The sequence below is a fragment of the Clavibacter sp. VKM Ac-2872 genome (assembly GCF_015351105.1).
Lineage (GTDB): Bacteria > Actinomycetota > Actinomycetes > Actinomycetales > Microbacteriaceae > Clavibacter.
Genome location: NZ_JADKRR010000002.1, coordinates 221098 through 439726 on the forward strand (window position 1 = coordinate 221098; position 218629 = coordinate 439726).

A 218629-nucleotide genomic window follows, 5' to 3' on the forward strand; every position below is an offset into this window, starting at 1 on the left:
ACATGTTCGTGCCGTTCCAGCGCCTCGGCGACACCGACAACGCGTCCGGCCTCGGCCTCGGCCTCGCGCTCTCGAAGGGCTTCACCGAGGGGATGGGCGGCACGCTCACCGCCGAGGACACCCCCGGCGGCGGCCTCACGATGGTGGTCGCGCTGCCGGCGAGCCGGGCGGACGTGGAGCCGGTCGCGGATCCGCCCGCTCCCGTGGGCCCGCCCGCCACCGCCTCCACCACCTCGGAGGTGTCCGCGTGAAGATCCTCATCGCCGACGACGACCAGCAGATCCTGCGGGCGCTGCGCATCACCCTCACGAGCCTCGGCTACGACATCGTCACCGCGGACGACGGCGCCGCCGCCGTCCGCGCAGCCGTCGCCGAGAAGCCCGACCTCTACATGATCGACCTCGGCATGCCGCGGCTCGACGGCGTCGAGGTGATCCAGGCGCTCCGGCTCTGGTCGACCGCGCCGATCCTCGTGGTCTCCGGCCGCTCGGGCGCCGCCGACAAGGTCGAGGCGCTCGACGCGGGCGCCGACGACTACGTGACCAAGCCGTTCTCCATCGACGAGCTGCTCGCCCGGATCCGCGCCCTCGGCCGCCGCGCCGCCGCCGACGAGGACCGCTCCGCGACCGTCTCCTTCGCCGACGTGACGGTCGACCTCGCCGCCCGCGTCGTCACCCGCGCCGACCAGCGCGTGCGCCTCACCCCCACCGAGTGGCAGGTGCTCGAGCTGCTCGTCCGGAACCCCGACCGGCTCGTCTCCCGCCAGACGCTCCTCACCGAGATCTGGGGCCCGACCCACGTGAACGACAGCGGCTACCTCCGCCTCTACGTGGCGCAGCTGCGCAAGAAGCTCGAGCCGGACCCCGCCCACCCGCGGCACCTGCTGACGGATCCCGGCATGGGGTACCGCTTCGTGCCGGCGGGGGCGGGGCGGGCGCCGGAGTGACGCGGGCGGCCAGCGCATCACGGGCGGTCTCCGCAGCGGCGGTGGAGGCGGGTCGCGACCGGGCGCGATGTGTGATCATGTCGGCGTGCTGGTCCCCGCGATGATCTCGTCCCTCCCCGCTGCCGTCATGCATGCATCCGCGAGCTACATCGAGACGACGGGCATCCATGTGGACGGGCTCCTGTGGTACTTCGGCGTCCTCCTGATCATCATGGGCATCTCCGCGCTCGCTTACACCGGTCTGTGGAGGTGGTGGTCGAAGATCCCGTTCATGGTCCCCCTGGGCGTCGGGTGGCTCGCGGCGGGACAGATCATCTCGAACATCGGACTGTTCTTCGGCCCCCCGCTCGGTTATGCCTTTCTCATCCCGGGGGCCATCGTTAGCCTCTTCGGCATCTACGGGATGGGGTTCATGCCCCGCCCGTTCCTCCCCCGCTGGTACCGGCTCGACTGGGGAATCGATCCCTCGCGTGTCGTCCCCTCCTCCGGTCGCCGGCTCATGCTCATCCCCCGGGAATCGCGCAAGGTCGATCTCGCCGAGCGCGGCCGATCGATCGCGTCACCCGCCGCCGCGGAAGCGGGCTCCCCACGAGGCGGCGCGCCTACAGAGACCTGTGACGCGCCCGGCGGCGGGACCTTCCTCGGCGCCTTCATCGGCGGGGCCGTCACGGCTGGGGAGGCGGCGTCGCAGGGATCGGCGACGCGGGCGGAAGCCACAGCTGCGCGCATTCGAGCATTCGCAACCTGAGACCACGAGCTCGCAGGCCCTCGCCGGACAAGCCCCCCCCCCGAGCATCGCCACTACGCAGCGGGGCTGCACGACAGCACCTCCCAGCCGTGGGGCCGCGTCCCCCAAAAGATCGCCGGAGCCGAGCCACGGTACCTGTAACGTGCCCTCGTCATAGGTCCGGCTAGTGGATGGGAAGCACCGTGGCAGACACGTCCGGTTGGCGTATCGAGCCAGCCGCGGTGCAGGCCGTGCTCACGAACACGAAGCGCGGGCTCTCGGAACTGGAGAGCGCCGAGAAGACAGCCCAGTCAGCTGTGGAGGCCGCTTCCGCGGCCACCGGACCTCAGACGGCCGCAGCCCTGGCGGCGCTGCTCCGCAACCCCCTCCTCACGCAGATCGACATCGTGAAGACCAAGGTCGAGACGGTCGTCGACCAGACGAACACAGCCCTCTCGGCCTACGTCGACGGTGATGAGGAGATGGCCAGGGCGTACCAGGCCGGGACAGAGCGATGACCACGGACGCCACTCTCCCCGAACTGGCCAGCGTGCCGGACGCCCGCTCGGTCGAGGAGACAGCGCGAGCGTTCGACAACATCGGGCCGGCTGTCGACGACGCCATGCACACCGTCACGTCCTCCTGGGCGGGTCTGTCCTCCCCGGGGGTCTTCGAGACGCCCGACTCCGGACGATTCGCCGATTCTCTAGCAGGGGCGTTGGTGGTGGCTCGGACGGTCGGAGAGGACTCATCCGCCGCGAAGGCCGCGCTGATGGCATACGCGCGAGAACTGCAGGATCTCACGAGCCGCCATGACGTCATCTCCTCGGACGTAGCCGCGCAGGTCCTCACGGTCAGCGATCCTGTGCAACTCGACAGGCCGCTTCCTGACAGTTCCGACACGGACCCGCAGAGGCAGCTGGAAAGCCTCATCACCCAGTTCAACGCAGATCTCCGAGCCGCGGATGCGAGATGCGCCGATGCCCTGCAGCGCCTTCTCCGGTACCCGGGAGATCAAGCTGTCCGCGCGACAGAGGCGGTCAACGACATCATCTCCCTGCCGGCGGTCGGCTTGGTCCTCGCTACGGGCAAGCAGGCGCTCGAGAACTCGGCCGGCCCGCGGGACTACTTCCTCGGCATCACCGATGCGCTGGGCATGACGGGGCCCGGCGGGCGGCACGCAGCGGGCGCAGCGCCCATCAAGGAGCGATCCATCGGGCTCGCGCTCAAAGCCGCCATCAACCCCAACGGGGTGTTCGACAAGCCTCTGGACGGAGCAAGCGCCGCCGAACACCTCGCGGAAGGTTCCCGGGCGTTAAAAATAGGGTCGAAGCTCGGCGGCCCCATCCTGGGAGTGGTCTCGGCGGTGACCGCCGGAGCGGCATCTGCATCTGCAACGTACAACAAAGATCAGGCCGAACATCCGGAATGGGACGACTTCCACAGAGGCATGCACGCCGTGCAGAGCGGAGCGGTCCATGGCGGCTTCGATTTCACCGCTGGAGCGGCTGAAGCAGGCATAGGAGCGGGCATCGGCACGCTCATCTGCCCGGGTATCGGAACGTTCGTCGGCGGAGTCATCGGGGGCGTGGCCGGGGGATGGATGCTCTCCGACACGGTGGACGGCCTTGCCGACAAGGCGAATGACTCCATCGACTCCGCGGTCGGCCAATGAGCGGCGAGCGACACGACCCACGCATCACGAGAGGAAACGATGACTGAAGGCTGGCGCACCGTGGAGCACCCACGGCTGGAGTTCGAGATGCCGACGACCTGGGAGCTCCTGCCCTCCGATCGCGACGAGGTGGTGGCCATCGCGCAGCCCCTCTTCAAGGACACGGTGTTCCGCGCCAATGTCGTGATCCTCCTGCTGGAGTCCTCGGAGACCATCGAGCAGCTGGGAGCACGGAGCATCTCCGAGGCGCTCGCCTATCCCGGTTGGTCGCACGTGTGCTCCGACGTCCAGTGGTATCGGCCGGACACGACCGGGCGCGTCGTCCACTTCCTCTACGAGGCGTCCGACATGTGCGTGGCCGTCACCCGTTCCGGGATCGTCACGGGCACGCATGTGGTGGAGATCACGGCGAGCTGCGACGTCGTCGACGTCCTGCGGCTCGAGGACCTCTTCTCGGTGATCGCGGGCAGCACCCGGGTGAAGGAGATGGCATGAGCGACATCGCGCTGGACGTCGAGGCGAGCGCCCAAGACAAGGACGGCACTCCGCTCGAGCTCCTCTCCCGCATCCCCGCCCTGCAACCGTTCCCGACCAGTGACATCCTCCTCACCCCGGAGGCCTGGGAGCTGCTCTGGACGAGGCGCCGCCGCGGAGCGTTCGCCGGGCGTGGCGGGAATCCCGCCACAGCGAAGGAGCTGCGGGAACTGGGCCTGCTCACCCTCGCGGGAGGCGCATCACCCGCCGGGATCGCCCTGACCCGGGCGCGGACCAGCTCGCGACTCTCCTTCGGGGCGCTCACGACCTCGGCAGGTCGGCGCATGACCTTCAGCAGCTGGTACTCCGGCGCGAACGCGCTCGTCGCGGCCGAGGTCCTGAACGACGACGGCACCACCTCCATGTCCGTCCACGACACGTCGCGTTCGGCCGGCCTCGGTCTCCTGCTCTCCTGGTTGCGGATCTCACCCGCCTGGACCTACGGGCATGACGTCGGTGAGGGCGTGCACGACGCGGAGCTCATCGAGGCGCGCATCGCCGCCGCCCCGGGAAGCGAGCCGCCCGTGCCGGAGGACGCCAGCTGGGTGACCCGCCGCGCGTGGGCATCGGGAGAGTGGGCGCGCTGCGAGATCATCTCCCCGTCCGCCAAGCTCGTGACGCCGAGGATCCGGACGGGAGATGTCGGGTGGTTCGATTTCGAGGAGCTCCCGGGCGGGCGCATGCGCCTGATGCCGAGAGTGAGCCTCGACGTGATGCGCGACGTCATCGGCACCTTCCACGACTCCCAAGCCGGACCGCGCCACTCGACCACCCGGTGAAGAGTCAGCCTCGGGCGCTTGGGCCGCAACTCGACGACCAGCGGAACACGATCGGCTCGTCCCCCGGCGGCGGGGCGGGCACCGGAACGAGCCAGGCGGCGAGCGCGCCCCCGCGGAACGCACGGCGATGACACGAGCGGGGCGAGGCTTCCTGCGATGTGTGATGCTCTCGGCGTGCCGGTCCCCGCGATGATCTCGTCCCTCCCCGCTGCCGTCGTGCATGCATCCGCGAGCTACTTGGAGAAGGAGGGCATCCGCCTGTCCGGTGTCCTGTGGTACTACGGCGTCTGCCTGATCATCGTGGGCATCTCCGCCCTCGCCTACACCGGGCTGTGGCGATGGTGGTCGAAGATCCCGTTCATGGTCCCCCTCGGCGTCGGGTGGCTCGCGGCCGGACAGATCATCGCGAACACCGCCCTCCTCGTCGACGGCCCCCTCGGCTACGCCTTCCTCATCGGGGGGACCGTCGTGAGCTTCTTCGGCATCTACGGGATGGGGTTCATGCCCCGCCCGTTCCTCCCCCGCTGGTACCGGCTCGACTGGGGGATCGACCCGTCGCGTGTCGTCCCCTCCGCCGGTCGTCGGCTCAAGCTCATCCCCCGGGAATCGCGCAAGGTCGATCTCGCCGAGCGCGGCCGATCGATCGCGTCACCCGCCGCCGCGGAAGCGGGCTCCCCACGAGGCGGAGCACCCATCGAGACCTGCGAGGTGCCGGGCGGCGGGACCTTCCTCGGCGCCTTCATCGGCGGGGCCGTCACGGGCGACCGGGCGCTGGCGCTCGGGCGGGCCGTGGCACGGGACTCCCCAGCCGCGCACGTCGAGGCCTTCGCCCCCTGACGGTCCTGGAGGATCCGGACGAGCCGCTCGCCCTGGTTCACCCTGAGGAGTCGCCGCGGCCAGATGCGCCTGACGCTGGCGGCCCTCCGGGACATGCGGGCGGCGGACATCGGCTGAGTGCCGGACATCCGCGGCCATGCCCACCGGGTGTCCACTGTGCTCCGCTCCTGCAGTCCCCCGCAGCGCACGACCAGCCGGCACCCGGATCCACGCGCGTATGCTCCCGTGGTGCCCACGAGAACCACCCGCCCCGCCGCCCTCATCGCCTCCGTCACCGCCGCGCTCGGCGGCCTCGCCGCCGCGGCCCTCGTCGTGCCGCGCCGGTTCGAGGCCGGTCGCCGTGAGCGGGCCGTGGTCCTCAACGAGACGCTCCCCGTGAACTCCGCCTGGTGGCGCGAGCACGCGAAGATCGAGGGCGACCTCCTCTACGTGGCGCTCGGCGACTCCACCGCGCAGGGCATCGGCGCGAGCCGCCCCGGCAACGGCTACGTCGGGATCCTCGCCGACCGGATCCGCGCTCTCAGCGGCCGCTCCGTCCGCACCGTCAACCTCAGCGTCTCGGGCGCCCGGGCCTCCGACCTCGTCGAGCACCAGCTCCCCCGCCTCGCGAAGATGCAGCCCGACGTGGTGACCCTCGCCATCGGCGCGAACGACATCCTGGCGTTCGAGCCGGTCGCGTTCGAGCACGACCTCGGCCGGATCCTCGACGCCGTCCCCCCGACCACCGTCGTCGCCGACCTGCCGTGCTTCCACTTCCCGACGAGCGAGCGCAAGGTGCGGGTCGCGAACGAGATCGTCCGCCGCCTCGCCACCGCACGCGGCCTCCGCCTCGCGCCGCTGCACCGCATCACCCGCCGGCAGACCGCGGTGCTCGCGATCACCCAGGCCGCGGGCGACCTCTTCCACCCCAACGACCGCGGCTACCGTGTGTGGGCGAGCGCGTTCCTCCCCTTCCTCCCGGCGACTGTTCGCGCGCTGGAGGTGGCGGGGCGCTGACGCGTGACTATTTGATAGATCGCGCGACTACGTCTTCTAGTGAGTAGAGAACTCCACCGACGTACTGAACCCAGGATCGCAGCCGGCTCTTCTCGAATTCTATCTGGTACGGCTTATGTTTAATGAATCTGACTTCCGGTGCCACTACGAGGTCATCGTCCAGTCGGGCTACACCCGTATAGTCTTCTACATCTGATCCATCGACGAGTGCAACATGCATCTTCATGAACCATGTTGCTCGATCGTCATGCACATGATGTTCACGGTTTGTCACGTAGCGAAAACGGCGCATGACTTGCTTGTCGCTCTCCCATCGCATACCGATGTCATAGTTCTTGACCGCGACACCTCGGGCCAAAATCTGTCGATGCTTATCTGCAGCGTCAACTTCCGCAATCAATGCAAGGTAATGGGCCTGGGGTCCGAACCGACCATGCCCGAATATGGGTTGCTTAGTTTTGATGAATTTGATCGCAGCTGCCGAAGCCCCTTTTAGCTGACCTTCGCCCTGCGACCTCCACGCCTGCTCAGTCATGGCGATGGGAAAGGCTACTCGCGCTCCTGGACTATGCCCATTAGCCGTAACCGCGGCGCCAGCGCCTATGTCGAGAGAGGCTCGTAGGTGATGCGCTATCTCTCCCGCGCGAATGGCCAACTCGGCAGGCGGTGGCTTGACTGGCAACGTACTCCAGACATGCCAGCCACCGTCACGGGAGTAAAGTAGAGATATTTGTGTTTCACGCTCCCAGGCCGCACATGCCTCTTCGAACTCATCGACGAGTTGGAGTGCACGCTTCATGCGGAGATTCACGTCGTCATACAGCGCGTGATGCATAGGTAAATTCCTGACACAGGGGGGGAGAGAGGTGCTGATATTCGATAATACTCACATCAAGTCGATCCACGCTATAGCCCGGCCATTCCTCCCGGAAACGGCATGCGAGTAGGACACGACGACGCGCATGCGAGAAATGCAACACATTTGGCGCGTTCCTGCCGTTCCTGCCGTTCCTCCCGGCGACGGTGCGGGCGCTGGAGGTGTCGGGGCGCTGACGCGCTCGCGACGGGGCAGGCGTCCCGGGCGGGCGCGGCGGGGTCGATAGGGTCGCGACTATGAACCGCCACCCCGGCGACCGCGTCCTCGCCGTCCTGATCGACTGGCTCTTCATGTGCGTGTGGTTCGCGCTGATCGCGGCCGTCGCGCTGCCCCTGTTCGTCGTCGGTGCCAGCGCATCGCTCCCGCCCGTCGCGCAGAACGCGCTGGCCGCGCTGGTGACGGTGGTGCCGATCACGATCGCGCTGGCAGTGCTGGAGTCCGGGCCCCGGCAGGCGACCCCCGGCAAGCGCGCGCGGCGGCTGGTCGTGCAGGACGCGCGCACCGGCGACGCGCTCCCCTTCCGCCGCGCGCTCCTGCGCAACGCCGTGAAGATCACGGCGCCTTGGATCGTCGGGCACGCGGCCGTGTACGCGATCGTCGGCGCGAGCGGCGCAGCCAGCGGCACGCGCGCCTCCGTCCCGCCCGGCGTGGAAGCCCTCACGGCTGTCGCCTACGTGCTCCCGGCCGTGTGGCTCGTGACGCTCCTCCTCGGCTCGGGCCGCACACCGTACGACAGGATCGCGGGGGCGGTCGTCGCCCGGTCGGCCCCTCGCGCCTGACCCGACCCCGTCCGTAGGCTGGATCCATGGCCGACGACACCGCAGACGCCCGCCCCACCGGCACGCTCTGGCTCGTGATCGGGCTCGTCTCGGGCGCGCTGCTCGTCACCGGCGCAGGAGTGTCGCCCTGGTTCTCCGCTGCCGTCTTCACGCTGTCCGTCTTCATGCACGTGCGCGGCCGCCGCCGCGACTGGGCCCTCACGCCTCCGCCGACCGACACGCTCTGGTTCGTGGTCTCGCTGATCCTCGGCGCACTCCTCGTGACGGGCAGCTTCCAGCCTCCGTGGGTCGGCGCCGCGGCACTCGCGGCCGCCGTGCTCCTCTACATCCGCGCGATGATCCGCCTCACGGCCCGCCGCGCCTCGGAGTCCACTCCCCCTGACTGACCAGCCATGCCTCCTAGCTCGTGTGGCACGAGCTCGCGCAGTACGCGCACCCGTTCACGTTGCTGTAGAAACCACGGGCCGTACGAACGGCTCCACTGCACGAGGGGTGGGTCCCGAGATCGATCCGGTTGGACGGGTCGGGGAGGCGGTAGCACGTGGCGAGGTCGTGGACCTCGTGGTCGCCGTTCGACTGGGCGTTCCTGTTCACGATGTAGTGGGGCATACGAGACTCCTTCGTCTCCTCGAACGCGATAGACGTCACAGCTGGTGGATCCGTAACGGATCCGGGTGGGCCCTCAAAGTACGCGGGACAGGACCGAGCCCTCCAGCCCCGCATTGGGGTGACACGACCCCGCCCGCCCATGTCGGTACCCCCCGGTAGAGTCCCCCGCATGGCCCGCATCCACTCCACGTACCGCTGCTCGGAGTGCGGGTGGACGACCCCGAAGTGGGTCGGCCGGTGCGCGGAGTGCCAGAGCTGGAACACCGTCACGGAGGTGTCGCAGACGCCCGCGGCGGCCGGCCGGGTCACCACGCTCACGCCCGCCGGATCCAGCCAGGCGCGGTCGATCATGCACGTCGGCACCGCGTCCGCCAGCCACATGCCGAGCGGCGTCGGCGAGCTGGACCGCGTGCTCGGCGGCGGCATCGTGCCGGGCGCCGCCATCCTCATGAGCGGCGAGCCCGGCGTCGGCAAGTCCACGCTGCTGCTCGAGGTCGCCGCGCGCGCCGCCGCGAAGGGCGCGAAGGTCCTCTACGTCACGGCCGAGGAGTCGGTCGCGCAGGTGCGGATGCGCGCCGAGCGCACGGGCGGGCTGCAGGAGTCGCTCATGATCGCGGCCGAGACCGACCTCGGCACGATCCTCGGCCACATCGAGCAGGTCGCGCCCGACCTCCTCATCGTCGACTCCGTGCAGACCGTCTCCAGCAGCACGTCCGACGGCCTGCCCGGCCACCCCGGCCAGGTGCGCGAGGTCGCGGTCACGCTCATCCGCGTCTGCAAGGAGCGCGACCTGCCGCTCCTCCTCGTCGGCCACGTCACGAAGGACGGGTCCATCGCGGGCCCGCGGCTCCTCGAACACCTGGTCGACGTGGTGTGCCAGTTCGAGGGCGACCGGCAGACCTCGCTCCGTTTCATCCGCGCGCTGAAGAACCGGTTCGGCCCCACCGACGAGGTCGGCTGCTTCGAGATGGCGGGCGACGGCATCGTCGAGGTGCCGGATCCGAGCGGCATGTTCCTCTCGCGCGGCGTCCACTCGGTCTCGGGCACATGCGTCACCGTCGCGATGGAGGGCCGCCGCGCCCTGCCCGTGGAGGTGCAGGCGCTCGTGGTCGACACGAAGGCGCCGCAGCCGCGCCGCGTCGTCAACGGGGTGGATGCGTCGCGCGTCGCCATGCTCCTCGCGGTGCTCGAGAAGCGCGCCAACGTGCGGCTCTCGGATCGCGACGTCTACGTGTCCACGGTCGGCGGCGTACGCCTCACCGAACCGGCGGCGGATCTCGCCATCGCCGTCGCACTCGTCTCCGCCGTCAACGGCAAGGCCATGCCGCACGACCTCGCGGCGTTCGGCGAGATCAGCCTCGCGGGCGAGATCCGCGGCGTCACCTCGGCGCCGCAGCGCGCGGCGGAGGCCCGACGGCTCGGCTTCACGCAGATCGTCGACGCCGAGTGGGGGCCGCTGTTCTCCGCGCTCGGCCGCGCGTTCTCCCTCGCGAAGAGCGAGCGGGAGAAGGAGCTCGACGAGGCCTTCTGATCCGCGGGCCGCAGCCGGGCGACGGCGGCTCGGGTCAGCCGGCGCTGACCGACCCGTCCACGTGCTCCCGCACGTGCGCCACGGCGTCCGCCACCACGTGGGTCACGTGCGTGTCCGCCACCTCGTACCGGGCGATGCGCCCGTCGCGCTCCACGGTCACGAGCCCCGCCGACCGCAGCACGCGCAGGTGCTGCGACACGAGCGGCTGCGAGAGGCCCGACTCGGCGACCAGCTCCGTCACGCTCATCTGCCGCGAGGCCAGCAGCCCGATGAGCCCGAGGCGCGACGACGAGGACAGCGCCTTGAAGAGCTCGGCGGCCTGCTCGAAGCCAGCGGGTGGGTAGGTCACCTGGACGATCCTAGGGCGAGGCGGACACGCGGCCGGTCGCGGAGACGACGACGGGGACCGGGCCGAAGGCCGGGTCCCCGTGTCGATCCTCGCGCAGCGTCGCGCGGTGGGATCAGTGCTCGTCGTAGTGGTCGCCGTGCTCGGCGTGCTTGTGGCCGTCGTGGACGTAGTCGACGTGGTCCTCGTGGGTGACGGTCTCGTGGCCGCAGTCGGTGCCGTGCTGGTGCTCGGCGACGGTGTGCTCGGCGTGGGTCTCGGTGGTGTCGGTCATGATGCGTCCTTCGGTCGGTGGAGCACCAGGATGACAAACGCATGCATGGATTGCAATGGATGCATCCAATCAGGAACCATGATCAAGTGCGCACGCGGACCGCGCGTCAGTAGAGCAGGAACGACTTCGGCTCAGCGCTCTTCACGCCGGCGACCTCGACCGACAGCGTGTAGGTCGCGCCGCCCGCGGGCACGGCCGGACGCTGCTTCTCCTGGCACGTGGTGGTGGACGACCGCTGGCGCGACCACTCGAACGGCGACGACGTCTGCGGCGTGCGGGCGGCGAGCTCGACCTCGGCGTCCGCCGCGCCCGTCTGGCAGTCGGTGGACTTCCAGTACACGTCGGATCCGCTCGAGATCGTGAAGACCTGCGTGGTCGTCCCGAGGTTCGCAGTGCAGGGCTCCATGCCCGTGTTCGTCACGGTGAAGGAGAGCTTGGGCAGCACGCCCGCCTTGTAGGAGGCGGCGTCGGTGACGGGGGTGACGGTCAGCTGGCCCGCGGCGCAGGATCCGTCGGCGTTCGTCTCCGTGCCGGCGCTCGCGCTCGGGCTGGGGTCGGGGGCCGGTGCGGTCTCGGCGGCGGCGTCGCCCGAGTCGCCGTCCGGGGCGGCGTCCGCGCTGGGCGTCGCGCCGGGTGCCGCGGTGTCGGCCGAGCCGCGCCCGAGGTTGGAGACGAGGATCACGACGACCGCGATCACGGCCACCACGACGAGCAGCGCCATCAGGCGGCGACGACGGTACACGGCCGCGGACGGGCGGCCTTCGGGCGAGGTCGAGGACATGAGCACAGGCTATTCGCGGCCCCGGCCGCGGCCCGGTCGGCGCGCCCGGGGAGCCCGGCGCCGGATCCCGCGCATCCCGCTGGCCCGTCCGCCGCCGCGGACGCGACGGCCTCGGCTCAGAGCGCCTTCAGCATGCGCGTGTTGCCGAGCGTGTTCGGCTTGACGCGGGAGAGGTCGAGGAACTCGGCGATGCCCTCGTCGTGCGAGCGGAGCATCTCGTAGTAGATCTCCTGCGCGATGATCGACTCCGCCACCTCGTGGTAGCCGTGCCGCGAGAAGAAGCCGACCTCGAAGGTCAGGCAGAACAGGCGGCTGAGGCCGAGCTCGCGGGCGTCGTCCTCGAGGCGCTCGAGCAGCGCGTGGCCGACACCGGTGCCGCGGGTGTGCGGGGCGGCTGCGAGGGTGCGGATCTCGCCGAGGTCCTCCCACATCACGTGCAGCGCGCCGCAGCCGACGACCTCGCCGGACGCGTCGACCGCGACCCGGAACTCCTGCACGTTCTCGTAGAGCACCACGAGGTCCTTGCCGAGGAGGATCCCCTCCATCACGAGCGGCTCGACGAGCTGCTGGATCCGCGGCACGTCGCCGGTGCGCGCGCGTCGCACGCGGATGCCGCCTGCGGGCTCCGCGGACTCGACGACGACTGGCTCTGCGCTCACGATGACGACCCTCTCGATCCGCGGCTCGGGCGCCCGGATCAGGGGTCCAGCCTAGCGACGGGCGGATCCCGCGTCCGGGGCCGGCGGCTCGGCGCCGGTGTCGCTGCCGCCGCCGAGCCGCGCGATCATCCGCGGCGCGATCCACACGATCGCCACCACGCCGACCACCGCGCGCAGCCCCGCGAAGACGAGCACCCACCAGCCGACCCCGTCGCCGCCCACGAGCAGCGCGACCCCGATGACGACGAGCGCCGCGTCCGCGACGAACGGCACGCGCAGCCAGAACATGAGGCGGCGGACGGGATCCATGGCTCAACCGGCCGCGCGCGGGCTCGGCCGGTCGGCCACGGGATCCCCCGACGGCGGCGCCCAGCGGTCGGACGCGGCGGGAGCCTCGGGACGCGCATCCCCCGCCCGCCGCTCCAGCGGCAGCCGCACGCCGAACACCGTGCGGCCCGGCTCCGACTCCACCCACACCGCGCCGTGGTGCGCGGACACGATCGCCTGCGCGATCGCGAGGCCGAGGCCCGTGCCGCCGGTGGAGCGGGCGCGGGATCCGTCGCCGCGCACGAAGCGCTCGAACAGCGAGGCCTGCAGCTCCGGCGGGATGCCGGGGCCGTCGTCGGTGACGCGGATGACCGCGTGCCCGTCGGATCCGGTGCCCTCCACCGCCAGCGACGCGACGACGCGCGTCCCGGCCGGCGTGTGCGTGCGGGCGTTCGCGAGCAGGTTGACGACCACCTGGCGGAGCCGGGCGTCGTCGCCGGGGACGGTCACGGAGTCGTCGGGGAGGTCGAGGTCCCAGTCGTGATCCGGGCCCGCCGCGCTGGCGTCGCCGACCGTGTCGAGGAGGATGCGCGTGAGGTCGACCGGATCCGTCTCCAGCTCGCGTCCCTCGTCGAGGCGCGCCAGGAGCAGCAGGTCCTCGACGATCGTGGTCATGCGCACCGACTCCGACTCGATGCGCGACAGCGAGTGCGTCACGTCCTCGGGCAGCCGGTGCGGGCCGCGCCGGGTGAGCTCGGCGTAGCCGCGGATGGAGGCGAGCGGCGTGCGCAGCTCGTGGCTCGCGTCCGACACGAACCGCCGCACCTTCGCCTCGCTCGCCTGCCGCGACGACAGCGCGGCGGAGACGTGCCCGAGCAGGCCGTTGAGCGCGGCGCCCACGCGGCCCACCTCGGTGCGCTCGTCGGTGTCGGATGCGGGCACGCGCGCCTCGAGCGCGACGTCGCCGCGGTCGAGCTCGAGCGCGGCCACGTGGGTCGCCGTGTCGACGACCCGGTCGAGCGGACGCAGCGCGCGGCGCACGATGACGGCACCGAGCACCGCGGCGAGCGCCAGCGTGAGGGCGGCGACCACGGAGATCACGACGATGAGCTGCTCCACCACGTCGTCGGCGGGCTTCATCGGCAGGCCGGTGACGAGGGTCGCGCCCGTGGCGGCGGTGTCGCCGACCAGACGGTAGCGGCCGAGCGCGCCGCCGAGGTCGACCGTGCGGGGGATCCCGTCGGTGGGCACGCTCTGCAGCTGCTGGCTCTGCACCTGCGTCAGCTCCACCGCGCCCGCGCCGCCCGGCTCGCCCTCGGCCGCGTCGCGGTCGGCGATGTACCCGCCCGAGACCACGCCGTCGACGATGGTCGCGCTGATCGTGCCGACCTGCTGCCCGAAGGCACCGAGCCCGCCGGGAGGGGCGCCGGGGAAGCTCCCGTACTGGTCCGCGTCCCGGTCGATGAGGTTCGAGGAGCGCGCCGCGGTCGCCTGCAGCTGCTGGTCGACCTGCTGCACGAGCGACGCCCGCAGCGCGAGGATGCTGACCGTGCCGATGAGGATGCTCGCGAGCGCCAGCAGCCCCACCACGCTGAGCACGAGGCGGCGCCGCAGCGTCATGCCGCGCGCGGCGGCGGTGAGCCGGGCCCGCAGCGGCGGGGTGCCCGACGGCTTCGTCACTCCGCGGCCTTGAGCATGTAGCCGCTGCCGCGCACCGTGTGGATCATGGGGTTCCGGCCGGCGTCGATCTTGCGGCGCAGGTAGGAGATGTAGATCTCGACCACGCTCGACTTGCCCCCGAAGTCGTAGCTCCACACCCGGTCGAGGATCTGCAGCTTGCTCAGCACGCGGCGCGGGTTGCGCATCAGGTAGCGCAGCAGCTCGAACTCGGTGGCGGTGAGCTCGATGGGGTCGCCGGCGCGCGCGACCTCGTGGCTGTCCTCGTCGAGGGTGAGGTCGCCGACGCGGATCACCGGGTCGACGCTGTCGCTCACCACGAGCGTCGAGCGGCGGATGAGGCCGCGCAGCCGGGCCACGACCTCCTCCAGGCTGAACGGCTTGGTGACGTAGTCGTCGCCGCCCGCGGTCAGCCCGGCGAGCCGGTCGTCGAGCGAGTCCTTCGCCGTGAGGAAGAGCACGGGGATGTCCTCGGCGTCCGCTCGCAGCCGCGACAGGACCTGGAGGCCGTCGAGGTCCGGCAGCATGATGTCGAGCACCACGGCGTCGGGCTTGAACTCGCGCGCGGCGGCGAGCGCCTGGTGCCCGTTCTCGGCCGTGCGGATCTGCCAGCCCTCGTAGCGCAGCGCCATCTGGAGCAGGTCGGTGAGGGACGCCTCGTCGTCGACGACGAGCACCCGGATGGGCGACCCGTCGGCGCGCGTGAGGCGGGGCTGCGGGGCGGCGGCGGGCTGGAAGCCGGAGGGCGGGGTGGTGGTCACGGGATCCATCATGCGGATGTTCCTATGAAGCGCCCATGAGCCGGCCATGCGCGGGCTTCAGCGGACAGTGCGAGGGCGGGCCTCAGAACGGGAGGGGATCGCCGACCCGGAGGCCCATGCTGACGAGCGCGGCGACCACGAGGCCGAGCAGGATCGCGCCGCTGATCCACGGGAGCACGTCGACGTCGATGGGGTCGCTGTCCGGTTCCCGCTGGCGCCGACGCCGCTCATCCACGCGCATCACGTAGGCGTGCGCGACGCAGGCGGCGGCCATCGTCCCGAGCGTGGCGGTGCCCGTCCAGCGGGCGAGCGCCGTGACCGGCTGACCGCACAGCGCAGCCACCCACACGACCACGGCGCCCAGGGCGAAGACGATCCCGATGAGCCACCATGCGAAGCCTGCCGCGACCTCCACGACCTCGTAGGCGAAGGAGGACGGGGTGCTCGCGTAGCGCGCCGCCTTCCGCTCGCGCTTCGTCATGCGCGCCGGGTCGGCGAAGTCGGCGCGATGGAGATCGATCGCGGGCGTCAGCGCGCGCACCTCCGCGGGCAGATCGGCGTCGGGCGGCAGCCCCAGGAAAGCAGGGATCTCGTGGTCCGCGATCCCGGAGTGCGCGATCATGCGCGCCAGGCGGTCGCGCTCCACCTCCGTGGTCCAGCCGGGGGACGCGATGCCCCATCGGCCGGCCTGGTCGGGCGCGATGAGCTCGCGGTACAGCCCGGCGAGGGCGAGCCGGGCGCCGGTGTCGAGGGGCTCATCCCGGAGGTGCTCCTTGAGGAGGGCGAGGGCCTCGGCCCGGTCGCCCTCGTCCCACAGGAGGCCGGCTCGGGTCGGGGCGTCGGGGGCGTCGGGGGCGTCGGGCACCGGCCGATGCTGCCAGGTCGGCGGGCGCGGCGAGCGGGCAGCGCACGGTCGGCCGGCCGGTGTCCGCCCGCGGACGACGACGGACCCGGCGCGTGATGCGCCGGGCCCGTCGTCATGCGGATCGCGCGGAGGCTAGTGCTTCTCCTCCGTCGCGCGCGTGACGGTCTCGCCGTCGACGCTCGCGCGGTCCTCCTTCTGCTTGTCGCCGCGGGTCTTCGCGAGGCTCGCGACCGTGGCGACCGTGATGGTCGCGCCGATGAAGAGGAGCGAGAACCAGATGGGGATCTCGGGAGCCCACAGCATCGGCTGGCCGCCGTTGATGAAGGGCAGCTCGTTGACGTGCATCGCGTGCAGCACGAGCTTCAGGCCGATGAACGCGAGGATGACCGCGAGGCCCTGCGACAGGTAGACGAGGCGCTCGAGCAGCCCGCCGATGAGGAAGTACAGCTGGCGGAGGCCCATCAGCGCGAAGGCGTTCGCGGTGAACACGATGTACGCCTCGTTCGTCAGGCCGTAGATGGCCGGGATCGAGTCGAGCGCGAACACCAGGTCGACGAAGCCGATCGCGATGACGCAGAGCAGCAGCGGGGTGACGAAGCGCTTGCCGTCGATCTTCGTGGTGAAGCGGTCGCCGACGAAGTCGTCGTGGACGGGCAGGATCCGGCGGGCGATGCGCACGAACAGGTTGTCCGCCGCGTTGCCGCCGTGGTCGCCCTTCAGCTGCTGGTACGCGAGCACGAACAGCAGCGCGCCGAAGATGTAGAAGACCCAGGAGAAGTTCTCGATGAGCGCGGCGCCGAGGGCGATGAAGCCGGCGCGCATGATGAGTGCGATGACGATGCCGATCATCAGCACCTTCTGCTGGTACTTCCGCGGCACGGCGAACCCGGTCATGATCAGCAGGAACACGAACAGGTTGTCGATCGACAGCGCCTTCTCGGTGAGGTAGCCGGCGAAGTACTCGCCACCGTAGCCCCAGCCGCTGGTGAAGCCGATGCCGACGCCGAAGATCAGTGCGAGGCCGATGTAGAAGGCCGACCAGCGGGCGGACTCGCCGATGGTGGGCTCGTGGGGCTTCCGCACGTGGGTGAAGAACTCGTAGACGAAGAACGCGATGGTGACCGCGATCGTGATGAGCCAGGTGGTCGTGGTGATGTTCACGGGGGTCTCCGGGAATGAGGCCGACGGGATATCGGGACGGCGGGTGGCGCGGATCCCCATGATCCCATGCGGCATCTCCCCATACCGGGGAAATGCCTGCGCCTACGCTCCGTGGATCGTGCGGCTCCGGCCGGCTCAGGTCAGGCTCGGCGCCTCGAACGGATAGGCGACGTACGCGAACCGGCGGGAGTCGGGCGCCCAGCTGGTGACGTTGATGGTGCCCTGGCCGCCGGGGAAGGTGGCGAGGTCGCGGGTGCGATGGCTCTGCCGGTCGATGACGCGGAGGATCACGTCGTGGTCGGCGGGGTGGCCGAGCGTGCCGGGCGGGAACGAGAGGTAGACGATGTGCTCGCCGTCGGGAGACGGGTGCGGGAACCAGTTGACGCGCTCGTCGGAGGTGAACTGGTGCGTGTCGGTGCCGTCGACGCGCATCGTGAACAGTTGCGCGTGGCCCGGCAGATCGGATCCGCGCTCCGAGTTGAAGTAGAGCCAGCCGCCGTCGGGCGAGAACTCGGCGCCGTCGTCGGGGAAGCCGTCGTCGGTGAGCTGCGTGGTGGGGCCGCCGTCGACGGGCACGAGGTGGATGTTCGTGGTCCACTCGCCGCGCGCGTCGACCTGCCCGCCGATGACGCTGAGCGTCGAGCCGTCGGGCGAGACGCCGTGCAGGTAGTTCTTGAAGCGGAGCGCCGGATCCCGGTCCGCCGTGATCCGACGCCCCTGCCCACCCGCGCCGTCGTTCCAGAGCACGTCGTACAGGTGACCGTCGCGGCCGGAGACGTACACGTGCGCGCCGTCGGGCGAGAAGACGTGGTCGTTGTTGATGGGCGGGACGCCGCCGAGATCCACCGCCTGGAAGTCGACCGCGGGCTCGGGCAGGTCCGGATCCGGCTCCTCGGCCTCGGGCGCGCGCAGCCGCCAGAGCCCGCCCTCCGCGTTCACGACGAGCCAGCGTCCGTCGGGCGTCCAGTTCGGCGCCTCGATGTGCAGCACGGCCGACTCGGCGACCATGCGCTCGGCGCCCGTCTCCACGTCGACGACGAGGAGGCGGGCCAGCTGGCCGTCGCGCAGCGTCACGCGGTGGATCCGGCGGTGCCGTCGGCGGGCGTCGCGGCGGGCGCGTCGTCCCGGTTGTTCGCGAACGCCGAGTCGAACAGGCTGTCGGGCGTCGGCCAGAGGAGGGAGCGCACCTGCGCGAGGGCGTCGGGGGCTCCGTGCAGGCGATCCATCCCCGCATCCTCCCACTCGACGGACACGGGTCCGTCGTAGCCGATGCTGCGGAGCGCCCGGAAGGCGCGCTCGAACGGGACGTCGCCGTGGCCGACCGAGACGAAGTCCCAGCCGCGGCGCGGGTGGCCCCACGGGAGGTGGGATCCGAGCCGGCCGCCGCGGCCGTCCGAGGTGACCCGTGTGTCCTTGGCGTGCACGTGGTAGATCCGGTCGGCGAAGTCGAGGAGGAAGCCGACGGGGTCGATGCCCTGCCACATCATGTGGCTCGGGTCCCAGTTCAGGCCGAAGCCGGGCCGGTGGCCGATCGCCTCGAGCGTGCGGCGGGTGGTCCAGTGGTCGTAGGCGATCTCGCTCGGGTGCACCTCGAGCGCGTACCGCACGCCCTCGTCGTCGAACACGTCGATGATCGGGTTCCACCGGTCGGCGAAGTCCTGGTAGCCGGCGTCGATGACCGATTCGGGCACGGGCGGGAACATGGCGACGTAGGGCCAGATGCGGGATCCGGTGAAGCCCGTCACGCGCGTCACCCCGAGCCCGGCGGCCGCCTTCGCGGTCAGCTTCAGCTCCTCGGCCGCGCGCTGACGGACGCCCTCCGCCTGGCCGTCGCCCCACACCTTGGAGCGGAGGATCGCCTGGTGCCGGAAGTCGATGGGGTCGTCGCACACGGCCTGGCCGGTGAGGTGCTGCGAGAGCGCGTGCACCCGGAGGCCGTGGCGCTCGAGGATCTCCAGGCGGCCGCGGAGGTACGCCGGATCCTCCGCCGCGCGCCACACGTCGAGGTGCTCCGCGGAGCACGCGATCTCGAGGGCGTCGAAGCCCCAGCCGCTCGCGAGCCGGGCGACCTCCTCCAGCGGCAGGTCGGCCCACTGGCCGGTGAAGAGCGCTACGGGCGTGGTGATCTGGGGCATGGTTCCCTCTCGTCGACGGTGACGGTGCGGTGCGTGCGGTGGCGCGGCCCGGTGACGGCGCGCGGGATCCACGCTACACACCGGGCCGCGCCCGCTCGCGGGGCTCCGTCAGCGAAAGTTCGCCGACTGCGTGCGCTGGTACCCGGCGAGCGTGATGCCGCCGAGGAGCACCGCCCAGGCCGCGAGGAGGATCAGCGGGATGCCCATCGTCGCGGTGTCGTGCCGGGCGGCGGCGCTCGTCAGCGTGCTCCACGCGCCGGTGGGGAGCAGGACCGTGAGCGACTCCCAGGGCGTGCCGCTCGTGTCCCCGCCCGTGAACAGCCCGCCCGCGAACGACAGCGGCAGGTACACGAGGTTCGCGAGGCCGAGCGCGCCCCGGGCGGGGAACCAGTAGCCCATCGCCAGTCCGAGCAGCGCCATCGGGACGGCGCCGGCCAGCACGGCGAGCGCGACGGCTGCGAGGGTCGCCGCGTCGACCCGCACCCCGCCGACCGTGAACCCGACGAGGGCGACGGGGATCACGAACAGCACCCCGAAGACGCACGCGACCGTGAGCTTGGCGGCGAGCCGGATCCACGCGGGCACCGGCGCCGTGAACAGCCACCGCTCCCACGGCGACTCCCGGGCCGACGCGACGCCGACGCCGAACTGGAAGGTGACGGTGCCGAGCACCGAGAACAGCACGTAGCCGAGGAGCACGCTGAGCCGCGCGCTCGGCGGGCCGCCCTGCGGCAGGCCGACGACGACGTAGATGAGCACGGGGTAGGCGAGGAGCGGCAGCACGAACGCCGGCATGCGCGCGTTCTGCGCGAGCTCGCTCACGACGTGGGCGCGGTAGATCGCCAGCCGGCGCGCGGCGGTGGGACGGGCGGGCATCAGCATGGCGCTCATCGGGCGCATCCCGCCGCATCCGCGGTGCGTGACGGATCGGGCGGGACGGCCTCCGCGCCACCCGCCAGCACGCGCTCCACGATCTCGCCGAGCCCCGGCTCGACGACCGTGAGGCGGGGCTGCGGGACGGCGGCGAGCACCAGCCCGGCGACGACGTCGGAGCGGTCCGTGTCGATGACCCACCGGATCCGTTCGAGGCCGCGCGGCTCCTCCCCCGCCTCGGGCACCGCGCCGGACGACCGGAGGCGCCGCGCCTCGGCGGCGGTCGCGTCGAAGCCGACCCGCCGCACGCCGGCCAGTCCGCGGAAGTCGGCGGCGGTCCAGTGGCCGACGACCCGGCCGTGGTCGAGGCAGACGACCGTGTCGGCGAGCGCCGCGACCTCCTCCATGTCGTGCGACGCGAGGAGCACCGTGCGCCCGGAGTCGCGGACCGCGGCGATGGCGTCGCGCACCGCGGCCCGGCCGGGGATGTCGAGCGCCGCCGACGGCTCGTCGAGCACGACGACGGGCGTCCCCGCACCGACCACGCACGCGAGCGCGACCCGCCGTCGCTCGCCGCCGCTGAGCCCGCCGGTCTGGCGCGACGCGAGGCGGTCGAGGTCGAACCGGTCGATGGCGGCGGCCGGAGTGAGCGCGGCGGCATGCGGCACGAGCGCGAGCGCGAGCACCTCGCGCACCGTGAGGTACTCGGGGAACGCGAGCGCCTGCGGCATCACCGCGACGAGCGAGGCCGTCGGGCCGCCGCGACGCACGTCGTGGCCGAGCACGCGCGCGCGGCCCGCATCCGGCCGCCGGGTCGCCGTGAGGACGTCGATGGCCGTGGTCTTGCCGGATCCGTTCGGCCCGAGCAGCGCGTGCACGAGCCCCGGCGCGAGGGAGAACGTCGCGGCGTCGAGGGCGCGCGTGCGGCCGAAGGTGCGGGTGATCCCGTCGAGCTCGATCGCGTCAGTCATGGGATGCCTCCTCCGCGGCGAAGTGCCGCGCGCCGGCGGCCGCCGCGTGCGGGTGGTCGGGATGCGCCGCGGCGGGAGCGAGCCCGCCCGGGGGCGCGGTGCCACCGGGATCCGGACGCCCACCCAGCGAGACCGCGTAGAGCGACGACTGCGTCACCCCGTCGAGCCCGAGCACGGCGTCGAGCTCGTGGTCGACGAAGCCGACCCAGCCGATCGACGGCAGCCCGAGCGCCGTCGCGACGAGCAGCGCGTTCTGCGCGACGTGCCCCGCCTCGAGCAGCGTGAGCCGGTAGCCGCGCAGCCCGTACTTGGTGCGGGAGCGCTCGAAGCTGCCGGTGATCACGATCGTCACGGCCGCCTGCTCCGCGAGGGGCGCCATGGCCCTCGGCGCGGCACGCCGGAAGCGCGCGAGCCGACCGGCCCGGTCGAGGCCGGACACGTCGACGAGCGCCTCCTCGAGCGGGTCGAGCTGGTGGATCCCCGCCGCGACGCCCTCCGCCGCCCGCACCACGACGTGCAGGTCGAGCGGGTAGAGCCCGCCGGCCGAGGGCACGAAGCGGCCGGTGCCGCCGCCGCGCTGACCGTAGGCGAACCGCAGCACGGTCGCGAGCTCCGCGAGCGCGAGCGGCGCGGCGAGCTCGTCCGGATCCGCGGACCGCCGGGCCGCCATCGTCGCCCCGAGCCCGTGCGGCAGCGGCAGCGCCGGAGGCAGGGCGAGCGCCGGGAGCAGGCGCGGCGCGCTCGTGGCGCCGCCCGGTCCCGCGTCCGCGACGCCCTGCGCCTCCTGCGCCAGCTGCTGCGCGTACCGCACGTCGGTCCAGCCGGGGTGGGTGATGCGCGTGATCTTGGACGCCTCGTGGAAGTCCTCGGCGAGGTCGCCCGCCGCCCGCTCGACCGCGCCGCCGACGCTGAAGATCGGGCCGACGCTGCCGGCGGACGCCGGTGCCGGTGCCGGACCGGGCTCCGCACCCGTCCCGGCGGGGCCGTCCTCCGCCGTGCGCGTGGGCGCCGTGCGCGTGGGTGCGGTGCCGATGTCGGTGATGCTCATGGGGTCCTCCTGGTGGTGCGGGCGCGACGGGTCGCGATGACGTGGACGCGGGGCGGCGGGGCGGCGGTGCGTCCTCACGGGAACGGGTGCGGGACGCCGACGAGGTCGGCCGGGCTCTGGATCGCGGGCCCGTCCCGCCACCTCCGGTACAGGCGCGGATGACCGAGGAACCGGGCGTCGTGCCGCACGTCGAGGGCGACCAGGTCGGGGCTCAGCGCGCGGACGACGTGGAAGCCCGCGGCGCGCACCTCCGGCGCGGTGATCTCGGACAGCAGAACATCGATCCCCTCCCGATGCAGCCCCTCCACGACCTCTCCCCAGCTCGACGGCCCACCCACGGACGCCACGGACTCGACCGACGCGTCGAGGGCGGCGGACAGCGGGCGGGCGGACGGCGCGCAGTGCAGCCGCACGTGGTCCTCGAACTCGACGACCGCGGACGGCTCGACGGGCGGCTGGGGCAGCAGGCGCAGGCACCAGTTGTGGGTGTGCACCGCCTCGCGCACGGCGTTGAGCACGGCGCGGTCGAGCCGGAAGTCGGCCGCGCAGCCCACCGCGACGCCGATGCGCTCGCTCCGCATCACCGCGAGGAGCACGGGCACGTCGGCCGCGGCGTCGAGCACGCGCAGCGAGAATGCGGCGCCGAACCGCCCGCAGAGCTCCTCGAGCCGCGCGAGCTCGCGCCGGGTCGCCTCGGTGAGGCGGGGGCTGGCGCGCCAGTCGAAGGCGGGCGGCGTGGACGCGCGCAGCCACGCCCGCTGGAACGCGTCGCGCTCGATGAGCTCGAGGATCGCCCGACCCGCCGCGAAGCCGAACGTGGGCCCGGCGGCGACGCCGGACGAGGTGGCCGGTTCGAGGTGCCGCTCGCGGTGGCCGTCGGACGCGTGCGGGTCGTCGAAGACCACCATCTGCGCGGGGACGTGCAGCTGCCTCCCGCCGTGCAGCGACCGCGCGGGGAGCCAGGTGAGCAGGTCGCCCCGCTCGGCGCGCTCGAACGGGAACGCCGGATCCTCGCGCTGCGCCGGGTGGAAGCGCCGGAACGCGTCCGGCTCGACCTGGCGGGCGTCGGAGCCCAGCGGCGCGCGGAACGCTCCCCGGCCGCCGGCCAGGGAGAGGCGCTCCACCGCCTCGCCCACGCACGACCTCCGGGCGTCCGCTGCGCTGCCGCCCGGCCCCATGCTGAACCCCTCGGTGGCGATTCCCGCGAGGAAGCCCGTGTCGGCCGTGCGTGCGGAGTGCAGCGCGTCGGGGATGGCGTCCGGCGTGAACGCCATGGGGTGCGAGTACGCGACGAGCCCGGTGAACGGGCTCACCACGTCGGCCCCCGCCGTCCTCAGGCGCGCCACGGCGACACCACCCCCGCGTACGGCCGCGGCCCGCAGGTGCCGCAGCGGGCGACGCGGAAGACCGGATGCGCCTCGGCCGACAGCACCTTCGGCTCGACCACGAGCACGGTGCTCGCCACCAGCCAGTCGCGCGCGAAGACCCAGCGGGCGGCGTACCGCGCGGCGAAGCCGGCCACGATGGCGTCGAGCGCGGGGTCGCGGGGGACGGGCGCGACGGCATCGGCGACCGCCGCGTGATCCGCGGCGAAGGGCGTGGTCGAGGCCCAGCGCAGGGTGACGCACTCGAGGCACGGCCCCTCATCCGGCACGACGACCGGGCCGACGAGCTGGAAGCGGCCGTCGAACGGGTGGATGGGGAGCCAGTCGCGACCGGCCGCGTGCATTCGCGCGCCCACCTCCCGGAGGACGCGTCGGCTGCCCGCCGCGATGACCAGGTCGGCGTCGGTCTCGTCCGTGAGCTCCGCCGAGGGCAGCGCCTCGGCCAGGGAGGTGAGCAGGGTCGGGATGGCATCGCCGACCAGGGCGACCCGCGCGGGGGTGCGGGGATCCCGAGGGCGGCCGATGCCCGTGCGGTCGCCGCCGTTGCGCCGCGCCTCGTCGAGCACGTGCGCGAGCTCGGCCTGGTCGGGGTCGTCGAGGCGGCCCACGGGATCGGGCGCGGCGTCGGCGGCGGGCCGCGTGGGCGCGCCCACGACGACGTCGCGCACCACCAGCTCGTCGACGAGGTCGGCCACGACCGACGCGTGCACGCCGAACGCGCCGTCGACGTCGGCGCGCGTGAAGGGACGGGAGAGGAGCCGCGACACCGCGGAGACGGCGTCGCCGGAGGGCAGCTGTAGGGAGACCAGCTCGCGACCGCCGAGGAGGTGGAGGGTGTCCTCCACCTCCCCGACGGCGTAGCGGGGACTCACCGAGTAGGTCGTCGACGGGTCCATGACGGATGCGTCAGCGAGGCTGCTGCTTGCTGCTGCACGAGCAGCACGTGCTGCAGCAGAGGGTGACGTCGGCCATCACGACCTCCGCCTCCCGCCCGCGGTGCGTGATGGTGAAGCCGAACGCCTCGGCGAGCAGCGCGTCGGCGCGCGCGGCGTCGACCTCCTCGACGCGCGTGGGCGCCTCCGCGAGCGCCGATGCTCCCGTGCTGGCCGGTCCTTCCATGAGCAGGGTCATGCCGTTTCCTCTCTCCGTGCTGGTGATGGGTGGGTGGGACGACGCCTTTCTAGCACGATCTTCCGTGCCCTGGGCAGATGCGCATTACCTGTTGACAACGACGTCCTGAGCCCGGAGCATTCGCCCGCGTCGAGGCGGCCCGGGTCGGATCCGACGCGTACCCTGGAGCCCGTGACGGACGAGATGCTGGCCTTCCCCTGGGAGGACGACCTCGCCCCCGCCGCACCCGCGCCGCCCCCTCCCCCGCCGCACCTGACGCGCATCGTCGCCCACTCCTCGGATCGCGTCGCCTGGCTCCGCGCCCGCAGCTTCGGCATCACCGCGACCGACGTGGCGCGCCTCGCGACCGACGCCTCGCTGCAGGCCGTCGCGCTCGAGAAGCTCTACGGATCCGGCTTCGGCGGCAATCGCTACACCGACCACGGCCGCGAGCGCGAGCCCGAGATCGCCCGCTGGGTCGAGTCCGAGCACGGCATCGTGCCGAGCGCGCACCTGTTCCACGCCGAGGGCCAGCGCCGGCACCTCGCGACCCCCGACGGCGTGGGCCTGCGCGCCGACGGCCGCCTCGAGCTCGCGGAGATCAAGACCACCGCGAAGCCGTGGCGCAGCATCCCGCGCAACTACCTGCGGCAGATCTGGTGGCAGCAGTACGTGCTCGGCGCCGAGCGCTCGCTCATCGTCTGGGAGCAGCACGTCGACTTCGTGCCCGTGCACGACATCCCGAAGTGGAAGTGGATCGACCGGGACGAGGCCGAGATCGCCGCGCTCGTGGCGCGCGCGAACGACCTCATCGCGCTCATCGTGCGCATGGCGAACGCGCCGGCGGGAGCCCGCGGCCTGGCCTGATCCGCCGGCAGGCGCGGCACGGCCCGGCGACGGCGCCGGTCCCGCGCATTCTTCTCACCCGGGGAACACCGCGGAAACACGCCCGACTCACGCGCCGACTTCACTGGTGGTGCGGGGGCGCGGTGGGATCCGCCGCACCGTCACGTCGGAGGAGGGGTCGCACGATGAGCCAGGTCGTCCAGTCGAGAGCCGGCGTCGCCGCCCAGGCCCAGCGGGATCGCGCGGCCGCGTCCCTCGCGCTCGCGCCGCACGGCACCACCATGCGCGCCGCCGTCGTGACGGAGACGGGCGGGCCGGACGTGCTGCGGATGGCCGACATCCCCGTGCCGCGTCGCCTCGACTCCGAGGTGCTCGTGAAGGTCGTGGCCGCGGGAGTGAACCCGGTCGACCTCCGGCTCCGCGCCGGCGAGCCCGGCGGCCCGACGCTCGGCCCGCTGCCGGCGGTGCTCGGGCGCGACTTCAGCGGCGTCGTCGTCGAGTCGCCCTACGAGGACCACGCGCTGCATCCGGGCGACGAGGTGTTCGGCCTCGCGATGGCGCCGCGGATGCCCGGCAGCTACGCCCCCTACCTCGCCGTCCCCAGCGTCAGCCTCGCCCGCAAGCCCGCGCGCCTGTCGCACGTGGAGGCCGCGGCGACGCCCCTCAGCGCGCTGACCGCGTGGGGCATGGTCGTCGACATCGGACGGGCGCACGAGGGCCAGGTCGTGCTGGTGCACGCGGGGGCCGGCGGCGTGGGCCACTTCGCGGTGCAGTTCGCGCGGCACTTCGGCGCGCACGTGATCGCCACCGGCTCGCCGCGGAACGTCGAGTGGCTGGCGGAGCTCGGGGCGGACGAGGTCATCGACCGCACGCAGGCGCGCTTCGAGGACGTGCTCGCGGACGTCGACGTGGTGATCGACCTGGTCGGCAACTGCACGGACGACACCGGCACGCGCTCGCTCGCGGTGCTCCGCCGCGGGGGGCTGATCATCAGCGCTCCCGTGCGCGGCTGGCCGACGCTCGTGCAGGACGCCGCCGCCGCGGGCGTGCGCGCCACCCACTACGAGGTCGCGCCCGACGGGCAGAAGCTGGCGGTCATCGCGCGGCTGCTCGAGTCGGGCGACATCAAGGTCTACGTCGACGAGGTCTTCGACCTGCAGGACGCCGCGGAGGCGCACCGCCACGTGGAGGGCGGGCACGCGCGCGGCAAGGTCGTGCTCAACGTGGCGCGCGGCTGATCCGCGGGGCCGGTACGCGCCGCCCGTCAGCGGCCCGGGGCGCCGGCGACGACGAGCCGCCCCCGGGCGTCCCACGCGAGCGGGAGCGGATCCGGGATCCGACCGCCGAAGCGCCCGTCGCCGTCCTGGTCCTCGAAGCCCATCAGGACGGCATCGCCCGCCGGCGTCGTCGCGATCCGCCCCGCGTACAGCCCGGCGCCGTGCACGAGGTGCGCCCGCGCGATGTCGAGGGGCGCGGATCCGAACGGCTCCTCGTCGGCGAGCGGCAGCGCGAAGATCCCGCCCTCCTCGCCGGCCCGGGCACCGGCGAGGTCCGACGCGGCGCACGAGAAGAGGAGGACGCGACGCCCGTCGACCGTCGCGACCTGCAGCACCTCGAGCTGCGCGAACCCGGCGCCGGGCGCGCTGAGCGGCGCGGCGGCCGTCCACGTCACGAGGTCGGGCGAGACCGCCTGCCCCACGACGCCGCGGTCGAGCGGATCGGCTCCGGCGCCGGGCGCGCCCATGCGGGACCTCGCGGTGACGAGCATGCGCCAGCCGCCGCCCGCGGGATCCGGCTCGACCCAGGGATCCCGCCACGCCTCCTCGCGCCAGGTGCCGTCGGCGAGCGTCTCGTACCAGCGTGGGTCGGCCGACAACGCGGATCCTGTCGCCTTCACCCACCGGTGCAGGTCGGTCGAGGTCGCCTGCAGCACGGTCTCCACGTTCACGCCCGCGTCGTCCCGCGGGAACACCGAGCCCGTGTACGACATCCGCCAGAGGCCCGACGGGTCGCGCGTCACGCTGCCCGTCCACGTGGCCGACGCGTCCGGCGCGCCGGCCGGGCCGTGCTCGAGCACGACGCCGTGGTCGGTCCACGTGACGAGGTCGGTCGAGGTCGCGTGGCCCACGGCGGCGTTGCGGTGCCGGAGGTCCGGATCCCCGAGCGAGGTCGGCGCGTGCAGGTAGAAGAGATGCGTGGTGCCGCCGTCGACGGCCGTCCACGAGTCCCAGACCCAGTGCCCCGGCAGCGCGAACGCCATCAGCCCTTGACCGCACCCTGGAGGAGCGCGGCGATGAACTGCCGCTGGAAGATCACGTACACGATCACCGTGGGCAGCATCACGATCAGCGACGCCGCGAACAGCAGCGGCAGCGCGTCGATGTACTGGCCCTGGAACGCGCCGAGCGCCCCGGCCATGGTGCGCTCGCTCGGGTCGTCGATCATGACCAGCGGCAGGAGGAACTGGTTCCAGGTCCAGAGGAACAGGAGGATCCCGAGCGCCGAGAGGGCCGGCCGGGCGAGCGGGAGCTGGATGCTCCGGAACTCCTGCCAGATGCTCGCCCCGTCCACGCGCGCGGCCTCCGACAGCTCGCGCGGCACGCCCACGAAGTGCGCGCGCATCCAGAACACGCTGAACGGCATGTACAGGCCGATGAGCGGGAGGATGACCGCCCACCTGGTGTTGATCAGCCCGAAGCCGGTCATCTGGTAGTAGAGCGGGATGATGATCGCCTCGAACGGGATGGTCAGCCCGATGATCATGGCGACGAGGACGTACTTCCCGCCGGGCACCCGCAGGTTCCCGAGCGAGTAGCCCGCGAGCGTGGCGCAGACGAGGCTGACGGGTACGACCATCACCACGATGAACAGGCTCGAGAGCATCAGCGTGCCGATGTTCCCGACCGTGAACGCCGTCACGAAGTTCTCCCAGTAGGCGGGCGTCGGCCAGGAGAAGCCGTTGGGCAGCGAGTCGGGCGACTGCAGCGCGGCGGTGAGCATGCTGGCGAAAGGCAGCAGGGTGAGCACGAGGACCGCGATCAGGAGGATGCGGCCCACGACGAGCTCGGTGCGGTTGACGATCATCAGTCGCGCTCCCTCGAGAGTCGTTGGACGGGGAGCACGAGCAGCAGCACGAACACGAGCAGCACCACGCCGAACGCGGACGCGAGGCCCACCTGGCTCTGCACGAAGGCGAGCCGGAAGATCTCGATGCCGGGCACGAGCGTCGTGGTGCCCGGCCCGCCCTTGGTGGTCGTGTAGATGATGTCGAACGTGCTCAGGGCGGCGATGACCGTGATGGTCACGAGCACCGCGATCTCCTGCCGGAGGCCCGGCAGGGTGATGGTGACGAACTCGCGGAAGAAGCCTGCGCCGTCGAGCCGCACGGCCTCGTAGAGCGAGCCGTCGATCTTGCCCATGCCCGTGAGCAGCAGCACGGTGCACAGGCCCGTGAGCACCCAGGATCCGATGAGCCCGACCGCGGGGAGCGCCGTGCCGAAGTCGGCGAGCCAGGAACGGGACAGGAAGCCCAGCCCCACCGCATCGAGGATGGAGTTGATGGTGCCGGACTGCGCGTACATCCACGACCACGCGATGCCCGCCGCGACGAGCGGCACGATCTGCGGCAGGAACAGGATGGTGCGCGAGATCGAGGCGAAGGGGCCCGGCTTCATGCCGCGCAGCAGGGTCGCGAGCGCGAGCCCGGCCGTGATGGGGATCACCATGAAGAACACCACGAGGATCAGCGCGTTGAGGATGGGCGTGAGCAGCCGCGTGTCCGTGAAGATCTGCACGTAGTTGTCGAGCCCGATGAAGGTGGACGCGCCGATCCCGTTCCACTTGTAGAACGAGTACTGCACCGCCGTGATGAGCGGCCAGACGACGAACGTGCCGTAGGCGGCGACAGCGGGCAGCAGCATGATCCAGCCGACCGTGGCCGTGCGACGGGCCTCGGGACCGAGACGGCGACGCGTCCCGGAGGCGCGGGCCGCCCCCGTGCGCCGCGGGGCGGGCCCCGCGAGGGCGGCGGCCGGTGCCGTCGCCCTCGCGGGGATCGTGCGATCCGTGGTGCTCACTGTGCGGCGAGGTCCTGCTCGTAGAAGTCCTGCGTGGCCTTCAGGAAGTCCGCGGGCGCCATCTTGTCGGTGAGCAGCAGCTGCTCGTTGGGCTGGAGCGAGCCCTGGTAGATGCCGGCCGTGCTGTTGGCCATGAAGTCGACGAACCCGTCGTCGCCCCCGACCACCGCGGACAGCTCGAGGGCCTTGGCGATGAGGCTGCCCTCCTTCGCGGTCGGCAGCGCCTGCGCGGGATCGCCGCCGGGCGAAGCGCCCGTCACGTCGACCACGATCTGACGCGCCTTCTCATCGGTCACGATCCAGTTCAGGAACGCGGCGACCACGTCGGCGTTCTTCGACTTGGCCGGGATGGCGAAGGTGTTGCCCGTGCCCATCGCGACGTGCTTCGCGCCCGCCTCGAGCGGCGGCACGAGGGCGAACTGCGCGCCGCCCGTGCCGAGGGCCTTCTCCACGTTCGCGGCGTCCCAGTTGCCGTCCCACATGAACAGCCCCTGGCCGGCCGAGAAGTTCGACACCATGGTCGTGTAGTTGATCGCGTTGACGTCCGGCGGCAGGTACCCGGCCTTCGCCCAGTCCTGGAACTGCGTGGCACCCGCCAGCGCCGCGTCGGTCTGGATCGTCGCGCCGGGCTTGTTGTACATCCAGTCGACGAGGCCCTGCTTGTCGCCCTGCTGGTTGATGAGCGACTGGAGGATGAAGGTCCCCACGCCGTCCTGCATGCCGGTCTGGATGGGGAGCACGCCCGCGTCCTTCGCCTTCGCGAGGTCCGCCTCGAGCTCGTCCATGGTGGACGGCATCTCGGTGATGCCCACCTGGTCGGCCAGCTTCTGGTTCATGTAGATGCCCGTGACGCTGTACCCGATGCCGAACTGCCACAGCGAGCCCTCGCCGCGCACGCCCTGGTCGTCCATCCGGGCCCCCGCGAGCTGGCCCGCCGGGAAGCGGTCCCAGCCGTAGGCGTCGAAGTACGGGTCGAGGTTCGTGAGGAGCCCGTCCTTGACCGTCGTGCCGAGCGTCGAGAGGCGGATGAGGTCCGGGGCGTCGTCGCTCGCGAGGAGACGCGGGGTGTTCGCGAGGAGGTTCTGGAAGCTGTCGCGCGTGATGTCGAACTTCACGTTCGGGTGCTGCTTCGTGAACTCGGCAGTGAGCTCGTCCGTGACCGGGAACCCGGTCTCGTCCTGGATCCGGATGGTGACGTCGTCCGTGGGGATCGCGGTGCTCACGGCGCCCGAGGGGGCGGAGGCGACGGGTGCGCTGCCGGGTGCGCAGCTCGCGAGGGCGAGCGCCGAGATGGCGGCGGCGGCGGTGAGCGCTGCCGCCCGTCCCGCCCTTCTCATGGTGGACATGCGGTGTGACTCCTTCGTCAGGTGGGACGGGCGGGCGGTACGGTGCGGTTCGTGTCGTGCGGTTGACGCGAGCAGCGATGCCCGCGGATCCAGAGGGTACTGGTAAATCCATTTATCGGGTGCAGAAGATTACGCGTGCCGCGCTGGAGCGCGTCAACCCGCGGTCACGGCGACCGCCTCATCACCGGATACGCTCACGAGGAGGAGGACGTCACATGCGCCAGAAGCGACCGACCCTGGCGGACGTGGCCCGTCTGGCCGGCCTCTCCCCGACCGCGGCGTCGCAGATCCTCAACGGCACGCCCGCGACGCGCTTCTCCGAGGACGCCCACCGTCGCGTCCTCGCCGCGTCGGCCGAGCTCGGCTACCGCCCCAACATGGGTGCGCGGGCGCTCCGCACCGACCGGTCGCTCACCATCGGCTTCATCTCGGACGTCGTCGCCACGACGCGCTTCGCCAGCGGCCTCATCCGCGGCGCCCTCGTCGAGGCGGAGCGCGCGGGTCATGTGGTGCTCGTCCTCGAGACCGGCGACGAGGAGGCGCGCGCGGCCGAGGCGGTGTCCGCGGTGCTCGACCGGCAGGTCGACGGCATCGTCTTCGCCACCATGCGCGCACGCGAGCTGGTCGTCCCCGACGTCCCGGCCTCCACGCCCGTCGTGATGCTCAACGCCACCAGCCCGCACCACGCCCGCTCGGTCCTGCCGGACGAGGAGGAGGGCGGCCGCCGCGCGGTCGACCTCCTCGCCGCCGCCGGCCACGTGGACGGCATCGCGCTGCTCGGCAGCGACCCGGAGACCGAGCGCCGCCTCTTCCGGTCGGAGACCGTGGCCCGCCGCCTGCACGGGATCCGCGGCGAGATGGCCGAGCTGGGCCTCGGCTTCACGGCCGAGCGCGCGTGCGCCGACTGGGAGCCCGAGACCGGCTACGAGGCCGCGGGCGCGATGCTGGACGCGGCGCCCGGGATCCGCGCGATGATCTGCCTGAACGACCGGCTGGCGTTCGGCGCCTACCAGGCGTGCCAGGAGCGCGGGGTCCGCGTCGGCGCCGAGATGTCGCTCGTCGGCTTCGACAACGACGAGCTGGCGTCCTACCTGCGGCCCGGCCTCACGACCATCGCCCTCCCGCACGAGGAGATGGGATGCGAGGCGGTCCGGCTCGTCCTCCGGGACGCGGAACCGGGCGAGCGCCTCGTGGGGATGCCGGTGGTCGAGCGCGGCTCGATCGCGACGGCGTCCCCGGCCGACGGCGGCCCGGCCGTCGTCGCGCGGGAGCGCCTCGCGACCCCGGCCGAGACGGCCTGAGGCGGGGCCGGGCGGCGTCGTCCTACCCCGCCGCGGCGGCGGCCAGCGGACGCTCCATCACGTGGTCGGTCTCCACGGCGTCCGGGAGCCGGAACGAGCGGGTCCCGACGATGCGGAACCCGCTGCGCTCGTAGAAGCGGATGGCCCGCGCGTTGTGCTCGTTGACGCCGAGCCAGATCCCGGCGTCGGCGTCCCGGCCCCGCTCCCCGGCCAGCTCGCGCGCGACCCGCAGCGTCTCCGTCATGAGCGGGCGGGCGACGCCGGCGCCGTGCGAGCCCTGCTCGACGTACACCTTGCTCACCTCGACCTCCGGGCGCAGCCGGAGCGCGCCCGTCACGTCGGCGTCCGTCGGCGGCGCCGCGACGACCATCGTGTAGCCGACCGGCCGGCCGTCGACCTCCGCGAGCACGACCCGGCACGCGGGATCCGCGAGGTGCGCCCGGAAGCGCGCGGACGAGAGGACCGTGCGGATGTGCTCCGCGATCGCCCGGGCCGTCGTGGTCGGCGGGCAGGCCAGCGCGAAGGTGCGGGCGGCCAGGGCGGCCACCCCGTCGGCGTCGGCAGCCGTCGCGACGCGGAAGACGGGGACGGCGGGGGTGACGGCGGGATCCGGGATGCTCACCCCACGAGCCTAGGCAGGCCCGCGCCCCGGGATGACGCCAGGACCCGCCCGACCTCGCCGGTGCCCCCGCCGGGAACGACGGAAGGGCCCGCCGAGGCGGGCCCTTCCTGTGCTGCATGTCGTGCGTGCGCTTCCGCGCGGCGGTGCTAGATGGAGTTGACGTCCACCGGGATGCCGGGGCCGAAGGTCGTGGAGACCGTGGCCTTCTGCACGTAGCGGCCCTTCGAGGAGGACGGCTTGAGGCGGACGATCTCCTCGAGCGCGGCCCCGACGTTCTCGGAGAGCTGCTCGGGCGAGAAGCTCGCCTTGCCGACCACGAAGTGGACGTTCGCGTGCTTGTCGACGCGGAACTCGATCTTGCCGCCCTTGATGTCGGACACCGCGCGCGCGACGTCCGGGGTGACCGTTCCGGTCTTGGGGTTGGGCATGAGGCCACGCGGTCCGAGGACCTTGCCGAGACGACCGACCTTGCCCATGAGCTCGGGCGTCGAGACGGCGGAGTCGAACGACGTGTAGCCGCCCGCCACCTTCTCGATGAGCTCGTCGCCGCCGACCTCGTCGGCGCCGGCGGCGAGGGCCGCCTCGGCCGCAGGGCCCGTCGCGAAGACGATGACGCGGGCGGTCTTGCCGGTACCGTGAGGAAGGATGACGGTGCCGCGGACCATCTGGTCTGCCTTGCGGGGGTCGACGCCGAGCTTGAGCGCGACCTCGACGGTGCTGTCGAACTTGCTGGATCCGGTCTCGCGCGCGAGCTCGACGGCCTCCGAGGCGGAGTACGCCTTCGTCGGGTCGATCTTCTCGGCTGCGGCCCGGTAGGCCTTTGACTTCGCCATTCGTGTCTCCTGTTTCGAGAGTGCGGTTGATGTGAGCCTGGCCGGCTCTCCCGCGTGATGCTGGAGCGGATCCCGGTCGGGACCCGCGGGTGGTGGAGGCTAGGCCTCGACCGTGATGCCCATGGAGCGGGCGGTGCCGGCGATGATCTTCGCCGCGGCGTCGATGTCGTTGGCGTTGAGGTCGGCCTGCTTCTGCTCGGCGATCTCGCGGACCTGGTCCATCGTGAGCTTCGCGACCTTGACCGTGTGCGGCGTGCCCGAGCCCTTGGCGACTCCGGCGGCCTTCTTGATGAGCTCGGCGGCCGGGGGCGTCTTGAGGATGAACGTGAACGTCCGGTCCTCGTAGACGGTGATCTCGACGGGGATGACGTTCCCGCGCTGAGCCTCGGTCTGGGCGTTGTACGCCTTGCAGAACTCCATGATGTTGACGCCGTGCTGTCCCAGCGCCGGCCCGATGGGCGGTGCGGGGTTGGCGGCGCCGGCCTTGATCTGCAGCTTGATCAGACCCGTGACCTTCTTCTTCGGTGCCATTTCTCTTCCTTCTTCTTGATTGCTAGATCGAGCGGGCCGCGCGGCCCGACCGCCTAGAGCTTGGTGACCTGGTCGAAGCTGAGCTCGACCGGGGTCTCGCGCTCGAACAGGGAGACGAGCACCGTGAGCTTGCCGCTCTCGGGCTTGATCTCGCTGATGGAGCCGGGGAGGCCCGCGAACGAGCCCTCCTTGATCGTGATGGTCTCGCCGATCTCGAAGTCGACCTCGGCGGCGACGACGCGCTGCGCCTGGCCGCCCTTGGTGGGCTGGCCCTTGACCTGCGCCACCTCCTTGATCTCGACGAGGCTCTTCAGCATGGAGAAGGCCTCCTCGAAGCGGAGGGGCGTGGGGTTGTGGGCGTTGCCCACGAAGCCCGTGACGCCGGGGGTGTGGCGGACGACCGACCAGCTGTCCTCGTTGAGGGCCATGCGCACCAGCACGTAGCCGGGGATGCGCACGCGGTTGACCATCTTGCGCTGGCCGTTCTTGATCTCGACGACGTCCTCCATCGGGACCTCGATCTGGTAGATGTCGTCCTCCATGTTGAGCGACACCATGCGGTTCTCGATGTTGCTCTTCACGCGGCGCTCGAAGCCCGCGTAGGAGTGGATGACGTACCACTTGCCCGGCTTGGAGCGGAGCTCCTTGCGGAAGTCCTCGTAGGGGTCGACCTCGGCGTCGTCCTCGGACGCGGCCTCGTCGGGGACGAGGTCGGCCTCGGCCGAGGCGACGTCGTCCGCCGTGGCGGGTGCGACGTCGGCGGGCTCGAGGGCCTCCTCGGCCGCCTCCTCCTCCGCCTCGTCGTCGGTCGCCTCGACGGCGGCCTCGGCCTCGTCGGGCGAGTCGATGTCGAGCGCGTCCTCGACGATGGCGTCGGCCTCGGGGTCCTCGACGGACTCCATCGCGTCGAGCGCCGCCGTCAGGTCGGTCTCGACCGAGTCGCCCTCGACGTGCAGGGCGGTGTGCTCCGCCGCGTCCGAGCTCTCCTCGGAGGACTCGATGGCGTGGCCCTCCTGGACCTCGTCCACCTCGGAGGACTGCTCCGCCGCGGGGGCGAGGTCGACGTCGTCGCGCTTGCTCTCAGCCAATGGATCTACTTCCCTCGTTCTTCGTCGTGCGTTGCCGTTCGTCGTGCATTGCCGTGCTGCTCCGGGGCGCCGGACCGCGCTCGCGCGGATCCGTGGGGATCCGCCGCGCTCCGGCCGCTCGCGCTCCGCTGCGCCCCGGACCCGTTGGTCCCGTGCGCAGCCCGCCGTCCGGCCCGTGCCGCCTCCGCGTGGAGGCCCTGGTGCTAGGCGCCGTTGCCGAACACCACGATGGCGAGGTACCCGAACAGCTGGTCGAGGAGGGAGACGATCACCATCATGACGATGACGAAGGCCAGCACCACTCCCGTGAACGTCAGCAGCTCCTTGCGGGTGGGGGTGACCACCTTCTTGAGCTCCTGCACGACCTGCTTGATGAAGAGCACCAGCCGGGCGAAGGGGTTGCGTCGCGCGTCCCGCTGCTCGCGAGCCTGCGCGACGATCTCCTCGCTCGGCTCGTCGACGATCTTCCGCGCCACGCGTGGGTCCCTTCCTGCATTGCTCGGCTTTCGCCCGGAGTTCGGGCGAGCCGCGATGTCACGCGCCCGGGGACCCGTTCCATCTAGCAGGGCGGACAGGACTCGAACCTGCAACCTGCGGTTTTGGAGACCGCTGCTCTACCAATTGAGCCACCACCCTCTGCGTCGACACCCGCCTGCCCTCGTGCGCCACGACCGTGCGGACACGGACGGAAGAAGGCGCGGAAGAGCATGGCGGAGATACCGACCCGGACGAGTGTACCAGCATCCGCGCCCGCCCGGTCGGGACGGCCGTCCGGGCACCGCGGCACCCGCGTGGCGCCCCGGCCGGATCCCTATGCTCATGGCATGGCCGAACCGCAGAGCACCGTCCCCCTCCGCCGCGTCTCCACCCGCATCGGATCCATCGCCGAGTCCGCGACCCTCAAGGTCGACGGCAAGGCCAAGGCCCTGCAGGCCGCCGGACGCCCCGTCATCAGCTTCGCGGCGGGCGAGCCCGACTTCCCGACGCCCGACTACGTGGTCGAGGCCGCGGTCGAGGCGGCGCGCGATCCCCGCAACCACCGCTACACCGCGGCCGCCGGCCTCCCCGACCTCCGCGAGGCGATCGCCGAGAAGACGCGCACCTCCTCGGGCCTCGACGTGGGGATCGACCGGATCATCGTCACCAACGGCGGCAAGCAGGCGGTCTACCAGGCGTTCCAGACGCTGCTCGACCAGGGCGACGAGGTCCTCGTGCCCACCCCCTACTGGACCACCTACCCCGAGGCCATCCGCCTCGCGGGCGGCGTGCCGGTCGATGTCTTCGCGGGCGCCGACCAGGGCTACCTCGTGACCGTCGAGCAGCTCGAGGCCGCGTGGACCCCGCGCACCAAGGTGCTGCTGTTCGTCTCGCCCTCGAACCCCACGGGCGCCGTCTACTCGCGGGAGCAGACCCGCGAGATCGGCGAGTGGGCGGAGTCGAAGGGCCTCTGGGTCATCAGCGACGAGATCTACCAGGACCTCGTCTACGACGGTACCGAGGCCGCGAGCATCGTCGACGTGGTGCCGGCGCTGGCCGACCGCACGATCCTCGTCAACGGCGTCGCCAAGACGTACGCCATGACCGGGTGGCGCGTCGGGTGGATGGTCGGCCCGGCCGACGCCATCAAGGCCGCGGGCAACCTGCAGTCGCACCTCTCCTCCAACGTGTCGAACGTGTCGCAGCGCGCGGCGATCGCGGCGCTGCGCGGCCCGCGCGACACCGTCGACCGGATGCGCGAGGCCTTCGACCGCCGCCGCCGCACGATCGTCGCCGAGCTCGACGCCATCCCCGGCTTCGTCACGCCCACGCCGCAGGGCGCGTTCTACGTGTACCCCGACGTGACGGGCCTCTTCGGCCGCGACATCGACGGCGTCACGCCCACCACCTCGCTCGAGGTCGCCGACGTGCTGCTCGAGAAGGCCGAGGTGGCCGCGGTCCCCGGCGAGGCGTTCGGCCCGAGCGGCTTCCTGCGCTTCAGCTACGCGCTCGGCGACGACGCGCTCCTCGAGGGCGTGCGCCGGATCCGCGACCTGCTGGCCTGATCCGCCGCCCGCCGGCACCTGTGCGGCGTCCCGCCCCGGCGTCCACGGCTCGCGCTACCGTCGCGCCACGAGCAGCGCAGGACGGGGCACGGTCATGGATCCACGACGGAGCCGTCTGGAGCGCATCCCGGCCGTCGCGATCCTCCTGTCGATCCCCGGGCTCGTCCTGAGCCAGACGGAGCCGTTCCGGGCATCGGCGGCGCTCCTCTGGGGCATCTCGGGTGCGCTGATCGCGGCGTCGCTGGTCACCGCCGTGATCCTCTCCCGCCGCGGCCCGGGTGGATCCTCCTAGAGGGCGAGGCCGACCAGCACGGGCTCGGGCTGCAGGATCACGCCGTGCTCGCTCATCACGCGGCCCTGCACGTAGCGCGCGAGGGCGGCGACGTCCTCGGCGGTCGCGGTGCCGCGGTTGGTGAGCGCGAGCGTGTGCTTCGAGGAGACGGCCGCGCCCGATCCCGGCAGCCGGAACCCGCGGCTGACGCCCGAGTGCTCGATGAGCCACGCGGCGCTGAGCTTCACGCCCGCGGGCTCGCGGCGGCGGCGCGCGGCGGCCTCGCGCTCGATCGCGTCGGCGACCTCCCACGCGTCGCCGAGCGGCACGACGAGATCCTGCGGCGGATCCTCCTGCGGCCAGCGCGGGGCGTCGGCCGGCAGTGTGCGCGCGAACGCGGCGCTGACGATGGGGTTGGTGAAGAAGGATCCGGCGCTCCACGTGTCGTGGTCCGCGTCGTCGAGCACCATGCCCTTGGATGCACGGAGGGCGAGCACGGTCTCGCGCACGCGGGCCACCGGCACGCGGTCGCCGAGCTCCACGCCGAGCGCGCCGGCGAGCTGGGGGTAGGCGATCGGCAGGCCGAGCGCCTCGGGGCCCTCGCCGCGGGTGAGCGCGAAGTCGACCGAGAGCACGACGCCCACGCGGCCGCGCTTGAGGGCGGAGGTGCGGTAGCCGAGGCCGAGGTCGGCGGCATCCAGCCGCTCGACCTCGCCCGTCTCGTAGTCGAGGAAGTCGACACCCTCGAGGACGTCGGCCACCTCCTGGCCGTACGCGCCGATGTTCTGCACGGGCGACGCGCCGGTGGACCCGGGGATCCCCGAGAGCGCCTCGAGCCCGGTGAGGCCCTCGGCCACGGTGCGCGCGACGAGCGCGTCCCACGGCTCGCCGGCCTGCACGCGCACGAGGGCGGTGCCATCCGGGCGCTCCTCGCCGACGTCGACGCCACGGGTCGCGATGCGGATGACGGTGCCCTCGACGCCCTCGTCCGAGATGAGGGAGTTGGATCCGCCGCCGAGGACCATCCAGTCCTCGCCCACGGCCCACAGCCCGAGGAGGGTGTCGACGAGCTCGTCGCGCTCGCTCACGGTCACGAGCTCCTCGGCCGGTCCGCCCACGCGCAGCGTGGTGAGCTCGGCGAGCGGGGCGTCGCGGTGGGTCTCGATCGTCACGGTGGCCCTACGCCAGCCGGACCTGCGCCTGGGCGCGGCCGAGGACGGTCTTCCCGTCGACCGAGACCGCGATGTCGATGCGCACGGTGCCCGCCTCGGCGTCGATCGCGCCGACCTTGGCGGAGATCGCGAGGTGCTGGCCATCGGCCGGATCCACGACCACGGGACGCGTGAACCGCACGCCGTAGGACACGATGCGCGAGGGATCGCCCGCCCAGTCGGCCACGGGCTGCACGGCCTGGCCCATCGTGAGCATGCCGTGGGCGAGGACGCCCGGCAGCCCGACCGATGCGGCCACGTCGTCGCGGTAGTGGATGGGGTTGAAGTCGCCCGACGCGCCCGCGTAGCGGACGAGCGAGTCGCGCGTGAGGTGCACGGAGCGCTCCGCCACGACGTCGCCCACGGCGAGGTCGGCGAGCACGGGCACGGGTGCGGCGCTCACGCGTCGTCCCCGCGGACCACGAGGGTGGAGACGGCCGTGACGACGTGCGCTCCCGTGGCGTCCGTCATCGCGGTCTCGGCGGTCACCATCGCGTTGCCGCCGAGGGTCGCCACCTTCGTGACGGTGAGCGTCGCGGTGAGCTCGTCGCCGGCGACCACCGGGCGCGAGTGCGCGAACGCCTGCTCGCCGTGGACGACGCGACTGAAGTCGATGCCCGCGTCGGGCTCGTCGAGCAGCTGCGCGAGCGCCGCCTCCTGCACGACGACGGGGAACGTGCTCGGCGCGACCACGTCGGCGTGGCCGGCGGCGCGCGCCGCCTCGGGGTCGAGGTGGACGGGGTGGGTGGCGCCGACGGCGCGGGCGAACTCGCGCACCTTCTCGCGTCCCACCAGGTACGGGGCGGCGGCGGGGAGCACGCGACCCTGGAGGTCTGGATTCACTGGCACCGGACGATCCTACGCGGCGGCCGTCCGCGCGCCCCGGGCGGGCCGCCCCTCCCCGGGTACGCGAGAGCCCCGGCCCCCACTTCTCGTGGGGACCGGGGCCCGGGTCGCGATGCCGCTCGTGCGGCGTCAGCTGCCTACTGGCAGGAGTCGCACTGCAGGAGCTCCATGGGGTCGACGGGGATCGCGTAGCCGCCGACGGTGTCGTTGTTGTCGTAGTCCATGGGTGCCTCCCGTTGTGTCTGGTCGGGAGCCGCCGGTGCGGCTCCTCAGGTCTCGTGGCTCTCGCCCCGATGGCCTCCGGTTCCGCGTCTTCGCGAGGATCCGGGTTGCTCGGCCACCCGGTGGGGCGGTGAGGTTCTCCACTATATAACCCGAACTACAGACCTGTCATTCCACTACATCTAGTGTTTCGGCGTGTCGCGGCGCCTTCCGCGTCGTCATGCGGATCCGGGCACGCGGCGTGGATCCGGCGCTCGTGCGGACCCGGCGTGTCGGCCCGCGGACGGACGGCGACGACCGGTCGCGGAACGCGCGAGGGCCGCCGCGAACGCGTCGCGGCGGCCCTCGTGCGCTCGGGGAGCGGGGTGCGGATCAGGCGCCGCCCTCGCGTGCCTCCTTCTCCTCCTCGGACTCGCTCGCGGTGTAGTCGCCGCCAGCCGGCGCCTCGCGGCGCTCCTCGTCGTGCGCGTCGGGGACGGGGTTGCCCTGGGTCTTGTAGAGCACGTCGTCGTGCTCGGCGCCCGTGGCGTGGTCGTGGTCGGTGGGATCCGTGGAGTCGTGGTGGGTCATGCCCGGAGGCTACGCCGCGGAGGCGGGTGCCGGAAGGGCGACGGTCCCGGCTGGACACGCAGGCCCGGCCGCGGCGGGCGGGCCTCACCAGCCGACGAGGCGGGCACCGCGCGCGGGAACGGGAAAGGCCCCGGAACCTGGCGAGAGGTGTCCGGGGCCTATCGAGGAGGACGGACCCCGAGGGATCCGCGCTTCCGTAGCGGGAGCGGGACTTGAACCCGCGACACCACGATTATGAGCCGTGTGCTCTAACCACCTGAGCTACCCCGCCACGATCCCCGTGGCCGTCCGCGTGGGAGGCCGGGGATCGAGCCCCCAGTGAGGATTGAACTCACTACCTCTTCCTTACCAAGGAAGTGCTCTACCAATGAGCTATGGGGGCGTGCCCGGGCGCGTCGGAGACGCGCTGGAACCATACGACGATAGCAGGTCCGGGACCGCCCCCGAGACGCGGGACGGCCCCGGACCGGGGCACGGCGGGCGAGGGCGGGATCAGACCGCGGAGAGCTCGCGGACCTCGTCGGTCGTCAGCTCGAGGTCCATGGACGCGAGCAGGTCGGGCAGCTGCGTCAGGTCCCGCGCGCTGGCGATGGGCGCGGTGACCGAGGGCTGGGCCCGGAGCCAGGCGAGCGAGACCGTGGTGACGGAGACGCCGTGCGCCTCGGCGACGCGGTCGAGGACCTCGAGGAGGGCGCGGCCGTGGTCGTCGTAGTACTTCGATGCGCCGCCGGCGCGGGGGCTGTCGACCTCGCCGCCGCGGTACTTGCCGGTCAGGAAGCCGCTCGCGAGGGCCGAGTAGGGCGCGGACGCGATGCCCTCGCGGATCAGCAGGTCGGCGAGCCCTCCCTCGTAGGCACCGCGCTCGACGAGGTTGTACCGGTTCTGCAGCACCTCGAAGCGGGCGACGCCCTCGCGGGCGGAGACGTCGAGCGCGGCCTGCAGGCGCTCGGCCGTGAAGTTGGACGCGCCGATCGCGCGCACCTTGCCCTCGGCGACGAGCTCGGCGAGCGCCGTGACGGTCTCCTCGATCGGGGTGTCCTGGTCGTCGATGTGCGCGTAGTAGAGGTCGATCGCGTCGACGCCCAGACGGCGGAGGCTGGCCTCCACGCCGCGGCGCACGCTGTCGCGCGACGTCCCCTTGGCGGACTCCAGCGAGCCGACCTTGGTGGCGATCACGAGGTCGTCCGGACGTCCGCGGGCGGCGAGCCAGCGTCCGATGATCTCCTCGGACTCGCCGCCGGAGTTGCCGGGCTTCCAGGCGGAGTAGACGTCGGCGGTGTCGACGAAGTTGCCGCCGGCCTCGACGTACGCGTCGAGCAGCTGGAAGGAGGTCGCCTCGTCGGCGGTCCAGCCGAAGACGTTGCCGCCGAAGGACAGGGGGCTCACCTCCATGCCGCTGGATCCGAGGGGCACGCGTGCGGGGTTCGTCATGGCTGATCTCCTTCGTCCGGTGATGACGGCGGGCGGCCGCCTCCAGGGTCAAGGCGCCACGGGCGGCCGGCTATTCCGCGGCTCCCCAGGCCACCGGCGTCGGCGAGGGCGGCCGGGGGCGGTCGCCTAGGCTCGATGCATGACTTCGCCTGCCCCCACAGCCCTGTCCACGGCTGCCCGGGACGACATCTCGACCCACCCCGACAGCACCCCGCAGCACGGCACCGGATCCGAGTGGTGGCGCACCGCCGTCATCTACCAGATCTACCCGCGCTCGTTCGCCGACTCCGACGGCGACGGCATCGGCGACCTCCCCGGGATCACCGAGCGCCTCCCCGCGCTCCGCGAGCTCGGGGTCGACGCCGTCTGGCTCTCCCCCTTCTTCCTGTCGCCGCAGAACGACGCGGGCTACGACGTCGCCGACTACTGCGCGGTGGATCCGCTGTTCGGCACCCTCGACGACTTCGACCGGATGCAGCGCCGCGCGCACGAGCTCGGCCTCCGCGTGATCGTCGACATCGTCCCGAACCACACCTCCTCCGCGCACCGCTGGTTCCAGGAGGCGCTCGCGGCCCCCGCCGGCAGCGAGGAGCGCGCCCGCTACATGTTCCGCGACGGGAAGGGCGCCGACGGCGAGCTGCCGCCGAACAACTGGGAGTCGATCTTCGGGGGTCCCGCGTGGACGCGGCTCACCGAGGCCGACGGCACGCCCGGACAGTGGTACCTGCACCTGTTCGACTCGTCGCAGCCCGACCTCGACTGGACGAACCCGTGGGTGCGCGAGCGCTTCCGCGAGATCCTGCGCTTCTGGCTCGACCGCGGCGTCGACGGGTTCCGCGTGGACGTCGCGCACGGCATGGTCAAGGCGCCCGGCCTCCCCGACTACACGCCGCCCGAGGGCCAGGGCAGCATGGGCGGCGCCGGCGGCGTCGACGACCAGCCCGCTCCCCCGCCGCCGTACTTCGCGCAGGAGGGCGTGCACGAGATCTACCGCGAGTGGCGCGAGATCTTCGACTCCTACGAGGGCGACCGCGCGATGGTCGCCGAGGCGTGGGTCGAGCCGCTCGCGAAGCTCGCCGACTGGGTGCGCCCCGACGAGATGCACCAGGCCTTCAACTTCAGCTACCTCGAGACGCCGTGGGACGCCGCAGCGCTCCGCCGCACGATCGACGCGTCGCTCGCGACCTTCTCCTCCGTGGGCGCGCCGAGCACGTGGGTGCTCTCGAACCACGACGTGGTGCGGCACGCCAGCCGCCTCGCGCTCTCGGGCGAGAACCCGCAGGGCGTGGGCATCGGGCCGGAGTCGACCGTGACGGTGGACGAGGAGCTCGGCCTCCGTCGCGCGCGTGCCGCCAGCGCGCTCATGCTGGCGCTCCCCGGGAGCGCGTACATCTACCAGGGCGAGGAGCTGGGGCTGCCCGAGGACATCCGGCTGCCGGATGCGGCGCGCCAGGATCCGACCTTCCACCGCACCGCGGGCGAGCGCTACGGCCGCGACGGCTGCCGCGTGCCGATCCCGTGGGAGGCCGGGAAGCTGTCGTACGGCTTCAGCGACGGCGACGCCAGCTGGCTGCCGCAGCCCGAGGACTGGGACCGGTTCGCGCGCGACGCCGAGCAGGCGGATCCCGCGTCCACCCTCTCCCTCTACACGGAGGCGCTGCTGCTGCGCCGCGAGCACGGGCTCGCGCTGGGCTCGCTGGCGTGGATCGACGCGGAGGGCGACGACGTCGTGGCGTTCGCGAGCGCGGGCGTCACGGTCATCGCGAACCTCGGCGACGCGTCCGTCCCGCTGCCCGAGGGCCGCGTGCTGCTCGCGAGCCGGCCGCTCGACGGCGACGCCGTGCCGTCCGACACGACCGTGTGGCTGATCCGGGAGTAGTCCCGTACCGGACGCGACGACGCCCCCTCGCCTTCGGGCGAGGGGGCGTCGTCGTGCGCGCGCTGCGCGGGCTAGTTCGCGTGCTCCTTCAGCCAGGCGAAGGGATCCACCGGGGTGCCGTCCGCGACGTGGATCTCGAGGTGGAGGTGCGGGCCGGTGGAGGCGCCCGTGTTGCCGACCTGGCCGATCTGCGTGCCCACCTTGACGGCGTCGCCGACTTGGACCCGGAGGGACCCCGGCAGCATGTGGCCGTAGACGCTCGTGACGAGCTGCCCGTCGATCACGTGGTCGATCACGAGGTGGACGCCGAGACCGGTGTCGCTGTTGACGGCCTCGCGGACGACGCCGTCGGCGATCGCCTGGATGGGGGCGCCGAGGCCCGGCGCGAAGTCGACGCCCTTGTGATCGCTCGAGCAGCCGTTGGAGCAGGGCGCGATGCGGTGGCCGAAGACGCCGCTGATGGGCACGCCCGAGGCGAAGGGCCATTGGATCGTGCCGTTGATGTCGTTCGTGAAGGCGCCGGCGCCCTTCGACGTCTGGGCGAGCATGATCTGCTGCGGCGTCGTCGCCGTGAACGCGTCGTCGGTGCCGCCGACGACCGTCGCCGCGGGGGCCGCGGAGAGCGCGACGCTCTGGCTGGGGACGGACGTGGCCGGCGCGTCCGTGACGACGTTCGCCTGCGCCATGTCCTGGCCGGTGAGGAACGCGGAGGACGGCAGGGAGGTCGCGATGGTGACCGTCGCGACGAACGCCATGGTGAGGAGCGTGAGGCCGCGCGACGCGTTCGAGCGGCGGCGGCCCGCGGCGGACTCGGGCGCCGGAGCGGCGAGGGCGGGGCGCGTGGAGGCCGGGATGCGGCGTCCGCGGACGCGGGCGTGCGGCGCGGCGGCCGGCACGCTCGCGCGCTTCGCCGGCACGTAGGAGGAGCGGCGCGACTCGGGCGCGGCGGAGGATGCGGCGCGGAGGCGACGGGCGCGGGTCGCGAACGGGACGGTCTCCGCGGCGGTCGCGGCGGCGGGCTCGGCCTGCGCGGGGAGGTGCGTGCTGGGGGCGGCGGGGGCCTCCACCGGGATGTGGATGGTGCGGGGCGCGGGGGCGATCGGCGCATCGGGGGCGACCTCCGCGTCAGCGGCGGCCGTCGTCCCGGGGGCGACCTGCTCCGGCTGCGCGTCCTCGAGGGGAGCGGATCCGCCCGCTGTCGCCTCGACGGCCTCGGCCGCCCGACGCTCCGCCTCGCGGCGCTCGCGTCGCGTCGGGTACACGGTCCCTGCGGTCTCGTCGGGGGTCAGCACGAGGGCCGCCGGTCGGAGGTCTGGGGGGCACGCGAGGCGTGGAGGACGGACAGGATCGTGGGACTCCTAGTGCGAGGGACAGGTGCTGCGCCGTGCGGGCCGAGCGGTGTCGGGGCGTGCGCGAGCGACCGGTTCCAGCCCGGTCGCGATGTAACGGATCGGTAAAGGCTAACCGCCGGAAGGGATTCGCGCCACCCGGGGGATGCGCGCGAGGGCGCCGAGGGGCTAGGCGCGCGGGCGCTCCAGCCGCTCCTCGAGGGCGCGCGCGAGCTCCGGATCCGCCGCGATCAGGAGCTCGTCCGACGCGGGTCCGCCGCCGATCCCGGTCACGCGCGCACCCGCTTCCGCCGCGATGAGGGCGCCGGCCGCGTGGTCCCACGGCTTGAGCCCGCGCTCGAAGTAGGCGTCGGTGCGGCCCGCCGCGACGTTGCAGAGGTCCAGCGACGCGGCGCCGATGCGGCGGATGTCGCGCACCTCGCCGAGCAGATCCGTGATCACGCGGCCCTGCCGCATGCGCGTCTCCGCGCCGTAGGAGAAGCCCGTGCCGACGAGGGCGAGGGCGAGCGGCACGTCGGCGTTGACGGCGAGCGGCCGGCCGTCGAGCGCGGATCCGCCGCCCGCCGTCGCCGTGTAGACCTCGCCGAGGGTGGGGTTCACGACGCAGCCGGCGCGGGCGGTCCAGGTGAGCGGATCCGCCTCGCCCTCGACCACCGCGATGCTCACGGCCCACGCGGGGATCCCGTAGAGGAAGTTGACGGTCCCGTCGATGGGGTCGACCACCCAGGTGAGGCCGGACGTGCCCGCCGTGCCCTCGGACTCCTCGCCGAGGAAGCCGTCGTCGGGGCGGACGTCCTGCAGCGCCCGCCGGATGAGGTCCTCGGTCTCGCGGTCCGTGTGCGTGACGATGTCCTCGGGGCTCGACTTCGACGCGGCGACCTCGACGCCCTCCCGGCGGCGGCGGAGCGCGAGCTCCCCGGCGCGGACGGCGATGTCGCGGGCGATGGACAGGAGCGCGGTGTCACCGGGGGTCGTCATGCGACCAGCCTGGCAGAGCCGTCGGGGACCCCGCGGCGGGACGACTCAGGCGGGCGGGACGGCTCAGGCGGGCGGGACGGCTCAGGCGGGCGCGACGCCCGTGCGCTCGTCCACCACCGGGGTGTGCGACGCGGCCTCGCGGAGGTGCCCCCGCTCGATCCGGCGCGCGTTCCACAGCAGGGTCACGCCCAGCACCATCAGCCCGCCCGCGGCCAGCAGCGCCCATGCGCCGCCGACGTGCGTCGTGATGAGCGCGGCGACGAGCGCGCCGAGCCCCATGCAGACGATCGCGCCGATGCGACGGGCCCACGCGGCGCCCGTGCCGCCCGCGACGCGGCTGTCGGAGGAGAGGTTCACCATCGTCATCGTCACGACGACGGTGGAGAGGTCGCGCAGGCCGATGCTCTTGACCGCGGCCGCCTGCGCGCCGAGCAGCAGCGCGAGGACGCCCGTGATGGCGATCATCACCCCGGTGTCGAGCGTGCCGACCGCGAGCCAGACCACCGCGAGCGCGAGGGTCGTGAGCGTGCCCGTGGCGAGGATCCAGACGGACGAGCGCGGCAGGTGCACGTCGGTGGGCGCGCGCCGGGCGATGCGCGACGCGATCACCGCGCCGAGCATGAAGGCCACGAGCGCCACGAGGTTGTTGAGCACGGGGATGCCGGCGACGCCCACCAGGCCGAAGCCGATGAAGAGCACGTTGCCGGTCATGTTGCCGGTGAAGACGCGGTCGAGCGCGAGGTAGCTGACGCCGTCGATGGCGCCGGTCGCGGTGGTCATCACGAGCAGGGCGGCGATGTAGGAGCCCTCGGGCCAGGGACGGGACACGGGCGCTCCTCGACGGTCGGGCGACGGACCCTCTCACCCTAGGGCGGGTCGGCCGCCGCCGAGGTCAGGCGGGGAGCCCGTCGGGATCGCTCGCCGCCGGGTCGGCGGCGCCCTCCCGGATGCGCGTCCGCTCGATGCGGCGCGCGTTCGCCAGCAGCCCGACCCCGACCGTCATCAGCGCCCCCGCGACGAGCAGCGCCCACGGGGCGCCGATGCGCGTCGTGATGAGCGCCGAGACCAGCGCGCCGCTCGCCATCGCCGCGATGGCACCGAGGCGGCGGCGCCACGCGGCACCCGTGCCGCCGGCGACGCGGCTGTCCGAGGAGAGGTTCACCGCTGTCATCGTCACGACCACGGTGGAGAGGTCGGAGAGGCCGATGCTCCGCACGGCGGCCGCCTGCGCGCCGAGCAGGAGGGAGAAGAGCCCGGTGATCGCGATCATCACGCCCTCCTCGAGAGCGCCGACCGCGAACCAGACCCCCGCGAGCGCGAAGGTGAGCAGGGTGTTCACGACGAGGATCCCCACGGCCGGCCGCGGCAGGCGCAGGTCGGTGGGCGCGCGGCAGGTGATGCGCGACGCGATGACCGCGCCGGCCATGAACGCGACGAGCGCCACGGCGTTGTTGAGCACGGGGACGCCGGCGACGCCCACCAGGCCGAAGCCGATGAAGATGACGTTGCCGGTCATGTTGCCGGTGAAGACGCGGTCGAGGGCGAGGTAGCTGACGCCGTCGATCGCGCCGGTGGCGGTCGTCAGGACGAGCAGGGCGGCGACGTACGCGCCTTCGGGCCAGTGTCGGGGCATGGGGAGGCTCCTCGATGTCGGGACGAATGGCGCCCCAAATTAGGGGGCGCCCCTCCGTGCCCCCTGGGATCAGGCGCTCTCGTCCCGCGTCGCCCGCGCGGCCGCGGATGCCAGACGGGACACCTCGTCGTCGTCGAGCACGAGCTGCGCGGCGGGCATCAGCTGCCGGATCTGCCGGGCCGTGCGTGCGCCGACGAGCGCGCTCGCGATACCGGGCCGACCGAGCACCCACGCGATGGCGACCTCGGCGACGGTGACGCCGCGCATCCGCGCGATCTCCTCGGCGGCGCGCACCGTCGCGTGCCCGCCCGCCGTCATGTACTGCTCGGCGTCGAGGGCGCGGGCCGACGGCACGGCGGGCGCGCCCGGCAGGTACTTGCCGGTGAGGAACCCCTTCGCCAGCACGCTGTGCGCGACGAGGCCGAGACCCTCCTGTCGGACGAGCGCCTGCAGCCGACCCTCCGCGTGATCCCGGGCCAGCAGGCTGTACTCCTCCTGCACCACACCCACGGGGACCGCGCCGGATCCGTGCGCGAGCGCGAGCGCCTCCTCGATCCGCTCGGGGCGGAAGCCGGAGACGCCCACGAGCCGCGCCTTGCCCTCCTTCACCAGGTCGGACAGCGCGGCGACGGTCTCCTCGAGCGGCGTGCGGGTGTCGTCGAGGTGCGCGTGCACGACGTCGACGTGCCCGGTGCCGAGGCGGCGGAGCGAGGCGTCCACGCCGCGGCGGATGGACGCGGCCGACGTGCCCGGGGCGTCGCGGCTCTTGCCGACCTTCGTGCCGACGACCACCTCGTCGCGGCAGCCGCGCGCGGCGAGCCATCCGCCGATGATCGCCTCGGACTCGCCGCCCGCGTGGCCGGGCACCCACTGCGAGTACGAGGACGCGGTGTCGACGAAGGTGCCGCCCTCCTCCCGGTAGGCGTCGAGGATCGCGAACGCCTCCTCGCGGTCGGTGGTCCAGCCGAAGCCGCTCGTGCCGAGGCCGAGCGTGGAGACGACGACGCCGGACGTGCCGAGGGCGCGCGTGCGGGGGCCGGGTGCGGCGGGGAACATCGGTGGTGGATCCAGGTCGTCGGGCGCGCGGGCGACTCTGCCTGCGCGGGCGGGCCCCGACGGATGCGTCGAGGCAGACGAACGGCCCCGCGCGAGCGGGGCCGTCCGGTGCGGTGGCGAGTGAGGGATTCGAACCCCCGAAGGCTGAGCCGTCTGATTTACAGTCAGATCCCTTTGGCCGCTAGGGTAACTCGCCATGCGCACCCGACCTGTGTGATCACGGACCGGAGACGCTCGTCGATGATAGCGGGCGCCGGCCCGCGAACCGAAATCGTCGGATCCCCTCGCCGCGGGCCGCAGCCGCCCGTCCCTTAACATGGTCGGCATGGCAGATTCCTCGTTCGACGTCGTCAGCAAGGTCGACCGCATGGAGGCGGACAACGCCGTCCACCAGACCCAGAAGGAGGTGGAGCAGCGCTACGACTTCAAGAACGTGGGCGCCTCCATCGAGTGGAGCGGCGACACCATCCTCATGAAGGCCTCGAGCGAGGAGCGCGTGAAGGCGATCCTCGACGTGCTGCAGACGAAGATGATCAAGCGCGGCATCGGCCTCAAGAGCCTCGAGGAGGGCGAGCCCTTCGCGTCCGGCAAGGAGTACCGCATCGAGGTCACGCTCAAGCAGGGCATCGACCAGGCCAACGCGAAGAAGATCGGCAAGATCATCCGCGACGAGGGCCCGAAGAGCATCAAGAGCCGCGTCGAGGGCGACGAGCTCCGCGTCTCGAGCAAGAGCCGCGACGACCTGCAGCAGACCATCGCGCTGCTCAAGGGCGCGGACGTCGACCTCGACCTGCAGTTCGTCAACTTCCGCTGATCCGCCGGCGTCCGGTGCCCCGGACGGCCGTGTCCGCGGGGCGCGCGGCCCGTCGGCGGAGGGGTCCCGGCGGATAGACTCCGCCTGATGGACCCCTCGATGACCACCCTCGTCCTCGCGGGGCTCGCGGTCGTCGTCGACTTCATCGTGCGCGTGGTGGCCCTGCTGGTCATCCCCCGGAACCGCCGGCCGTCCACGGCCATGGCGTGGCTGATGGCGATCTTCTTCCTGCCGTACATCGGCATCTTCCTCTTCCTCCTCATCGGCTCCACCCGGCTGCCGAAGCGGCGCCGGGAGAAGCAGCAGGAGATCAACCGGTTCATCATCGAGTCGACCGAGGGCATCGAGCGCGTCACGCGCGAGCACTCCTGGCCGTCGTGGCTCGACTCGGTCGTGGAGCTCAACCGCACGCTCGGCTCCATGCCGCTCGTGGGCGGCAACCGGGCGAAGCTCTACAGCCACTACGACGAGTCCATCGCCGCCATGACCGCGGAGGTCGAGAAGGCGACGCGGTACGTGCACGTCGAGTTCTACATCCTCGCGTGGGACGTCACGAGCGCGCCCTTCTTCGACGCCATGGAGCGCGCCGTGCAGCGCGGGGTGACGGTGCGCGTGCTGCTCGACCACATCGCGTCGCTGCGCGCGCCCGGCTACCGGCGGACGACGCGCAAGCTCACGGCCATCGGCGCGGACTGGCACCTCATGCTCCCCGTGCAGCCGCTGCGCGGTCGCTACCAGCGGCCGGATCTACGCAACCACCGCAAGGTGCTCGTGATCGACGGCCGCGTGGGCTTCATGGGATCCCAGAACATGGTCCACCGCAGCTACAACAAGGTCGTCAACCGCAAGCGCGGCCTGAAGTGGCAGGACCTCATGACGCGCCTCGAGGGCCCCATCGTCAGCGGCCTCAACGCGATCTTCATCACCGACTGGTACGCCGAGACCGACCAGCTGCTCGTGCGCGAGACCGAGCCCATCGAGATCGCGGCCTCGGACGACGACGAGGAGCTCGACTGCCAGGTCGTGCCGTCCGGCCCCGGGTTCCCCGGCGAGAACAACCTCCGGCTGTTCAACGCGCTCCTCTACTACGCGCAGGAGCGGATCGTCATCACGTCGCCGTACTTCGTGCCCGACGACTCCATGCGGTACGCGATCACCACGGCCGTGCAGCGCGGGCTCTCCGTGGAGCTGTTCGTGAGCGAGATCGGCGACCAGCCCGTGGTGTACCACGCGCAGCGCTCCTACTACGAGGAGCTCCTGAACGCGGGCGTGCGGATCTGGATGTACCGCGCCCCGTACATCCTGCACAGCAAGCACTTCACGATCGACGACGACGTGGCCGTCATCGGATCCAGCAACATGGACATGCGGTCGTTCAGCCTCAACATGGAGGTGTCGCTGATGGTGCGCGGCCCGGGCTTCGTGCGCGAGATGCGGCGGGTCGAGGACGGCTACCGGGAACGCAGCCGCGAGCTCACCCTCGACGAGTGGAGCCGGCGCACGCGCTTCAGCACGGTGCTCGACAACCTCGCGCGCCTGACCTCGGGCGTGCAGTAGACGCGACGGACCCGCGCCGGACGCGGATCAGTCGCGGTCGACGGCCGACGCCCCCGGGAGGCCGTGGTCCTGGCCGTGCTCCTGGGCGGTGGCGCGATCGAGGACGTCCTGCAGCAGGTCGCGCAGCGGCGAGTCGCCCGCGCCCTGGCCGGCGATGTCGCGGCGGACCTGGTCGCCGACGCGCCAGATGACGGGGAGCATCTCGCGCCCGGCGTCCGTGAGGCCGACCGAGAGGCGGCGCTCATCCGTGGTGTCGCGGAAGCGCGTGACGTAGCCGAACACCTCCAGGCGCTTGAGCAGCGGGGAGAGCGTGCCCGGGGTGAGGTGCAGCTTCTCGGCGAGGTCGACGACCGCCTGCGGCTCCTCCTCGTCGAGGGCCAGCAGCACCAGGTACTGCGGGTGCGTCAGGTTGAGCGGCTGCAGCAGCGGCCGGTAGAGCGAGACCACCGCGCGCGAGGCCGCGGCCAGGAGCACGCCGGTCTCGTCCTGCAGCAGTGTGAGCGATCTCTGTGCCATTTCTTTTCCTCTGGCTCGTCCGTACGTCGATGCCGGGGTCTTGGACACTTCCTCCACCGTACGCCTGTCGGAGCGCGGGGACGCTGCGCGCACAGGCAACCATCGGCCGGGGTCGTCCGCGCGCTCACGCGAGCGTACTGGGAGCGGCCGCCACCAGGAGCGCGCCCAGGAGCAGCCACGGGCCGAAGGGCACGGCGGTCGACGCCCGCGCACGGCCGCCGACCAGCAGGGCGGTGGCCGCGACGCCGCCGAGGAGCGTGCCCGCGGCGAGGCCCAGCGCGACCTGCGCCGGCCCGAGCTGCCCGAGCGCCAGGCCGATGACGCCGGCGAGCTTCACGTCGCCCGTGCCGAGGCCGCCGCCGGTCGCGGCCTGGAGGAGCGCGAGCACGGCGACGGCTGCCGCTCCGCACGCCGCCGCCGCGAGCAGCAGGCCGGATCCGCCGGCGACCAGCGCGAGGGCCGCCGCCGCGACGGCCGCGGGAGCGGTGGCGCGGTCGGGCAGGCGGTGCGCCGCGAGGTCGGCGAGGACGAGCACCGGGCCGACGGCCACGAGGAGGAGCGCCACGGGGATCCGCGCGGGCGGCGTCTCGGTGAGGACGAGGGCGGCGAGGATCCCCGCGACCAGGGCGGCGACGACCGCGGCGGCGGCGCCGAGGCCGGGGAGCGGATCCGACGGCCGGGCGTCGAGGCCACCTGGGCGGCGGCCTCCGTCGAGGGCGACGCGGGCGAGCGCCGGGGATGCGGCGCCGAGGGCGGCGCCGGCGAGCCCGACCGCGGCGACGAGGGCGGTCGGGGTGGCGGGGATCACGCGGCGACCCTAGGGGCTGCGGGGCGCGCGCCGGGCGGTGGGGCGACCGGCTGGGGACGGACGGCGGACGGGCGCCCGCGGGAGGAGCGCGGGCGCCCGTCAGCGTCGATCAGGTGGAGCGGATCAGACGGACTGCCGCCGACGCGACGCCTCGAGCATCTCCTCGCGCTCGACCACCTTGATGCGGGCGCGCCCGTGCGGCTGGCCCAGGGCGATCTCGTGCTCGTCCAGCGCGTGCCAGCCGGCGAGGTCGGTGTACTCGATGCCGCGCTCGGCGAGGAGGTCGACGATCGCCTGCTCCTCGGGCGCCTCGGGGGTCCACCAGTCGCCCTGGTCGTTGAGCACGTGCGAGACGGTCTCCATGGCGTCGGACTTGGTGTGCCCGATCAGGCCGATGGGCCCGCGCTTGATCCAGCCCGTGGCGTAGACGCCGGGGATGCGGGTGTTGTCCTCGTCGAGGACCTGGCCCTCGTGGTTCGGGATGACGCCGCGGACCTCGTCGAACGGGATCCCGTCGACGGGCGAGCCGAAGTAGCCGACCGCGCGGTAGACCGCCTGGACGGGCACGTCGCGGTACTCGCCCGTGCCCTCCACGCCGCCGAGGCCGTCCGGCCGGGTGCGCTCGATGCGCAGGCCCGCGACCCGCGGCTCGGCGTCGTCGGACGCGAGCACCTCCGCGGGGCGCGAGTAGAAGTGCAGGTGCAGGCGGCGGGACGCGGATCCGGTCTCCCGCGTGCGCCACTTCTCCAGCACGCGGCTGATGACCATGACCTGCTTGTTGGTCTTCGCGGCCTCCTCGGCGGCGGGATCCACGCCGAAGTCCTCGTCGTGGACGATGACGTCGACGTCGGGCACCTCGCCCAGCTCGCGCAGCTCGAGCGGCGTGAACTTCACCTGCGCGGGGCCGCGGCGGCCGAAGACGTGCACGTCGGTGACGGGCGAGTGCTTGAGCCCCGTGTAGACGTTGTCCGGGATCTCGGTGGGCAGCAGGTCGTCCGCGTGCTTGGCGAGCATGCGCGCGACGTCGAGCGCCACGTTGCCGTTGCCGATGACGGCCACCTCGCGGGCGTCGAGCGGCCAGTCGCGCGGGAAGTCCGGGTGGCCGTCGAACCAGTTGACGAAGTCGGCCGCGCCGTAGGAGCCCGGCAGGTCGATGCCGGGGATGTCGAGCGCGGCGTCGCGGATCGCGCCCGTGGAGAAGATGACCGCGTTGTAGTGCCTCTGCAGGTCCTCCAGCGTGATGTCGCGGCCGTAGTCGACGTTGCCGAAGATGCGGATGTCACCGCGGTCGAGCACGTCGCGCAGCGCGCCGATGATGCCCTTGATGCGCGGGTGGTCGGGCGCGACGCCGTAGCGGACGAGGCCGTACGGCGCGGGGAGGCGCTCGAACAGGTCGATGGAGACGTCGAACTGCTTCTCGGCCTTCAGGATGATGTCGGCCGCGTAGATGCCCGCGGGCCCTGCGCCCACGATGGCCAGCCTGAGCTTGGTCACTGGTGTCTCCGGTTCGTCGTCGTCCCCGTGCCGGCCGTGCGGGGGCGTGGTGGTGCGGATCCCCGCGAGAGCCGGCGGGGACGAGCGGCAGCTAGCGCGTGCGCTCGACGATGGTGTCGGCGAAGCGCGTGAGCGCCTTCTTCACCGGGCCCTCGGGGAGGGGCGCGAGCGCGTCGACCGCGTCGGCGGCCCAGCGGTGGGCCTCCGCGATGGTGCGGGCGGTGACCTCGTGGTCGCGGAGCTCGGCGATGGCCGCGGTGAGGTCGGCCTCGGACTCGGGCGTCTCCTCGTGCTCGACGTCGCGCTGGATCCGCGCGAGCAGCGACGCCGCGGCGGCGTCCGTCTCCGCGAGCCGACGCAGGTAGAGGAGGGGGAGGGTGGCGACGCCCGCGCGCAGGTCGGTGCCGGCGAGCTTGCCGGTCTCCTCGGGCTGGTCGGCGAGGTCGAGCACGTCGTCGACGAGCTGGAAGGCCACGCCCGTGCGCTCGCCGAAGGCCAGCACGGCCGACTCGAGCTCGGGATCCGCGCCGGAGTAGATGACGCCCATCTGCGCGGCGCACGCGATGAGGGAGCCGGTCTTGTCGGCGAGGACGTCGAGGTAGTGCTCGATCGGATCTTGGCTCTCACGCGGGCCGATGGTCTCGTGCAGCTGGCCGAGCACGAGGCGCTCGAAGGTCGCGGCCTGCAGGCGGATGGCGCGCGGGCCGAGGTCGGCCACGATCTTGCTGGCGCGGGCGAAGAGGAGGTCGCCCGCGAGGATGGCCACGGAGTTGCCCCACACGGCCTGCGCGCTCGGGACGCCGCGGCGCATGTCCGCCTCGTCCATGACGTCGTCGTGGTACAGCGACGCGAGGTGCGTGATCTCGATGGCGACGGCCGCGTCCACCACCTGCTGCGTGTTGCCCTCGCCGAGCTGGGCGATGAGGAGGGCGAGCATGGGGCGCACGCGCTTGCCGCCGGCGTCGAGGAGGTAGCGCGTGGTGACGTCGGCCACGTCGTCGGCGAACCGGACCTCGCGGAGCAGCTGCTCCTCGACGAGCGCGAGCCCGTCGTCGATGCTGCGCGCCATCCGCCGGTCGTCCGAGGACGCGAAGAGGCGCTCGGTGAGGCTGGCGTGGGCGGCGACGGAGCTGCCGCGCCGGGCGAGCGGGATGCTCGGACTCATGTTCGGCGTCCTTGTCTGTGGGGTTCGCGCGCGGTCAGGACGCGGCGGGACGGGGAGCGGCGTGACGGCCGGCGGGCTTGACGCCGCGGTGCAGCGCCACGATCCCCGCGGTGAGGTTGCGGTGCTCGACCGACGCGAACCCCGCCTCGCGGAGCCACGAGGCCAGCGTCTCCTGGTCGGGCCAGGCCTGGATCGACTCGTTGAGGTACTCGTACGCGCCGGCGTTGGAGCTCACGAGCTTCACGAGCGACGGCGCGACGGCCTTCATGTAGAGGTCGTAGCCGCGGCGCACGAGCGGCACGGGCGGGGTGCTGAACTCGCAGATGACGATGCGGCCGCCGGGCTTGAGCACGCGGAGCAGCTCGTCGAGGCCCTTGCGCGGCTCGACCACGTTGCGGAGGCCGAAGGAGATGGTGACGGCGTCGAAGGAGTCGTCGTCGAAGGGGAGGTCGGTGGCGTCCGCGTGCACGAACTCGACCCGGTCGTTGCCGGCGAGGCGGCGGCGGCCCACCTCGAGCATGCCCTCGGAGAAGTCGGCGGCGACCACGTGCGCGCCGGACGCGGCGAGCGCGGCGCTCGAGGTGCCCGTGCCCGCGGCGAGGTCGAGGATCCGCTCCCCGGCGACGGGCGCGACGGCCCGCGTGGTGGCGACGCGCCACAGCTGGTCGTTCCCTACCGACAGCAGGGTGTTCGTGCGGTCGTAGGCGCTCGAGACCTCGTCGAACATGGCCGACACCTGGCCGGGCTTCTTGCTGAGGTCTGCTCGCATCACGCCGTCAGTCTATTCGGGCGCGCTGGGCACGCGGTGGGCGGCGGCCGGATGCCCAGGGGCCCATCAGAGGACGGGGGCGACGGGCGCGGACGGGGTCGGGATCCGGGGTCGGCCGACGCCCGGAGAGGCCCGGATCCCCGGCGGTAGGGTGGCACCCGTGACCGCATCCCGCGTCCGAGCGCTCCTCGTCGACACCACCCCCGTCGACTCCATCGCCCGGCTCGTCCCCCTCCTCGACGCCCGGCACCCGCTCCTGTGGCTGCGGCACGGATCCGGGATGGGCGGCATCGGCGAGGCGCTCCGGCTCGAGTTCCGCGGGCCCGACCGCGTGCGGGAGGCCGCCGCCGCGTGGCGCGAGGTGGCCGCCGCGGCGACCGTCACGGATCCGCTCGGGATCCCCGGCACCGGCCTCATCGCGTTCGGCGCGTTCGCCTTCGCCGACGACTCGGCCGCCGCGAGCGTGCTCGTCGTGCCGCGCGTCGTGGTCGGCCGACGGGACGGGGTGTCGTGGGTCACGCGGATCCGGCTGGCCGACCAGGAGGACGGCGACATCGCCTCCCCGCTCGACGCCCTGGCCGCGGGCGCCATCCCCGTGCCGGAGCGCTCCGGCGCCGAGTACCGGCTGCACCTGCGCCCCGGGTCCATGGGACCCGACGACTACGAGGCCGCCGTCGCGAGCGCCGTCGCGACCATCGGCACGGGCCGCATGCAGAAGGTCGTGCTCGCGCGCGACCTCGTCGGCCGCCTCCCCCTCGGCGGCGACCTCCGCCTCGCCCTCAGCCGCTTCGCGCTCGGCTACCCGGACTGCTGGACCTACGCGGTCGACGGCCTCATCGGCGCCAGCCCCGAGACGCTCGTGCGCGTCGGCGGCGGCACGGTCGGCGCGCGCGTCCTCGCCGGCACCGTCTCGCGCGGCGCGGACGCGCGGGCCGACGCCGCCGCGGCAGCCGGCCTCGCCGCGAGCCCCAAGGACAACGAGGAGCACGCGTTCGCGCGCGACAGCGTGCTCGACGCCCTGCGCCCGCACAGCCGCGACCTCGCCACGACCGACGCGCCCTTCACGCTCAAGCTGCCGAACCTGTGGCACCTGGCGAGCGACGTCACGGGCACGCTGGGCGACGGATCCTCCTCGCTCGACCTCGTGGGCGCGCTGCACCCGACGGCCGCGGTCGCCGGGCACCCGACGGCCGCCGCCCTGGAGCTCATCGCCGAGCTGGAGCCCGCCGACCGCGGACGCTACGCCGGACCGGTCGGCTGGGTCGCGGCCGACGGCGACGGCGAGTGGGCCATCGCGCTGCGGGGCGCCCAGGTGGATCCGTCGGGCGCCATCGTCGCGCACGCGGGCGCCGGCATCGTCGCGGGATCCGACCCCGAGCGCGAGCGCGCCGAGACGGCGATGAAGTTCCGGCCCGTCGTGGAGGCGCTGGGCTAGAGGCCGGCGCCGTCCGCCGCGATCTCCTCAGCCCGATCCGGCAGGGCGCGTCGGCGCAGGAGCGCGGGCGCCGCGATCCCCGCGACCACCAGCGCCGCGACCGCGCCGGCCGTGATGCCGGCCACCGGTCCCGCCGCGTCCACCACCGAGCCGACCGCGGCCGCCGCGAGCGCGACCCCCGTGTTGACGGCCGTGTTCACCCACGCGGACGCCTCGGTGCGCACCGACGGCGCGGTCTGCGCGTCGGCGAGGAGGTACCCCGTGACCATCGCGGGCGCGAGGAACAGGCCGACGGGGACGAGGCCGACGGCGAGCAGGAGGAGGCCGATGACGTCCGGCGCGTCGGCGACGCGGGCCGCGACCACGGCGAGGAGGGCCGTCGCGGCGAGCATCGCGGCGACGAGGACGACCAGGCGGATCCGCGCCGGCGCCCGCCACGCGCGCGACCCGTACGCGAGGCCCCCGACCGCGCTGCCCGCGGCGAACGCGGCGAGCAGCGGGCCCGCGAGCGCCGTGCTGCCGGCGCGCTCGGCCAGCGCGGCGACGGCGACCTCGACGGATCCGAGCACCGCGCCCACGCCGAGCAGCGTCACGAGCAGGGGGATCAGGAGCGGCTGGCGGAGCGGATCCGTCGTGCGACGACGCGCGCGCCCGCCATCCGCCCGCGCCTCCGGGAGCGGCGCGACGCGTGCGCCCTGCGCCCGGGACAGCCGCGACGACGTCATGCCGAGCGTGCCCAGCACGCTCGCGGCGGCCGATGCGAGCACGGCGACCTCGGGATCCGCGACCGCGACGAGCGCCGCCACGAGGAGCGGGCCGACCGTGAACACGACCTCCTCCCCCACGGCGTCGAGGCTGTAGGCGCGCGTCCGCATCCGCGCGTCGGGCACGAGCGCCGCCCACACGACGCGCATGGCGGCGCCGAGCGGCGGCATCGGGAGGCCGGCGAGCGCGGCCGCCGCGACGACGACTCCCACGGGCGCGCCGATCCGCACGGCGGCGAGAACGCCGACGAGCCCGAGCGCGTGGGCGACCGCGAGCGCCACGAGCACGGGACGCTGGCCGCGGGCGTCCACGAGCCGGGCCCGGGCCGGCGAGGCGAGCACGTTGGCGAGGCCGAACGCGCCCGTCGCGAGGCCGGCGGCGGCGAAGGACCCCGTACGCGCCTGGACGAGGAGCAGCAGCGCGAGCGCGACCATCGCGAACGAGAGGCGGCCGAGCATCGCCGGGAGGAACACGCGGAGCGCACCCGGCAGCGCCAGGACGGCGAGGTAGCCGGCGGGGACGGGCGGCGGCGTGCCGGCCGCGGTCACGCGGTCGCCGGATCCGCGGGCGCACCCGGCGCCGGCGGCGCGGCGGCGCCCTCCGCCATCGCGAACAGCGCCAGGGTCGCGCTGACCCGCACGTCGTCGTCGCCCGGCCGGCGGGCGGAGTCGTCGTGGAGCACGGTGCCGAGCTCGCGGGCCAGCTCCTGCACGCGGATCCACGTGCCGGTGGAGACCGTGAGCTCGGCGTCCGTGATCATCGGCCGCGTGCCGTCCGCATGCCCTGCCGCGCGGCGGGTGAGCTCCGCCGTGAGCGCGGCGGCCAGCGTCGGCATGCTGCCCCCGGTCAGCGCGTCGAGCCGCTCGCCGCTCGCGGGCACGTGCCGGTAGCGCCGGGCCGCTCCCCCGCGGATCCGCTCGACGCCCGCGTCCTCGAGCAGCCCGGCCTCGCGGAGGCGGCGCAGGTGGTAGCTGACGTTGGCCTGCGTCTCGCCGAGCTCCCGCGCGGCCTCGGAGGCGCTCACGGGTGACCGCGTGCAGAGCGACAGGAGGCGCAGGCGCAGCGGGTGGGCGATGACGCGGAGGTCGCGGAGGTCGGTCTCGTCGGCGGGCACGCGGCCATCCGACCACGTCGGGGGCATCACTGTCAAACATCCGTTTGGGGGTCGGGAGGATGACGCGCATCCGGCCGCGGTCGTGGTCGACTCGGGCGATGACCGCATCCGACCGCACCCTCCCGATCGACGGCCTCGTCAACGCCCGCGACCTCGGCGGCATCCGCCTCCGTGGCGGCGGCACGACCCCGACCGGCGCCCTCGCCCGCTGCGAGGACGCGGACCTCATCACCGACACCGGCTGGGAGCGCCTGCGCGAGCTCGGCTACCGCACGGTGCTGGACCTCCGGCAGCCGGCCGAGCGGGCCCGGGACACGCACCCGCGGCCCGAGTGGATCCACGTCGCGCACGTCGACCTCGACGGCCTCGACGACCACCCGGACTTCTGGGTCCCGTACTGGGACACGGGCCTCGTCGGCACGCCCCTCTACTACCTGCCGCACCTCGCCGAGCTGCCGGAACGGGCGGGCGCCGCCCTGCGGACGATCGCCGATGCCCCCGCGGGTGGCGTGCTCTTCCACTGCGGCGCCGGCCGCGACCGCACGGGCCTGGTCGCGCTGCTGCTGCTCCTCGCGGTGGGCGCCGAGCCGGACGAGATCGTCGACGACTACCTGGAGAGCATCCGCCTCGGGCCGGAGCGGTCGGCGAACCAGGGCCAGCCCGACCTGGAGCCCGCGATCGCGGACCTCCTCGCGGAGCGCGGCACCACGAGCGAGGCGGCGTTCCGGGACGCGATGGCGGGGATCGACCTCGACCGGTTCCTCGACGCGGTCGGCTTCACGGACGACGAGCGCCGGGCGCTGCGCACGTGGCGCGGCGCGATCCCGGCCTGAGCCCGGCCCCCGGACCCGACCCATCCGCTACCGGACGAGCGGCACCTCGATGAGGAGCGGCGCCTCGGACGCCGTCGTGAGCGCCGCCTCCAGCTCACCGTGCGTCGCGGCGCGGAGGTGCGCCCAGCCGTAGGCCCGCGCGAGGCTCGCGAGGTCCACCCGCTGGGGCGTGAACATGACGCGGTCGATGGCGGCGGGCGCCGCGGTGCGCGACACCTCGAGGCCGTCGAAGATCGTGCCGCCGCCGTCGTTGCCGACGATGACCTGGATCCGCGGCACGCGCTCGCCCGTGCCGAGCAGCAGCGATCCGACGTCGTGCAGGAGCGTCAGGTCGCCGACGAGCACGCGCGTGATCCCCGCGGCCGCGCTGCCGGATCCGGCCTGCGACGCCAGCGCGATGCCGAGGCCGGTGGAGATGGTGCCGTCGATGCCGGCGAGGCCGCGGTTGGCATGCACGCGCACGCGCTTGCCGGGGAGCGCGCGGTCGGCCTCGCGGATGAGGCGCGACGCCCCGAGCACGAGCCGGTCGTGCGGCCAGGTGGCCTGCCAGAGCGCGCGCACGAGGTGGCGGCGGGTGACGTCGGCGCGCACGGCGGCGAGCTCGGCCTTCGCGAACTCGCGGCGCTCGGCGGGCGTGGTGCCGGAGGGGAGGAGCGGCGCGGACTCCGCGGCGGTCGCCTCGTCGAGGATCGCACGGCTCGCCTGCACCCACGTGCCGAGCCAGCGCCGGGCGTCAGCGGGATCCGCGGGCTCGCCCACCACGCGCACGGCGGCCGGGTGGGCGGTGACGCGGTGGCGCGGGTCGTAGTCCTCGCCGCCGGTGGATCCGACGACGATCGCCTCCACGTCCTCCCGCCCCACGAGCAGCGGGACCTCGCGCGTGAGCGTGGGGTGGCCGAACACGATCACGCGCTCGACGCGGTCGCCGAAGCCGGGGCGGGCGAGCAGCTCGCGGAAGGAGACGACGAGGTTCGGGCCGAAGTGGGATCCGCTGGAGATCTCGGCCGCGAGCGGCCAGCCGCCGGCGCGCGCGAGCTCCTCGGCGGCCTCGCCCGCGGCGTGGCCGGCGACGACGAGGGTGCGCGGGCCGTGCGGGAGGTCGAGGACGTCGGCGGGCACGGCGGCGGAGGGCTCAGGCGCGGCGGCGGCGTCGTCGTCGGCGGCGGCGCGCGCCTCGGCGACGGCGTCCGCGAGGTCCGGCACCGCGACGGACAGCGGATCCCGGAACGCCACGTTCACGTGCACCGGCGTGCGCTCGTCGCGGGCCCGCCGGTACGCGTCGCGCGCGATCACCGCATCGCGCGCCAGGTCGTCGTCGGTCTCCTCGGGCGCCGGCACGTCGACGACGACGACCCGGTCGCCGAACATGCCGGGCTGGCGGGTGGTCTGGTTGCTGGCGATCCCGCGGAGCTCCGCCGGGCGGTCGCCCGTGAGGAGCAGCATCGGGACGCCCGAGTGCCAGCCCTCGAGCACCGCGGGGTGGAGGTTGGCGACGGCCGTGCCGGACGTGGTGATGACGGGCGCCGGACGGCCGGACTCGACGCCGAGCCCGAGCGCCAGGAACGCGGCGGCGCGCTCGTCGACGCGCACGTGCAGTCGCACGCCGTCGACGCGCTCCAGCTCCGCCGCGACGAGCGCGAGGGCCTGGGACCGGGATCCGGGGCACAGCACGACGTCGGTGACGCCCTCGGCGACGAGCGCCAGCATCATCGCGACCGCGCGATCCGTGGAGGGGTTGCCCGTGCGGGGCGAGGTGGAGGACGGGTGGGGGGGACGGGAGTCGGTCGCGGTCACCGGAGGTCAGGCGTCCCGGCGACCCGGCGCGCGGTCGTCGTCGTCGCGGTTCGGGCGGGTGGGACCGCCTGCGGCGCCCGGTCCCTTCGGGGCGTCCGGGCCCGTGCCGTCGCTGTCGAGGTCGGCGAGCTCCTGCTCGAGGCGGCGGATCCGCTCCTCCTCGGAGCGGGTGCGGCCGAGGCCGGAGAGGAAGTCGGGGTCGTCGTCCGGGCCGAGGCGGCGGCCGGATGCGCGGGCCAGGTCGGTGCGGTCCTTGCCGATCGCGAGCCACAGGATGCCGCCGATGACGGGCACCAGGACGACCACCGCGATCCACACCGGCTTCGGGAGGCCGCGCATGCGGGTCCGCGGCGTCAGGGAGGTGTCCACGATGACGAAGACCGTGAAGAACACGATCACGACGGCGAGACCGATCAACAGGCGGGGCATCTCCCGATGGTAGCTCCGCAACCGGGGAGGACGCCGGGCGTCCAGCGAGTGGGAAGGGGGCGCGGGCCGGACCCCGGCTGGGCGACGACGGCCTGTGCAGGCGACCGGCCCGTCCAGGCGATCGACCTATGCTGACCCGGTGAGTTCCCGTCGCTACTGGCTCGTCTACACCGTCGTCCGCATCCTCCTGTTCGCCGTCCCGTTCGGGCTGGTGGTCGCCGTGAGCCCGGACTTCTGGCCGCTGGCCGCGGTCATCGGCGCGGTCGTGTCGTTCTGCGGGTCCTACATCTTCCTGCGCAGCCAGCGCGAGGCCATGGCGGCGGATCTCGCGGCGATCGCGGCCGGCCGCAAGGCGCCCGTCGAGGACGACGACACCGAGGACGCGGCGATCGACGCGGCCGAGCGCCGGGCCCGCGCGGCGGGTGCCGCTGACGTCGCGGCCGCGCCAGGTGCGGGATCCTCAGAAACGGCCGCCGCGACCCCGCGCGCCGATGGCGAGGCCGAGCGCAGCTGAGGCCGGAGCCGAGATCCCGTCGGGGCTGCAGCCTCAGCGCCCTGCCGGATACGCTCGAGCCGCACCAGCACGGACGTCGACGAGGGGATGCACGCGTGAGCGCCGGACCTCTCGACCTCGCCTTCTCGGCGACCATCGGCGTCACCGTCAAGGGCGACCTGTGGCCGTGCGTCGAGGTCCCCGGCTCCGTGGAGCTCCTCGGGACGGGCAAGGCGGTCAAGGTGACGGCGACCATCGACGGCGAACCGCTGACGGCCGGCCTCCTGCCCACCGGCACCGGCGGCCACATGCTCTCGATCAGCGCGAAGCTCCGGAAGAAGCTGGGCAAGGACCTGGGCGACCAGGTCGCCGTCCGGATCACCGAGCGCCTGACCTGACCGCCCCGCGCGCAGCTGCGTCGCGCGCGTCAGCCCGGGTCCGCGGATCCGTCGCGCTCGATCGGCACGTAGGCGACCCACCTGCCGCCCGACGTCGGGGCCGTGTCGCGCACCGCGGGCGGGGTCGTGCGCGTCGACGGCGTGAGGCGCCCGCCGTCGAGCACGAGGTACCGCTCCCCCGGTCGTGCCCCTGCTACCGCCCGGGAGACGTGCGCAGCGAGCGCGGCGGCCGCCCGCTCGGGATCCGCCGCCGACCGCTCCGCCCACCACGCGCGGAGCGCCGCGTCGACCACGAGCACAGCCCGTCGATGCACGCCCGCCCGCTCGCGGATCGCGAGGAGCCGCGGGTCGTCGGTCGGCCACGTCTGGTGGTCGACCTCGAGCGCGCGGACGAGGGCGGGTTCCATCGCGCTCAGAACGCGAACGCCGCCCCGAGGCCGAGGCCGAACGTCAGCGCGGCCATGCTCGTGAGCTGGAGGGACAGGATCAGCTCCTTGGGGGTGCGGCCCGTGCACGCGATGATCGCGGCCGGCAGCGCCAGCACGAGCGTGAACAGCACCAGCAGCGCCTTCGGGTAGAAGAGGAAGAAGAAGACCACGACGCCGTAGGCGATGGCGATCTCGATGCAGTAGACGATCCGCGAGCCGCGCGGGCCGAGCCGCACCGCGAGGGTGCGCTTGCCGACCTTGCCGTCCTGCTCGATGTCGCGGATGTTGTTGACCATGAGCACCGCGCACGCGAAGCCGCCCGCCGCGACGCCGCCCAGCCAGCCCTCGCCCGTGATCATGCCGATGAGGACGAACTGGGTGCCGGCCGTCGCGACCAGGCCGAAGAAGAGGAAGACGACGACGTCGCCGAGGCCGGCGTAGCCGTAGGGGCGCTTGCCGCCGGTGTAGAAGTAGGCCGCGACGATGGCGACGGCGCCGACCGCGAGGAGCCACCAGTGTCCGGTGATGACCACGATCGCGAGGCCCGCGACCGCGGCCAGGCCGAGGAAGGTGAGCGCCACGGTGAGCACGGTGCGGGGCTTCGCGGCGCCGGATCCGGTGAGGCGGGCGGGGCCGACGCGCACGTCGTCGGTGCCGCGGACGCCGTCGGAGTAGTCGTTGGCGTAGTTCACGCCGATCTGCAGCAGGACGGCGACCGCGAGGCAGAGGAGCGCGAGGCCGAGGGAGACGCCTTCGTCGGGGCCGAGCGCGCGGGCCGCTCCCGCGCCGATCGCGACGGGGGCGACGGCGAGCGGGAGGGTGCGGATGCGCGCGCCGGAGATCCAGTCGCGCGCGGTGGCCTTCCGCACCTTGGCCGGGTTGCCGGAGCGGGCCTTCGCGGGGGATCCCGGGCGGGTGCGGGCTGCGGAGGACGGGGCCTTCCGGGTGCTCTTCTTCTTCTGTGCCACGAGGGGCGATCCTACGCGGGGACTGTCCGCGCGACCCGCCGAGCGAACGCGGAGCTAGCGGCTGCCGCCCACGGGCGACGGCGCCCAGCCGTCCGCCGGGCAGTTCCAGCGCATGATCGCGTGGCGGCCGTGCTCGAAGCCGAGCTCGCTGAGCGTGGAGGTCGAGAGCGTGAGGATCCCGCCGGCCTCCGCGGGCAGGCCGACCCACGCGACGGCGAGCGCGCGGATCACGTGGGCGTGCGCGACGAGGAGCACGTCCTGGCCGGACTCGAGAACGGGCAGCACGCGCTCGAGCACCTGGAGCACGCGGGCGCGGACCTGCCCGGACGTCTCGCCCGGGGTGTCGCCCGCGGGGACGCCGTCGGTCCAGAGGTCCCAGTGGCCGCGCTCGGACTGGATGTCGGCGGTGGTGCGGCCCTCGTACGCGCCGTAGTCGAACTCGACGAGCCGGTCGTCGACCTCCGCCTGGTCGCCATAGCCGATGAGCTCGGCCGTGCGCTGCGCGCGCGAGCGGGGGCTGGCGAGCACGAGACCGAACTCCGTGCCGGCGAGCACGCCGCCGACCGCGCGGGCCTGCTCCTCGCCGGTCTCCGTGAGGGGGATGTCGGTCGTGCCGGTGTGGCGCCCGTTGACGCTCCACTCGGTCTGCCCGTGGCGCACCATGACGATGCGGCCGCGGACCTTCTCCTGCCACTCCGGGGTGCCGGGGATCTCGGCGCGGGCGATGGCCGCGTCCACCTCCGCGTACATCGGCGCCACGTCGTCGCGGGCGAGGCGCTTGGCGGTGGCGGGGTTCATGCCGGTCATCGTGGGGGTCTCCTCCGTCGCCCGGGAGGGGTGGCGGGCGACATCCGACTCTACGCCCGGGCGGATCCACGACCGCAGGGCGGCCGGATCCGCGCGGCTCAGTGCACGTGCTCCAGCAGGTCGAGCCCGACCACGCCCAGGGCGTGCCGCACGGCGAGCCGGGCGCGGAGGTCGGCGTCGTCGAAGTGCACCATGACCGCGTAGGCGACCGCGCCGCGCGGCCCGCGGAGCACGCCGGCCTCGGCCCGCACGCCCGCGTCGACACCCGTGCAGTCCACGAGCGCCATGCCGTGCTCGCCGCCGCGGCCCGCGGACGCGTCGAGCCCGAAGGACGCCGCGACCATCGAGCGGTCGGTGTTGAGCGCGAGCCAGCCGACGACGCGCGTGCTCGTCTCCTCGTCGACCACCTCGCCGTGCACGAGCGACGCGAAGAGCGACGCGAGCTCGCGGGCGGATCCGACGGACAGCTGCGGGGCGTCGTCGGGCCCGCGGGTGCCGCGCGCCACGTCGAGGAGCGCCGTGCGGCGGAGGCCGAGCGACTCGGCGCGCGTGCGCACGGCGTCCAGGCCGACGAGCCCGAGGAGCGCGTTGGTGGCGGCCGCGTCGCCCGTCGCGCCGACGAGCGAGGCGAGATCCGTGACGGGCAGCGACGGCACCACGAGGTGGCGCCAGAGGCCCGCGGTGCCGCCCTCGTCGTCCGGTCGGCGATCCACGAGGTGCAGCGGCGAGAGGTCGCCCTCGGTCATGCGCGCGGACAGCTCGACGAGGAGGAGCACGCGGCCGAGGCCGGCGGCGGGCAGGGCCACGTGGTCGTCGACCGCGAGCACGACGTCGCCCGAGTCGAGGTCGGTGGCGCGGGCCGCGACCCGCATGCCGTCGAGGGCGAGGCCGCCGAGCGCGCGGAACGCGGAGCGGAAGCCGTCGGTGGGCTCCTGCCCCGCGTGGCGCGCGGGACCGCCCCCAGCGTGCCGGGAGCGGCGTCGCGGATCCTCGCCGGTCGCGCTCATCGCACGCTCATCGCCGGGCGCGTCACCAGATGGTGACGCGGGCCTCCTCGTCGAGCCAGAGGCCGTCGCCGGGCTGCACGTCGAACGTGTCGTAGAACGCGTCGATGTTGCGGACGATCTGGTTGCAGCGGAACTCGTTCGGCGCGTGCGGGTCGATGGCGAGCAGCCGCATCACCTCGGCATCGCGGCCCTTCTGCTGCCAGGCCTGCGCCCAGGAGAGGAAGAAGCGCTCGGCGCCCGTCAGGCCGTCGATGACGGGCGGCTCGGCGCCCTCGAGCGAGAGGAGGTACGCCTTCCACGCGATGGAGAGGCCGCCGAGGTCGCCGATGTTCTCGCCGATCGTGAGCGCGCCGTTCACGTGCGGCGCGTCCTCGCCCGTGAGCTGCGCGGGCACGAGCGCGTCGTACTGCTGGATCAGCGACGCCGTGCGCTCCTCGAACGCCGCGCGGTCGGCGGGCGTCCACCAGTCGGTGAGGCGGCCGTCGCCGTCGTAGCGCGAGCCCTGGTCGTCGAAGCCGTGGCCGATCTCGTGGCCGATGACCGCGCCGATCGCGCCGTAGTTCGCCGCCGGGTCCCGCGCCTCGTCGAAGAACGGGAACTGGAGGATCGCGGCCGGGAACACGATCTCGTTGAAGCCCGGGTTGTAGTAGGCGTTGATGGTCTGCGGCGTCATGAACCACTCGTCGCGATCCAGCGGGGCGCCGATCTTCGCGAGCTCGCGCCGGGTCTCGAACCGGGAGGTCGCGCGGACGTTGCCCACGAGGTCGGTCGGGTCGATCTCGAGCGCCGAGTAGTCGCGCCACGTGTCGGGGAAGCCGATCTTCGGCGTGAACTTCTCGAGCTTCTCCAGCGCCCTCCCACGGGTCTCCGCGGTCATCCAGTCGAGGCCCGAGATGGATTGCCGGTACGCCTCGACGAGGTGGCCGACGAGCACGTCCATCTCGGCCTTCGCGGTGGGCGAGAAGTGCCGCTCGACGTAGATCCGGCCGATGGCCTCGCCCATGGATCCCTCCACCAGCGAGACGCCGCGCTTCCACCGCACGCGCTGCTCGGGTGCGCCCGTGAGCGTGCGGCCGTAGAAGTCGAAGGACGCCTCCGAGAAGGCCTTCGGCAGCAGCGCCGCGTTCGAGCGGATGACCTGCCAGGTGAGCCAGTCGCGGAGCGCGGGGATCTCGGCGTCGGTCAGCAGCGCGCCGAGGCCCTCGGCGAAGCTCGGCTCGCGCAGCACGACCTCGTCGAGCGCGGCGGCGGGCGCGTCGAGGGCGTCGCGCCAGACGTCGAGGTCGGCGTCGGCCGCCTTCGACACGAGGTCGCGGAGCCCGGCCCACGTGATGAGGTTGTAGGTGGCCTGGCTGTCCCGGGTGCGGACGTTGTCCCAGTGGGCCGCGGCGATGCGGGTCTCGAGGTCGAGGATCCGGTCGGCGCGGGCGGACGCGTCGTCGAGGCCGGCGAGGTCGAGCATGCGCTCGACGAAGGCGCGGTACGCCGTGCGGATGTCCGCGTGGCCGTCCTCGCGGTAGTAGCTCTCGTCGGGGAGGCCGATGCCGCCCTGCTCGATCTGCACGACGTAGCGCTCGGGGTCGCCCGGGTCGTTGTCGACGAAGAGGCCGAGCAGGCCGCTCACGTTGGTCTGCTCGAGCGTGCCGAGGGCGCGCAGGAAGGACGGCACGTCGGTGACGGCGGCGGCCTGGTCGAGCTGGTCGCGGATCGGCTGGACGCCGAGGCGCTCGACGCGCTCCTCGTCCATGAAGCTCGTGAAGAGGTCGCCGAAGCAGCGCTCCTCGGTGCCGGGCTCGGCGTCGACGGCCTCCTCGATGATCACCCGCACGGCCTCCTCCGCCGCCTCGGCGAGCTGGTGGAACGAGCCCCAGCGGGCCTTGTCGTCGGGGATCTCGGTGCGGTCGAGCCAGCGCCCGTTCACGTGGAGGTAGAGGTCGTCCTGCGGGCGCACCCCCGCGTCCAGCTCGTCGGTGCGGATCCCGGTCGGAGGTGTCTCGGCGCTCATGGGCCCGAGCCTAGGCGTCCTCCCCGTCGGCCCGCCGGGAGCCGCGCGGCCGGCCATGTAAAGCGTGCTTGACACGACCCGAGTGTCAAGCTAGCTTGTCATCCATGCGCAGCGAGGTGAGGGGGCTCCGGACCGCGGCCGGGCTCTCCCAGCAGGGCCTCGCCGATGCGCTCGGCGTCTCCCGCCAGACGATCAACGCGATCGAGACCGGTCGCTACGATCCGTCGCTCGCCCTCGCCGTGAAGACGGCGCGCTTCTTCCACCGATCCGTCGAGGAGGTCTTCCATGTCGAAGACGACTGAACGCCGCGGGATCTCCCGCGTGAACGCGCTGCTCGTGGGGGTGCTCGCCGTCGGCGCCCTCGTCGCCCTGATCGCGGGCAACCCGTACAACGCGATCACGCTCGCGGTGATGGCGGCCATCCTGCTGGGTGGCGCGCTCCACGCGGCCCGGCCCTCGTCGTCCGACGTCACCCGCATCAACGGGCTCGAGTACCGGGACGAGCGCGACGGGCTCCTCGCGCAGAAGGGCTTCGCCGCCGTGGGGGTCGCGGCGCTCGTGATGACCGTGGGCACGTTCTTCGTCACCACGCTGATGGGCCAGGTGCAGTGGTACGTCCTCCCGCAGATGCTCGTGCTCGCTGGAGTCTGGGCCGTCGCGAACTGGCTGGCGGTCCAGCGGAGCTGACGCGCGCACCGGATCCGCCCCCGAAACGCCACCGCAACACGGCGTCGGTACGCTCGCCGATCGGGGCGTCTCCCCACACACCCGCGCGAGAGCAGGCGATCATGGCCCGACAGATCTGGACCCTCCACGGCGACGGCAAGGCGGTCGCCACCTCCGCGGTCGTCGGCCCCGGCGAGCGCCTCACCTGGCCCCGCACCATCGGGCTCGGGATGCAGCACGTCGTCGCGATGTTCGGCGCGACCTTCCTCGTGCCCGCCCTCACGGGCTTCCCGCCCACGACCACGCTGTTCTTCTCGGGGCTCGGCACGATCCTCTTCCTCCTGATCACCAAGAACCGGCTGCCCAGCTACCTCGGGTCGTCGTTCGCGTTCCTCGCGCCGATCGGCGCGGCCAACGCGGCCACGGCGGCGGGCGGCGGCGGGATCGGGGCGGCGCTCGCGGGCATCGTCGCGGTCGGCGTGATGCTCGCGATCGTCGGCGGCATCGTGCAGCTCACGGGCACCGGCTGGATCGACGCGCTGCTCCCGCCCGTGGTGGCGGGCGCGATCGTGGCGCTCATCGGCTTCAACCTCGCCTCCGCGGCCCGCGACAACTTCGTCGACAAGCCCGTGACCGCGACCATCACGCTCGCCGCGGTGATCCTCTCCACGGTGCTGTTCCGCGGGATCCTCGGCCGGCTCTCCATCGTGCTCGGCGTGGTCGTGGGGTACGTCGTGGCCGCGATCCGAGGCGAGATCGTGTTCGACCCGATCGGGTCCGCCGCGTGGATCGGCCTGCCCGAGTTCCACGCGCCCGAGATCACGCCGCAGTTCTGGGCGCTGCTGCCCGCCTTCCTGCCCGTGGTGCTCGTGCTGGTCGCCGAGAACGTGGGCCACATCCGCGGCGTCGCGCAGATGACCGACGGCTCGGTGAACGAGCTGACCGGCCGCGCGCTCCTCGCCGACGGACTGGCGACCGTGCTCGCGGGCCTCGGCGGCGGATCCGGCACCACGACCTACGGCGAGAACATCGGGGTGATGGCCGCCACCCGCGTCTACTCGACCGCCGCGTACTGGGTGGCCGGCGGGTTCGCCGTGCTGCTCGGGCTCTCCCCCAAGGTCGGCGCCGTCATCAACACGATCCCGGCCGGCGTGCTCGGCGGCGTGACGACCGCGCTGTACGGCCTCATCGGGATCATCGGCGTGAAGATCTGGCTGGACAACAAGGTGGACTTCTCGAAGCCCGTCAACCAGCTCACGGCGGCGACCGCGCTCATCGTCGCGATCGCGCCCTTCACCTTCACGCTCGGCACGGTCTCGTTCAACGGCATCGCGCTCGGCACCATCGCGGCCATCGTGATCTACCACGTGATGCACACGGTCGCGCGGCTCCGCGGAACCGACTGACCCGACGGCCGGCCGCGGGCGGTGGATCCGCTCACGGCCGGGCGCCGTCCGCGTGGCCTACCATCGCGGGAGCGCCGCCCGCCGGCCGGGCGTCCGCGAGCCGGGCCCCGCCATCGCGGGAGCGTCCCCGTCCGCATCGACCGCAGGAGAACCACCCGCCATGCACACGCCTGCGCGCCGAACCGGCGCCGCCCGGTGAACGCGGACGAGTCGCTCGCCGCGCATGCCGTCCGCACGCCGGCCCGCGGCATCATGTCGCGCCCGTGGCTGGCGTTCGCGCTCTGCCACCTGTGGCTCATCGCGCTCAACCTGATCGGCCCGACCTCCGCGCTCACCGACGTGACGGACGTCTACCGCGTCTGGATGCAGGAGGGCATGGCAGGCGGCGGCTGGGTGGGCATCGACCTGCCGTGGGTGTACCCGATCCTCGCGGCCGTGCCCATGCTCGTCTCCCTCGTCGGCGGCACCGTCCTCTACGGCACGGTGTGGCTCGCGCTGGTCACGCTGCTCGACGCCGGGGCGTTCGCGCTGCTCCTCCGCATCCGACGCGGACGCGGCCTCGGACCCGCCGCGTGGTGGCTCGGCTTCCTCGTGGCGCTCGGGCCGGTCTCGCTCGGCCGGATCGACGCGGTCACCGTGCCGCTCGCCCTCGCCGGCCTGCTCGTGCTCGCGACCCGGCCCGCCCTCGCCTCCGCGCTCCTCACCGTCGGCGCCTGGGTGAAGGTGTGGCCGGCCGCCCTGCTGCTCACCGCCGTGATCGCCCGCCGCGGGCTCGCGCGCGGCAGGGTCGTCGTCACCGCGCTGGGCACGACGGCCGCGGTCGTGGCCGGATCCCTCCTCATCGGCAGCGGCGCGAACGTGCTGGGCTTCGTGGGCCAGCAGACCGGCCGCGGGCTCCAGGTCGAGTCGACCGCCGCGCTGTACCACCTGTGGCGCATCGTCGCGGGCGACGACCGGTACCGCGTGTACGACGACCTGCGCATCATCACGTTCCAGGTGTCGGGCCCCGGGGTGGACGCGGTCGCGGCCGCGCTGACGCCGATCATGGTGGGCGTCGTGCTCGTCGTGACGCTGCTCGGGATCCGCGCGCACCTCCGCGGCGCCTCCCCCGCCGCGCTGATGGGGCCGCTGTCGCTCGCGCTCGTCGCGGCCCTCATCGTCACGAACAAGGTCGGCTCGCCGCAGTACGTGTCGTGGTTCGCCGTGCCGATCATCGTGATGCTCGTGCACGACCGCCACGCCACCGGCACGGCCGTCGTGGCGCGCCTCGGGCTCGTCGTGGCCGCGCTCACGCAGCTCGTCTTCCCCTACGCGTACACGCTGCTCACGTCCGCGGTCCCGGTGATCACGCTGCGCGACCTCGCGGAGATCGCGCTCCTGGCGGTGGCCGTCGCGCAGCTGGTCCGGCTGGGCGCCGTGGAGGTCGACGGGATCCCCGGGGCCGGGATCGCCCGCGCCCGGCGGACCGCGCCGCGGCCGGTGCGCCCCGCGCTGGGCGCGCGCGTGCTCGACCCCCAGGCGGCGGCGCCCGCCCCTCAGGAGCGCGGCACCGCCTGAGCGAGGGCGGCGAGCACGGCGTCGGACGTGGCGACCGCGCCGAACACGCCGCCCTGCATCGTGACCATCCGGAGCGCGGCGTCGTGGTTGGCCGGATCCGTGGCACCCGTGCAGTCCGACAGCACCAGGCACTCGTAGCCGCGGTCGTTCGCCTCCCGCATGGTCGTGGAGACGCAGACATCGGTGGTGATGCCCGTGAGGATCAGCCGGTCGATGCCGCGCGCCCGCAGCACCAGGTCGAGGTCGGTCGCGTAGAACGCGCCCTTGCCGGGCTTGTCGATCACGGGCTCGCCGGGGAGCGGGGCCACCTCGGGGACGATCTCCCAGCCGGGTTCGCCGCGCACGAGGATCCGGCCGCACGGGCCGACGCTGCCGATCTCGGCGCCCGCGCGCTCCGACCGCCAGCGCTTGTTCGCGGGCAGGTCGGAGAGGTCGGGGCGGTGGCCCTCGCGGGTGTGGATCACCGTCATGCCGAGCGCGCGCACGCGCTCGAGCAGCCGCGCGGTGGGCGCGAGGCCGGCGCGCGTGAGGGCGAGGTCGTAGCCCATGCGGTCGACGTAGCCGCCGACTCCGCAGAAGTCGACCTGCCAGTCGATGCAGACCACGGCGGTGCGCGCGACGTCGACGGCGCCGTCGTAGGGCCAGGCGTAGGGATCCGCCGCGACGGGCGTGGTGCCGGCGACGACCGCGGGCACGGCGACCGCGCTCACGAGCGCGCCTCCCCCGCGTCGACGGCCGCGGCCAGCGGGGCGCGCACCCGTCCCGCGGCGTCCGCGACGACGAGCACGACCGCGCCGACGACCATGCCCACGACCGCGGTCGAGAGGAAGTCGGCGTACGCGTGGGCCACGAGCGCGACGACGGCGCCGACCGCCCAGCCGACGAACGCGGGGGCGCGCCAGGCGCCGCGGGCGACGACGGATCCGGCCGCCTGGCGCCGCGGCGCGAGCAGCAGCTGGTCGACGATGAGCACGGCGCCGATGGGCGGCACGATCACGCCGAGCAGGTTCAGCCACACCTCGAAGTAGGTCCAGATGCCGGCGACCGCGAGGACGACGCCCACCGCGCCGAGCACGAGCGTCGTGCGGCGCATGCGCATGCCGGTGAGCTGGCTCCAGCCGACGGCGCCGTTGTAGAGGCAGTGGGCGCACACGGATCCGAGGTTCACGACCACGAACAGCACGGCGAGCGGCACGAGGGCACCGCCCTGCGCGACGAGGATCCCGAGGAAGTCGCCGCCCGCGGTGCCCGGGTCGGTCGCGCCGCCCAGCGCGACGACGAGGCCGCCGACCACCAGCGCGATCGCGTTGCCGAACGGGAACGCCGCGAGGGTCGCGAGCACGGCCTGCCGGCCCGAGCGCGCCCAGCGCGTGAAGTCGGCGGTCATGGTGCCCGAGTCGGCGAAGAGCGCGACGACGAGGGTCACGGCCGCGCCGAAGCTCAGCGCTCCGGCTCCCGCGGCGGGCGCGGTCTGCAGCTCCGCGCCGCCCGGCCGGGTCGCCACGATGACGACGGCGACCGCGCCGAGCACGAGGTAGAGAGGAGCGGCGACCACGCCGATCCAGGAGAGCGCCCGGATCCCGAGGAGCGTGACCGCGACGAAGAGGAGGCCGGCCACGAGGGTGGTGCCCGTCTGGTCCCAGCCGAGGCTGCCGTGGAGGGTGGATCCGGTGAGCCCGGTCTGGAACGCGAACCAGCCGATGACCACGGTCGCGAGGAAGCCCGCCGGCACGACGTACCCCTTCGCGCCGAACGTGCGCATCGCCATGAGCGCGAAGCTCTCGCCGCTGCGCCCGGCCAGGTAGCTGAGCGCGCCGACGTAGACCATGAGGACGAGCGTGCCGACCGCGACGGCGCCCATGCCCGGCCAGAAGCCGAGCGAGTGGACGACCAGGCCGCCGAACACGGCGCACGTGAGGATCATCGGGAAGCCGAGCCAGACGGCGGCGACCGACGCGGTGCGACGGCGCGCGTGCGGGGGCACGGGCTCCGACTCGTACTCGGAGAAGGCGGGGCGGTCGGCGGGATCCGGGGCGGCGCCGTCAGCGTGGCGCGCGACCGGCGGGGCGGCGGGGTGCGACATGGGAGCTCCTGGGAGTCGGGTGACGCCGGCGGGGGATCCGGCTGCGCCCTATAGGAACACCCGCGCCGCTCTCGCGCGTTTCTGCGGTGTTTCGGGGATGTGAAACACGTCTGGGTGAAGGCCTGGCGGCGGATCCTATAATCGAGTGCATGCCGACTCCCGCCCTGGTCCCCGCCCGTCTCGGCGCCGGGGAGCGCGTGCGGGTGCTGCTCGAGGAGGAGATCCTCGGCGGCGTCATCGCCCCCGGATCCCGCGTGAAGGCCGACGAGGTCGCCCAGCGGATGGGCACGAGCCACATCCCCGTGCGCGAGGCGCTGCGCGCGCTCGAGGCCGACGGCTGGGTCGTGCATCGCGCGCACGAGGGCATGTCGGTGCGGCCGCGCGTGCTGTCCGAGCTGGTGGACCTGTTCGAGGCGCGAGCGCTCGTCGAGCCCCGGGCCGTCGAGCTCGCCGCGGGGCGCCGCACGGCCGACGACCTCCGCGAGCTCGAGCGCGTGATCCGCCTGCAGGAGCTGACCCGGGACCCGGCCGACCTCGCGCGCCTCAACTACGACTTCCACGTGGCCCTCGCGTCCGCCGCGCACAACAGCACGCTGGCGCAGGTCGTCGAGTCGATGTCGAAGCGCGTGCGCTTCCACTACCTGCCCGCCGCGAGCGCGCGCCGGCCCGACTCCCTCGCCGACCACCGCGAGCTGCTCACGCTGGTGGAGCGGCGCGAGGGCGAGCGGGCGGCGGATCTCGCGCGCCGGCACATCGAGGCCACGCGCGTCGACGCGTGCGCGGCGCTCGAGGCGCTCACGCGCGAGGAGTCCACGGCGGCCGAGGCCGCGGGCTAGCGGTCGCCGCCGGCTCGGATCAGAGCCCGAGCAGCCGCTCCAACGCCACGTCCTCGAGGGAGTCGAGCACGAGGTCCGCCCCCGCGTCGCGCAGCTCGTCGGCCGAGTAGTGGCCGCTCGCGACGCCGACCGCGGTCGCGCATGCGTCGTGCGCGGAGGTGATGTCGTTCGGGGTGTCGCCGACGACGAGCACCTCGTCGCGCCGGGGCTCGGCGCCGCGGAGGGTGCCGGCCGTCGCGATCGCCCGGCGGACGACGTCGACGCGGTCGGGCGAGTCGGATCCGTACGCGCCGAACACGAAGAACCGGCCGAGACGGGCGGGCTCCATCTTCGTGCGGGCCGCGCCCTCCATCGCGCCGGAGACGAGGCCGAGCACGACACCCGCGTCGGCGAGCCGGTCGAGCAGGGCCTCCGCGCCGTCGAGCACGCGGTAGCCGTCGGAGACGCGGATGTCGTCGGCGAGGTGCCGGAGGTAGGAGGCGTAGAGGCGCGCGAGCTCGGCGGGCTCCGGATCCCGGCCCATCACGCCGCGGAAGGTGGCGGCGCCGACCAGCGGATCCGTCTCCCCCGCCGACGAGTGCTCGCCGATGTCGGCCTCGACGTCGTGCAGGTCGCGGAACGCCATCGCCCAGCTGCGGGCGCCGGAGCCGCCCGTGTGGATGAGGGTCTCGTCGATGTCGAAGAGGACGGCGGGCGGGGTGGATTTCGTGTCGGCCATGCATCCATCGTGCTCCGGCGCAGCTCCGCGCGGCCCGACCGCGGCGCCCGTCGGATCAGGACGAGCGGCGCGCGCGGACCCGCTCGGTCGTCCGCGCGATGACGCGCAGGCTGTCGATGAGCGTCGCGATCTGCTCGCGGCTGAGGTCGGCGAGCACCTCGTCCTCGTCGGCGACGAGGCGGCGCATCGCCCGGTCGACGCGCTCGATGCCGAACGGCGTGAGCACCACGAGCCGGCTGCGGCCGCCCGCCGGATCCTCCTCGCGCGTGATGAAGGAGCGCGCGGTCAGCCGGTTCACCCGGTGCACGAGGCTGCCCGTGTCGGTGCCGAGGCGCTCGGCGAGCCCGGCGCGCGTGAGGCCCGCGTCGCCCTGCTGGCGGAGCACGGAGAGGAACTCGAACTCGCTCGTGGTGAGGCCCTCGGCGGCGAACGCGCCCTCGCGGATCCGCTGCATCTGCGGCAGCAGGCGCCGGAGCCGGGACACCACGTCGAGCGGCGCGAAGTCGACGTCGGGCATGGCGGCGCCCCACGCGTCGATCACCAGGTCGACGTCGTCGTCATCCTTCATCGGGACTCCCACCGTCGCGTCCACGGTACCCGGAGCGGCGGGCGCGGAGAGACGCTCCGGACGCCGCGGACGGCCGATGTCGCGGGGCGTCGCGGATCGCGGGTCCGGCCGCGGCCTCCGGCAGGATGTGCGCATGACCCGGCCGCTCCCGCTCCCCGACCGCCCGCTGGTGCTCGACGGCGGCCTCGGCACGCTGCTGGAGGCGCGCGGGCACGACCTGTCGGATCCGCTGTGGAGCGCCCGCGTGCTCGCCGACGAGCCGGGCGCGGTGCGGGCGGCGCACGCCGAGTTCTTCCGCGCGGGCGCGGACGTCGCGATCACGGCGTCGTACCAGGTGGGATTCGACGCGTTCGCGGCGCGCGGGCTGAGCACCGCGGAGACCGAGGCGCTGCTCCGGGCGAGCGTGCGGCTCGCGGCCGAGGCGCGGGACGAGGTCGCGCGGGAGGACGCCGCCGGGGCGGGCCGCGACCGGTGGATCGCCGCGTCCGTCGGCCCGTACGGCGCGACGCTCGGCGACGGCTCCGAGTACGCGGGATTCAGCGGCCTCACCCGCGCGGAGCTCCGCCGCTGGCACGCCCCGCGGTTCGCCGTGCTCGCCGACGCCGGCGCCGACCTCCTCGCCTGCGAGACCATCCCGAGCCTCGACGAGGGCCGCGCGCTGGTGGATCTCGCGCGCGGCTCCGGCGCGTCGGCCTGGCTCGCGTTCACGGTCGCGGACGGCCGCCTGCGCTCGGGCGAGCCGATGGCCGAGGGCTTCCGGCTCGCGGATGAGGCCGACGAGATCGTGGCGGTGGGGATCAACTGCGCGCACCCCGACGAGGTGCCGGCCGCGATCGCCGCGGCCCGGAGCGTCACCGACCGGCCGGTGGTCGTCTACCCGAACTCCGGCGAGCGCTGGGACGCGGTCGCGCGCGGCTGGGGCGGCGACCCCGCGCTGCCGTCCGTCGACGCGTGGATCCGCGCGGGTGCGGCGCTCGTCGGCGGGTGCTGCCGGGTCGGCCCCGACGAGATCCGCCGGATGCGCGACGCGCTCGGCTGAGGCCGCGCGCACGACGACGGCCCGCCCCCGCGCGGGGACGGGCCGTCGGGTGCGGGAAGGGTCAGGCGCCCGCGACCGCCTGGCGGAGGCCGTCGGCGAGCGACGTGGTGGGACGGCCGAGCAGGCGCGACAGGTCGCCCGTCTCGTCGTCGAGCTGGCCGGCGGCCGTGGCGGCGTCGAGGCCGACGACGAAGCCGACGGTGCCCTCGTCGAGGCCGGCGCCGCCGAGGATCCGCGCGTGCTCCTCGCTCGAGACCCGCGAGACGGGCACGGGCTGGCCGAGGATCCCGGAGATGGCCTCGGCGAGGTCGTCCTGCGTCCAGCGCTCGTCGCCCGCGAGCTCGAACGTCTGCCCGGCGAGCGAGTCATCGAGGGCCGCGACCGCGGTGGCCTCGGCGAAGTCGGCGATGGTGGCGCTCGCGACGCGGCCGTCGCCCGCGCTCGTGAGGAGCGCGCCCGTCTGCTTCACGGTGTCGACCGTGCCCGCGTAGTTCTCGGTGTACCAGCCGTTGCGGAGCAGCGTGACGGGGACACCCGACGCGGCGAGCACCTCCTCGGTGGCCTTGTGCTCGCCCGCGATGAAGAGCTCGGTGGTGGAGGCGCGGAGGACGCTCGAGTAGAGGATCCGGCCGACGCCCGCGGCCTTCGCGGCCTCGATGACGGTGGTGTGCTGCGGCACGCGCTGGCCGACCTCGCTGCCGGAGACGAGCACGAGCGTGTCGCCGGGCTGGATCGCGGCGGCGACGCTCTCGGCGTCGGTGTACTCGAGGCGCGCGGTGCGGACGCCCTGCGCGGCGAGGTCGGCGAGGGCCTCGGGACGGCGCGCGGTGGCGAGCACGTCGGAGGCGGCGGCGCCGCGGGCGAGGAGGGACGCGACGATGCGCGATCCGAGGCGGCCGGTGGCGGCGGTGACGACGATGGTCATGGGGATGCCTTTCGAGTCGGGAGGAGCGGTACGCCGGGGTCAACGACTCCGTCGCCGAGTACCTTCCCACAGAGGGGTACCCACCTTCTGGTAAGTTGTGCGATGTGACGCAGATGAGCTTCCGGGTGAGCCGCGACCGGCCCGGCGTGACCGAGGGCCGCTACCCCGCGAACTGCCCGTCGCGCACGCTGCTCGACCACATCACGAGCAAGTGGGGCGTGCTCGTCCTCCTCGCGCTCGGGGAGCGGTCGCGCCGCTGGGGCGAGCTGCGGCGCGAGGTCGAGGGCATCAGCGAGAAGATGCTCGCCTCCACGCTGCGCACGCTCGCCGACGACGGGCTCGTCCTCCGCGAGGCGCAGCCCACCATCCCGCCGCGGGTCGACTACCGGCTCACCGAGCTCGGCCACGAGGCGAGCGCCCGGCTCGTGCCGCTCATGGACCTCGTCATGGACATCACCGAGGACACGTCGCCGCTGGCGTCACGCCGACCCTAGGCTTGGTGCGGCCGCCGAGGGATCGGCGCCGACCCGCCCCGCGCCACGGCGCCACCCGGCCAGAGAGAGACCGACGATGCCCTCCCCGTCCGCGCCGACGCTGTCGCGCACGACCGCCCCGACCCGCGACGTCCGCCGTGCGCGCGTCGCCGTCGGCATCCTCTTCTTCACGAACGGCGCGATCTTCGCGAACCTGCTGCCGCGCTACCCGTCGATCAAGGTGGAGCTCGGGCTGACCAACGTCGAGTTCGGCGCCGCCGTCGCCGCGTCGCCGCTGGGGGCGCTCATCGCCGGGCTCGCCGCGGGCGTGCTCATCCGCCGGTACCGGTCGGCGCGCGTGGCGGTCGCCGCGACCGTCGTGGCCTCCGTCGGGATCCTGCTGGCCGGCCTCGCGCCCGGCTGGCTCGTGCTCGCGATGGCGCTGTTCCTCGCGGGCGCCATGGACTCCATCACCGACGTCGCGCAGAACTCGCACGCGCTCCGGGTGCAGCGGCTCTACGGGCGCTCGATCATCAACTCGTTCCACGCGGTCTGGTCGATCGGCGCGGTCGCTGGCGGGATCATGGGCGCGGCCGCCGCGCAGATCCGGATGCCGCTGATCGTGCACCTCTCCATCTCGGCCGCGCTGTTCAGCGCGCTGGCTGTGCTGTCGCTGCTGTGGCTGCTGAAGGGGCCGGAGCCGGAGCCCGGCGAGGGCGGCGCCGCCCATGCGCACGCGCCGGATCCCGAGGGCGACGTCGCGCGCGCCGCCTCCCCCGCGCGCTCGGCCTCGTCGCGAAGTACGGCGTGCTGCTCGCGCTCGTGATCATCGCGTCCGGCGGCGCCATCGTCGAGGACGCCGGCAGCTCCTGGTCGGCCATCTACCTCTCGGGCGACCTCGGCGCCAGCGCGTTCGTCGCGGGCCTCGGCTTCATCTCGCTCCAGGGCATGCAGTTCATCGGCCGGATGCTCGGCGACCGCATGGTCGACCGCTTCGGCCAGCGCGCCGTCGCCCGGCTCGGCGGCGTCCTCGTGCTCGTCGGCATGGGCGCCGCGCTCGCGTTCCCGAGCATCGTCGGCACGATCGTCGGATTCGGCGTCGCGGGCTTCGGCGTCGCGACCCTCATCCCGGCCGCCATGCAGGCCGCCGACGAGCTGCCCGGCTTCAAGCCCGGCACCGGCCTCACCATCGTCGGCTGGCTGCTGCGGCTCGGCTTCCTCATCTCGCCGCCCGTCGTCGGCGCCATCGCGGACGCCTCGTCGCTCCGCTTCGGCCTGATCTTCATCCCGGCCGCCGGGCTCCTCGTGCTCGTGTTCTCGCGCGTGCTGGCGACGCGGCGGGCGCACCCGGCGGCGCAGGCGCTGCCTGCCGCGGCCTCCGTCCCCTCCCCCTAGGGGCGGCTGCGGCCGGATCCGCTCACGGGCTCCTGCGAGTGCGGACGCGCGCGCCGCCGCCCGGGAGAGAGTGGGCGCACGCCGCCCGCCGCGCCACCCGAGAGGATCGCCATGTCCACCGACCTGCCCGGAGGGCTCTTCCCCCTCGCCCACGACCTCACCGTCACGCGCTTCGGCTACGGCGCCATGCAGCTCGCGGGGCCGCGCGTGTTCGGGCCGCCCGCGGATCCGGACGCCGCCCGCGCCGTGCTGCGCGAGGCCGTCGAGCTCGGGATCACGCACATCGACACGGCCGACTTCTACGGCCCCGGCCACACGAACGCGCTCATCGAGGAGGCGCTGTTCCCGTATCCGGAGCGCCTGCACATCGTGACGAAGGTCGGATCCCTGCGCGACGCGAAGGGCCGCTGGCCGCAGGCGCTCTCCGCGGCCGAGCTCCGCCAGGCCGTCTACGACAACCTCACGCACCTGACGCTCGAGGTGCTCGACGTCGTGAACCTCCGCGTCGGCGCTTTCGACAGCCCGACCGACGAGTCCATCGAGGAGCCGTTCACGGCCCTGGCCGAGCTGCAGCGCGAGGGGCTGATCCGGCACCTCGGCGTGAGCAACGTGACGCCCGCGCAGGTGGCCGAGGCCCGCGGGATCGCGCCCATCGTGTCCGTGCAGAACCACTACAACCTCGCGCGCCGCGACGACGACGCGCTCATCGACGAGCTGGCGTCCGACGGCATCGCCTACGTGCCGTACTTCCCGCTCGGCGGGTTCTCGCCGCTGCAGTCGGAGGCCCTCGCCCGCGTCGCCGCCGACCTCGGATCCGCGCCGCTGCCGGTCGCGCTCGCGTGGCTCCTGCAGCGGTCGCCGAACGTGCTCGTCATCGCGGGCACGTCGTCGGTGGCGCACCTGCGGGAGAACGTGGCGGGCGCGCGGATCCGACTGCCGGAGGAGGCGCTCGCGGAGCTGGAGGGGATCGGGGGCTGACGGTCGGCGGCGCCCGCGTGCGGCACCCGGCAGGATGGCCGCATGTCCGTGATCCACCCCGCGCTCGCGCGCGCCACCGCCCGCCCCCGCACCAGCGCGACCCCGGCCGCATGACCGCCCCCGACCGCGGCTCGCCGCCGAGCGACCGCCGCTTCCCGCGGAGCGTCTACCGCGAGGGTGCCGAGCCCGACGTGCGCTTCACGCTCGCGAACGAGCGCACGTTCCTCGCCTGGATCCGCACCTCGCTCGCCCTGATCGCCGGCGGCGTCGCGCTCGAGGCGCTGGGGCTCGGGCTGCAGCCGGGGTTCCGGCTCGCGGCCTCGATCGTGCTGATCCTCACCGGCATCGCCGCGCCCGCGCAGGCGTGGATCGGCTGGATGCGCACCGAGCGCGCCCTCCGCCGCGACCGCCCGCTGCCGTCGGCTGCGCTGTCGCTGCCGCTCGGGATCGCCGTGGTCGCCGCCGGGCTGCTCGTGCTGCTGGGCGTGCTGACGGCGTGAGCGCCCCGGATCCGGCCGAGCACCCGTCCGACCCCGGCCTCCAGCCCGAGCGGACGGCCCTCGCATGGCGACGCACGGCGCTCGCGCTCGTCGTCGGATCCCTGCTCGGGCTGCGCGTGCTCCCGACGCTCCTCGGCGCGGCCGGCCTGGTGGTCGCCGCGGCCGGCGTGATCGCCGCCCTCGCCGTGCTCGCGACCGCGCACCGCCGCTACCGCCGCGTCCACCGGATCCTGACCTCGGGATCCGCCTCGCCCGGCGCCGCGGCGCTCCCCGGCGGCGCGCTCCCCGCACTCGTGGCGGCGCTCACCGCGTGCGCGGGTCTGGCCGCGCTGGCCCTGGCGCTCGCCCGCTGAGCCGACGGCGGCGGATCCGAGGGCGCACCCCGCTACAGCGCGGGCACCAGCACCTCCCGCACGTAGTCCTCGTAGGAGCGGGGCGGATGCCCGAGGACGGCGGTGAGACGCGCGATGACCTCGGGGCTGGCGATGAGGCCGTCCCGCTGGAAGCCGGAGTACATGCGCTCGTAGTCGTAGACCAGCCAGGACGACATGGAGGCGAGGGACGCCTCGCGCCACGCCACCAGATCGTCTCCCCCGTATGTCACGGTCCTCCCGAGGGCGTCGGACAGGGCCGCGGCCGTCGCCTCGCCGGTCCATGCGGTCGGGCCGGCCACGTCGATCGGGCCGGCGAGCTCCGTCCCCGGGGTCAGCGCGCTCACCGCGACCTCCGCGATGTCGCGCACGTCGACCCGGGAGACGCCCGTCCCGCCGAGCGGCTGCGGGTACACGCCGTCCTTGATCGTGTCCAGGTACCAGGCGTCGTTCTGGAAGAAGTTGTTCACCCGCAGGAAGCAGGCCTCGACGCCGCTGTGCTCGAGGAGGGACTCCACCGCGAGCTTCGCCGAGTTGTGCGGCACCTGCGGCGCCCGGTCGAGGTCCTGGACGGACAGGTAGACGATCCGTCGGACGCCCGCCGCCACGGCGTGGTCCACCGCGACGGTCGTCTCGTACAGCTCGGTGGGCGTCCCCGTCAGGGCCAGGAACACCTGCTCGACGCCGTCGAACGCCGGCATCGCGCCGTAGGGGTCGCCGAGATCGCCCACCACGCCTTCCACGCCGTCGGGGAGGTCGTCGAGCCGCCGTGCATCGCGGCTCATGACCCGCAGCCCGGTCATCCCCCGGCGGAGAGCCTCGGCGATGACGGTCGAGCCGACCGTCCCGGTGCCGCCGATGATCAGGGTTCGTGCGTCGTCCATGGTGATCCTCCTCGTCTGCTCCATCGGTGCGCGGCGCAGTGCCCGCAGCCGTCTGCCGAGGAGGGGTGTCGCCGGCGGACGCGTCACGGAGGACGGCGATGACCTGCTCGAGCACCGCCGCCGAGGGGATGTCCGCTCGGCGGTTCGATCGATTCGTTCGCGTCGACGCTACGCCGCACGCGGGCGTCGGACAGCGCACCCCCGCGCGGCGGTACCCTGCGCCCTGCGCCCGCCTCAGGCGGTCGGCAGCCGCAGCAGCGCGCCCTGCTCGCGGCAGGTCGCCGCGGCGATCGCCATGCAGGTGCGGAGCATCGCCTCGCCCTCCGCGGGCGTGCCCGGCGCACCCCGGCGCGCGATGGCGTCGGCCGCGGCGGCGAGGCACGCGTCGCCGGCGCCCATGGTGTCGACGACGGGACGCGGATCCGGCGCGATGCCCGCCGACACGACCTCGCCGCCCTCGAGCTGCACGGTCGCGCCGCGGGCGCCCTCGGTCGCGAGCACGAGGCGGCTGCCGGTCGCGTGCAGCTCCGCACGCGCCTCGGCCAGCGCGCCCAGGCCGAGCAGCGCCGTGTCGTCGTCGCCGATCTTCACGAGCAGCGACTCCGCGGCCGCGCGCGCGAACCCGGCGCGGAACCGCGCGGCGTCGTGCAGCATGCCGGCGCGGGGGTTCGGGTCGACGAGGAGGCGCTCGCGCGGATCCCGCACGGCCGCGAGCAGCTCGTCGGCCTGCGCGTGGTCGTCGTAGGGGAAGCAGCTGACGACCACCAGCGACGCCGCGTCGAGCGCCGCCCGCTCCGCCTCGCCGATGCGCACGCGCCGGTTCCACGCGGCCTCGTTGAACGCGTAGTGCGGCTCGCCGTCGACGCGCTCGCTCACCGCGACAGAGGATCCGGACGGGCCGACGGTGGCGAGGAGCTCGACCCCGTGCGCGTCGAGCTCGGCCCGGATGCGGTCGCCGTGCGCGTCGTCGCCGACCATGGCGACGAGCTGCACGCGGTGCCCCAGGATCGCGAGCCCGACGGCGACGTTGAGGGCCGCGCCGCCGACGAAGGCGGTCTCCTCGCCGCCCTCGCGGATGAGGTCGATCAGGGCGTCGCCGACGACGACGATGGGCTGGTCATGCATGGTGGGGGACCTCTCCTGAGCCTCGGACGATGAGCGTGGTGGGGACGACGACGGTCTGCGCGGGGCCGGCATCCCCGTCGAGCCGGGCGAACACGCGCGCGGCGGCGGCGTGGCCGATGCCCGACGGGTCCTGCGCGATCACGGTGACCGCCGGATCCAGCAGCTCGGCCATCGGCAGGTCGTCGAACCCGACGAGCGCGATCCGGCGGTGGGCGCCGTGCCGGCGGAGCGCCGTGATGACGCCGATGGTGATGAGGTTCTGCCCGCTGACGATCGCGGTCGGCGGCTCGGGCAGCGCGAGCAGGCGCTCGGCGAGCGACTCGGCCACGCGCTCGTCGTACGCGCCCTCGAGGACGAGCTCGGGCGCCACGGGCAGCCCGCGTCGCTGCATCTCCTCGACGAAGCCGCGCTCGCGCTCCCGTGCCGTGAAGATCTCGGGCCGGTCGCCGAGGAACGCGATGCGGCGGTGGCCCTGGTCGGCGAGGTGCGCGACGGCGCGGGAGATGCCGGCCGCGTTGTCGACGATGATCGCGTCCGCCTCCAGCCCCGCGGGCACGCGGTCGACGAACACGAGCGGCGTGCCCCGCGACGCCGCGACGCCGAGGTAGGCCTGGCTGGGCGCGATGGTGGTGAGGATGAGCCCGTCGACCCGGCGGGCGAGGAAGGCGTCGACGGAGGAGCGCTCGCGATCGGGGTCGTCGTCGAGGCTCGAGGCGAAGACGGCGACGCGGCGCTCCTTCGCCACCTCCTCGACGGCCCGGTGCACGGCGCCGGAGAACGGGTTGGCCACGCTGCCGACGAGGAGGCCGAGCGTGTTGGTGCGCCGGTCGGCGCGGCGCAGGTTGCCCGCGTGCAGATCCGGCTGGTACTGCAGCTGCTCCACGGCCGCCCGCACCCGGGCGGTCATCTCCGCGGAGACGTTCGCCTCGCCGTTGACGACGCGCGACACGGTCTTGAGGCCGACGCCCGCGAGCCGGGCCACGTGCTTCATCGTGGGGCGGCGCGCGCCGGACGACGGGCCGGGCGGGGATGACAACGGTGTCACGAATGGGTCTCGCTCTCTGCGCAATGGCTTGACCATACCGGGTCGCACCCGCTAGACCTCTACCTGACAACGTTGTCGGGAGTGCGCTCCCACCCGAAGGACAGGATCCATCAATGACGAACCGATCCCCGCGTCTCGTGCGCACCATCGCCCTCGGCTCGGCGGCCCTCATCGCCGCGGGCGGGCTCGCCGGCTGCTCCAGCTCGAGCGGCGGCTCCGGATCCGGCGGCTCCGGCGACGTCGGCGTCTCGCTCATCGTGAAGACGACCACGAACCCCTTCTTCGTCGCGATGGAGGACGGCGCGAAGGACGCCGCGGCGAAGGACGGCATCGACCTCACCCTCGCCGCCGGCAAGGCGGACGGCGACGAGGACACCCAGATCCAGGCCATCGAGAACGCCATCTCGAAGGGCGACAAGGGCATCCTCATCACGATCAACGGCCCGTCGGTCCTCGACGCGATCCAGAAGGCCCGCGACGCCGGCCTCTTCGTCATCGCGCTCGACACGGCGCCCGACCCGGCCGACTCCGTCGACATCACGTTCGCCACCGACAACTTCGCCGCGGGCGAGTCGATCGGCAAGTGGGCGGCCGCGCAGCTCGGCGGCAAGAAGGCGACCATCGGCCTCCTCGACCTGTACGACGACAAGGCCATCTCGGTCGACTACAACCGCGACCAGGGCTTCCTCACCGGCATGGGCATCGACGTGGGCGACAAGACCAAGAACGGCGACGAGGCGAAGACCGGCGACTACAGCGGCGGCTCCTACGAGATCGTCGGCAACGAGGCCACGCAGGGCGCCGAGGACGGCGGCCGCACGGCGATGGAGACGCTGCTGTCGAAGAACCCGGACATCAACGTCGTCTACACGATCAACGAGCCCGCGGCGTTCGGCGCGTACCAGGCGCTGCAGGCGGCCGGCAAGGAGAAGGACGTGGTCCTCGTCTCGGTCGACGGCGGCTGCGCGGGCGTGAAGAACGTGAAGGAGGGCGTCATCGGCGCCACCGCCCAGCAGTACCCGGTGAAGATGGCGCAGCTCGGCGTCGAGGCCATCGCGCAGCTCGCGAAGGACGGCACCAAGCCCGCCACGAGCGCCGGCCTCGACTTCTTCGACACCGGATCCGCGCTCGTCACCGACACCCCCGTCGACGGCCTCGAGAGCATCACGGCCGACGACGCCGCGACGAAGTGCTGGGGCGAGTGACCGTGAGCCGGACCACCGACCCGAACCCGCCCACCTCGGCGCTCGACCTCGCGAACGAGTTCCTCGACCGCCGCTCCCCCGTCGACCGCATCCGCGGGGTGCTCCACCGCTACCCCGCCGTCAGCCCCGCCGTCGTGCTGGTGCTCGCGATCATCGTGTTCGGCCTGCTCAACGACCGCTTCCTCGACCCGGCGAACCTGTCGCTCGTCACGCAGCAGGTCGCCGTGGTCGGCACGCTCGCGGTGGCGCAGACGCTGATCATCCTCACCGCGGGCATCGACCTGTCGGTGGGCGCGGTCATGGTGCTCACGTCGATGGTGATCGCGCAGACCGCCAGCCAGAACGGCCTGCCGGCACCCGCCGCGCTGGTCGCCGGGCTCGTCGTGGGCCTCGCGGCCGGTGCGTTCAACGGCCTGCTCGTGACGCGGCTGCGGCTCCCCCCGTTCATCGTCACGCTCGGGACGCTGAACATCTTCGTGGCGCTCACGCTCCTCTACTCCAACGGCGCGACCATCCGCGGCGTGGACATGCCGGCCGCGCTCTCGTGGACGGGCCGCACGTTCGACCTGGCTGGGGTGAAGATCAGCTTCGGCGTGGTCCTCATGCTGGTGCTCTACGTCGTGGTCGCCTTCATCCTCGGGAAGACCGCGTGGGGCCGGCACGTGTACGCGGTCGGCGACGACAAGGAGGCCGCGCGCCTCGCCGGCATCAGCGTCAACCGGGTGCTCATGAGCGTGTACCTCGCGGCCGGGGCGATCCTCGCGGTCGGCGCGTGGATCGCGATCGGCCGCAGCAACGCCGCCAGCCCGAACGCCGGAGCGGACCTCAACCTCGACTCCATCACCGCGGTCGTGATCGGCGGCACGAGCCTCTTCGGCGGCCGCGGCACCGTCTGGGGCACGCTCCTCGGCGCCCTCATCGTCGGCGTCTTCCGCAACGGGCTCTCGCTCGCGGGGCTGGACGTGCTGTACCAGACCCTCGCCGTGGGCGTCCTCATCATCGTCGCGGTCTCCGTCGACCAGTGGATCCGAAAGGTGCGCAAGTGACCCTCACCGACCCCGCGGGGAGCGCTCCCGCCCCGACCCGCACGCCCGTCCTCGAGGCGAAGCGCCTCGTGAAGACCTTCGGCCGCGTGGTCGGACTCGACGGCGTCAGCCTTGAGCTCTTCCCCGGCGAGGTGCTCGCGATCATCGGCGACAACGGCGCCGGCAAGTCGACGCTCATCAAGTGCCTCACGGGAGCCGAGACGCCCGACGAGGGCGAGCTGTTCCTCGACGGGAAGCCGGTGTCGTTCAAGCGGCCGCAGGACGCCCGGGCCGCGGGGATCGAGACGGTCTACCAGAACCTGGCCGTCTCGCCCGCGCTCGACGTGGCCTCGAACCTCTACCTCGGGCGGGAGAAGCGGAAGAAGGGGATCCTCGGATCCGTCTTCCGCATGCTCGACACGGCCGGCATGCGCAAGGCCGCCCGCGACGAGCTCACGGAGCTCGGCATCTCGACGCTGCAGGACGTGACCGTTCCCGTCGAGAACCTGTCCGGCGGACAGCGTCAGGCGGTCGCGGTGGCGCGCGCCGCCGCGTTCGGATCGAAGGTCGTCGTGCTCGACGAGCCCACCGCCGCCCTCGGCGTGCGCGAGTCGAACCAGGTGCTCGAGCTCGTGCGGAACCTGCGCGATCGCGGCATCCCGGTGATCCTCATCAGCCACAACATGCCGCAGGTGTTCGAGGTCGCGGACCGGATCCACATCCAGCGCCTGGGCAAGAAGGCCGCGACCATCACGCCGCAGTCGCACTCGATGACCGACGCGGTCGCGATCATGACGGGCGCGGCCACGGCATGACGGCCACCGTCCTGTACGCGGAGTTCACGGCGCTGCCGGGCGAGGAGGAGCAGGTCGCGCGGATGATCGCCGACCTCGCGGAGCGCGTGCGCGCCGAGCCCGGCAACCTCGTGTTCGAGCCGTACCGGCGGGTGGAGGATCCGGCGCGGTTCGTCGTGCACGAGGTGTACCGGGACGAGGCCGCGTTCCAGGCGCACATCGGCGCTCCCTACGGCGCCGAGTTCAACGCGGCGCTGGGACCGCTCATCGTGGAGGACGGATCGCAGCTCACCTTCCTCGCGCCCGTCTGACGGGCGCGACACCGGCTCCGCGGCCGCCCGGCGTCTCGACGCGCCGGGCGGCCGCGGTCGTTCGCGGTCCTGCGCGGTCCTGCGCTGCGGGTCCGGCGGGGCCGGACGCGGATCAGCGCGCGGAGTACCCGCCGTCCACGAGGTGGTAGCTGCCCGAGATGAAGGACGCGTCGTCGCTCAGCAGGAAGAGCACGAGGGCCGCGACCTCCCTGTCGGTGCCGAGGCGGCCGGTCGCGTGCTGGCTCTCCAGGTACCCGAGCGCGTCGGCAGAGAGGGACGATCGCACGAGCGGGGTGTCGATGAAGCCGGGGCCGACCGCGTTGGTGCGCACGCCGCGGGCTGTGTACTCGAGCGCCGCGACCTTGGTGAGGCCGACGAGCGCGTGCTTGCTCGCGACGTAGGCGGCGTTCTGCGCCAACCCCACGGATCCGAGCACCGAGCTCATGTTGACGACCGCGCCGCCGCCCGCCGCCACCATCGCGGGCAGCTGGGAGCGGAGGCCGTAGAAGACGCCGTCGAGGTCGATGGCGCGCGTGCGGTCCCACGCGGAGATCTCGTAGTCGCCGATGTCGGCCGGGGGCGCGCTGACGCCGGCGTTGTTCACGGCGAAGTGCAGGGCGCCGTAGGTGTCGACCGCGTGCGCGACGGCGGCCTCCGAGTCCTCCGCCTTCGCGGTGTCCTGGCGGAACGCGGTGGCCGTGCCGCCCGCGGCCTCGATCTCGGCGACGACGCGCTCCGCCGCCTCCAGCTGGATGTCGGTGACGACGACCGACGCGCCCTCCGCGGCGAGCGCGCGGGAGATCGCGGCGCCGATGCCGCTGCCTCCGCCTGTCACGAGAGCGGTCTTCGTGTCGAACCTGGCCATGGGGGACCTCCTCGTCCTGTGCGACGCGGATCCGCGCCGCACCTCGACGGTACGCCCGCGTGATCCGTCCATCCCGGGTTCACCCGTCGTCCACCCGGGCGTCGGGGGCGCGCCCGGGGGCGCGAATACCTTCCAAGCGTCATGCGTCCGCCGTGCCCGGTGGAGACGCCCGAGATCGATGGAGACCCCACATGACCCTCACCCGTGAGACCCACCACCGGCTGCTGCCGATCCTGTCCCGCGACCCCCACGCGCGCGGCAAGCGCAGCACGGTCACCTGCCACCTCAAGTGCGACGACGCGTGCACCAAGCCCGTCCCGAACGTCACCGACAACTCCTACTTCCGCGACATCGCGGGACGCGCCCTCTCGCGCCGCACGCTGCTCGGCGGTGCGGGCGCCGGTGCCCTCGCGATCCTCGTGGCCCAGAACGCCGCGGCCCCCGGCGCCGAGGCCGCCGCCGCGCAGGCCGCGTCGAAGCTGCCCTTCACGGCGATCACGCCCGTCGACGCCGCCGTCGACCAGTTCACCGTGCCGACCGGGTACCGCTGGCAGCCGATCATCCGCTGGGGCGACCCGCTCTTCAGCTACGCCGACGACTTCGACGCCGACAACCAGACGGCCAAGCTCGCCGCGCGCCAGTTCGGCTACAACAACGACTACCTCGACATCATCCCGATCAACTCGCTGAACAAGGAGGCGCTCCTCGTCGCCAACCACGAGTACACGAACGAGAACATCATGTTCCCGCCCGCGGCCGACGACGCCGAGCTCGACGAGCAGCGCCGCATCGGCAAGGCCTCGCACGGCATGTCCGTCGTCGCGCTCCGCCGGAAGACGGTCGGCCAGCCGTGGACGTACACGATCGGCCACCACCGCAACCGCCGCATCACCGCGGACACGCCCTTCGCCGTGTCGGGCCCGGCCGCCGGATCCGCGTCGCTGCGCACCAAGGACGACCCGAAGGGCACGCGCATCCTCGGCACGCTCGGCAACTGCGCCGGCGGCACCACCCCGTGGGGCACCGTGCTCTCCGGCGAGGAGAACTTCAACGGCTACTTCCGCACCGCGGGGACGAGCGCCGCCGACAAGCGCTACGGCCTCGCCGACAAGGCGACGACCCGCGGCTGGGAGGCCATCGACCCGCGCTTCGACGCCCGCACCGCCGGCTACGAGAACGAGCCGAACCGCTTCGGCTGGATCGTCGAGGTCGACCCGTTCGAGCCCGGCGAGGCGCCCGTGAAGCACACCGCGCTCGGCCGCTTCAAGCACGAGGGCGCGAACGTGATCCTCGGGAAGAGCGGCCACGTCGCCGCGTACATGGGCGACGACGAGCGCTTCGACTACCTCTACAAGTTCGTCTCGCACGACACGATGGTCACCGGCACCACGCGCCAGGACCGCAAGCGCAACAAGCAGCTGCTCACGCGCGGCGCGCTCTACGTGGCGCGCTTCGCGGGCGACTCGCCCGTCGCGGAGATCACGGGCACCGGCCAGCTCCCCTCCGACGGCTCGTTCGACGGCATCGGCCAGTGGATCCCGCTCGTGATCGACGGCGTCTGCCAGGTCCCCGGCTTCACGACCGAGGAGGCGCTCGTGCACACGCGCCTCGTCGCCGACGCGGCCGGCGCCACGAAGATGGACCGCTGCGAGGACGTCCAGCCGAGCCCCGTCACCGGCAAGATCTACGTCGCGTGCACCAACAACACCGACCGCGGCAAGGCCGGCAAGGAGGGCGCCACGGAGATGAACCCGCGGACGACCAACCGCGACGGCCACATCGTGGAGATCACCGAGGACGGCGGCGACGCCCGATCCACCACCTTCACGTGGAACCTGCTGCTCGTCGCGGGCGACCCGGCGAAGAACGAGTCCACCTACTTCGCGGGCTTCCCGAAGGATAAGGTCTCGCCCATCAGCTGCCCGGACAACGTCGCGTTCGACTCCGAGGGCAACCTCTGGATCTCCACCGACGGCGCCCCGAGCACCATCGGCCTCAACGACGGCCTGTTCAAGGTCCCCGTCGAGGGCGCCGAGCGCGGCCACGTGCAGCAGTTCCTGTCCGTGCCCACCGAGGCGGAGACCTGCGGGCCGGTCGTGCACGACACCGAGGGCATGGTGTTCGTCGCGGTGCAGCACCCGGGCGAGGACGGCTCGTTCGCCGAGCAGCACTCGTTCTTCCCCGACTACGTGCCCGCCGGCGCCACCCCGCCGAAGGGCGCCTGGCGCGGACCGCGCCCGTCGGTGATCCAGGTGTGGCGCGGCTGACCCGCGGGAGCTGCTCGCGGGGCGACCCGCTGAGCTGATCGGGGGGCCGGGGCGTGCGTGCGCCCCGGCCCTCGTGCGTGCGCCGGGCCCGCGGTGGCCGATCTCCGAGCGCATCCGGTCGTCCGGCGCGGCCGGGGCTAGCGTCGGGATCATGGCCGAGCGTCCGCAGGATCCCGACGCCGACGCCGACGCGTCTGCCGCCGCGGCGTCCGCCGCCGCGGCCTCTGCCGCCGCGATCGAGGCGGAGCGCTGGCTGGTCGTGGACGGGCGGCGCTGGCCCCGCACGGATCCGTCGCTGCCGCCCGAGCTGGTCGAGGCGCTCACCTCCCACCTCGGCCGCGGCCGGTCGGGGGTCCGCGCGGCGAAGCGCGCCGGCGACGACGCCGCGATCGCGACGGCCCGCGAGCGCGTGAGCCTCGCGAAGCACGGCCTCGGCGAGCGCGGCCCCCGCTGGTGGGACGAGCCGGAGGACGCGCGCCTCGCGCGGGCGCAGGAGGCGCTGCGGGCGCTGGAGGCGCTCGACGCGTCCGCCTGACCGATCGTCGCGCGCAGCCGGGACGGACCGCGGGCCAGGCTGGACGCATGCAGCTCTACTCCGCGCTCCCCCTCGTCCGTGCCCGGCAGATCGCGTCCGACACCGCGGCGCTCGCGGGCATCGTCATGTCGGTGCTCGTGGGGATCGCCGTGGCCGCGCTCATCCGCCCGCTCGGCGAGCTCGGGCGCAGCATGGAGGAGTCGGGCGCGCGGCTCAGCGGATCCATGACCGACGCCGCCGACGCCCTCGGCCGCCTGCCGCTCGTGGGCGACGCGGCGCGCGGCCCGTTCGAGGACGCGAGCGGCATCGGATCCGGCCTCGTGCAGGCCGGGCGGGACCAGCAGTCGCTCGTCGGCACCATCGCGCTCCTGCTGGGGCTCCTCGTGGCGCTCGTGCCGATCGCGTTCATCGTGCGGCACTGGCTGCTGCGGCGCGTGTCGTTCGTGCGGCGCGCGGCCGCCGCCCGATCCCTCGCCGCGACGCCCGGCGGCACCGAGCTGCTCGCGCTGCGGGCGCTGTCGTCGCGGAAGCCGGCGTCGCTCCTGAAGGCGCACCCGGATCCGGTCGCCGGATGGCGCGCGGGCGACCCGCGCGCCATCCGGCAGCTCGCCGACCTGGCGCTGCGCGACGCGGGGGTGTCGGCGGGGCGCTGATCCGGCGCGGCCGCCCGATGTGACGCGGGGCGCAGGGGAGGAGCATCCTCGAACCCATGTCGCCTCTCCTCCTGGCCGGCCTCGCCGGCCTGCTCTCCGGGCTGTCGCTGGTCGTCGGGTCGCTCGTCGCGTGGTTCGTGAAGGTGCCGCGCGAGGTCGTCGCGCTGGTGATGGCGTTCGGCGCGGGCGTGCTCATCTCGGCGCTGTCGTTCGACCTGGTCGACGAGGCGGCGGCGAGCGGCGGCGTGATCCCCACGCTCGGCGGCTTCGTCGCGGGCGCGGTCGTGTACGTGGTGCTCGACCAGATCCTCGAGCACGGCGGGTTCCGCCGGAAGCACCACGGCAAGTCGGGCGGCGGAGGCGGCACCGGTGTGGGGATCGCGCTCGGCGCCCTGCTCGACGGCGTGCCCGAGACAGCCGTGCAGGGCCTCAGCCTCACGGGCGGCGGGGCGCTGAGCATCGGCGTGCTCGTGGCGGTCGTCATCTCGAACTTCCCCGAGGGCATGTCGAGCACGGCCGACCTCAAGCAGAGCGGACGCAGCGCGCGCTACGTGTTCGGGCTCTGGACCTCCATCGCCGTGGTCTGCGCGCTCTCGTCCCTCGGCGGCTACGCACTGCTCGGCGGCCTGCCGGAGAGCGGCCAGTCGGTGGTGATGGCGTTCGCGGCCGGCGCGATCCTCGCGATGATCTGCGACACGATGATCCCCGAGGCGTTCCGCAAGGCGCAGGCGCTCACCGGGCTCGTGACGGTGCTCGGCTTCGTGGCGAGCTACGCGGTGCACCAGGCGGGATGAACCCGACCGGGACCGTCGCGATCCACGCTGAGCTGAGAGACTTCCCCGGTGACCGATGCTCCCGGATCCGCGCCGGACCGACCGCGCTGGCATCGATCGTGGATCCTGCCGCTGCTCGCCGCCCCGGTGATCTTCGTCGTGTCCATCCTCATCAGCGGCGCGATGCTGGACGCGGACGGGCGCGTCTGGCACCTGCTCGCGATGATCCCCACCGTCATCGCCCTCCTCGGTCCCGTGGCCGCCATCGTGCTCTCGATCGTCAACGCGCTGTGGGCGAGGAAGCACCCGCGCCGCCCCGGCGTCTTCGGGAGGCTCTCCGACGCGGACGCCGCGAGCCGGGGTCTGACGCGCGAGGAGTACGGCGTCTACAAGGGCGACGTCTTCGTGCTGAACCCGGGGAGGCTGACGGTCACCTCGGCGAGCGGGCTCCTGGCGCTCTCCATCGCGTTGACGGCGATCTCCGTCTTCGTGCTCGTCATGATCGGCATCCTCATCGCGCAGGATGCCGGCCTCCTGGCGAAGACCCCGGGGGACAGGGTGCTCACTCCGGTCGAGTGGTTCTTCGTGGCCGTGTCCTTCATCGCCCCGTTCGCCGGGTGGCACCTCTACCGCGTGGAGCGGAAGGCCCAGAAGCTCCGCCTCTCCCGCGGGCTCCCCGAGGACCTCCGCAAGCAGGATCGGAGGAACCGGGCCCGCTGAGCGGGCGGATCCGCCGCTGCTGCCCTCAGGCGTCGGCGGGACGGTCGCGCGGCGAGACGTTGAAGCGGTGCAGCAGCGCCGCGAACTGCTCGACGTCGGCGGCGTCCCACGCGTGCAGGCGGTTCTGCAGGCGCTCGCGCGTGCCCCTCCGCACCTCCTCGAGCCGCTCCTCGGCGAGCGGCGTGAGGGTGAGGATCGTGGAGCGGCGGTCGGCGGGATCCGGCTCGTCTTGCACGTACCCGGCCTCGCGCAGCACGCGGAGGTGCCGGCTCACCGAGCTCTTGTCCATGACGAGACCGGCGGCGACGGCGCCCGCGGATGCGGGCCCCTCGGTGCGGATCCACCGGGCGACGGCGAACGCGCCGGGCTGGAGGCCGGCGTGGAACGCGGCCGCCTCCTCGACGCGCAGCGAGCGGATCTGCATGAGGAGCGCCCCGAGCTCGGTCGCGACGGCCGAGACGCCGGAGGACACGGCGGCCGAGGGGTCGTCGGCGGGCGCGGGCACGTCGGCGGTTCCGGGGATCACGGAGGAGACCCTAACCGACCTCGATCCGCGCACCCGCCACGCTCGCGGACGGCGGCCAGGCGAGGGGGCGCGGCGGAGGGCGCGGCGGGGGCGCGGGGCGGACGGCGGGCCCCCGGATCCGGGCGCCCGGCCGCCCCTGGTAGCCTCGTCCGCGCAGGCGGGGACGACGAAGGCGAGCCACATGACCGACGACACGCACGACACCGGCCACCGCGACGGCGGAGCGGCCGAGCCTCCCCTCCTCAGCCGCAGGGAGCTGCGTCGCCGCCAGCAGGAGATGGAGCGCAGCTCGACCGAGCCGTCGGGCGACGCGCACCGCTGGGTGGATCCGTTCCCCGCCGTGCCCCGCACCTCCGACGGCGGCCTGTTCGGACCCGACCGCGTGCGTCCCGGTGCCGCGCCCGTCGAGGCCCCGACGTCCGGCGACGAGGCTGAGCCCGCGCCCCAGGCGGAGTCCGACGCGCACGACGACGACGCGTCGGGTGCCGAGCCCGACGAGGAGATCGTCGTCGGCACGCACGCCTTCGACGAGCTGTTCGACGACGCGGACGACGACGTGGATCCCGAGGACCGCGTCCCCGACACCACCGCTCCCGCCCAGGACGCCGACGCGGACGACGCCCGCCCCGCCGCGGCACCGTCCCCCTTCGACGCCGTCGTCTCCCCCGAGGCCGGATCCGCGTGGACCGTCCCCGCCCCGCACGTCGTGAACGCGCACCCCTTCCGCATGCCGCTGCGCCCGAGCTCGGAGGCATCCGAGACGGCCGGCGGCGAGAGCGCCGCCCCCGCCTGGTCCGGGTCCCCGGCCGCGCCCGCCGACTCCTCCCCCGTCGACGACGCCCCGCCCGCCCGCACGGCCGCCGCCCCGGTCGAGCCCCAGCCGACCCCGGTCGCCTCGCTCCCCGCCGCGCCCGACGACCTCGAGGAGCCCGCCGACGACCGTCGCCCCGGGACCGACCTCACGGCGTTCCCCGACGCGGATCCCCAGCGCTACGTCATGCGCACCCCGCGCGCCGACGCCGCCACGAGCGCCCTCACCCTCTTCCCCGAGCAGACCGGCCAACGCCCGCCGCGTGGCCCCGCGATCGCGCGCACGGGCTTCCGCGGCTTCATGAACACCGTCACGGGCGGCGTCTTCAAGATCGGCCCGGGCGCCGAGGAGGCCGCCGCGAACGCGGAGGTCGCCCGCCGCGAGGGCGACGAGCGCGTGATCCGCCAGGCCACCTGGTCGCGCGCGGTCAGCGTGCTGGTCGCCAACCGCAAGGGCGGCGTCGGCAAGACGCCCACCTCCCTCATCCTCGGCGGCGTGCTCGGCTCCATCCGCGGCGGATCCGTCGCCGTGGTCGAGGTCACCGACGACCCCGGGGCGCTCGGCTACCGCGCCGAGGGCCAGCCGACCCGCGGGCTCGGCGAGCTCGTGCGCGACCGCGACGAGATCCACAGCGCCGGCCAGCTCGCCGGCTACACCGCGCCGCAGACGAGCTTCGCCTCCGTCGTCGCGTCCGTCGGGCCGCGCCGCGAGCTCACGGGCGACGACGTGATCGGGGTCGCGCGCCTCATCGACGAGTACTACGCGGTGCGCGTGATGGACTCCGGCAACCAGCCCTCGTCCTCCGCGTTCCGCGGCGCCATCGAGGTCACCGACGTGCTCGTCGTCCCCGTGCTCAACGCGGGCGACGCGGTGCTCGAGGCCGTGGCGCTGCTCGACTTCCTGCGCGAGCTGGGCGGCCACGCGGCCATGCTCGCGGACAACGCCGTCATCATCCGCCTGCACGACGGCCGTCCCGAGGACCCCGCGGTCGTCGCGCGCATCGACCGCATCCTCGGCGACGCCCGCCCGGCCCAGATCTTCACGGTGCCGTACGACGCGCACATCGCGGAGCGCGGCCCGATCTCGCTCGCCTCGCTCGACCCCGTGGTCGCGCGCGCGTTCACGGCCGCGACGGCCGGGGTCGTGCAGCGGCTCGCGCACGCGGTCCGCTGACGGGCGCGTCCGAGGGCGGATCCGCCGGGCACCGCCCGCGGATCCGCCGCCCGCTCGACCGCGAGATCCTCGCGCTGGCCGTGCCCGCGCTCGGCGCGCTCGTGGCCGAGCCGCTGTTCCTCCTCACCGACACGGCGCTCGTCGGGCACCTCGGCAGCGCGCCGCTCGCCGGCCTCGGCATCGCGAGCGTGATCCTGCAGACGATCGTCGGCCTCCTCGTCTTCCTCGCCTACGCGACGACCCCCACGGTCGCCCGGCGGCTCGGCGCGGGCGACCGGCCGGGCGCGATCCGCGCGGGCATCGACGGCCTGTGGCTCGCGCTCGCGCTCGGCGCGGTGGTGCTGGTCGTGGGGCTCGTGGTCGCGGATCCGCTCGTGCGCGCCCTCGGGGACACGGGCGGCGCCGACGCGGATCCGGCCGCCACCGCCGCCGTGGTCGACGCCGCGCGCACCTACCTCGGCATCTCGCTCGCCGGGATGCCCGCGATGCTCCTCGTCATCGCCGCGACCGGCCTCCTCCGCGGCCTCCAGGACACGCGCACCCCGCTCGTCGTCGCGGTCTCCGGCTTCGCGGCGAACGCGGCGCTCAACGCGTTCCTCATCTACGGCCTCGGGTTCGGGATCGCCGGACCCGCGTGGGGCACCGTCATCGCGCAGTGGGGCATGGCGTCGGTCTTCGTCCTGATCGCGGTGCGCGCCGCCCGCGAGACCGGCACGACGCTGCGCCCCGGGATCCGCGGCGTCGCGCGCTCGGCCGCATCGGGCGGCTGGCTGCTCGTGCGCACGGCGTCGCTCCGAGCGGCGATCCTCGCGACGGTCGCGGTGGGCGCGGGCCTCGGGGTCTCCGGGCTCGCCACCCTGCAGATCGCGCTCACGCTCTTCTCGACCGTCGCGTTCGTGCTCGACGCGCTCGCCATCGCCGGCCAGGCGCTCGTCGGCCACGGCCTCGGCGCCGACGACGTGCCGCGCGTGCGCGCCGTGTCCCGTCGGCTCGTGCAGTGGGGCGTCGGCCTCGGGGCGATCCTCGGCCTCGTGCTCGCGGCCCTCTCGCCGCTGCTCGGGCCGGTCTTCACGGGCGACGCGGACATCCACCGGATGCTCACCGCCGTGACCCTCGTGCTCGCCGTCGGCCTGCCCGTCGCGGGGTACGTGTTCGTGCTCGACGGCGTGCTCATCGGCGCGGGCGACGCGCGCTACCTCGCCCTCGCGGGCCTCGTGAACCTCGCGATCTACGCCCCCGCGCTCGTCCTCGTGGCCTGGCTCACCGAGACCGGCCGCGTCGCCGGCACCCCCTCCCTCCTCGCGCTGTGGGCCGCGTTCGGCCTCGTCTACATCGGCGCGCGGGCGCTCACGCTCGGCTTGCGGGCGCGCGGCGACCGGTGGATCGTGACGGGGGTGGCGCGGGCCTGAGCCGCACCGACCGCGCGTGCGCGGATCAGCGCCCCAGACGGCGGCGCAGCCGGGCCCGACGGAGGGCCCACGCACCGGGGGCGTCGACCACGCGGACCCATCCGGCATCGACCTCCCCGTCGACGTCGACGACGACGTATCGCCCTTCGCCCGGGTCGAAGTAGACGCTCTTGCCGAAGCGGCGGAGGTTCTCCGCGGCGTGTGCGGCGAGCCGGTGCGCCCTGCGCTGGGCCTCGGCGCTGTAGGGCGTCATGCGAGCCACCATCTCCTCCGATCCCTCCTGCCCACGGCTCCTGTCGGCGCGGCGGGCTCCCGCACATGATCGACGATGACGTTGCTCATCGCCAGTGCCATCTCGTGATCGGCGGCTGACGCCCAGGGCACGGCGATGAGAGCCTCCATCACGGAGGCTCCCACCTCCGACGCCCCCGGTTCTCGGCTGATGCACTTCTCGCACGCCCAGGCGAAGCGCTGACACCACTGCTCGCGCTGCGTCCACCGGCCGGAGCGGTGGGCGGCGATCGCGGAGAGGACGGCCGAGAGGATGGCGGCACCTCCGGCGATGACCGCCGCCCAGAGCGTGGCGGCGCCCCGCACCGACGCCGTCACCGCCTCGGCTGGGATCACGGGCACCCCATCTCCTCGCGAACGGGCGGGCGTCGGCCCGCGTCGGCGGCGGAACCGCCAGCCGATGGCGCACTCTGGCACGCGGGAGCGGCGTCCCCACGTGGGAGGTCGAGGACCGTGGGCCGTCGGCATCCGGATGCCCTGGGGAGGGCCGAGGCCAGGCGCCGCTCAGTACATCGCGAGCGGACCCGCCCCCGCGGGCGCCGGGAACGCGCGGTCGAGCTCGGCGAGCGTCTCCTCCGGGATCACGAGGTCGAGCGCGGCGCGGTTCTCGGCGACGTGCGCGGCCGTCGCGGCCTTGGCGGTCGCGAAGACGTGCGGCGCCTGGCGGACGACCCACGCGAGCGCGAGCTGTCCCGCGCTGACGCCGAGGGGCTCCGCGAGGGCGGCGAGCGTGGGATCCGTCGCGAGCCGGCCCTGGTCGAGCGGCGAGTAGGCCATGACGGGCATGCGACGGGCCGCCGCCCACGGGATCACGTCGTGCTCGGGCCCGCGCTGGGCGAGGTTGTAGAGCACCTGGTCGGTCTGCGCGGCGTCGCCGCCGGGGATCGCGGCCAGCTCGTCGAGGTCACGGGCGTCGAGGTTGCTGACGCCCCACGCGCGGACGAGGCCCTCCTCCACGAGTTCCTCCATCGCGGCCACGGTGTCGGCGAGCGGGTGGGATCCGCGCCAGTGCAGCAGGTACAGGTCGAGCCGGTCGGTGCCGAGGCGGGCGAGGCTGCGGCGGGCGGCCTCGCCCGTGCCGCGGCGGGACGCGTTCGACGGGAGCACCTTGCTGATGAGGAACACCTCGTCGCGGCGACCGGCGATGGCCTCGCCGACGAGCTCCTCGGATCGCCCGCTGCCGTACATCTCGGCGGTGTCGATCGCGGCGAGGCCCGCGTCGATGCCCGCCCGCAGGGCGTCGAGCTCGGTCGTGCGGGCGGCGCGGTCGTCGCCCATGTTCCAGGTGCCCTGCGCGAGGGCGACCGCGTTGCGGCCGTCGGGGAAGGTGGTCGTGGGGATCAAGGTGTCAGCCATCGCGTCCATCATCCGCCTCCGCGGCCCCATAGGACCAATAGCGCGTCGAGCATGCGCAAGGAACAGCTCTCCTAGAGCGCCAAGCGAGCATGCTGACACCAGCTGGCTTTGCTGTTCCCGTCGTCAGCCTCAACAGCAGCCGAAGTGCCAGCTAGACCGCCTTAGAACACTCTGGCTCCAGACCCCCTATTTGGGTGCCCCTCGCTGCCAAATGCACTATGGCTAGCACTCATACCGCCCTTACGGTACCTTTTCCGCATGCCCGTCGCGCCCATGGCTCCGCTCTTAACCCATTCTCTCGTGGCAGTGCTTCGCCGGTCCGAATCAGGATCTAAGGCTTTTCTGGGCCTTGCATCCGATGGTCGTCATTACTGGGTTAAGCCGTGGAACAACCCGCAAGGTGCTCGCACACTGGTTGCGGAGCTGATTGCGTATCGCATTGGCTGGCTTATAGGCGCCCCTGTTCCTGAACACGCCCTCCTTACCATACCTAACAACTTTGTCGACAGCTACGCAGACGGCCTCAGGCTTCACCAGGGGACTTGTCACGCATCGCTAAACCTAGAAGACGTCATTGAATCAGATGAGTGGGACACATACTCCCGACTGGATGACAACGCATACCGCCAGGCCTTCATTGTCGGCCTCTGGGACTTGTGCCTAGGCGGAGACCCCCAGTGGCTACACCAGACAAAGGAAGACCAAAGTATTTGGACCTTCGATCATGGCATGTGGCTGGCCGGGGAGGCCGACTGGGATCTCCCGTCACTCAGGCGTATTGGGACAAGCGAATGGCAACACGACGTCGACACCAGCGTGACTTCCGATCTCGGCCTACTCGCAGCGGCAGATGCCATCGACTCCTTGTCCCTTGAAGACTTCCAGGCCGTAGTCTCCCTAGTCCCACTAGAGTGGGACACCGACAGGTCTGAGCTTGCGGAGCTTGCGTCTATACTATTTGTTCGCTCGGAGGCAGTGGCGGCTCGCCTGCGCCGAGCGGCCTCCAACCACAGCCACGATACGTAAGGAGCGTCCATGACATACCAATATTGGACAATCCGTTTTGTGCCCAATGTAGCCAGGGGTGAATTCACAAACATAGGTATCGTTTGCGGCAAAGACGGCAGCGACTGGGCCGTGGGGTTCGATACGCGATACATTCGCAATCACGGAGACTGGCACAACGACGTCCGTGAGCTTAATCCATGGATCAGTAATTTTCGCCGCGTAGTCAATCAGCACCGTCATGAACAACTGACCAAAAGTGGCATGAGCGTAGCCTATGTTGAGCATCTTCGTTCTCGTCAAGTCAACGCCATTCAATTTAGCGAGCGACAATCCGTCGATGCTTCTTCTGCCGAGGACGGCGTAAACATACTCTTTCCCCATCTAGTTACTCGGACAACAAAGCGTCGTAGAGTCGGGCTAACTCGGGCCCGAATCCGTAATGAAATACGGGATTACCTCGTAGGGATTGAGGACTTTAAAGTCGGATATGACCTATTCCTAAATACAAAAGCTAGCATAGGAAAGCAGCGGGGTGGCTTTGACCTCCTCAGGGCCGGTGATGAAGGTCGGGTACTCACAAACGCGTGGGCGTTTAATGTAGTGACGCTTGAAGTTCTTGAGCGGGAGATTCAATCGTGGAACTATCTAGTCACACGGTTGCGAGATACGGGGGGAACTTTGTCATTCCTAGACGGGCGAACCTTACATCTGGAGCCTGACGTCCCCATCCAGGTCGTCTTTGATGAGCCGATATCGGAGCGACAGGCCGAATGGAGAAGTGACATATTCGACGCCGCCCGCGAGGCTTGGCAACTTAACGGAGTCGAGGCCATCAATTACCAGACGATGGAGAGCGCGTTGAGCACACAGTAAAGTCATGTATTCATAGCGGTAAAGTCTGACAAAATCAGTGCTCAGGCTCGCGTGGTTTCAGCTCCCCCGCGGCGTCGCCGCGACGCCCGGGAACGTCGGCACCCAGCAGCGCACGGCGGCGCGGTAGCGGCGGAACGGATCCCCGAAGCGGGCCTCGAGGTCCGCCTCCTCGCCCGGCCGCACGACGTGGTTCCAGAGCGACGAGCCGATGACGGCGTAGGCGACGACGAGCCAGGATCCGAGCATCAGCCCGACCGCCGCCGCCTGCGTCACGCCCGCGAGCGCCATCGGGTTGCGGACGAAGCGGTACGGCCCGGCGATCACGAGCCGCGTGGCGGTCGCCGCCGGAAGCGGGGTGCCGCCGCCGCGGGTCGACATGGCGGCGGCCGACCAGATCCCGAGCGCGCTCGCGAGCACCAGCACGGCGATCCCCACGGGCAGCGCCCACGACGGCAGCGGTACGGCCACGCGCCAGCGCAGCTCCAGCCAGCGGATCCCGAGCGGCGCGACCGCGAGGAAGGAGCCCCAGAAGACGACGATCTGCGCCGCCGTCGCGAGCACGTGCCGGGACGTGGCGGCGCTCGCGTCGGCCGGGCGCGCGGCGAACGGGCCGATGAGCGCCCAGCGGGTCGGCAGCCGGCCGACGAGCGCCAGGGCGCAGGCGACGAGGGACCCGAGCGCGGCGACCGCCATGACCACGACGCCGATCCCGGCCTCGGTCGTCACGGTCGCGTACGCGGCGAGCGCGACGGCGACGAGGAGCGTCCACGCGGAGGCGACGACGGCCGCCCCCCGGATCCCGGCCGCGGCGAGCGCCGACCCCACGACGAACAGCGGGATGTCGAGCAGGGCGACGGGCAGCGGATCCAGCGAGCCGAGCGTCGCGACCCGCACCGCGGGGACGAGCGGGACGGCGATCCACCACGCGGCCCCGCCGAGCGCCTGCGCGGCGAACCAGAGGCGGCCCCACGTGCGCGCGGAGGAGACGTGCGCCGCGCGCGTCACCGCGGGTCCGCGTGCTCCGGCGGCCACACCACGGCGAAGTGCTCGAACACGATCTCGTCGTCCTCCGACCATGCGGCGCCGCGGGCCGCGCTGACGCGCTCCCAGTAGATGCGGTGCTGCGTGCGCCAGCTCGCGAGCGAGAGGTCGTCCTCGCCCTCGTCGTGCGCGAAGGCGGCGTCGGCGCTCGTGAACGGGCCGACGCGGAGCTCGGTGCTGCGGATCACGATGCGCGGCGCCCCGGTGCTGTCGCAGGCGATCCAGTGGGATCCGATGCGCGGCACCTCGTCGCCGCGGGCGAGGAAGTCGGCGACGAGCTCGGCGGTCGCGCGCTTGCGGCCCGACAGCACGATCCCGAGCAGCTCGTCGGCGAGCCGGGCGTGGTCCCCGAAGTGCTCGACCGTGTGCTCGCGCCCGGCCGCGGCGGCCTGCGGGTGCGCCTCCGCGTACGCGGCCCACATGCGCCCCGCCGCCGCGAGGTCGGGTGGGGAGACGGGCGCGGTCGCATCGCTCATGGTCCGATGCTCCCACGCGGGCGATCGGGGATCGGATCCGATCAGCGCGCCCGCGCCACGAACACCATCACCCGGGATGACGCCGTCAGCGGGCCGCGCGCGAAGTCGCCGTGCACCGCGTCCACGTCGAATCCGGCCGCGTCGAGCTGGGCCGTGAGCGTCGCGCGGTCGCGGAAAGCGAAGGGCTGGACCTCGGAGACCAGCTCACCGGCGGCGACGAAGCGGCTGTGGAAGACGACCCGCACGACGCCCGGCCCCGTCTCCTCGACCTCCGCCCACTCCTCGAGCGGACCGTGCGCGGTGTCGCGCGTCGTCGCCGGTCCCGCCCACGACTCCCACGCGCGGTCGGCCGGGTTCCGGCTCTCGAAGGTGAGCGTGCCGCCCGGACGGAGGGCGCGGCGGAGGTCGGCGAGGGTGCGGATCCACTCGGGGTCGGGGATGTGCTGCACGACGTTGCCGGTGAGGAAGGCGAGGTCGAACGGGCCGGCGGGGAGGGCGCGGCTGTCGCCGTGGATCCACTCGACGGCGTCGCCGCCCGGCCGGGAGCGGGCGGCGTCGAGCATGGCGGCCGACGGATCCACCCCCACGACCCGGCGACCCGCGGTCGCCAGCGAGACCGTGAGCATGCCCGTGCCGCAGCCGAGGTCGACGATCGACCGGGCGCCGACCTCCGCGGCGAGCGCCCGGTCGAAGTCGTGGTCGGGTCCGTCGGGGTTGTCGCCGTCGTAGAGCGCGACGATGCGGGGATCGAGGTCGGGCATGCTCCGACGGTATCGGCGGTCACGCGCCGGCGCGCCTAGCCTGATGCCGTGACCGACGATCCCCGCCAGCCGCCCGCCCGCGACTCCCGTGGCCGCCGCGTCCCCGACGCCGAGCAGCGCTCGGAGGCGCTCAAGGAGCGGATCTACGTCACGTTCACCGCGCTCGCGGTCACCATCGCGATCGGGCGCGACGCGGATCACGCGACCGTCGGCGGTGCCGCGCTCACCCTCCTGCTCACGGTCGTCGGCACGCTGCTCGCGGTGTCGACGGCCGAGTTCATCGCGCAGATGGTGCGCGACGGCGAGGTGCCGGACCGGCGCGACGTCGCGCACATCCTCTACGTCTGCGGCAGCTCGCTCGGGGTGCTGCCCGTGCCGATGGCGATCCTCGGCCTGTCCGCGCTCGGCGCGCTCGACCTCCCGGCGGCCCTGCGGATCATCTCGGTGGCGCTCGTGGCGACGCTGGTGCTCGTGACGCTGATCGCCGTCCGCCGCCTCCGCGTGGGCCTCGGCGTGAAGCTCCTCGTGCTCGCGGGCGTCGCGGTGCTCGGCGTCGCGGTGCTCGCGGTGGAGCTGGCCGTCCACTAGCCCAGCGCACGCTCCCAGCGCACCTCGCCGTCGACGCGCGCGTCCGTCGGCGCGAGCCCGAGCCGCCGCGCGACGGCCTCGCTCGCCGCGTGATCCGGGTGGATGTGCGCCCGCACCGCCCCGACGCCGTCCTCCCGCAGCCACGCCACCATCGCCGCCGCGCACTCGGCCGCCGCGCCGGATCCCTGCGCCGCGGTCCCCACGAGCCACGCCACCTCGGCCACGCGCACCGGCCCCTCGTCCGTGACGGTCGCCTGCACGAACCCGGCCGCGCGGCCGGACGCGCGCTCGCGGAGGATCCACACGAGCCACCGCGCGGATCCGTCCGGCGAGCGCCCCGCCGCCTGCCGTGCGAAGCGGACCTCGAGCGCGGCCGGCGACGGCGGCTCGCCCCCGGTGAAGCGGTACAGCGCCGGATCCGCCAGCACCGCCACCATCTCCCGCGCGTGCGCGACCACCAGCGGCTCGAGCGCGAACCGCGCCGTGGCGAGCACGGGGGCCGGCGTCGTCGTCATCGCCCGAGCCTCCCACGCGGCGGCCGCGCGCGCCCTGCCGCGCGGGACCGGATCAGCCGAACGCCTCCGGCAGCGCCGCCGTGAAGGCGTCGAAGTGGCTGTACCAGACGGAGTGCGCGGCGCCCGGGATCCCCCGCACGTCGACGCCCGACGCGGCGAGGCGCGCGGCCTCCTCCGCGCTCACGAAGCGGCTCGGGTCGGCGCGCACGACGATGGATCCGGGCTCCGGCGCCCACGTGTACGAGGGGACCGCGGCGAGCGCCGCGGCCGTGGCGGGATCGAAGCGCGCGGCGGCGCGGCCCTCCGCCTCCCGGTCGCGGTCGGAGTACTCGGGTCGCGAGATCCGCAGCGCCTCCGCCGTCCGGCCCCGGCGGTCGCGCTCGTAGGCGTCGCGGATCTCGACGGGGTCGCCGCCGCCGGTCGGCGCGAGCGGGGCGTCCACGTAGACGACCACCTCGGGACGCCGCTCGGGGAACGCCTCCCCGAGCACGATCCCGCCGAACGAGTGCCCGATGGCGAGGGCCGGGCGCTCGACGCCCGCGTCCGCGACGGCGCGCGTCACCGCCGCGGCCGCCCGCGGGATCGTCAGCTCCGGATCCCGGTCGGAGAGCCCGTGGCCGGGCAGGTCCACGGCGAGCACCCGGTAGCCGCGCGCCGCGAGCACGGGCGCGACCCGCCACCAGCTCTCGGCGGATCCCATCAGCCCGTGGAGCAGGACGGCCGCGCGCGGCCCGGTGCCGGTCTCGTCGATGCGCAGATGCATCTGGACATGGAAGCACGGGCGCGAGGTCACGCGCCCGGTGAACGCCACGTGATCGCCCCGCGGCATGCGAGGAGGTCGCACCCCGCCGATACGCTGACGACGTGACACCCCGCGGCGCCCCGGCGCCCTCCGCATCCGCCGCTCCCGCCTCGCCGCTCGCGCTCCCCGGCGGCCGCCGCGTCGCCGTCCAGTTCGCCGCCATGGGCACGGTGTGGGGCGCGAGCTTCCTCTTCATGAAGGTCGCGCTCGAGGGCGTCTCGTTCGGTCAGGTCTCGTGGACGCGGCTGGTGCTCGGTGCGATCGCGCTCGGCCTCATCGTCGCCGGGCGCCGCCTGCCGCTGCCGAAGGAGCGCGTCGTGTGGCTGCACTTCGCGGTGGTCGGCGTCGTCGGATCCGCCATCCCCTACTCGCTGTTCGCGTGGGCCGAGCAGCACGTCACGTCGGGCGTCGCGAGCATCTACAACGCGACCACGCCGATCATGACCGCGCTCCTCGCCACGCTCGCGTTCCGGGTCGAGAGGCTCGGTCGCCGACAGCTCGCGGGCATCGCGCTCGGGATCGTCGGCGTCGTCGTGATCATCGGCCCGTGGCGCCTGGCCCCGAGCGCGGAGGCCGCCGCGTCCGGCGAGCCCCTGCTCGAGCTCGCCGGCCAGCTCGCGTGCCTCGGCGCGGCCCTCTGCTACGGGATCACCTTCGGCTACCTCCGCCGCTTCCTCACGCACCGCGGCATCCCCGGCGTCGTCACCGCGTTCATGCAGATCGGCATGGGCGCCGCCGCGATGCTGGTCGCGACCCCGTTCCTCGCGACCGGCCCGGTGTCGCTCGACCTGCCCGTCGTGCTCAGCCTCGTGGTGCTCGGCGTGGTCGGCACGGGCCTCGCGTACCTCTGGAACATGAACGTGCTGCTCGCCTGGGGCCCCACGGTCACCTCCACCGTCACCTACATCACGCCCGTGGTGGGCGTCGCGCTCGGGATCCTCGTGCTCGGGGAGACCCTCCACTGGAACGAACCCGCGGGCGCGGTCCTCGTGCTCCTCGGCGTGCTCCTCGCGCAGGGGCGCCGCCGTGCCGGGCGGGGATCCGCGACTAGCACCGCCGCGTCGGCACCCGCGACCGCCGCGGGCACCGGTGACGCGCCCGCCGCGACGCGCACCCCTCCGACGCCCGGATAGGCTCGCCGGGTGCGTCTCGTCATCGCCCGCTGCTCCGTCGACTACGCCGGCCGCCTCAGCGCGCATCTCCCCCTCGCCACCCGCCTCCTCATGGTCAAGGCCGACGGGAGCCTCCTCGTCCACTCGGACGGCGGCTCCTACAAGCCGCTCAACTGGATGAGCCCGCCCTGCACCATCGTCGAGGTCGAGCCCGACGACGACCAGGCGCTCGCGGGCGTCCGCGAGATCTGGCGCGTCGTGCAGCCGAAGACGGCCGACATGCTCGTCGTCTCGATCCACGAGGTGCTGCACGACTCCGCGCACGACCTCGGCGTCGACCCGGGTCTCGTGAAGGACGGCGTGGAGGCGCACCTGCAGAAGCTGCTGGCGGAGCAGATCCACCTGCTGGGCGACGGCCACGAGCTGGTGCGCCGCGAGTACATGACCGCCATCGGGCCGGTCGACATCCTCGCGCGCGACGCGAGCGGCAAGTCGGTCGCCGTCGAGCTCAAGCGCCGCGGCGACATCGACGGCGTCGAGCAGCTCACGCGCTACCTCGAGCTGATGAACCGGGATCCGCACCTCGCGCCGGTCGCGGGCGTCTACGCCGCGCAGGAGATCAAGCCGCAGGCCCGCACGCTCGCCGAGGACCGCGGCATCCGCTGCCTCCTCCTCGACTACGACGCGATGCGCGGGATGGACGACGGGCACTCGCGCCTGTTCTGACCCGGCCTCGGGAGGTTCCCGGCGGGCATCCGATCGACCCTCGTAGGGTGGGCGGGTGACCGCACCCGACACGTCCACGCCCTCCCCCGTCGCGGGCTCCGCGCCCTGGAGCTGCATCCTCTTCGACCTCGACGGCACCATCACCGACTCGGCCCCCGGGATCACCGCGCAGCTCGCGAAGACCCTCGTCTTCATGGGTCTGCCCGTGCCCGGCCCGGCTCAGCTGCTCGAGTACGTGGGCCCGCCCATCCTCGACTCGTTCCGCGACCTCGCCGGCATGGACGACGACGCCCAGCAGCGCGCGCTCGCCCACTACCGCGCGGGCTACGCGGGCGGCGGCGTCTTCGACAGCTCGGTGTACGCGGGCGTCCCCGAGGTGCTGCGGGCGATCCACGCGGCCGGCATCCCGCTCTCCCTCGCCACGAGCAAGCCCGAGTCGCAGGCCCGCCGCGTGCTCGACCACTACGGCCTCACCCCCTTCTTCACCGAGATCTGCGGCGCGAGCGAGGACGAGGTGCGATCCGCGAAGGCCGACGTCATCGAGGAGGCGCTGCGCCGACTGCGCGAGGCCGGGGTCGACCTCGGCAACGCGGTGATGGTGGGCGACCGCGAGCACGACGTGCAGGGCGCCGCCTCCCACGGGATCCCGACGGTGATGGTCGGCTGGGGCTACGGCAGCCCGGCGGAGGCCGCGGGCACCATCGCGGTGGTCGAGACGGCCGCCGAGCTCGAGGCCCGCCTGCTCCCGATGGCCGCGCGACCCGCCGCCTGAGGCCGCCGCTCCGAATCCCTCACACGCAAGAGCCTTTCCACAGATCCAGCTGCCGGCGCCCGATCGCCCCGGGGTTAGCAACACGGAGTGACAGAATGACCCGCGGAGGAACCATGTCAACACCGCAGGACCTGCAGGACCCGCTCGCGCTCGACAGGCAGGTCAGCTACTCGCTCGTCGTGGCCGCCCGCAGCGTGACCGCCCTCTACCGACCCATCCTCGACCCGCTGGGGCTCACCCACCCCCAGTACCTCGTGCTCCTCGCCCTCTGGGCCCGCGGGCCGCGATCGGTCAAGGACCTGAGCCACGAGCTCCAGCTCGACAGCGCCACGCTCTCCCCGCTCCTCAAGCGGCTGGAGGCCATGGGCCACGTCTGGCGCGTGCGCCGGGCCTCGGACGAGCGCGTGCTGGAGATCGGCCTCACCGACCAGGGCCGCGAGCTGCGCGAGAAGGCCGTCGCCATCCCGCAGCAGATCCGCGACCGCCTCTCCATGACGGAGGAGCAGCTCGAGGGGCTGAAGACCGTGCTGAGCCAGGTCATCGACAACGCGAAGGCGCTCCCCGAGACCATCTGACCGGCCGCCCACGCACCCCGCGCCACCGGCACCACCGCACCACCCGATCGGAGCGCGACCAGTGAGCGACACGGTCCGCGCGGTGCTCCTGCTCGAGTGCTACGTCACGGTCACGCTGCTGGCGCCGCTCCTCCTCGGCCGCCTGCCGCTCGTCGCGCAGCGGCCCGTGGCGATGCTCGCGGCCTGGCATGGGTTCCTCGTCACGGCGGTGCTGAGCCTCGGATCCGGGCTCGGGCTCCTCATCCACCAGGGCATGGCGATGCAGGCGGGCACCGCCCCGGCGCAGGACGCCGGCACCGCGCCCCTCGCCGCGATCCCGCTCGCCTACGTTGCCGCGGGCGTGCTCGGCGTGCTGCTCTTCCGCATCGTGGAGGAGGGCGGCCGGGTGGTGCGCGAGGCCCGGCAGCGAGCGGGAGAGGTGGCGACGCTGCTGCTCGCATCGCGGCCGTACCGGGTCGCCGGGCGCGACGCGCGCCTCGTGGAGTCCGACGTGCCGCTCGCCGCGCTCTCCCCCGCGACCGGGCTGATCCTCCTGACCACGGAGGCGCGCGCCCGCCTCGACGACGACGAGCTCACGGCCGTCCTGGAGCACGAGACCGCGCACCTGGAGCAGCGGCACGCGCTCGCGGTGCGCATCGCCCAGGTCTCCCGCGCGATCCTCCCGGCCCTGCCCGCGAGCCAGCGCCTCGCGCTCTCCACCACCATCGCGATCGAGTTCATCGCCGACGACCACGCCGCCCGCGCCACCGGGCCGGACACGGTCGCCTCGGCGCTCCGCAAGCTGGATCCCGACGGCGGCCTCTCCGCGCTCCGCGCCGACCGCATGCGCCATCCCCGCGGCGGGCACCGCGTCGCGCTGCGGCTGCTGTGCGCAGTCGCGTGCGCGCTCCCCGTGCTGCCGCTCGTCATCGTGCTGCTGCCGCCGCCGGCCTGATCGGCCGCCGGCCGGGGCCGCTCGGACCCGTGCGCTAGGGTCTCCTCTCGAAGGGGAGTAGTCCCCCCGGCCTCCGAGCCGGACGGCGATGCGTCGACATGCTGGCCCCCGGGCCCGGTGCATCACCCGCCACGAGCACGAGCGGCGGGCGGACGAGACCTTCGGCCAGACGAACGACAGGCGCACCACGCGCCGTCGCGTCGGCCGGAGACCCTGGCGTCCCGGCCGTCGCCCGACCGGAGGACCCATGACATCCATGCCCCCTGCCCGCACGCCGGATCCGACGCCCGCCCAGGTGCGCCGCTGGCGGCAGCACCTCGCCGACGAGCGCGCCGAGGCCGCCGTCTACCGCGACCTCGCCAGCCGCCGCACGGGCGAGGAGCGCGAGATCCTGCTCGCCCTCGCCGAGGCGGAGGGTCGGCACGCCGACCACTGGATCGACCTGCTCGGCGACCGCGTCGGCAAGCCCGTGCGCGGCGACATCCGCACGCGGATCCTCGGCCTGCTCGCCCGCCGCTTCGGATCCGTCTTCGTGCTGGCGCTCGCCCAGCGCGCCGAGAGCCGCTCGCCGTACGCGGACGACGCCGATGCGACCGACGCCATGGCGGCCGACGAACGCGTGCACGAGGAGGTCGTGCGCGGCCTCGCCACCCGCGGCCGCATGCGCCTCTCGGGCACCTTCCGCGCGGCCGTCTTCGGCGCCAACGACGGGCTCGTCAGCAACCTGGCGCTCGTGCTCGGCATCACGGCCACGGGCGTGCCGAACGCCGTGATCCTCGCGACCGGCCTCGCGGGCCTCCTCGCCGGCGCGCTGTCGATGGGCGCGGGCGAGTTCGTGTCCGTGCGCTCCCAGCGGGAGCTGCTCGAGGCGTCGGCCCCGGATCCGGGCACGCGCGACGCGCTCCCCCACCTCGACGTCGACGCCAACGAGCTCGCCCTCGTCTACCGCGCCCGCGGCATGACCGAGGAGGAGGCGCTGACGCACGCCGACGAGGTGCTGCGCGACCTCGCGGCCGAGACCCGGCCGATCCCCGTCAGCATCGCGGGCGTCGCCGCACCGGAGGACGACCACGAGAGCGTCGGCACCGCGTGGGGCGCGGCCATCTCGAGCTTCTGCTTCTTCGCGTCGGGCGCCGTGATCCCCGTGCTGCCGTACCTGTTCGGCCTCCAGGGCCTCGCGGCCCTCGCCGTCGCGTGCGTGCTCGTGGCCATCGCGCTGTCGATCACGGGCGCCGTCACGGGACTCCTCTCGGGCGGCCCGCCGCTGCGCCGCGCGGGACGCCAGCTGCTCATCGGGTTCGGCGCGGCCGGGGCCACCTACCTGCTGGGGCTGCTCTTCAACACGCAGGCCGGCTGATCCGCGGGTCCCGCCGCTCCCGGGCGGCGGGACGGCCCGGCCGCAGCCGATACGGTTGTCCGCATGGCTGACGGAGATGACCCCCGCCGTCGCGAGGACTCCCTCGCGACGCGCATGAGCGACGCGGTGTCGCGCACGAGCGAGCGGGAGGTCGCCCTGCGGGCGATGGGCCTGCTGGACGGGCTGTACGAGGGCGACGACTTCCTGCTGCTGGTCGGCGGACGCCACGCCCGCGGGATCCTCAACGGCGCACCTCCCCTCTACTGGCCCGAGGCCTGGGGCGCCCGCGCGCTCCTCTACGCCTGGACGCCGGAGGCCGCCAAGGTCGTCGAGAAGAACCTCACGAACCGCGCCTGGCGCGTGCGCGAGGCGTGCGCGAAGGTCGTCGCGACCCGGCAGCTGCCGCTCGTGCGCGCCCTCACCGTGCTCGTCACCGACGAGAACGCCCGCGTCCGCGGCGCCGCCCTCCGCGCGCTCGGCGCCGTCGGCTCCCCGGCCGACGAGGACGTCATCCGCCGCGCGCTGACGGATCCCGACACCTCCGTGCGCGTCGCCGCCCACGACGGCCTCGAGGCCCTCGCCGCCCGCCACGAGCAGGTGCTCTCCCCCGCCGGCCGGCACGCGGCCGCCGCGGCCGAGGCGAGCGCTCCCGTCGCGGACGCGGACGACAGCGACGACGAGGACCGCGAGGACTGACGCCGCTCGGATCCCCGGCGCTCACCGTCAGAGGTCGGGGAACGCCGGGAACGCGCAGGTCGGCGGATCCCCGGCGTCCGGGCCCGCGGTCACCCGCACGTCCGGCGCCGTGGACGCGAGCGGCGCGCCCCCGAAGAACGCGCCCGCCGTCGTGATGTCCGCCGCCGCCATGTCGACGCTGCCCGCGTCGACCACGGTGCGGCGGAGCGCGAGGCCGAGCGGATGCGCCGCGTCGTACCCGTCGAGCTGGGACGACGCGAGGTGCAGCGACCGGGTCGCGCGGAATCCGTCGACCACGATCCCCGTCATCGTCGGGATCGCGCTGCCGGCCGCCGTCGAGTAGCGCGGATCGAACGCCAGGGGCTGCTTCACCTCGTCGACGCACACGTCGCGGTACTCGATGTCCTGCACGGGGCCGCCGGTCGCGGAGGATCCCTTGATGCGGATGCCCCCGGCCGCGACGCTCAGCATCCCGAAGGCGTCCCGTCCGCTGACGGTGACGCCGGCGACGAGCACGTCGCTCACCCCGGACTGCGTCTCGCTGCCGATCGCGATGCCGTGCGTGCCGAACAGGTGGTCGTCGAGGACGCTGATGTGCGCCGAGGCCGCGGTGCCCGCCTTGACGGCGATCCCGTCGTCGCCGGCGCTGATCCACGACCCGGCGATCGTCACGTCGGTGGCGCCGGCCGGGTCGATGCCGTCGGTGTTGCGGGCGCCGGCCGGTGTCCGGATCCGCACGCCCCACACCGTCAGGCCGTCGCCGTGGTCGAAGGACACATGAGTGCCGGGCGAGTCCACGAGGTCCACGTCGTGCAGCGTCACGTCGTCCGCCCGCGTCGCCGCCACGAGGCGGGGCACGTTCTGGTGGCCGCCCTGCTTGGCGCCCGCGGCCACCTGCCACCAGCTCGCGGTCCCGCCGAGGACGGGCAGGTCGCCCCGGCCGTCGACCCGGCCCTGGCTGAGGCCGGTCGCCGCGCTCGACGCGAGCCCGGAGTGCGACGACAGGGTGATGACGGGCCGGCAGCCGTCGCCCGCGCCGCCGACGGTGCCGCACGTGGCGCGTCCCGCCACCTGGTAGTCGGCGGCCGCCCGGGAGGCGTGCAGCACGACCGAGGGATCCAGGACGAGCACCTCGCCGGTGCGCACGGTGATCGGCGCGATGAGGAAGGCTGCCGTGGTGCTCGACGCGGCGAGGACGACGGCGGCGCCGGATCCCGCGCACCCGTCGAGGGCGGCCTGGATGCGCGCGGTGTCCGGGGCGTGCGCCTCGTCCGCCGCCGATGCCTGCCGCTCGGCCATCGCGGTGCGGGCCGGGACGGTGGCGCACGTCGTCGCCGGCGCGACCGGCTCCGTGACGGTGCGCCGGTCGCCGTGCACGACGGATCCCGCGGCGCCCGCCGCCGAGACGGACGCGGCCCTCGGCGGCGCGACGGCGAGGGCCACGACCGAGGCGATGACCGCCACGAGGAGCAGGCCGCCCACCAGCAGGGTGCGGATGCGGTGCGGGGCGAGGCCCATGGGACGCCCTCCGGACGATCGGGGCGAGGCGGTCCCGCGCGATGGGGCCACCGTAGGTCGGCCCTCGGCGGCGCGCGCGGACGCTCCCCAGCGCGGTCCCGGCGGCGTCAGAGGCCGGCGAGGAAGTCCTCGACCAGCGCGGCGAAGAGGTCCGGCCGCTCGACCTGGGGCATGTGCCCGCAGCCCGGGATGAGGCGCGTGCGCGCGTCGGGCAGCTCGCGCGCGACGGCCGCGAGGTGCGCGGGCGGGAGGATCCGGTCGCGGTCGCCCCACACGGCGAGCACGGGCAGGCCCGACAGGCGCACGCTCTCCACGAGCGGCCGGCGCCAGCGCGAGCTGACGCCGCGGACCGTGCCGAGGTCGCGCGCGATGTCGAGCATCGTGGCCGCGTGGGTCGGCCGGGCCGAGAGCTCCTGCGCGTGCCGCACGCGCGCGTCGGTCGTGAGGGCCGGGTCGTGGAAGATCGTGCGGGTCGAGCGCCGGGAGTTGCCGGGCGTCGGGCGCATCAGGAGGGTCGCGAGCGGGTCGAAGGCGAGCATCCGGAGGCCCACGGTGACCTGCCGGCCGAAGCCCGCGCTGTCGACGAGCACGAGCGCGCGCACGCGATCCGGATGCCGGGTCGCGAGGGTCATCGCGACCGCGCCGCCGAGCGAGTTGCCGACCACCGTCACGGGACCGGCCACGCCCGCCGCGTCGAGGTAGCCGGGCAGCGCGTCCGCGAGCGACTCGAGCGTCGTGGTCCCGGCGACGGGATCCGACCAGCCGAACCCGGGCAGGTCGAGGCTGTGCAGCTCGTGACCGGCGGAGAGGCGGTCGTGCTGCTCGCCCCAGTCCTCGAGGCTGCGGCCGATGCCGTGCAGGAGGAGGAGCGGATCCCCGGTGCCGGTGACGCGGTGCCGCACGTCGCGGTCACCGACGCGGATCACGGCGGTCCCCGGAGTCCCGAGCGGATCGACGTCCCCGGAAGCGGCCATGCCGCGACCCTACAGAGTTCCCCCGCGTGAGGGATTCCTGCGATGTCGGGCGGAGGTGCGACGATGGAGGGGCTGCGCATCGCAGCGCCCTTCCCCGTCGCCCGGAGCCACGAGCCCGCCCGACGTGCGGCGATCGACCGAGGTCGCCGATGAGCATCAAGGAGCGACACGGCATGACGATCTTCGAGCAGATGGAGTCCGAGGTCCGGAGCTACAGCCGCGGCTGGCCGGTCGTGTTCGACCGCGCGGTGGGCAGCGAGATGTTCACGGCCGACGGCGACCGCTACCTCGACTTCTTCGCGGGCGCCGGCGCGCTGAACTACGGGCACAACAACCCGGCGCTCAAGCAGAAGCTCGTCGACTACATCCTCCGCGACGGCGTCACGCACTCCCTCGACATGTTCACGGAGGCCCGCCGCGACTTCCTGCAGACCTTCCAGGACGTGATCCTCCAGCCGCGCGGGCTCGACTACCGCATCATGTTCCCCGGCCCGGGCGGCGCGAACGCGGTCGAGGCCGCCATGAAGCTCGCGCGCAAGGTCACCGGCCGCACCACGATCGTCCACTTCACCAACTCGTTCCACGGCATGACCGAGGGCGCGCTCTCGGTCACCGGCAACGCGCTCAAGCGCGGCGGCGCCGGCCACCCGCTGCACCACGCCATCGCGGTGCCCTTCGACGGCTACCTCGGCGGGGAGACCGACAGCCTCGCGTACTTCGAGAAGCTGCTCGACGACTCGGGCTCGGGCGTGGACCTGCCCGCCGGCGTCATCGTCGAGACCGTGCAGGGCGAGGGCGGCATCAACGTCGCTGGCGCGGAGTGGCTGCGGAAGCTGCGCGAGGTGACCACGCGCCACGGCATCGTGCTCATCGTCGACGACGTGCAGATGGGCTGCGGCCGCACGGGCGGGTTCTTCAGCTTCGAGGAGTCGGGCATCGTCCCCGACATCGTCACGCTCTCCAAGTCCATCGGCGGCTACGGCCTGCCCATGGCGCTCACGCTCCTCAAGCCCGAGCTCGACCAGTGGAAGCCGGGCGAGCACAACGGCACGTTCCGCGGCATCGCGCCCGCGTTCCTCACGGGCGCCGAGGCCATCCGCCTGTACTGGGCCGACGGCGAGCTCGAGGCGTCCACCCTGCGGAAGGGCGAGCGGATCCACGAGGTCTTCACCGAGATCGCCGCCGAGGCTGCTCCGGAGATGCAGCTGAAGGTGCGCGGCCGCGGCCTCGCGCGCGGCATCGAGTTCCCCTCCGGCGACCTCGCCGGCGCGGTCTGCCGGGCGGCGTTCGAGCGCGGCATGCTCATGGAGACGAGCGGCGCCGGCGGCACGGTCATGAAGGTGCTGCCCGCGCTCACCATCACCGACGACGAGGTCGAGGAGGGGCTCGCGATCATCCGCGCGGCCGTCCGCGAGGTCCTCGGCTCCACGAGCGAGGAGCTCGCGGCCGACGAGGTGCCGCTGCCGGTGGTCGTCGGGAGCTGACCCGCCCGCCGCGCCGGCGGTCGGCCGCATGTCCCTCGCGCGTCCGGCTCAGCCGACGGGGCTGTCGTCCAGCTCGATCTCCGCGACCTCGACGGTCGCCGACGCGGGCATCGTCGGGTAGTGGTTCTCGCAGAGCTGCGCGGCGAAGAGGGCCATGTCCGTGCCCGGAGGCTGGTGCGCGTCCTCCGGGGTGAGATCGGCCAGCAGGTGCCGCCGCACGGAGGTGACGCGCCCGGCGAGCGGGACGGCGGTGGGGTGCTCGTCGAAGACGAACACGGCCGGCCCGACCCGCAGGTCCTCCTCGAAGCGCACGGTGGTGACCTTCTCGCCGCGCACGATCGCGTCGTGGTGCATGCGGTGGAAGCGGACGACCTGGGCTGCTGCGTCGGACATCCGTCGAGCCTAGGGGCGGCGAGGCGGCGAGGCGGGACCGCTCAGGTGGCGGTGGATCGGAGGAGTCGCCGGGCGGCGCGGGTCATGAAGATCCCGTAGCCCATCGTGGCCGCCGCCGCCCCCGCTCCCACCCACGACCAGACGACCGGCCACGCCGCGCCGTCCTGGAGCACCGCGACGACGCCGGCGGTCCCCACGAGCGTGGTCCAGGTCGCGATCCCGAGGTCGATCCGACGATGGAACGCGCGCGCCATCGGGTAGAAGTGCAGACCGACGATGACGGCGATCGTCGGCACGAGGAAGCGCTGGAGGCCGGCTGCGCCCCGAGACCGCACACGGCCGTGACGCTCGCGGCCACGGGCGTCGGCCAGCCGGTGAAGGTGTCGCTGGCCCACCACATCGTGAACACCGCCATGAGGATCAGGCCCGAGCCGATGCCGGTGGCCAGGACTCGGGGAGGGGGAGCGACGGGGTCCATGCGTCGGATCCTGGGTGCGCGGCCGTCCGCGAGGTGCGCGGATCCACCAGCGAGGAGCGCGCCGGGCGCTGACGGGGCGCGGGCCTGACCCGTTCGCGCACGTCCGACCCGGCGCGTCCCCGTCGTCTCAGCCGCGCGGCCGCAGGATCCGGTAGCGGTGCTCCGGGCGGCCCGTGGATCCGTAGTTGAGCTGCACGTCGACCACGCGGTCGCGGGCGAGCGCGCCGAGGTAGCGCTGCGCGGTGGCGCGGGAGACGCCGACGCGCTCGGCGATCTCGGGGGCGCTGAGCTCGGCGTCGGACGCGGACAGGGCGTCGAGCACGGCCTGCTCGGTCGCGGGCCGCTCGCGCGCGGAGACCCGGCCGGGCCGCAGGGCGTGGATGGCGCGGTCGATGCCCGCCTGGTCGAGCGGCCGGTCGCTCGCGAGCCCGGCGCGGAAGGCGGCGTAGGCCGCGAGGCGCGCGGTGAGCAGCTCGGGCGCGAACGGCTTCACGAGGTAGGAGACGGCGCCGCCGCGGAGGGCACGGCGGACGGTGGCGGGGTCGTCGGCGGCCGTGACGAGGATCACGTCGGGCTCGATGCGCCGCACCAGGTCGATCCCGCTGCCGTCGGGCAGGTACGCGTCGAGGAGCACGAGGTCGGGGCGGGACGTGTCGAGCACGGCGAGCGCCGCCCGCGCGCTGCCCGCGGTGCCGACGGCCCGGAAGCCGGGCGCCTGCTCCACGATGCCCTCGTGCAGGCGGGCGATGCGGAAGTCGTCGTCGACGATGAGGACGGTGAGGTCGTCGGTCATGCGCGGGCTCCGTCGAGGTCGGGGTCGAGGTCGGGGGCGTGGGGGTCGTGGGGGTCGTGATCGTCGGTGGTCGGGCCGTCCGCCGGCCGATCCGCGTCGGGCGGCTCCACCACGCCCGCGAGCCGCGCGCAGAACACGGCGCCGGACTCCGCGTGGGGCGGCGGGCCGCCGGGATCCGCGACCCAGACGTCGCCGCCGTCGCGCCGGGCGATGTCGCGCACGAGCGGCAGGCCGAAGCCGAGCCCGTGCGCGGGATCCGGTCCCCCGGCCGCCGCGAGCGCCTCCGCGGCCCCGTCCACGTCGTCGGGCCGGCGCCGGAAGATCCCCGCGGCGTCCGCCGACCCGAGCCCGTCGCCCGAGTCGGCGACCGCGAGGTGCAGGTCGACGCCGTCGTCGAGCGCCTCCACCTCCACCCACCTGTCGGCGCGGGATCCGTGGACGGCCGCGTGCAGCGCGTTGTCGACGAGGTTGCCGAGGACGGTCGTGACCTCCTCGGGCCGCACGAGGATCCCGCGCACGAGCGTGCCGGGCCCGACCCGCAGGGTCACGCCCCGCTCCTCGGCCTCCATGGCCTTCGCGCCGAGGAACGCCTGCAGGTAGGGCTCGTCGACGAGACCCGCGTCCACCGTGGGGAACGCCACGGGCCCCTGCTCGAGCACGCCCGCGAGGTAGCCGTCGGCCTCCTCCACCCGGCCGGTCGCGACCAGGCCGCGCACGACGTGGAGGCGATTCGCGAACTCGTGCCGCTGCACGCGGAGCGCCGTGGACATCGCGGTGACGGCGGTGAGGCGGCGACTCATCGCCTCGACGTCCGTCTCGTCGCGCAGCACCATCACCGTGCCGAGGTCGCGGCCGTCGCGGTCGACGCGCGCGACGTCGACGAAGAGGAGCCGGTCGTCGACCACCGCGCGCAGCGACGCGGATCCGGCGACGGGTGCCCCGGGGGATCCGGACGCGGTCCCCGCACCGGCCCGCGCCGCGGCGACCGCGTCGCGCAGCACCGGCGCGACGCCGAGGTCGGCGAGCGTGCGGCCGACCGGATCCACGAGGCCGAGCAGCGCGGCGGCCCGCGGGTTGCAGACGGTGACGCGTCCGTCGGGGCCGAGTCCGAGCACGCCCTCGCCGACGCCGGAGAGCACGGCCGCCTGGTCCTGCACGAGGCCGGCGAGCTCGGACGGCTGGAGGCCGAGGGTGAGGCGCGCGAGCCGCCGGGAGAGGATCCCGCTGGCCACCGCCCCGACTCCGAGCGCGAGCAGCGCGACGACCGCGATGGCCGCGACGTCGACGCCGATGGAGTCGCGCACGGTCGCCGCCGCGAAGCCGACGCTGACCTCGCCGACCACGCGCTCGTCGGCCTCGGCCGCGGAGGCGCCCTCAGGAGCGTCCGCCGTCGCCAGCGCCCGCACCGGCACCTTCGCCCGCGCCGACTCCCCGAGCGTGCCGGTGTCCCAGGTCACCTCCTCGCGCCCCGCGAGCGCGACCGTCGGGTCCGTGCTCACGCGCTGCCCGAGCTCGGAGGCGTCGGGATGGGCGAGCCGCAGCCCGCGATCGTCGGTGACCACGACGAAGAGCGCGCCGGTGCGCTCCCGCACCGCCTCGGCCGTGCGCTGCACGGGACCGTCGGCGAGGTCGGCCGCGTCCGCCGCCGCGGGATCCGCGGTCTCGGCCGTCACGGCGGCCCGCAGCGCGGGATCCTCGGCGGCCGTCCGCGCGATCGCCAGCGCCGTCGCCTGCGCCTCCTCGCGGTTCTCCGACGAGCTGAGCAGGCCGTACGCCACGGTCGCGATCCCCACCACCACGAGCACGACGAGCAGCTGGAGGACCAGTGTGCGGCGCGCGAAGTCGAGCCCCGCCCGTCGTCGCCCCGTCGCTCGATCCACCTGGTGAGCATAATGCGCAGAACCTCGTATACGTGCACTATCGCGATCAAGCGGCACAAGCGCGACGGGACGCGGACGCCGACCTAGCGTGTGGTGTTCAGCCGGGCGTCCCGCCCACCGACGAAGGAGTCACGCGTGCTGGTATTCCTGGGCTTCGCCATGGTCCTCACCTTCATGGCCCTCATCATGACCAAGCGGCTGACGCCCATGGTCGCCCTCATCCTCGTGCCGACGATCTTCGGGCTCTTCGCGGGCGCGGGGCTCGGCATCGGCGACATGGTCATCGAGGCGCTCGGCGACCTGGCCCCCACGGCCGCGCTGCTGATGTTCGCCATCATCTACTTCGGCATCATGATCGACGTCGGCCTGTTCGACCCGCTGGTGCGCCTCATCCTCCGCCTCGCGGGCGGCGACCCGGCGAAGATCGTGCTCGGCACGGCGATCCTCGCGGCCGCGGTCTCCCTCGACGGCGACGGATCCACGACCTTCATCGTCACCACGGCGGCCATGCTGCCCATCTACCGCAAGCTCGGGATGAGCCCGGTGGTGCTCACCTGCACGGCCGGCCTCGCGAACGGCACGCTCAACATCGTCCCGTGGGGCGGCCCGACCGTCCGCGCGGCGGCGGCCCTCAAGGTCTCGCCGACCGACATCTTCGTGCCGATGATCCCGTCGCTCCTGGTGGGCATCGCGCTCGTCATGATCTTCGCCTGGACCATGGGCCTCCGCGAGCGCAGCCGCCTGGCCGCGCTCGGCGAGGCGCGCGCCGAGGGCGGGCTCGACGCCGCCGGCGGCACGGGTTCCGGCTCCGGCGGATCCACGGGCGGCTCGGGTTGGTGGCGCGCCGGTCGCGGCGCCCCCGCGACCCCGCGCGGCGGCCTCATCACCATGGCCCCGGCGCTCGTCCGCGCCGAGACGGCCGCCGTCTCCACGCTCGGCACGACGATGCTCGACCCCGACCGCGAGACCCTGCGCCCGCGCATGATCTGGTTCAACCTGGGCCTCACGATCGTGGTGCTGGCGCTGCTGATCATGGACCAGCTGCCCCTCGCCTACGTCTTCATGGTCGGCGCGGCCATCGCGCTCATCGCCAACTTCCGCGACCTCAAGCACCAGGGCGAGCGCATCGCGGCGCACGCGCCCAGCGTGGTCGGCGTGGTCTCGATGGTGCTCGCGGCGGGCGTCCTCATCGGCGTGCTCAACGGCACGGGCATGGTGTCGGCGATGTCGGCCTGGCTCGTCACGATCATCCCGGACGCCCTCGGCCCCGGCCTCGCGGTCATCACCGGCGTGCTCAGCATCCCGATGACCTTCTTCATGAGCAACGACGCCTTCTACTACGGCATGCTCCCGGTGCTCGCGGAGAGCGCGGCGAACTACGGCATCGACCCCGTCGAGATGGCGCGCGCCTCCATCACCGGGCAGCCGGTGCACCTGCAGAGCCCGCTCGTGCCGGCGATCCTGCTGCTCGTGTCGCTCACGGACGTCAACCTCGGCGACCACCACCGCAAGGTGCTGTGGCGGGCGGTGCTCGTGTCGCTCACGATGCTCGCGGTGGGCGTGCTCACGGGGGTGATCCCGATCTGATCGGGAGCGCTGCGCGAGGGGCGCGTCCTACTGGGTGCGCCGCGCCACCTGGTACCCGGCGTCGGCGTAGACGATCTCGTAGGTCGCGCCCGCCTGCGTCGCCTCGCCGTACTGGTCGGCGTTGAGGGCGCCCTGGCCGAGGCCGCCGCCGAGGGTGTCGATCACGACGTACTGCGGCGCGGGATTGCCCGGGTTGCCGAGCCAGTAGACCTCGTGGTCGTCGACGAGGTACGACATGAGGCCGATGTCGCTGAGGACGCTCGCGCCCGCCGGCACCTGGTCGAGCGCGGCCTGCGCCTGCGCGGCCCGGGGCGCCGCCTGCCAGATGGTCGGCTTCGTGAGCTCGGCCATGGGCGAGCGGAAGAACAGGGCTACGGCGACGATGGCGAGCACCGGCACGGTCGCGCGCGAGGCCACGGCGATCCAGTGCTGCCGGCCCGCGCGAGCGCGCACGATGCCGTCGATCGCGGCGGCGAACACGATGGGCATGAGCACGGCGTCGTAGTGGTAGCCGGGCCCCCAGTACGCCTCGGTCGGCGAGAGGAAGCGCCAGGCGAGCGTCGGCACCACGAGGAGGATCAGCGGCGACCGCAGCGCGATGAACGCGCCCGCGAGGACGAGGAAGGCGACCGTCTCCAGCTTCGGCGCCACGAAGAGCCCCGCGATGGTGCCGAACGGATCTGCGAGCGCGCCGCCCGCGTCGAGCTTGGACGCGTAGTCCCAGCGGGCCTCGCGGTTGAAGGCCGGCAGGATCACGGTGGTCGCGAGCACGAACCACGCGACGCCCCAGCCGGCGAGCGCGACGCCGATGCGGCGGTCCATCGCGAGCGCGATGATCACGCCGAGCACCGCGACCGTGAGGCCGAGGTCCTCCTTCACGAACACGAGCGGCACGGCCCACGCGGCGGCGGCGAGCGCGCGGCGGGCGATCACGGCGTCGAGCGCGAAGGCCAGCAGCGGCAGGGCGAACGCGATCTCGTGGAACTGGAACGCGACCGCGCCCTGGATCCCCCAGCTCAGCCCGTACGCCGCCGCGACGACGATCGCGCCCCACCGGCCCGCGACCCGGCCGGCCAGGCGGCCGATGCCGACCACCGAGATCCCGATGAGGACGGCCTGGACCACGAGCAGCGCGAACGCGTGCGGCCAGACGGCGTAGACCGGGCCGAGCAGCACGAGGATCGGGTGGAAGTGGTCGCCCATGAGGTTGAAGCCGTCGCCCTTGATGGAGACGAGCGGCGCCTGGAGGCGCGAGTAGTCCTGCGCCAGCTGCGTGAAGATGCCGAGGTCCCACGACTTGACGGTGAAGCGGCGCCACTCGAGCGCCGAGTAGAGCACGTAGACGGCGGTGACGAGCGCGGCGACGACGACGACGCCGACGGTGCCGGGCACGCGGGATCCGGTGATGGGCGCGCGGAGGGCGATCGTGGGATCCGGCTCGACGGAGCCGTCGTCGTCGGCGTGGCGGCGGTGGGCCGTGTCGTTCGTGCGGGTCACGGCATCAGGGTCTCACGCGGGGCCGGGTTCGAGGGGGCGCGATCCCCGGGATCATCCGCTCAGGGCCGGTCGACCCGGACGCGCGTGGGTGCGGGTCGACTCAGCGGCGCGCGCCGCCTGCACCGTCCTGGCGCTCGCGCTCGGCGGCCATGGCGGCGCGGCCGGCGTCGCGGTTCTTCACGCGGATCTGCTCCTCGCGCACCTCGGCCTGCGTCGCGCGCTCCTGCACGAGCCACTGCGGCGGGGCCTGCAGCAGCTCCTTGATCTGGGCGGTGGTGAGCGCCTCGTCGACGCCGCCGCGGGCGAGGCCGGCGATGGAGATCCCGAGCTTGCCGGCGATGACCGGGCGCGGGTGCGGGCCGTCGCGCAGCAGGGTGGCGAGCCACTCGGGCGGGTTCGCGTGCATCTCGGCGAGCTCCGCGCGGGACGGGGTCGACTCCTGGAACTCCACGGGGGTCGCCGGCAGGTGCACGCCCAGCTTCTTCGCCGCGGTCGCGGCCTTCATCGTCTGGCTGGATCCGGGGCTCGTCATGAGCCCAGGGTACCGTCGGGGCCCCGGCCGCCCTGCACTAGCCTGGATCGGACCCGCCGCCGCTCCGCGCGCCACCATCGAGCGGGCCATCGAGGGGACCCCCGTGGACGCCGATCCGACCGCCCTCCGGCACTTCGCCGCCGTGGCCGACGAGCTGCACTTCGCCCGCGCCGCGAAGGCCCTCAACGTCTCGCGCATCGCCGTGAGCCGCTCGATCCTCGACCTCGAGGCGCTGTGGGGCGTCGAGCTGTTCGTGCGCGACGACGGCCCCACGCGCCTCAGCCCCGCGGGCGAGGAGCGGCTCGTCGAGGCCCGCGCCGCGATCGCCGCCGAGGACGCGCGCCGCGCCGCGGAGGCCGCCGCGCCGCCGCGGGGCCTGGTCGTCGCGATCGTCCCGGGCGTCACCGTCGCCAAGTGGACCCGCGCCTGGGACGAGCGCGTCGCCGACGTGCCGCTGCGGGTCGTGCCGCTCGCCGAGCCCGCCGCGGCGCCCGCCCTCGTCGACGGATCCGCGGACGTCGCGTTCCTCCGCCTCCCCGTGGACGGCCGCGGCCTCACGATCGTGCCGATCTACGGCGAGGTGCAGGTCGCGATCCTGCCCAAGGAGCACGCGCACGCCACCGCCGACGCGGTCGCGATCGCGGAGCTGGCGGACGAGCTGCTGCTGCAGCCGGCCGACCAGGTGCCGGGATGGGCCGGGCGCACGGCGGGCGCGGATCCCGTCCCGATGCCCGACGACGTCGCCGCGGCCGTCGAGCTGGTCGCCGCGGGCGTCGGCTTCGTGGTGGTGCCGCACGCGCTTGGCCGGCTGCACGCGCGCAAGGACGTCGTCGCGGTGCCGGTGCACGACCTGCCGGAGACGCGGATCGCCGTGGCCTGGCGCGAGGGCGACGCCTCCCCCGAGATCGAGGAGCTCGTGGGCATCGTCCGCGGGCGCACCGCCGCGAGCTCCCGGTCGCAGCGCGACGACGACGAGCGCGACCGCCGGAAGCCGACCGCCGCGCAGAAGACCGCGCGCAAGGCCGCGGGCAAGCCGGGCGCCGCGGGCGGGAAGGGCGGGTCGAAGCCGACCCCGAAGGGCGGCGGGAAGCGCACTCCCCCGCCGCGCGGCCAGCGACGCGGGCGCTAGGGACCAGGGCGGGCGGATCCGTCGGCCGGCTCAGGCCGGGCGGCGCCCCGCCTGCAGGTCGGCGACCACGCGACCCACGTGCGCGCCCCAGCGGCGGTACATGGACGCGTAGCGGAACTCGCCGTCCTCGAAGTCGACGGGACCCGCGTCCGGCAGCTTCACCGACGTGACCTGCGGGAAGCGCGCGCACACCTCGGCCTTGCGCTGGGAGAGGTACATCGCGTGATCCCGGAAGAGGCCCCGGACGAACGTGCCGGCCTCCACGTACTGCGACACCTGCGGCACGTCCGAGACGAGCACGATCGAGTTGTCGGCGGTCTGCTCCACGAGGTGGTCGAGCAGGTCCTCGAGGCGGTGGACCCAGGGGGTGATGCGCGCGAGCTCGAGCGCGTCGGCGACCCCGGGCATCACGAGCACGACGTCGTAGCGGTGCAGCTCGGTGATCTGCCGCACGGCCTCCTGCGTGGCGGTGAGGTGCTGGTCGGCGAGCGGCACCGTGCGCCACTCGACGCCACGGCCGGTGATCGCGGCGAGCGCCCGCGCCGACTGCGCCGCCACCCCCTCCGCGTGGGTGCGCAGGCCCACGCCGGATCCGCCGATGCCGCCGAGCGCGAGGACGCGGTCCGGATCCGGGCCCGCCACCACGCCGACGGGCGCATCCGTCGGCACCGTCGCGGTCAGCGGGGTCGGGATGCCGCCGCGCAGGCTCGCCGCCACGAAGGGACGGACGGTCTGGTGGAGGAGGCGGATCGGCGATGACATGGGCTCCTGGGGATCGAGGGGCGACCGTCGATCATGCGCTGACCGTGCTTCGACCACCCCCGTGTCGGAGGCACAGCCTATCGTCGTCCACGAGCACGGCCGGGTGCTCGCGCCCCCGTCCTGACACCTGGAGCACCGATGATCCGCGAGCCCGAGCCCCTCGTCCCCCACCCCCCGCACGCCCGCTTCCACCAGGGCGCCTGGCGCGTGCAGGTCGCGTCGCAGCCCGTCCTCGGCTACGTGGTGCCCACGGCGCGCACGGCCGGCGCGGATCCCGTGTTCGAGGTCTACGCCGACGCGGTCGACGACTCCGGCCGGCGGGTGTGGGTCTCGACGGCCGTCACGCTGGAGGACGCGGTCGCGTGGATGCGCGAGCACGACATGGAGCTGCTCTCGTTCGCGGGCGAGCACGCCCGTCGCCGCCGCGAGCTCGCCACCGGCATGATGCCGACGCACTACTGAGCGAGGAGCCGGCCGCTGCGCCGCGCGACCGCGGCGACGAGCGGCTGCGCGAGGGCCAGCGCCAGGCACAGGGCGCCGAGCACGTCCCAGGTGCCGGCGGCGTGCAGGTGCGCGATGAGCTGCGTGCCGAGGAGCGGTCCCACCATCGCGGCGACGCCCCAGCTGATCCCGTAGGCCGACAGGTAGCGCCCCCGGGCGGCGGCGGGCGCGATCGCGGCGACGAGGGCCGTCGCGCGACCCAGCAGGATCAGGTCGCCGAGGCTCCAGACCACGGTCGCCGCGACGAGACCCGGGAGGCCGGCGGCCTGCCCGACGAGCGCGAAGCCGAGCCCCAGGAGGACGAAGCCGACCGCCATCCCCGCCGTGCTCCCGAGGCGGGACGCCGGGCCGCGCGCCAGGAGGGGCTGCCCGAGCACGATCGTCAGGGCGGAGACGGCGAGCAGGATGCCGAGCGACGCGGGGTCGATCCCCCGTTCGGCCAGCGTCAGAGGCAGGGCGACGTCGATCTGCAGGTAGAGCACCGCGAAGCCCGTGCCGGTGGCGAGCATCACGAGCAGCAGCGGGTCGCGCCACGGGCTGCGCGCGCCGGCCACCGGAGCGGGCGCGTCACCCGCCGGCTCCTCGGCCGCGACCGGGGATCCCCGACGGAGCCCGACGAGCACGAGGGCGGCGCAGGCGAGGCAGCTCACCGCGTCGGCGACGAACAGCAGGCGCAGGTCGATGCCGCCCAGGATCGCCGCGAGGACGCCGGCCGCGACCCCCGCGACCGCGAGTGCCGCCCCGTAGAGGCCGTACGCGGCGACCCGGTCGCGGTCGTCCGTGACGAGGTCCGCGATGAGCGCCTGCGAGGCCGGCTCGTAGACCTCGAACGCCAGGCCGAGGAGCACGGCGGCCACCGCGGCGGTCGCGATGCCGGGAGCCGCCGCCAGCATGAGCTGGAAGGCGGCGGTGAGCGTCAGGCCGAGCGCGATCGTGCTCCGCCGGCCGAGCGCGTCGGCGAGGAGCCCGCCGAGGATCCGCGACGGGATCGTGGCGGCCCCGAAGAGCGCGACGACGAGGCCGGCGGTCGCGAGCGACGCGCCGAGGTCGACGGTGAGCACCACCGTGAGGAACGGCAGCGTGAACGCGCCGAGCCGGTTGACGGCCCGGGCGAGGACGAGGATCCGGACCTCCACGGGGAGGCGCCGCCACGTCACGACGCGGCCGGGGCGCACGTCCGTCACGTCGTCGTCGGCTGCCTCGTCCATGCGCCCACCCGCCGTCCGGGTCAGGCGTTCGTGAGCCAGTACGCGATGAGGAGCATCGTCACCACGAAGCCGGACAGGAAGTTCAGGCCGAGGAAGCGGCGCCAGCCGCGGTTCGCGGCTCCCGCGTCCTCGTCGCGGATCGACCAGAACGGCGCGGTGCTCAGGATGTACGGGATCACGAGCACGCTGGCGATGATACCCGGCAGCCCGGTGAACAGCATCGCGACCCCGGCCGCGGCGTACGCGAGCACGGCGATCCGCACGGTGACGGCCCCGCCGAGCACGGTCGCGATGGAGGAGATGCCGCCCTCGCGGTCGGCCACGATGTCCTGCACCGCGCCGAACGCGTGCGAAGCGACCCCCCACAGGAAGAACGCCGCGAGGATCGCCCACAGCGCGGGCGTGAACGCGCCGCCCGCGAGCACGATGCCGTAGACCGCGGGGGACGTGAAGTGCGTGCTCGAGGTGAGGGAGTCGAGCACCGGCCGCTCCTTGAAGCGCAGGCCCTTCAGCGAGTACGCGATCACGGCGAAGACGCTCACAGCCAGCACCGCGACGCTCGCCGCGGATCCCACGGCCACGAGGTAGACGAGGAACGGCACGTTCGTGACGAGCACGGCGATGAGCACCGGCCGGTGCATGGCCCGCGCGAGCACCGCGCCCTCCACGCCGCCCTTCCGCGGGTTCCGCATGTCGGACTCGTAGTCGAAGACGTCGTTGATGCCGTACATGGCGAGGTTGTACGGGATGAGGAAGTAGAGGGTGCCGAGGATCGCCGTGAGGTCGAGATCGCGCGTGACCGTGAGGTACGCGGCCGCGAACGGGAACGCCGTGTTCACCCAGGAGAGCGGGCGGGACGACAGCGCGATGGTGCGCAGCGTCTCCGCGGCGCCCGGACGCGCGCGCACGTCACTCATGCGCTTCGATGCCGGACACGCTGCGGCGGCGGCGCAGCAGGTACCAGACCGCGGGGAGCAGCACGAGGGCGGCGATCGCGTAGGCGAAGTCCTCGACGGGCGCGTAGCCGAGGATGAGGCCCACCAGCTTGTCGTCGTCGTAGCCGACGAGGCCGACCTTGATCATGATGTTGTCGAAGATGAGCGTCATCACGAGCAGGATCAGGACGGGCATCCGCCGGTACCAGTAGTACTCGGGGTAGTCGAAGCGGCTGGATCCGTAGGGCACCGCGTTCGCCTCGCGCAGCAGCAGGCGGCGGAACAGGAACCCCACGACCGCGACGGGGAGCAGGAACAGCAGGTCGAGCGCGAGGTAGCTCATCGGTTCGCGCGCTCCCTCGCCCGGGCGACGTGGTGGTCGGCGAGGCGGCTGAACCCGTTGACGAGGTTCATCGTGAGGTAGCAGAGCAGCGCGAGGAAGAAGACCTCCTCGAGCGGCAGCTCCGGGCCCACGAGGATCCCCGTCATGAACGCGGTCTCCCCGCGGAAGAAGATGCCCTGCGAGATGCCCGCGATGTCCCAGGCGAGGAAGAAGGCGACGCCGATGAGGGTCGTGAGGATCGCCGCCGTCCGGTCGCGCCAGAAGAACAGGCGCCACCGCCGGTCGATGAGCATCATGCAGCCGAGCGCGCCGAGCAGCAGCACCAGGTAGACGAGGCCCATCAGACGACCGGGCGGCCGACCGTGCGCACGAGCGGCACGGCGCCCGGGCCGGTCGACGTGTCGCCGCGGAGGCGCTTCACGAGGATCTCCGCGCTGATGAGGCACATGGGCAGGCCGATGCCGGGGATGGTGGATCCGCCGGCGTAGTGCAGCCCGTCGACCTTCTTGCTCGTGTTGCCGGCGCGGAACATGGCCGACTGCGTGAGCGTGTGGGCGGGCCCGAGGATGGTGCCCTTCCACGAGTGCAGGTCGGCGGCGAAGTCGCCGGGGCCCGAGGTGCGGCGGAGGACGATGCGCTCGGCGAGGTCGGGGATGCCGGCCCAGTCGCTGATCTGCTGGATGGCGCGGTCGGCGATCTCCTCGACGCGCGCGTCGCCGGCGCCGTCGATGCCGCCGCGGCCGATGGTCGGGTCGGCGGGGATGGGCACGAGGATGAAGACGTTCTCGTGGCCCGCGGGCGCGACCGATGCGTCGGTGGCGCTGGGCTTGCAGACGTAGAGGCTCGCCGGATCCGGCACGGAGGTCGTGCCGCCCTTCGGCGGGAAGATGCGGGAGAAGTTCTCGTCCCAGTCCTCCGTGAACAGCAGCGTGTGGTGGTGCAGCTCGGGCAGCTCGCCCTCCACGCCGAGGTAGACGAGCACGGCGCCGGGGCCCGCGGTGGCCTTGTCCCAGTACGCCTGCGGGTAGGTGCGGAACGCCTCGGGGATGAGCTCGGTCTCGGTGTGATGCAGGTCGGCGGTGGAGACGACCACGTCGGCGTCGAGCGTCTCGGTGCCGGCGTCGGTGGTGATCTGCACGCCGCGCGCCCGCGCCTTGCCGGCCTTCGTCGGCTCGGTGAGGATGCGCGAGACGGGCGCGCCCGTGCGGATCTCGACGCCCTCGGCGCGCGCGACCCGCTCGATCGCGTCGATCACGGTGATGAGGCCGCCCTGCGGGTACAGCACGCCGTCCTCGAGGTCGAGGTGGCTCATCAGGTGGTACATGCTCGGCGCGAGCTTCGGCGACGAGCCGAGGAACACGGCAGGGTAGCCGAGGATCTGGCGGAGGCGGCGGTCCTTCACGTAGCGGGCCACGTGCGTCTCGAGCGGCGTGAGCAGCAGCTTCCCGAGCGTGCCCGTGCGGGTGACGACGTCGCGCTTCAGCAGCGACCGGTAGTCGGCGAAGGTCGTGTAGAGGAAGCGCTTCTTCGCGACCTCGTAGACGTCCTTCGCGGAGTCGAGGTAGCGGGCCATGGCGGGGCGGGATCCGGGCTCGACGCTCTCGAACAGGTCGAGGTTGGCCTCGCGGGAGTCGCGGATGTCGATGGGGTCGCTCTCGCCCTCGAACAGCACGCGGTAGCCGGGGAGGCGCACGAGGTCGAGCTCGTCGGCCGCGCTCGTGCCCAACAGACGGAAGAAGTGGTCGAACACCTCGGGCATGAGGTACCAGCTCGGGCCGAGGTCGAAGCGGAAGCCGTCCTTCTCCCAGGAGCCGGCGCGGCCGCCGACCTCGTCGCGGCCCTCGACGAGGGTGACGCGGTAGCCGTCGCGGGCGAGGAGAGCCGCGGAGGCGAGGCCGGCGATCCCGCCGCCGATCACGATGGCGGTGGGTGCGGTCATGGCGCTCTCCTGCTGCTCGGGGTCGGACGGGGCGGGGTCGGACGGGGCGGGCTCGGTCGGGGCGGGACGCGACGCGGGGGCCGGGCGGGCGGCATGCGCGCGGGGTCCGCGGGAGCGGCGCACGAGGCGGCCGTCGACCCCCGACGGCTCAGCGCCCGACGCGGCGGCGAGCGCGATGCGGGCCTTCACGGGATCCGGCACCCGCACGCGCGTCCGCACGAGCTCGGACGCCGGGGTGTCGCGCAGGCGCACGGCGAGCTCCGCGAACAGGCCCTGCGCGAGCGCGACGGCGCGGCGGCTGGAGGCGGGCAGGTCGGGGATCACGGCGCCGGACACGCGGAGGTCGTGGTCGATGTCGTCGAGGATGCGCTCCTTGTCGGCCTCCGAGAAGGAGGCGACGTCGACGCCGGGGAAGTAGCTGCGGCCGAGCGCGCCGTGGTCGGCGGCCAGGTCGCGGAGGAAGTTGACCTTCTGGAACGCGGCGCCGAGGCGCTTGGCGCCCTCCTCGAAGCGGATCCGCTCCGGGCGCGTCGTCGCGTGGCCGACCAGGAACGCGCGCAGGCACATGAGGCCGACGACCTCGGCGGATCCGTACACGTACTCCGTGAAGGACGCGGGCGTGTGCTCCATCCGCCGCAGGTCCATGCGCATGGAGGCGAAGAACGGCGCGGTGAGCTCGGCGCCGAAGCCCGCGCGGCGGGCCGTGATGGCGAAGGCGTGGACGACGAGGTTGGTGCTGTAGCCGCGGAGCATGGCGTCCTCGGTCTCCTGCTCCAGCGCGTCGAGCAGCTCCTCGACGTGCGCCGGATCCACGCCGGCACCGGCCGCGGCCCCGTCGACGATCTCGTCAGCCACGCGCACGAGCGCGTACACGTTCTCGATGTGCTGGCGGACGTCAGGCCCGAGCAGGCGCGACGCGAGCCCGAAGGAGGTGGAGTAGCGGCGGATCACGACGGAGGCGGTCTCCTGCGCGACGCGGTCGTACTTCTCGAGGCCCGTGGGCTCCTCGGGGGCGGCGGGCCGGCGGCCGGGGAGGCGACGGGTCATCGGATGCGCCCGAGCACGGACTCCGCGACGGGCGCGAGCTCCCGGCGGAGGGCCTCCGGCACGACCGGGTCGTCGAGGCGCGCGACGGCGGCGACCGCGAGGTCCCGCGCGACGCCCTCGGCGTAGGTGCGGGCGCCCGAGCTCTCCAGCACCGAGCGGACGAGCGCCGCCTCGCCGCGGGAGAGGTCGTCCTTGCCCACGAGCGCGCTGATCTCGCCCCACTCCGACGACCGCACGGCGTGCGCGATGAGCACGGTGCGCTTGCCCTCGCGCAGGTCGCCGAGGTTCGTCTTGCCGGTCTCCTGCTCGTCGCCGAAGACGCCGAGCACGTCGTCGACCACCTGGTAGGCGATGCCGATGTCGCGGCCGAAGTCGCCGAGCGCCGCGACGACCTCGGGTCGCGCGCCCGCGAGCACCGCACCCGCCTGCAGCGGCGCCTCGAACGAGTACACGGCGGTCTTGAGCCGCTCCATGCGGAGGATCTCGTCGACGCTCGGCACGTCCGCGGTGAGCGAGAACTCGACGTCGATGAGCTCGCCCGCGGCCGACGCGAACACGGCGTCGTCGAGGAGCTCCAGGAGGTGGGACCGCGTCAGGTCGCGCACGCCGCTCGCGTCGATGAGGCGGTAGGCGTTGACGAGCGCCAGATCCCCCGCGATGACGGCGGCCGACATGCCGCGGTGCTCGGCGAGCGGCTGGGGCAGGCCCTGCGTGGTGGCGATGTCGCGGTAGGCGCCGGAGACGTTGGGGCCGCCGCGCCGGGTGAAGTCGCGGTCGATGACATCATCGTGGACGATGAGCGCGGTGTGGAGCATCTCGAACGCGGCGCCGACGTGGGCGGCTGCCTGCACGTCCTGGCCCCCGAGGCCGTCGTACGCGGCCATCACCATGCGCGGCCGGAACCGCTTGCCGCCGGCCGTGTTCGACTCGAGCGTGCGCCACAGCTTCACGTACTCGGGGCCCATGACCTCGGCCCGGACGAGCGAGCGGGCGAAGAACGCATCCAGCACGCCGTTCACATGGGCCTGCCTCGTGGTGGAGACGGCAGCGAGGTTGGTGGCGTCCACGGATGAAACCTAACATCGAGGGGGTAACGGAAAGCAGGGAGCGCATGTCACAGCACACCGAGCTCGTCGTCCTCCTGGACGACGACGGCGAGCCCATCGGGACGGCGCCCAAGGCGACGGTCCACACCCGCGACACCGCGCTGCACCTCGCGTTCTCGTGCCACGTGTTCGATCGGCAAGGCCGGATCCTCGTCACGCGCCGCGCGATCGGCAAGCTCACCTGGCCCGGCGTCTGGACCAACTCGTTCTGCGGCCACCCCGCGCCCGACGAGGACATGCTCGAGGCCGTGCACCGCCGCGCCGAGCAGGAGCTGGGGCTCGAGCTCGCGTCCGTCGAGCTCGTGCTGCCCGACTTCCGCTACCGGGCCACCGACGCCGCGGGCGTCGTCGAGAACGAGATCTGCCCCGTGTTCCGGGCGATCGCGGCCACGCCGGTGGATCCGCGGCCCGAGGAGGTCGGCGAATACCAGTGGGTGGATCCCGAGGAGCTCATCCCCGCGGTCGCCCACACGCCGTGGGCCTTCAGCCCGTGGCTCACGCTCCAGCTGCCGTTGCTGTACCCGGAGCACGCGGCGCACGCGGGGCTGGCGGACGCGGAGGCCGACGCCGACGCGGTGCCCGCCGCCTGATCCGTTCGTCTCCTCGGGATCGGCGCCGCAGCCATCGCTGGGGGCGACCGGCCCGAGGGCGCGGCCGTCGCCCGTAGCCTCCGCGGGTGGAATCCGAATCGGCGCGTGTCACCCGCATCCGTCCGTTCTACGCGTCGCAGGTCGACGCCTACGACGCCATCGTGAGCGCTCCGGTCGAGGGCTGGATCGAGGAGATCCGCGGGCACCGGACGGACGGGGGCCTGCTCGATGCCGGCTGCGGCACCGGCCGCCACGCAGAAGCTCTCGCCCGGGCGGGATTCGAGGTGGAGCTGGCGGATGCCTCGCCGGCCATCCTCGCGGTGGCGCGCACGCGCAACCCGGGGATCCGCGCGCACCTCGCGGACATCTGCACGGTGGACCTCGGCCGCCGGTACGACGTCGTCGCGTGCCGCGGGGTGCTGAACGACATGCTCAGCGACGTCGAGCGCTCCGCCGCCGTCGAGCGCCTCGCCGCGCACGCGGCCCCCGGCGGCGTGCTGGTGCTCGACGTGCGCGACCGCGACGCCACCCGCGACCGGGCCGGCCGCACCACCACGACGGAGGGCGCGCTGCCCGACGGACGCACCGTCCGGTTCCGCAGCAGCACGACCTGGGCGGATCCGCTGGTGCGCGTGCGCGAGCTGCACGAGATCATCGCGCCCGGACGACCGACCGAGTCCGAGCCGTTCGACTTCGCGATGCGGCCGTGGACGCGGCGGGAGCTCACGGACGCGCTCGGCGCAGCGGGCCTGGTCGACGTCGTGGTCGACGCGGCGGCGCATCGCCCCTCCGGCGACCGGCTGGTCGCGTCGGGACGGCGCCCGCTCTCGTTCGCCGGCTGAGGGCCCGGCCGCGCACGCGGACGGGCCCTCATCGTGGTGCGGGCGGGATCAGCCCCAGAAGGCGCGGATCTCGTCGGCGACGCGCTCGGCCTGGCGGCGGCCCGCCTCGGCGGAGGCCTTGCGGGTCGAGAGCAGGAGCGAGTTCTCGCCGAACGCGGCGGTGCTGTCGTCGTCGGCCTGGATCACGAGCACGTCGGCCCGGCCGCGGAGCTGCTGCACGACGGTGGAGAGGGTCGGGCCCATGCCGCTCTGCGGGGCCTCGGGGCCGCACGCGATGACGAGGATCCGCTCGTGCTCGGCGACGACGTCGGCGTTCGTGCCGGAGCGCATGCCGCCGTCCATGTAGGGGCGGCCGTCGATGGTGACGGGCGGGAAGACGCCGGGCACGGCGCAGCTCGCGGCGGACGCCCGCACGAGGTCGGCGCCGGAGGCCTTGTCGAAGACGGTGAAGCGGCCGGTGCCGGCGTCGACCGCGGTGATGCGGAGATCCGCCTCGGGCCAGTCGCGGATCGGGAGCAGCTGGCCGATGCGCTCGACGCTCGCGGCGTCGTCCACCTCGGGGTCGTACTCCTCGAGCGCGAACTCGCCGATCTTCTGGCGCGTGGGGATCTCGCCCGCGGTGCTCACGATGCCCTCGCCGATGACCTCGATGGTGCGGGAGAGGTCGCGGCTGCCCATCGGCTCCGCCATGCCGGCCACGTCGACGAAGTGCTCGTCGTAGGCGGCGTCGATGGCGCCCGCCCGCAGGTTGATGGCGACGACGGATCCCGCCGACGTGCCGACCACCGCGTCGGCCGCGCCGAGGTCGACGCCCGCCGCGAGGAGGCCGGACAGGAGGCCCGTCTCCCACGCGATGCCGGCGACGCCTCCGCCGCCGAGGACGAGCCCCCGCGTCGGCGTGGTCGTGTCCCGCTCGGTGCCGGTCATGGTCCTCCTCTTCCGCGGGCCCGGGCCTGCGTGCTCGTCGTGATGGTGGTTGATGCGGCTCCATCATCCCCGAACACGGTGGACGGCGCCCGAGCGCCCGATGCACGCACGGTGGACGCGGGCGGGCTCAGCGCGCGGCGGACGGATCCGCGGCGGATGCGGACGCGGCGGGACCGGCGGGACCCGCGGCCGCCTCCCGGTAGACCTCGCGCACCTCGCCGAGGAACCGCGTCACGGCGGCGCGCTCCGCGTCGGTCAGGGCGTCGGCCGCGCGCGCGACCCCGCCGATCATGGGCATCAGCTCCGCCATGGCCTGGCCGACGGAGGCCGGCCGCGGGACGACGACGACGCGGCGGCGGTCGTGCGGGTGCGGTCGGCGGTCGACGTGGCCGACCTCGACGAGCCGGTCGACCACGAGCGTCGCGGCCGCGGTGGAGACCCCGAGACGGCCGGCCAGCTCCGTGGGCGACAGCGACCCCTCCTGGATGAGGTGCTCCATCGCCTTCATGTCGGTGGGGTTGACCTCGAGCACACCGCCGAGCCGGCGCTCGAACCCGGCGGCGAGGCCCAGCACGTTGCGGAGGATCCGGCCGAGCTCGCCGGCCGCGCCCGCGTCCGCGGGGACGCCCGCGCCGGGGGCGGGCAGGGCCGCGGCGGCTGCCGTCGGGGCGGCGGGCGCGTCCGGATCGGGGCGGGGACGGGCGCGCGACATGCTGCCATGGTACGCCGCAGGTAGCTAAGCCGCTTGATCATCAGTAGGCTGACTATCACCGCACCCCTGGAGGACCTGTGAGATCCATCGCCCGCTTCGTCAGCGCCCGCCGCACCGCCTGGATGGCGCTCGTCATCGCGGTCGCCGCCGTCGCCGCCCTGTTCGCCTTCCTGCCGAAGGGCGAGGCCGACGCCTTCCCGCCCTCCGGCCTGCCGGACTCGAGCCAGGCGAAGCAGGTGAGCGAGCTGCTCGAGCGGTTCCCGAGCGCCGACACGACCGTGGGGATCCTCGTCTTCAGCCGGGACGGCGCCGCGCTCACGGACGCCGACACCGCCGCGATCGCGCAGCGCGCCGAGGCCCTGGCCGCCGACTCGATCGCCCCGCAGGCCGTCGTGCCGCAGGCCAGCGACGACGGCCGCGCGGCGCTCGTCGCCGTGCCGCTCGACGCGTCCGCGGTCGCCGACGACGTCGCCGGGACCGCCGCGACCCTCCGCACCACGGCATCGGACGGCCTCCCGGACGGGCTGGTCGCTCAACTCACCGGCCCGGTCGGCTTCCAGGCCGACATCTCGAACGCGTTCGCGGGCGCCGACTTCCGCCTCCTGCTCGTGACGGTGCTGGTGGTCGCGGTGCTGCTCATCGTCACGTACCGGAGCCCCGTGCTCTGGATCGTCCCGCTCGTCGTGGTCGGCGCCGCCGACGGCCTGGCGCGCGTGGTCGTGACGGCCCTCGCGGATCCGCTCGGCATCACCATCGACGCCTCGATCGGCGGGATCCTCTCGGTGCTGGTCTTCGGCGCCGGCACGAACTACGCACTGCTGCTCGTGGCGCGCTACCGGGAGGAGCTGACGCGCCAGGAGGACCGCCACGCGGCGATGCTCACGGCGGTCACGAGCGCGGGGCCCGCCATCGCGGCGAGCGGCGGCACGGTCGCGCTCAGCCTGATCACGCTGCTGCTCGCCGAGCTCTCCGGCAACCGCGCGCTCGGGTTCGCGTGCGCTATCGGCGTGCTCATCGCGATCGCCGCCGCCCTGCTCGTGCTGCCCGCGGCCCTCGTGGTCTGCGGGCGCGGCCTCTTCTGGCCGTTCATCCCGCGCGCCGGGACCGACGCCGACCACGGCGGGAAGCCGGGCGTGTGGCGGCGGCTCGGCCTCGGGGTCCGGCGTCGCCCCGCGGTCGTGGCCGTCGTCGCCCTCGCCGGCGTCGGCGTGCTCGCGCTCGGCCTCGTCGGCGCGCGGGTCGGCCTGTCGCAGACGGACCAGCTGCTCGGCGACCCCGAGTCGGTCGCTGCCCAGGAGGTCGTCGACGCCTCGTTCTCCGCCGGCCTCACGGCGCAGACCGTCGTGCTCGCGCCGGACGCGGTGGCCGACGACGCGGTCGCCACGGCCGAGTCCGTCCCCGGCGTCGCGGGCGCCCGGGCGGGCGAGTCGGCGGAGGGCCGCACGCGCATCGACGTGCAGCTCGACGCCGAGCCTGAGAGCGCCGCGGCCTTCGCCGCGGTGCAGGACCTCCGCGACGCCTACGCCGCCGCGCCGGGCGAGCAGTCCACGACCCTCGTGGGCGGCAGCGACGCGACCGCCGCCGACACCGCCGCCTCGTCCGAGCGGGACCAGGGGCTGATCATCCCGATCATCCTGGCCATCGTGTTCGTGATCCTCGGCCTGCTCCTGCGGTCGCTGATGGCGCCGGTGCTCCTCATCGCGAGCGTGCTGGCGACCTTCTTCGCGAGCCTCGGCGCCGCGAACGTGCTCTTCCAGCAGGTGCTCGGCTTTCCCGCGTTCGACGCGAACGTGGTGCTGTTCGCGTTCCTCTTCCTGGTGGCGCTGGGCGTCGACTACAACATCTTCCTCGTGACCCGGGCGCGCGAGGAGCGGCGACTGCACGGCACGCGCGAGGGCATGGTGCGGGCGCTGGCATCCACCGGCGGCGTGATCACGAGCGCGGGCATCCTGCTCGCCGCGGTCTTCGCGGTGCTCGGCGTGCTGCCCGTCGTGGCGCTCACGCAGATCGGCGTCATCGTCTGCATCGGCGTGCTCCTCGACACGCTCGTGGTGCGGACGCTGCTCGTGCCGGCGCTGGTCTTCCTGCTGGGCGACCGGTTCTGGTGGCCGTCGCACCGCGGCGCGCGGCACCGTGAGACGGTGGACGCATGAGACTCGCCGAGGCGCTGATGGAACGGTCCGACCTGCAGAGGCGCATCGAGTCGCTGCGGAACAGGATCCAGGCGAGCGCCCGGTACCAGGAGGGCGAGGATCCCGCGGAGGACGCAGCCGCGCTGCTCGCGGAGGCGGGCGAGGCCGTCGACCTGCTGGCGGCGCTCGTGACGCGGATCAACCTCACGAACACGGCCGCCCGCCTCGACGACGGCACGCCGCTCACCTCCGCGCTCGCCCGGCGGGACGCCCTACGGACGCGGCACGGGATCCTCACGGCCGCGGCCGACGCCGCCTCCGGACGCGTCGCCGCGGGCGTGTACGCGCAGCGCCAGCTGCGGAGCGAGCTGCGGCTGATCGCCGCGCTGCCGATCCGCGAGGTGCGCGACCGGGCCGACGACGCGGCGAAGGAGCTGCGGGAGCTGGACGCCAGGATCCAGCGCGCGAACTGGGAGGTCGAGCTGGTCGAGGAGGCGTAGGGGCGAGTCGGTAGTCGTCCGGAGCGGGCACACCCCGGCGGATCAGCGGGCAACCTGATCCCCTGTGGCGCGGAGGGCAGCGCACCCGGCGAGAGCCGAGCACACGTCAGCCCCGCACCTCGCACCGGGAACGGTGCACGGGTACAGCTCACCACCACGTGCCGGTCGGACGACGAGGGAGGGTTCGGGGACCTCGCCCCCGCGTGATGCGGGCCCGGTGCGATGCGCGCCGGGCCCGACGTCATGCGCGGCCGCGTCGCTGCGCGGCCTTTTTCAGCGGATCAGTCCGCGAGGTCCCGCAGGTCCTCCGCGGTGGCGGTGCAGGTGACCGTGGCGCCGTCCCCCTCGGCCCGCTGCTCGGTGACGATGTGGTCGCCCACGAGGATCCGGCAGGTGATGTCGCCGTCCGCCGAGACCGTCGGGTCGACGCTCGCGACCGCGCTCACGGAGAACGCCGCCATGTCGAAGTCGGTGGTGTCCGGGATGACGACCTCGCGGCTGAACGGGAGCGGCTGGTCGGACGCCTGCTCGGATCCCGCGGTGCCGCCGACGGAGGTGGTCCAGAGGACGCCCGCGGTGACCGTGCCGCCCGAGCCCTCCACCTGGTACGTGACGCGCGGCTCGTCGGACGCCTCCGCCGACGACCGCGCCTCGGACTCCCGCACCGCGCCCGTGATGGCCGTGACGATGCCTGCCGTGTAGACGATGGCGAGCACGATCGAGAGGATCAGCGCGACGATGCTCGCGATGAGGCCCCCGAGCGCCATGCCCTTGGGCCGGTCCTTGAGGATCAGGCCGATGATCCCGAGCACGATGCCGATGGCCGCGAGGAAGCCCGACACGTAGTTGAGGATCGGGATCACGGAGCCGATGAGCGACAGCACGCCCACGATGAGCGCGGCGAGGCCGACGCCGTTGAACGTCTTGCGCTCGCGGGGTGCGCTGGTGTCGGGTTCGGGCGCGTAGCTGAAGGTCATGCATCGACCCTGCCAGGGATGCGGGCGGATCCGGCCGTCGCGGGGTCACGATCCCGCGACGGCCGGGCGGGCGTCAGGCGGCGAGCACGTCCGCGACCGGCGTCAGCGGCATCTCGAGGGCGGCGGCGACGTGCGAGTTCGTCACGTGCCCGTCGTGGACGTTCAGGCCCAGGGCGAGCGCCGGATCCTCCGCGAGGGCCCGCTTCCACCCCTTCTCCGCGAGCGCGATCACGTACGGCAGCGTCGCGTTGGTGAGCGCGCGCGTGGAAGTCTCCGGCACCGCGCCCGGCATGTTGGCGACGCAGTAGTAGACGCTGTCGTGCACGTCGAAGGTGGGGTCGTCGTGCGTGGTGGGGCGGGATCCCTCGAAGCAGCCGCCCTGGTCGATGGCGATGTCGACGAGCACGGAGCCCTTCTTCATGGTGGCGACCATCGCGTCGGTCACGAGCTTCGGGGCCTGGGCGCCGGGGATGAGGACCGAGCCGATCACGAGATCCGCGTCCTTCAGCTGCGCTGCGATCTCGTACGCCGAGGAGACGCGCGTCTGCACCTGCCCGCCGAAGCGGTTCTCGAGCTCGCGGAGGCGCGGGATGGAGAGGTCGATGATCGTGACGTCCGCGCCCATGCCGAGCGCGTTCGCGGCCGCGTGCTCGCCCGCGACGCCGCCGCCGATCACGACGACGCGCGCCTTCGGGGTGCCGGGCACGCCGCCGAGGAGGATCCCGCGCCCGCCGGCCGCGCGCATCAGGTGGTACGCGCCGACCTGGGTGGAGAGCCGGCCGGCGACCTCGCTCATCGGCTGGAGGAGCGGCAGCTGGCGGTTCGGGAGCTGCACCGTCTCGTAGGCGATGGCCGTGGTGCCGGAGGCGACGAGCGCGTCCGTGCAGGGCCGGGACGCCGCGAGGTGCAGGTAGGTGAAGAGGGTCTGGCCCGGGCGCATGCGCGGGTACTCCTCGAGAATCGGCTCCTTGACCTTGAGCAGCAGATCCGCCGCGCCCCACACCTCGTCGGCCGTGGCGACGATGGTCGCGCCCGCCTCGACGTAGTCGGCGTCGGTGATGCTCGATCCGAGTCCCGCGCCCTCCTGCACGAGCACCTCGTGGCCGCGGCGCACGAGCTCGTGCACGCCCGCGGGCGTCGCGGCGACCCGGTTCTCGTTGTTCTTGATCTCGGTGGGGATCCCGACCTTCATGCGCGTGCTCCGTCTCGTCTCCCCGCGAGGTGCGGCCGGCGGCAGCGATGCGGGAGGGCGAGACTCATGGTGGCCATCGTGCGTTTCGAGCGCGTGAACTCCGTAGGATCGTCGGCGCGGTCGCCTCATCCGGTGCGATCCTGCGGCGTGAAAGGCTGGTCGAGCGATGCCGACGAAGGAAATGCGGACGCCCGAGCCGCTGGATGCGGTCGACCGGAAGCTCGTCGCCCTCCTCCGGGCCGACGCGCGCACCCCGAACAGCCGCCTCGCGGAGCAGGCGGGCATCGCGCCGTCGACGTGCGTGACCCGGGTGCGCGGCCTCGTGGAGCGCGGCGTGATCACCGGGTTCACCGCCACCATCGACGCGGATGCGGTGGGCGTGGGCCTGCAGGCGCTCATCAGCATCGCGATCCGCGCGGGCGCCCGCCACGAGATGGCCGCCTTCGCGTCCGAGATGCGGGAGCTAGCCGACGTGGTGCAGCTCTTCTTCCTCGGCGGATCCGAGGACTTCATCGTCCACATCGCCGTCCGCGACAGCGACCACCTCCGCGACTTCGTCCTGAAGCACCTGTCGGCGCACCCGGCCGTCGCGTCGACCCGCACCAGCGTGGTCTTCGACCACCACTACTCGGGGCCGGCGGTGGGGGATCCGGGGGCCTAGCGCGCTAGACGGCGGGCTACTCCCCGGGCTGCCCCGCGTCCGTCACCGTCACGTCCGTGTGCACGAAGTTGAGGTACGAGCGGGAAGCCGTGGGGCCGCGCTGGCCCTGGTAGCGGGAGGCGTACTCGCCGGATCCGTAGGGCTTCTCGGCGGGCGACGACAGGCGGAAGAAGCAGAGCTGGCCGATCTTCATCCCGGGCCAGAGCTTGATGGGCAGCGTCGCGACGTTCGACAGCTCGAGCGTGACGTGGCCGGAGAACCCGGGGTCGATGAAGCCGGCGGTGGAGTGCGTGAGGAGGCCGAGGCGACCGAGCGAGCTCTTGCCCTCGAGGCGCGCGGCGACGTCGTCGGGCAGCGTGACCAGCTCGAACGTGGATCCGAGGACGAACTCACCCGGGTGCAGGATGAACGGCTCCCCCGGCTTCGACTCGATCAGGCGCGTGAGCTCGGGCTGGTCCTCGGCGGGGTCGATGTAGGGGTACTTGTGGTTGTCGAACAGCCGGAAGAAGCGGTCGATGCGCACGTCGATGCTCGCGGGCTGCAGCATCCCGGGGTCGTACGGATCGAGGGCCACTCGTCCGGCGTCGAGCTCGGCGGTGATGTCACGGTCGGAGAGGAGCACGGCAGGAGCCTACCGGGGGCTGGGTGGCGCCCGGCCGGACTCTTGCTAGGCTGTGGTCTCGACCCGGCTCCCGGCCGGTCGCGCGAGTGTAGTTCAATGGTAGAACTTCAGCTTCCCAAGCTGATAGCGCGGGTTCGATTCCCGTCACTCGCTCCATCTGCGAACGTTTCAACTCGGTTCACCCGCGGCACATGTCCGAAATCCTTGGCTGAGTTGAAGTCCCATTGCTCACGTCGGGGTCCTATGGGCAAAGCGATGTCCTGCGCACTCGGCGACAAAGCCTCACTTCGCCCTCGAACATCCAACCCATGCGGCTACTGAGGTGCTCGATCGTTAGTGATCCATGCAAAAGCAACCTCCAGCGAGGAACAAGCCGCTGCCCGAGTGTCGGGCATGTTGCCCGCATAGCCTTGCCACTGCCCTTCCTCTAGCTCAGCGCGCCCCCAAACCTCCGCGTAGATACTCGGCCCGGCCCCATGCCGAGACACTACCCACACCTCCCGTTCGTCCTGCCGCCAGGCATTGAAGGTATAACCGCTTCGGGAATTTTCGAACGTTAGCCGATGGGGAGTCACTTCTTGCATGATGATCACAGGTAAACACTAACCGGCAACTTGGCGCGGTTCCAACCATTCGACGACACCTTTCGACCCCAGCTGCCCCCAATTGTGGGGCCATGTGAGTTAAGGGGTTGCGCTCGGCGCATCAACTACTTAACCATATAAACGACGCCACCCACAGAACAGGTTCTGAAAAAGCGGATTCGCCTTAGCTGGGACGTAAAAACGTTCGTAGCCAATACGGTGGCACCAACAGTTTGACTGACACATAAGGGAATAAACGGTGCTTGCCATAACAGAGCAATCGTTAGATGACGTCATGGGCGCCTGTATCTCACACTTGCTTAGAGCGGGTGAGGTCATAAGTACGACTCGCGGCCTAAGTACAGAACTTCGAGGCGTTTCCCTTGAGCTTACAAACCCTCGCGCACGTATGAGCCGCAGCGCAAGCCGCGGTCGCCTCTTTAGCGCGCTCGGAGAACTTACGTGGTACCTGTCCGGCAGCGCTGACCCAGAGCATATTTCATATTATCTCCCTAAGTATTCCGAAAACGTCGGGGACTTTAGCGGATCCTATGGTCCTCGCTTATTCGGGCCAGGGAGGGGGGCTCAAGTAGCGGGAGTGATCGATCAGTTGAGGGCTAGCCCAACCACGCGAAAAGCCGTCGTGCAACTTTTCGACCGGTCCGATCTTTTGGGAAACGCGAAGGACGTCCCCTGCACTTGTACTTTGCAGTTCTTCGTAAGAGACAGCAAGGTTGAACTAGTTGTATACATGAGATCAAATGATGTCATGTTCGGACTATTACATGACGTTTTCTCGTTCACGTTCCTCCAGGAGCTCATTGCCAGCACCCTAAGCCTAGAAATTGGAACGTATAAACACGTGGTCGGAAGCTTGCACCTCTATAGCGACCAAGAGGATGAGGCTCGTGCGTTCCTAAAAGAGGGCGCCTTCATGGATACACCAATGCCAGCTATGCCCAAAACCGATCCATGGGCAATGGTTGCGTGGATATTGTCACTAGAGCGCAGCTTACGTGCCAGCGGCTCAGCGCCCATAGATGAACACGCGCCCGATTACTGGAATCAGTTAGCTTTGGTCTTGAGAAGCTGGAGTGCCTATAAAACACAAGATCTTCAGATGTTGAAGAGTTTGCAAATTCAGCTTGAAGGTAGCCCGTATGCAGCATCTGTTCGTGACAGAATGCACATTTTGGAGGCGCAGCGTGGTTCGAAATAACTACATAGATGATTGGCGGCGGATCGACGCAGCCCTCACGAAATACGCAGAGGTCACCGCCGAACTCCCAGGACTAAGTTCTCCTGAGCTCCGCGATGCATTAATACAGCAAATTATTGACAGCGAACAGCGTGTTCTGTATACCGACCGCCTCCTCCTTCGTGACCTCGATCCTTGCGCAACAGATCCGCGGCTGCCCGAGTTCGATCCACTAAAAGCTGCGATAATTCACAATAGGGCTGGAAGATTCGACGAAGCGGTCTGGCTTGTTTACATGTATGTTCACTTTGGTAAGCATCGCCGCGCCGGTTGGCGATACATTCGCGATACGTATGGTGCATTTGGATCCGGTCCAACCGAATGGTGGACGTGGAATCGGACAGCCGAGGACCCTGCAAGCTTTAGGTACTGGTTACACGATCACCAAGCTGAGTACTCAAAGGAAGCAGGGCCTCGCGGCTTTGGAAACCACCGCAAGTATGTAAGCCTCGACGCACTCGGGGATCGAGGAACCGGCGCTGCCGTGGAAAGCTATGTCGAATGGGTTCTCGAGCCAGGCGGCGATCATTCGGAACGATTTGCGGACCTGAAGCAAGTTAGTCCCGAGCGCACTTTTGACACGATGTACAAGTCTTTAAGTTCCGTGATTCAGTTCGGGCGAATTGCCCGGTTTGATTACCTAACCATGCTTGCAAAGCTGAAATTGGTCGACGTCAACCCGCCACATTCTTACCTCATTGGCGCTACCGGACCGTTATCCGGCGCACGCCTCTTGCTCCGTGGAGACCCTACGGTCGGGAATGCGCGTGAGCTTCAGGCAGAGTTGGCTAACTTAGGTCGTGAGATTTCCGTTTCTCCCGACGTCTTAGAAGACGCTATATGTAATTGGCAGAAAAGCCCGACGTCGTACGTCAGATTTTCAGCATAGCGCCGTCCCAGCGATATCTCCGAATTAAATACTGCATTTGATTGTAACGGATTATCTTTGCGTGGTGGAGTTGCCCGACAACAAGGCCAGGCGATATTCCCTGACTGGCAGCGAAAGCAACGACTCGGCGAGTGGTCAATCGTCCCTCTGATAAAGTACCGAGCCCAGATGGAATGAGTATAGAGCGAGCGTGCTCATTGGCTTCGTGCTCAACAAGCGAGTCCGCATCCGCCGGATCCATGGTATCTAGGAAATCGCCGGCATCGCCGTGGAGTAGGAGATGACCTATCTCGTGAAATAATGTAAACCAAAAATGATCCTCCGAAAGATGCCGCCCGGTCAGCCCGATCACGCGCCGCTGATCATGCGCGACAAAGGCAGCCCCGCTAAGCCTGTTTTCCGGTGTCGCCGGCAATATCACCAGCGCAACTCCAGCGGAGGCAAGTAGCGCTTGAGCTTGCGGTACAAACTTTTGCGGATTGCTAAGCAGTGATAGGCGCCGGAGCGGAGGCAGCACCGCGCGAACGCCTGACGGACTCCAAGCAGAAAGGTTCAGCTGATTCGCTTTTATCTCTGCACAGCGGAGCCAGGCAGAAACTGAGAGGTCATGTGACTCAAACGTTGGTGAGGTCCGAAAGTTTGCCTCTTTTAAACGTGAGGACCATGTGCGGACCCATTCGTCCGTCGTGTTAACGCCGTAAAACGCGAGTAGCGACCGGGCCCGAGCAGCCCACTCCGTTGTGCCCTCGATCCATCCTTTTTGAACCATATATTCCATAGGGGAATCTTGAGCCAATTGGTCCGCCGCCAATAAACTCATTGATTCACGGTAATTAGACTCTCGTGATTCCCAAAAATGCGCGGTCGACCCTAACGCGCCCGCCAATTTGTTTGCGAGCGAGGAGGTGATCGTCAATTCACCGTTAATGAGTCGGCGCAGTTGAGGATCACTGAGCTCCAATGCGTCAGCTAGACTCTCCCAAGTCAAACCTCTTGACTCCATTAGTTTACGTACTGTCGAGCCAGGTGCAGAGACCCAATGCGGTTCAGTTGCTAAAGCAGAGTTCAGAGTCATACGCGCTTTACCTCCCAAGCAAGGATTTTAATCCTGCTAATGCGATGCCAATCAGGGTGTCCGTCGGCTGTGGTTCTGATAGGTACGTGATTCACGCAACAGACCACAAATCCCTCCCTTCCCGTATCCATTCGAAAATTACCCACGTCAATGTGGTTGAGGTCTGGAACACCCACAGGTACTTCTTTTAAGGACGTCGCGGCAATTATGTCTGCGATCAAGGACGTGGTTTCTTCAAAAGCCTCGAATGAACTCCAATCCCCTACATCTGGATGTAGGAGCTGTCGCCGAAGCTGACTATCCTTAAAACTAATCTCCATAGACGTCCCCTCTGCTGCCCCAGTGGATCACGCCGCGGTCAGGGGAGTCGACGGCTAGGGCCGTTCGGTTGAGAACAGCATACGTCGTCGAACTGCTCCGAGTGTTGCAGTCAGCAGTTCTTCTTTGGCGAGGTCTTTTAGCTCACAACTCCTTGCGATCTGTCTCTTGGGGTGCCGAACGATATATCTATGAGACCGCGCTACTGACCTCGGCCAACGACCACGCCATCCCCGCCTCTGCCGTCGCCGCATCGCCGTCGCGGATCGCGTGCGCCACCTGCTCGTGCGTGTCGAGCGGATGCGGCCTCGGCGTCCGCGGCATCAGCCCCTGGTGCGTGCGACCACTGAGGACCTCCGTGATCACCTCGCGGAGGGCGCAGAACATGTCGATGCCACTGGCCACGAGGATCAGGTGGTGGAACTCGATGTCGGCGGCGAGGTAGTCGACGAGGACGCTGGCCTCGCCGAAGCGGCGGAGATCCACCGCGAGCTCGGCGATGCGCGTGTGCTGCGCATCAGTTGCGTCACGCGCAGAGAGTGACGCCGCGACCGGCTCGACCGCGCGGCTCAGCTGGGTGAGGGAGCGGAACTGGTCCGAGCGGCCGGGGCCGTTGAGGCGCCAGCGGATGATGCGCGGGCCGTAGACGTTCCAATGGCCGAGGCCTTGCACCACGAGGCCCACGCGGCGCTTCGAGACGAGGAGCGCCAGCGCCTAGAGGACGCGCACGCGGCCCCGGGTGTTGTGTAGAAGCACCGCGAGCGGCCCCACCGCCGCCCGCCCCACGCAGGCACCGACGCCCACCTCCCCGGCCGGGCGTCGCCGCACGCGACGCGATCCACGGATCCGCCCAGCCGAACGGAGACCCATGACCATCGAAGACTGGACGCAGACCCTCACCGCGGGTCCGCTCCTCCTGATCGCCGCGGGCGCCATCGCCGTGCTGCTGATCCTGATCATCACGCTGCGCATCCACGCGTTCGTCGCGCTGATCCTCGTGAGCCTCGCCACCGCGTTCGCCACCGGGATCCCGACCTCGCAGATCGTGACCGTGCTCGTCGGCAGCTTCGGCTCCACGCTCGGCACGGTCGCGCTGCTCGTGGGACTCGGCGCGATGCTCGGCCGCCTGGTCGAGACCAGCGGCGGCGCGAAGACGCTGGCCGACACGCTGATCCGCATATTCGGCGAGAAGCGCGCCCCGTTCGCGCTCGGGGTCGCGTCGCTCATCTTCGGCTTCCCGATCTTCTTCGACGCCGGGCTCGTCGTGATGCTGCCCATCGTCTTCTCCGTGGCCCGTCGCCTCGGCGGCGGCGTGCTCCGCTACGGCCTCCCCGCGGCCGGCGCCTTCTCCGTTATGCACATCTTCGTGCCGCCGCACCCCGGCCCCGTCGCGGCGTCCGAGTTCTTCGGCGCGAACGTCGGCATCGTGATCATCGTCGGCCTCATCGCGGCGATCCCCACCTGGTACGTCACCGCGTACCTCTACGGGCTGTGGGCGGGCAAGAAGTTCGTGCTGCCGATCCCCTCGCTCATGGGCGAGGCCGACGCGCACGCCGAGTCGAACCCGCCCAAGTTCGGCACCGTCCTCGCCGTGCTGCTGCTCCCGCTGCTCCTCATCTTCCTGAACACCGGCCTCAACGCCGCATCGACCGGCGGCCTTCTCCCCGAGGGCACGAGCGACCAGGCCTGGTACCAGGTGCTCCGCACCATCGGCGAGACTCCCGTCGCGCTCCTCATCGCGCTGCTGTTCGCGGCGTTCGTGCTCGGCCGTCGCCGCGGGATCGACAAGTCGGCGCTCGAGAAGACGCTCGAGTCGGCGCTCGGCCCGGTCTGCTCCGTGATCCTCATCACCGGCGCCGGCGGCATGTTCGGCGGCGTCCTCCGCACCAGCGGCATCGGCGACGCCCTCGCCGACGTGCTCGGCGACCTCGGCATCCCGATCATCCTGGCCGGGTTCCTCATCGCGGCGATCCTCCGCGTCGCGCAGGGGTCCGCGACCGTCGCGCTCACCACCGCCGCGGGCCTCGTCTCCCCGGCGATCCTCGCGGGCGACTTCAACGCGTTCCAGGTCGCGGCGCTCGTCGTGGCGGTGGCGGGCGGATCCGTGGTCGCGAGCCACGTGAACGACTCCGGCTTCTGGCTCGTCGGCCGCTTCTTCGAGATGGACGTGAAGACGACCCTCAAGACGTGGACGGTGATGGAGACCGCGATCGGCGTCATGGGCTTCGCGATCGCGGCGGCGGTGTTCGGGGTGGCGTCGCTGGCGTGACGCGGCGCCCCCGCCTTCCGGGAGGCGGCCCGGGAGGCTGGCCTCGTACCACGGCGATACGCCCTTCGCTGGGTATGCCGTCAGAGCCTGTGGAGAAGGAGCCGTCCGGTCGCTAGCGTGTTGAGCGCTGATCAGCTCGACCGTCCGACTCCGATCCGAGAGGACCCAGGAAGATGAAGCGCAAGAATCAGATGTCAGCCCTCCTGCTCAGCGGTGCTGTGGGAGTGGCCCTCGCATTCGGCGGGGCGAGTCCCGCCGTGGCAGCCGCATCATCGGCTCCCGCAGCATCCACCGGCCAGAGCGCGCCGTCGGAGGCCCAGCTCCGGGACTTCGAGCAGGGCCTCGCCCTCGTGGAGCAGATCCCCGACGACGTCCTCCACCAGGGCGACGCCGCCACGCAGCAGTGGCTGGCCGCGAACGCTCCCGCGAACACCGCACCGGAGGGCATGGTGAGCACGCAGGCCAGCGTGCTCGGCTGCGGCGCGGCGATCGCGACCGTCATCGCGTCCACGGCGTTCCCCGCCGCGAAGATCCTCAAGATCAAGGCCCTGATCAAGTCGCTCGGCGGCGTCACGGAGGCCGCCAAGATCATGTGGGGCGCGAGCTTCTCCTATGAGAAGGTGCAGGCCCTCGGCGGTGCCGCGGCCGCCCTCGCGGGTGAGCTCATCGGCGTCACCCAGATCAAGGAGCAGTGCTTCTCATGAGCCGCTGGTTCCGGGCCCTCGCGCCGATCCTCCTGACCCTCCTCGCGGTCGTGACCTTCTTCGCGGTCGATCGCATCCTCGGGATGCTCCTCATCGTGGTGGCCCTGGCCGTCGCGTTCCTCTCCGGCCGAGCCGTGCTCGGGCGGGTGCCGGTCAGGCCGGAGGCTGACGTCGACCCGCAGGAGGTGCGCGCCTACCGCGAGAGCCACCCCGGCACCTCCATCGGCGACGCGGTGACCGCGGTCGCCCGCAAGCGCGGCTGACGCCGCGCGACACGGAGGCACGTCCCTCCGGAGCCCGGGTGGCGCGGGCCGCCGCGTTCAGGCGGCCCGCACCACCGGCTGGCAACGCGGACACCACCACGCCCGCCGCCCGCGCTCGCTCGTGCTCCCCGGATCGTCGACGCCGAGCACCGTCGTCCCGCAGCGCAGGCACGGCCGGCCCGCGCGGCCGACCACCCAGTGCGTGCGGCCGCGGCGGGGATCGCCGGACGTGATCTGGTACGCGGCCGGCACCGTCGCCGAGTGCCGGAGCGCGCGGGCGGCGAGGTCGACGAGCGGCGGCAGGTCCACGTCCCTGACCCGCGTCGCCGGGTGCACCCCGCGCAGGAAGCCGACCTCGTTGACCCAGAGGTTGCCGAGGCCCGACATGGGGCGCTGGTCGAGGAGGGCGGCGCGGATCGTCTCGTCGGGGCGGGCCGCGAGGCGGGAGACGGCGAGCGCCGGATCCCAGTCGTCGCGCAGCGGGTCGGGACCGAGGTGGCCGATGGCCGCGCGCTCGTCGCGGGTGGGGATCAGCTCGACCACGGGCAGGTCGACGCCCCAGAGCGTGCGGCCGTCGTCGAGGCGGAGGCGCACGCGCACCTGGTGCTGGATCCGCGCGGGCACCCGTTTGCCCGCACCGGTGACCGTCCACGAGCCCTGCATGCGCAGGTGCGTGTGGAGGGTGGTGGCGTCGTCGAGCCGCATGAGCAGGTGCTTGCCGTGCGTGTCGAACCCGGTGATCCGCCTGCCGTCGAGCCGCGCGCCCGCCCGCGCGCCGGACCGGAGCTCCCCGTCGGCGATGAGCGCCCCGCCGACCTGGGCGCGGAGGCGGGCGGCGAGGACGAAGACGGAGTCACCCTCGGGCATGGCTCGACGGTAGCGGGGGCGCCAACAGGGGGTCAGGCGTCGGATGGCGAGCGCGTCGCCGCGTCCTCCTGCTCCTCCACCGGCCCTCCCGACCGGGCGAGGCCACGGGTCTCGGCCGCGAAGCGCTTCAGAGCGCGGTGCTGCCGGACGATCAGCGGGATCATCCCGATGAAGAAGACCGTCAGGACCACGAGCAGCACGAGCAGCCAGGTGTCGAGCCCACCCCGCGCGATCGTCGGCACGAAGATCCCGACGAAGACCAGCGCGGTCTGCGCCAGGAGGAAGGGCTGCGAGACGCGCATCACTGCCGCGACCCGGGCGGCACGCCACTCGAGGTCCGGCGAGAGCGTGTTCGCCTTGCCGGTCACGCGGCGGTTGATGGCCTTGCGATCCGCCATGTCGAGCCCGCGGACGATCGGACTCACCGAGAGCTGCGCGGGGAAGGCGACGGCGATGCAGGCGATCGCGGCGGCCGTGAAGGAGAGCTGGACGACGAAGGTCCATTTCTCGGTGGGTCCGTCGCCATCGGTCAGCGCCAGCACGACCGCGAGGACGCTGCTGACCGCGAGCGCCATGACGAAGGTGACGACGACGATGCGGATCTTGCGGCGGATCACCTCGGGCGTCCAGCCGAGGTCGGGCGAGTCCGGGAGGCCCGACTCCGCGCGTGCCCGCTCGCGCTCGTCCAGCGTCGCGCCTGCTCGGGCACCGAGGATCCAGCTGGCCGTCGCCACGCCGAGGATGCCGAGCAGGGCACCCGCCACGACGAGGGGCGCGACGCCCGCCGCGACCGCGGAGGCGACGTGCGCCACCGTGACGAGGGCCGTGATGCCCACGATGACGATGAGCCGCACAGGACGACGACCGGTGGCTCCCGCGATCCGGGCCGACGGGCTCTGCACGACGACGAGCCCGATCGACATCGCGAAGCTCAGCGCGATGACGCCGGTCGTCATCTGCGTCACGAGGAGGAAGATCGGCGGCTCGTCCGGCACGTCGACGAAACGGGTGAACATCCCCGCGAAGAGCAGCACGAAGGTGCCCGCCCCGAGGAGGGCGAGCACGATGATGAGCAGGGCGTTCCCCGGCCGGGATGCGTTCGCGCCGGATGGCGCCTGGTCCGTGCCGTGTCCGCTCATCCCTCGAAGCTATCGGCCGGACGCCACCCGCCCGTCCCGCCGCTGGCCCCCGTTCGAGCCCCGCCGTCCCTCCCCACGTGAACTCCCGCTGGATCCTCCGCGCATCCCCGCGCGCCCGCCGCCACCGCACGCGCGACGGGCCACACTCGACCCACGAACCCGAAGCCCGTCCCGACTGCCGCACGCCACCGCGGCGAAGGAGCCCCATGAAGATCACCGGCCGCACCGTCCTCATCACCGGCAGCACCTCCGGCATCGGCCGCGGGCTCGCCGAGCGGTTCCACGCCGCGGGCAACCGCGTCGTCGTCGCGGGCCGCCGCCGGGAGCTGCTCGACGAGATCACCGCGCAGCACGACGGCATGGCCTCGGTCGTGCTCGACGTCGCCGACCCCGCCTCCATCACGGCCGCGCGCGACGAGCTGGCCGCGAGCCATCCCGACCTCGACGTCGTGATCACCACGGCCGGCATCATGCAGACGGAGGACCTGCTCGATCCCGCGCACCAGCCCACCGCGGAGGCCGTCGTCACGACGAACCTGCTCGGCACCATCCGCACGATCGACGCCTTCCTGCCCGGCCTCCTCGCGAGCGACGAGGCGACCCTGATGACCGTCTCGTCGGGCCTCGCGTTCGTCCCGCTGCCCGCCACGCCCACCTACTCCGCCACCAAGGCCGCCGTGCACTCGTACACGCAGAGCCTCCGCGCGCAGCTCGCCGACACGTCCGTCGAGGTGATCGAGCTGGTGCCGCCCAAGGTGCAGACCGCGCTCATGCCCGGCCAGCAGGACGCGGCCGACGCCCTGCCGCTCGAGGACTTCCTCGACGAGGTCATGGGGATCCTCCAGGCGCGCCCCGAGGACGAGGAGATCCTCGTGCAGGACGTGCACGGCCTCCGCTTCGCCGAGCGCGACAGCCGCCACGACGAGATGCTCGCGCTGCTCAGCGGGCGCTGATCCGCCGGGCCGCCGGCGGGACCGGCCGGGCGCGCACCCCCGCGCCTACGCTCGATCCATGTCGACGACGATGCCGCCCGCCCCCGCCCGCACGCCCGACCCCGAGGCGGAAGGTAGCGGCGACGCCCGCCCGATCCGCTTCGGCGTGATCGGCGCCGCCGGCATCGCGGCCTCGGTCGTCCCCGACATGCAGCTCGTCCCCGGCGTCGAGGTCGTGGCCGTCCACTCCCGCACGCGCGCGAGCGCCGAGGCGCTGGCCGAGGCGTGCGGCATCGCGCGGATCCACGACACCCTCGAGGCGCTCCTCGCCGACCCCGAGGTCGACGCCGTCTACGTCGCCACCCCGCACACGCTCCACCGCTCGCAGGCCGAGGCCGCCCTCCGCGCCGGCAAGCACGTCGTCTGCGAGAAGCCCGCCACCACCACGGCGGAGGACACCCGCGCGCTCGTCGACCTCGCCCGCGCGGAGGGCCTGCTGTTCCTCGAGGCGCTCTGGATGGCGTTCTCCCCCGGCTACCTGGCCGTGCGCGCGGCGATCGCGGACGGTCGCATCGGGGATCCGCGCGCGATCTCCGTCGCCTTCGGCTTCGTCACCGACGGGACGGGCCGCCTCTGGGACCCGGAGGTCGGCGGCGGCACCCTGCTCGACATGGGCGTGTACCCGCTCGCCTTCGCGCACGGCCTGTTCGGCACGCCGTCGTCCGTCTCCGCGGTCGGCACGGTGATCGACGGCGGCGTCGACACCGAGGTCGCGATCCTGCTCGGCTGGCCCGACGGCCGCCACGCCACGCTCGCCTGCTCGCTCGTCGCGGCGCTCCCCACGGGCGCGACCGTCAGCGGCACGGCCGGCCGCATCGAGGTGGATCCGCTCTTCCTCGCCTCCCGCGCGCTCACGGTCGTGCCCGCCGACGGGGATCCGGAGCGGCAGGAGCACGCGATCGAGGGCCGCGGCTACGTCCCCATGCTCCGGGCGGCCCGCGACGCGATCCGTGCGGGCGTCGTCGAGTGCGCGGAGATGCCGCACGCGGAGTCCGTGGCCCTCGCGGAGCTGATGGACGGGATCCTCGCGGACATCGGCGCCCGCTGACCGGCGCCAGGATGCGCACGTCCGGGGAGCCGTCACACGACGGTCGTTAGGGTCGATGGCGAGGCACGCGCCTCGTCCTGCGGTACGTCGACGGAGACGATCCGACCCCGAACGACCCCGAAGGAGAACACCATGACGCACGTCCTCGTGCTCGTCGGCAGCCTGCGCTCCGGCTCCACCAACCAGCAGATCGCCGAGGCGGCGGTGCGCCACGCGCCCGACGGCGTGACCCTCGACATCCACGCCGGCCTCGACCGGCTCCCCTTCTACAACGAGGACATCGACGTCGAGGGATCCGTGCCCGACGCCGCCGTGGCCTTCCGCGACGCGATCGCCGCGGCCCACGCGCTCCTCGTGGTCACGCCCGAGTACAACGGCACGATGCCCGCGGTGCTGAAGAACGCGATCGACTGGGCGTCCCGCCCGTTCGGCGCGTCCGCCCTCGCGGGCAAGCCGACCGCGGTGATCGGCAGCGCATTCGGCCAGTACGGCGGCGTGTGGGCGCAGGACGAGGCCCGCAAGTCGCTCGGCATCGCCGGCGCGCACGTGCTCGAGGACGTGAAGATGGCCATCCCCGAGTCGGTGATCCGCTTCGCCGAGCGCCACCCGGCCGACGACGCCGAGGTCGTGGAGCAGCTCCGCGAGGTGCTCGACGCGGTGCGCTCCTCGGCGACCGCCGCCTGAGCCGACCCACCGACCGGGCAGCACGCCCGCGCACGACGACGGCCGCGCCCCATGGGGACGCGGCCGTCGTCGTTCGAGCCCGGAGGCTACGGCTTCAGCACCACCTTGATGCAGCCGTCCTCCTTCTTCTGGAAGATCTCGTACATGTGCGCGGCCTCGCTGAGCGGCACGGAGTGCGTGACGAGGTCGAGGACGCCGAGCGGGTCGGCCGGGTCCTCGACGAGGGGCAGCAGGTCCTCGATCCAGTGCTGGACGTTGCACTGGCCCATGCGGATCGCGATCTGCTTGTCGAAGAGCGACTTCATGGGCAGCGGGTCGGCCTCGCCGCCGTAGACGCCCGAGATGGAGACGGTGCCGCCGCGGCGGACCGCGTCGAACGCCGTGTGCAGGGCCGCGAGGCGGTCGACGCTCGCGACGTCCATGACCTTCTTCGCGATGCCGTCGGGCAGCAGGCCCGCGGCCTTCTGCGCGAACGAGGCGGCGGGGCTGCCGTGCGCCTCCATGCCGACGGCCTCGACCATGGCGTCCGGCCCGCGGCCGTCGACCATCTCGCGCAGCTTGTCGGCCACGTCGTCGGTGAGGTCGAGGGTCTCGATGCCGTGGCGCTCGGCCATGGCGCGACGCTCGGGGACGGGGTCCACCGCGATGACGCGGTAGCCCAGGTGCTTGCCGATGCGCGAGGCGAACTGGCCGACGGGGCCGAGGCCCATGACGCCGAGCGTGCCGCCCTCGGGCACGTTCGCGTACTGCACGCCCTGCCAGGCGGTGGGGAGGATGTCGCTGAGGAAGAGGTAGCGCTCGTCGGGCAGCTCGCTGTTCACGACGATCGCGTTGACGTCGGCGAGCGGCATGCGGAGGCGCTCAGCCTGGCCGCCGGGGACGGATCCGTACATCTCGCTGAAGCCGTAGAGCGCGGCGCCGCTGCCCTGCGCCTTCACCTGCGTGGTCTCGCACTGCGTGAACAGGCCCTTGTCGCACATGAAGCAGTCGTGGCACGCGATGACGAACGGGACGACGACGCGGTCGCCGACCTTGAGCTTCGTGACGGCGCTGCCGACCTGCTCGACGACGCCCATGTTCTCGTGGCCGAGCACGTCGTCCTTCTCCAGGAACGGGCCGAAGACCTCGTAGAGGTGGAGGTCGGATCCGCAGATCGCGGTCGACGTGATGCGGATCACGGCGTCGGTGTCCTGCTCGATCACGGGGTCGGCGACCTCCTTGACCTCGACGTCGTGGATGCCCTGCCAGGTGAGTGCCTTCATGGTGCTCCTTCGTTCTCGGGCGCGGCCCTCGTGGGGCACGCGCCCTTCTACACAACGCCCTCCGGGGCTGTCCGCCAAGCGAAGGTCAGGCCGCGTCCAGCCATCGGGGACGCCCGGGCGCGGCGTGCGAGACGGGAGGCAAGGACGGCACCGGCGCGCAGACGATCCGCCCCGGGGAGTCGGTCGTCCACGACACGACCGGACCGGGGCGGATCTGGAGGGCCGGTGACGACGGTCCGAACTGCATAGGAGGACTCTCGACAAACCTCAAGCGCCCGAGCCCGCGGCGGCCTCGTGCCAACAGTGTGCTCCTCAGCCGGGGAAATGCCCAGCGTTCCGCGCGCCTTCCCGGCGGATGCCCGGTGGAGGACGGCTCAGACGTCCCAGCCGCGGGTGCGCTGCACCGCGCGCAGCGCCTCGGCGGCGTCGCGCTCGCGGTAGGGCAGGCGGTCCCAGTGGATGCCCGCCGCGGAGATCCAGCCCAGCTCGGCGAGCGCGACCGCGAGGTCCTCGATGTAGAGGGCGATGGCGTCGTCGGCGCCGCGGATGGCGTCGCCGGCGATGGACCAGCCGAAGTAGCCGGCCACGAAGCGGGCCTGCTCGGTGGGGCTGCGGACGGGACCCTCCCGACGCGCGGGGAGGGACTCGCTCGCCGAGGACTGGACCAGGTCACCCATGTCGTCGGTGCCCGTGTCCTGCATCGCGTCCCTCTCCGAAGGTGACGCGCCCGCGTGACCTGGACACCACGATGCCAGCCGCGCGGACACCGCCCCAATGGGACGGTGGGGGTTGACACGTGGGCCCGTCCGCCTCTAGGGGCGGGTGGTGCGGATGCGGGGAGGGATCAGCGCGCGTCGTCGCGCGGCTCGTCCTCCGGGGGCTCCCGCATGATGAGGAGGCCGCCGGGGCTGTTCGCCGTCGTCATGAGCGCATCCACCCACTTGCGGTTGATGGGCGGCACGCGGCTGCCGTGGTACTTGAACACCAGCGGCAGCGAGTTGTGCATCCAGATGGTCGTGCGCCCGTCGCCCACCTCCACGTCGTCGCGCCAGGAGAAGTAGAAGTTCTCCCCGCGGCGCAGCTTCGCGCCGATGACGAGCTGCAGGTGCGCGAGCAGGCGGTCGTCGAACTCCGCCGTCAGCGTCGAGTCGTACTTGAACGTGCCCATGATCGATCCCGTGTCCCCCTCATGAGCTCTCGGGCCCCGCGCCGACGGAGAGGGGGCCAGAGAGCGGCGCTGAGCTTCGGCCGTGCCCACCCACTATGCCAGCGTTGCCGCCTCGCATCGCCTCGTCCGGAAGGGGGATCGGCATGTGGTAATGGACGGACCCGGCCGACGGCATCGAATCGGTCGGCCGACGCGCCCGACGGGACCGGTCCGGTCGCTGTCAAGGGGGTAGGCGCTCCGCGGGCGAGCGGCGGACGGTCGAGGGACGTCGCGGTCGCTCCGGACCGCGACGCCGACGACGAGGAGAGACCCCTCCATGTTCTTCCACAAGCAGGAGCTGCAGCACAGCGCCACCCCCGACAAGCCCGACCCCATCTACGCGCGCCACCTCCAGGAGGTGCTCGGCGGCCAGTACGGAGAGATCTCCGTGGCCATGCAGTACGGCTTCCAGTCCTGGAACTCGAAGCTCCCCGGCAAGTACCGCGACATGCTCTACGGCATCGGCGCGGAGGAGTTCGGCCACGTCGAGATGCTCGCGATCATGATCGCCAAGCTGCTCGAGACCGCGCCCGTCGAGGCGACCGAGGACGCCATGTCGGATCCGACGCTCGCGGCCGTCATCGGCGGCGGCGACATCCAGCACGCCATCGTCGCGGGCGCCGGCGCGCGCCCCGTCGACAGCAACGGGAACCCCTGGCAGGGTTCCTTCATCACCGCGAGCGGCAACCTCCTGGCCGACTTCCACGCCAACGCGAACGCCGAGATGCAGGGCCGCCTCCAGGTGGCGCGGCTCTACCACATGACCGACGACCACGGCGTGAAGGACCTCCTGTCCTTCCTCCTGGCACGGGACACCATGCACCAGAACCAGTGGGTCGCCGCGATCGCCGAGCTGCAGGCCGAGGGCACCGAGGACCTGCCCGTGCCGAGCGACTTCCCCGTCGAGCTCGAGGACCGCGAGGCGTCCTACCAGTACCTCAACTTCTCGGACGGTCCCGCGGCAGCCGAGGGCTCGTGGGCGTCCGGCCCCGCGCCCGACGGGAAGGGCACGTTCACGTACCACGACGGCCCCACGTCGTCGGTGCCGATGCCCCCGCCGCCCGTCGGCAACCCGCTGCTCCACGGCACGATCCCGCCGAAGGACCCGGGGCTGCTGAAGAAAGCGGCGGCCGCCGTGAAGGACGCCGTCACGCCCGACTGATCCGCGACGCGCGACCGGGCGGTCGGCCACCGCGGTCGGCCGCCCGCGCCGCGCCGCGCCCTCGGCAGCACCGACCTGCGCAGCGGCGGTGAGGATCCGGCCCGCCCGGTCGCCGCGGGCCGACGGTCGTAGGGTCGGACCATGACTGATTCCACGTACACCGCACAGCTGGTCGGCCCCGATGGCACGGAGGAGACCGAGGTCGAGCTCATCAACGGCGAGCCCGTGAAGAGCTTCGTCCGCGCCACCTCGCTCAGCGAGGAGGAGGTCGTGTGGGAGCTCGACGCCGACGCGGACGGCTACGTCTACCGTCCCGCGGGCATCCCGGGCGCCGACTACTCCTGATCCGCGGAGCCGTCGCGCTCCTCCTAGCTCCAGACGATCGGCAGGCAGCAGAGCACGCTGACCGCGAGCGCACCGAAGGACGCGAGCGTCCATGGCAGGACGGGCTGGGCGAAGAGCTTCGCCCTGCCCCAGCCGTGCTCACGGGCCCCCTTGATCGCGCCGATCACCTGGAGCACGACCCCCACGGCCAGGGCCGCGAGGGCCACGTACAGGAGCGCGGTGGTCGTGCCGTCGGAGATCACGCATCGACGCTACCGGCGCGCACCGTCGGCGGCTGGCCCCCGTCCGGCCGGGCCCATCCGCACCCCCGCCGTAGGATCGAGGTCCCGCACGACGTGAGGAAACCCGCATGAGCACCAGCCCGTCCACGCCCGCGACCGACACGGCCGCGATCGCCCGCATCATCGACCACACGCTCCTGAAGCCCGAGGCCACGCGTGACGAGGTCGCCGCGCTCGTCGCCGAGGCCGTCGAGCTCGGCACCTTCTCCGTGTGCATCTCGCCCTCGATGCTCCCCCTCGAGCTGCCCGCGGGATCCGACCTCAAGGTCGCCGTCGTCTGCGGCTTCCCGAGCGGGAAGCACCACAGCGACATCAAGGCCGCCGAGGCCGCGCTCTCCATCCGCCAGGGCGCCGACGAGGTCGACATGGTGATCGACGTGGGCGCCGCCCGCGAGGGCCGCTTCGCCGACGTCGAGGCCGACATCCGCGCCGTCCGCGAGGCCGTGCCCGCGCCCGCCGTGCTCAAGGTGATCATCGAGTCGGCCGCGCTCGACGACGACCAGATCGTGGGCGTCTGCCGCGCGGCCGTCGCCGCCGGGGCCGACTTCGTCAAGACCTCCACGGGCTTCCACCCCACGGGCGGCGCGACCGTCCACGCGGTCGAGCTGATGAGCCGCACGGTCGACGGGAAGGCGGGCGTCAAGGCGTCCGGCGGGATCCGCACGTACGAGGCCGCCGTGCAGATGATCGAGGCCGGGGCTACGCGCCTCGGCGTCTCCGGCAGCGCGGTCGTGCTCGCGGGCCCCGTGCAGACGCCCGAGAACGGCGCGCTCGGATCGAGCGGCTACTGATGACCGCGGACCGCCGCGCGCACCTCGCCGACCTCGGCCGCTTCATCCAGGCCTCCCCTTCCTCCTTCCACGCGGCCGAGGAGGGCGCGCGCCGCCTCGAGGCCGCGGGCTTCGCCCGACTCGACGAGCGCGACGCGTGGCCCGCCGGCGCCGGTCGGCGGTTCATCGTGCGCGACGGGGCGCTCCTCGCGTGGATCCAGCCGGCCGGCGCGCACGCCACCACGCCCTTCCGCGTGCTCGGCGCCCACACCGACTCCCCCGGCTTCACGCTGAAGCCGAAGCCCACCATCGGATCCGAAGGCTGGCTCCAGGCCGGCGTCGAGGTCTACGGCGGCCCGCTCCTCAACTCCTGGCTCGACCGCGACCTCGAGCTCGCGGGACGCCTCGTCACGCGCGACGGCCGCCGCCACCTCGTCCGCACCGGCCCGCTCCTGCGCTTCCCGCAGCTCGCCGTGCACCTCGACCGCGGCGTCAACACCGACGGGCTCCGACTGGATCCGCAGCGCCACATGTCCCCGATCCTCGGCACGGGCTCCCCCGCCGACGCCGACGTGCTCGGCCACCTGGCCGGCATCGCGGGCGTCCGCGCCGACGACGTGCTCGGCTACGACGTGGGCGTCGCGGACACGCAGGCGCCCGGATCCCTCGGCCTCGACGGCGAGCTCTTCGCCGCCGGCCGCATGGACAACCTCAGCTCCGTGCACGCGGGCCTGGCCGCCCTGCTCGAGCTCGCCGCCATCGCCGACGAGGACCCGGACGCGCCCATCGCGGTGCTCGCCGCCTTCGACCACGAGGAGGTCGGATCCGCGACGCCGTCGGGTGCCGCCGGCCCGATCCTCGAGGACGTGCTCGGCCGGATCTCCGCCCGCCTCGGAGCCTCCTCGGAGGACCGCCGCCGCGCGTTCGCCTCCTCCTGGTGCCTCTCCGCCGACGCCGGCCACGCCGTGCACCCGAACTACCCGGACCGTCACGATCCCGCGAACCGGCCGGTGCCGAACGGCGGCCCGCTGCTGAAGATCAACGCGAACCAGCGCTACGCGACGGACGGCGTCGGCGCCCGCGAGTGGGCGCTGGCCTGCGAGCGCGCCGGCGTGCCCACCCAGGAGTTCGTCTCCAGCAACGCGGTGCCGTGCGGCTCGACCATCGGCCCGATCACGGCGACGCGGCTCGGGATCCGCACGGTCGACGTCGGGATCCCGCTGCTCTCGATGCACTCGGCCCGCGAGCTGTGCGGCGCCGACGACCCGGGGCACCTCGCCGCCGCGGCCGCCGCGTTCCTCCGCCCGGCGGCCTGACCGGCGGCACACCGCCAGCACACCCGCACGATCGAGGGCCCGACGCGATCCGCGTCGGGCCCTCGCACGTGCACCGGGGATCAGCCGTCGAGCGACTCCAGCAGCGCCCGCATCTTCGTGAGCTGGTCGCCCTGCGCCGCCGACATCGCCCCCGCCAGCTCGAGCGCCTCGGTCGACGTGCCGAGCTGCGCCTCCCCGTGCGCCAGCGCGATCGCGGCCTCGTGTCGCGCGATCATGCCCGTGAGGAACAGCCGGCCCGCCTCCGCGCCGGTCGACTGCTTGAGCACCTGCAGCTCGGAGTCGAACGCGGCGTCGCTCATCGCCTCGGCATCGGCCGCGGACGCGCCGCCGCTCGCGGTGCCGTCGGCGCTGCCGTCCTCGGATCCGCTGCTGGCCGCGACCCCGCCGGCCTCGTCGCGGTCCTCGGTGCCGGACGCGCCGGATCCGCCCTCCTCGCCCGACCACTCCTCGGCGAGCTGCGCGAGCGTCCGCGCCTGCGGACCCTGCTCGTCGCGGATCTGCGCGGCCAGCTCCTCCGCGCCCGGCGGCAGGTCGCGCACCTGGAGCGCGGCCACGGCGAGCTCGACGGATCCCGCGGCGTGGTCGCCCATCTCCTCGGCGAAGGAGAGGTCGGCGCGGTTCCAGCCCTGCGACGGCGTCTCCGCGGGGGCGGCCGCGTCCGCGCTGGGGCTGGCGGCGTCGTCGGGGGTCTGCGGCGGCGTGGAGCAGCCGGCGAGCGCGACGGCGATGGCGAGGGCGGTCGTGGCGGCGGCGAGTCGGTTGCGGTGTCCCATGCGACGATCCTCCTCCACGGCGCGAGACCCGCGGGCCCGACGATAGGTTCTCCCCATGCCCGAGATCGTCGACCTGCCGCATCCCGGAGCCACCCTCGAGTTCGGCGACCCCGGCCGCCCCGTTGTCGTGCTCGTGCACGACGACCACGGCCGGCTCCCCTGGCTCGACCAGTACGCGCTCGCGCTCGCGCGGGCGGGCTTCCACGTGCTCGTGCCCGACCTCTACGACGGCCGCGCCACGCTCGACGACGGCCTCGCGGAGGGGCTCGCGGCACAGCTCGACGTGGGCTACGCCCTCGGCACGATCCGCGACGGCATCGACTCGGCGCGCGCCCGCGGATCCCGGCGCGTGGGCCTCGTCGGCTTCGCGCCCGGCGGCTGGCTCGCGCTCCTCGAGGCGCAGGACGGGGGCGCGGACGCGGTCGTCGCCTACTGCGCGAGCCTCGGGCCCCAGGAGCACGGCGTCATCCCCTGCGCGGTGCTCCTCCACCTCGCCGAGCACGACGAGTGGATCGACGACCAGCGGCCGGAGGCGTTCATCGGCCGGCTCCGCGAGCACGGCACCCCGGTCGCCGCGCACACCTACCCCGGCACGACCCCCGTGTTCCCCAACGCGAGCCTGCGCGACCGCATGGATCCGGACGCGGCGGCCCTCGCCTACCGCCGTACTGAGGCCTTCCTCCTGGAGCATCTCGGAAACCCGTGACCGATCAGTGTCGTATCAGCACCAATCCACGTCCGTAGGCGGTACGAATGGATAGAGCCTGGGAGAACCCCGGCTCTTCCCTACCAGTGGAGGCACCATCATGAGCTCATCCCCGAACCGCCTGCTCGGCACCGTCTTCGGCGCCGTCTACGTCCTCGTCGGCCTTCTCGGCTTCCTGTTCCCGCCGCAGAGCGGGGGCTTCTTCTCCTCCGACGGCGGTCTGCTGCTCGGGATCTTCATGGTGAACCCGTTCCACAACGTGGCCCACCTCCTCATCGGCGCAGCCCTCCTCATCGGCGGCCTCTCCAGCGTCGCGTCGGCCAAGGCCGTGAACTCCACCATCGGATTCGCGTACCTCGCGCTCGGTGTCGTCGGCTTCTTCCTCGTGAACACCGACTTCAACATCCTCGCGCTCAACACCGCGGACCACTTCCTGCACCTCGGCAGCGCCGTCGTGCTGCTGATCGTGGGCCTCGGCGCCGAGAAGGGCATCCGCAACCGCGCTGCCCGCGCCGCCTAGGCACCGCCACCGCCGCGCCGCTGCACCTGGCGCGTCTCGCATCACCGCACCACAGCACGACCCGCACGACAGCACGCAGCACCGCACCACCCGCGGCGCCCGGGACGACGAAGGGACCAGCACGTGTCACTGCTCATCCGCCACTGGCTGGCCCTCGCCGCCCTGGGCGCCGCGCTCATCCACCTCGCCGTCGGCGCGGGATCCCCGCCCGCGGCCATGGTGGCCCTCCTCCTCATCGGCGTCGCCGAGGGCGCGTGGGCCGTCGCGGTCCTCCGCTCCGACCGCCTCCCGGTGCCCGGCTGGGCCGCACTCGGCGCGCTCGTCCCGGTCGCCGGCTGGGCGCTCCTCGTGACGGCCGCTGTCGTCATGTCGGCCCCCGGCATCACGAGCGACCTGCCCGCGATCCCCATGCTCGCCGCGACCCTGCTCGACCTCGTGGTCGCCGCGGTCGTCGGCCGCCACCTCCGCTCCCGCGCCGAATCCGAGGCCCAGGCCGTGTGCACGGCCGTCGAGGCCACGTTCCCGGCCGACGTCGCGCTCGTCGGATCCGGCGCGCCGCTCCCGTCTGCCGCCGTCACCCCGTCGCCCGTCGGGCCGATGCCCGCCGCGGCGAGCGCTCCCGCCGAGCCCGAGCGCACCGGCGGCCGCTACCTCGTGGGCATCCTCATCGGCGCCTTCGTCGTCGCCGGCCTCGTGACGCCGGCCCTCTCGCTCACGCGCGCCGGCGAGTTCGCCGTGCCGCACGGCCAGCACAGCACGATCGACCTCGACGGCATCCAGGGCGAGCACGCCGGCCACTGAGCCGGTGCGCCTCCGGGTCAGCCCGCGGGCGCGACCGCCGGCGTCACGCGGATCCGCGTGGCTTCGCTCATGAAGCGCCGCACATTCTCGTCGACGATGATGTCGCCCGGGCGCAGCGGCCGCGTGAGGAACAGGCCGTCGATGTCGGTGATCCGGCTGAGCGCCACGTACGTCTGCCCGGGGCTGAACACGCGCGCACCCAGATCCACGATGGCCCGGTCGTAGGTCTTGCCCTGCGACTTGTGGATGGTGACCGCCCACGCCAGCCGCAGCGGGAACTGCGTGAAGTCGGCCACGACGTCGCGCCGCAGCTGCTTGGTCGTGGGCGAGTACGAGTACTTGTGCTTCTCCCACGTGACCGGCTCGACCTCGTGCACGACGCCGTCGAGCTCCACGTACACGTTGGTGTCGATGCGCGTGACGACCCCGACGGATCCGTTCACCCAGCGCTGGTCGACGTCGTTGCGGAGGAACATCACCTGCGCGCCGATCTTGAGGTCGAGCTTCTCGTCGGCCGGGTAGGTGCGCCCGCCGAAGTCGCCCGTGACGTCGGCCGTGGCGGTGAGCGAGCGGCCGGGCAGGCGCTTGAGGGCCTCGGCGTTGATCCGGTTCACGGTGTCGTTGCGGGTCGCCAGCGTGATGGCGCCGTCGGTCGGAGCCGGCCGCGCGCCCGCCGCGTTGAGGACGCCCGCGATCTCCGCCGTGACCCGCCCGTGGCGCACGGCGTTGAGCATCTCCTTGAACGCCTCCTCGTGCTGGCGGTGGATCTCGGTGAGCTCGTAGATCCGCAGCTGCGCCTCCTGCCACACCTTCGCGTCGAAGAACCACATGGAGCGGTAGCGGTCGGCGAAGTAGGCGCGCTCGTCGCCGTCGCCCGGCACGGGGGCCAGCTGGTACGGATCCCCGAAGAGCACGACCTGCACGCCGCCGAACGGCACGTCCTTCTTGTGGCGCGCCTGGCGGAGGCTGCGGTCGATGGCGTCGACGAGGTCGGCGTTGACCATGGAGACCTCGTCGATGACGAGCGTGTCGATGGTGTTGAGGAGCTTCCGCAGCTCACCGGTCTGCTCGATCTCCTCGTCGGCGATGACCCCGATGGGCAGCTTGAACAGCGAGTGGATGGTCTGGCCGCCGACGTTGAGGGCCGCGACGCCCGTGGGCGCGCAGATGACGATCTGCTTCTCGGTGTTCCACGACAGGTGCGTGAGCAGGGTCGACTTGCCGGTGCCCGCGCGGCCCGTGACGAAGATGTGGTCCCGTGTGCCCTCGATGGCCTGGAAGACCGCGGCCTGCTCCGGGGAGAGGGGGACCGTGCTCACGCGGGGCTCCAGGTGGTTCGAGGGCGGATGCGACGCGGATCGACGGCGGCGGCGCGGCGCGGATGCGCACTCGAATCTACCCCGGCCCACCGCGGCGAGGCGCGGATCCCCCGCCCGTAGGATGATCCGCATGCCGAGCCCCGCCGTCGACGCGCGCGGCGAGCTGCGTCGGGCGGTCGTCATCTGGTCCCTGCTCGCGGCCCTCCTCGTCGGGGCGTTCCTCGGCACCGTGGCCGCGCTCAACCAGGGCACGTTCAGCGCCCACGGCTTCGTGCGCTCCTACCTCGACGCGCTCGCCCGCGAGGACAGCCGCGACGCCCTCTCCACGCCCGGCGTCACGCTGCCGGACACGGGCAGCCGCGCCCTCCTCGACGCCCGTGCGCTGCCCGGCCTCGCGGACGTGGAGCTCATGTCCGACGAGCCCGCGGGCGGCGGCGAGCGCACGGTCACGTACTCGTACACGCTGCCGTCGGGGCCCGGATCCACCGAGTTCCGCGTGCGCGAGACCCCGGCGGCCCTGGGCCTCTTCGCCCGGTGGGAGTTCGCGACGAGCCCCGTCGCGGCGGTCGACCTGGAGCTGCGGCACGCGGCGTCGTTCACCGCCAACGGGCTGGCCGTCTCCGCGACGCCCGGCGGCGAGGCGGCCGCGGGCGCCGGATCCACGTACCTCGTGCTCGCGCCCGCCTCCCTCGCGCTCGACCACGCGTCCCAGTACCTCCAGGCGGAGGACGCCGAGGTCGCCGTCACCGAGCCGGGCAGCGTCGTGCCCGCCCGCGTCGACGCCGAGCCGACCGACGACCTCGTCGCGTCCGTGCAGTCCGAGGTCGAGGCGTACCTGACGGAGTGCACCACGCAGGCCGTGCTGTACCCGTCGGGCTGCCCGTTCGGGAAGACCATCCGCGACCGGATCACCGCGCCGCCCGTGTGGAGCATGACGACCATGCCGCGGATCACGCTGCAGCCGGCGAGCGACGACCCCGCCGACCTCGACTGGGTGGTGCCGTCGACCGTCGGCACCGCGCACATCCAGGTCCCCGTCCGCTCCCTCTACGACGGCAGCGTGAAGGACCTCGACGAGGACGTGCCGTTCAGCGTGAGCTGGCGCGTCAGCGTGGACGAGACGTCGGGCGTGCGGATCCAGGGGCTGTAGCCGCTGCCGGCACCCTCCCCCGGCGTCACGGTGCGGCGCGCGAGCGGCAGGGCCAGGATCGGGACGCAACAGGGTCCGTGCGACCGCGGGGATCCGTCACCCGAGGAGCGCCCCCATGTCCGCGATCATGACCCCGTACCTGTCCTTCCGCGACCAGGCGGCCGACGCGCTCCGCTTCTACCAGGGGGTGTTCGGCGGCGAGCTCGCGATGACGACCTTCGGCGAGCAGGGCATGAGCCCGGATCCGGCGGAGGCCGACAAGATCATGCACGGCCGGCTGGACTCCGGCGCGGGCTTCGTGCTCATGGCGTCGGACACCCCCGCGTCGATGGGCGTGCCGAGCGGATCCGCCATCACGCTCTCGCTCTCGGGCGACGACGCGGCCGTGCTCGACGGCTGGTGGGAGGCGCTCACGGCGGACGGCACGATCGTGCTGCCGCTCGAGCTCGCGCCCTGGGGCGAGCGGTTCGGCATGTGCACCGACCGGTACGGGATCGACTGGATGGTGTCCATCGCGCAGGAGCCGGCCGACGCGGCCTGACCGCCGCGTCACGACCCCAGCCGACCGCCGGGCTCAGGCCCAGCGGCCGCCGCGCGGGACGATGAGCGGGGTGTGCGAGACGGGGTCGTCGATCACGAGGCAGGGCAGGCCGAAGACCTCCTCCACGAGCTCGGCCGTGACGATGTCCCGCGGGGCGCCGGCGGAGACGACGCGGCCGTCCTGCATCACGATGAGGTGGTCGGCGTAGCGGGCGGCGTGGTTGAGGTCGTGCAGCACGGCGACGATCGTGCTGCCGTCGCGGTGCAGGTCGGCGAGGAGGTCGAGCAGCTCGATCTGGTGGGCGATGTCGAGGAACGTCGTCGGCTCGTCGAGCAGCAGCACGGGCGTCTGCTGCGCGAGCGCCATCGCGACCCACACGCGCTGGCGCTGGCCGCCGGACAGCTCGTCGACGTGGCGGTCGGCGAGGTCGGCGACGCCCGTGGCGGCCATGGCCTGCTGCACGGCGTCCTCGTCGGTGGGCGTCCACTGGCGGATGAGGTTCTGGTGCGGGAAGCGGCCGCGCGCCACGAGGTCGGCGACCGTGATCCCGTCCGGAGCGATGGCGCTCTGCGGGAGGAGCCCGACGATGCGCGCGACCTCCTTCGCGCGGTAGGAGCCGAGCGGCCGGTCGTCGAGCAGCACGCCGCCCGCGGTGGGCGCGAGCAGGCGCGACAGGGCGCGCAGCAGCGTCGACTTCCCGCACGCGTTCGGGCCGACGATCACGGTGAAGGAGCGGTCGGGCACGGACACGTCGAGCGCCTCGGAGATCACCCGCCTGTCGTAGGAGAGCGTGACGCCCTCGGCGCGCAGGCGCGGGGCGGTGGCCGCGGGCGCGGCGGTGGCGGTGTCGTCCACGGGTGGATCTCCCATCGGTTCGGGGGCGGTGGCGGCATCAGGCACGGCGGGACGCCTCGCGGATGAGCAGGGCGATCAGGTACGCGCCGCCGACGACGACCGTGACGATGCCCACGGGCACCGTCCCCGGCAGCGCGTGCTGGGCGGCGTAGTCGGCGGCGAGCAGCAGCAGTCCGCCCGTGAGCGCGGCCGGCACGAGCGGCAGGCCCGCGCTCCGGGTGAGGCGGCGGGCGATCTGCGGGGCCGCGAGCGCGACGAACGCGATCGGACCGGCCGCGGCGGTCACGACGGCCGTGAGGGCGACCCCGAGGATCAGGAGCGCCAGGCGCGTCGGCTCGGCCCGCACCCCGTGGGCGCGCGCGGCGTCGTCGCCGAGCTCGAGCTGCCGCAGCGGTGCGGACAGCAGCAGGATCGCCGGCGCCAGCACGAGGAGGGCGACGAACGCGGGCAGCGCGCCGTCCCAGCCGACGAGGGCGAGGGATCCGGCGCCCCAGATGGAGGCGGCCATCGCGACCTCGGTGCCCGCCTTCAGCAGCAGGAACGTGTTGACCCCGTGCAGGACGGCCGTGACGGCGATCCCCGTGATGATCAGCCGGAAGCCCTGCACGCCGCCACGGTACGCGAGCAGGTAGACGACGAGCGCCGTGCCGAGCCCGCCCGCGAGCGCGCCGACCGCCGTGGGCAGGAAGGCGGTGCCGGCCAGCGTCGTGACGACGAGCGCGCCCGTGTAGGAGCCCGTGGAGAACCCGATGATGTCGGGCGACCCGAGCGGGTTGCGCGTGAGCGACTGGAAGACGGCCCCCGCGACCCCGAGGGCCGCGCCGAACGCGAGCGCGGCGAGCACGCGCGGCAGGCGCCACTCGAGCACGAGGGTCGAGGCGAAGGTCCCGTCGGGGAGCGCCACCGCGCGGATCACCTCGGGCACCGTCAGGGGGAAGTCGCCCGTCCCGAGCGCCACGAGCGCGAGGGCGACGATCGCGACGGCGAGCGCCGCGCCCACGAGCGCCTCGCGCCGCTGCAGCCGGATGCCGACGACGGGCAGGCGCACCGAGCCGGGGAGGCGGGCAGCCGGGCGGCGGCCGGCGCGGGCGGGCGCGCTCACAGCCCCGACGCCCTCTGCCGGCGGACGAGCAGGATCAGCACGGGCGCGCCCAGCACGGCCGTCACGATCCCGGCGGGCAGCTCGGCCGGCCGCAGCACGATCCGGCCCACGATGTCGGCGGCGAGCAGCAGCACGGGCGCGAGCACGATCGTGTACGCGAGGATCCAGCGCTGGTCGGGCCCCACGATCCACCGCGCGATGTGCGGGATCATCAGCCCCACGAACGCGATCGGCCCGGCCATCGCGGTCGCGCCGCCCGCGAGCAGCGTCACGGCGACCACGGCCACGGCCCGCACCACGACGACGTTCGCGCCCAGGGAGCGCGCGAGGTCGTCGCCGAGCGCCACCGCGTCGAGGCTCCGGGCGATGAGGGCGGCGAGCAGCACGCCCGCCGCGAGGAAGGGCGCGACCGGCACGAGGGCGTCCCAGCCGCGATCCTGCAGCGAGCCGGACTCCCACGCGCGCATGGCGCTGAAGCCCTGCGGGTCGGCCAGCAGCATGCCCGAGGTGATGCCCGCGAGCACCGCGCCGAGGGCGACGCCGGCCAGCGTGAGGCGCACCGGATCCCCGCCGCCGCGCCCCGCGGATCCCACGACGTAGACCACCACGGCCGCCACGAGCGCCCCCGCGAAGGCGAACCAGAGGTAACCGCTCACGGCGGTCACACCGAGCACGCCCGTCGCGACGGCGACCGCGAACGCCGAGCCGGCCGTGACGCCGAGGATGCCGGGATCCGCCAGCGGGTTCCGCGTGACGGCCTGGATGAGCGCGCCCGCGACCCCGAGCGCGAGGCCCGCGGCGAGGCCGACGAGGGTGCGCGGGACGCGGAGGTCGAGGATCACGACGAGCTCGGCCGGGTCGCGCGGTCGGCCGGCGAGCGCGTCGACGACGGCACCGAGCGGGATGTCGCGCGAGCCGATCGCGATGCTCGCGAGCGACGCCAGCACGAGCACGCCGAGCGCGAGCACCAGGCCCGCCGCGCGCGACGGCGCGCTCCGCGCCCGGCCCGCGGGGGCGTCGGGGGCGGAGGCGCGCGCGAGGACCCGGAGCGACATGGCCCGGTCAGCCTACCCTGCCCTTAGGTTAGGCTGCCCTTGCCTGACAGGATCCACACCGGCCCGTCACCCCACACCCGAGAGGCCCCGCACCATGAGGTTCCCCACCACCGGCTCCGCCCTCGTCGCGCTCACCGTCGCGACGCTCGCCCTCACCGGATGCACCGCCTCCTCCGGCCCGGCCGCCTCCGCCCCGCCCGCGTCGGGATCCGCCACCGGTGCCTTCCCCGTCACGGTCGACACGAAGTTCGGCGACGTCACCGTGCCGAGCGAGCCGAAGCGCGTCGTCGCCCTCGGCTGGGGTGACGCGGAGACCGCGCTCGCGCTCGGCGTGCAGCCCGTCGGCGCGTCCGACTGGCTCGGCTTCGGCGCCGACGCGGACGGCGTCGGCCCGTGGGCCCAGGGCCTCTACACGCAGAAGCCGCAGATCATCGAGACGCTCGAGCCCTCCTACGAGGCCATCGCGGCGCTCAAGCCCGACCTCATCCTCGACACCAAGGGCTCCGGCGACCAGGCCCGCTACGACCGCCTGTCGCAGATCGCCCCCACCATCGGCGTGCCCGAGGGCGCCGACAGCTACCTCACCGACATGGAGGACCAGGTCGACATGGTCGCCGAGGCGCTCGGCCGCGAGGAGCAGGGCGACGCCCTCCTCGACGCGGTCGATCAGCGCTTTGAGCAGGTCGCGGCCGCGCACCCCGCCTGGAAGGGCAAGACGGTCACGGCCGCCACCAAGACCAGCGAGGGCTGGGGCGCCTACGTCGAGGGCAGCGAGCGCGTCGCGTTCCTCGAGCGGCTCGGCTTCGAGCAGAGCCCGACCATCGCCGGGATCCCCGCGAACGCCGGCGGGTTCTCCGTCGACATCTCCTCCGAGCAGCTCGACCTGCTCGACGCCGACGTGATCGTGGCGTTCCCGATCTTCATCGACAAGTCCGTGATCACCGGCGACGCGCTGTGGCAGGCGATCCCCGCAGTCGCCGCCGGCCACTCCATCGTCCTCGACGGCGACGTCTCGTCCGCCTACTCGATCGGCACCACGCTCTCCACCGGCTACGCGCTCGACCAGCTCGTGCCGCTGCTGGAGACCGCCACGAGCTGATCCGGATCCGCACCCCCGAGGCCCGTCGCGCACGCAGCGCGGCGGGCCCTCGTCGTCTCGACAGCTACGTCTCCAGCATCGCCGTGAGCGCCCGCCGATAGTCCTCGAAGGCGCGGCGCCCCACCGTGGTGAGCGCCAGGTACGTCACGGGCTGCCGGCCCTCGTGCGTCTTCCGCACCTCGACGTAGCCGGGATCCTCGAGCTTCCTGAGATGCGTCGACAGGTTGCCGGCCGTCATGTCGAGGATCTCCTGCAGCCGCGGGAACGAGAGCGCCTCCCCCGCGTCGAGCGTCGCGAGCGACGCCACTATGCGGAGCCGGGCCTGCGCGTGGATCACGGGATCGAGGTCAGCCAAGGCGGGCTCGCAGCGATCGGCGGGCGCGGGCGCTCATCCCGGCCAGCGCGATCCCCGTGACGAGGTACGAGCCGCCGCCGAGCACGGCCATCGCGAGGTAGTTGCCCGGGTAGCCGAAGAAGGGCGCCGCGATCGCCGCGACCACGAGGATCGACCCGAGCAGCAGGGACGAGCGCGAGGAGAACAGCGCGGCGGTCGACAGCAGCATGAGCCCCGCGACGAACGCGAAGCCCGACGTGTAGAAGATCGCCAGCAGGCGGTCCGGAGCGTCGTTGAAGGCGAGGCCGATGCCGAGCACGTAGACCGAGATCATCGCGACCGACCAGCTGATCCCGTAGACGCGCCCCTGCCAGCGTGCCTCGCCGGTGGTCGCGAGGCCCGGGGAGTTGCGGACGCCGAGCACGATGCCCGCGATGCTCGACAGAGCGATGAGCCCCGCGAAGATCCCGACGGCCACCGGCGCAGGCAGGCTCACCGCCTCCGAGCCGTCGATGAGCCAGAGGGCCGTGTAGCCGAGGATCCACGCGACGCCCCAGCACACCTCCATCTTCCAGACGAACGCGGTCTGCGCGTCGACCGCGACCCGCCGCTGGTCCTCCATGAGCGCGCGCATCTCGCGCGGGTCGGGCGCGGGCCCGTCGTCGTCGACCGCGTCCTGGTGCATCGTCGTGTCCATGTGCGCCTCTCCTCGGACGACCGTCGCCCGCTGGGCTCTCGCCCTCGCTACTTTGTATCGCAAACTGCTTTGCCGTGTCAATGGCATCCCGCAGGATGATGCGGCCGCCTCCGGCCTCGGCGATGATCGACCCATGCCCATGCACCGCCGGAGGAGCCCGATGCCCGCACGCCCATCGCATGCGCTCCTCGCCGTGGCAGCGCTCGCACTGGTGACGCTGGCCCTCGGCGGCTGCACCGCCGCGACGCCTGTGGCCCCGGCCTCCGAGGACGTTCGGTCGACGCGGTCCGAACCCCGCCCCACGCCCACGGACCCGCCCGCTCCGCAGGTCGTCGAGGAGCCCACCTCCGCTCCGACGACGGCGACCGGCCCCGTCGAGATCGCCTCCGGGATCATCACCCGCCCCTTCACGGGAGGTCGCGAGGCCGGACGCATCACGGTCATGGACACAGGACGGGCAGACGATCTCGAGGTGCGCCTCTCCGGCTTCGACGACGTGCCCGAGTCGATCGACGCCCGCCTGCTCACGGGACCGTTCACTCCCATCGAGGGGTGCCTCCCCGACGTGTTCACGAAGGTCGCGGCATTCGGAGCCTTCCAGCCCGGACAGGGCGAGGGTCTCACCACGAGCTTCCCGCGCGAGTGGGGCATCAGCCTCCTCCAGGACGGGGACGCTCACGTCATGCTGACCGTCCAGAGCGCGACGTTCCCCGAGGAGGGCACCTGCCTCTACCCGGTGCTCGCGGAGGGGGACGTGACGTGGCACGCCCGCTGATCCCCGCGGCCGCCGGCGTCGCCTGGATCGCCGCAGCCGTCGTCTACGTCGGCACCGAGGCGGTCGCCGCGTCCGCCTTCCCCGGTTACAGCTACTCCGCCAACTACATCAGCGATCTCGGCGTGCCCGACGTCGCCGTGTTCCAGGGCCGCGCCATCGACTCCCCGCTCTCCGCGGTGATGAACGCCGGCTTCATCCTGCAGGGCGTCATCTACCTCGTGGCCGCCGTGATCGCCACCCGCGCCCTCCGCGCGGGCCCCCGCCGCACCTTCCTCGCCCTCGCCGTGGTGCACGCCGTCGGGATCACGGTGGTCGGCCTCATCCACGGCAGCGCCTCGAGCGACGCGAGCGGCATCGGCTGGATGCACGTGGTCGGGGCCGGGATGGCGATCATCGCGGGCAACGCCGCCTCGATCGTCGCGGGCCTCGGCTCCGGACGCGTCGGCGCCGCACGCGCCTTCCGCGTCGCGAGCGTCGCGCTGGGCGTCGTCGGGCTCATCGCGCTCGCCCTGCTCCAGACGCTCGGCGGGTCGGACATCGACGGCATCTGGGAGCGCGGATCCGTCTACACCGTCACCGCGTGGGAGCTGATGACGGGCATCGCCGTGCTCGCCGCCGTCGCGCGCCGCCGCCGCCGCCGCGGGAGCCCGCGCGACTGACCATTGCCGCCCGGCGCCTGGCGCCGACGCGGATCAGCGTCGCTCGGCCGCCTGCAGCGCCTCGAGGTTGCGGTTGTAGGCCTCGAGCTCGGCGTCGCCGTCGCGGTCGGCCTTGCGGTCGTACCGCACCGAGTCCCGCTTGTCGCTCTTGCTCCACATGATGGCCGTGACGATCGCGAGGATGACCGTCGGGATCTCGCCGATGCTCCACGCGATGCCGCCGCCGGCCTGCTGGTCGGCCAGCGCCGACTCGCCCCACGGCCGCCCCATCGCGCCGAACCAGTCCGCGAGCAGCAGCCCGGTGCCGGTCATGAGCGAGAGGCCGAAGAACGCGTGGAACGCCATGGTCGCGAGCAGCAGCAGCAGGCGCATCGGGTAGGCGAGGCGCACCGGCATCGGATCGACGCCGATGAGGTTCTGCGTGAAGAGGTACCCGACGATGAGGAAGTGCACGATCATCCACTGGTGCCCGATGTGGTCCGTCGTGGCCCAGCTGAACAGCGGCGAGTAGTAGAAGACGAGCAGCGAGCCGGCGAACAGCACGGCCGCCACGATCGGGTGGCCCACGAACGACGCGAACCGGGAGTGCACGGCCATGAGGATCCACTCGCGGCCGCCGCGGCTGCCGTCCTGGCGCTTGCGGATGGCCCGCATGGCGAGCGTCACCGGGGCGCCCGGCACGAGCAGCAGCGGGATGACCATGGCGAGCACCATGTGCGCCAGCATGTGCGAGCTGAAGAGGTACTTCTGGTAGACGTTCACGCCGCCGTTGGTGATGTAGAAGAGGCCGATCATGCCGGCGACCCAGAGGATCGAGCGGTGCAGGGGCCAGGCGTCGCCGCGCTTGCGGAGACGGTGCACGCCCGCCAGGTAGAAGAAGATCCCGAAGGCGCACAGCAGGATCCAGAGCAGGTCGAAGTTCCACTCCGTGAGGTAGCGCATGGGCGTGAGCTCGGGCGGCAGGGGCTCGCCGGTGAGGATCTGCGCGGGCGTGGGATCCGGCAGCTGCGTCGCGACGACCTGGCTCACGGGCGGCGCCGTGCGGGCGAGCGCCGCGGCCACGCCGGACGCGACGCCCATGAACGCGAGCTCGGCGGTGACGAGCCACCAGAAGGGCCCGCGCGCGGCGGATCCGCGCTCCTCGAGCCGGCCGATGAGCACGCGACGGTACGCGGCGCCGAACAGGCCGAGCGCCAGGAGCGCCGCCACCTTGATCAGCACGAGCAGCCCGTAGGCGGTGAGCAGCCGGTCGAGCGACCCCACGCGGATCTCCGCGCTCACGTACCCCGAGGCCGCCACGACCACGAAGCACACGAGCGCGACCGCCGAGTAGCGCCGCAGCACCGGCACGAGGCGGTCGCCGTCGAGCTTCGAGCGCAGCAGCACCATCGTGAGCAGCCCGCCGAGCCAGACCGCGGCGAACACGAGGTGCAGGCCGAGCGCGTTGACGGCGGCGTCGTGCCCCTCGGTGCCGCCCGCGTGGCCCTGCTGCGCCATGGGCACGAGGCCGCCGACCGCGATCACGAGCACGAACGCGATGGCGGTGTGGTTGCGGACCGCGAAGCACAGCACCGTGACGGTCGCGGCGATCAGCGTGGTCGCGAGCCAGGCCTGGCCCACGGAGATCTGCGTGAGCACGAGCCCGAGGCTCGTCCCGAACTCGGCGCTGAAGGAGAAGGGCGTGCCCGAGACGCTGAGGAAGGTGAAGAACGCCGTGATCGCGGAGGCGACCGTCCAGAGGGCGGCGCCCGCGGCGGCGATGTCGAGCGCGCGGCCGTACTCGGGGCGCTGGCGCGACAGGGCGAACGCGGCGAGCAGCAGCGCGCCGATGGCCGTGGCGGCCGAGATGTTGACCATCATCTTCGCGGCCGGCAGCCCGTAGCGGACCACGGGGCCCGCGTCCTCGAGCAGCTGCGGGGCGGCGCCTCCGCCGATGGCGAGCGCGGCCAGCAGCGAGAGGAACGCGACGATGACGAGGGCGGCGGGCCCCGCGACGCGGAGGAGTCTGGGCATGAGGGGATCAGCCTAACTCGCCCGTCCTGACGGGCGGCTGGCGGCCGTCGGCACCCGCGCGACCGGCCGGGAACGACACAGCGGGGGCGCCGACCGGAGTCGGCGCCCCCGCTGGGCGTGTGGTGAGGAGGACTACTTGACGGCGGCCTTGAGCTTGCTGCCGGCGGAGACCTTGACGCCCTTGGACGCCTTGATCTCGAGGGGCTCGCCCGTCTGCGGGTTGCGGCCCGTGCGCGCGGCGCGAGCCGTCTGCTCGAAGGCGACCCAGCCCGGGATCGTGACCTTGACGCCGTCGGCGACGTTGGTCGCGACGGTGGAGAAGAGCGCGTCCAGCACGCCGTTGACGGCGGCCTGGCTCTGGCCCGACTCCGCGGCGACGGCGGCAACGAGCTCGGTGCGGTTGAGTGACTTGTCAGCCATGGGTGTCCTCCTCGGACCTGGTGCCGTTCTTCTCGAGCGGCCGTGTGGTGGATGGTGTCTGTCTACGTCAGCGGACCGTGCGACCCGATCGAGGCCATCAGCGGTCCGTTCGGCCATACGGCCGCTTGGAACCTACCAGCTGGACTTCGTGACGCCCGGAAGCTCGCCGCGGTGGGCCATGTCCCGGAAGCGCACGCGGGAGATGCCGAACTTCGACAGGTTGCCGCGGGGGCGACCGTCGATGGCGTCGCGCTGGCGCAGGCGGACGGGCGAGGCGTCGCGCGGGAGGCGCTGGATGCCGGCGCGGGCCGCCTCACGGCTCTCGTCGGTGCCGTTCGGGTCCACGAGGGCCTTCTTCAGCTCGAGGCGCTTCGCGGCGTACCGCTCGACGATGACCTTGCGCTGCTCGTTGCGGGCGATCTTGCTCTTCTTGGCCATGGTTAGCGCTCCTCGCGGAAGTCGACGTGCTTGCGGACGACCGGGTCGTACTTCTTCAGCACGAGGCGGTCGGGGTTGTTGCGGCGGTTCTTGCGGGTCACGTACGTGTACCCGGTGCCGGCCGTCGAGCGGAGCTTGATGATCGGACGGACGTCCTGCTGCTTGGCCATTAGATCTTCACCCCACGAGCGAGGATGTCCTTGACGACGGACTCGATGCCGCGGGCGTCGATGACCTTGATGCCCTTCGCGGAGAGCGTGAGCTTGACGTTGCGACGCAGCGAGGGGACGTAGTACGTCTTCTTCTGCACGTTCGGGTCGAAGCGGCGCTTGGTGCGCCGGTGCGAGTGCGAGATGTTGTGTCCGAAGCCGGGGACGGCGCCGGTCACCTGGCAGGTTGCTGCCATGGTTTCCTCCGTAGGTACCGTAGGGCGAGACCGCCCTACCCAAGATTTCTTGTCGGCACGCCCGTCCCCGGATCTCGAGAGAAGAGGGTGGGCGCACATGCGAGCGGATGAGCCGCTCGGCCAAGGATCGAGGCTACGCGACGACACGCCCGGGCGCAAGCCGAGGGCCCGGGATCATGCGGATGCGGGGGCCTCCGAGGCGCCGGCGGTCGGCGTGCCCGCCGCCTCGGCCGCGCGGACCGTGCACTCGGCGCAGAGCCCGAAGACGTCGACCACGTGGCTCGGCGCGGTGAAGCCGTTGCGCGCGGCGACGTCGTGCGCCCAGGCCTCGACCTCGTCGGCCGCGATCTCGACGGTCTTCCCGCACACGCGGCAGATGAGGTGGTGGTGGTGCCCGCCCGTGGCGCACGTGCGGTACAGCGCCTCGCCGTCGGGCGACTGCAGGGAATCGGCGTCGCCCTCGGCGGCGAGGTCGCCGAGCGCGCGGTAGACGGTGGCCAGGCCGATGGGGGATCCCGCGTCGTGCAGGCGCGCGTGGAGCCGCTGCGCGCTCACGAACTCGGTCGATGCGTCCAGCGCCTGCCGGACGGCCTCGCGCTGCCACGTGTTCCGCTTCATGCCCGTGCCCTCCCGGCGGGCGATCCTCCCCGCGGAGCCAGGGTACGCGTCCCGCCCGAGGTGCCGCTGCGCGCCCGGAGGGCGTCGATGCCGCGGCATACCAGGTAGATCGTGAACGAGATGGTCGTGACGTACGGGCTGATGGGGATGCTGCTGCCGAGCGCCAGCATGATGCCGCCCACGATGCTCGCGAGCGCGAACAGGACGCTGAGCGAGACGACCACCCGGGGCGTCGAGGAGACGCGCATCGCGGCCGCCGCGGGCGTGACCAGCAGGGAGAGCACGAGCAGCGCGCCGACGATCTGGATGGAGACCGCCGTGCCGAGGCCGAGCAGGATCATGAAGACGATGGAGAGCAGCCGCACGGGCACGCCGCGGGCGGCGGCCACGTCGGGGTCGACGCTCGCGAACATGAGCGGCCGCCAGATGACCGCGAGGCCGAGGATGACGACGGCGCTGATGCCCACCAGGTAGCCCAGCTGCGGGTTGTCGACCGAGACGATCTGCCCCGTGAGCAGGCCGAACTTGTTGCTCGCGCGGCCGTCGTAGAGCGCGAGGAAGAGGATCCCGAGGCCGAGTCCGAACGGCATGATGACCGCGATGATCGAGTTGCGGTCCTTCGCGCGCGTGCCGAGCACGCCGATCGCGATCGCGGCGATGAGGGACCCCACCAGGGATCCGCCCACGACGTTGACGCCGAGCAGCAGCGCCGCCGCGGCGCCCGCGAACGAGAGCTCGCTCACGCCGTGGACCGCGAAGGCGAGGTCGCGCGTCATGACGAAGACGCCGATGAGGCCGCCCACGACGCCGAGCACGGCGCCCGCGATGATGCTGTTGCGCAGCAGCGCGACGAGCGCGCCGTAGTCGGAGAAGTCGAACAGGCGCGACCAGACGTCGCCCGCGTCGGCGAGCAGGTGGATCACGCGGCCCTCCCGTCGGCGGGAGCCTGGTCGTGCACGCCGTGCGACCCGTGGTCGCCGTGCTCGTCGTGGCCGTCGTCGTCGTGCGAGTGATGGCCGTGCGGGTCGTCAGTGGCGCCGACCACGACGACGCGGCCGCGCACGCGCACCACGTCGACGGGGGTGCCGTAGAGCGAGCTCAGCACCTCGGAGTCGAGGACCTCGTCGGGCGTCCCGATGCGGAACCGGCCGCCCACCAGGTACAGCACGCGGTCGACCATGTCGAGCACGGGGTTGACGTCGTGGGTGACGAACACCACCGCGGCGTCGGTCTCCCTGCGGTGCCGGTCGATGAGCTCGCTGACCACGCGCTGGTGCCCGAGGTCGAGGCTGAGGAGGGGCTCGTCGCAGAGGAGGAGCCGCGGATCCGACGCGAGGGCCTGGGCCACGCGCAGCCGCTGCTGCTCGCCGCCGGAGAGGGTCGCGACGGGGGCGTCCGCGTAGGCGGTGGCGCCGACCGCGTCGAGCAGCTCGTCGACCCGGGCGCGCTCGGCCCGCCGGCTGATCGGCAGCCCCCAGCGGTGGCCGGTGACGCCGAAGCCGACGAGATCCCGGGCACGCACGGGCGTGGCCGCGGTGATGAGCTTCTGCTGCGGGATGTAGCCGATGCGCCGCGCACCGCGGCGCACCGGCTCGTCGAGGAAGCGCATCTCCCCCGACGTGAGGCGCTGGGCGCCGAGGACGGACTTGAGGAAGCTGGTCTTGCCGGATCCGTTCGGGCCGAGGACCGCGACGAACTCGCCGGGTGCTACGTCGAGGTCGAGTCCGCTCCAGAGGGTGCGCGCCCCGAACGCGAGGGTCGCGTCCCGGAGGCTCAGGACGGGTGCGCCGGTCACGATCCCTTGATGGCGGAGGCCACGGCGTCGACGTTCTCGGTCATCCACTCAACGTACCCGCTGCCCGCGGGCAGGTCGGCGGGCAGGGTCTCCGTGACCGGCACGACCGGGACGCCGGCGGCCTTCGCGGCGGCGACGACCTGATCGGTCGTGGCGCCCGTGGTCTGCGAGTTGTAGACGAGCGCCGCGACCTTCTTCTCGGAGAAGAGGGCGAGCGTCTCCTTGAGCACGTCGGCGGGCACGTCCGTGCCCTCCTCGACGGCCTCGCTGAACTCGTCGGGCGTGCGGTTCTCGAGGCCCATGGCGCTCGTCATGTAGAGCGGCACGGGCTCGGTGATCGCGACGCCCTTGCCGGTGCCGGCCGGCTTCGCGGCGGCCTCGGCGTCGGCGATGGTGTCGAGCTTCGCCGTGAACGCCTGCGCGTTGGCCTCGAAGGTGGACGCCCCCGACGCGTCGGCCTTCGAGAAGGCCTGCTCGATCTGCTCGGTGAGCTTCTTCATCGTGGGCATGTCGTACCAGACGTGCTCGTTGAGCTCGCCCTCGGCCGGCTTCTGGTCGAAGCCGGAGATGTCGACGGCGTTGAGGAGGACGGGGCTCTTGCCGCCCGGGAGCGCCTGGATCATGGTGTCGACGAAGTCGTCGTAGCCGCCGCCGTTCTGGATCACGACGTCGGCGGTGGAGAGCGCCAGCTGGTCGCGCGACGTGGCCTGGTACTCGTGCGGGTCCTTGTCGGGGCTGTCGATGATGGACGTCACCTTCACGTCGTCGCCGCCGATCTGCTTCGCGATGTCGCCGTAGACGTCGGTCGACGCGACGACCTCGAGCGTGCCGCCGCCGGAGGCGGACGCCGTCGCGTCGGCGGAGGGCGCCCCGGATCCGGAGGCGCAGCCCGCGAGCGGGACGGCGAGGAGCGAGACGGCGAGCAGGGCGGTGAGGGGGCGACGGTTCATGCCTCCGACGATACGGTATTGATAACCGGTATCAGTACCAGCGCGCCCCCGCTGTGGAGGGCGGACGCGTCACTCCAGGAGCAGCGCCGGCTCCTCGATGATGCTCGCGACGTCGGCCAGGAAGCGGCTCGCCACGTCGCCGTCGACCACGCGGTGGTCGAAGCTCGCGCCGATGGTCGTGACGAAGCGCGGACGCACCTCGCCGTCGACGACCCACGGCCTCTGCTTGATGGTGCCGAGCGCGACGATCGCGACCTCGCCCGGGTTGAGGATCGGCGTGCCGGTGTCCATGCCGAAGACGCCGATGTTGGTGATCGTGATGGTGCCCTGGCTCATGTCGGCCGGGCTGGTCTTCCCGTCGCGGGCCGTGAGGGTCAGCTGCTCGAGCGCGCGGGCGAGCTCCAGGAGCGACATGGCCTGCGCCTCCTTGACGTTGGGCACGACGAGCCCGCGCGGGGTCGCGGCGGCGACGCCGAGGTTCACGTAGTGGCGGACGATGATCTCCTGGTCGGTCCACGAGGAGTTGACCGTGGGATTCCGGCGCACGGCCCAGATCATGGCCTTGGCCATGATGAGCAGCGGCGAGACCTTGACGCCCGCGAAGTCGGTGGACGCCTTGAGGCGCTTGACGAACTCCATCGTGCGGGTGGCGTCCACGTCGACGAACAGGCTCACATGGGGCGCCTGGAACGCGCTCTGCACCATGGCCGCGGCGATGACCTTGCGGACGCCCTTGACGGGGATCCGGTCCTCGCGCGCATCCGGCCACTCGGGCGTCTCGATGTTCTTGAAGACGCTGGCCTGCTGCGCGGTGCGGATGACGTCCTCGCGGGTGATCTCGCCGACGAGCCCCGTGGCCTCGACCTCGGCCAGATCGACCTCCAGGTCCTTCGCGAGCTTGCGGATGGGGGGCTTCGCGATGATCGGCACTGCCGAGGCGGCGGGCACCGAGTCGGGGCGCGGGGCGCGGGCGGCGGGCGCGCCTGCTGCGGTGCCCGGGGCCGCGGCATGGCGGGCGGCCGGGGCGGCGTCACCCGGCTCGACGCGCCGACGGCGGCTCGCGACCTTCCCGACCGTGCCGTAGCCGACGAGCACGGCGCCCGAGGCCTCCTCGGGTGCGGGCGCCGGCGCCGGCTCGCGGTTCTCGATGGCCGTGTCGTCCTCGATCACCGTCTCGCCCGGCAGAGCCATCTGCGCCGGCGTCTCGGCGGGCGCGGACACGCTCGGCGAGCCCTGCGCGATCGCGATGATGGGGGTGCCCACCTCGACCGTCTGACCCTCCTGCACGAGCAGGCCGGAGACCGTGCCCTCGAACGGGCTCGGCAGCTCGACGAGCGACTTCGCCGTCTCGATCTCGACGATCACCTGGTTGAGCGCCACCCGGTCGCCCGGCTGCACGCGCCACGAGACGATCTCGGCGTCGATGAGGCCCTCGCCCACGTCGGGCAGGGTGAACTGGGAGTCAGCCATCGTGCGGTCCTCTTCTCCGTGCCGCGGGAGCGGCGGGCGTCTAGTAGGCGAGCGAGCGGTCGACGGCCTCGAGGATGCGGTCGGCATCCGGGAGGTACAGCGTCTCGAGCTTCGCGGGAGGGAACGGGGCGTCGAAGCCGGAGACGCGGATCACCGGCGCCTCGAGCGAGTAGAACGCGCGCTCGGTGACCGTGGCCGCGATCTCGGAGCCGACGGACACGTGGCCCGGTGCCTCCTGCGCGACGACGAGGCGGCCCGTGCGCTGCACGGACTCCAGGATGGGGCCGTAGTCGACGGGCGACAGCGAGCGCAGGTCGACGACCTCGACGCTCGTGCCCTCCTCGGCGGCGAGCTCCGCGGCCTGCAGCAGCATCGCGACCATGGCGCCGTGGCCGACGAGCGTGACGTCGGTGCCGGAGCGGACCACGCGGCTCTCGTGCAGGCCGAGGCCGGGAGCGGAGAAGTCCACCTCGCCCTTCGGCCGGTAGCGGGCCTTGGGCTCGAAGAACATGACCGGGTCGTCGCTCCGGATGGCCTCCTGGATCATCCAGTAGGCGTCGTGCGGCGTGCTCGGGCTCACGACGCGGAGTCCGGGCGTGTGCGCGAAGTACGCCTCGGGGCTCTCCTGGTGGTGCTCGATGGCGCCGATGTGGCCGCCGTACGGCACGCGGATCACGACGGGCATGCGCATCGCGCCCTCGTGCCGGTTCGTGATCTTGGCGAGCTGGCTCGTGATCTGGTCGAAGGCCGGGTAGATGAAGCCGTCGAACTGGATCTCGCACACGGGCCGGTAGCCGCGCATCGCGAGGCCGATGGCCGTGCCGACGATGCCGGACTCGGCCAGCGGGGTGTCGATGACGCGCCGCGGGCCGAAGTCGCGCTGCAGGTGCTCGGTGATGCGGAAGACGCCGCCGAGCGGGCCGATGTCCTCGCCCATGAGCAGGACCCTGTCGTCCTCCTCGAGCGCGCGACGGAGGCCGGCGTTGAGGGCCTTGGCCATGGGCATGCTCTCGATGCCGGCGGGGGCTCCCGTGCCGCTCGTCGCGGCGTCGTCGGATCCGGCGGGGGTCGCGGCGCGGTCGATGGTGTCGGTCATCGGTTCCCTCCCAGGGAGGCCTCGTAGCGCTCGAGCCACTCGCGCTGTTCCGTCGTGACGGGGTGCGGCTCCGAGTAGACGTGGTCGAAGATGCCGGGCAGCGCCGGGCTCGTGAGCTCGATGGTGCGGCGGCGGACGTCGGCGGCGAGGTCCTTGGCCTCCTCGTCGATGCCGTCGAACAGCGATTGCGGCGCGCCCTGGCTGCGCAGGTACGCCTCGAGCCGGGCGATGGGGTCCTTCGCGACCCAGCCCTGCAGCTCCTCGTCGGTGCGGTACTTCGTGGGGTCGTCGCTCGAGGTGTGCGCGCCGACGCGGTAGGTGAGCGCCTCGATGAAGGAGGGGCCGCCGCCGTTCCGTGCGTCGTCGAGGTGCTTGGCCGTGACCGCGTAGCTCGCGAAGACGTCGTTGCCGTCGACCTGCGTGCTCGGGACGCCGAAGCCGCGCGAGCGGAGGTAGAGGGGCGTGCGCGACTGCGTGGAGACCGGCACCGAGATCGCCCAGTGGTTGTTCTGCAGGAAGAAGACCTGCGGGGTCTGGAAGCTCGCGGCGAAGACGAACGCCTCGCTCACGTCGCCCTGGCTGGTGGCGCCGTCGCCGTAGTAGGCGATGACGGCGGTGTCGCGATCGGGATCTCCCGTGGCCACGTCGCCGTCGAACGCGACGCCCATCGCGTAGCCCGTGGCGTGCAGCGCCTGCGAGCCGATGACCAGCGTGTAGAGGTGGAAGTTGCCCGCCGCCGGATCCCAGCCGCCGTGCGTCACCCCGCGCATCAGGCGCACGATGTCGACGGGGTCGATGCCGCGGATGAGGGCGACGCCGTGCTCGCGGTACGCGGGGAACACGTGGTCCTGAGGTCGGGTGGCCCGGCCGGATCCGACCTGCGCCGCCTCCTGACCGGTGCTCGGCGCCCAGAGGCCGAGGTGGCCCTGGCGCTGGAGGTTGGTGGCCTCGAGGTCGAACGCCCGCGTGAGGCGCATGTCGCGGAGGAAGCCGCGGTGGTCATCCTCCGTGAGTCGCTCGAAGTACGGGAGGAACTCCTCGGCGGAGTCGCTCGGTGCGAGCTCGCCCGCGGGGGTCAGGAGCTGGACCGTCACATCGCTTTCCGGCATCGTCCCAACCTACCGGCGCGCCGGGTGGCCCTCCGGCAGCCCCCGGACAATTCCCGCCGAGGCGTTCAGTAGCTTCCGGACAGAGGCGGGTTCGCCGATGGTGACGCGGATGCCCTCGCCCGCGAACGCGCGCACCACGAGCCCGGCGGCCGCGAGCTGCGCCTCCACCTCGGCGGTCTCGGCGCCCGTGGCCAGCCAGACGAAGTTGCCGTGGGGTCGCGGGACGTCCCAGCCCTGCTCGGTGAGCGCGCGCCAGGCCTCGTCGCGATCGCGCGCGAGCACGGCCACGCGCTCCAGGAGCTCGTCCTCGTGCTCGAGCGACGCGAGCGCCGCGTGCTGCGCGTGACCCGTGACGGACAGCGGGATGGCGGCGGAGCGGGCGGCGTCGAGGATGCGCGGATGGCCGACGGCGTAGCCGATGCGGAGGCCGGCCAGCCCGTACGCCTTCGAGAACGTTCGGAGGACGACGAGGTTCGGGTGGTCGGCGACGAGGCGCATGCCGTCGAGGGCATGCTCCCGGCCGACGAACTCGCCGTACGCCTCGTCGAGGAGCACGAGGACGTCACGCGGGACGGCCTCCAGCAGGCGCTCGAGGTCCTCCTGCGTGACCAGCGTGCCCGTCGGGTTGTTCGGCGTGCAGACGATGACGACGCGCGTGCGGTCGGTGAGCGCCCGGATCATGCCGTCGACGTCGTGCGAGTGGTCCGGCAGGTTCGGGACGGGGACGCCCGTGGCGCCGGCGACCGTGATGAGCGTGGGGTACGCCTCGAAGGAGCGCCAGGCGTGGACGACCTCGTCGCCGGGGCCCGCGGCCGCCGTGATGAGCTGCGAGAGGATCGCCACGGATCCGGCACCCGCGTGGACGTGGTCGACCGTGACGCCGAAGCGCTCGGCGAGCGCGGTGCGCAGCAGGGTCGCGCCCGCGTCGGGATAGCGGTTCACATCGCGCACCTGGTCGATGCGGGCGAGGACCGACGGCAGCGGGTCGAACGGGTTCTCGTTGCTGGAGAGCTTGAAGTCGTCCTCGCCGGCCGGCTTGCCCTGGCGGTAGGCGACCATGGCCGCGATGGCGGGACGGAGCCGGACGGGGGCGGCGGGTTCGGGGATCACCGGGCGATTCTACGGGCGGGCCGCCGCCCGGCCCATGGTCCGTCATGGCGGCGTCTGCGAAGATCTGCGCATGCCCCGATTCCTCGTCCGCGTGGTGGTCAACGCCGTCGCGCTCTGGCTCACCACGCTCATCGTCTCCGGCACCGTCGTGACCGCCTACGAACCGGGCGACACCACGGCGACCGTGCTCACCTACCTGCTGCTCGGCGCGATCTTCGGCGTCGTGAACGGCGTGATCGGCACCGCCATCCGCATCGTGGCGTTCCCCCTCTACATCCTCACGCTCGGCCTCATCGCGCTCATCGTCAACGGGTTGCTCTTCCTCCTCGTCGCCGCGATCTCCGACGCCCTCGGCTTCGGCCTCACCGTCGAGGGGTTCTGGTGGGGCGTGCTCGGCGCCCTGCTCATGGCGTTCTTCAGCTGGCTGGTGGGGCTCGTGCTGCGACCGGTGACCGCGAGGACCTGACCCGCGCATCACATCCCTCCGCCCGATCCGCCCGATCCGCCCGGTCCGCCCGGTCCGCCCGCGGAGGGGACCGCCGGCCGCTCCGCGCGGTAGAGGTGGGATGCGACCGGCGTCGCCCCGTCGAGGAACCCGTGGAGCTCGTCGCGCGCCCGCTCCAGGAGCGGCGAGCCGGAGGCGTCCATCTCGGCCGCCGTCCCCCGATAGGTGCCCAGATCGTGCGCGTCCAGGACGCCCGCATGCGCCGTCGGCGCGAAGGCCGGCGCGCGCACGACGACGTCGTCGCCCGCGTCGCCGTCAGACGGGCGCACGCCCCCGAGCGCCGGGACGGGATCGTCCGTGTGCTCCACCGCCACGCCGTCGGCCCCCTGACGGATCGGCAGCTGCCCGACCGGGGAGCCGAACGTGAGCTCGTGGGTGACGTGGAGACCCGGGGCGTCTCCCACCGATCGCGCGACGATCCCGCCCATCGAGTAGCCGACGACGTAGACCTCGTCCTCCGCGGTCGCGCCGGCCTCGCGGAGCGCCGTCTCCGCCGCGTGCACGGCGGACCCGCCCTCGGTGGCGAGCGCGGCCGCCGCCGATGCCGGTCCGAAGTCCTCTCGGCCGGTGCGCGGATCCAGGGTGACCATGCCGCCGAGGTACGCGACGAAGCGGCGTCGGCCGTCCGGCGCCCGGTACTCCTCGACGCGCATCTGCGGGGTGCCGGGGACCGGGTCGGGGATCCGGTCGGCGAGGTCCTCCAGGCTCGCCGGAGCCGGTCGGACGGCGTCACGGCGGACATGGACGACGGCGGGCGCGTCGCGGAGGAAGCCGAGGGCGCCCAGCGCGGCGAGGAGGCCCGCGGTCGTCTCCCGCACGCCGTCGTCCCCCGCCGGGCGGTCCGGGAGGAAGCGCGCGGCCGCGGCCGCGATGTCCGCGACGACGTCCCGGACGACGACGGGCAGCAGGACCCGGAGGGCCCCGCCCGGAGACGAGGGAGCCGCATCCGCCGCACCGTCGCCCGCGGCGGAGCGCACGCAGCGGTCGACGTCCCGCTCCCCGTCCGCGTACTCGGCGGCGACGCGACGCAGGTCGGCGGCGAGCGCCCGCGCATCGTGGGCGGCGGACGACAGGAGACCGCGCGGAGCGTCGAGGCTCGCATCATGGTCTCCCGTGATCGTGGCCACCAGCGGCGGCAGGGCGAGCGCGCGGGCATGGTCGTCGAGCCGCCCGGCCTCGTCGTCGAGCCGTCCGGCGATGCGCGTCAGGACGTCCGTCTCGACCTCGGTGCCGCCTCCCTCGGTGACGGTGAGCCCCGCGACCGCGATCACGCGTGCGCTCCGGGGCAGCCGGGCGCCGAGCCGGCAGCCGGATGCGCGTCGTGGAGCAGGGTCCCGGCGAGCGCCACGCGACCGGCGAGGTCGTCGAGGGCGCGGATGAACGCGTCGTGCGCGCGTCCGGACCAGGACGGGTCGTCCCGGCAGGACGCGATGCCGCGGTGCGTCTCCGCCACCGCGTCGGCGACGCGGGCGAGAGCGTGCGCGCGCGTCAGCGCCTCGGCGCGGAGCTGGCCCGGCGTGCTGCCGCTCTCCCGACCCGTCCCTCCGAGGGGATCGCCCCCGCCCGCGCCCCATCCACCCGGCTGCTCCCGCATCGCGTCCCGTCCTCTCCCGTCGACCCGCATCGTGCGCGACGGCGTGGACGACGGGCCGCCGGACGCCGCATCCGGGGGACGGGCGGGGATCCGGGGGTGTGGGGAGGGACCGCAGCCGACAGAATGAGCGCATGGGAGCCCCCGACTCTCCGGCCGAGACGGCTCCACCCGTCTTCCGGATCGCCTTCGTCTGCACCGGCAACATCTGCCGCTCCCCCATGGCGGAGGTCGTCTTCCGGGACCTCGTGCAGCGCGCCGGGCACGCCGACCGCGTCTCGGTGACGAGCGCCGGGACGGGCGACTGGCATGTGGGCGAGCAGGCGGACGCGCGCACCCTCGCCGCGCTCGAGCGCCGCGGCCTGTCGGGATCCGCGCACCGCGCCAAGCAGTTCGACCCGGACACGCTGCCCGACCTCGACCTGGTGGTCGTGTTCGACCGCGGCCAGGAGCGGACGCTGCGCCAGTGGGCGCGCACGGAGGCGGACCGGGCGAAGATCCACCTGCTGCTGTCGTTCGATCCTCCACAGGCCCACCTGCGGGACGTGCCCGACCCGTACTACACGGACGCGGCGATGTTCGATCGGGTTCTTGGGATGATAGAGCGAGCCGCCCGGGCCCTCCTCGCGCAGGTGGAGCCCGGCATCCGTCCCCCCAGCTAGGAGATCCCCCCGCATGAGCCCGTTGCCCCCGCAGGTGCTGAGCCCCCTCGACGGCCGCTACGCCCCCGTCGTCACCGAGCTCGGCGAGCACCTCTCGGAGGCGGGCCTCAACCGGGCGCGCATCCACGTGGAGATCGAGTGGCTCATCCACCTCACCGATCGATCTCTCCTCTCCTCCTCGCCGTTCACGGACACGCAGAAGGCGGCGCTCCGCGAGGTCGTCCAGGGCTTCGGACAGGAGCAGATCGACGCGCTCGCCCGCGTCGAGGCCGTCACCCGGCACGACGTGAAGGCCGTCGAGTACTTCGTGCGCGACCGCCTGGAGGAGCTCGGACTCGGGCACGTCGCCGAGCTCACGCACTTCGCGTGCACGAGCGAGGACATCAACAACCTCTCCTACGCGCTCGTCATCGACCGCGCCGTGCGCGAGGTGTGGCTGCCGAAGCTGGTGTCCGTCATCGGCGCGCTCCGCGAGCGGGCCCTCCTCTTCCGCGACGACGCCATGCTGTCGCGCACGCACGGGCAACCGGCCACGCCCACCACGCTCGGCAAGGAGCTCGCGGTGTTCGTGCACCGGCTCGAGCGCCTCCGGGCCGACGTGGAGGACGTCGAGGTGCTCGGCAAGTTCAGCGGCGCCACGGGCACGTTCGCGGCGCACCTCGCCGCCGACGCGGACGTCGACTGGCCCGCCGAGTCCCGCGCGTTCGTCACGTCGCTCGGGCTCGTGTGGAACCCGCTCACCACGCAGATCGAGTCGCACGACTGGCAGGCCGAGCTGTACACGCGCATCGCCCACGTCAACCGGGTCCTGCACAACCTCTGCACGGACGTGTGGACCTACATCTCCATGGGGTACTTCCGGCAGATCCCGCAGGCGGGCGCGACCGGGTCGTCGACGATGCCGCACAAGATCAACCCCATCCGCTTCGAGAACGCCGAGGCGAACCTCGAGCTGTCGGATGCGCTCCTCGACTCGCTCGCGTCGACCCTCGTCACCTCGCGGCTGCAGCGCGACCTCACGGACTCCACCACGCAGCGGAACGTCGGCGTCGCGCTCGGGCACTCGCTGCTGGCGCTCGACAACATCGGGCGCGGGCTCCTCGAGATCGACGTCGACCGGGCGCTGCTCGCGGCCGACCTCGACGCGAACTGGGAGATCCTCGGCGAGGCCATCCAGACGGTCATCCGCGCGGAGATCGTCGCGGGCCGCAGCTCCATCAGCGACCCATACGCGGTGCTGAAGGAGCTCACGCGCGGCAAGCGCGTGGGACGCGACGAGATGCGCGCGTTCGTCTCCGGTCTCGACATCGGCGACGCCGCCAAGGCGCGACTGCTCGAGCTGACCCCGGCCGAGTACGCGGGGCTCGCGTCGCGGCTGGTCGACCACATCCTCTAGCGGTCACGCGCCGGGGCCTCGCCGAGGCGGGGCTCCCGGCGCCGTTCCGCGGAGCCGATCCGCCCGACGAGGACCCCGGCGGCTCAGTGCCGCGTGGGCCGGTCCGGGTGGTCCTGCTCGTCCATGTCCTCGAGCTCGTCGCGGTTCGGCTTGAACGACAGGGCGAGCATGGCGAGCATCACGAGGGCGCCGATGAACGCCACGCCCGTGAACACGACGACGACCGTCCAGCCCTGGGCGTCGGCGGGCCGCGTGCTGAGCCCCACGATGAGGCCGACGAACGCGGCGAGGGCCGCGGCGATGCCGAGCAGCTCGGCGGGGCGCATGCGGTCCTTGCGGATGTTGGAAGTCACGGTCAGCTCGCGCTCTCGGTGGTCCGGGGGGCGTCCGCCGCGGAGGTCGCGGTGGGCGTGGAGGTGCCCCATTTCATGCTCAGGGCGGCGATGACCAGGAAGACCCCGACGATCGCCGCGTACGCGCCCAGGAGACCGACGGCCACGACGGGCGCGGTGAGCTGGCCCTCACGCTGCTCGACCCCGCCGTACTGGACGACGAGATCCGGCGGCACCAGGAGGAAGGCGACGGCGAGGACGACGGTGAGCGCGCCGGCGGTGATCGCGTCGGTGGCGCCCGCCACGCGGCCGCGCGAGCGCAGGCCGGCGACGAGCTCCAGGAAGCCGGTGACGACGGCCCACACGCTGACGACGTACAGGAGGACGAGCACGCCTCCGTCGCGGGCGAGCAGCGCCGCGGCACCGGCCACGACCGTGAGCGCGCCCTGGACGACGGCGCTCGCGCGGAGGCGCGCGGCCGGACCGCGGAGGGCTCGGGCGCCGAGGCCCGCGGTGACGAGGCCGGAGAGGATCGCGAAGACGCCGAACGCTACGAGGCCGAGGGCAGGCGAGTGGTCGCTGGAGAAGGTGATGAACGCGGCGAGCGCGAGGGCGGGCAGTGCGCGCAGGAGGAGCACGGGCCAGTACGCCGCCCGGAACGTCAGCTCGTCCTCGGACACGGCAGCCTCTCTCTCCATCGGGGACCAGCCTACTCGGTGGGTTCCTGGGCGGATGCTCGGCCGGGGCCCGCGGTGACGGCCCTGCCGCGCTGGCCTAGGCTCGACGCGTGACGAGTCCCCTCCCCCGTCTGGCCGCCGCGGCGGCCGGTGCGGTCGTCGGGCTCGCGGTCGTCTGCGCCGTGGGCGTGGCCTGCGGGATCGTCTACGCGAACCGGGCGTTCTGAGGCGCGGCGGCCCCGCGGCCGACGGCCCGGGATCCGCGCGTCGGGTCCGCCCGATCCGCCGCTCCGACCGCCGCGCACCCGCGCCCCGCAACCCGCTACCGAGAGGCCCCGCCGTGCCCCAGCCCGAGACCGCGCCGCGGCCCGCCTCCGACGACGGCCGCGCGCCACTCGGCTTCATCCCCGTCGACCGCGCCGTGGTGGCCGCCCCCGATGGCGCCGAGGCGGCCCTCGCCCGGCGCGACCGGCTGGCGCTCGGCATCGACATCGGCGGCACGACGCTCAAGGCGGGCATCGTCGACGTCACCACGGGGACCCGCCTGACCGAGCGCATGACCGTGGCGAAGCCGGTGGGGGGCGAGCCCGAGGACATCGCGGACGTGATCGCCGAGATCGTGCTGGAGCTGACGCCGGACGAGGACCTGCCCGTGGGCGTCGGCGTCCCCGGGATCGTGCGGGACGGCATCGTGCGCTCCTCGGCCCACATCTCCGACCGCTGGCTCGGGATGGACGCGCGCACGGCCATCCGCGACCGCAGCGGGATCGACGTGCTCACCGTCAACGACGCCGACGCCGCGGGGGTGGCGGAACTCGAGTACGGCGTGCTGCAGGGACGCGGCGGCCTGGTCATCCTCACGACGCTCGGCACGGGCATCGGCACGGCGATCCTGCACGACGGCACTCTGATCCCGAACAGCGAGCTCGGCCACGTCCACATCGACGGCGGCGACTACGAGATGCAGGCCGCGTTCTCCGCGGTGCGGCGCGAGGGACTGACCTTCGAGACGTGGGCGGCCCGGCTGGAGCTGTACTACCGGCACCTCGAGTCGATCATGTCGCCCGACCTCATCGTGGTGGGCGGGGCCGCCGCGCACGAGTTCGCGCGGTTCGCGGGCTTCCTGCACCTCGACACCGAGATCATCGCCGCGAGCCGGGGCAACGACGCCGGGCTGGTCGGCGCGGCGCTCCTCGCGCACCGGGCGGGTGTCGCGCCCGACTGATCGGGGGACGCGCGCACCCGTCCGGCTCCGTCCGACCCCGTCCGGCAGACTGGCCGCATGAGCACCGCCGCTCCCCGTCCGCTGCGCGTCGTCATGTCGCCCGACTCCTTCACCGGATCCGCCACCGCCGTCGAGGCCGCGGAGGCGCTCCGCCGCGGCTGGCTCCGCACGCGACCCCACGACCGCGTGACCGTCGCGCCCATGGCCGACGGCGGACAGGGCACCCTCGACGTGCTCGCGGCCGCCGTCTCGGGAGCGCGCCGCGTGCCCGTCCGCGTCACCGGACCCGACGACCGGCCGGTCGACGCGCACTGGCTCCTGCTGCCGGACGGCACGGGCGTGGTCGAGGTCGCGTCGACGAGCGGGATCACGCTGCTGGATCCGCGGTGCCCGCTCACCGCCCACACCCGCGGCTTCGGCCAGGCGATCCGCGCGGCGCTCGACGCCCGCGTCCCGCGCCTGCTGCTCGCGCTCGGTGGCAGCTCGTCGACCGACGGCGGGGTGGGCGCGCTCCGCGAGCTCGGGGCCGTGGCCGCGCGCGCCGACGGCTCCCCGGCCGGCGACGGCGGCGGCGGGCTCACAGGGATCGCGTCGCTCGACCTCTCCGGCCTCCGGACGCTGCCGGCGGGCGGCGCCCGGATCCTCGGCGACGTCCACGCGCCCCTCACTGGCCCCGCGGGCGCCGCCGCCGTCTACGGCCCGCAGAAGGGCGCGACGCCGACGGAGGTCCGCGCGCTCGACGCCGGCCTCGCGCACCTCGCCGTGCTCCTCGGCGTGGATCCGGCCATCGCGGGCGCCGGCGCAGCGGGCGGCACGGCGGCGGGTCTCCTCGCGTGGGGCGCGGTCGTGGGTTCCGGTTCCGCCGGAGTGGCCGACGCGATCGGCCTGCCCGCCCTCATCGCCGACGCCGACGTGGTGATCACGGGCGAGGGCCGCTTCGACGCGCAGTCGCGGACGGGCAAGGTCGCATCGCGCGTGCTCGACCTCGCCCGGACGCACGCGACCGCGGCGGTCCTCGTGGCCGGAGCGGTGATCGCGCCCACCGACGGATTCGCGGCCGCGCGCTCCCTCACCGACCTCGCCGGATCCGCGGACGCCGCGCGCGCGGACGCCGTGACCTGGCTCGAGCGCGCCGCCGAGGACGTGGCGCGCCGCGGGGAGTGGACCGCCTGAGGCGGGCGGACGGATCCGCCCGGCTCTCAGTCCCGGACGCCCCCGACCGGATCCGCGCAGCGCGCACCACCCGTCGTTCCCCGCTCTCGGAGCGCCCGGTACTCCTCCGCCACGTCCGCCGCCGCGACGTCCCACGTGCGCCGGGCCGCGTGCTCCCGCGCCGACGCCGACAGTCGAGCCAGGGCGGGCCGGTCGGCGAGCAGGTCGCGGATCGCGCGGGCCCAGTCGGCGGGATCCCGGGACGGCACGAACACGCCGCTCACGCCCTCCCGCACCGAGTCGACGAGCCCCTCGGTCCGCGCCGCGACGACGGGCGTGCCGCACGCGGCCGCCTCGAGCGCCACGAGCCCGTAGGTCTCCGCGGCCGACGGCATGAGCGCGAGGTGCGCGCCGGCGAGCGTCCGCGCGGTCGCGGCCCGGTCGAGCGGGCCCGTGAAGACGACGTCGCCCTCGAGGCCGAGCGAGCCGACGAGCGCGTGCAGGCTCGCGGCATACGCGTCCCGACCGGGCGAGACCCCGCCGGCGATCACGAGCAGGGGCCGGATCGCGGGATCCAGCATGGCCAGCGCCCGCAGCGCGACGTCCTGGCCCTTGAGCGGCTGGATCCGCCCGAGCAGCACGATCCGCACCCGCCCGCCGCCGTCGCGGCCGGACGGCTCCCGCAGGAACGCCTCCTCCACGCCCGGCGCCACGACGTGCACCGCGGCGGGATCCGCGTCGTAGGCCTCCACGAGCAGCCGCTTCTCCGACTCCGCCGACGCCACCACGAGGTCGGACGCGCGCACGAGCCGCCCCTCGTCCGCGAGCCGGGACGCCGGCTCCGGGGTGTCCCCCGCCACGAGCCGGCGGTTCTTGCCCGCGGAGACCGAGTGCAGCGTCAGCACGTGCGGCACGCCCCAGGCGCGGGCGACCGGCAGCGCCGCGACGGCCGACAGCCAGTAGTGCGCGTGCACGACGTCCGCGGGCGGCAGCGCGGCGAGCGCCGCGGCGAAGGCGTCGGTGATCCCGGGCAGGTCCTCCTTGGCGACCGGCCCGGCCGGCCCCGCCCGCAGCGCGAGCAGCTCCACTCCCCGCGCGACGGGGAGAACGGCGGGGTCCGCCGGATCCGTGGCGCGCGTGATCAGCTGCACATCGTGCCCCTGCCTGCCCAGGCTCCGCGCGAGCTCCAGGAGGTAGACGTTGAGCCCGCCGGCATCCCCGGTGCTGGGCTTCTGGATCGGCGACGTGTGCAGCGAGACGAACGCGATCCTCATGCGCCCGATCCTACGAGCGACGCCCGCGCCCGCCCGCCGGCGCGGCACCCGGTCCGCGCGGCGCGACGCCCGGCCGTCCACCGCGACGTCCCTCACGCCGCGCCCTGTCCCATCGGCGACGGCGCCCGGACGGGGGCGGGTGCCGCGCGCCCCCATCGGAGACAATGGTCGGATGCGGTCGCCCGTCCGCATCCCGCACCCCCTCCCCTGCCGGGGGAGAGCCCGTCTGGAGGCCCGCATGACGCGACCCGCCGGCCCGGCGACCATGCAGATCGGCGAGCTCGCCGAGCGCACCGGCATGTCGCACCGCACGCTCCGCCACTACGACGAGACCGGCCTCCTGCGCCCGTCCGGCCGCTCCGAGGGCGGCTTCCGCCTCTACACGGCCGAGGACCTCGAGCGCCTGCTGCTCATCCGCCGGATGAAGCCGCTCGGCTTCTCGCTCGAGGAGATGATGCGCCTGCTCGAGGTCACGAACGCCCTCGACGCCGCCGGCCCGGGCGACGACACCACCGCGCTGCGGGCGGATCTCGCCGCGTTCGTCGTCGACGCCGAGGAGCGCCGCCGCCGCCTCGCCGAGCACCTCGCCATGGCCGACGAGTTCCTCGACCGCCTCCGGGCGCGCTGACCCGGGGTCCGCGCACCCGGCCCGACGCGGACCCTCCCGCGACGGCCTCGTACCATGGGGAGGTGTCGACCATCACCCCTCCCCGCGCGCCCGCCTCGGCCTCCGCCTCCCCCGTGCTGCGCGAGGCGTCCCGCCGTCGCACCTTCGCCGTCATCTCCCACCCCGACGCGGGCAAGTCCACGCTCACCGAGGCGCTGCTGCTGCACGCGCACGCCATCGGGTCCGCGGGCGCCGTGCACGGCAAGCAGGGCCGCAAGTCCACGGTCTCCGACTGGATGGACATGGAGAAGGAGCGCGGCATCTCGGTGAGCTCCGCCGCGATCCAGTTCACGCACCGCGACACCGTCATGAACGTCGTCGACACCCCGGGCCACGCCGACTTCTCCGAGGACACCTACCGCGTGCTCTCCGCGGTGGACGCCGCGATCATGCTCGTCGACGCCTCCCGCGGCCTCGAGACCCAGACCATGAAGCTGTTCGAGGTGTGCCGCCAGCGCCGCATCCCGATCATCACGGTCATCAACAAGTGGGACCGCCCGGGCCGGGAGCCGCTCGACCTGATGGACGAGATCAAGGAGCGCACCGGCCTCCTCCCCACCCCGCTCACGTGGCCCGTGGGCGAGTCGGGCGCGTTCTTCGGCGTCGTCGACCGCTCCACCGGCGAGTGCGTGCACTTCACCCGCACGGCCGGCGGCGCGAGCATCGCACCCGAGACCCGCATGTCGCCCGACGAGGCGCTGGCCGCCGCCGGATCCGCGTGGACGAACGCGGTCGAGGAGAGCGAGCTCCTGCACGAGGAGGGCCAGGACCACGACGAGGAGTCGTTCCTCGCCCGCCGCACCACGCCCGTGCTCTTCGCGGCCGCGGTGCTCAACTTCGGCGTGACCCACATCCTCGACGCGCTCGACGCCATCGCGCCCGCAGCCCAGCCCCGGCCGGACGAGCAGGACCGCACGCGTCCCGTCGAGGAGGACTTCTCCGGCTTCGTCTTCAAGGTGCAGTCGGGCATGAACACCGCGCATCGCGACCGCCTCGCGTTCATGCGGATCTGCTCGGGCGTCTTCCACCGCGGCATGACGGTCACGCACGCCCAGACCGGCCGCCCGTTCGTCACCAAGTACGCGCAGCAGCTCTTCGGCCGCGAGCGCTCCACCGTCGACGACGCCTACCCGGGCGACGTCGTCGGCCTCGTGAACGCGTCCAACATCCGAGTGGGCGACACCCTCTTCGACGGCGCGCCCGTCACGTTCCCGCGCCTGCCGCAGTTCGCGCCCGAGCTCTTCCGCGTCGTCCGATCCAAGGACACCAGCACGCACAAGCAGTTCCGCAAGGGCATCGAGCAGCTCGACCACGAGGGCGTCATCCAGGTGATGCGCTCCGACCTCCGCGGTGACCAGGCCCCCGTCCTCGGTGCGGTCGGCCCGATGCAGTTCGAGGTCGTCGTCGAGCGCATGACGAACGAGTTCCGCGCGCCGCTGCGCATGGAGCCGCTCGAGTACCAGGTCGCCCGGATCACCGACGCGGCCTCCGCTCCCGCCCTCGCCAAGACCATAGGCGTCGAGGTGCTGGTCCGCTCCGACGGCACGCACATCGCCCTCATCACGACGCCGTGGCGCCTCAAGGCGATCCAGCGCGACAGCCCCGAGCTCACCCTCGTCGACGCGGCGACGGCCCTCCCGGACGAGTGATGCGTCGGCCGCCGGCATGACCCCGTCTGACGCGGCAGCTCCCGCCTCCACCCCCGGCACCGCCGACCCCGGCGTCGTGTCCGCCATCGCAGGTCACGGCCGCATGCCCGTGAGCGCGGGCGATGCGCAGGTGACCGGCTCGGCGGGTCACGTCACCGCTGCAGGCACGCGGGATGTCCGCGGCCCGGCTGTCGACGCGGAGACGCGCTGCGTGCACTACGGATCCGCGCTCGACGTCGTCGCCCTCCGCGCCCCCTGCTGCGACGCGTGGTACCCGTGCCACCTCTGCCACGCGGCCGTCGCCGACCACCCGCTCGAGGTGATCCCCCGCTCGGCCCACCACCTGCCGGCCGCCCTCTGCGGCGTCTGCCGCGCCACCATGACCGTGTCCGAGTACCTCGCGGCGGACGCCTGCCCGAGCTGCGGCGCCGCCTTCAACCCCGGCTGCGCGGCCCACGCCCACCTCTACTTCGCGCAGTGACGACGGAACGCAGAAGGCGTCCACATGAACATCGCGCATGGCGAGGCGTGCTGTCGGTCACCGTCGTCACCGCTACTCGAGACGGCGGATCGGCTCAGCGCGGCCCTCCGTTGGCGAGCCACCGGCGCAATCGCTCATCGGCCCCGTGCCCTCAGCTCTGATCCCAGGCCTTCACGACGTACCAGACCTCCTCGCGCAACGCGGAGATCGCCTCGACGCCGGCGTCCGCGAAGTTCGCCTTGATGTCCGCACCGCTGGCATGGAACAGGTACGGATATCCACCGCCCAGCAGCATCAGCGCCCGGCCGTCCTCGGCGGCGGACAGCAATCCGTCGACCCAAGTGCGATACGGGACGTAGGCCACCATCCGTGAGACGAGCGTGCTGAGGTACTCGCTGCGCTCTTCAGAGGGGACCTGAGCGATCCGGAGGAGGTCCTCTTCACTGACACCAGGGCGGAGTTCGTGCACGTGCGCGTCGTATCCGAGCATCGGTCATCCCTTCGGTTTCCACGATGCGGACACATCGACCCCCGGAGAGTACTGGCTGGATGGCAGGAGCCGTCCGCGTGCATGCGCCGCTGACGTCTCGGAAGGACCACGACGCCCCGCTCACCCGCCGGCCGGCATGTCCGCGAAGCGCGAGAAGTGCCCGTGGAAGCCGACGGTGATGGTGCCCGTCGGCCCGTTGCGGTGCTTGGCGACGATGAAGTCGGCCTCGCCCGCGCGCGGGTTGTCCTTCTCGTACGCGCTCTCGCGGTGCAGCAGGATGACCATGTCGGCGTCCTGCTCGAGCGATCCCGACTCGCGGAGGTCCGAGATGGCCGGCATCTTGTCGGCGCGCTGCTCCGGTCCGCGGTTCAGCTGCGACAGCGCGATGACCGGCACCTGCAGCTCCTTCGCCATGAGCTTGAGCGCGCGCGAGAACTCCGAGACCTCCTGCTGGCGCGACTCGACCTTCTTGCCGCTCGTCATGAGCTGGAGGTAGTCGATGACGACGAGCTTGAGGCCGACCTTCTGCTTGAGGCGACGGCACTTTGCCCGGATCTCCACGAGCGTCATGTTGGGGCTGTCGTCGATGTAGAGCGGCGCGTCGTTGATGCGGCCGCGGGTCTGGGCGATGGTCGTCCAGTCCCGCGCGTCGACGGTGCCCTTGCGCATGCTCTGGAGCGGCACGGACGCCTCCGCGGACAGGAGGCGCATCGCGATCTCGCTGCGCCCCATCTCGAGGCTGAAGAAGATGGACGGCATGTCGTACTTGATGCTCGCAGCCCGCGCGAAGTCGAGCGCGAGCGTGGACTTGCCGAGCGCCGGGCGCGCGGCGACGATGATGAGCTGGCCCGGGTGCAGGCCGTTCGTGAGCGCGTCCAGGTCGGCGAATCCGGTCGGGACGCCGGTCATCTGGCCGTCCTTGCCCTTCGCGGCCTCGATCTCGTCGATGGCGACCGTGACCGCGTCCGTCAGCGGCACGTAGTCCTCGGCCTCCACGCCGCCCGTGACGCCGTAGATCTCGGCCTGCGCGTTGTTGACGAGGTCGACGACCTCGCCCTCGCTCGCGTAGCCCATCTGCACGATGCGGGTGCCGGCCTCGACCAGGCGACGCAACACGGCCTTCTCGGCGACGATGGATGCGTAGAAGCCGGCGTTGGCGGCCGTGGGCACGACGCTGGTGAGCGTGTGCAGGTAGTCGGCCCCGCCGGCCCGGCTCAGTTCGCCGAGCTTCGTGAGCTCGTCGGTGACGGCGATGACGTCCGTGGGCTCGCCGTGCGAGTACAGCGACAGGATGGCGTCGAAGATGATCTCGTGCTTGGGGATGTAGAAGTCGATCGCGCGCACCTGCTCGACCGCGTCGGCCACGGCGTCCTTGCTGAGGAGCATGCCGCCGATGGCGCTCTGCTCAGCGAGGAGGTCGTGCGGCGGCGTGCGCTCGTGACCCGCGCGCTTGTCGCGCTCGTCACGTTCGCCGGCGAGACCCAGATGGGCGATGGACACGTGCGGCTCCCCTCGGTCGGCTGGGCGGATGCGCCCGCACGACCGTTCTAGCTCGGACCTCCGACACCGCCCGGACGGCGTCGGCCGGACCGCTGACGGGTCCTCCGCGACCCGTTCGACGGGCGCTGCCCCACGATATGGATCCGGTCGTGCCCGGACCAAATGCCCCTGTGGACGAGACTGTGGAGAAAGTGGGCGAAACGCCGGGGATCGTGTGGAGTACCTGGGGACAAGCCTGTGCACTACTGAGTTTTTTCGGACCCGAATGCCACGCTGACCAGGGCTGCAGTTCTCCACTACCGATGTGGGAAAACTAGTCTGCACCAGGGCTTGAGAGTTCTTCTGCTAGGGGCTCGCCTGTGGATGGGGGTGGGGAACCAGTGCCCTCTGACCGGCTGGTTAACCGCCGATGGCGGCGGGCTCCAGGAGCCCGCCGCCATCGATCTCGTGCTGCGTTACTTCGCGGCGACGACCTGCAGGCTGATCGTGGCGACGATGTCGTCACGGAGCCGGATCGTGGCCTCGTGGTTCCCCGTGGCCTTGATAGCGTTGGGGATCTCGATCTTGCGCTTGTCGACCTGGCCGATGCCGGACTCCTCGACCGCCTTGGCGATGTCGGAGGTCTTGACGGAGCCGAAGAGGCGCCCGCCCTGGCCGGCCTTGACGGTCAGCTTGACGATCTTGGCCTCGAGGCGGCTCTTGAGGTCCTGCGCCTCCTCGATGGTCGCGTGCTCGCGAGCGGCACGCGCGGCCTTGATCTGCTCGATCTGCTTCTCGCCACCACGGCTCCAGATGACCGCGAAGCCCTGGGGGACGAGGTAGTTGCGGGAGAACCCGTTCTTGACCTCGACGACGTCGCCGGGGGAACCGAGGCCGGAGACCTCGGTCGTGAGGATCACTTTCGACATTCCATTACCCCTTAACGGCCAGAGCCGGCGTAGGGGAGAAGTGCCATCTCACGCGCGTTCTTGACTGCGCGCGCGATGAGGCGCTGCTCCTGCACCGAGACACCGGTGATGCGACGAGCACGGATCTTTCCCCGCTCGGAGATGAACTTGCGGAGGGTGGCGACATCCTTGTAGTCGATGACGCCGACGCGGATGGACTTCGCCGGGGCGGCGTTCTTGCCGCCCTTGGCTCCGCGGAGAGGCTTGCGGCGGTCGCCGCTGCTCTTTCCAGCCATGATTCTTCCTGTCTTTCGTACGTAGTGCGACGAGCCCTAGAAGGGCGTCTCGTCGTTGAAGTTGCCGGGGTTGGACCAGCCGCCGTCGCCGCCGCCGGAGTTGCCGCCGGAGCTCGCGGGGGTGCCCCACGGCTCCTCGGCCACCTGCTGCTGCTGGGGCTGTCCGCCGCCGAACTGGCCACGGCCACCGCCGCCGGAGTTGCCCCCGCCGGAGTTGCCGCCGCCGCCGGCCGCGCGCGTGACCTGAGCCGTCGCGTAGCGGAGCGAGGGGCCGATCTCGTCGACCTCGAGCTCGATGGAGGTGCGCTTCTCGCCCTCCTTCGTCTCGTACGACCGCTGCTTGAGGCGGCCGGTCGCGACGACACGCGAGCCCTTGGTGAGCGAGGACGCCACGTGCTCGGCGAACTCGCGCCACACGCTCGCACGGAGGAAGAGGGCGTCGCCGTCCTTCCAGTCGTTGCTCGCGCGGTCGAAGGACCTCGGCGTGGAGGCGATGGTGAAGTTGGCTACCGCCAGCCCGTTCTGCGTGTACCGCAGCTCCGGATCACTGGTGAGGTTGCCCACGACCGTGATGATGGTTTCGCCGGCCATCGACTACTCCCCGGTCTTCTCGCTGGAAGCAGCCTGGGCTGCCGGCTTGCCGGGCGTCGCCGGAGCGGCGTCCGTGGCGGGCGCCTGGGGCGCGGCGTCTGCGGCCTTGGACGTGGCGGCTGCCTTGCGGGCGGCCTTCTCGTCGGCGAGCTTGCGAGCGGACGCGACCATGGCCATGGCCTCCTCGGCACGCAGCACCTTGGTGCGCATGACGGCCTCGGACAGACCCAGCTGGCGGTCGAGCTCCTGCGTGGCCTCGCTCGTGGCGGTGAGCTGGACGACGGCGTAGATGCCCTCGTTCTTCTTGTTGATCTCGTACGCCAGTCGACGACGGCCCCAGACGTCGACGTTGTCGACGGTGCCACCGCTGGTGCGGATGACGTTGAGGAACTTGTCGAGACTGGGAGCGACGGTGCGCTCATCGATCTCGGGATCCAGGATCACCATGAGTTCGTACTGATGCGTCACTAACCCACCTCCTTCGGACTTGAACGGTCGCAGACGATCTGCGACAGGAGGGTATGTGCATCTGTCCGCGCGGGGCAGGGGAATCCCGTTGCCGGGCGGACAACCTCGCAAGACTACCGGATGGGGAGGGGTCGCACCAGGCCGAGGGACGCGGGGACGCGGATCAGGACCCCTCGGCGGCCCACCACGCGACGAGGCGGCGCTCGGCCTCCTCCGCGGGGAGCGGGCCCTCGTCGAGACGCAGCTCCAGCAGGAAGCGGTAGGCGCGGCCGACGACCGGTCCGGGCGGCACGTCGAGGATCCGCATGATGGCCTCGCCGTCGAGATCCGGACGCACGGCCGCCATCTCCTCCTGCTCGGCGAGCTCGGCGATGCGCGCCTCCAGATCGTCGTAGGCGAAGCCGAGCCGATCGGCCTTGCGGCGGTTCTGCGTCGTGACGTCGGCGCGCGTGAGCATGTGCAGGCGCTCGAGCTCGGGGCCGGCGTCGCGCACGTAGCGGCGGACGGCCGAGTCGGTCCAGCCGCCCTCGGTGTAGCCGAAGAAGCGGAGATGCAGCTCGATGAGGCGCGCGACGGAGGCGATCGTGTCGTTGTCGAATCGGAGGGCGCGGAGTCGGCGCTTGGCCATCTTGGAACCGACGACGTCGTGGTGGTGGAAGGTGACGACGCCGCCGGGCTCGAGCCGGCGCGTGGACGGCTTGCCGATGTCGTGGAGGAGCGCGGCCAGGCGGAGGACGAGGTCCGGCGCCTCGCCGGGGTGACGGGAGCGCTCGTGGTCGATCGCCTGGTCGAGCACCTGGAGGGAGTGCTGGTAGACGTCCTTGTGACGGTGGTGCTCGTCGGCCTCGAGCTTCATCGCGGGGAGCTCCGGCAGCACGTGGTCCGCGAGGCCGCCCTCCACGAGGAGGTCGAGTCCGGCGCGGGGCTCGGGGGTGCGCAGGAGCTTGGAGAGCTCGTCGCTCACGCGCTCGACCGAGATGTCGAGGATCCGCGGCGCCATGTCGCGGATGGCGGCGAGCGCCGCGTCGTCGAGGCGGAAGCCGAGCTGGGAAGAGAAGCGGACGGCGCGCATCATGCGGAGCGGGTCGTCGCCGAAGGAGACCTCCGGGGCGACCGGCGTGCGGAGCACCTGCGCGAGGAGGTCGTCGATGCCGCCGGACGGATCCACCAGCACCACCTGCGGCAGGCGCACGGCGAGCGCATTGACCGTGAAGTCGCGGCGCACGAGGTCCTCCTCGAGCGAGGAGCCGAACTCGACCTCGGGCTTCCGGGAGACGCCGTCGTACTGGTCGGTGCGGTAGGTCGTGATCTCGACCTGCTCCCCCTTCACGCGCGCGCCGATGGTGCCGAAGGCGCGGCCGATGTCCCAGTGGGCGTCGGCGACGGGCTTCACGATCTCGAGGATCCGATCCGGGCGCGCGTCGGTGGTGAGGTCGAGGTCGGTCGCGGCACGGCCGAGGAAGGCGTCGCGGACGGGTCCGCCGACGAGGGCGAGCTCGTGGCCCGCCTCGTGGAACGCCCGAGCGAGCACGGCGACCGGGGGCGATGCGGCCAGCTCGCGGAGACGCTCGAGGGCCTGTGCGACGCTGTGCATGGTCGGACAGTCTACGGCGGGCGGCGAGCGGCATCCGCGTCCACGGCGAGCGCACACGGGCCGCGCGGGGCCAGCCATTTAGAATCGCCAGATGCACGCCGCGCCTCGACACGACGCCGGCCCCACCCGCACGGACAGAGCCCTCCGCTTGATCCGGCGATCCGCCCGACGCACGATCTCCACCCTCGTGTGCGTCACGGTCGCCGCCGGGACGCTCGCCGCCGGGACGGTCGCGGGTCCGTCGACCCCGGCGCACGCGGCCACCGACGGCGTGACGCTCACCGTCACGCCCGCGGCAGAGGGGATCCTCACGCCCGGAGAGGACCTCGCGGTCACCGTCTCCGTGGTCAACGCCACGGACGCCGCCGTTCCCGCAGGCCGCATCGACCTCGACCTCAACCGCACCGTCCTCGACACCCGCGCGAAGATCGACGGCTGGCTCGACACCGCGGCCACCGACGCGAACACGCGGACCGGCCCCCGCATCGGCCGCACCGACACCCCCGAGGTGCCCGCGGGCGGCACGGTCGACGTGGCGATCACGATCCCCTCGGCGACCGTGGCGCTGCAGGGCAGCCGCGGGGGCTTCGGCCCGCGTGGGCTCACGGCCGAGCTGGAGGCCGGCGGCTCGGACGTCGCGACCGGGCGCGGTGCCGTCGTCTGGAGCCCCGGAGCGGATCCGGCGCCCACGCCCGTCACGGCCGTCATGCCGCTCACCGTCCCGCCGAGCGCCTCGGGCTTCGTCGACGCCGAGGCCCTCGCGACGTACACGGCGCCGCAGGGGACGCTCACGCGCCAGCTCGACGCGGTCTCCGGCCGGCCCGTCGCGGTGGGCATCGACCCGCGGATCATCGCGTCCATCCGGATCCTCGGCGCCGACGCCCCCGCGTCCGCCGTCGAGTGGCTGCAGCGCCTCCGCGAGATGCCGAACGAGACCTTCGCGCTGGCCTGGGCGGACGCCGACGTCGCGGTCCAGGGCCAGGCCGGTGCGGCGACCCTGCTCGCGCCCACGGACGCCACATACGCCGTGCGGGCGAGCCGGTTCGCGGCCCCGGGCTCGACCCCCGCGCCGAGCTCGACGCCCACCCAGACGCCCACCGCCACGGAGTCCCCGGCCGCGAGCGGCACGGGCAGCGGATCCTCCGTCGCCGGCGCCGCGACCGCCACCCCCAGCGAGACGCCCACCGCCCCCTCGAGTCCTGGGCCCAGCCCGACCCCCACGGCGCCGCCGCTCGCCCCCGTGCCGAGCCTCGCCGACCTCACCGCATGGGACTACACGCTCTCCGGCGTCTCCTGGCCGTCCGCGGGCACGGTGACGTCCGGCGACCTCGGCGTGATGGCGGCCAGCGGCACGACGACCGCGATCCTCGCGAGCGGCGACGTGCAGTCCACGGGCTCCGCGGCCGTCGCCGCGACCGGGACGATCGGCGGCACCACCGTGCTCGTGACGGACGCCCGCGTCTCGGCGCTCGTCGACCGCGCTCTCTCCGCGGAGACGGACGAGGCGTTCGGGATCGCGCTGGCGCAGCTCTCGGCGACCCTGGCGGCGGATGCGCGCGCGGCCGATGGACACGTCGTGGTCGCCGGCCTCGAGCGCGGCTGGGCGGCGTCCGGCGGCCGCCTGGGACAGGTGCTCGACGCGATCCAGGCCCTCCCCTTCAGCGACACGGCGGCGCTGGGTGCGGCGTTCGCGACCGCGCCCGTCCCCCTGCAGGTCGTCGACCACCCCGAGGATCCCGCGCGCGTCCAGCGCGTCGCCGACGCGATGTCGCTCGAGGCCCAGGTGGACGCGTTCGCGAAGGCGGTCGAGCGCCCTGAGCTCATCACCGGTCAGCAGCGGATGCTCCTGCTCGCCACGCTGGCGAACCGCTGGCGCGACGAACCGGATGGGCTGGTGACCGTCCAGGACGGTTACGCGGCGCAGGCTGATGCGCTGCTGGGCTCCGTGGCCATCACGACCCGTCAGAACACCGTCATCAGCGACACCACGAGCCTCCTGATCAACGTGAGCAACGAGCTCGACCAGCCCGTCACGGTGCGGCTGTCGATCATCGCGGGCAGCGGCCGGATCCGCGTCGACGACTCCGCCCTCGTCACGGTCCCCGCGCACGGCAGCGCGTCGGCCCGCCCGCCCATCACGTCCATCTCGAACGGCGACATCGTCGTCACCGCGCGGCTCACGACCGAGGACGGCTCCGTCCAGGTCGGCGACAGCGCGCCCGTCGAGCTCTTCATCCGCGCCGGGTTCGAGGCCGTCGTCACGACGCTGTTCGTCACCGCGGTCGCCCTCCTGTTCGGCTTCGGCCTGTTCCGCAGCATCCGCAAGCGCCGCCGCGCCCGCGCCCGGCAGCTCGCCGGCCTGCCCGAGGAGATCGATGACTGACCGGATCGCGCCCCGCACCCCCGGCACGGGCGCCTCGTGACCGCCGCTCCGGCCGCGCGCGGAGGCGGCATCGGCCGCGCGTCCGCCCTGCTCGCCTCGGGCACGTTCGTGTCGCGCATCCTCGGCTTCGTCAAGGCCATCGTGCTGCTGCAGACCATCGGCGCGACCCTCGGCAGCTCCAACGCGTTCTCCAACGCGAACCAGCTGCCGAACAACATCTACGTGATCATCGCGGGGGGCGTCCTCAACGCCGTCCTCGTGCCGCAGGTCGTGCGGGCCGCGAAGCACGCCGACGGCGGCGCCGGGTACATCAACAAGCTCGTGACGATCGCGATCGTCGTGCTCGGCGGCGTCACGATCCTCGCGACCGTCGGCGCTCCCGTCGTCTCGCGCCTCTACGCCGCCACCCTGCCGCCGGACGTCTTCGCGCTCGTCGTCGCGTTCGCCTACTGGTGCCTCCCGCAGATCCTCTTCTACGGGCTCTACGCGGTGCTCGGCGAGGTGCTCAACGCGCGTGGGTCGTTCGGCCCGTTCACGTGGGCGCCCGTCCTCAACAACGTGGTCGCCATCGCGGGCCTCCTCGTGTTCCAGGCCATGTTCGGCTCGGGCAGCCGTCCGGTCGACGACTGGAGCCTCGACAAGATCGTCGTGCTGGCCGGATCCGCGACCCTCGGCGTCGTCGCCCAGGCGCTCATCCTCTTCGTCTTCTGGCGCCGCGTGGGCCTGCGCTTCCGGTTCGACTTCGCGTGGCGGGGCGTGGGCCTCGGCACCGCCGGACGCCTCGCCGGCTGGACCTTCGGCATGCTCGTCGTGACGCAGCTGGCCGGCATCGCGCAGTCGAACGTGGCGAACATCGCGGCCACCTCGGACAGCCCGTCGAGCACGATCCTCCTGAACGCGTGGCTGTTCTTCATGCTGCCGCACTCGATCTTCGCGGTCTCCATCGCGACCGCCTACTTCACCCGGATGAGCACCCACGCGGGCGAGGGCGACCACGACAGCATGCGCGCGGACCTCTCCTCGGCCGTCCGGCTGGTCGGCCTCATGACCGTGCTGTCCACCGCGCTCATCGCCGTGCTGGCCGGACCCGTGGCGCGGGTCATGGTCTCGGGCGACATCGGCGAGGTCCGCGGATACGGCGTGGTCCTCATCGCGTTCATCCTCGGACTGCCGGCGTTCAGCACCCTGTTCGTGCTGCAGCGCGCGTTCTACGCCCTCTCGGACACGCGCACGCCGTTCCTCATCCAGTGCGCGCAGGTCGTGCTGTTCGTCGCCGGCGCGCTCGTCATCTCGCAGCAGCCCGTCGAGATGATCGGCGTGGGTCTCGCGGTGCTGCAGACCGTCACGGTCACCGGGCAGGCCGTGCTCGCCGCGGTGCTCCTCCGCCGGCGCATCGGGCGCATCGACGGCCGCCGCATCCTCCGCAGCGCCGTCCGCTTCGTCGTCGCCGCCGTGCCGGCCGCGCTCGTCGGCATCGCGCTGCTCACCCTCGTCTCGGGCGGCGCGTTCGAGGGAGTGGGCGTCGCGTCGAAGGGCCAGGCGCTCCTCGTCGGGATCCCCCTGGCCGCCGTGATGACGGCCGTGTACCTGGCCGCCCTGGCCGCTATGCGCTCCTCGGAGCTCCAGCAGCTCGCCAGCCCCGTGATGCGCCGCATACGCCGCCGCTGACCCGTCCCGACGCTGGCCGCCCGACCTGCGCGGCTGCCTGTCCGCCCCCGCACCCCCGCCCGGTGGAGGCGGAGGAATAGCCGCTACCGTGGGTCTGTTGCAGAGGTGAGCGGGCGCCGGGAAGGCGCCCCGCCGAGCAGTGGAGGAGAAGCCGTCGTGCGTCAGATCATCATCATCGGTTCGGGTCCCGCGGGATACACGGCCGCCATCTACGCCGCGCGCGCCAACCTCACGCCCCTCCTCATCGCGAGCTCGGTCGAGGCCGGCGGCGAGCTCATGAACACCACCGAGGTGGAGAACTACCCGGGCTTCACCGACGGCATCCAGGGCCCCGACCTCATGATGGCGATGCAGGCGCAGGCCGAGCGCTTCGGCACCGAGGTCGTCCTCGACGACGTCACCTCCGTCGACCTGAAGGGCGACGTCAAGCGCGTCACCCTCGGCAACGGCGACGTGCACGAGGCCCTCGCGGTCATCGCCGCCACCGGATCCGCGTACCGCAAGCTCGGTCTCCCCGCGGAGGACCGCTTCAGCGGCCACGGCGTCTCCTGGTGCGCGACGTGCGACGGCTTCTTCTTCCGCCAGAAGACCATCGCGGTCGTCGGCGGCGGCGACAGCGCCATGGAGGAGGCCACCTTCCTCACCCGCTTCGCGGAGAAGGTCTACGTGATCCACCGCAAGGACTCGCTGCGCGCCTCCAAGATCATGCAGGAGCGCGCGTTCGAGAACCCGAAGATCGAGTTCATCTGGAACGCGCAGGTGGTCGACATCACGGGCGGCGAGAAGGTCGAGGGCGTCGTCCTCGAGGACACCGTCACGGGCGAGCAGCGGCCCCTCGCGCTCGAGGGCCTGTTCATCGCCATCGGCAACGACCCCCGCACGCACCTGTTCCATCAGCAGCTCGAGCTCACCACCGAGGGCACCATCGCCGTCGACGGACGCTCCTCGCGCACGAACCTGCCGGGCGTGTTCGCCGCCGGCGACGTCATCGACCCCACCTACCGTCAGGCCGTCACGGCCGCCGCGTCGGGAACCGTCGCGGCGCTCGACGCGGAGCACTTCCTGGCGTCCCTTCCCGACACGCTGCTCGACGCGGCCTCGGACGGACCGGACGGGCCCGCGGGCCACGGTGCGCCGGCCGCCGGCAGCGCGGTGGATCCCGACGGCGAGCTCGTCGGCGCCGAGCGCCCGTAATCCCCGGCGCGACGCCGCGCCCACCCTCACCGGAGGATCCGGGAACCGCCCGGACCCGCAGAACCACACGAAGGAGCACTCATGTCCCACTCCCGCGACGTCACCGACGCCAGCTTCCAGGCCGACGTCCTCGACGCCGAGAAGACCGTCATCGTCGACTTCTGGGCGCCCTGGTGCGGCCCGTGCAAGGCCGTCTCGCCCGTGCTCGACCAGATCGCCGCCGAGAACCCCGGCATCGAGCTCGTCAAGATCGACGTGGACGACAACCCCGAGGTCGCCATGAAGTACAAGATCACCTCGATCCCGGCCATGAAGGTCTTCCAGAAGGGCGAGGTCGTCAAGACCGTCATCGGCGCCAAGCCGAAGCCGGCCCTCGAGCAGGAGTTCGCCGACTTCCTCAAGTAGCGTGCACTGCCGCCGCATAGGCGACGAGCACCACCGGAGGGCCCGGCACCGCGAGGTGCCGGGCCCTCCGTCGTCCGGCCGACCACCGGGATCCCGGGCCGCCGCCCGTTAGGCTGGACGGCAATCGGACAGTGAGAGACGTGACGTGACACCTGCAGGCAGCCCCCGCGAATCCGCGGGCACCAACCTCGACCCCTGGTTCCCCCACTACGCGGAGAGGACCTCGGGCCTCAGCGCCTCCGAGGTCCGCGCCCTCTTCGCCGTGGCCTCCCGACCCGAGGTCGTCTCGCTCGCCGGGGGCATGCCGTTCGTCTCGGCCCTCCCGCAGGAGCTCATCGTCTCGGCGATGGAGAAGGTCATGCGCGAGCGCGGCCCCGTGGCGCTGCAGTACGGCGGCGGCCAGGGCACGCCGGAGCTCCGCGAGGACATCCTGGAGATCATGGCCCTCGAGGGCATCCGCGGCAGCGTCGACGACATCGTCACCACCACGGGCTCACAGCAGGCGCTCGACCTCGTCACGAAGCTCTTCATCGACCCCGGCGACGTGATCCTCGCCGAGGCGCCCAGCTACGTCGGTGCCATCGGCGTCTTCCGCAGCTACCAGGCCGTCGTCGAGCACGTGGTCATGGACGACGACGGTCTCGTCCCCGAGGCGCTGCGCGAGGCCATCGCCCGGATCCGCGGCGAAGGCCGCACCATCAAGTTCCTCTACACGGTCCCCAACTTCCACAACCCGGCCGGCGTCACCATGTCCGCCGCGCGGCGACCGGAGATCCTCGAGATCTGCCGCTCGAACGACATCCTCGTGCTCGAGGACAATCCCTACGGACTGCTCTGGTTCGACCGGCCCGCCCCGGACGCCATGCGCAGCCTCGACGACGAGGGCGTCATCTACCTCGGCTCGTTCTCCAAGACGCTCGCGCCCGGCTTCCGCGTCGGCTGGGCCCTCGCGCCGCACGCCATCCGCGAGAAGCTGATCCTCGCCCAGGAGTCGGCGGTCCTCTCCCCCAGCTCCTTCAGCCAGCTCATCATCTCCGAGTACCTGCACGCGTCGGATTGGAAGGGCCAGATCGACACCTTCCGCGGCGTGTACCGCGAGCGTCGCGATGCCACGCTCTCCGCGCTCCAGGAGCACCTGCCGAGCCTCTCGTGGACCGTCCCGAACGGCGGCTTCTACGTGTGGCTCAAGCTCCCCGAGCAGCTCGACTCCAAGCAGATGCTGCCCCGGGCCGTCACGGCGCTGGTCGCGTACACGCCCGGCACCGCCTTCTACGCCGACGGTCGCGGGCGCGATGCCATCCGCCTGTCGTTCTGCTATCCGACGCCGGAGCGGATCCGCGAGGGCGTCCGTCGCATGGCGGGCGTGATCGACGACGAGATGGACCTGCTGACCACGTTCTCCGGGACGGGCGCCCTCGCGTCGCGGCCCACGACGTCCGTCGACACCCCGCCGCCGGACCTCGACTGACCCTCCGCGTCCACGTACACCGACCGAAACCGGATCGAGAATCATGACCGCACACGAGCCCCTCTCCGTCCTCGTCCTGGCCGGCGGCATCTCCCACGAGCGGGACGTTTCACTCCGCAGCGGTCGTCGCGTCGCGGACGCCCTGCGCGCAGCCGGCGTCCCGGTGTCCCTCCGCGATCCCGACGCCACCCTGCTCGACTTCCTCCGCGCTTCCCCTCCGGCCGTCGTCTGGCCGGTGCTCCATGGTGCGAGCGGCGAAGACGGAGCGCTCCTCGGGCTCCTCGAGCTCGCTGGAGTGCCGTACGTCGGCTCCTCCGCGAAGGCCGCCCGTCTGGCATGGGACAAGCCGACCGCGAAGGCGATCGCGGAGTCCGCCGGCATCCGCACACCGCGATCGGTGACCCTCCCCAAGGACACGTTCCGCGAGCTCGGGGCTGCAGCTGTCCTGCGCCTCGTCGCCGAGGCCGTCCCCGCCCCGTACGCGGTGAAGCCCGCCCGTGGCGGGTCCGCGCAGGGGGTCACGATCGTGGACCATGCCGATGCGCTCCCACGGGCGATGGTGGACGCGTACACCTACGGCGACGTCGCCCTCATCGAGGAGCTCGTCTCCGGGACCGAAGTCGCGATCGGTGTCCTCGACACGGGTGACGGACCCCTGGCCCTGCCGGCGACGGAGATCGTCCCTACGTCAGGTGTGTACGGTTACGAGGCGCGCTACAACGCGGGTCTCACGCGCTTCTACACTCCCGCCCGCATCTCCCCCGACACGGCCACGGCAGCCGCGGCAGCGGCCGTCGGCATCCATCGCGCGCTCGGCATCGGGCAGATGTCGCGCGTGGACATCATCATCGACGCCGCGGGCGAGCCGTGGTTCATCGAGGTGAACGTCATCCCCGGCCTCACGGAGACGTCGCTGCTGCCGCAGGGCCTCGCCGCGGCGGGCGTCGAGGTGGGCGACCTCTATCGACGCCTCGCCGAGGCTGCACGGGGAGCCTCCCCCCGACACTGACGGGCGTCCCGCCGTGATGCGGTGACGGCCGCCTCGGCCTCGTGGATGGAGGTGTCAGCTCCCGTCGGCGTCCGGCACGCCCATCTCCTGCGCGATGCGCGTCAGATCCCCGACGGTCGCGAAGTCGATGACGATCTGACCCTTCTGGGCCGACATCGTCACCCGGACGCTCGTGTTGAGATGGTCTCCGATGCGCTGGGCGGCGTCATCCAGATGAGCGGTCCGTGCCGAACTCGTGCTCTTGCGCGGTGTGGTGGTCCGCTGACCCTTCTGCGCGGCGGCCTCCGCGGCTCTCACGGAGAGGTCCTCGTTGACGATCTTGTCGGCGAGGTGACGCATGGCGTCCTCATCCCCGGAGGACAGGATCGCGCGCGCGTGACCGGCGGACAGGACGCCGGCGGCGACGCGATGCTGCACGTCCTCGGGGAGGCGCAGCAGGCGGATCGTGTTGGTGATCTGCGGCCGGGACCGCCCCAGCCGCTGTGCGAGTTCGTCCTGGGTTATCGCGAAGTCCGCGAGCAACTGCTGGTACGCGCTCGCCTCCTCCAGTGGATTCAGCTCCGACCGATGCAGGTTCTCCAGCAGCGCATCCCGCAGCATCGACTCATCGGCAGTGTCCTTGATGACCGCGGGGATGGTACTCAGCCCGAGCTCCTTGGTGGCACGCAGGCGGCGCTCCCCCATGACCAGCTCGTAGCGCGCACGGCCATCTGCGTCGGCCCCGAGCGGGCGCACGACGATCGGCTGGAGCACCCCGTACTCCCGGATCGAGACCATGAGCTCCTCGAGCTCGTCCCGTCGGAAGTCCGTGCGCGGCTGCTGCGCGTTGGGGGTGATGTCCGCGGGGTCGAGGTTGGCGAGCCGCGCCCCTGGTACGGCGACGAGCTCAGGTTCACCTTCACCCTGCGGGCCGCCCCGTGTCTCGCCCTGCACTCCGCTCGGGGCGCCGGCCCCGATGCTGTCCGGGAAGAAGACGTCTACTGGCCGGCTGCGCTCGTCGGACGTCGGGATGAGGGCGCCGATGCCGCGACCCAGGCCGGTTCTCTTGGTTGCCATTACTTCTGGGCTCCTCGGTGTGCGATCTCGGCTGCCGCCTCCAGGTAGGAGAGCGCGCCAGGTGAGTTGGGGTCGTAGCTGATGACGCTCTGCCCGTAGCTGGGCGCCTCGCTGATGCGTACAGACCGCGGGATGAGGGTCGTGAGCGTCTGCTGGGGAAAGTGCTCGCGGACCTCTGCTGCCACCTGCTGAGCGAGGTTGGTGCGTCCGTCGTACATCGTCAGAAGGATGGTCGACATCGTCAAGTCGGGATTCAGGTGCTGTGAGATCAACTCGATGTTCGAGAGCAGCTGACTGAGTCCCTCCAGGGCGTAGTACTCGCATTGGATCGGTATCAGCACCTCGTTGGCGGCGCTGAACGCGTTGATGGTGAGCAACCCCAGGGACGGAGGGCAGTCGATCAGCACGTAGTCGAAGTCGCGACCGTGGTCGGAAGCGAGGAACGCATCCAACGCCCGCCGCAGACGCCGTTCTCTCTGCTGCAGGGTGACCAGCTCGATCTCGGCGCCGGCAAGGTGGATCGTTGCCGGGACGCAGAAGAGCGTGTCGAACTCAGGACTCCTCTGCAGCGCGTCTTCGACGGGCGCGTCGTTGATCAGGACGTCGTAGACGCTCGTCAGCTCACTGGAGCGATCTGCGCCCAGCGCCGTCGAGGCATTGCCCTGCGGATCCAAGTCGATGACGAGTGTCCGTGATCCCGTCTTTGCAAGCGCTGCAGCGAGGTTGACGGTGGATGTCGTCTTGCCCACCCCGCCCTTCTGGTTGGCGATCGTGAAGACGCGGGTTCGTGTGGGGCGGGGAAGAACCACGCCAGCCAGAGCCTTGCGCCGTCGGCTTGTCTCCGACAGCTCGCGTGCGATGGGACTCAGGTCGTCATCCATGGATGTCTCTCTGTCTGGGTAACGCAGCTGGATGGTCAGTTCGACAACGTTCATGTTTCACGTGGAACATCCGGCGGCGCTTTCAGGGATTCCGGGTCGGCAATAGCGCGCTGATCTGCACTTTCCATTGCCTTCGGCTTCTCGCATCACGCCACCCGAGCCCGGATCACACGAGTCAGTTCGTCGACTTGCCCTGTACCGAGAGTGATGACCTCGACGTCCTCGAGGTGGTACTTCCTGATGGCCTTGCTGGCCGCCTCGACCTCGCGCTCCGCGTTGGCGCCCTTCATGAGGACGAGCTCTCCCCCGGTCTTCACGAGGGGCACCGTCAGGGGTATCAACTTCGAGAACGCGCTGACTGCACGAGCCGTCACCTGATCGAGACTGAAGTCGTTCGCCACGTCCTCAGCACGCGCACGCGAAACCCGCACATTGTCCAAGCCCAGATGACCGACCTGTTCATTGAGCCACGCGACTCGGCGCTCCATCGGCTCAATGAGAACGAAGTCGACATCTGGTCGCGCGATCGCGAGGACCAGTCCCGGCAACCCCGCACCCGTGCCGATGTCCCCGACTACGCCGGGATTGAGGAGCGGTGCGACCAGGGCGGAGTTGATGATGTGGCGGGTCCACAGACGTGGGGGTTCAAGTGGCCCGATGAGCCCGAGTTCCTCTCCCCTGCTTCCCAGCTGCGCCGCGAACTCACGCGCGAGCTTGGCGCGCCCGCCGAACAGGGCGCTGGCAATCTGAGGTTCCTGCTCCACGCTTGTGTGCTCGGGCATTGACTGTCCATCCTGGTGAATGAGGGCTTCACGTGAAGATCGGGGAACTGATCCCATGACCGCTTGAGCTCGAGGGAGATGCGCACATGGCGCCCATGTGAGTTTAGCGTCGATCAGCGCATGGGACGACTGGTGCCCAGCGATGACTGCTTGCGGGACGTCGGACTCTCATGCGCGTGTTTCACGTGAAACACGGTTGGTGGCGTCGCCTCGATCAGCGATGCCACGCATGAGGCACGTCACGACTCCATGGACGCCACCTTCGCGCACAATCACTGCAGGGCGTTTCACGTGAAACATGGACTCCGTCTCGGGGTCCCCACCAACGCCGCGCACAGATGCATGATCGAACTCCTCCATGTCGTGGACTAGTCGGTGACACGCGCGTCGCGTCGAACGACGATCAACCGCGTTGTCGGAGCACCGTTCCTTTACTAGCACACCCGTATTATTTCCCGCACGGTGCTCTGCTCCGAGGAACAGGTGAGGCCCGGTCACTCGACCGGGCCTCGCCTGTGACGATTCGGCTCTCACACCTTCGTGATCACCGTGTGTCGATCGCGTCCTTCGCCTTCGGACTCCGACGTGTACCCACGCTCCGCCACGATGTCATGCACGAGCTTCCGCTCGTATGACGACATGGGCGGCAGCGAAGCGCTCGCCGAGCCTGCAGAGATGCGCTCGATGGCACGGTCGACCAGCTGCGCGAGCTCGACCTGGCGCGCGTCACGGGATCCCCCGACGTCGAGGATCAGTCGGCTGAACGCACCGGTCTTGTTCTGCACCGCCAGACGCGTGAGCTCCTGCAAAGCCGTGACCGTCTCAGGGTTCGACAGCAGACGCAGGTCCTCCGAGTCCGCCGCATCCACGGACACGTATGCCCGCCCACCGCGCTGGTCGATGTCGATGTCACCGTCCAGGTCACAGATGTCGAGGAGCTCCTCGATGTAGTCCGCTGCGATGTCCCCTTCGTCTCCACTGCCGGGAGTGGCCTCGACCTCATCCCCGACAATCGCAGAGCCATCCTGCTCGGTGTCGTTCGTCAGATCCGTCATCGGCTCTTCGATCCCGACTGCTTCTTGGCCCGGTTCTTGCCGACCGGCTGCTGGCGCTGCGCCGGCTTGCGCTCCTCGACGACGACGGTACCGGGGTCGGTCGATGCCTCGGGAGCCACCAGCTTGCCCTTCCTCGCCAGACGAGCCTCACGCGCACGCGCCGCCTCGCTACCCGGCGTGGGCATGTTGCGGATGACGAGGAACTGCTGCCCCATCGTCCAGAAGTTCGAGACGAGCCAGTAGAACATCACGCCGAGGGGGAAGGCGATGCCGGACACGGCGAACACCAGCGGGAGGATGTACAGCAGGATGCGCTGCTGCTTGAACATCGGGCTGGCCTTGGTCTCCTCGGACATGTTCTTGGCCATGATCTGGAGCTGCGTGATGAACTGCGATGCGGTCATGAGGATGACCATGGTGGTCGCGATCACGATGACGGTCGCGTTGCCGTCAGCGGTGGAGATCGCCGACTGCAGGGGTGCGCCGAGGAAGGAGGACTCGCCGAAGGAGCGGGACAGTTCCGCGTTGAGCAATCCGATGCCGGGGAGCTCCTCGACGGCAGCACGGTGCAGCACGGAGTAGAGCGAGAAGAAGATCGGCATCTGCAGGAGGAGCGGGAGGCAGCTGCTGAGCGGATTGGTGCCCGTGTCCTTGTACAGCGCCATGGTCTCGCGGGACATCGCCTCACGCGAGAACTGGTCGCGCTTGCCCTTGTACTTGTCCTGGATCTTCTTCAGCTGCGGCGCGACCTCCATCATGCGGCGCTGGTTCTTGATCTGCCGCACGAAGATCGGGATGAGCGCCGCACGGACCACGAGGACGAGCCCCACGATCGAGAGCACCCACGTGGCGCCGTTGTTCGGGTCCAGGCCGATGCTGGTCCAGAGGGTGTGGAAGCCGACCAGGATGAGTTCGATGACCCACTTGATCGGCCACAGGATCGTTCCGAGGAAGTCCATGAGGTGGTCGTTAGCCCTTTCCGTGGCTGGGTGCGACGACGAATCCGAGCCTCGTGCGCCGATACTGCTGGGCCCCACGAGCGGGGACGTCGTCGATGCCGCCTTCCGCCCAGGGGTGGCACCGGCACACGCGCCATGCGGCGAGGAGGCCACCGTGGACGAGCCCGTGCTGCTGGACGGCCTCGAGGCCGTAGGCGGAGCAGGACGGGTAGTACCTGCAGACGTCCCCGTAGAGCGGAGAGACGACGCGCCGGTACAGGCCTATGACGGCGATGGCGGCGTTGCGGGGCGCGAGGGAGACGGAGGTCAGTGCCCTCTTCATATCGTCCTCACGGCCCGCGTCACGGCTGACGCCATCTCCTCCTGCAGGGTATCCCACGGCATCCGCTCCATGCCTGGCAGTACGCGGATCACGATGGACGTACCCGGAGGGATGCTCGGCAGCAGACCGGCCGACACGGCCTTGAGTCGTCGACGTACCAGGTTCCGGGTGACGGCATTGCCGACCTTCTTGGAGACGATGAACCCGAATCGCGTGGGTTCGTCGGAGGTTCCGGCGAGCGCCGACACCACCGCCGTCCCGGTCGTGGTCCGGCGGCCCCGTCTGACGATGGTGCGGTAGTCCGCACCGCTCGTCACGCGGTTCCGCCGGGCGAGCACGGACTACGCGGAGAGCTCGGTGCGTCCCTTGCCACGACGGGCGGCGAGGATGGCACGACCGGCGCGGGTGCGCATGCGGAGGCGGAAGCCGTGCTTCTTGGCCTTCTTGCGGTTGTTCGGCTGGAAGGTGCGCTTGCTCACGGTGAGTCTCCACTCAGGTTGGTCCACGGGGCCGACGAGTGCGGCTGGGAAGATGGGGCAGCCTCGAGGGGCTGGGTCAACTGCCTAAATCTACGGGGCGGGAAGCCTCGGGTCAAACCCGCGAGGCGGATCGTGATTATCCACACGAACCGGCCATCGGCCGGTATCGACATGCCGCCGTCGATAGGGTCGATTTGTCCGGATCTCCGACAGTGGCTACCGTGTGGCGTGGCCGCGACGCGTCGGGGATCGCCCGGCGCGGTGCTGGCGGCCCGTTCGCACACAGGGTGCATAACCCTGTGAGTAACTATGCTGTCCGCGGTCGCGGTACCGGGATGGTCCGCACCCTCGGAGCCTCCGGGGACGGACGCCGCACGCACGAACGCGACGCCCTTCCAGCGTCGACAGCAGTCCGCGCACCGCGAGGCGGCCCCGGCACCAGCCGTGGGACCGAGCCTGGTGACGGCAGATGGGGAAACATGTCCGACCGCTCCGACCCGACGCACGCGATCTGGCAGAAGGTGCTCGCCGCCCTCACTGCGGACGACCGGATCACCCCGCAGCTGCACGGCTTCATCAGCCTGGTGGAGCCGAAGGGCGTGATGACCGGCACCCTCTACCTCGAGGTGCCCAACGACCTCACCCGGGGCATGCTCGAGCAGCGCATCCGCGTGCCCCTGCTCAACGCCATCGGATCGCTCGACGAGGCGGCCGGCGTCAGCAACTTCGCCATCGTCGTCAATCCCGAGATCGCGCAGGACGCCTTCGCCCAGCACCCGGAGCCCGCGGAGCAGCCGTACATCGAGACTCCGACCATCACGGCCCCGACCGACAACCCGGGTGTGCCGGCGTCGCCCTCCCGCGGCGATTCGCGCCTCAACCCGAAGTACGGCTTCGACACCTTCGTCATAGGAGGCTCCAACCGCTTCGCGCACGCCGCGGCCGTCGCCGTGGCCGAGGCGCCGGCCAAGGCCTACAACCCGCTCTTCATCTACGGCGACTCGGGCCTCGGCAAGACGCACCTCCTGCATGCCATCGGCCACTACGCCATCAGCCTGTACCCCGGGATCCGCGTGCGGTACGTGAGCTCCGAGGAGTTCACCAACGACTTCATCAACTCGATCGCGAACAACCGGTCATCGCTGTTCCAGTCGCGCTACCGCGACAACGACATCCTCCTGATCGACGACATCCAGTTCCTCCAGGGCAAGGACTCCACGCAGGAGGCCTTCTTCCACACCTTCAACACGCTGCACGACCACAACAAGCAGGTGGTCATCACGAGCGACCTGCCGCCGAAGCACCTCACGGGCTTCGAGGACCGCATGCGCTCGCGCTTCGAGTGGGGCCTGATCACCGACGTCCAGGCACCCGACCTCGAGACGCGGATCGCGATCCTCCGCAAGAAGGCGCAGAGCGAGAAGCTGCAGGTACCGGACGACATCCTCGAGTACATGGCCACCAAGGTCACGTCGAACATCCGGGAGCTCGAGGGCACGCTCATCCGCGTCACGGCGTTCGCCAGCCTGAACAAGACGCCCGTCGACCTGGCTCTCGTCCAGACGGTCCTGAAGGACCTGATCACGCTCGACGAGGACAACGTCATCGCGCCGGTCGACATCATCAATCACACCGCGGCCTACTTCAAGCTCACCGTCGACGACCTCTACGGGTCCTCCCGCTCGCAGGCTGTCGCCACCGCACGCCAGATCGCCATGTACCTCTGCCGGGAGCTGACCAACCTCTCGCTGCCGAAGATCGGCCAGCTGTTCGGCAACCGCGACCACACGACGGTGATGTACGCCAACAAGAAGATCACCGAGCTCATGAAGGAGCGCCGCTCCATCTACAACCAGGTGACGGAGCTCACGAGCCGGATCAAGCAGAACCACCGCTACGGCAAGATGTGATCTCCTCTGCACGTGCCGCACGAACACGCGCGGAGGACGAGGCAGCAGAAGGGGTCGGACCACATGGTCCGACCCCTTCTGCGCGTCCCGGGAAGAGGAAGCCTGCGAGCCTGATCGGAGCCCTGACGACGTCGGCAGGGTCCCTCCCCACATCCCGGGGACGGCTGGAGAGAGCCAGAGGGGTCGGATCCGTCGTTCCCCACAGTGTGCACAGAGTGTGGATAACTGTGGAGAACCGCCGGAGCGGATGTGGGTTCGAGGACCCGGCCTGTGGAACCGGGCTCCACGCTTCGTCGTCAGTCCGCCGAGTCCCCAGGCAGCTCCACACCCGCCCCACATGTTGCAGACGTGTAGTTCCCTCTCGATCACCGGGACTCCGGGAGTTGTCCACAGATTCCACAGCGGTTAAGACTATTGATCCTTAAACCCTTCATTGGATGTCGCCCAAGAACCTCAGGGTGTGGACGGATCGACGTCGTGGGGTCCCCCGTCGGCACGGCTAGCATTGACCGACAAATCTTCCGCTCATCGAGGGGTCCACAACGTGAAGTTCCAAGTCAACAGGGACGTCTTCAGCGAGGCGGTGTCCTTCGCCGTCAAGCTCCTGCCGCAGCGCACGACCCTCCCGATCCTGAGCGGAGTGCTCATCGAGGCGACCGAGGACGGACTGACGCTGTCGTCGTTCGACTACGAGGTCTCGGCGCGCACGCAGATCCAGGCGGACATCGAGGAGGCCGGGCGCGTCCTGGTCTCCGGCCGGCTCCTCGCCGACATCGCCAACCGGCTGCCGAACGCCCCGGTCCGCTTCACCACCGAGGACTCGAAGATCACCGTCTCGTGCGGATCGGCGCACTTCACGCTGTTGAGCATGCCCGTGGAGGAGTACCCGACGCTGCCGCAGATCTCGGAGCAGTCCGGCCTCCTGCCGGCGGAGCAGTTCGCCGCCGCCGTCTCGCAGGTCGCGGTCGCGGCGTCTCGCGACGACGTCACGCCCGTGATCACCGGCGTGCAGCTCGAGGTGGGGGAGACCAGCCTCGGCCTGATCGCGACCGACCGGTACCGGGTGGCTGTGCGCGAGATCGACTGGGACGGCGGCGACTCCACGACCGACGGCACGAGCCGCACCGCGCTCGTCCCCGCCCGCACGCTGCAGGAGATCGGGAAGACCTTCGGCCATAGCGGCACCATCTCGGTCGCCATCACGGACACCGACGACCGCCAGCTCATCGCGTTCAGCGCCGACAGGAAGACCGTCACGTCCTTGCTGATCCGCGGCAACTTCCCGCCGGTCAAGCGCCTCTTCCCCGAGACGGTCGACAACTACGCGGTCATCAACACGGCCGACCTCATCGAGGCGACGCGGCGCGTCCAGCTCGTGCTGGAGCGCGAGGCGGCCCTCCGGTTCACCTTCACCATCGACGGCCTCACCCTCGAGGCCATCGGATCCGAGCACGCGCAGGCATCGGAGAGCATCGACGCCCTCCTGACGGGCGTCGACACGGTGGTGTCGCTGAAGCCCCAGTTCCTGCTGGACGGCCTCGGCGCCGTCCACTCCGAGTTCGTCCGCCTCTCGTTCACGAAGACGGACAACCCCAACAAGCCCGGCCCCGTGCTCATCACGAGTCAGTCCTCCAAGGACCAGGCCGGCGCTGACAACTACCGGTACCTGCTGCAGCCGAACCTGCTGCTGCGCTAGACCGCGACCAAGGAGAGAACATGCACATCGGACTCGTCGGACTCGGCAAGATGGGCGCCCGCATGCGCGCGCGCCTCGAGGCGAACGGCATCGAGGTGACCGGCTACGACACCAACCCCGACGTCTCCGACGTGGCTACGCTCGACGACCTCGCCGCCGCGCTGCCCACCCCGCGCCTCGTCTGGGTCATGGTCCCGGCCGGCAAGGTCACGCAGAACGTCGTGGGCGACCTCGCCCGCATCCTGCAGCCGGGGGATCTCGTGATCGACGGTGGCAACTCCAAGTTCACCGACGACTTCGCGCACGCGGGTCTGCTCGCGGAGAAGGGCATCGACTTCGTCGACGCCGGCGTCTCGGGCGGCGTGTGGGGCCTCGAGAACGGCTACGGCCTCATGGTCGGCGGTCCGGTCGAGCAGGTCCAGCGCGCGATGCCCGTCTTCGACGCGCTCCGTCCCGAGGGCCCCCGCGAGGAGGGCTTCGTCCACGTCGGCGACTCCGGCGCGGGTCACTACGCGAAGATGGTCCACAACGGCATCGAGTACGCGAT

The 218629-nt window shown here is 72.6% G+C and carries 240 protein-coding genes, 5 tRNA genes and 1 pseudogene (2 of these 246 running past the window's edge); 104 read left to right on the top strand and 142 right to left on the bottom strand.

Translation table 11 applies throughout. From position 1 onward, the window contains the following. From ITJ40_RS11325 to ITJ40_RS11365, 9 genes are all read left to right on the top strand, one after another. Positions 1-251: the end of a DUF4118 domain-containing protein gene (locus ITJ40_RS11325; protein ID WP_194667174.1), read on the top strand. The gene continues 2305 nt to the left of window position 1, outside the view; the window shows 251 of its 2556 coding nt (coding positions 2306-2556); its start codon lies beyond the left edge, outside the window; the stop codon is at positions 249-251. Then, positions 248-946 (top strand): response regulator, encoded by a 699-nt coding sequence (locus tag ITJ40_RS11330; RefSeq protein WP_194667175.1) that lies wholly within the window; start codon positions 248-250, stop codon positions 944-946. Before ITJ40_RS11325 ends, ITJ40_RS11330 begins: the two co-directional genes overlap by 4 nt. Positions 947-1031: 85 nt before the next feature. Next, on the top strand, positions 1032-1694 hold the full coding sequence (locus tag ITJ40_RS11335; protein ID WP_194667176.1) for a hypothetical protein: 663 nt from the start codon (positions 1032-1034) through the stop codon (positions 1692-1694). 182 nt (positions 1695-1876) lie between these two features. Next, positions 1877-2191, top strand: coding sequence for a DUF6507 family protein (locus tag ITJ40_RS11340; RefSeq protein WP_194667177.1), 315 nt, complete (start codon positions 1877-1879; stop codon positions 2189-2191). After that, a complete protein-coding gene (locus tag ITJ40_RS11345; protein ID WP_194667178.1) occupies positions 2188-3348 on the top strand; it encodes a hypothetical protein in 1161 nt (386 codons plus the stop codon). The genes ITJ40_RS11340 and ITJ40_RS11345 overlap by 4 nt, the downstream gene beginning before the upstream one ends. 39 nt (positions 3349-3387) lie before the next feature. Then, complete coding sequence (locus ITJ40_RS11350) at positions 3388-3843, top strand: hypothetical protein (protein WP_194667179.1); 456 nt, start codon at positions 3388-3390, stop codon at positions 3841-3843. Further along, entirely contained in the window at positions 3840-4661 is an 822-nt protein-coding gene (locus ITJ40_RS11355; protein ID WP_194667180.1) for a hypothetical protein, read from the top strand. Before ITJ40_RS11350 ends, ITJ40_RS11355 begins: the two co-directional genes overlap by 4 nt. Before the next feature lie 174 nt (positions 4662-4835). Further along, the gene (locus tag ITJ40_RS11360; RefSeq protein WP_194667181.1) at positions 4836-5498 is read left to right on the top strand and encodes a hypothetical protein; all 663 of its coding nucleotides are present in this window, start codon (positions 4836-4838) and stop codon (positions 5496-5498) included. A 228-nt stretch (positions 5499-5726) separates the two neighbouring features. Then, positions 5727-6494, top strand: coding sequence for an SGNH/GDSL hydrolase family protein (locus tag ITJ40_RS11365; protein ID WP_370532040.1), 768 nt, complete (start codon positions 5727-5729; stop codon positions 6492-6494). A gap of 7 nt (positions 6495-6501) precedes the next feature. Here ITJ40_RS11365 and ITJ40_RS11370 read toward each other — a convergent pair whose 3' ends face one another. Next, entirely contained in the window at positions 6502-7329 is an 828-nt protein-coding gene (locus ITJ40_RS11370; protein ID WP_194667183.1) for a hypothetical protein, read from the bottom strand. 278 nt (positions 7330-7607) lie between these two features. Between ITJ40_RS11370 and ITJ40_RS11375 the strand changes: the two genes are divergently transcribed. Further along, a complete protein-coding gene (locus tag ITJ40_RS11375) occupies positions 7608-8150 on the top strand; it encodes an RDD family protein (RefSeq protein WP_194667184.1) in 543 nt (180 codons plus the stop codon). 26 nt (positions 8151-8176) lie between these two features. Then, entirely contained in the window at positions 8177-8536 is a 360-nt protein-coding gene (locus tag ITJ40_RS11380; RefSeq protein WP_194667185.1) for a hypothetical protein, read from the top strand. A gap of 13 nt (positions 8537-8549) precedes the next feature. Here the strand turns inward: ITJ40_RS11380 and ITJ40_RS11385 are convergent, their stop codons facing one another. Beyond that, positions 8550-8759, bottom strand: coding sequence for a hypothetical protein (locus ITJ40_RS11385; RefSeq protein WP_194667186.1), 210 nt, complete (start codon positions 8757-8759; stop codon positions 8550-8552). Positions 8760-8928: 169 nt separating this feature from the next. Between ITJ40_RS11385 and radA the strand changes: the two genes are divergently transcribed. After that, entirely contained in the window at positions 8929-10290 is a 1362-nt protein-coding gene (gene radA, locus ITJ40_RS11390) for a DNA repair protein RadA (RefSeq protein ID WP_228512347.1), read from the top strand. Between the two features lie 34 nt (positions 10291-10324). Here radA and ITJ40_RS11395 read toward each other — a convergent pair whose 3' ends face one another. The 17 genes from ITJ40_RS11395 to ITJ40_RS11475 all read right to left on the bottom strand — a co-directional run bounded on the left by ITJ40_RS11395 (position 10325) and on the right by ITJ40_RS11475 (position 24624). Continuing rightward, positions 10325-10639: a metalloregulator ArsR/SmtB family transcription factor gene (locus ITJ40_RS11395; RefSeq protein ID WP_194667188.1), complete on the bottom strand. Its 315-nt coding sequence runs from the start codon at positions 10637-10639 to the stop codon at positions 10325-10327. Between the two features lie 112 nt (positions 10640-10751). Then, positions 10752-10910 carry a hypothetical protein gene (locus tag ITJ40_RS11400; protein ID WP_012039450.1) on the bottom strand — a complete coding sequence of 53 codons (159 nt, stop codon included), beginning with the start codon at positions 10908-10910 and terminating at the stop codon, positions 10752-10754. A 106-nt stretch (positions 10911-11016) separates the two neighbouring features. Then, positions 11017-11691, bottom strand: a complete 675-nt coding sequence (locus ITJ40_RS11405) for a hypothetical protein (RefSeq protein ID WP_194667189.1) — start codon at positions 11689-11691, stop codon at positions 11017-11019. 116 nt (positions 11692-11807) lie between these two features. Then, on the bottom strand, positions 11808-12350 hold the full coding sequence (locus ITJ40_RS11410) for an amino-acid N-acetyltransferase (RefSeq protein WP_194667190.1): 543 nt from the start codon (positions 12348-12350) through the stop codon (positions 11808-11810). A 51-nt stretch (positions 12351-12401) separates the two neighbouring features. After that, on the bottom strand, positions 12402-12659 hold the full coding sequence (locus ITJ40_RS11415; RefSeq protein ID WP_194667191.1) for a hypothetical protein: 258 nt from the start codon (positions 12657-12659) through the stop codon (positions 12402-12404). Positions 12660-12662: 3 nt separating this feature from the next. Beyond that, positions 12663-14237 (bottom strand): cell wall metabolism sensor histidine kinase WalK, encoded by a 1575-nt coding sequence (locus ITJ40_RS11420; RefSeq protein ID WP_194667429.1) that lies wholly within the window; start codon positions 14235-14237, stop codon positions 12663-12665. Positions 14238-14293: 56 nt separating this feature from the next. After that, a complete protein-coding gene (locus tag ITJ40_RS11425; RefSeq protein WP_012039455.1) occupies positions 14294-15067 on the bottom strand; it encodes a response regulator transcription factor in 774 nt (257 codons plus the stop codon). Between the two features lie 70 nt (positions 15068-15137). Beyond that, positions 15138-15920, bottom strand: coding sequence for a tetratricopeptide repeat protein (locus tag ITJ40_RS11430; RefSeq protein WP_194667192.1), 783 nt, complete (start codon positions 15918-15920; stop codon positions 15138-15140). A gap of 132 nt (positions 15921-16052) precedes the next feature. Next, positions 16053-17081, bottom strand: coding sequence for a TerC family protein (locus ITJ40_RS11435; protein WP_194667193.1), 1029 nt, complete (start codon positions 17079-17081; stop codon positions 16053-16055). Positions 17082-17216: 135 nt separating this feature from the next. Next, positions 17217-18155: a PD40 domain-containing protein gene (locus tag ITJ40_RS11440; protein WP_194667194.1), complete on the bottom strand. Its 939-nt coding sequence runs from the start codon at positions 18153-18155 to the stop codon at positions 17217-17219. Then, positions 18152-19216: a sugar phosphate isomerase/epimerase gene (locus ITJ40_RS11445; RefSeq protein ID WP_194667195.1), complete on the bottom strand. Its 1065-nt coding sequence runs from the start codon at positions 19214-19216 to the stop codon at positions 18152-18154. The genes ITJ40_RS11440 and ITJ40_RS11445 overlap by 4 nt, the downstream gene beginning before the upstream one ends. A gap of 108 nt (positions 19217-19324) precedes the next feature. Beyond that, positions 19325-20107 carry an ABC transporter permease gene (locus ITJ40_RS11450; RefSeq protein WP_194667196.1) on the bottom strand — a complete coding sequence of 261 codons (783 nt, stop codon included), beginning with the start codon at positions 20105-20107 and terminating at the stop codon, positions 19325-19327. After that, a complete protein-coding gene (locus ITJ40_RS11455; RefSeq protein WP_194667197.1) occupies positions 20104-21060 on the bottom strand; it encodes an ABC transporter ATP-binding protein in 957 nt (318 codons plus the stop codon). Before ITJ40_RS11455 ends, ITJ40_RS11450 begins: the two co-directional genes overlap by 4 nt. Continuing rightward, on the bottom strand, positions 21053-22108 hold the full coding sequence (locus ITJ40_RS11460; protein WP_194667198.1) for a SagB/ThcOx family dehydrogenase: 1056 nt from the start codon (positions 22106-22108) through the stop codon (positions 21053-21055). Before ITJ40_RS11460 ends, ITJ40_RS11455 begins: the two co-directional genes overlap by 8 nt. Positions 22109-22182: 74 nt before the next feature. Continuing rightward, positions 22183-23454 carry a YcaO-like family protein gene (locus ITJ40_RS11465; protein WP_370532041.1) on the bottom strand — a complete coding sequence of 424 codons (1272 nt, stop codon included), beginning with the start codon at positions 23452-23454 and terminating at the stop codon, positions 22183-22185. After that, complete coding sequence (locus ITJ40_RS11470; RefSeq protein ID WP_194667199.1) at positions 23442-24389, bottom strand: TOMM precursor leader peptide-binding protein; 948 nt, start codon at positions 24387-24389, stop codon at positions 23442-23444. The genes ITJ40_RS11465 and ITJ40_RS11470 overlap by 13 nt, the downstream gene beginning before the upstream one ends. 10 nt (positions 24390-24399) lie before the next feature. Continuing rightward, positions 24400-24624, bottom strand: coding sequence for a hypothetical protein (locus ITJ40_RS11475; protein ID WP_194667449.1), 225 nt, complete (start codon positions 24622-24624; stop codon positions 24400-24402). Between the two features lie 183 nt (positions 24625-24807). Between ITJ40_RS11475 and ITJ40_RS11480 the strand changes: the two genes are divergently transcribed. Next, complete coding sequence (locus ITJ40_RS11480; RefSeq protein ID WP_194667431.1) at positions 24808-25470, top strand: YqaJ viral recombinase family protein; 663 nt, start codon at positions 24808-24810, stop codon at positions 25468-25470. A 260-nt stretch (positions 25471-25730) separates the two neighbouring features. Next, positions 25731-26687 (top strand): NADP-dependent oxidoreductase, encoded by a 957-nt coding sequence (locus ITJ40_RS11485; protein ID WP_194667432.1) that lies wholly within the window; start codon positions 25731-25733, stop codon positions 26685-26687. Between the two features lie 26 nt (positions 26688-26713). On the opposite strand, the gene ITJ40_RS11490 is transcribed toward ITJ40_RS11485, so the two are convergent. Genes ITJ40_RS11490 through ITJ40_RS11505 form a run of 4 tightly spaced genes read right to left on the bottom strand, consistent with a single transcriptional unit; the run spans position 26714 to position 30871 of the window. Beyond that, the gene (locus ITJ40_RS11490; RefSeq protein ID WP_194667200.1) at positions 26714-27709 is read right to left on the bottom strand and encodes a glycosyl hydrolase family 32; all 996 of its coding nucleotides are present in this window, start codon (positions 27707-27709) and stop codon (positions 26714-26716) included. Next, the gene (locus ITJ40_RS11495; protein WP_012039470.1) at positions 27709-28533 is read right to left on the bottom strand and encodes a carbohydrate ABC transporter permease; all 825 of its coding nucleotides are present in this window, start codon (positions 28531-28533) and stop codon (positions 27709-27711) included. The genes ITJ40_RS11490 and ITJ40_RS11495 overlap by 1 nt, the downstream gene beginning before the upstream one ends. Next, entirely contained in the window at positions 28533-29525 is a 993-nt protein-coding gene (locus ITJ40_RS11500) for a carbohydrate ABC transporter permease (RefSeq protein WP_194667201.1), read from the bottom strand. The genes ITJ40_RS11495 and ITJ40_RS11500 overlap by 1 nt, the downstream gene beginning before the upstream one ends. Next, the gene (locus ITJ40_RS11505; RefSeq protein WP_194667202.1) at positions 29522-30871 is read right to left on the bottom strand and encodes an ABC transporter substrate-binding protein; all 1350 of its coding nucleotides are present in this window, start codon (positions 30869-30871) and stop codon (positions 29522-29524) included. The genes ITJ40_RS11500 and ITJ40_RS11505 overlap by 4 nt, the downstream gene beginning before the upstream one ends. Positions 30872-31086: 215 nt before the next feature. On the opposite strand from ITJ40_RS11505, the gene ITJ40_RS11510 reads away from it, so the two are divergent. Next, positions 31087-32172: a LacI family DNA-binding transcriptional regulator gene (locus ITJ40_RS11510; protein WP_194667203.1), complete on the top strand. Its 1086-nt coding sequence runs from the start codon at positions 31087-31089 to the stop codon at positions 32170-32172. A 22-nt stretch (positions 32173-32194) separates the two neighbouring features. On the opposite strand, the gene ITJ40_RS11515 is transcribed toward ITJ40_RS11510, so the two are convergent. From ITJ40_RS11515 to ITJ40_RS11540, 6 genes are all read right to left on the bottom strand, one after another. Next, positions 32195-32794, bottom strand: a complete 600-nt coding sequence (locus ITJ40_RS11515) for a GNAT family N-acetyltransferase (protein ID WP_194667204.1) — start codon at positions 32792-32794, stop codon at positions 32195-32197. Between the two features lie 146 nt (positions 32795-32940). Then, complete coding sequence (gene rplA / locus ITJ40_RS11520) at positions 32941-33627, bottom strand: 50S ribosomal protein L1 (RefSeq protein WP_116054210.1); 687 nt, start codon at positions 33625-33627, stop codon at positions 32941-32943. Positions 33628-33726: 99 nt separating this feature from the next. Beyond that, positions 33727-34158 (bottom strand): 50S ribosomal protein L11, encoded by a 432-nt coding sequence (rplK, locus tag ITJ40_RS11525; RefSeq protein WP_012039476.1) that lies wholly within the window; start codon positions 34156-34158, stop codon positions 33727-33729. Between the two features lie 53 nt (positions 34159-34211). Then, positions 34212-35246 carry a transcription termination/antitermination protein NusG gene (gene nusG, locus ITJ40_RS11530; RefSeq protein ID WP_194667205.1) on the bottom strand — a complete coding sequence of 345 codons (1035 nt, stop codon included), beginning with the start codon at positions 35244-35246 and terminating at the stop codon, positions 34212-34214. A gap of 203 nt (positions 35247-35449) precedes the next feature. After that, positions 35450-35722 (bottom strand): preprotein translocase subunit SecE, encoded by a 273-nt coding sequence (gene secE, locus ITJ40_RS11535; protein ID WP_012039478.1) that lies wholly within the window; start codon positions 35720-35722, stop codon positions 35450-35452. A gap of 87 nt (positions 35723-35809) precedes the next feature. Continuing rightward, positions 35810-35882, bottom strand: a tRNA-Trp gene (locus ITJ40_RS11540). A gap of 188 nt (positions 35883-36070) precedes the next feature. Between ITJ40_RS11540 and ITJ40_RS11545 the strand changes: the two genes are divergently transcribed. Then, positions 36071-37288, top strand: coding sequence for a pyridoxal phosphate-dependent aminotransferase (locus ITJ40_RS11545; RefSeq protein ID WP_194667206.1), 1218 nt, complete (start codon positions 36071-36073; stop codon positions 37286-37288). Positions 37289-37382: 94 nt separating this feature from the next. After that, on the top strand, positions 37383-37580 hold the full coding sequence (locus tag ITJ40_RS11550; RefSeq protein WP_194667207.1) for a hypothetical protein: 198 nt from the start codon (positions 37383-37385) through the stop codon (positions 37578-37580). Here the strand turns inward: ITJ40_RS11550 and ITJ40_RS11555 are convergent. The 7 genes from ITJ40_RS11555 to ITJ40_RS11585 form a co-directional block, all read right to left on the bottom strand. Then, positions 37577-38731, bottom strand: a complete 1155-nt coding sequence (locus ITJ40_RS11555) for a UDP-N-acetylmuramate dehydrogenase (protein ID WP_194667208.1) — start codon at positions 38729-38731, stop codon at positions 37577-37579. The two genes, ITJ40_RS11550 and ITJ40_RS11555, sit on opposite strands and share 4 nt — an antisense overlap. Positions 38732-38738: 7 nt before the next feature. Then, entirely contained in the window at positions 38739-39173 is a 435-nt protein-coding gene (locus tag ITJ40_RS11560; protein ID WP_194667209.1) for a MaoC/PaaZ C-terminal domain-containing protein, read from the bottom strand. Then, positions 39170-39619 carry a MaoC family dehydratase N-terminal domain-containing protein gene (locus ITJ40_RS11565; protein WP_194667210.1) on the bottom strand — a complete coding sequence of 150 codons (450 nt, stop codon included), beginning with the start codon at positions 39617-39619 and terminating at the stop codon, positions 39170-39172. Before ITJ40_RS11565 ends, ITJ40_RS11560 begins: the two co-directional genes overlap by 4 nt. Before the next feature lie 591 nt (positions 39620-40210). Then, on the bottom strand, positions 40211-40408 hold the full coding sequence (locus ITJ40_RS11570; protein ID WP_194667211.1) for a hypothetical protein: 198 nt from the start codon (positions 40406-40408) through the stop codon (positions 40211-40213). A gap of 197 nt (positions 40409-40605) precedes the next feature. Continuing rightward, positions 40606-40679, bottom strand: a tRNA-Met gene (locus ITJ40_RS11575). 39 nt (positions 40680-40718) lie between these two features. Continuing rightward, a tRNA-Thr gene (locus ITJ40_RS11580) sits at positions 40719-40790 on the bottom strand. Positions 40791-40900: 110 nt separating this feature from the next. Continuing rightward, positions 40901-41839: an aldo/keto reductase gene (locus ITJ40_RS11585; RefSeq protein ID WP_194667212.1), complete on the bottom strand. Its 939-nt coding sequence runs from the start codon at positions 41837-41839 to the stop codon at positions 40901-40903. 139 nt (positions 41840-41978) lie between these two features. Here ITJ40_RS11585 and ITJ40_RS11590 point away from each other — a divergent pair, with 139 nt between their 5' ends. Further along, entirely contained in the window at positions 41979-43718 is a 1740-nt protein-coding gene (locus tag ITJ40_RS11590; protein WP_194667213.1) for a glycoside hydrolase family 13 protein, read from the top strand. Positions 43719-43789: 71 nt separating this feature from the next. Here the strand turns inward: ITJ40_RS11590 and ITJ40_RS11595 are convergent, their stop codons facing one another. From ITJ40_RS11595 to ITJ40_RS11620, 6 genes are all read right to left on the bottom strand, one after another. Then, positions 43790-45010 carry a M23 family metallopeptidase gene (locus tag ITJ40_RS11595; RefSeq protein ID WP_194667214.1) on the bottom strand — a complete coding sequence of 407 codons (1221 nt, stop codon included), beginning with the start codon at positions 45008-45010 and terminating at the stop codon, positions 43790-43792. A 225-nt stretch (positions 45011-45235) separates the two neighbouring features. Then, a complete protein-coding gene (locus ITJ40_RS11600; protein ID WP_194667215.1) occupies positions 45236-46045 on the bottom strand; it encodes an inositol monophosphatase family protein in 810 nt (269 codons plus the stop codon). Between the two features lie 81 nt (positions 46046-46126). Continuing rightward, positions 46127-46873 (bottom strand): YoaK family protein, encoded by a 747-nt coding sequence (locus tag ITJ40_RS11605; protein ID WP_194667216.1) that lies wholly within the window; start codon positions 46871-46873, stop codon positions 46127-46129. Between the two features lie 64 nt (positions 46874-46937). Further along, entirely contained in the window at positions 46938-47678 is a 741-nt protein-coding gene (locus ITJ40_RS11610) for a YoaK family protein (protein WP_194667217.1), read from the bottom strand. A 69-nt stretch (positions 47679-47747) separates the two neighbouring features. Then, positions 47748-48734: an aldo/keto reductase gene (locus ITJ40_RS11615; RefSeq protein ID WP_194667218.1), complete on the bottom strand. Its 987-nt coding sequence runs from the start codon at positions 48732-48734 to the stop codon at positions 47748-47750. A 114-nt stretch (positions 48735-48848) separates the two neighbouring features. After that, a tRNA-Tyr gene (locus ITJ40_RS11620) sits at positions 48849-48930 on the bottom strand. Positions 48931-49059: 129 nt separating this feature from the next. On the opposite strand from ITJ40_RS11620, the gene ITJ40_RS11625 reads away from it, so the two are divergent. Together ITJ40_RS11625 and cls are read left to right on the top strand one after the other, a co-directional pair. Beyond that, positions 49060-49548 carry a YajQ family cyclic di-GMP-binding protein gene (locus ITJ40_RS11625; protein WP_043583901.1) on the top strand — a complete coding sequence of 163 codons (489 nt, stop codon included), beginning with the start codon at positions 49060-49062 and terminating at the stop codon, positions 49546-49548. An 87-nt stretch (positions 49549-49635) separates the two neighbouring features. Next, entirely contained in the window at positions 49636-51105 is a 1470-nt protein-coding gene (gene cls, locus ITJ40_RS11630; RefSeq protein WP_194667219.1) for a cardiolipin synthase, read from the top strand. A 27-nt stretch (positions 51106-51132) separates the two neighbouring features. On the opposite strand, the gene ITJ40_RS11635 is transcribed toward cls, so the two are convergent. The 5 genes from ITJ40_RS11635 to ubiE all read right to left on the bottom strand — a co-directional run bounded on the left by ITJ40_RS11635 (position 51133) and on the right by ubiE (position 55857). Continuing rightward, a complete protein-coding gene (locus ITJ40_RS11635; RefSeq protein ID WP_194667220.1) occupies positions 51133-51621 on the bottom strand; it encodes a MarR family winged helix-turn-helix transcriptional regulator in 489 nt (162 codons plus the stop codon). A gap of 124 nt (positions 51622-51745) precedes the next feature. Beyond that, on the bottom strand, positions 51746-52429 hold the full coding sequence (locus tag ITJ40_RS11640; protein WP_194667221.1) for a prepilin peptidase: 684 nt from the start codon (positions 52427-52429) through the stop codon (positions 51746-51748). Between the two features lie 123 nt (positions 52430-52552). Beyond that, positions 52553-53923, bottom strand: a complete 1371-nt coding sequence (locus ITJ40_RS11645; protein ID WP_194667222.1) for an FAD-dependent oxidoreductase — start codon at positions 53921-53923, stop codon at positions 52553-52555. Between the two features lie 91 nt (positions 53924-54014). Beyond that, complete coding sequence (locus ITJ40_RS11650) at positions 54015-55088, bottom strand: polyprenyl synthetase family protein (RefSeq protein WP_194667223.1); 1074 nt, start codon at positions 55086-55088, stop codon at positions 54015-54017. A gap of 34 nt (positions 55089-55122) precedes the next feature. After that, the gene (gene ubiE, locus ITJ40_RS11655) at positions 55123-55857 is read right to left on the bottom strand and encodes a bifunctional demethylmenaquinone methyltransferase/2-methoxy-6-polyprenyl-1,4-benzoquinol methylase UbiE (RefSeq protein ID WP_194667433.1); all 735 of its coding nucleotides are present in this window, start codon (positions 55855-55857) and stop codon (positions 55123-55125) included. Between the two features lie 160 nt (positions 55858-56017). Here ubiE and ITJ40_RS11660 point away from each other — a divergent pair, with 160 nt between their 5' ends. Beyond that, a complete protein-coding gene (locus ITJ40_RS11660; protein ID WP_194667224.1) occupies positions 56018-57292 on the top strand; it encodes a chorismate-binding protein in 1275 nt (424 codons plus the stop codon). On the opposite strand, the gene ITJ40_RS11665 is transcribed toward ITJ40_RS11660, so the two are convergent. Next, positions 57289-58605, bottom strand: a complete 1317-nt coding sequence (locus tag ITJ40_RS11665; RefSeq protein WP_194667225.1) for an MFS transporter — start codon at positions 58603-58605, stop codon at positions 57289-57291. The genes ITJ40_RS11660 and ITJ40_RS11665 overlap by 4 nt on opposite strands. After that, positions 58602-59171 carry an ArsR/SmtB family transcription factor gene (locus tag ITJ40_RS11670; protein WP_370532042.1) on the bottom strand — a complete coding sequence of 190 codons (570 nt, stop codon included), beginning with the start codon at positions 59169-59171 and terminating at the stop codon, positions 58602-58604. The genes ITJ40_RS11665 and ITJ40_RS11670 overlap by 4 nt, the downstream gene beginning before the upstream one ends. Positions 59172-59269: 98 nt before the next feature. Between ITJ40_RS11670 and ITJ40_RS11675 the strand changes: the two genes are divergently transcribed. Next, on the top strand, positions 59270-60004 hold the full coding sequence (locus ITJ40_RS11675) for a tyrosine-protein phosphatase (RefSeq protein WP_194667226.1): 735 nt from the start codon (positions 59270-59272) through the stop codon (positions 60002-60004). A gap of 27 nt (positions 60005-60031) precedes the next feature. On the opposite strand, the gene menD is transcribed toward ITJ40_RS11675, so the two are convergent. Then, positions 60032-61798 (bottom strand): 2-succinyl-5-enolpyruvyl-6-hydroxy-3-cyclohexene-1-carboxylic-acid synthase, encoded by a 1767-nt coding sequence (gene menD / locus ITJ40_RS11680; RefSeq protein WP_194667227.1) that lies wholly within the window; start codon positions 61796-61798, stop codon positions 60032-60034. 6 nt (positions 61799-61804) lie between these two features. Next, positions 61805-62227, bottom strand: a complete 423-nt coding sequence (locus ITJ40_RS11685) for a PLD nuclease N-terminal domain-containing protein (RefSeq protein WP_194667228.1) — start codon at positions 62225-62227, stop codon at positions 61805-61807. A gap of 139 nt (positions 62228-62366) precedes the next feature. Here ITJ40_RS11685 and ITJ40_RS11690 point away from each other — a divergent pair, with 139 nt between their 5' ends. Continuing rightward, entirely contained in the window at positions 62367-62741 is a 375-nt protein-coding gene (locus ITJ40_RS11690) for a DUF4229 domain-containing protein (RefSeq protein WP_194667229.1), read from the top strand. A gap of 95 nt (positions 62742-62836) precedes the next feature. Continuing rightward, positions 62837-63118 carry a DUF1905 domain-containing protein gene (locus tag ITJ40_RS11695; RefSeq protein WP_194667230.1) on the top strand — a complete coding sequence of 94 codons (282 nt, stop codon included), beginning with the start codon at positions 62837-62839 and terminating at the stop codon, positions 63116-63118. A 29-nt stretch (positions 63119-63147) separates the two neighbouring features. Here ITJ40_RS11695 and ITJ40_RS11700 read toward each other — a convergent pair whose 3' ends face one another. The 5 genes from ITJ40_RS11700 to ITJ40_RS11720 all read right to left on the bottom strand — a co-directional run bounded on the left by ITJ40_RS11700 (position 63148) and on the right by ITJ40_RS11720 (position 68333). Beyond that, complete coding sequence (locus tag ITJ40_RS11700) at positions 63148-63525, bottom strand: hypothetical protein (RefSeq protein WP_194667231.1); 378 nt, start codon at positions 63523-63525, stop codon at positions 63148-63150. Positions 63526-63530: 5 nt separating this feature from the next. Beyond that, complete coding sequence (locus ITJ40_RS11705) at positions 63531-64514, bottom strand: 1,4-dihydroxy-2-naphthoate polyprenyltransferase (protein ID WP_370532043.1); 984 nt, start codon at positions 64512-64514, stop codon at positions 63531-63533. Positions 64515-64568: 54 nt separating this feature from the next. Then, on the bottom strand, positions 64569-65321 hold the full coding sequence (locus ITJ40_RS11710) for a histidine phosphatase family protein (protein ID WP_194667232.1): 753 nt from the start codon (positions 65319-65321) through the stop codon (positions 64569-64571). Between the two features lie 98 nt (positions 65322-65419). Next, complete coding sequence (locus tag ITJ40_RS11715; RefSeq protein ID WP_194667233.1) at positions 65420-66328, bottom strand: serine hydrolase; 909 nt, start codon at positions 66326-66328, stop codon at positions 65420-65422. A gap of 22 nt (positions 66329-66350) precedes the next feature. After that, complete coding sequence (locus ITJ40_RS11720) at positions 66351-68333, bottom strand: M13 family metallopeptidase (protein ID WP_194667234.1); 1983 nt, start codon at positions 68331-68333, stop codon at positions 66351-66353. A gap of 104 nt (positions 68334-68437) precedes the next feature. Between ITJ40_RS11720 and ITJ40_RS11725 the strand changes: the two genes are divergently transcribed. From ITJ40_RS11725 to ITJ40_RS11740, 4 genes are all read left to right on the top strand, one after another. Beyond that, on the top strand, positions 68438-68635 hold the full coding sequence (locus ITJ40_RS11725; RefSeq protein ID WP_194667235.1) for a helix-turn-helix transcriptional regulator: 198 nt from the start codon (positions 68438-68440) through the stop codon (positions 68633-68635). Continuing rightward, positions 68619-69020, top strand: a complete 402-nt coding sequence (locus ITJ40_RS11730; protein WP_194667236.1) for a hypothetical protein — start codon at positions 68619-68621, stop codon at positions 69018-69020. The genes ITJ40_RS11725 and ITJ40_RS11730 overlap by 17 nt, the downstream gene beginning before the upstream one ends. Before the next feature lie 101 nt (positions 69021-69121). Next, a complete protein-coding gene (locus tag ITJ40_RS11735; RefSeq protein WP_194667237.1) occupies positions 69122-70405 on the top strand; it encodes a uracil-xanthine permease family protein in 1284 nt (427 codons plus the stop codon). Between the two features lie 195 nt (positions 70406-70600). After that, positions 70601-71962: a glycosyltransferase 87 family protein gene (locus ITJ40_RS11740; protein ID WP_194667238.1), complete on the top strand. Its 1362-nt coding sequence runs from the start codon at positions 70601-70603 to the stop codon at positions 71960-71962. Here the strand turns inward: ITJ40_RS11740 and ITJ40_RS11745 are convergent. Then, positions 71941-72672, bottom strand: a complete 732-nt coding sequence (locus ITJ40_RS11745; protein WP_194667239.1) for an isochorismatase family cysteine hydrolase — start codon at positions 72670-72672, stop codon at positions 71941-71943. The genes ITJ40_RS11740 and ITJ40_RS11745 overlap by 22 nt on opposite strands. Next, entirely contained in the window at positions 72669-74045 is a 1377-nt protein-coding gene (locus ITJ40_RS11750) for a cytosine permease (protein WP_194667240.1), read from the bottom strand. The genes ITJ40_RS11745 and ITJ40_RS11750 overlap by 4 nt, the downstream gene beginning before the upstream one ends. Before the next feature lie 149 nt (positions 74046-74194). Between ITJ40_RS11750 and ITJ40_RS11755 the strand changes: the two genes are divergently transcribed. Next, positions 74195-74881, top strand: coding sequence for a GntR family transcriptional regulator (locus ITJ40_RS11755; protein ID WP_194667241.1), 687 nt, complete (start codon positions 74195-74197; stop codon positions 74879-74881). A gap of 19 nt (positions 74882-74900) precedes the next feature. Here the strand turns inward: ITJ40_RS11755 and ITJ40_RS11760 are convergent, their stop codons facing one another. Both ITJ40_RS11760 and ITJ40_RS11765 read right to left on the bottom strand, forming a co-directional pair. Further along, entirely contained in the window at positions 74901-75599 is a 699-nt protein-coding gene (locus ITJ40_RS11760; RefSeq protein ID WP_194667242.1) for an HAD family hydrolase, read from the bottom strand. Positions 75600-75654: 55 nt separating this feature from the next. Then, positions 75655-76167, bottom strand: a complete 513-nt coding sequence (locus ITJ40_RS11765; protein WP_012039517.1) for a MarR family winged helix-turn-helix transcriptional regulator — start codon at positions 76165-76167, stop codon at positions 75655-75657. A gap of 133 nt (positions 76168-76300) precedes the next feature. Here ITJ40_RS11765 and mmuM point away from each other — a divergent pair, with 133 nt between their 5' ends. Continuing rightward, positions 76301-77206 (top strand): homocysteine S-methyltransferase, encoded by a 906-nt coding sequence (gene mmuM / locus ITJ40_RS11770; protein WP_194667243.1) that lies wholly within the window; start codon positions 76301-76303, stop codon positions 77204-77206. 61 nt (positions 77207-77267) lie between these two features. Here the strand turns inward: mmuM and ITJ40_RS11775 are convergent, their stop codons facing one another. Then, positions 77268-78131: an SDR family oxidoreductase gene (locus ITJ40_RS11775; protein WP_194667244.1), complete on the bottom strand. Its 864-nt coding sequence runs from the start codon at positions 78129-78131 to the stop codon at positions 77268-77270. A 113-nt stretch (positions 78132-78244) separates the two neighbouring features. On the opposite strand from ITJ40_RS11775, the gene ITJ40_RS11780 reads away from it, so the two are divergent. The 6 genes from ITJ40_RS11780 (at position 78245) to ITJ40_RS11800 (ending at position 81830) form a co-directional block, all read left to right on the top strand. After that, positions 78245-78625, top strand: a complete 381-nt coding sequence (locus ITJ40_RS11780) for a helix-turn-helix domain-containing protein (RefSeq protein WP_194667436.1) — start codon at positions 78245-78247, stop codon at positions 78623-78625. A 76-nt stretch (positions 78626-78701) separates the two neighbouring features. Next, positions 78702-79430 carry an MFS transporter gene (locus ITJ40_RS17090; RefSeq protein ID WP_228512349.1) on the top strand — a complete coding sequence of 243 codons (729 nt, stop codon included), beginning with the start codon at positions 78702-78704 and terminating at the stop codon, positions 79428-79430. After that, a complete protein-coding gene (locus tag ITJ40_RS17095) occupies positions 79412-79999 on the top strand; it encodes an MFS transporter (RefSeq protein ID WP_370532044.1) in 588 nt (195 codons plus the stop codon). The genes ITJ40_RS17090 and ITJ40_RS17095 overlap by 19 nt, the downstream gene beginning before the upstream one ends. Before the next feature lie 111 nt (positions 80000-80110). Next, the gene (locus tag ITJ40_RS11790; protein ID WP_194667245.1) at positions 80111-80977 is read left to right on the top strand and encodes an aldo/keto reductase family oxidoreductase; all 867 of its coding nucleotides are present in this window, start codon (positions 80111-80113) and stop codon (positions 80975-80977) included. A 110-nt stretch (positions 80978-81087) separates the two neighbouring features. Beyond that, positions 81088-81477, top strand: a complete 390-nt coding sequence (locus tag ITJ40_RS11795; RefSeq protein ID WP_194667246.1) for a YidH family protein — start codon at positions 81088-81090, stop codon at positions 81475-81477. After that, the gene (locus ITJ40_RS11800) at positions 81474-81830 is read left to right on the top strand and encodes a DUF202 domain-containing protein (RefSeq protein WP_194667247.1); all 357 of its coding nucleotides are present in this window, start codon (positions 81474-81476) and stop codon (positions 81828-81830) included. Before ITJ40_RS11795 ends, ITJ40_RS11800 begins: the two co-directional genes overlap by 4 nt. 32 nt (positions 81831-81862) lie before the next feature. Here the strand turns inward: ITJ40_RS11800 and ITJ40_RS11805 are convergent, their stop codons facing one another. The 3 genes from ITJ40_RS11805 to ITJ40_RS11815 form a co-directional block, all read right to left on the bottom strand. Further along, positions 81863-82732, bottom strand: a complete 870-nt coding sequence (locus ITJ40_RS11805; RefSeq protein ID WP_194667248.1) for an SDR family oxidoreductase — start codon at positions 82730-82732, stop codon at positions 81863-81865. Positions 82733-82966: 234 nt separating this feature from the next. Beyond that, positions 82967-83857 carry a carbohydrate kinase family protein gene (locus ITJ40_RS11810; RefSeq protein WP_194667249.1) on the bottom strand — a complete coding sequence of 297 codons (891 nt, stop codon included), beginning with the start codon at positions 83855-83857 and terminating at the stop codon, positions 82967-82969. Further along, a complete protein-coding gene (locus ITJ40_RS11815) occupies positions 83850-84902 on the bottom strand; it encodes a LacI family DNA-binding transcriptional regulator (protein ID WP_194667250.1) in 1053 nt (350 codons plus the stop codon). The genes ITJ40_RS11810 and ITJ40_RS11815 overlap by 8 nt, the downstream gene beginning before the upstream one ends. A 113-nt stretch (positions 84903-85015) precedes the next feature. Here ITJ40_RS11815 and ITJ40_RS11820 point away from each other — a divergent pair, with 113 nt between their 5' ends. Genes ITJ40_RS11820 through ITJ40_RS11835 form a run of 4 tightly spaced genes read left to right on the top strand, consistent with a single transcriptional unit; the run spans position 85016 to position 88237 of the window. Then, complete coding sequence (locus tag ITJ40_RS11820) at positions 85016-86107, top strand: substrate-binding domain-containing protein (RefSeq protein ID WP_194667251.1); 1092 nt, start codon at positions 85016-85018, stop codon at positions 86105-86107. 2 nt (positions 86108-86109) lie between these two features. Then, entirely contained in the window at positions 86110-87153 is a 1044-nt protein-coding gene (locus ITJ40_RS11825; RefSeq protein ID WP_194667252.1) for an ABC transporter permease, read from the top strand. Beyond that, positions 87150-87947 carry an ATP-binding cassette domain-containing protein gene (locus tag ITJ40_RS11830; RefSeq protein ID WP_194667253.1) on the top strand — a complete coding sequence of 266 codons (798 nt, stop codon included), beginning with the start codon at positions 87150-87152 and terminating at the stop codon, positions 87945-87947. The genes ITJ40_RS11825 and ITJ40_RS11830 overlap by 4 nt, the downstream gene beginning before the upstream one ends. Continuing rightward, positions 87944-88237 carry a putative quinol monooxygenase gene (locus ITJ40_RS11835; protein WP_194667254.1) on the top strand — a complete coding sequence of 98 codons (294 nt, stop codon included), beginning with the start codon at positions 87944-87946 and terminating at the stop codon, positions 88235-88237. The genes ITJ40_RS11830 and ITJ40_RS11835 overlap by 4 nt, the downstream gene beginning before the upstream one ends. 112 nt (positions 88238-88349) lie before the next feature. Here the strand turns inward: ITJ40_RS11835 and ITJ40_RS11840 are convergent, their stop codons facing one another. Next, positions 88350-89102 (bottom strand): SDR family NAD(P)-dependent oxidoreductase, encoded by a 753-nt coding sequence (locus tag ITJ40_RS11840; RefSeq protein WP_194667255.1) that lies wholly within the window; start codon positions 89100-89102, stop codon positions 88350-88352. A gap of 191 nt (positions 89103-89293) precedes the next feature. Here ITJ40_RS11840 and ITJ40_RS11845 point away from each other — a divergent pair, with 191 nt between their 5' ends. From ITJ40_RS11845 to ITJ40_RS11865, 5 genes are all read left to right on the top strand, one after another. After that, complete coding sequence (locus tag ITJ40_RS11845) at positions 89294-91369, top strand: PhoX family phosphatase (RefSeq protein ID WP_194667256.1); 2076 nt, start codon at positions 89294-89296, stop codon at positions 91367-91369. 151 nt (positions 91370-91520) lie between these two features. Further along, complete coding sequence (locus ITJ40_RS11850; RefSeq protein ID WP_228512350.1) at positions 91521-91904, top strand: biopolymer transporter Tol; 384 nt, start codon at positions 91521-91523, stop codon at positions 91902-91904. A 47-nt stretch (positions 91905-91951) separates the two neighbouring features. Beyond that, on the top strand, positions 91952-92557 hold the full coding sequence (locus ITJ40_RS11855) for a hypothetical protein (protein ID WP_194667257.1): 606 nt from the start codon (positions 91952-91954) through the stop codon (positions 92555-92557). A gap of 56 nt (positions 92558-92613) precedes the next feature. Beyond that, on the top strand, positions 92614-93351 hold the full coding sequence (locus ITJ40_RS11860) for a ZIP family metal transporter (RefSeq protein WP_194667258.1): 738 nt from the start codon (positions 92614-92616) through the stop codon (positions 93349-93351). 48 nt (positions 93352-93399) lie between these two features. Further along, positions 93400-94050, top strand: a complete 651-nt coding sequence (locus tag ITJ40_RS11865; RefSeq protein ID WP_194667259.1) for a hypothetical protein — start codon at positions 93400-93402, stop codon at positions 94048-94050. Positions 94051-94075: 25 nt separating this feature from the next. Here ITJ40_RS11865 and ITJ40_RS11870 read toward each other — a convergent pair whose 3' ends face one another. Further along, positions 94076-94576, bottom strand: coding sequence for a MarR family winged helix-turn-helix transcriptional regulator (locus ITJ40_RS11870; RefSeq protein ID WP_194667260.1), 501 nt, complete (start codon positions 94574-94576; stop codon positions 94076-94078). 181 nt (positions 94577-94757) lie between these two features. On the opposite strand from ITJ40_RS11870, the gene ITJ40_RS11875 reads away from it, so the two are divergent. Together ITJ40_RS11875 and ITJ40_RS11880 are read left to right on the top strand one after the other, a co-directional pair. Continuing rightward, the gene (locus tag ITJ40_RS11875; RefSeq protein ID WP_194667261.1) at positions 94758-96560 is read left to right on the top strand and encodes an ATPase; all 1803 of its coding nucleotides are present in this window, start codon (positions 94758-94760) and stop codon (positions 96558-96560) included. Positions 96561-96634: 74 nt separating this feature from the next. Beyond that, complete coding sequence (locus tag ITJ40_RS11880; protein ID WP_228512415.1) at positions 96635-97969, top strand: MATE family efflux transporter; 1335 nt, start codon at positions 96635-96637, stop codon at positions 97967-97969. Positions 97970-97994: 25 nt separating this feature from the next. Here ITJ40_RS11880 and ITJ40_RS11885 read toward each other — a convergent pair whose 3' ends face one another. From ITJ40_RS11885 to ITJ40_RS11895, 3 genes are all read right to left on the bottom strand, one after another. Continuing rightward, complete coding sequence (locus ITJ40_RS11885) at positions 97995-98222, bottom strand: hypothetical protein (RefSeq protein ID WP_194667262.1); 228 nt, start codon at positions 98220-98222, stop codon at positions 97995-97997. Beyond that, positions 98219-98602 carry a hypothetical protein gene (locus ITJ40_RS11890; protein WP_194667263.1) on the bottom strand — a complete coding sequence of 128 codons (384 nt, stop codon included), beginning with the start codon at positions 98600-98602 and terminating at the stop codon, positions 98219-98221. Before ITJ40_RS11890 ends, ITJ40_RS11885 begins: the two co-directional genes overlap by 4 nt. A 162-nt stretch (positions 98603-98764) precedes the next feature. Next, complete coding sequence (locus ITJ40_RS11895) at positions 98765-99625, bottom strand: aldo/keto reductase (protein WP_304520182.1); 861 nt, start codon at positions 99623-99625, stop codon at positions 98765-98767. A gap of 249 nt (positions 99626-99874) precedes the next feature. Here ITJ40_RS11895 and ITJ40_RS11900 point away from each other — a divergent pair, with 249 nt between their 5' ends. Next, positions 99875-100642, top strand: coding sequence for a HipA family kinase (locus ITJ40_RS11900; protein WP_194667265.1), 768 nt, complete (start codon positions 99875-99877; stop codon positions 100640-100642). Between the two features lie 9 nt (positions 100643-100651). After that, positions 100652-101497 (top strand): DUF3037 domain-containing protein, encoded by an 846-nt coding sequence (locus ITJ40_RS11905; protein WP_194667266.1) that lies wholly within the window; start codon positions 100652-100654, stop codon positions 101495-101497. 57 nt (positions 101498-101554) lie between these two features. On the opposite strand, the gene ITJ40_RS11910 is transcribed toward ITJ40_RS11905, so the two are convergent. From ITJ40_RS11910 to ITJ40_RS11920, 3 genes are read right to left on the bottom strand one after another with little or no spacing between them, the layout of a single operon-like run. Continuing rightward, on the bottom strand, positions 101555-102502 hold the full coding sequence (locus ITJ40_RS11910; protein WP_194667267.1) for an isoprenylcysteine carboxylmethyltransferase family protein: 948 nt from the start codon (positions 102500-102502) through the stop codon (positions 101555-101557). Beyond that, a complete protein-coding gene (locus tag ITJ40_RS11915; protein WP_194667268.1) occupies positions 102499-103014 on the bottom strand; it encodes an ASCH domain-containing protein in 516 nt (171 codons plus the stop codon). The genes ITJ40_RS11910 and ITJ40_RS11915 overlap by 4 nt, the downstream gene beginning before the upstream one ends. 41 nt (positions 103015-103055) lie before the next feature. After that, positions 103056-103775, bottom strand: a complete 720-nt coding sequence (locus tag ITJ40_RS11920) for a bifunctional 2-polyprenyl-6-hydroxyphenol methylase/3-demethylubiquinol 3-O-methyltransferase UbiG (RefSeq protein WP_194667269.1) — start codon at positions 103773-103775, stop codon at positions 103056-103058. A gap of 48 nt (positions 103776-103823) precedes the next feature. On the opposite strand from ITJ40_RS11920, the gene ITJ40_RS11925 reads away from it, so the two are divergent. Further along, positions 103824-104363, top strand: coding sequence for a hypothetical protein (locus ITJ40_RS11925; protein ID WP_194667270.1), 540 nt, complete (start codon positions 103824-103826; stop codon positions 104361-104363). Here the strand turns inward: ITJ40_RS11925 and ITJ40_RS11930 are convergent. Both ITJ40_RS11930 and ITJ40_RS11935 read right to left on the bottom strand, forming a co-directional pair. Further along, positions 104360-104878, bottom strand: coding sequence for a GNAT family N-acetyltransferase (locus tag ITJ40_RS11930; RefSeq protein WP_194667271.1), 519 nt, complete (start codon positions 104876-104878; stop codon positions 104360-104362). The two genes, ITJ40_RS11925 and ITJ40_RS11930, sit on opposite strands and share 4 nt — an antisense overlap. Before the next feature lie 52 nt (positions 104879-104930). Continuing rightward, positions 104931-105641, bottom strand: coding sequence for an alpha/beta fold hydrolase (locus tag ITJ40_RS11935; RefSeq protein WP_194667272.1), 711 nt, complete (start codon positions 105639-105641; stop codon positions 104931-104933). A gap of 200 nt (positions 105642-105841) precedes the next feature. Here ITJ40_RS11935 and ITJ40_RS11940 point away from each other — a divergent pair, with 200 nt between their 5' ends. From ITJ40_RS11940 to ITJ40_RS11970, 7 genes are all read left to right on the top strand, one after another. Then, a complete protein-coding gene (locus ITJ40_RS11940; RefSeq protein WP_194667439.1) occupies positions 105842-106813 on the top strand; it encodes a DMT family transporter in 972 nt (323 codons plus the stop codon). A gap of 9 nt (positions 106814-106822) precedes the next feature. Then, positions 106823-107518: an endonuclease NucS gene (gene nucS / locus ITJ40_RS11945; RefSeq protein ID WP_119373106.1), complete on the top strand. Its 696-nt coding sequence runs from the start codon at positions 106823-106825 to the stop codon at positions 107516-107518. A gap of 55 nt (positions 107519-107573) precedes the next feature. Beyond that, positions 107574-108290: an HAD family hydrolase gene (locus ITJ40_RS11950; RefSeq protein ID WP_194667273.1), complete on the top strand. Its 717-nt coding sequence runs from the start codon at positions 107574-107576 to the stop codon at positions 108288-108290. A 113-nt stretch (positions 108291-108403) separates the two neighbouring features. Further along, positions 108404-108865: a MarR family winged helix-turn-helix transcriptional regulator gene (locus ITJ40_RS11955; RefSeq protein WP_194667274.1), complete on the top strand. Its 462-nt coding sequence runs from the start codon at positions 108404-108406 to the stop codon at positions 108863-108865. 61 nt (positions 108866-108926) lie between these two features. Next, positions 108927-109799: a M56 family metallopeptidase gene (locus ITJ40_RS11960; protein ID WP_194667275.1), complete on the top strand. Its 873-nt coding sequence runs from the start codon at positions 108927-108929 to the stop codon at positions 109797-109799. A gap of 247 nt (positions 109800-110046) precedes the next feature. Beyond that, positions 110047-111156, top strand: coding sequence for a VIT1/CCC1 family protein (locus tag ITJ40_RS11965; protein ID WP_194667276.1), 1110 nt, complete (start codon positions 110047-110049; stop codon positions 111154-111156). A 63-nt stretch (positions 111157-111219) separates the two neighbouring features. Beyond that, entirely contained in the window at positions 111220-111852 is a 633-nt protein-coding gene (locus ITJ40_RS11970; RefSeq protein ID WP_194667277.1) for a HEAT repeat domain-containing protein, read from the top strand. Between the two features lie 27 nt (positions 111853-111879). On the opposite strand, the gene ITJ40_RS11975 is transcribed toward ITJ40_RS11970, so the two are convergent. Together ITJ40_RS11975 and ITJ40_RS11980 are read right to left on the bottom strand one after the other, a co-directional pair. Continuing rightward, positions 111880-113370 carry a glycoside hydrolase family 28 protein gene (locus ITJ40_RS11975; protein ID WP_194667278.1) on the bottom strand — a complete coding sequence of 497 codons (1491 nt, stop codon included), beginning with the start codon at positions 113368-113370 and terminating at the stop codon, positions 111880-111882. A gap of 107 nt (positions 113371-113477) precedes the next feature. Further along, positions 113478-114344 carry an alpha/beta fold hydrolase gene (locus ITJ40_RS11980; RefSeq protein ID WP_194667279.1) on the bottom strand — a complete coding sequence of 289 codons (867 nt, stop codon included), beginning with the start codon at positions 114342-114344 and terminating at the stop codon, positions 113478-113480. Positions 114345-114517: 173 nt separating this feature from the next. Here ITJ40_RS11980 and ectB point away from each other — a divergent pair, with 173 nt between their 5' ends. Continuing rightward, positions 114518-115828 carry a diaminobutyrate--2-oxoglutarate transaminase gene (gene ectB, locus ITJ40_RS11985; RefSeq protein ID WP_194667280.1) on the top strand — a complete coding sequence of 437 codons (1311 nt, stop codon included), beginning with the start codon at positions 114518-114520 and terminating at the stop codon, positions 115826-115828. Positions 115829-115876: 48 nt separating this feature from the next. Here the strand turns inward: ectB and ITJ40_RS11990 are convergent, their stop codons facing one another. The 4 genes from ITJ40_RS11990 to ITJ40_RS12005 form a co-directional block, all read right to left on the bottom strand. Further along, a complete protein-coding gene (locus ITJ40_RS11990; RefSeq protein ID WP_194667281.1) occupies positions 115877-116221 on the bottom strand; it encodes an ASCH domain-containing protein in 345 nt (114 codons plus the stop codon). A 41-nt stretch (positions 116222-116262) separates the two neighbouring features. Further along, on the bottom strand, positions 116263-116517 hold the full coding sequence (locus tag ITJ40_RS17100; RefSeq protein ID WP_228512352.1) for a hypothetical protein: 255 nt from the start codon (positions 116515-116517) through the stop codon (positions 116263-116265). A gap of 309 nt (positions 116518-116826) precedes the next feature. Then, on the bottom strand, positions 116827-117492 hold the full coding sequence (locus ITJ40_RS12000; protein ID WP_194667282.1) for a response regulator: 666 nt from the start codon (positions 117490-117492) through the stop codon (positions 116827-116829). After that, positions 117489-119372, bottom strand: a complete 1884-nt coding sequence (locus ITJ40_RS12005) for a Spo0B domain-containing protein (protein ID WP_194667283.1) — start codon at positions 119370-119372, stop codon at positions 117489-117491. Before ITJ40_RS12005 ends, ITJ40_RS12000 begins: the two co-directional genes overlap by 4 nt. A 159-nt stretch (positions 119373-119531) precedes the next feature. On the opposite strand from ITJ40_RS12005, the gene ITJ40_RS12010 reads away from it, so the two are divergent. Continuing rightward, the gene (locus ITJ40_RS12010) at positions 119532-120959 is read left to right on the top strand and encodes a CitMHS family transporter (RefSeq protein WP_228512419.1); all 1428 of its coding nucleotides are present in this window, start codon (positions 119532-119534) and stop codon (positions 120957-120959) included. Between the two features lie 27 nt (positions 120960-120986). On the opposite strand, the gene ITJ40_RS12015 is transcribed toward ITJ40_RS12010, so the two are convergent. Next, complete coding sequence (locus ITJ40_RS12015) at positions 120987-122456, bottom strand: DUF2079 domain-containing protein (RefSeq protein WP_194667285.1); 1470 nt, start codon at positions 122454-122456, stop codon at positions 120987-120989. 100 nt (positions 122457-122556) lie between these two features. Further along, positions 122557-122988: a DUF5997 family protein gene (locus tag ITJ40_RS12020; protein ID WP_194667286.1), complete on the bottom strand. Its 432-nt coding sequence runs from the start codon at positions 122986-122988 to the stop codon at positions 122557-122559. 103 nt (positions 122989-123091) lie between these two features. Here ITJ40_RS12020 and ITJ40_RS12025 point away from each other — a divergent pair, with 103 nt between their 5' ends. Beyond that, positions 123092-124117 (top strand): LysR substrate-binding domain-containing protein, encoded by a 1026-nt coding sequence (locus tag ITJ40_RS12025; protein ID WP_194667287.1) that lies wholly within the window; start codon positions 123092-123094, stop codon positions 124115-124117. 30 nt (positions 124118-124147) lie between these two features. On the opposite strand, the gene ITJ40_RS12030 is transcribed toward ITJ40_RS12025, so the two are convergent. Continuing rightward, complete coding sequence (locus tag ITJ40_RS12030; RefSeq protein ID WP_194667288.1) at positions 124148-124879, bottom strand: hypothetical protein; 732 nt, start codon at positions 124877-124879, stop codon at positions 124148-124150. Positions 124880-125017: 138 nt separating this feature from the next. On the opposite strand from ITJ40_RS12030, the gene ITJ40_RS12035 reads away from it, so the two are divergent. Beyond that, entirely contained in the window at positions 125018-125341 is a 324-nt protein-coding gene (locus ITJ40_RS12035) for a hypothetical protein (protein WP_194667289.1), read from the top strand. Here the strand turns inward: ITJ40_RS12035 and ITJ40_RS12040 are convergent. The 6 genes from ITJ40_RS12040 to ITJ40_RS12065 are packed head-to-tail and all read right to left on the bottom strand — an operon-like array spanning position 125335 to position 131919. Beyond that, positions 125335-126588, bottom strand: a complete 1254-nt coding sequence (locus ITJ40_RS12040) for an MFS transporter (RefSeq protein ID WP_194667290.1) — start codon at positions 126586-126588, stop codon at positions 125335-125337. The two genes, ITJ40_RS12035 and ITJ40_RS12040, sit on opposite strands and share 7 nt — an antisense overlap. Positions 126589-126608: 20 nt before the next feature. Beyond that, positions 126609-127505 carry a prenyltransferase gene (locus tag ITJ40_RS12045; RefSeq protein WP_194667291.1) on the bottom strand — a complete coding sequence of 299 codons (897 nt, stop codon included), beginning with the start codon at positions 127503-127505 and terminating at the stop codon, positions 126609-126611. Continuing rightward, entirely contained in the window at positions 127498-127866 is a 369-nt protein-coding gene (locus tag ITJ40_RS12050) for a lycopene cyclase domain-containing protein (RefSeq protein WP_194667292.1), read from the bottom strand. The genes ITJ40_RS12045 and ITJ40_RS12050 overlap by 8 nt, the downstream gene beginning before the upstream one ends. Then, positions 127863-128207 carry a lycopene cyclase domain-containing protein gene (locus ITJ40_RS12055; protein ID WP_194667293.1) on the bottom strand — a complete coding sequence of 115 codons (345 nt, stop codon included), beginning with the start codon at positions 128205-128207 and terminating at the stop codon, positions 127863-127865. Before ITJ40_RS12055 ends, ITJ40_RS12050 begins: the two co-directional genes overlap by 4 nt. Continuing rightward, complete coding sequence (gene crtI, locus ITJ40_RS12060; protein WP_194667294.1) at positions 128207-130852, bottom strand: phytoene desaturase family protein; 2646 nt, start codon at positions 130850-130852, stop codon at positions 128207-128209. The genes ITJ40_RS12055 and crtI overlap by 1 nt, the downstream gene beginning before the upstream one ends. Further along, on the bottom strand, positions 130849-131919 hold the full coding sequence (locus ITJ40_RS12065; protein WP_370532045.1) for a polyprenyl synthetase family protein: 1071 nt from the start codon (positions 131917-131919) through the stop codon (positions 130849-130851). The genes crtI and ITJ40_RS12065 overlap by 4 nt, the downstream gene beginning before the upstream one ends. 44 nt (positions 131920-131963) lie before the next feature. On the opposite strand from ITJ40_RS12065, the gene idi reads away from it, so the two are divergent. After that, entirely contained in the window at positions 131964-132548 is a 585-nt protein-coding gene (idi, locus tag ITJ40_RS12070; RefSeq protein ID WP_194667295.1) for an isopentenyl-diphosphate Delta-isomerase, read from the top strand. 86 nt (positions 132549-132634) lie between these two features. Then, a complete protein-coding gene (locus ITJ40_RS12075) occupies positions 132635-133390 on the top strand; it encodes a class I SAM-dependent methyltransferase (protein ID WP_194667296.1) in 756 nt (251 codons plus the stop codon). Positions 133391-133438: 48 nt separating this feature from the next. Here the strand turns inward: ITJ40_RS12075 and ITJ40_RS12080 are convergent, their stop codons facing one another. Together ITJ40_RS12080 and ITJ40_RS12085 are read right to left on the bottom strand one after the other, a co-directional pair. Beyond that, on the bottom strand, positions 133439-134317 hold the full coding sequence (locus ITJ40_RS12080) for a patatin-like phospholipase family protein (protein WP_194667297.1): 879 nt from the start codon (positions 134315-134317) through the stop codon (positions 133439-133441). A 127-nt stretch (positions 134318-134444) separates the two neighbouring features. Then, on the bottom strand, positions 134445-135029 hold the full coding sequence (locus ITJ40_RS12085; protein ID WP_194667298.1) for a MarR family transcriptional regulator: 585 nt from the start codon (positions 135027-135029) through the stop codon (positions 134445-134447). 77 nt (positions 135030-135106) lie between these two features. On the opposite strand from ITJ40_RS12085, the gene ITJ40_RS12090 reads away from it, so the two are divergent. Both ITJ40_RS12090 and ITJ40_RS12095 read left to right on the top strand, forming a co-directional pair. Next, positions 135107-137182 (top strand): MMPL family transporter, encoded by a 2076-nt coding sequence (locus tag ITJ40_RS12090; protein ID WP_194667299.1) that lies wholly within the window; start codon positions 135107-135109, stop codon positions 137180-137182. Next, on the top strand, positions 137179-137661 hold the full coding sequence (locus ITJ40_RS12095; protein ID WP_194667300.1) for a DIP1984 family protein: 483 nt from the start codon (positions 137179-137181) through the stop codon (positions 137659-137661). Before ITJ40_RS12090 ends, ITJ40_RS12095 begins: the two co-directional genes overlap by 4 nt. Before the next feature lie 281 nt (positions 137662-137942). Here ITJ40_RS12095 and ITJ40_RS12100 read toward each other — a convergent pair whose 3' ends face one another. Beyond that, a complete protein-coding gene (locus ITJ40_RS12100) occupies positions 137943-138638 on the bottom strand; it encodes a hypothetical protein (RefSeq protein ID WP_194667301.1) in 696 nt (231 codons plus the stop codon). A 73-nt stretch (positions 138639-138711) separates the two neighbouring features. Continuing rightward, positions 138712-139830: an alanine dehydrogenase gene (ald, locus tag ITJ40_RS12105; RefSeq protein ID WP_194667302.1), complete on the bottom strand. Its 1119-nt coding sequence runs from the start codon at positions 139828-139830 to the stop codon at positions 138712-138714. 166 nt (positions 139831-139996) lie between these two features. On the opposite strand from ald, the gene ITJ40_RS12110 reads away from it, so the two are divergent. Further along, on the top strand, positions 139997-140491 hold the full coding sequence (locus ITJ40_RS12110; RefSeq protein ID WP_194667303.1) for an Lrp/AsnC family transcriptional regulator: 495 nt from the start codon (positions 139997-139999) through the stop codon (positions 140489-140491). Between the two features lie 16 nt (positions 140492-140507). On the opposite strand, the gene dcd is transcribed toward ITJ40_RS12110, so the two are convergent. Beyond that, positions 140508-141113, bottom strand: coding sequence for a dCTP deaminase (gene dcd / locus ITJ40_RS12115; protein ID WP_015491456.1), 606 nt, complete (start codon positions 141111-141113; stop codon positions 140508-140510). An 82-nt stretch (positions 141114-141195) separates the two neighbouring features. Here dcd and ITJ40_RS12120 point away from each other — a divergent pair. The 3 genes from ITJ40_RS12120 to ITJ40_RS12130 all read left to right on the top strand — a co-directional run bounded on the left by ITJ40_RS12120 (position 141196) and on the right by ITJ40_RS12130 (position 143844). Beyond that, a tRNA-Gly gene (locus tag ITJ40_RS12120) sits at positions 141196-141269 on the top strand. Between the two features lie 837 nt (positions 141270-142106). Next, positions 142107-142916, top strand: coding sequence for a thymidylate synthase (locus ITJ40_RS12125; RefSeq protein WP_194667304.1), 810 nt, complete (start codon positions 142107-142109; stop codon positions 142914-142916). Further along, positions 142858-143844 carry a hypothetical protein gene (locus tag ITJ40_RS12130; protein WP_194667305.1) on the top strand — a complete coding sequence of 329 codons (987 nt, stop codon included), beginning with the start codon at positions 142858-142860 and terminating at the stop codon, positions 143842-143844. The genes ITJ40_RS12125 and ITJ40_RS12130 overlap by 59 nt, the downstream gene beginning before the upstream one ends. Here ITJ40_RS12130 and ITJ40_RS12135 read toward each other — a convergent pair. Beyond that, positions 143828-144919 (bottom strand): ImmA/IrrE family metallo-endopeptidase, encoded by a 1092-nt coding sequence (locus ITJ40_RS12135; RefSeq protein ID WP_194667306.1) that lies wholly within the window; start codon positions 144917-144919, stop codon positions 143828-143830. The two genes, ITJ40_RS12130 and ITJ40_RS12135, sit on opposite strands and share 17 nt — an antisense overlap. 507 nt (positions 144920-145426) lie before the next feature. Beyond that, positions 145427-145912: a FadR/GntR family transcriptional regulator gene (locus ITJ40_RS12140; protein WP_370532046.1), complete on the bottom strand. Its 486-nt coding sequence runs from the start codon at positions 145910-145912 to the stop codon at positions 145427-145429. 193 nt (positions 145913-146105) lie between these two features. Here ITJ40_RS12140 and ITJ40_RS12145 point away from each other — a divergent pair, with 193 nt between their 5' ends. The 3 genes from ITJ40_RS12145 (at position 146106) to ITJ40_RS12155 (ending at position 148473) form a co-directional block, all read left to right on the top strand. Continuing rightward, positions 146106-147506 carry a GntP family permease gene (locus tag ITJ40_RS12145; protein ID WP_194667307.1) on the top strand — a complete coding sequence of 467 codons (1401 nt, stop codon included), beginning with the start codon at positions 146106-146108 and terminating at the stop codon, positions 147504-147506. 257 nt (positions 147507-147763) lie between these two features. Continuing rightward, a complete protein-coding gene (locus ITJ40_RS12150; RefSeq protein ID WP_194667308.1) occupies positions 147764-148210 on the top strand; it encodes a hypothetical protein in 447 nt (148 codons plus the stop codon). Then, positions 148207-148473, top strand: coding sequence for a hypothetical protein (locus tag ITJ40_RS12155; RefSeq protein ID WP_194667309.1), 267 nt, complete (start codon positions 148207-148209; stop codon positions 148471-148473). The genes ITJ40_RS12150 and ITJ40_RS12155 overlap by 4 nt, the downstream gene beginning before the upstream one ends. Before the next feature lie 57 nt (positions 148474-148530). Here the strand turns inward: ITJ40_RS12155 and ITJ40_RS12160 are convergent, their stop codons facing one another. Then, the gene (locus tag ITJ40_RS12160) at positions 148531-149340 is read right to left on the bottom strand and encodes an Fpg/Nei family DNA glycosylase (RefSeq protein ID WP_194667310.1); all 810 of its coding nucleotides are present in this window, start codon (positions 149338-149340) and stop codon (positions 148531-148533) included. Positions 149341-149372: 32 nt separating this feature from the next. Beyond that, a complete protein-coding gene (locus ITJ40_RS12165) occupies positions 149373-150479 on the bottom strand; it encodes a hypothetical protein (RefSeq protein ID WP_194667311.1) in 1107 nt (368 codons plus the stop codon). A gap of 206 nt (positions 150480-150685) precedes the next feature. Between ITJ40_RS12165 and ITJ40_RS12170 the strand changes: the two genes are divergently transcribed. The 3 genes from ITJ40_RS12170 to ITJ40_RS12180 all read left to right on the top strand — a co-directional run bounded on the left by ITJ40_RS12170 (position 150686) and on the right by ITJ40_RS12180 (position 153203). Beyond that, positions 150686-151432, top strand: coding sequence for an SDR family oxidoreductase (locus ITJ40_RS12170; protein ID WP_194667312.1), 747 nt, complete (start codon positions 150686-150688; stop codon positions 151430-151432). A 58-nt stretch (positions 151433-151490) separates the two neighbouring features. Next, a complete protein-coding gene (locus ITJ40_RS12175) occupies positions 151491-152519 on the top strand; it encodes a Gfo/Idh/MocA family protein (protein WP_194667313.1) in 1029 nt (342 codons plus the stop codon). A 132-nt stretch (positions 152520-152651) separates the two neighbouring features. Continuing rightward, a complete protein-coding gene (locus tag ITJ40_RS12180; protein WP_194667314.1) occupies positions 152652-153203 on the top strand; it encodes an NAD(P)H-dependent oxidoreductase in 552 nt (183 codons plus the stop codon). 86 nt (positions 153204-153289) lie between these two features. On the opposite strand, the gene ITJ40_RS12185 is transcribed toward ITJ40_RS12180, so the two are convergent. From ITJ40_RS12185 to ITJ40_RS12195, 3 genes are all read right to left on the bottom strand, one after another. After that, positions 153290-154465, bottom strand: coding sequence for a zinc-dependent alcohol dehydrogenase (locus ITJ40_RS12185; RefSeq protein ID WP_194667315.1), 1176 nt, complete (start codon positions 154463-154465; stop codon positions 153290-153292). 374 nt (positions 154466-154839) lie between these two features. Beyond that, entirely contained in the window at positions 154840-155166 is a 327-nt protein-coding gene (locus tag ITJ40_RS12190; RefSeq protein ID WP_194667316.1) for a hypothetical protein, read from the bottom strand. Between the two features lie 143 nt (positions 155167-155309). Beyond that, the gene (locus ITJ40_RS12195) at positions 155310-155633 is read right to left on the bottom strand and encodes a hypothetical protein (protein ID WP_012039605.1); all 324 of its coding nucleotides are present in this window, start codon (positions 155631-155633) and stop codon (positions 155310-155312) included. Between the two features lie 316 nt (positions 155634-155949). On the opposite strand from ITJ40_RS12195, the gene ITJ40_RS12200 reads away from it, so the two are divergent. Both ITJ40_RS12200 and ITJ40_RS12205 read left to right on the top strand, forming a co-directional pair. Further along, on the top strand, positions 155950-156834 hold the full coding sequence (locus ITJ40_RS12200; RefSeq protein ID WP_194667317.1) for a manganese catalase family protein: 885 nt from the start codon (positions 155950-155952) through the stop codon (positions 156832-156834). 141 nt (positions 156835-156975) lie between these two features. After that, entirely contained in the window at positions 156976-157179 is a 204-nt protein-coding gene (locus tag ITJ40_RS12205) for a hypothetical protein (RefSeq protein WP_043583726.1), read from the top strand. Positions 157180-157202: 23 nt separating this feature from the next. Here ITJ40_RS12205 and ITJ40_RS12210 read toward each other — a convergent pair whose 3' ends face one another. Beyond that, positions 157203-157421: a hypothetical protein gene (locus ITJ40_RS12210; RefSeq protein ID WP_194667318.1), complete on the bottom strand. Its 219-nt coding sequence runs from the start codon at positions 157419-157421 to the stop codon at positions 157203-157205. Positions 157422-157528: 107 nt separating this feature from the next. On the opposite strand from ITJ40_RS12210, the gene deoC reads away from it, so the two are divergent. Next, positions 157529-158251, top strand: coding sequence for a deoxyribose-phosphate aldolase (gene deoC, locus ITJ40_RS12215; RefSeq protein ID WP_194667319.1), 723 nt, complete (start codon positions 157529-157531; stop codon positions 158249-158251). Then, positions 158251-159546: a M18 family aminopeptidase gene (locus tag ITJ40_RS12220; RefSeq protein ID WP_194667320.1), complete on the top strand. Its 1296-nt coding sequence runs from the start codon at positions 158251-158253 to the stop codon at positions 159544-159546. Before deoC ends, ITJ40_RS12220 begins: the two co-directional genes overlap by 1 nt. 80 nt (positions 159547-159626) lie before the next feature. Here the strand turns inward: ITJ40_RS12220 and ITJ40_RS12225 are convergent, their stop codons facing one another. Next, complete coding sequence (locus ITJ40_RS12225) at positions 159627-160340, bottom strand: DUF305 domain-containing protein (protein ID WP_194667321.1); 714 nt, start codon at positions 160338-160340, stop codon at positions 159627-159629. A 55-nt stretch (positions 160341-160395) separates the two neighbouring features. Between ITJ40_RS12225 and ITJ40_RS12230 the strand changes: the two genes are divergently transcribed. The 3 genes from ITJ40_RS12230 to ITJ40_RS12240 all read left to right on the top strand — a co-directional run bounded on the left by ITJ40_RS12230 (position 160396) and on the right by ITJ40_RS12240 (position 162367). Then, on the top strand, positions 160396-161046 hold the full coding sequence (locus ITJ40_RS12230) for a dienelactone hydrolase family protein (protein ID WP_194667322.1): 651 nt from the start codon (positions 160396-160398) through the stop codon (positions 161044-161046). A 100-nt stretch (positions 161047-161146) separates the two neighbouring features. Next, complete coding sequence (locus ITJ40_RS12235; protein WP_194667323.1) at positions 161147-161566, top strand: DUF4383 domain-containing protein; 420 nt, start codon at positions 161147-161149, stop codon at positions 161564-161566. A gap of 123 nt (positions 161567-161689) precedes the next feature. Next, positions 161690-162367: a hypothetical protein gene (locus tag ITJ40_RS12240; RefSeq protein WP_194667324.1), complete on the top strand. Its 678-nt coding sequence runs from the start codon at positions 161690-161692 to the stop codon at positions 162365-162367. Positions 162368-162384: 17 nt separating this feature from the next. Here ITJ40_RS12240 and ITJ40_RS12245 read toward each other — a convergent pair whose 3' ends face one another. Continuing rightward, entirely contained in the window at positions 162385-163686 is a 1302-nt protein-coding gene (locus ITJ40_RS12245; RefSeq protein ID WP_194667325.1) for an AAA family ATPase, read from the bottom strand. A gap of 130 nt (positions 163687-163816) precedes the next feature. Here ITJ40_RS12245 and ITJ40_RS12250 point away from each other — a divergent pair, with 130 nt between their 5' ends. Together ITJ40_RS12250 and ITJ40_RS12255 are read left to right on the top strand one after the other, a co-directional pair. Further along, positions 163817-164836 (top strand): hypothetical protein, encoded by a 1020-nt coding sequence (locus tag ITJ40_RS12250; RefSeq protein ID WP_194667326.1) that lies wholly within the window; start codon positions 163817-163819, stop codon positions 164834-164836. A gap of 115 nt (positions 164837-164951) precedes the next feature. Next, the gene (locus ITJ40_RS12255) at positions 164952-165377 is read left to right on the top strand and encodes a VOC family protein (protein WP_194667327.1); all 426 of its coding nucleotides are present in this window, start codon (positions 164952-164954) and stop codon (positions 165375-165377) included. Positions 165378-165410: 33 nt separating this feature from the next. On the opposite strand, the gene ITJ40_RS12260 is transcribed toward ITJ40_RS12255, so the two are convergent. The 3 genes from ITJ40_RS12260 to ITJ40_RS12270 are packed head-to-tail and all read right to left on the bottom strand — an operon-like array spanning position 165411 to position 168389. Further along, positions 165411-166247: an ABC transporter ATP-binding protein gene (locus tag ITJ40_RS12260; protein WP_194667328.1), complete on the bottom strand. Its 837-nt coding sequence runs from the start codon at positions 166245-166247 to the stop codon at positions 165411-165413. 22 nt (positions 166248-166269) lie between these two features. Further along, positions 166270-167334, bottom strand: a complete 1065-nt coding sequence (locus ITJ40_RS12265) for an iron chelate uptake ABC transporter family permease subunit (RefSeq protein ID WP_194667329.1) — start codon at positions 167332-167334, stop codon at positions 166270-166272. Further along, the gene (locus ITJ40_RS12270; RefSeq protein ID WP_194667330.1) at positions 167331-168389 is read right to left on the bottom strand and encodes an iron ABC transporter permease; all 1059 of its coding nucleotides are present in this window, start codon (positions 168387-168389) and stop codon (positions 167331-167333) included. Before ITJ40_RS12270 ends, ITJ40_RS12265 begins: the two co-directional genes overlap by 4 nt. Positions 168390-168483: 94 nt before the next feature. Here ITJ40_RS12270 and ITJ40_RS12275 point away from each other — a divergent pair, with 94 nt between their 5' ends. Beyond that, the gene (locus ITJ40_RS12275; RefSeq protein ID WP_194667331.1) at positions 168484-169488 is read left to right on the top strand and encodes an iron-siderophore ABC transporter substrate-binding protein; all 1005 of its coding nucleotides are present in this window, start codon (positions 168484-168486) and stop codon (positions 169486-169488) included. Positions 169489-169552: 64 nt separating this feature from the next. On the opposite strand, the gene ITJ40_RS12280 is transcribed toward ITJ40_RS12275, so the two are convergent. Next, positions 169553-169843: a transcriptional regulator gene (locus tag ITJ40_RS12280; RefSeq protein ID WP_194667332.1), complete on the bottom strand. Its 291-nt coding sequence runs from the start codon at positions 169841-169843 to the stop codon at positions 169553-169555. Then, entirely contained in the window at positions 169836-170519 is a 684-nt protein-coding gene (locus ITJ40_RS12285) for a hypothetical protein (protein WP_194667333.1), read from the bottom strand. Before ITJ40_RS12285 ends, ITJ40_RS12280 begins: the two co-directional genes overlap by 8 nt. Before the next feature lie 160 nt (positions 170520-170679). On the opposite strand from ITJ40_RS12285, the gene ITJ40_RS12290 reads away from it, so the two are divergent. Both ITJ40_RS12290 and ITJ40_RS12295 read left to right on the top strand, forming a co-directional pair. After that, a complete protein-coding gene (locus ITJ40_RS12290; protein WP_194667334.1) occupies positions 170680-171294 on the top strand; it encodes a hypothetical protein in 615 nt (204 codons plus the stop codon). Further along, positions 171279-171953 carry a DUF998 domain-containing protein gene (locus ITJ40_RS12295; protein ID WP_194667335.1) on the top strand — a complete coding sequence of 225 codons (675 nt, stop codon included), beginning with the start codon at positions 171279-171281 and terminating at the stop codon, positions 171951-171953. Before ITJ40_RS12290 ends, ITJ40_RS12295 begins: the two co-directional genes overlap by 16 nt. A gap of 33 nt (positions 171954-171986) precedes the next feature. On the opposite strand, the gene ITJ40_RS12300 is transcribed toward ITJ40_RS12295, so the two are convergent. From ITJ40_RS12300 to ITJ40_RS12360, 13 genes are all read right to left on the bottom strand, one after another. Then, positions 171987-173966 (bottom strand): cytochrome c oxidase assembly protein, encoded by a 1980-nt coding sequence (locus ITJ40_RS12300; protein ID WP_194667336.1) that lies wholly within the window; start codon positions 173964-173966, stop codon positions 171987-171989. 132 nt (positions 173967-174098) lie between these two features. After that, positions 174099-174386, bottom strand: coding sequence for an HU family DNA-binding protein (locus ITJ40_RS12305; protein ID WP_012039622.1), 288 nt, complete (start codon positions 174384-174386; stop codon positions 174099-174101). Positions 174387-174518: 132 nt separating this feature from the next. Further along, positions 174519-174824 carry a 30S ribosomal protein S14 gene (gene rpsN, locus ITJ40_RS12310; protein WP_194634337.1) on the bottom strand — a complete coding sequence of 102 codons (306 nt, stop codon included), beginning with the start codon at positions 174822-174824 and terminating at the stop codon, positions 174519-174521. Positions 174825-174826: 2 nt separating this feature from the next. After that, on the bottom strand, positions 174827-174994 hold the full coding sequence (gene rpmG / locus ITJ40_RS12315) for a 50S ribosomal protein L33 (protein WP_011187086.1): 168 nt from the start codon (positions 174992-174994) through the stop codon (positions 174827-174829). Further along, positions 174994-175230, bottom strand: coding sequence for a 50S ribosomal protein L28 (rpmB, locus tag ITJ40_RS12320; RefSeq protein WP_012039624.1), 237 nt, complete (start codon positions 175228-175230; stop codon positions 174994-174996). The genes rpmG and rpmB overlap by 1 nt, the downstream gene beginning before the upstream one ends. A 174-nt stretch (positions 175231-175404) precedes the next feature. Then, positions 175405-175848, bottom strand: a complete 444-nt coding sequence (locus ITJ40_RS12325; protein ID WP_194667337.1) for a Fur family transcriptional regulator — start codon at positions 175846-175848, stop codon at positions 175405-175407. Next, complete coding sequence (locus tag ITJ40_RS12330; RefSeq protein WP_194667338.1) at positions 175845-176771, bottom strand: metal ABC transporter permease; 927 nt, start codon at positions 176769-176771, stop codon at positions 175845-175847. Before ITJ40_RS12330 ends, ITJ40_RS12325 begins: the two co-directional genes overlap by 4 nt. Continuing rightward, positions 176768-177643: an ATP-binding cassette domain-containing protein gene (locus tag ITJ40_RS12335; protein ID WP_194667339.1), complete on the bottom strand. Its 876-nt coding sequence runs from the start codon at positions 177641-177643 to the stop codon at positions 176768-176770. Before ITJ40_RS12335 ends, ITJ40_RS12330 begins: the two co-directional genes overlap by 4 nt. Further along, a complete protein-coding gene (locus ITJ40_RS12340) occupies positions 177640-178593 on the bottom strand; it encodes a metal ABC transporter solute-binding protein, Zn/Mn family (protein WP_194667340.1) in 954 nt (317 codons plus the stop codon). The genes ITJ40_RS12335 and ITJ40_RS12340 overlap by 4 nt, the downstream gene beginning before the upstream one ends. A 69-nt stretch (positions 178594-178662) precedes the next feature. Next, positions 178663-180063, bottom strand: coding sequence for a dihydrolipoamide acetyltransferase family protein (locus ITJ40_RS12345; protein WP_194667341.1), 1401 nt, complete (start codon positions 180061-180063; stop codon positions 178663-178665). Positions 180064-180103: 40 nt separating this feature from the next. Further along, entirely contained in the window at positions 180104-181069 is a 966-nt protein-coding gene (locus tag ITJ40_RS12350) for an alpha-ketoacid dehydrogenase subunit beta (RefSeq protein ID WP_194667441.1), read from the bottom strand. An 86-nt stretch (positions 181070-181155) separates the two neighbouring features. Continuing rightward, positions 181156-182268 (bottom strand): thiamine pyrophosphate-dependent dehydrogenase E1 component subunit alpha, encoded by a 1113-nt coding sequence (locus ITJ40_RS12355; protein ID WP_194667342.1) that lies wholly within the window; start codon positions 182266-182268, stop codon positions 181156-181158. Between the two features lie 9 nt (positions 182269-182277). Then, positions 182278-183327: a pyridoxal phosphate-dependent aminotransferase gene (locus ITJ40_RS12360; protein WP_228512433.1), complete on the bottom strand. Its 1050-nt coding sequence runs from the start codon at positions 183325-183327 to the stop codon at positions 182278-182280. 121 nt (positions 183328-183448) lie between these two features. Here ITJ40_RS12360 and ITJ40_RS12365 point away from each other — a divergent pair, with 121 nt between their 5' ends. Beyond that, a complete protein-coding gene (locus ITJ40_RS12365; RefSeq protein WP_194667344.1) occupies positions 183449-183844 on the top strand; it encodes a phage holin family protein in 396 nt (131 codons plus the stop codon). Positions 183845-183852: 8 nt separating this feature from the next. Here the strand turns inward: ITJ40_RS12365 and ITJ40_RS12370 are convergent, their stop codons facing one another. Together ITJ40_RS12370 and ITJ40_RS12375 are read right to left on the bottom strand one after the other, a co-directional pair. Then, entirely contained in the window at positions 183853-185154 is a 1302-nt protein-coding gene (locus ITJ40_RS12370) for a hypothetical protein (RefSeq protein ID WP_194667345.1), read from the bottom strand. Continuing rightward, the gene (locus ITJ40_RS12375) at positions 185151-185477 is read right to left on the bottom strand and encodes a hypothetical protein (protein ID WP_194667346.1); all 327 of its coding nucleotides are present in this window, start codon (positions 185475-185477) and stop codon (positions 185151-185153) included. Before ITJ40_RS12375 ends, ITJ40_RS12370 begins: the two co-directional genes overlap by 4 nt. A 131-nt stretch (positions 185478-185608) precedes the next feature. Between ITJ40_RS12375 and ITJ40_RS12380 the strand changes: the two genes are divergently transcribed. Both ITJ40_RS12380 and purB read left to right on the top strand, forming a co-directional pair. Continuing rightward, positions 185609-186136, top strand: a complete 528-nt coding sequence (locus tag ITJ40_RS12380) for a low molecular weight protein-tyrosine-phosphatase (protein ID WP_194667347.1) — start codon at positions 185609-185611, stop codon at positions 186134-186136. Positions 186137-186149: 13 nt separating this feature from the next. Beyond that, complete coding sequence (gene purB, locus ITJ40_RS12385; RefSeq protein ID WP_194667348.1) at positions 186150-187532, top strand: adenylosuccinate lyase; 1383 nt, start codon at positions 186150-186152, stop codon at positions 187530-187532. Positions 187533-187615: 83 nt separating this feature from the next. On the opposite strand, the gene ITJ40_RS12390 is transcribed toward purB, so the two are convergent. Next, a complete protein-coding gene (locus tag ITJ40_RS12390) occupies positions 187616-187885 on the bottom strand; it encodes a hypothetical protein (protein ID WP_194667349.1) in 270 nt (89 codons plus the stop codon). 2 nt (positions 187886-187887) lie between these two features. Then, positions 187888-188562 carry a hypothetical protein gene (locus tag ITJ40_RS12395; protein ID WP_228512353.1) on the bottom strand — a complete coding sequence of 225 codons (675 nt, stop codon included), beginning with the start codon at positions 188560-188562 and terminating at the stop codon, positions 187888-187890. A gap of 319 nt (positions 188563-188881) precedes the next feature. Between ITJ40_RS12395 and ppgK the strand changes: the two genes are divergently transcribed. Next, a complete protein-coding gene (gene ppgK / locus ITJ40_RS12400) occupies positions 188882-189766 on the top strand; it encodes a polyphosphate--glucose phosphotransferase (protein WP_194667350.1) in 885 nt (294 codons plus the stop codon). Positions 189767-189823: 57 nt separating this feature from the next. Continuing rightward, positions 189824-190939, top strand: coding sequence for a glycerate kinase (locus ITJ40_RS12405; RefSeq protein ID WP_194667351.1), 1116 nt, complete (start codon positions 189824-189826; stop codon positions 190937-190939). Positions 190940-190965: 26 nt separating this feature from the next. Here the strand turns inward: ITJ40_RS12405 and ITJ40_RS12410 are convergent, their stop codons facing one another. After that, entirely contained in the window at positions 190966-192192 is a 1227-nt protein-coding gene (locus ITJ40_RS12410) for a glycosyltransferase (protein WP_194667352.1), read from the bottom strand. A 238-nt stretch (positions 192193-192430) separates the two neighbouring features. On the opposite strand from ITJ40_RS12410, the gene ITJ40_RS12415 reads away from it, so the two are divergent. From ITJ40_RS12415 to ITJ40_RS12425, 3 genes are all read left to right on the top strand, one after another. After that, a complete protein-coding gene (locus ITJ40_RS12415; RefSeq protein ID WP_194667353.1) occupies positions 192431-192820 on the top strand; it encodes a MerR family transcriptional regulator in 390 nt (129 codons plus the stop codon). Positions 192821-192882: 62 nt separating this feature from the next. After that, entirely contained in the window at positions 192883-194508 is a 1626-nt protein-coding gene (locus ITJ40_RS12420; RefSeq protein WP_194667354.1) for a peptide chain release factor 3, read from the top strand. Between the two features lie 16 nt (positions 194509-194524). Beyond that, on the top strand, positions 194525-194989 hold the full coding sequence (locus tag ITJ40_RS12425; RefSeq protein ID WP_370532047.1) for a CHY zinc finger protein: 465 nt from the start codon (positions 194525-194527) through the stop codon (positions 194987-194989). Positions 194990-195140: 151 nt separating this feature from the next. Here ITJ40_RS12425 and ITJ40_RS12430 read toward each other — a convergent pair whose 3' ends face one another. The 7 genes and pseudogenes from ITJ40_RS12430 to ITJ40_RS12460 all read right to left on the bottom strand — a co-directional run bounded on the left by ITJ40_RS12430 (position 195141) and on the right by ITJ40_RS12460 (position 200815). Continuing rightward, positions 195141-195479, bottom strand: coding sequence for a hypothetical protein (locus ITJ40_RS12430; protein WP_194667355.1), 339 nt, complete (start codon positions 195477-195479; stop codon positions 195141-195143). Between the two features lie 120 nt (positions 195480-195599). Beyond that, positions 195600-196979, bottom strand: coding sequence for a replicative DNA helicase (gene dnaB / locus ITJ40_RS12435; protein WP_012039646.1), 1380 nt, complete (start codon positions 196977-196979; stop codon positions 195600-195602). A 455-nt stretch (positions 196980-197434) separates the two neighbouring features. Further along, positions 197435-197887, bottom strand: coding sequence for a 50S ribosomal protein L9 (gene rplI / locus ITJ40_RS12440; protein ID WP_012039647.1), 453 nt, complete (start codon positions 197885-197887; stop codon positions 197435-197437). Positions 197888-197898: 11 nt separating this feature from the next. After that, positions 197899-198162 (bottom strand): 30S ribosomal protein S18, encoded by a 264-nt coding sequence (gene rpsR, locus ITJ40_RS12445; protein ID WP_012039648.1) that lies wholly within the window; start codon positions 198160-198162, stop codon positions 197899-197901. 36 nt (positions 198163-198198) lie between these two features. After that, on the bottom strand, positions 198199-198753 hold the full coding sequence (locus ITJ40_RS12450; RefSeq protein ID WP_086515642.1) for a single-stranded DNA-binding protein: 555 nt from the start codon (positions 198751-198753) through the stop codon (positions 198199-198201). Positions 198754-198855: 102 nt separating this feature from the next. Beyond that, a pseudogene (gene rpsF, locus ITJ40_RS12455) lies at positions 198856-199200 on the bottom strand (30S ribosomal protein S6); the annotation flags it as partial. A gap of 184 nt (positions 199201-199384) precedes the next feature. Continuing rightward, positions 199385-200815: a CCA tRNA nucleotidyltransferase gene (locus tag ITJ40_RS12460; RefSeq protein WP_194667356.1), complete on the bottom strand. Its 1431-nt coding sequence runs from the start codon at positions 200813-200815 to the stop codon at positions 199385-199387. A gap of 91 nt (positions 200816-200906) precedes the next feature. On the opposite strand from ITJ40_RS12460, the gene ITJ40_RS12465 reads away from it, so the two are divergent. The 6 genes from ITJ40_RS12465 to ITJ40_RS12490 all read left to right on the top strand — a co-directional run bounded on the left by ITJ40_RS12465 (position 200907) and on the right by ITJ40_RS12490 (position 208942). Further along, positions 200907-203198 carry a DUF6049 family protein gene (locus ITJ40_RS12465; protein WP_194667357.1) on the top strand — a complete coding sequence of 764 codons (2292 nt, stop codon included), beginning with the start codon at positions 200907-200909 and terminating at the stop codon, positions 203196-203198. Between the two features lie 36 nt (positions 203199-203234). After that, complete coding sequence (gene murJ / locus ITJ40_RS12470) at positions 203235-204866, top strand: murein biosynthesis integral membrane protein MurJ (RefSeq protein ID WP_194667358.1); 1632 nt, start codon at positions 203235-203237, stop codon at positions 204864-204866. Positions 204867-205022: 156 nt separating this feature from the next. Then, entirely contained in the window at positions 205023-206060 is a 1038-nt protein-coding gene (gene trxB, locus ITJ40_RS12475; protein ID WP_194667359.1) for a thioredoxin-disulfide reductase, read from the top strand. A gap of 81 nt (positions 206061-206141) precedes the next feature. Continuing rightward, complete coding sequence (trxA, locus tag ITJ40_RS12480; RefSeq protein WP_043667755.1) at positions 206142-206465, top strand: thioredoxin; 324 nt, start codon at positions 206142-206144, stop codon at positions 206463-206465. 145 nt (positions 206466-206610) lie between these two features. Continuing rightward, a complete protein-coding gene (locus tag ITJ40_RS12485; protein WP_194667360.1) occupies positions 206611-207933 on the top strand; it encodes a PLP-dependent aminotransferase family protein in 1323 nt (440 codons plus the stop codon). Between the two features lie 43 nt (positions 207934-207976). Further along, entirely contained in the window at positions 207977-208942 is a 966-nt protein-coding gene (locus ITJ40_RS12490; protein ID WP_194667361.1) for a D-alanine--D-alanine ligase, read from the top strand. A 54-nt stretch (positions 208943-208996) separates the two neighbouring features. Here the strand turns inward: ITJ40_RS12490 and ITJ40_RS12495 are convergent, their stop codons facing one another. From ITJ40_RS12495 to rpmH, 8 genes are all read right to left on the bottom strand, one after another. Then, the gene (locus ITJ40_RS12495) at positions 208997-209998 is read right to left on the bottom strand and encodes a ParB/RepB/Spo0J family partition protein (RefSeq protein WP_194667362.1); all 1002 of its coding nucleotides are present in this window, start codon (positions 209996-209998) and stop codon (positions 208997-208999) included. Then, on the bottom strand, positions 209998-210879 hold the full coding sequence (locus ITJ40_RS12500) for a ParA family protein (RefSeq protein ID WP_228512354.1): 882 nt from the start codon (positions 210877-210879) through the stop codon (positions 209998-210000). Before ITJ40_RS12500 ends, ITJ40_RS12495 begins: the two co-directional genes overlap by 1 nt. A gap of 146 nt (positions 210880-211025) precedes the next feature. Continuing rightward, complete coding sequence (gene rsmG, locus ITJ40_RS12505) at positions 211026-211661, bottom strand: 16S rRNA (guanine(527)-N(7))-methyltransferase RsmG (RefSeq protein WP_194667363.1); 636 nt, start codon at positions 211659-211661, stop codon at positions 211026-211028. A 530-nt stretch (positions 211662-212191) separates the two neighbouring features. Further along, a complete protein-coding gene (locus ITJ40_RS12510; protein ID WP_194667364.1) occupies positions 212192-212716 on the bottom strand; it encodes a R3H domain-containing nucleic acid-binding protein in 525 nt (174 codons plus the stop codon). Further along, positions 212713-213675: a membrane protein insertase YidC gene (yidC, locus tag ITJ40_RS12515; RefSeq protein WP_194667365.1), complete on the bottom strand. Its 963-nt coding sequence runs from the start codon at positions 213673-213675 to the stop codon at positions 212713-212715. The genes ITJ40_RS12510 and yidC overlap by 4 nt, the downstream gene beginning before the upstream one ends. A 10-nt stretch (positions 213676-213685) precedes the next feature. Continuing rightward, positions 213686-213997 (bottom strand): membrane protein insertion efficiency factor YidD, encoded by a 312-nt coding sequence (yidD, locus tag ITJ40_RS12520; protein ID WP_194667366.1) that lies wholly within the window; start codon positions 213995-213997, stop codon positions 213686-213688. Continuing rightward, on the bottom strand, positions 213994-214335 hold the full coding sequence (gene rnpA / locus ITJ40_RS12525; protein ID WP_194667367.1) for a ribonuclease P protein component: 342 nt from the start codon (positions 214333-214335) through the stop codon (positions 213994-213996). The genes yidD and rnpA overlap by 4 nt, the downstream gene beginning before the upstream one ends. Positions 214336-214338: 3 nt before the next feature. After that, positions 214339-214476, bottom strand: coding sequence for a 50S ribosomal protein L34 (gene rpmH / locus ITJ40_RS12530; protein WP_012039665.1), 138 nt, complete (start codon positions 214474-214476; stop codon positions 214339-214341). Positions 214477-214955: 479 nt separating this feature from the next. Here rpmH and dnaA point away from each other — a divergent pair, with 479 nt between their 5' ends. The 3 genes from dnaA to gnd all read left to right on the top strand — a co-directional run. Next, the gene (dnaA, locus tag ITJ40_RS12535) at positions 214956-216386 is read left to right on the top strand and encodes a chromosomal replication initiator protein DnaA (RefSeq protein ID WP_194667368.1); all 1431 of its coding nucleotides are present in this window, start codon (positions 214956-214958) and stop codon (positions 216384-216386) included. 544 nt (positions 216387-216930) lie between these two features. Continuing rightward, positions 216931-218082, top strand: a complete 1152-nt coding sequence (gene dnaN / locus ITJ40_RS12540) for a DNA polymerase III subunit beta (RefSeq protein ID WP_194667369.1) — start codon at positions 216931-216933, stop codon at positions 218080-218082. 20 nt (positions 218083-218102) lie between these two features. After that, positions 218103-218629, top strand: the 5' portion of a protein-coding gene (gene gnd, locus ITJ40_RS12545; protein WP_194667370.1) for a phosphogluconate dehydrogenase (NAD(+)-dependent, decarboxylating). The gene runs 361 nt beyond the window's last position; the window shows 527 of its 888 coding nt (coding positions 1-527); it begins with the start codon at positions 218103-218105; its stop codon lies beyond the right edge, outside the window.

Excerpts from the sequence above, each read along its gene's own strand:
- ITJ40_RS12185 (WP_194667315.1), bottom strand. The coding sequence starts at position 154,465 with ATGAAGGCACTCACCTGGCAGGGCATCCACGACGTCGAGGTCAAGGAG.
- ITJ40_RS11550 (WP_194667207.1), top strand. The coding sequence starts at position 37,383 with ATGGATCCACGACGGAGCCGTCTGGAGCGCATCCCGGCCGTCGCGATC.
- ITJ40_RS12220 (WP_194667320.1), top strand. The coding sequence starts at position 158,251 with ATGACCGCGGACCGCCGCGCGCACCTCGCCGACCTCGGCCGCTTCATC.
- ITJ40_RS12340 (WP_194667340.1), bottom strand. The coding sequence starts at position 178,593 with ATGAACCGTCGCCCCCTCACCGCCCTGCTCGCCGTCTCGCTCCTCGCC.
- ITJ40_RS11380 (WP_194667185.1), top strand. The coding sequence starts at position 8,177 with ATGGCCGACGACACCGCAGACGCCCGCCCCACCGGCACGCTCTGGCTC.
- ITJ40_RS11615 (WP_194667218.1), bottom strand. The coding sequence starts at position 48,734 with ATGTTCCCCGCCGCACCCGGCCCCCGCACGCGCGCCCTCGGCACGTCC.
- ITJ40_RS11590 (WP_194667213.1), top strand. The coding sequence starts at position 41,979 with ATGACTTCGCCTGCCCCCACAGCCCTGTCCACGGCTGCCCGGGACGAC.
- ITJ40_RS12260 (WP_194667328.1), bottom strand. The coding sequence starts at position 166,247 with ATGGGAGATCCACCCGTGGACGACACCGCCACCGCCGCGCCCGCGGCC.
- ITJ40_RS11930 (WP_194667271.1), bottom strand. The coding sequence starts at position 104,878 with ATGACGACGACGCCGGCCCCCGTGCTCGCCACGGCGCGGTTCGCGCTC.
- ITJ40_RS11490 (WP_194667200.1), bottom strand. The coding sequence starts at position 27,709 with ATGGCGTTCGCGCTGCCGGGGCACTGGGTCTGGGACTCGTGGACGGCC.
- ubiE (WP_194667433.1), bottom strand. The coding sequence starts at position 55,857 with ATGCGAGCAGACCTCAGCAAGAAGCCCGGCCAGGTGTCGGCCATGTTC.
- ITJ40_RS11480 (WP_194667431.1), top strand. The coding sequence starts at position 24,808 with ATGCTGGCCTTCCCCTGGGAGGACGACCTCGCCCCCGCCGCACCCGCG.
- ITJ40_RS11810 (WP_194667249.1), bottom strand. The coding sequence starts at position 83,857 with ATGCATGACCAGCCCATCGTCGTCGTCGGCGACGCCCTGATCGACCTC.
- ITJ40_RS11895 (WP_304520182.1), bottom strand. The coding sequence starts at position 99,625 with ATGGACGCGATGGCTGACACCTTGATCCCCACGACCACCTTCCCCGAC.
- ITJ40_RS12080 (WP_194667297.1), bottom strand. The coding sequence starts at position 134,317 with ATGACCGGCACCGAGCGGGACACGACCACGCCGACGCGGGGGCTCGTC.
- ITJ40_RS12450 (WP_086515642.1), bottom strand. The coding sequence starts at position 198,753 with ATGGCCGGCGAAACCATCATCACGGTCGTGGGCAACCTCACCAGTGAT.
- ITJ40_RS12225 (WP_194667321.1), bottom strand. The coding sequence starts at position 160,340 with ATGGGACACCGCAACCGACTCGCCGCCGCCACGACCGCCCTCGCCATC.
- ITJ40_RS11370 (WP_194667183.1), bottom strand. The coding sequence starts at position 7,329 with ATGCATCACGCGCTGTATGACGACGTGAATCTCCGCATGAAGCGTGCA.
- ITJ40_RS17090 (WP_228512349.1), top strand. The coding sequence starts at position 78,702 with ATGCCCTCCCCGTCCGCGCCGACGCTGTCGCGCACGACCGCCCCGACC.
- ITJ40_RS11400 (WP_012039450.1), bottom strand. The coding sequence starts at position 10,910 with ATGACCGACACCACCGAGACCCACGCCGAGCACACCGTCGCCGAGCAC.
- ITJ40_RS11975 (WP_194667278.1), bottom strand. The coding sequence starts at position 113,370 with ATGGGCCTCGCCCCGCACCGCATCCGCACCCTGCTGGTGGGCGGCCTG.
- ITJ40_RS11510 (WP_194667203.1), top strand. The coding sequence starts at position 31,087 with ATGCGCCAGAAGCGACCGACCCTGGCGGACGTGGCCCGTCTGGCCGGC.
- ITJ40_RS12430 (WP_194667355.1), bottom strand. The coding sequence starts at position 195,479 with ATGCTCGGATACGACGCGCACGTGCACGAACTCCGCCCTGGTGTCAGT.
- ITJ40_RS11475 (WP_194667449.1), bottom strand. The coding sequence starts at position 24,624 with ATGACCCTGCTCATGGAAGGACCGGCCAGCACGGGAGCATCGGCGCTC.
- mmuM (WP_194667243.1), top strand. The coding sequence starts at position 76,301 with ATGACCCGGCCGCTCCCGCTCCCCGACCGCCCGCTGGTGCTCGACGGC.
- ITJ40_RS12045 (WP_194667291.1), bottom strand. The coding sequence starts at position 127,505 with ATGAGTGACGTGCGCGCGCGTCCGGGCGCCGCGGAGACGCTGCGCACC.
- ITJ40_RS11760 (WP_194667242.1), bottom strand. The coding sequence starts at position 75,599 with ATGGCCGACACGAAATCCACCCCGCCCGCCGTCCTCTTCGACATCGAC.
- ITJ40_RS12405 (WP_194667351.1), top strand. The coding sequence starts at position 189,824 with ATGAGCACCGCCGCTCCCCGTCCGCTGCGCGTCGTCATGTCGCCCGAC.
- ITJ40_RS11635 (WP_194667220.1), bottom strand. The coding sequence starts at position 51,621 with ATGGCACAGAGATCGCTCACACTGCTGCAGGACGAGACCGGCGTGCTC.
- ITJ40_RS12040 (WP_194667290.1), bottom strand. The coding sequence starts at position 126,588 with ATGGACGAGGCAGCCGACGACGACGTGACGGACGTGCGCCCCGGCCGC.
- ITJ40_RS12165 (WP_194667311.1), bottom strand. The coding sequence starts at position 150,479 with ATGAGCGGACACGGCACGGACCAGGCGCCATCCGGCGCGAACGCATCC.
- ITJ40_RS11545 (WP_194667206.1), top strand. The coding sequence starts at position 36,071 with ATGGCCGAACCGCAGAGCACCGTCCCCCTCCGCCGCGTCTCCACCCGC.
- ITJ40_RS11765 (WP_012039517.1), bottom strand. The coding sequence starts at position 76,167 with ATGAAGGATGACGACGACGTCGACCTGGTGATCGACGCGTGGGGCGCC.
- ITJ40_RS11385 (WP_194667186.1), bottom strand. The coding sequence starts at position 8,759 with ATGCCCCACTACATCGTGAACAGGAACGCCCAGTCGAACGGCGACCAC.
- ITJ40_RS11725 (WP_194667235.1), top strand. The coding sequence starts at position 68,438 with ATGCGCAGCGAGGTGAGGGGGCTCCGGACCGCGGCCGGGCTCTCCCAG.
- ITJ40_RS12020 (WP_194667286.1), bottom strand. The coding sequence starts at position 122,988 with ATGACGAGCCCCGGATCCAGCCAGACGATGAAGGCCGCGACCGCGGCG.
- ITJ40_RS12360 (WP_228512433.1), bottom strand. The coding sequence starts at position 183,327 with ATGGTCGCCTACCGCCAGGGCAAGCCGGCCGGCGAGGACGACTTCAAG.
- ITJ40_RS12130 (WP_194667305.1), top strand. The coding sequence starts at position 142,858 with ATGCAGCATCTGTTCGTGACAGAATGCACATTTTGGAGGCGCAGCGTG.
- ITJ40_RS11750 (WP_194667240.1), bottom strand. The coding sequence starts at position 74,045 with ATGTCGCACCCCGCCGCCCCGCCGGTCGCGCGCCACGCTGACGGCGCC.
- ITJ40_RS11755 (WP_194667241.1), top strand. The coding sequence starts at position 74,195 with ATGCCGACTCCCGCCCTGGTCCCCGCCCGTCTCGGCGCCGGGGAGCGC.
- ITJ40_RS12325 (WP_194667337.1), bottom strand. The coding sequence starts at position 175,848 with ATGAAGCGGAACACGTGGCAGCGCGAGGCCGTCCGGCAGGCGCTGGAC.
- rsmG (WP_194667363.1), bottom strand. The coding sequence starts at position 211,661 with ATGCCCGAGCACACAAGCGTGGAGCAGGAACCTCAGATTGCCAGCGCC.
- ITJ40_RS11970 (WP_194667277.1), top strand. The coding sequence starts at position 111,220 with ATGGCTGACGGAGATGACCCCCGCCGTCGCGAGGACTCCCTCGCGACG.
- ITJ40_RS11415 (WP_194667191.1), bottom strand. The coding sequence starts at position 12,659 with ATGGATCCCGTCCGCCGCCTCATGTTCTGGCTGCGCGTGCCGTTCGTC.
- ITJ40_RS12350 (WP_194667441.1), bottom strand. The coding sequence starts at position 181,069 with ATGCCCATGGCCAAGGCCCTCAACGCCGGCCTCCGTCGCGCGCTCGAG.
- ITJ40_RS11495 (WP_012039470.1), bottom strand. The coding sequence starts at position 28,533 with ATGATCGTCAACCGCACCGAGCTCGTCGTGGGCCGCATCCTCCTGATC.
- deoC (WP_194667319.1), top strand. The coding sequence starts at position 157,529 with ATGAGCACCAGCCCGTCCACGCCCGCGACCGACACGGCCGCGATCGCC.
- ITJ40_RS11775 (WP_194667244.1), bottom strand. The coding sequence starts at position 78,131 with ATGACCATCGTCGTCACCGCCGCCACCGGCCGCCTCGGATCGCGCATC.
- ald (WP_194667302.1), bottom strand. The coding sequence starts at position 139,830 with ATGAAGGTCGGGATCCCCACCGAGATCAAGAACAACGAGAACCGGGTC.
- ITJ40_RS12235 (WP_194667323.1), top strand. The coding sequence starts at position 161,147 with ATGAGCTCATCCCCGAACCGCCTGCTCGGCACCGTCTTCGGCGCCGTC.
- ITJ40_RS11905 (WP_194667266.1), top strand. The coding sequence starts at position 100,652 with ATGACATACCAATATTGGACAATCCGTTTTGTGCCCAATGTAGCCAGG.
- dnaA (WP_194667368.1), top strand. The coding sequence starts at position 214,956 with ATGTCCGACCGCTCCGACCCGACGCACGCGATCTGGCAGAAGGTGCTC.
- ITJ40_RS11355 (WP_194667180.1), top strand. The coding sequence starts at position 3,840 with ATGAGCGACATCGCGCTGGACGTCGAGGCGAGCGCCCAAGACAAGGAC.
- ITJ40_RS12510 (WP_194667364.1), bottom strand. The coding sequence starts at position 212,716 with ATGACGGATCTGACGAACGACACCGAGCAGGATGGCTCTGCGATTGTC.
- ITJ40_RS12305 (WP_012039622.1), bottom strand. The coding sequence starts at position 174,386 with ATGGCTGACAAGTCACTCAACCGCACCGAGCTCGTTGCCGCCGTCGCC.
- rplI (WP_012039647.1), bottom strand. The coding sequence starts at position 197,887 with ATGTCGAAAGTGATCCTCACGACCGAGGTCTCCGGCCTCGGTTCCCCC.
- ITJ40_RS12410 (WP_194667352.1), bottom strand. The coding sequence starts at position 192,192 with ATGAGGATCGCGTTCGTCTCGCTGCACACGTCGCCGATCCAGAAGCCC.
- ITJ40_RS12170 (WP_194667312.1), top strand. The coding sequence starts at position 150,686 with ATGAAGATCACCGGCCGCACCGTCCTCATCACCGGCAGCACCTCCGGC.
- ITJ40_RS11840 (WP_194667255.1), bottom strand. The coding sequence starts at position 89,102 with ATGGCCAGGTTCGACACGAAGACCGCTCTCGTGACAGGCGGAGGCAGC.
- yidC (WP_194667365.1), bottom strand. The coding sequence starts at position 213,675 with ATGGACTTCCTCGGAACGATCCTGTGGCCGATCAAGTGGGTCATCGAA.
- purB (WP_194667348.1), top strand. The coding sequence starts at position 186,150 with ATGAGCCCGTTGCCCCCGCAGGTGCTGAGCCCCCTCGACGGCCGCTAC.
- ITJ40_RS11675 (WP_194667226.1), top strand. The coding sequence starts at position 59,270 with ATGACCGCATCCGACCGCACCCTCCCGATCGACGGCCTCGTCAACGCC.
- rpsR (WP_012039648.1), bottom strand. The coding sequence starts at position 198,162 with ATGGCTGGAAAGAGCAGCGGCGACCGCCGCAAGCCTCTCCGCGGAGCC.
- ITJ40_RS11450 (WP_194667196.1), bottom strand. The coding sequence starts at position 20,107 with ATGAGCGCCATGCTGATGCCCGCCCGTCCCACCGCCGCGCGCCGGCTG.
- ITJ40_RS11460 (WP_194667198.1), bottom strand. The coding sequence starts at position 22,108 with ATGAGCATCACCGACATCGGCACCGCACCCACGCGCACGGCGCCCACG.
- ITJ40_RS11485 (WP_194667432.1), top strand. The coding sequence starts at position 25,731 with ATGCGCGCCGCCGTCGTGACGGAGACGGGCGGGCCGGACGTGCTGCGG.
- cls (WP_194667219.1), top strand. The coding sequence starts at position 49,636 with ATGGACCCCTCGATGACCACCCTCGTCCTCGCGGGGCTCGCGGTCGTC.
- ITJ40_RS11600 (WP_194667215.1), bottom strand. The coding sequence starts at position 46,045 with ATGACGACCCCCGGTGACACCGCGCTCCTGTCCATCGCCCGCGACATC.
- ITJ40_RS12175 (WP_194667313.1), top strand. The coding sequence starts at position 151,491 with ATGTCGACGACGATGCCGCCCGCCCCCGCCCGCACGCCCGACCCCGAG.
- ITJ40_RS12055 (WP_194667293.1), bottom strand. The coding sequence starts at position 128,207 with ATGGGCCTCGTCTACCTGGTGCTGCTGCTCGGCGCGCTCGGCTGCATG.
- rplA (WP_116054210.1), bottom strand. The coding sequence starts at position 33,627 with ATGGCGAAGTCAAAGGCCTACCGGGCCGCAGCCGAGAAGATCGACCCG.
- ITJ40_RS12285 (WP_194667333.1), bottom strand. The coding sequence starts at position 170,519 with ATGGACACGACGATGCACCAGGACGCGGTCGACGACGACGGGCCCGCG.
- ITJ40_RS11350 (WP_194667179.1), top strand. The coding sequence starts at position 3,388 with ATGACTGAAGGCTGGCGCACCGTGGAGCACCCACGGCTGGAGTTCGAG.
- ITJ40_RS11790 (WP_194667245.1), top strand. The coding sequence starts at position 80,111 with ATGTCCACCGACCTGCCCGGAGGGCTCTTCCCCCTCGCCCACGACCTC.
- ITJ40_RS12250 (WP_194667326.1), top strand. The coding sequence starts at position 163,817 with ATGCCGAGCCCCGCCGTCGACGCGCGCGGCGAGCTGCGTCGGGCGGTC.
- rplK (WP_012039476.1), bottom strand. The coding sequence starts at position 34,158 with ATGGCACCGAAGAAGAAGGTCACGGGTCTGATCAAGCTGCAGATCAAG.
- ITJ40_RS11875 (WP_194667261.1), top strand. The coding sequence starts at position 94,758 with ATGACCGACGACACGCACGACACCGGCCACCGCGACGGCGGAGCGGCC.
- ITJ40_RS11700 (WP_194667231.1), bottom strand. The coding sequence starts at position 63,525 with ATGGAACCCGCCCTCGTCCGCGCGCTCGAGGTCGACCACCAGACGTGG.
- ITJ40_RS12300 (WP_194667336.1), bottom strand. The coding sequence starts at position 173,966 with ATGCCCAGACTCCTCCGCGTCGCGGGGCCCGCCGCCCTCGTCATCGTC.
- ITJ40_RS12345 (WP_194667341.1), bottom strand. The coding sequence starts at position 180,063 with ATGGCTGACTCCCAGTTCACCCTGCCCGACGTGGGCGAGGGCCTCATC.
- ITJ40_RS11650 (WP_194667223.1), bottom strand. The coding sequence starts at position 55,088 with ATGAGTCCGAGCATCCCGCTCGCCCGGCGCGGCAGCTCCGTCGCCGCC.
- ITJ40_RS12375 (WP_194667346.1), bottom strand. The coding sequence starts at position 185,477 with ATGCGGGAGCAGCCGGGTGGATGGGGCGCGGGCGGGGGCGATCCCCTC.
- ITJ40_RS11610 (WP_194667217.1), bottom strand. The coding sequence starts at position 47,678 with ATGCCCCGACACTGGCCCGAAGGCGCGTACGTCGCCGCCCTGCTCGTC.
- ITJ40_RS11505 (WP_194667202.1), bottom strand. The coding sequence starts at position 30,871 with ATGTCCACCATGAGAAGGGCGGGACGGGCGGCAGCGCTCACCGCCGCC.
- ITJ40_RS11780 (WP_194667436.1), top strand. The coding sequence starts at position 78,245 with ATGAGCTTCCGGGTGAGCCGCGACCGGCCCGGCGTGACCGAGGGCCGC.
- ITJ40_RS11835 (WP_194667254.1), top strand. The coding sequence starts at position 87,944 with ATGACGGCCACCGTCCTGTACGCGGAGTTCACGGCGCTGCCGGGCGAG.
- ITJ40_RS12380 (WP_194667347.1), top strand. The coding sequence starts at position 185,609 with ATGGGAGCCCCCGACTCTCCGGCCGAGACGGCTCCACCCGTCTTCCGG.
- rpsN (WP_194634337.1), bottom strand. The coding sequence starts at position 174,824 with ATGGCCAAGAAGAGCAAGATCGCCCGCAACGAGCAGCGCAAGGTCATC.
- ITJ40_RS11470 (WP_194667199.1), bottom strand. The coding sequence starts at position 24,389 with ATGGACCCGTCGACGACCTACTCGGTGAGTCCCCGCTACGCCGTCGGG.
- ITJ40_RS11425 (WP_012039455.1), bottom strand. The coding sequence starts at position 15,067 with ATGATGGATCCCGTGACCACCACCCCGCCCTCCGGCTTCCAGCCCGCC.
- ITJ40_RS11885 (WP_194667262.1), bottom strand. The coding sequence starts at position 98,222 with ATGACGCCCTACAGCGCCGAGGCCCAGCGCAGGGCGCACCGGCTCGCC.
- ITJ40_RS11805 (WP_194667248.1), bottom strand. The coding sequence starts at position 82,732 with ATGGACGACGCACGAACCCTGATCATCGGCGGCACCGGGACGGTCGGC.
- ITJ40_RS11735 (WP_194667237.1), top strand. The coding sequence starts at position 69,122 with ATGGCCCGACAGATCTGGACCCTCCACGGCGACGGCAAGGCGGTCGCC.
- ITJ40_RS11940 (WP_194667439.1), top strand. The coding sequence starts at position 105,842 with ATGGGCACGGTGTGGGGCGCGAGCTTCCTCTTCATGAAGGTCGCGCTC.
- ITJ40_RS11710 (WP_194667232.1), bottom strand. The coding sequence starts at position 65,321 with ATGACCGGCATGAACCCCGCCACCGCCAAGCGCCTCGCCCGCGACGAC.
- ITJ40_RS12145 (WP_194667307.1), top strand. The coding sequence starts at position 146,106 with ATGACCATCGAAGACTGGACGCAGACCCTCACCGCGGGTCCGCTCCTC.
- ITJ40_RS12180 (WP_194667314.1), top strand. The coding sequence starts at position 152,652 with ATGACGCACGTCCTCGTGCTCGTCGGCAGCCTGCGCTCCGGCTCCACC.
- ITJ40_RS11855 (WP_194667257.1), top strand. The coding sequence starts at position 91,952 with ATGCAGCTCTACTCCGCGCTCCCCCTCGTCCGTGCCCGGCAGATCGCG.
- ITJ40_RS12160 (WP_194667310.1), bottom strand. The coding sequence starts at position 149,340 with ATGCCCGAGGGTGACTCCGTCTTCGTCCTCGCCGCCCGCCTCCGCGCC.
- ITJ40_RS12100 (WP_194667301.1), bottom strand. The coding sequence starts at position 138,638 with ATGACCTTCAGCTACGCGCCCGAACCCGACACCAGCGCACCCCGCGAG.
- trxA (WP_043667755.1), top strand. The coding sequence starts at position 206,142 with ATGTCCCACTCCCGCGACGTCACCGACGCCAGCTTCCAGGCCGACGTC.
- ITJ40_RS12290 (WP_194667334.1), top strand. The coding sequence starts at position 170,680 with ATGCCCGCACGCCCATCGCATGCGCTCCTCGCCGTGGCAGCGCTCGCA.
- ITJ40_RS11860 (WP_194667258.1), top strand. The coding sequence starts at position 92,614 with ATGTCGCCTCTCCTCCTGGCCGGCCTCGCCGGCCTGCTCTCCGGGCTG.
- idi (WP_194667295.1), top strand. The coding sequence starts at position 131,964 with ATGTCACAGCACACCGAGCTCGTCGTCCTCCTGGACGACGACGGCGAG.
- ITJ40_RS11715 (WP_194667233.1), bottom strand. The coding sequence starts at position 66,328 with ATGAGCGCGACCGGCGAGGATCCGCGACGCCGCTCCCGGCACGCTGGG.
- ITJ40_RS11730 (WP_194667236.1), top strand. The coding sequence starts at position 68,619 with ATGTCGAAGACGACTGAACGCCGCGGGATCTCCCGCGTGAACGCGCTG.
- ITJ40_RS11570 (WP_194667211.1), bottom strand. The coding sequence starts at position 40,408 with ATGACCCACCACGACTCCACGGATCCCACCGACCACGACCACGCCACG.
- ITJ40_RS11820 (WP_194667251.1), top strand. The coding sequence starts at position 85,016 with ATGACGAACCGATCCCCGCGTCTCGTGCGCACCATCGCCCTCGGCTCG.
- ITJ40_RS11625 (WP_043583901.1), top strand. The coding sequence starts at position 49,060 with ATGGCAGATTCCTCGTTCGACGTCGTCAGCAAGGTCGACCGCATGGAG.
- yidD (WP_194667366.1), bottom strand. The coding sequence starts at position 213,997 with ATGAAGAGGGCACTGACCTCCGTCTCCCTCGCGCCCCGCAACGCCGCC.
- ITJ40_RS11850 (WP_228512350.1), top strand. The coding sequence starts at position 91,521 with ATGGCCGAGCGTCCGCAGGATCCCGACGCCGACGCCGACGCGTCTGCC.
- ITJ40_RS12205 (WP_043583726.1), top strand. The coding sequence starts at position 156,976 with ATGACTGATTCCACGTACACCGCACAGCTGGTCGGCCCCGATGGCACG.
- ITJ40_RS11405 (WP_194667189.1), bottom strand. The coding sequence starts at position 11,691 with ATGTCCTCGACCTCGCCCGAAGGCCGCCCGTCCGCGGCCGTGTACCGT.
- ITJ40_RS11720 (WP_194667234.1), bottom strand. The coding sequence starts at position 68,333 with ATGAGCGCCGAGACACCTCCGACCGGGATCCGCACCGACGAGCTGGAC.
- ITJ40_RS11455 (WP_194667197.1), bottom strand. The coding sequence starts at position 21,060 with ATGACTGACGCGATCGAGCTCGACGGGATCACCCGCACCTTCGGCCGC.
- ITJ40_RS11420 (WP_194667429.1), bottom strand. The coding sequence starts at position 14,237 with ATGACGCTGCGGCGCCGCCTCGTGCTCAGCGTGGTGGGGCTGCTGGCG.
- ITJ40_RS12200 (WP_194667317.1), top strand. The coding sequence starts at position 155,950 with ATGTTCTTCCACAAGCAGGAGCTGCAGCACAGCGCCACCCCCGACAAG.
- ITJ40_RS11990 (WP_194667281.1), bottom strand. The coding sequence starts at position 116,221 with ATGTCCGACGCAGCAGCCCAGGTCGTCCGCTTCCACCGCATGCACCAC.
- ITJ40_RS12500 (WP_228512354.1), bottom strand. The coding sequence starts at position 210,879 with ATGGATGACGACCTGAGTCCCATCGCACGCGAGCTGTCGGAGACAAGC.
- ITJ40_RS12085 (WP_194667298.1), bottom strand. The coding sequence starts at position 135,029 with ATGTCGCGCGCCCGTCCCCGCCCCGATCCGGACGCGCCCGCCGCCCCG.
- ITJ40_RS12415 (WP_194667353.1), top strand. The coding sequence starts at position 192,431 with ATGACGCGACCCGCCGGCCCGGCGACCATGCAGATCGGCGAGCTCGCC.
- ITJ40_RS11915 (WP_194667268.1), bottom strand. The coding sequence starts at position 103,014 with ATGAGCGATGCGACCGCGCCCGTCTCCCCACCCGACCTCGCGGCGGCG.
- ITJ40_RS12155 (WP_194667309.1), top strand. The coding sequence starts at position 148,207 with ATGAGCCGCTGGTTCCGGGCCCTCGCGCCGATCCTCCTGACCCTCCTC.
- ITJ40_RS12135 (WP_194667306.1), bottom strand. The coding sequence starts at position 144,919 with ATGACTCTGAACTCTGCTTTAGCAACTGAACCGCATTGGGTCTCTGCA.
- ITJ40_RS12000 (WP_194667282.1), bottom strand. The coding sequence starts at position 117,492 with ATGACCGACGACCTCACCGTCCTCATCGTCGACGACGACTTCCGCATC.
- ITJ40_RS12230 (WP_194667322.1), top strand. The coding sequence starts at position 160,396 with ATGCCCGAGATCGTCGACCTGCCGCATCCCGGAGCCACCCTCGAGTTC.
- crtI (WP_194667294.1), bottom strand. The coding sequence starts at position 130,852 with ATGACCCGTCGCCTCCCCGGCCGCCGGCCCGCCGCCCCCGAGGAGCCC.
- ITJ40_RS12010 (WP_228512419.1), top strand. The coding sequence starts at position 119,532 with ATGGTCCTCACCTTCATGGCCCTCATCATGACCAAGCGGCTGACGCCC.
- ITJ40_RS11900 (WP_194667265.1), top strand. The coding sequence starts at position 99,875 with ATGCCCGTCGCGCCCATGGCTCCGCTCTTAACCCATTCTCTCGTGGCA.
- rpmG (WP_011187086.1), bottom strand. The coding sequence starts at position 174,994 with ATGGCCAAGCAGCAGGACGTCCGTCCGATCATCAAGCTCCGCTCGACG.
- ITJ40_RS12460 (WP_194667356.1), bottom strand. The coding sequence starts at position 200,815 with ATGCACAGCGTCGCACAGGCCCTCGAGCGTCTCCGCGAGCTGGCCGCA.
- radA (WP_228512347.1), top strand. The coding sequence starts at position 8,929 with ATGGCCCGCATCCACTCCACGTACCGCTGCTCGGAGTGCGGGTGGACG.
- ITJ40_RS11980 (WP_194667279.1), bottom strand. The coding sequence starts at position 114,344 with ATGGCCGCTTCCGGGGACGTCGATCCGCTCGGGACTCCGGGGACCGCC.
- rpmB (WP_012039624.1), bottom strand. The coding sequence starts at position 175,230 with ATGGCAGCAACCTGCCAGGTGACCGGCGCCGTCCCCGGCTTCGGACAC.
- ITJ40_RS12495 (WP_194667362.1), bottom strand. The coding sequence starts at position 209,998 with ATGGCAACCAAGAGAACCGGCCTGGGTCGCGGCATCGGCGCCCTCATC.
- ITJ40_RS12190 (WP_194667316.1), bottom strand. The coding sequence starts at position 155,166 with ATGCAGGACACGGGCACCGACGACATGGGTGACCTGGTCCAGTCCTCG.
- ITJ40_RS11345 (WP_194667178.1), top strand. The coding sequence starts at position 2,188 with ATGACCACGGACGCCACTCTCCCCGAACTGGCCAGCGTGCCGGACGCC.
- ITJ40_RS11935 (WP_194667272.1), bottom strand. The coding sequence starts at position 105,641 with ATGCATCTGCGCATCGACGAGACCGGCACCGGGCCGCGCGCGGCCGTC.
- ITJ40_RS12355 (WP_194667342.1), bottom strand. The coding sequence starts at position 182,268 with ATGCCGGAAAGCGATGTGACGGTCCAGCTCCTGACCCCCGCGGGCGAG.
- ITJ40_RS12125 (WP_194667304.1), top strand. The coding sequence starts at position 142,107 with ATGAGCCGCAGCGCAAGCCGCGGTCGCCTCTTTAGCGCGCTCGGAGAA.
- ITJ40_RS11920 (WP_194667269.1), bottom strand. The coding sequence starts at position 103,775 with ATGCCCGACCTCGATCCCCGCATCGTCGCGCTCTACGACGGCGACAAC.
- ITJ40_RS12035 (WP_194667289.1), top strand. The coding sequence starts at position 125,018 with ATGATCCGCGAGCCCGAGCCCCTCGTCCCCCACCCCCCGCACGCCCGC.
- ITJ40_RS12490 (WP_194667361.1), top strand. The coding sequence starts at position 207,977 with ATGACCGCACACGAGCCCCTCTCCGTCCTCGTCCTGGCCGGCGGCATC.
- ITJ40_RS11965 (WP_194667276.1), top strand. The coding sequence starts at position 110,047 with ATGACATCCATGCCCCCTGCCCGCACGCCGGATCCGACGCCCGCCCAG.
- ITJ40_RS12270 (WP_194667330.1), bottom strand. The coding sequence starts at position 168,389 with ATGTCGCTCCGGGTCCTCGCGCGCGCCTCCGCCCCCGACGCCCCCGCG.
- ITJ40_RS11375 (WP_194667184.1), top strand. The coding sequence starts at position 7,608 with ATGAACCGCCACCCCGGCGACCGCGTCCTCGCCGTCCTGATCGACTGG.
- ITJ40_RS12095 (WP_194667300.1), top strand. The coding sequence starts at position 137,179 with ATGAGACTCGCCGAGGCGCTGATGGAACGGTCCGACCTGCAGAGGCGC.
- ITJ40_RS12365 (WP_194667344.1), top strand. The coding sequence starts at position 183,449 with ATGCCCCGATTCCTCGTCCGCGTGGTGGTCAACGCCGTCGCGCTCTGG.
- ITJ40_RS12465 (WP_194667357.1), top strand. The coding sequence starts at position 200,907 with ATGCACGCCGCGCCTCGACACGACGCCGGCCCCACCCGCACGGACAGA.
- ITJ40_RS12395 (WP_228512353.1), bottom strand. The coding sequence starts at position 188,562 with ATGGAGAGAGAGGCTGCCGTGTCCGAGGACGAGCTGACGTTCCGGGCG.
- ITJ40_RS12255 (WP_194667327.1), top strand. The coding sequence starts at position 164,952 with ATGTCCGCGATCATGACCCCGTACCTGTCCTTCCGCGACCAGGCGGCC.
- ITJ40_RS11445 (WP_194667195.1), bottom strand. The coding sequence starts at position 19,216 with ATGCCCCAGATCACCACGCCCGTAGCGCTCTTCACCGGCCAGTGGGCC.
- ITJ40_RS11795 (WP_194667246.1), top strand. The coding sequence starts at position 81,088 with ATGACCGCCCCCGACCGCGGCTCGCCGCCGAGCGACCGCCGCTTCCCG.
- ITJ40_RS11845 (WP_194667256.1), top strand. The coding sequence starts at position 89,294 with ATGACCCTCACCCGTGAGACCCACCACCGGCTGCTGCCGATCCTGTCC.
- ITJ40_RS12425 (WP_370532047.1), top strand. The coding sequence starts at position 194,525 with ATGACCCCGTCTGACGCGGCAGCTCCCGCCTCCACCCCCGGCACCGCC.
- ITJ40_RS12275 (WP_194667331.1), top strand. The coding sequence starts at position 168,484 with ATGAGGTTCCCCACCACCGGCTCCGCCCTCGTCGCGCTCACCGTCGCG.
- ITJ40_RS11685 (WP_194667228.1), bottom strand. The coding sequence starts at position 62,227 with ATGCCCCGCCTGTTGATCGGTCTCGCCGTCGTGATCGTGTTCTTCACG.
- ectB (WP_194667280.1), top strand. The coding sequence starts at position 114,518 with ATGACGATCTTCGAGCAGATGGAGTCCGAGGTCCGGAGCTACAGCCGC.
- ITJ40_RS11955 (WP_194667274.1), top strand. The coding sequence starts at position 108,404 with ATGTCAACACCGCAGGACCTGCAGGACCCGCTCGCGCTCGACAGGCAG.
- ITJ40_RS12110 (WP_194667303.1), top strand. The coding sequence starts at position 139,997 with ATGCCGACGAAGGAAATGCGGACGCCCGAGCCGCTGGATGCGGTCGAC.
- ITJ40_RS12195 (WP_012039605.1), bottom strand. The coding sequence starts at position 155,633 with ATGGGCACGTTCAAGTACGACTCGACGCTGACGGCGGAGTTCGACGAC.
- ITJ40_RS12050 (WP_194667292.1), bottom strand. The coding sequence starts at position 127,866 with ATGAGCTACCTCGCGCTCGACCTGCTGTTCCTGCTCCCCGTCGCGGTC.
- ITJ40_RS11585 (WP_194667212.1), bottom strand. The coding sequence starts at position 41,839 with ATGACGAACCCCGCACGCGTGCCCCTCGGATCCAGCGGCATGGAGGTG.
- ITJ40_RS12030 (WP_194667288.1), bottom strand. The coding sequence starts at position 124,879 with ATGTCATCGCCGATCCGCCTCCTCCACCAGACCGTCCGTCCCTTCGTG.